The sequence below is a fragment of the Paenibacillus sp. FSL M7-1046 genome (assembly GCF_038007405.1).
Taxonomy (GTDB): domain Bacteria; phylum Bacillota; class Bacilli; order Paenibacillales; family Paenibacillaceae; genus Paenibacillus_AQ.
Window position 1 is genome coordinate 1,556,538 of record NZ_JBBOXB010000001.1, and the last position, 230,686, is coordinate 1,787,223.

General features: G+C 49.8%; 197 protein-coding genes, 1 tRNA gene, 3 pseudogenes and 5 riboswitches (2 of these 206 only partly in view). Of the genes and pseudogenes, 60 read left to right on the forward strand and 141 right to left on the reverse strand.

The annotated features are described in order from the left end of the window. The 8 genes from NYE29_RS06640 to NYE29_RS06675 form a co-directional block, all read right to left on the reverse strand. Positions 1-1,624, reverse strand: partial view of a phospholipid carrier-dependent glycosyltransferase gene (locus NYE29_RS06640; RefSeq protein ID WP_340894985.1) — the 5' portion only. 2,201 nt of this gene lie to the left of the window's left edge; the window shows 1,624 of its 3,825 coding nt (coding positions 1-1,624); its start codon is at positions 1,622-1,624; its stop codon lies beyond the left edge, outside the window. After that, a complete protein-coding gene (locus tag NYE29_RS06645) occupies positions 1,621-3,624 on the reverse strand; it encodes a glycosyltransferase family 39 protein (protein WP_340894986.1) in 2,004 nt (667 codons plus the stop codon). Before NYE29_RS06645 ends, NYE29_RS06640 begins: the two co-directional genes overlap by 4 nt. Before the next feature lie 175 nt (positions 3,625-3,799). Then, the gene (locus NYE29_RS06650; protein ID WP_076114270.1) at positions 3,800-5,200 is read right to left on the reverse strand and encodes an NCS2 family permease; all 1,401 of its coding nucleotides are present in this window, start codon (positions 5,198-5,200) and stop codon (positions 3,800-3,802) included. 127 nt (positions 5,201-5,327) lie between these two features. Beyond that, positions 5,328-5,427: riboswitch (purine riboswitch) on the reverse strand. Between the two features lie 117 nt (positions 5,428-5,544). Beyond that, positions 5,545-5,946 (reverse strand): nuclear transport factor 2 family protein, encoded by a 402-nt coding sequence (locus NYE29_RS06655; RefSeq protein WP_076114271.1) that lies wholly within the window; start codon positions 5,944-5,946, stop codon positions 5,545-5,547. 167 nt (positions 5,947-6,113) lie between these two features. Next, the gene (gene guaA / locus NYE29_RS06660) at positions 6,114-7,652 is read right to left on the reverse strand and encodes a glutamine-hydrolyzing GMP synthase (protein WP_076114272.1); all 1,539 of its coding nucleotides are present in this window, start codon (positions 7,650-7,652) and stop codon (positions 6,114-6,116) included. Positions 7,653-7,870: 218 nt separating this feature from the next. Then, positions 7,871-10,252, reverse strand: a complete 2,382-nt coding sequence (locus NYE29_RS06665) for a DUF4129 domain-containing transglutaminase family protein (RefSeq protein WP_076114273.1) — start codon at positions 10,250-10,252, stop codon at positions 7,871-7,873. After that, complete coding sequence (locus NYE29_RS06670; RefSeq protein ID WP_340894987.1) at positions 10,221-11,549, reverse strand: DUF58 domain-containing protein; 1,329 nt, start codon at positions 11,547-11,549, stop codon at positions 10,221-10,223. Before NYE29_RS06670 ends, NYE29_RS06665 begins: the two co-directional genes overlap by 32 nt. 234 nt (positions 11,550-11,783) lie before the next feature. Next, positions 11,784-13,214 (reverse strand): polysaccharide deacetylase, encoded by a 1,431-nt coding sequence (locus NYE29_RS06675; protein ID WP_340894988.1) that lies wholly within the window; start codon positions 13,212-13,214, stop codon positions 11,784-11,786. A gap of 107 nt (positions 13,215-13,321) precedes the next feature. On the opposite strand from NYE29_RS06675, the gene NYE29_RS06680 reads away from it, so the two are divergent. Continuing rightward, positions 13,322-13,951: a DedA family protein gene (locus NYE29_RS06680; protein WP_038585622.1), complete on the forward strand. Its 630-nt coding sequence runs from the start codon at positions 13,322-13,324 to the stop codon at positions 13,949-13,951. Positions 13,952-14,104: 153 nt separating this feature from the next. Here NYE29_RS06680 and NYE29_RS06685 read toward each other — a convergent pair whose 3' ends face one another. Next, entirely contained in the window at positions 14,105-15,367 is a 1,263-nt protein-coding gene (locus NYE29_RS06685) for an MFS transporter (protein ID WP_340894989.1), read from the reverse strand. Between the two features lie 152 nt (positions 15,368-15,519). Between NYE29_RS06685 and NYE29_RS06690 the strand changes: the two genes are divergently transcribed. Further along, positions 15,520-16,452, forward strand: coding sequence for a helix-turn-helix transcriptional regulator (locus NYE29_RS06690; RefSeq protein WP_340894990.1), 933 nt, complete (start codon positions 15,520-15,522; stop codon positions 16,450-16,452). A gap of 332 nt (positions 16,453-16,784) precedes the next feature. Continuing rightward, positions 16,785-17,087, forward strand: a complete 303-nt coding sequence (locus NYE29_RS06695; RefSeq protein ID WP_340894992.1) for a zinc ribbon domain-containing protein — start codon at positions 16,785-16,787, stop codon at positions 17,085-17,087. A 79-nt stretch (positions 17,088-17,166) separates the two neighbouring features. On the opposite strand, the gene NYE29_RS06700 is transcribed toward NYE29_RS06695, so the two are convergent. Then, positions 17,167-18,696 (reverse strand): DHA2 family efflux MFS transporter permease subunit, encoded by a 1,530-nt coding sequence (locus NYE29_RS06700; protein ID WP_340894993.1) that lies wholly within the window; start codon positions 18,694-18,696, stop codon positions 17,167-17,169. A gap of 2 nt (positions 18,697-18,698) precedes the next feature. After that, positions 18,699-19,145, reverse strand: a complete 447-nt coding sequence (locus NYE29_RS06705) for a MarR family winged helix-turn-helix transcriptional regulator (protein WP_076112783.1) — start codon at positions 19,143-19,145, stop codon at positions 18,699-18,701. 200 nt (positions 19,146-19,345) lie between these two features. Between NYE29_RS06705 and NYE29_RS06710 the strand changes: the two genes are divergently transcribed. Next, positions 19,346-20,062: a DinB family protein gene (locus tag NYE29_RS06710; RefSeq protein WP_340894995.1), complete on the forward strand. Its 717-nt coding sequence runs from the start codon at positions 19,346-19,348 to the stop codon at positions 20,060-20,062. A 96-nt stretch (positions 20,063-20,158) separates the two neighbouring features. Here the strand turns inward: NYE29_RS06710 and NYE29_RS06715 are convergent, their stop codons facing one another. Beyond that, entirely contained in the window at positions 20,159-24,448 is a 4,290-nt protein-coding gene (locus NYE29_RS06715) for an acyl-CoA dehydratase activase-related protein (protein WP_340894996.1), read from the reverse strand. Between the two features lie 122 nt (positions 24,449-24,570). Next, positions 24,571-25,035, reverse strand: coding sequence for a thioredoxin-dependent thiol peroxidase (gene bcp / locus NYE29_RS06720; RefSeq protein WP_340894997.1), 465 nt, complete (start codon positions 25,033-25,035; stop codon positions 24,571-24,573). Positions 25,036-25,137: 102 nt separating this feature from the next. Between bcp and NYE29_RS06725 the strand changes: the two genes are divergently transcribed. Both NYE29_RS06725 and NYE29_RS06730 read left to right on the forward strand, forming a co-directional pair. Continuing rightward, a complete protein-coding gene (locus NYE29_RS06725) occupies positions 25,138-26,190 on the forward strand; it encodes an LCP family protein (protein WP_340894998.1) in 1,053 nt (350 codons plus the stop codon). A 197-nt stretch (positions 26,191-26,387) separates the two neighbouring features. Then, positions 26,388-27,704, forward strand: coding sequence for a glutamate-1-semialdehyde 2,1-aminomutase (locus NYE29_RS06730; protein ID WP_340894999.1), 1,317 nt, complete (start codon positions 26,388-26,390; stop codon positions 27,702-27,704). Positions 27,705-27,844: 140 nt separating this feature from the next. Here NYE29_RS06730 and NYE29_RS06735 read toward each other — a convergent pair whose 3' ends face one another. The 9 genes from NYE29_RS06735 to NYE29_RS06775 form a co-directional block, all read right to left on the reverse strand. Beyond that, the gene (locus tag NYE29_RS06735) at positions 27,845-28,465 is read right to left on the reverse strand and encodes a hypothetical protein (protein WP_340895000.1); all 621 of its coding nucleotides are present in this window, start codon (positions 28,463-28,465) and stop codon (positions 27,845-27,847) included. A 154-nt stretch (positions 28,466-28,619) separates the two neighbouring features. After that, a complete protein-coding gene (gene def / locus NYE29_RS06740) occupies positions 28,620-29,183 on the reverse strand; it encodes a peptide deformylase (protein ID WP_340899630.1) in 564 nt (187 codons plus the stop codon). A 151-nt stretch (positions 29,184-29,334) separates the two neighbouring features. Then, a complete protein-coding gene (locus tag NYE29_RS06745; RefSeq protein ID WP_340895001.1) occupies positions 29,335-30,621 on the reverse strand; it encodes a stalk domain-containing protein in 1,287 nt (428 codons plus the stop codon). A gap of 106 nt (positions 30,622-30,727) precedes the next feature. Continuing rightward, positions 30,728-31,018, reverse strand: coding sequence for a hypothetical protein (locus NYE29_RS06750; RefSeq protein WP_052091784.1), 291 nt, complete (start codon positions 31,016-31,018; stop codon positions 30,728-30,730). Positions 31,019-31,040: 22 nt separating this feature from the next. Then, the gene (locus NYE29_RS06755) at positions 31,041-31,919 is read right to left on the reverse strand and encodes an inositol monophosphatase family protein (protein WP_340895002.1); all 879 of its coding nucleotides are present in this window, start codon (positions 31,917-31,919) and stop codon (positions 31,041-31,043) included. Between the two features lie 162 nt (positions 31,920-32,081). Continuing rightward, positions 32,082-33,089 (reverse strand): UV DNA damage repair endonuclease UvsE, encoded by a 1,008-nt coding sequence (gene uvsE / locus NYE29_RS06760; protein WP_076112793.1) that lies wholly within the window; start codon positions 33,087-33,089, stop codon positions 32,082-32,084. Then, the gene (locus tag NYE29_RS06765; RefSeq protein ID WP_038585586.1) at positions 33,086-33,403 is read right to left on the reverse strand and encodes a hypothetical protein; all 318 of its coding nucleotides are present in this window, start codon (positions 33,401-33,403) and stop codon (positions 33,086-33,088) included. Before NYE29_RS06765 ends, uvsE begins: the two co-directional genes overlap by 4 nt. 49 nt (positions 33,404-33,452) lie before the next feature. Continuing rightward, positions 33,453-34,544, reverse strand: a complete 1,092-nt coding sequence (locus tag NYE29_RS06770) for a D-alanine--D-alanine ligase (protein WP_340895004.1) — start codon at positions 34,542-34,544, stop codon at positions 33,453-33,455. Between the two features lie 19 nt (positions 34,545-34,563). After that, on the reverse strand, positions 34,564-35,592 hold the full coding sequence (locus tag NYE29_RS06775; RefSeq protein WP_340895006.1) for an amidase domain-containing protein: 1,029 nt from the start codon (positions 35,590-35,592) through the stop codon (positions 34,564-34,566). A 266-nt stretch (positions 35,593-35,858) separates the two neighbouring features. Here NYE29_RS06775 and acnA point away from each other — a divergent pair, with 266 nt between their 5' ends. After that, positions 35,859-38,603 carry an aconitate hydratase AcnA gene (gene acnA / locus NYE29_RS06780; protein WP_076112796.1) on the forward strand — a complete coding sequence of 915 codons (2,745 nt, stop codon included), beginning with the start codon at positions 35,859-35,861 and terminating at the stop codon, positions 38,601-38,603. A gap of 176 nt (positions 38,604-38,779) precedes the next feature. Here acnA and NYE29_RS06785 read toward each other — a convergent pair whose 3' ends face one another. After that, complete coding sequence (locus NYE29_RS06785; RefSeq protein WP_340895008.1) at positions 38,780-41,011, reverse strand: helix-turn-helix transcriptional regulator; 2,232 nt, start codon at positions 41,009-41,011, stop codon at positions 38,780-38,782. 164 nt (positions 41,012-41,175) lie between these two features. Then, positions 41,176-41,922 (reverse strand): IclR family transcriptional regulator, encoded by a 747-nt coding sequence (locus tag NYE29_RS06790; protein WP_340895011.1) that lies wholly within the window; start codon positions 41,920-41,922, stop codon positions 41,176-41,178. 288 nt (positions 41,923-42,210) lie between these two features. On the opposite strand from NYE29_RS06790, the gene NYE29_RS06795 reads away from it, so the two are divergent. Together NYE29_RS06795 and NYE29_RS06800 are read left to right on the forward strand one after the other, a co-directional pair. Continuing rightward, positions 42,211-43,251, forward strand: a complete 1,041-nt coding sequence (locus NYE29_RS06795) for an alpha/beta hydrolase (protein ID WP_340895012.1) — start codon at positions 42,211-42,213, stop codon at positions 43,249-43,251. 258 nt (positions 43,252-43,509) lie between these two features. Then, positions 43,510-44,685 (forward strand): Fe-Mn family superoxide dismutase, encoded by a 1,176-nt coding sequence (locus NYE29_RS06800; protein WP_340895013.1) that lies wholly within the window; start codon positions 43,510-43,512, stop codon positions 44,683-44,685. A gap of 90 nt (positions 44,686-44,775) precedes the next feature. Here the strand turns inward: NYE29_RS06800 and folE are convergent, their stop codons facing one another. The 5 genes and pseudogenes from folE to NYE29_RS06825 form a co-directional block, all read right to left on the reverse strand. Further along, positions 44,776-45,369, reverse strand: a complete 594-nt coding sequence (gene folE / locus NYE29_RS06805; protein WP_340895014.1) for a GTP cyclohydrolase I FolE — start codon at positions 45,367-45,369, stop codon at positions 44,776-44,778. A 50-nt stretch (positions 45,370-45,419) separates the two neighbouring features. Further along, positions 45,420-45,671 carry a YneF family protein gene (locus NYE29_RS06810; protein ID WP_038585565.1) on the reverse strand — a complete coding sequence of 84 codons (252 nt, stop codon included), beginning with the start codon at positions 45,669-45,671 and terminating at the stop codon, positions 45,420-45,422. A gap of 103 nt (positions 45,672-45,774) precedes the next feature. Beyond that, positions 45,775-47,542: pseudogene (queG, locus tag NYE29_RS06815) on the reverse strand (tRNA epoxyqueuosine(34) reductase QueG). 18 nt (positions 47,543-47,560) lie between these two features. Further along, positions 47,561-48,178 carry a signal peptidase I gene (lepB, locus tag NYE29_RS06820; protein WP_340895016.1) on the reverse strand — a complete coding sequence of 206 codons (618 nt, stop codon included), beginning with the start codon at positions 48,176-48,178 and terminating at the stop codon, positions 47,561-47,563. 181 nt (positions 48,179-48,359) lie between these two features. Next, positions 48,360-48,779, reverse strand: coding sequence for a GNAT family N-acetyltransferase (locus NYE29_RS06825; protein WP_038585559.1), 420 nt, complete (start codon positions 48,777-48,779; stop codon positions 48,360-48,362). A 595-nt stretch (positions 48,780-49,374) separates the two neighbouring features. Here NYE29_RS06825 and NYE29_RS06830 point away from each other — a divergent pair. Beyond that, positions 49,375-49,983 (forward strand): superoxide dismutase, encoded by a 609-nt coding sequence (locus NYE29_RS06830; RefSeq protein ID WP_340895018.1) that lies wholly within the window; start codon positions 49,375-49,377, stop codon positions 49,981-49,983. 752 nt (positions 49,984-50,735) lie between these two features. Here NYE29_RS06830 and mutY read toward each other — a convergent pair. After that, positions 50,736-52,247 (reverse strand): A/G-specific adenine glycosylase, encoded by a 1,512-nt coding sequence (mutY, locus tag NYE29_RS06835; protein WP_445322157.1) that lies wholly within the window; start codon positions 52,245-52,247, stop codon positions 50,736-50,738. Positions 52,248-52,354: 107 nt separating this feature from the next. Further along, the gene (gene acpS, locus NYE29_RS06840) at positions 52,355-52,747 is read right to left on the reverse strand and encodes a holo-ACP synthase (RefSeq protein WP_340895019.1); all 393 of its coding nucleotides are present in this window, start codon (positions 52,745-52,747) and stop codon (positions 52,355-52,357) included. A 265-nt stretch (positions 52,748-53,012) separates the two neighbouring features. Between acpS and NYE29_RS06845 the strand changes: the two genes are divergently transcribed. Continuing rightward, the gene (locus NYE29_RS06845; protein WP_076112807.1) at positions 53,013-53,831 is read left to right on the forward strand and encodes an alpha/beta hydrolase family protein; all 819 of its coding nucleotides are present in this window, start codon (positions 53,013-53,015) and stop codon (positions 53,829-53,831) included. A 116-nt stretch (positions 53,832-53,947) separates the two neighbouring features. On the opposite strand, the gene nadE is transcribed toward NYE29_RS06845, so the two are convergent. The 3 genes from nadE to NYE29_RS06860 all read right to left on the reverse strand — a co-directional run bounded on the left by nadE (position 53,948) and on the right by NYE29_RS06860 (position 56,969). Further along, positions 53,948-54,757: an ammonia-dependent NAD(+) synthetase gene (nadE, locus tag NYE29_RS06850; RefSeq protein WP_038585547.1), complete on the reverse strand. Its 810-nt coding sequence runs from the start codon at positions 54,755-54,757 to the stop codon at positions 53,948-53,950. Positions 54,758-54,865: 108 nt separating this feature from the next. Then, positions 54,866-55,300 (reverse strand): BrxA/BrxB family bacilliredoxin, encoded by a 435-nt coding sequence (locus tag NYE29_RS06855; RefSeq protein WP_340895025.1) that lies wholly within the window; start codon positions 55,298-55,300, stop codon positions 54,866-54,868. 160 nt (positions 55,301-55,460) lie between these two features. Then, on the reverse strand, positions 55,461-56,969 hold the full coding sequence (locus tag NYE29_RS06860) for a two-component system sensor histidine kinase NtrB (protein WP_340895026.1): 1,509 nt from the start codon (positions 56,967-56,969) through the stop codon (positions 55,461-55,463). Between the two features lie 398 nt (positions 56,970-57,367). Between NYE29_RS06860 and NYE29_RS06865 the strand changes: the two genes are divergently transcribed. Next, positions 57,368-58,630, forward strand: a complete 1,263-nt coding sequence (locus NYE29_RS06865; RefSeq protein ID WP_340895027.1) for a BaiN/RdsA family NAD(P)/FAD-dependent oxidoreductase — start codon at positions 57,368-57,370, stop codon at positions 58,628-58,630. A 135-nt stretch (positions 58,631-58,765) separates the two neighbouring features. On the opposite strand, the gene NYE29_RS06870 is transcribed toward NYE29_RS06865, so the two are convergent. The 3 genes from NYE29_RS06870 to NYE29_RS06880 form a co-directional block, all read right to left on the reverse strand. Next, entirely contained in the window at positions 58,766-60,058 is a 1,293-nt protein-coding gene (locus NYE29_RS06870; protein WP_340895028.1) for an ABC transporter permease, read from the reverse strand. Next, positions 60,055-60,822, reverse strand: a complete 768-nt coding sequence (locus NYE29_RS06875) for an ABC transporter ATP-binding protein (protein WP_083675808.1) — start codon at positions 60,820-60,822, stop codon at positions 60,055-60,057. The genes NYE29_RS06870 and NYE29_RS06875 overlap by 4 nt, the downstream gene beginning before the upstream one ends. Before the next feature lie 165 nt (positions 60,823-60,987). After that, on the reverse strand, positions 60,988-62,295 hold the full coding sequence (locus NYE29_RS06880; RefSeq protein ID WP_340895029.1) for an MFS transporter: 1,308 nt from the start codon (positions 62,293-62,295) through the stop codon (positions 60,988-60,990). 368 nt (positions 62,296-62,663) lie between these two features. On the opposite strand from NYE29_RS06880, the gene NYE29_RS06885 reads away from it, so the two are divergent. Continuing rightward, complete coding sequence (locus NYE29_RS06885; protein ID WP_076112812.1) at positions 62,664-63,131, forward strand: MarR family winged helix-turn-helix transcriptional regulator; 468 nt, start codon at positions 62,664-62,666, stop codon at positions 63,129-63,131. Positions 63,132-63,277: 146 nt separating this feature from the next. On the opposite strand, the gene NYE29_RS06890 is transcribed toward NYE29_RS06885, so the two are convergent. The 3 genes from NYE29_RS06890 to NYE29_RS06900 all read right to left on the reverse strand — a co-directional run bounded on the left by NYE29_RS06890 (position 63,278) and on the right by NYE29_RS06900 (position 65,911). Continuing rightward, positions 63,278-64,786 carry an MDR family MFS transporter gene (locus NYE29_RS06890; RefSeq protein WP_438495430.1) on the reverse strand — a complete coding sequence of 503 codons (1,509 nt, stop codon included), beginning with the start codon at positions 64,784-64,786 and terminating at the stop codon, positions 63,278-63,280. A 25-nt stretch (positions 64,787-64,811) separates the two neighbouring features. Continuing rightward, entirely contained in the window at positions 64,812-65,339 is a 528-nt protein-coding gene (locus NYE29_RS06895; RefSeq protein WP_340895032.1) for a GNAT family N-acetyltransferase, read from the reverse strand. Between the two features lie 272 nt (positions 65,340-65,611). Further along, positions 65,612-65,911 carry a hypothetical protein gene (locus NYE29_RS06900; protein ID WP_340899632.1) on the reverse strand — a complete coding sequence of 100 codons (300 nt, stop codon included), beginning with the start codon at positions 65,909-65,911 and terminating at the stop codon, positions 65,612-65,614. A gap of 236 nt (positions 65,912-66,147) precedes the next feature. Here NYE29_RS06900 and NYE29_RS06905 point away from each other — a divergent pair, with 236 nt between their 5' ends. Beyond that, on the forward strand, positions 66,148-66,627 hold the full coding sequence (locus NYE29_RS06905) for a GAF domain-containing protein (RefSeq protein WP_076112815.1): 480 nt from the start codon (positions 66,148-66,150) through the stop codon (positions 66,625-66,627). Positions 66,628-66,729: 102 nt separating this feature from the next. On the opposite strand, the gene NYE29_RS06910 is transcribed toward NYE29_RS06905, so the two are convergent. The 3 genes from NYE29_RS06910 to NYE29_RS06920 form a co-directional block, all read right to left on the reverse strand. After that, a complete protein-coding gene (locus NYE29_RS06910) occupies positions 66,730-69,162 on the reverse strand; it encodes a glycogen/starch/alpha-glucan phosphorylase (protein ID WP_076112816.1) in 2,433 nt (810 codons plus the stop codon). Between the two features lie 101 nt (positions 69,163-69,263). Further along, complete coding sequence (glgD, locus tag NYE29_RS06915) at positions 69,264-70,367, reverse strand: glucose-1-phosphate adenylyltransferase subunit GlgD (RefSeq protein ID WP_038585525.1); 1,104 nt, start codon at positions 70,365-70,367, stop codon at positions 69,264-69,266. 23 nt (positions 70,368-70,390) lie between these two features. Beyond that, entirely contained in the window at positions 70,391-71,554 is a 1,164-nt protein-coding gene (locus NYE29_RS06920) for a glucose-1-phosphate adenylyltransferase (protein WP_340895034.1), read from the reverse strand. Positions 71,555-72,033: 479 nt separating this feature from the next. Between NYE29_RS06920 and NYE29_RS06925 the strand changes: the two genes are divergently transcribed. The 3 genes from NYE29_RS06925 to NYE29_RS06935 all read left to right on the forward strand — a co-directional run bounded on the left by NYE29_RS06925 (position 72,034) and on the right by NYE29_RS06935 (position 75,051). Next, entirely contained in the window at positions 72,034-72,720 is a 687-nt protein-coding gene (locus NYE29_RS06925) for a response regulator transcription factor (RefSeq protein WP_076112818.1), read from the forward strand. Continuing rightward, complete coding sequence (locus tag NYE29_RS06930) at positions 72,717-74,342, forward strand: sensor histidine kinase (RefSeq protein WP_340895035.1); 1,626 nt, start codon at positions 72,717-72,719, stop codon at positions 74,340-74,342. The genes NYE29_RS06925 and NYE29_RS06930 overlap by 4 nt, the downstream gene beginning before the upstream one ends. Before the next feature lie 142 nt (positions 74,343-74,484). Next, entirely contained in the window at positions 74,485-75,051 is a 567-nt protein-coding gene (locus tag NYE29_RS06935) for an FAD-dependent oxidoreductase (protein ID WP_340895037.1), read from the forward strand. A gap of 654 nt (positions 75,052-75,705) precedes the next feature. Here the strand turns inward: NYE29_RS06935 and galU are convergent. The 13 genes from galU to NYE29_RS07000 form a co-directional block, all read right to left on the reverse strand. Then, positions 75,706-76,641 carry a UTP--glucose-1-phosphate uridylyltransferase GalU gene (galU, locus tag NYE29_RS06940; protein WP_340895038.1) on the reverse strand — a complete coding sequence of 312 codons (936 nt, stop codon included), beginning with the start codon at positions 76,639-76,641 and terminating at the stop codon, positions 75,706-75,708. Positions 76,642-76,659: 18 nt separating this feature from the next. After that, a complete protein-coding gene (locus tag NYE29_RS06945) occupies positions 76,660-77,643 on the reverse strand; it encodes a glycosyltransferase family 2 protein (RefSeq protein ID WP_340895039.1) in 984 nt (327 codons plus the stop codon). An 82-nt stretch (positions 77,644-77,725) separates the two neighbouring features. Next, a complete protein-coding gene (locus tag NYE29_RS06950) occupies positions 77,726-79,891 on the reverse strand; it encodes a glycosyltransferase family 39 protein (protein ID WP_340895040.1) in 2,166 nt (721 codons plus the stop codon). A gap of 364 nt (positions 79,892-80,255) precedes the next feature. Then, positions 80,256-80,801 (reverse strand): DUF1697 domain-containing protein, encoded by a 546-nt coding sequence (locus tag NYE29_RS06955; RefSeq protein WP_076112823.1) that lies wholly within the window; start codon positions 80,799-80,801, stop codon positions 80,256-80,258. 24 nt (positions 80,802-80,825) lie between these two features. After that, complete coding sequence (locus NYE29_RS06960; protein WP_076112824.1) at positions 80,826-81,638, reverse strand: phosphotransferase family protein; 813 nt, start codon at positions 81,636-81,638, stop codon at positions 80,826-80,828. A gap of 19 nt (positions 81,639-81,657) precedes the next feature. Next, positions 81,658-81,954, reverse strand: coding sequence for an antibiotic biosynthesis monooxygenase family protein (locus NYE29_RS06965; protein ID WP_340895044.1), 297 nt, complete (start codon positions 81,952-81,954; stop codon positions 81,658-81,660). 40 nt (positions 81,955-81,994) lie between these two features. Beyond that, positions 81,995-82,627 carry a hypothetical protein gene (locus tag NYE29_RS06970; RefSeq protein ID WP_340895045.1) on the reverse strand — a complete coding sequence of 211 codons (633 nt, stop codon included), beginning with the start codon at positions 82,625-82,627 and terminating at the stop codon, positions 81,995-81,997. Positions 82,628-82,664: 37 nt separating this feature from the next. Next, complete coding sequence (locus NYE29_RS06975) at positions 82,665-83,234, reverse strand: DJ-1/PfpI family protein (protein ID WP_340895046.1); 570 nt, start codon at positions 83,232-83,234, stop codon at positions 82,665-82,667. A gap of 148 nt (positions 83,235-83,382) precedes the next feature. Continuing rightward, complete coding sequence (locus NYE29_RS06980; protein WP_340895048.1) at positions 83,383-84,489, reverse strand: GerAB/ArcD/ProY family transporter; 1,107 nt, start codon at positions 84,487-84,489, stop codon at positions 83,383-83,385. Positions 84,490-84,516: 27 nt separating this feature from the next. Further along, on the reverse strand, positions 84,517-84,720 hold the full coding sequence (locus NYE29_RS06985) for a hypothetical protein (protein WP_076112827.1): 204 nt from the start codon (positions 84,718-84,720) through the stop codon (positions 84,517-84,519). Position 84,721: 1 nt separating this feature from the next. Then, on the reverse strand, positions 84,722-85,876 hold the full coding sequence (locus NYE29_RS06990; RefSeq protein WP_340895049.1) for a Ger(x)C family spore germination protein: 1,155 nt from the start codon (positions 85,874-85,876) through the stop codon (positions 84,722-84,724). Next, positions 85,873-87,423, reverse strand: coding sequence for a spore germination protein (locus tag NYE29_RS06995; RefSeq protein ID WP_179091816.1), 1,551 nt, complete (start codon positions 87,421-87,423; stop codon positions 85,873-85,875). Before NYE29_RS06995 ends, NYE29_RS06990 begins: the two co-directional genes overlap by 4 nt. 255 nt (positions 87,424-87,678) lie before the next feature. Then, positions 87,679-88,188 (reverse strand): DUF2569 domain-containing protein, encoded by a 510-nt coding sequence (locus NYE29_RS07000; protein WP_076112829.1) that lies wholly within the window; start codon positions 88,186-88,188, stop codon positions 87,679-87,681. 76 nt (positions 88,189-88,264) lie between these two features. On the opposite strand from NYE29_RS07000, the gene NYE29_RS07005 reads away from it, so the two are divergent. Further along, complete coding sequence (locus NYE29_RS07005; protein WP_076112830.1) at positions 88,265-88,603, forward strand: MGMT family protein; 339 nt, start codon at positions 88,265-88,267, stop codon at positions 88,601-88,603. Here NYE29_RS07005 and NYE29_RS07010 read toward each other — a convergent pair. The 10 genes from NYE29_RS07010 to NYE29_RS07055 all read right to left on the reverse strand — a co-directional run bounded on the left by NYE29_RS07010 (position 88,579) and on the right by NYE29_RS07055 (position 97,282). Then, complete coding sequence (locus NYE29_RS07010) at positions 88,579-89,280, reverse strand: DUF1361 domain-containing protein (RefSeq protein ID WP_076112831.1); 702 nt, start codon at positions 89,278-89,280, stop codon at positions 88,579-88,581. The two genes, NYE29_RS07005 and NYE29_RS07010, sit on opposite strands and share 25 nt — an antisense overlap. A gap of 204 nt (positions 89,281-89,484) precedes the next feature. Next, positions 89,485-91,260, reverse strand: coding sequence for a SulP family inorganic anion transporter (locus NYE29_RS07015; protein ID WP_340895051.1), 1,776 nt, complete (start codon positions 91,258-91,260; stop codon positions 89,485-89,487). 107 nt (positions 91,261-91,367) lie between these two features. Next, entirely contained in the window at positions 91,368-91,694 is a 327-nt protein-coding gene (locus NYE29_RS07020) for an ArsR/SmtB family transcription factor (protein WP_038585474.1), read from the reverse strand. A gap of 119 nt (positions 91,695-91,813) precedes the next feature. Next, positions 91,814-92,191: a hypothetical protein gene (locus NYE29_RS07025; protein ID WP_076112833.1), complete on the reverse strand. Its 378-nt coding sequence runs from the start codon at positions 92,189-92,191 to the stop codon at positions 91,814-91,816. A gap of 62 nt (positions 92,192-92,253) precedes the next feature. Continuing rightward, a complete protein-coding gene (locus NYE29_RS07030; protein ID WP_340895053.1) occupies positions 92,254-93,852 on the reverse strand; it encodes a phospholipase D-like domain-containing protein in 1,599 nt (532 codons plus the stop codon). Between the two features lie 171 nt (positions 93,853-94,023). Then, positions 94,024-95,196, reverse strand: coding sequence for a pyridoxal phosphate-dependent aminotransferase (locus NYE29_RS07035; protein ID WP_340899633.1), 1,173 nt, complete (start codon positions 95,194-95,196; stop codon positions 94,024-94,026). A 114-nt stretch (positions 95,197-95,310) separates the two neighbouring features. After that, positions 95,311-95,784, reverse strand: a complete 474-nt coding sequence (locus NYE29_RS07040; protein ID WP_340899635.1) for a DinB family protein — start codon at positions 95,782-95,784, stop codon at positions 95,311-95,313. Positions 95,785-95,814: 30 nt separating this feature from the next. After that, a complete protein-coding gene (locus tag NYE29_RS07045; protein ID WP_076112836.1) occupies positions 95,815-96,111 on the reverse strand; it encodes a putative quinol monooxygenase in 297 nt (98 codons plus the stop codon). Between the two features lie 65 nt (positions 96,112-96,176). Beyond that, positions 96,177-96,812, reverse strand: a complete 636-nt coding sequence (locus NYE29_RS07050; protein ID WP_076112837.1) for a nitroreductase family protein — start codon at positions 96,810-96,812, stop codon at positions 96,177-96,179. Between the two features lie 38 nt (positions 96,813-96,850). After that, positions 96,851-97,282 carry a MarR family winged helix-turn-helix transcriptional regulator gene (locus tag NYE29_RS07055; protein WP_340895055.1) on the reverse strand — a complete coding sequence of 144 codons (432 nt, stop codon included), beginning with the start codon at positions 97,280-97,282 and terminating at the stop codon, positions 96,851-96,853. Positions 97,283-97,466: 184 nt separating this feature from the next. On the opposite strand from NYE29_RS07055, the gene NYE29_RS07060 reads away from it, so the two are divergent. Continuing rightward, positions 97,467-98,246, forward strand: coding sequence for a carbon-nitrogen family hydrolase (locus NYE29_RS07060; RefSeq protein ID WP_340895056.1), 780 nt, complete (start codon positions 97,467-97,469; stop codon positions 98,244-98,246). Between the two features lie 537 nt (positions 98,247-98,783). Here the strand turns inward: NYE29_RS07060 and NYE29_RS07065 are convergent. Then, on the reverse strand, positions 98,784-99,932 hold the full coding sequence (locus tag NYE29_RS07065; RefSeq protein WP_340895058.1) for a lipoate--protein ligase family protein: 1,149 nt from the start codon (positions 99,930-99,932) through the stop codon (positions 98,784-98,786). Between the two features lie 214 nt (positions 99,933-100,146). Between NYE29_RS07065 and NYE29_RS07070 the strand changes: the two genes are divergently transcribed. Then, a complete protein-coding gene (locus NYE29_RS07070) occupies positions 100,147-101,046 on the forward strand; it encodes a CHAD domain-containing protein (protein WP_340895059.1) in 900 nt (299 codons plus the stop codon). Positions 101,047-101,115: 69 nt separating this feature from the next. On the opposite strand, the gene NYE29_RS07075 is transcribed toward NYE29_RS07070, so the two are convergent. The 7 genes from NYE29_RS07075 to NYE29_RS07105 all read right to left on the reverse strand — a co-directional run bounded on the left by NYE29_RS07075 (position 101,116) and on the right by NYE29_RS07105 (position 107,602). Beyond that, positions 101,116-101,451 (reverse strand): thioredoxin family protein, encoded by a 336-nt coding sequence (locus NYE29_RS07075; RefSeq protein WP_076112841.1) that lies wholly within the window; start codon positions 101,449-101,451, stop codon positions 101,116-101,118. Between the two features lie 61 nt (positions 101,452-101,512). Beyond that, positions 101,513-101,899, reverse strand: a complete 387-nt coding sequence (locus tag NYE29_RS07080) for a MerR family transcriptional regulator (RefSeq protein WP_076112842.1) — start codon at positions 101,897-101,899, stop codon at positions 101,513-101,515. 96 nt (positions 101,900-101,995) lie between these two features. Continuing rightward, entirely contained in the window at positions 101,996-103,189 is a 1,194-nt protein-coding gene (locus tag NYE29_RS07085; RefSeq protein WP_076112843.1) for a Ger(x)C family spore germination protein, read from the reverse strand. Continuing rightward, complete coding sequence (locus NYE29_RS07090) at positions 103,186-104,274, reverse strand: spore germination protein (protein WP_076112844.1); 1,089 nt, start codon at positions 104,272-104,274, stop codon at positions 103,186-103,188. The genes NYE29_RS07085 and NYE29_RS07090 overlap by 4 nt, the downstream gene beginning before the upstream one ends. Positions 104,275-104,304: 30 nt before the next feature. Next, complete coding sequence (locus NYE29_RS07095; protein WP_076112845.1) at positions 104,305-106,068, reverse strand: spore germination protein; 1,764 nt, start codon at positions 106,066-106,068, stop codon at positions 104,305-104,307. A gap of 136 nt (positions 106,069-106,204) precedes the next feature. Further along, complete coding sequence (locus NYE29_RS07100; protein ID WP_076112846.1) at positions 106,205-106,840, reverse strand: ThuA domain-containing protein; 636 nt, start codon at positions 106,838-106,840, stop codon at positions 106,205-106,207. Between the two features lie 39 nt (positions 106,841-106,879). Continuing rightward, positions 106,880-107,602, reverse strand: a complete 723-nt coding sequence (locus tag NYE29_RS07105) for an SDR family NAD(P)-dependent oxidoreductase (RefSeq protein WP_076112847.1) — start codon at positions 107,600-107,602, stop codon at positions 106,880-106,882. Positions 107,603-107,798: 196 nt separating this feature from the next. Here NYE29_RS07105 and ytxJ point away from each other — a divergent pair, with 196 nt between their 5' ends. Both ytxJ and NYE29_RS07115 read left to right on the forward strand, forming a co-directional pair. After that, positions 107,799-108,125: a bacillithiol system redox-active protein YtxJ gene (gene ytxJ / locus NYE29_RS07110; RefSeq protein WP_038585439.1), complete on the forward strand. Its 327-nt coding sequence runs from the start codon at positions 107,799-107,801 to the stop codon at positions 108,123-108,125. Further along, on the forward strand, positions 108,122-108,364 hold the full coding sequence (locus NYE29_RS07115; protein WP_076112848.1) for a glutaredoxin family protein: 243 nt from the start codon (positions 108,122-108,124) through the stop codon (positions 108,362-108,364). The genes ytxJ and NYE29_RS07115 overlap by 4 nt, the downstream gene beginning before the upstream one ends. Positions 108,365-108,560: 196 nt before the next feature. Here the strand turns inward: NYE29_RS07115 and NYE29_RS07120 are convergent, their stop codons facing one another. Next, complete coding sequence (locus NYE29_RS07120) at positions 108,561-108,977, reverse strand: hypothetical protein (protein ID WP_038585433.1); 417 nt, start codon at positions 108,975-108,977, stop codon at positions 108,561-108,563. Positions 108,978-109,083: 106 nt separating this feature from the next. Further along, positions 109,084-109,272, reverse strand: a riboswitch (cyclic di-AMP (ydaO/yuaA leader). Between the two features lie 420 nt (positions 109,273-109,692). Further along, positions 109,693-109,875, forward strand: a riboswitch (cyclic di-AMP (ydaO/yuaA leader). A gap of 124 nt (positions 109,876-109,999) precedes the next feature. On the opposite strand from NYE29_RS07120, the gene NYE29_RS07125 reads away from it, so the two are divergent. Together NYE29_RS07125 and NYE29_RS07130 are read left to right on the forward strand one after the other, a co-directional pair. After that, positions 110,000-110,509 (forward strand): hypothetical protein, encoded by a 510-nt coding sequence (locus NYE29_RS07125; protein ID WP_076112849.1) that lies wholly within the window; start codon positions 110,000-110,002, stop codon positions 110,507-110,509. A gap of 28 nt (positions 110,510-110,537) precedes the next feature. Further along, positions 110,538-110,990 carry a hypothetical protein gene (locus tag NYE29_RS07130; protein WP_076112850.1) on the forward strand — a complete coding sequence of 151 codons (453 nt, stop codon included), beginning with the start codon at positions 110,538-110,540 and terminating at the stop codon, positions 110,988-110,990. 77 nt (positions 110,991-111,067) lie between these two features. Here the strand turns inward: NYE29_RS07130 and NYE29_RS07135 are convergent, their stop codons facing one another. Beyond that, positions 111,068-111,256, reverse strand: coding sequence for a hypothetical protein (locus NYE29_RS07135; protein ID WP_038585425.1), 189 nt, complete (start codon positions 111,254-111,256; stop codon positions 111,068-111,070). 79 nt (positions 111,257-111,335) lie between these two features. Next, positions 111,336-111,467 carry a hypothetical protein gene (locus tag NYE29_RS07140; RefSeq protein ID WP_340899636.1) on the reverse strand — a complete coding sequence of 44 codons (132 nt, stop codon included), beginning with the start codon at positions 111,465-111,467 and terminating at the stop codon, positions 111,336-111,338. Between NYE29_RS07140 and NYE29_RS07145 the strand changes: the two genes are divergently transcribed. After that, entirely contained in the window at positions 111,407-111,556 is a 150-nt protein-coding gene (locus NYE29_RS07145; RefSeq protein WP_340895062.1) for a hypothetical protein, read from the forward strand. The two genes, NYE29_RS07140 and NYE29_RS07145, sit on opposite strands and share 61 nt — an antisense overlap. Positions 111,557-111,734: 178 nt before the next feature. Here NYE29_RS07145 and NYE29_RS07150 read toward each other — a convergent pair whose 3' ends face one another. The 12 genes from NYE29_RS07150 to NYE29_RS07205 form a co-directional block, all read right to left on the reverse strand. Then, the gene (locus NYE29_RS07150; RefSeq protein WP_076112851.1) at positions 111,735-112,367 is read right to left on the reverse strand and encodes a hypothetical protein; all 633 of its coding nucleotides are present in this window, start codon (positions 112,365-112,367) and stop codon (positions 111,735-111,737) included. Between the two features lie 18 nt (positions 112,368-112,385). Continuing rightward, positions 112,386-112,952, reverse strand: a complete 567-nt coding sequence (locus tag NYE29_RS07155; protein ID WP_340895064.1) for a hypothetical protein — start codon at positions 112,950-112,952, stop codon at positions 112,386-112,388. A 716-nt stretch (positions 112,953-113,668) separates the two neighbouring features. After that, positions 113,669-113,863, reverse strand: a complete 195-nt coding sequence (locus tag NYE29_RS07160) for a hypothetical protein (RefSeq protein WP_076113742.1) — start codon at positions 113,861-113,863, stop codon at positions 113,669-113,671. Between the two features lie 199 nt (positions 113,864-114,062). Next, complete coding sequence (locus NYE29_RS07165) at positions 114,063-114,770, reverse strand: DUF2290 domain-containing protein (protein ID WP_340895067.1); 708 nt, start codon at positions 114,768-114,770, stop codon at positions 114,063-114,065. Next, complete coding sequence (locus NYE29_RS07170; RefSeq protein WP_340895069.1) at positions 114,763-116,994, reverse strand: DEAD/DEAH box helicase; 2,232 nt, start codon at positions 116,992-116,994, stop codon at positions 114,763-114,765. The genes NYE29_RS07165 and NYE29_RS07170 overlap by 8 nt, the downstream gene beginning before the upstream one ends. Before the next feature lie 112 nt (positions 116,995-117,106). Beyond that, positions 117,107-118,015, reverse strand: a complete 909-nt coding sequence (locus NYE29_RS07175) for a hypothetical protein (protein WP_340895071.1) — start codon at positions 118,013-118,015, stop codon at positions 117,107-117,109. Next, positions 117,996-119,186, reverse strand: coding sequence for a hypothetical protein (locus tag NYE29_RS07180; RefSeq protein WP_340895073.1), 1,191 nt, complete (start codon positions 119,184-119,186; stop codon positions 117,996-117,998). Before NYE29_RS07180 ends, NYE29_RS07175 begins: the two co-directional genes overlap by 20 nt. Before the next feature lie 96 nt (positions 119,187-119,282). Then, positions 119,283-121,034 (reverse strand): TniQ family protein, encoded by a 1,752-nt coding sequence (locus NYE29_RS07185; protein WP_340895075.1) that lies wholly within the window; start codon positions 121,032-121,034, stop codon positions 119,283-119,285. A gap of 59 nt (positions 121,035-121,093) precedes the next feature. Beyond that, entirely contained in the window at positions 121,094-123,157 is a 2,064-nt protein-coding gene (locus NYE29_RS07190; RefSeq protein ID WP_340895078.1) for a TniQ family protein, read from the reverse strand. Between the two features lie 10 nt (positions 123,158-123,167). Beyond that, positions 123,168-124,070, reverse strand: a complete 903-nt coding sequence (locus NYE29_RS07195; RefSeq protein WP_340895080.1) for a TniB family NTP-binding protein — start codon at positions 124,068-124,070, stop codon at positions 123,168-123,170. Continuing rightward, entirely contained in the window at positions 124,063-126,144 is a 2,082-nt protein-coding gene (locus tag NYE29_RS07200) for a hypothetical protein (protein ID WP_340895083.1), read from the reverse strand. The genes NYE29_RS07195 and NYE29_RS07200 overlap by 8 nt, the downstream gene beginning before the upstream one ends. Positions 126,145-126,157: 13 nt before the next feature. Next, positions 126,158-126,883, reverse strand: a complete 726-nt coding sequence (locus tag NYE29_RS07205) for a TnsA endonuclease N-terminal domain-containing protein (protein WP_340895085.1) — start codon at positions 126,881-126,883, stop codon at positions 126,158-126,160. Positions 126,884-127,079: 196 nt separating this feature from the next. Here NYE29_RS07205 and NYE29_RS07210 point away from each other — a divergent pair, with 196 nt between their 5' ends. After that, positions 127,080-127,568: a helix-turn-helix domain-containing protein gene (locus NYE29_RS07210; protein ID WP_340895087.1), complete on the forward strand. Its 489-nt coding sequence runs from the start codon at positions 127,080-127,082 to the stop codon at positions 127,566-127,568. A gap of 414 nt (positions 127,569-127,982) precedes the next feature. Further along, the gene (locus NYE29_RS07215) at positions 127,983-131,042 is read left to right on the forward strand and encodes an NACHT domain-containing protein (RefSeq protein WP_340895089.1); all 3,060 of its coding nucleotides are present in this window, start codon (positions 127,983-127,985) and stop codon (positions 131,040-131,042) included. Between the two features lie 526 nt (positions 131,043-131,568). Here the strand turns inward: NYE29_RS07215 and NYE29_RS07220 are convergent. Both NYE29_RS07220 and NYE29_RS07225 read right to left on the reverse strand, forming a co-directional pair. Continuing rightward, positions 131,569-132,222, reverse strand: coding sequence for a hypothetical protein (locus NYE29_RS07220; RefSeq protein ID WP_340895091.1), 654 nt, complete (start codon positions 132,220-132,222; stop codon positions 131,569-131,571). A 50-nt stretch (positions 132,223-132,272) separates the two neighbouring features. Continuing rightward, on the reverse strand, positions 132,273-132,923 hold the full coding sequence (locus NYE29_RS07225) for a hypothetical protein (RefSeq protein WP_340895094.1): 651 nt from the start codon (positions 132,921-132,923) through the stop codon (positions 132,273-132,275). Between the two features lie 290 nt (positions 132,924-133,213). Here NYE29_RS07225 and NYE29_RS07230 point away from each other — a divergent pair, with 290 nt between their 5' ends. Then, the gene (locus NYE29_RS07230; protein WP_340895095.1) at positions 133,214-134,407 is read left to right on the forward strand and encodes a Shedu anti-phage system protein SduA domain-containing protein; all 1,194 of its coding nucleotides are present in this window, start codon (positions 133,214-133,216) and stop codon (positions 134,405-134,407) included. 923 nt (positions 134,408-135,330) lie between these two features. Here NYE29_RS07230 and NYE29_RS07235 read toward each other — a convergent pair. Genes NYE29_RS07235 through NYE29_RS07255 form a run of 5 tightly spaced genes read right to left on the reverse strand, consistent with a single transcriptional unit; the run spans position 135,331 to position 139,606 of the window. Then, positions 135,331-136,620: an ABC transporter permease gene (locus tag NYE29_RS07235; protein WP_076113741.1), complete on the reverse strand. Its 1,290-nt coding sequence runs from the start codon at positions 136,618-136,620 to the stop codon at positions 135,331-135,333. Beyond that, a complete protein-coding gene (locus NYE29_RS07240) occupies positions 136,613-137,515 on the reverse strand; it encodes an ABC transporter ATP-binding protein (RefSeq protein WP_076113740.1) in 903 nt (300 codons plus the stop codon). The genes NYE29_RS07235 and NYE29_RS07240 overlap by 8 nt, the downstream gene beginning before the upstream one ends. Before the next feature lie 3 nt (positions 137,516-137,518). Continuing rightward, positions 137,519-138,448: an ABC transporter ATP-binding protein gene (locus NYE29_RS07245; protein WP_340895098.1), complete on the reverse strand. Its 930-nt coding sequence runs from the start codon at positions 138,446-138,448 to the stop codon at positions 137,519-137,521. 16 nt (positions 138,449-138,464) lie between these two features. Then, complete coding sequence (locus NYE29_RS07250; RefSeq protein ID WP_038585414.1) at positions 138,465-138,860, reverse strand: GntR family transcriptional regulator; 396 nt, start codon at positions 138,858-138,860, stop codon at positions 138,465-138,467. A 17-nt stretch (positions 138,861-138,877) separates the two neighbouring features. Further along, on the reverse strand, positions 138,878-139,606 hold the full coding sequence (locus tag NYE29_RS07255) for a hypothetical protein (RefSeq protein WP_340895102.1): 729 nt from the start codon (positions 139,604-139,606) through the stop codon (positions 138,878-138,880). 228 nt (positions 139,607-139,834) lie between these two features. On the opposite strand from NYE29_RS07255, the gene NYE29_RS07260 reads away from it, so the two are divergent. Next, positions 139,835-140,617, forward strand: a complete 783-nt coding sequence (locus tag NYE29_RS07260) for an MBL fold metallo-hydrolase (RefSeq protein WP_340895103.1) — start codon at positions 139,835-139,837, stop codon at positions 140,615-140,617. 377 nt (positions 140,618-140,994) lie between these two features. Here the strand turns inward: NYE29_RS07260 and NYE29_RS07265 are convergent, their stop codons facing one another. Continuing rightward, entirely contained in the window at positions 140,995-141,960 is a 966-nt protein-coding gene (locus NYE29_RS07265) for a tyrosine-type recombinase/integrase (RefSeq protein ID WP_038585405.1), read from the reverse strand. 204 nt (positions 141,961-142,164) lie between these two features. On the opposite strand from NYE29_RS07265, the gene NYE29_RS07270 reads away from it, so the two are divergent. From NYE29_RS07270 to NYE29_RS07280, 3 genes are read left to right on the forward strand one after another with little or no spacing between them, the layout of a single operon-like run. After that, positions 142,165-142,593 (forward strand): chemotaxis protein CheW, encoded by a 429-nt coding sequence (locus NYE29_RS07270; protein WP_076113736.1) that lies wholly within the window; start codon positions 142,165-142,167, stop codon positions 142,591-142,593. Between the two features lie 29 nt (positions 142,594-142,622). After that, the gene (locus NYE29_RS07275; protein ID WP_340895106.1) at positions 142,623-144,617 is read left to right on the forward strand and encodes a chemotaxis protein CheA; all 1,995 of its coding nucleotides are present in this window, start codon (positions 142,623-142,625) and stop codon (positions 144,615-144,617) included. Between the two features lie 29 nt (positions 144,618-144,646). After that, positions 144,647-146,236 (forward strand): methyl-accepting chemotaxis protein, encoded by a 1,590-nt coding sequence (locus NYE29_RS07280; RefSeq protein WP_340895108.1) that lies wholly within the window; start codon positions 144,647-144,649, stop codon positions 146,234-146,236. Positions 146,237-146,326: 90 nt separating this feature from the next. Here NYE29_RS07280 and NYE29_RS07285 read toward each other — a convergent pair whose 3' ends face one another. The 7 genes from NYE29_RS07285 to NYE29_RS07315 all read right to left on the reverse strand — a co-directional run bounded on the left by NYE29_RS07285 (position 146,327) and on the right by NYE29_RS07315 (position 152,441). After that, positions 146,327-146,791 (reverse strand): DUF420 domain-containing protein, encoded by a 465-nt coding sequence (locus tag NYE29_RS07285; RefSeq protein ID WP_076113733.1) that lies wholly within the window; start codon positions 146,789-146,791, stop codon positions 146,327-146,329. 154 nt (positions 146,792-146,945) lie between these two features. Beyond that, complete coding sequence (gene ctaG, locus NYE29_RS07290) at positions 146,946-147,872, reverse strand: cytochrome c oxidase assembly factor CtaG (protein ID WP_076113732.1); 927 nt, start codon at positions 147,870-147,872, stop codon at positions 146,946-146,948. A gap of 14 nt (positions 147,873-147,886) precedes the next feature. Beyond that, a complete protein-coding gene (locus tag NYE29_RS07295) occupies positions 147,887-148,210 on the reverse strand; it encodes a cytochrome C oxidase subunit IV family protein (RefSeq protein WP_038585393.1) in 324 nt (107 codons plus the stop codon). A 2-nt stretch (positions 148,211-148,212) separates the two neighbouring features. Further along, the gene (locus NYE29_RS07300) at positions 148,213-148,839 is read right to left on the reverse strand and encodes a cytochrome (ubi)quinol oxidase subunit III (protein ID WP_340895111.1); all 627 of its coding nucleotides are present in this window, start codon (positions 148,837-148,839) and stop codon (positions 148,213-148,215) included. 6 nt (positions 148,840-148,845) lie between these two features. Next, entirely contained in the window at positions 148,846-150,684 is a 1,839-nt protein-coding gene (ctaD, locus tag NYE29_RS07305) for a cytochrome c oxidase subunit I (protein ID WP_340899638.1), read from the reverse strand. A 128-nt stretch (positions 150,685-150,812) separates the two neighbouring features. Continuing rightward, positions 150,813-151,856 carry a cytochrome c oxidase subunit II gene (coxB, locus tag NYE29_RS07310; RefSeq protein ID WP_038585390.1) on the reverse strand — a complete coding sequence of 348 codons (1,044 nt, stop codon included), beginning with the start codon at positions 151,854-151,856 and terminating at the stop codon, positions 150,813-150,815. A 396-nt stretch (positions 151,857-152,252) separates the two neighbouring features. Next, positions 152,253-152,441, reverse strand: a complete 189-nt coding sequence (locus tag NYE29_RS07315; RefSeq protein ID WP_038585388.1) for a hypothetical protein — start codon at positions 152,439-152,441, stop codon at positions 152,253-152,255. A gap of 457 nt (positions 152,442-152,898) precedes the next feature. On the opposite strand from NYE29_RS07315, the gene NYE29_RS07320 reads away from it, so the two are divergent. The 3 genes from NYE29_RS07320 (at position 152,899) to NYE29_RS07330 (ending at position 155,450) form a co-directional block, all read left to right on the forward strand. Next, positions 152,899-153,918, forward strand: coding sequence for a serine hydrolase domain-containing protein (locus NYE29_RS07320; RefSeq protein ID WP_340895117.1), 1,020 nt, complete (start codon positions 152,899-152,901; stop codon positions 153,916-153,918). 141 nt (positions 153,919-154,059) lie between these two features. Then, positions 154,060-154,398 carry a DUF4870 domain-containing protein gene (locus NYE29_RS07325; protein ID WP_038585383.1) on the forward strand — a complete coding sequence of 113 codons (339 nt, stop codon included), beginning with the start codon at positions 154,060-154,062 and terminating at the stop codon, positions 154,396-154,398. A gap of 104 nt (positions 154,399-154,502) precedes the next feature. Next, positions 154,503-155,450, forward strand: coding sequence for a diacylglycerol/lipid kinase family protein (locus tag NYE29_RS07330; RefSeq protein ID WP_340895120.1), 948 nt, complete (start codon positions 154,503-154,505; stop codon positions 155,448-155,450). A gap of 483 nt (positions 155,451-155,933) precedes the next feature. On the opposite strand, the gene NYE29_RS07335 is transcribed toward NYE29_RS07330, so the two are convergent. The 4 genes from NYE29_RS07335 to NYE29_RS07350 form a co-directional block, all read right to left on the reverse strand. Continuing rightward, positions 155,934-156,527, reverse strand: coding sequence for a xanthine phosphoribosyltransferase (locus NYE29_RS07335; RefSeq protein ID WP_038585377.1), 594 nt, complete (start codon positions 156,525-156,527; stop codon positions 155,934-155,936). A gap of 45 nt (positions 156,528-156,572) precedes the next feature. Beyond that, complete coding sequence (locus NYE29_RS07340; RefSeq protein ID WP_038585374.1) at positions 156,573-156,878, reverse strand: hypothetical protein; 306 nt, start codon at positions 156,876-156,878, stop codon at positions 156,573-156,575. Positions 156,879-156,941: 63 nt separating this feature from the next. Further along, a complete protein-coding gene (locus NYE29_RS07345; protein ID WP_340895123.1) occupies positions 156,942-157,853 on the reverse strand; it encodes a TrmB family transcriptional regulator in 912 nt (303 codons plus the stop codon). Between the two features lie 34 nt (positions 157,854-157,887). Next, on the reverse strand, positions 157,888-158,661 hold the full coding sequence (locus NYE29_RS07350) for a zinc ribbon domain-containing protein (protein WP_076113725.1): 774 nt from the start codon (positions 158,659-158,661) through the stop codon (positions 157,888-157,890). Between the two features lie 201 nt (positions 158,662-158,862). Between NYE29_RS07350 and NYE29_RS07355 the strand changes: the two genes are divergently transcribed. Together NYE29_RS07355 and NYE29_RS07360 are read left to right on the forward strand one after the other, a co-directional pair. Beyond that, the gene (locus tag NYE29_RS07355) at positions 158,863-159,237 is read left to right on the forward strand and encodes a hypothetical protein (RefSeq protein ID WP_340895125.1); all 375 of its coding nucleotides are present in this window, start codon (positions 158,863-158,865) and stop codon (positions 159,235-159,237) included. A gap of 293 nt (positions 159,238-159,530) precedes the next feature. Next, the gene (locus NYE29_RS07360) at positions 159,531-160,235 is read left to right on the forward strand and encodes a GTP pyrophosphokinase (protein ID WP_439823191.1); all 705 of its coding nucleotides are present in this window, start codon (positions 159,531-159,533) and stop codon (positions 160,233-160,235) included. A 92-nt stretch (positions 160,236-160,327) separates the two neighbouring features. Here NYE29_RS07360 and NYE29_RS07365 read toward each other — a convergent pair whose 3' ends face one another. The 4 genes from NYE29_RS07365 to NYE29_RS07380 all read right to left on the reverse strand — a co-directional run bounded on the left by NYE29_RS07365 (position 160,328) and on the right by NYE29_RS07380 (position 168,246). Beyond that, entirely contained in the window at positions 160,328-161,449 is a 1,122-nt protein-coding gene (locus NYE29_RS07365) for a WD40/YVTN/BNR-like repeat-containing protein (RefSeq protein ID WP_340895126.1), read from the reverse strand. 119 nt (positions 161,450-161,568) lie between these two features. Next, positions 161,569-162,354, reverse strand: a complete 786-nt coding sequence (locus NYE29_RS07370; RefSeq protein WP_076113721.1) for a hypothetical protein — start codon at positions 162,352-162,354, stop codon at positions 161,569-161,571. A gap of 33 nt (positions 162,355-162,387) precedes the next feature. Next, positions 162,388-165,477 carry a DEAD/DEAH box helicase gene (locus NYE29_RS07375; RefSeq protein ID WP_340895127.1) on the reverse strand — a complete coding sequence of 1,030 codons (3,090 nt, stop codon included), beginning with the start codon at positions 165,475-165,477 and terminating at the stop codon, positions 162,388-162,390. Between the two features lie 294 nt (positions 165,478-165,771). Then, positions 165,772-168,246 carry a glycoside hydrolase family 31 protein gene (locus NYE29_RS07380; RefSeq protein WP_340895128.1) on the reverse strand — a complete coding sequence of 825 codons (2,475 nt, stop codon included), beginning with the start codon at positions 168,244-168,246 and terminating at the stop codon, positions 165,772-165,774. A gap of 207 nt (positions 168,247-168,453) precedes the next feature. Between NYE29_RS07380 and NYE29_RS07385 the strand changes: the two genes are divergently transcribed. After that, entirely contained in the window at positions 168,454-169,215 is a 762-nt protein-coding gene (locus tag NYE29_RS07385) for a tryptophan-rich sensory protein (protein ID WP_340895129.1), read from the forward strand. A 146-nt stretch (positions 169,216-169,361) separates the two neighbouring features. Here NYE29_RS07385 and NYE29_RS07390 read toward each other — a convergent pair whose 3' ends face one another. The 6 genes from NYE29_RS07390 to NYE29_RS07415 form a co-directional block, all read right to left on the reverse strand. Then, a complete protein-coding gene (locus NYE29_RS07390; RefSeq protein ID WP_340895131.1) occupies positions 169,362-169,742 on the reverse strand; it encodes a RidA family protein in 381 nt (126 codons plus the stop codon). Between the two features lie 101 nt (positions 169,743-169,843). Next, on the reverse strand, positions 169,844-170,506 hold the full coding sequence (locus tag NYE29_RS07395) for an oxidoreductase (protein WP_340895132.1): 663 nt from the start codon (positions 170,504-170,506) through the stop codon (positions 169,844-169,846). A 52-nt stretch (positions 170,507-170,558) separates the two neighbouring features. Beyond that, a complete protein-coding gene (locus NYE29_RS07400; RefSeq protein ID WP_081965654.1) occupies positions 170,559-171,833 on the reverse strand; it encodes an MFS transporter in 1,275 nt (424 codons plus the stop codon). Between the two features lie 118 nt (positions 171,834-171,951). Continuing rightward, complete coding sequence (locus tag NYE29_RS07405; protein ID WP_340895133.1) at positions 171,952-173,349, reverse strand: ATP-binding protein; 1,398 nt, start codon at positions 173,347-173,349, stop codon at positions 171,952-171,954. A gap of 146 nt (positions 173,350-173,495) precedes the next feature. After that, on the reverse strand, positions 173,496-173,693 hold the full coding sequence (locus NYE29_RS07410) for a hypothetical protein (RefSeq protein ID WP_076113714.1): 198 nt from the start codon (positions 173,691-173,693) through the stop codon (positions 173,496-173,498). A 56-nt stretch (positions 173,694-173,749) separates the two neighbouring features. Continuing rightward, a complete protein-coding gene (locus tag NYE29_RS07415; protein ID WP_076113713.1) occupies positions 173,750-173,953 on the reverse strand; it encodes a CsbD family protein in 204 nt (67 codons plus the stop codon). A 446-nt stretch (positions 173,954-174,399) separates the two neighbouring features. On the opposite strand from NYE29_RS07415, the gene NYE29_RS07420 reads away from it, so the two are divergent. The 4 genes from NYE29_RS07420 (at position 174,400) to NYE29_RS07435 (ending at position 178,934) form a co-directional block, all read left to right on the forward strand. Beyond that, the gene (locus NYE29_RS07420; protein WP_038585344.1) at positions 174,400-175,308 is read left to right on the forward strand and encodes a hypothetical protein; all 909 of its coding nucleotides are present in this window, start codon (positions 174,400-174,402) and stop codon (positions 175,306-175,308) included. Positions 175,309-175,357: 49 nt separating this feature from the next. Continuing rightward, positions 175,358-177,238 (forward strand): FAD-dependent oxidoreductase, encoded by a 1,881-nt coding sequence (locus NYE29_RS07425; RefSeq protein WP_038585341.1) that lies wholly within the window; start codon positions 175,358-175,360, stop codon positions 177,236-177,238. 247 nt (positions 177,239-177,485) lie between these two features. Further along, on the forward strand, positions 177,486-177,935 hold the full coding sequence (locus NYE29_RS07430; RefSeq protein WP_076113744.1) for a hypothetical protein: 450 nt from the start codon (positions 177,486-177,488) through the stop codon (positions 177,933-177,935). 18 nt (positions 177,936-177,953) lie between these two features. After that, positions 177,954-178,934, forward strand: a complete 981-nt coding sequence (locus NYE29_RS07435) for a polyprenyl synthetase family protein (RefSeq protein WP_038585338.1) — start codon at positions 177,954-177,956, stop codon at positions 178,932-178,934. 1,145 nt (positions 178,935-180,079) lie between these two features. On the opposite strand, the gene NYE29_RS07440 is transcribed toward NYE29_RS07435, so the two are convergent. The 10 genes from NYE29_RS07440 to NYE29_RS07485 form a co-directional block, all read right to left on the reverse strand. Then, positions 180,080-180,964, reverse strand: a complete 885-nt coding sequence (locus NYE29_RS07440) for a UbiA-like polyprenyltransferase (protein ID WP_076113712.1) — start codon at positions 180,962-180,964, stop codon at positions 180,080-180,082. Between the two features lie 18 nt (positions 180,965-180,982). Beyond that, positions 180,983-182,281, reverse strand: a complete 1,299-nt coding sequence (locus tag NYE29_RS07445) for an aspartate aminotransferase family protein (RefSeq protein WP_340895135.1) — start codon at positions 182,279-182,281, stop codon at positions 180,983-180,985. A 144-nt stretch (positions 182,282-182,425) separates the two neighbouring features. Then, positions 182,426-184,351, reverse strand: coding sequence for a peptidase U32 family protein (locus tag NYE29_RS07450; protein WP_340895136.1), 1,926 nt, complete (start codon positions 184,349-184,351; stop codon positions 182,426-182,428). Positions 184,352-184,369: 18 nt separating this feature from the next. Then, positions 184,370-185,161, reverse strand: a complete 792-nt coding sequence (locus tag NYE29_RS07455; protein WP_076113709.1) for an energy-coupling factor transporter transmembrane component T family protein — start codon at positions 185,159-185,161, stop codon at positions 184,370-184,372. After that, entirely contained in the window at positions 185,154-186,053 is a 900-nt protein-coding gene (locus tag NYE29_RS07460) for an energy-coupling factor transporter ATPase (RefSeq protein ID WP_340895137.1), read from the reverse strand. Before NYE29_RS07460 ends, NYE29_RS07455 begins: the two co-directional genes overlap by 8 nt. Further along, the gene (locus NYE29_RS07465; RefSeq protein ID WP_076113707.1) at positions 186,029-186,895 is read right to left on the reverse strand and encodes an ATP-binding cassette domain-containing protein; all 867 of its coding nucleotides are present in this window, start codon (positions 186,893-186,895) and stop codon (positions 186,029-186,031) included. Before NYE29_RS07465 ends, NYE29_RS07460 begins: the two co-directional genes overlap by 25 nt. 18 nt (positions 186,896-186,913) lie before the next feature. Beyond that, positions 186,914-187,477, reverse strand: coding sequence for a Gx transporter family protein (locus tag NYE29_RS07470; protein WP_076113706.1), 564 nt, complete (start codon positions 187,475-187,477; stop codon positions 186,914-186,916). Next, positions 187,461-187,844: a NusG domain II-containing protein gene (locus NYE29_RS07475; RefSeq protein WP_076113705.1), complete on the reverse strand. Its 384-nt coding sequence runs from the start codon at positions 187,842-187,844 to the stop codon at positions 187,461-187,463. The genes NYE29_RS07470 and NYE29_RS07475 overlap by 17 nt, the downstream gene beginning before the upstream one ends. Before the next feature lie 215 nt (positions 187,845-188,059). Beyond that, entirely contained in the window at positions 188,060-189,592 is a 1,533-nt protein-coding gene (locus NYE29_RS07480) for an HD domain-containing phosphohydrolase (protein ID WP_340895138.1), read from the reverse strand. Between the two features lie 503 nt (positions 189,593-190,095). After that, entirely contained in the window at positions 190,096-190,239 is a 144-nt protein-coding gene (locus NYE29_RS07485) for a hypothetical protein (RefSeq protein WP_340895139.1), read from the reverse strand. Between the two features lie 195 nt (positions 190,240-190,434). Here NYE29_RS07485 and NYE29_RS34535 point away from each other — a divergent pair. From NYE29_RS34535 to NYE29_RS07500, 4 genes and pseudogenes are all read left to right on the forward strand, one after another. Further along, positions 190,435-190,563: pseudogene (locus NYE29_RS34535) on the forward strand (hypothetical protein); the annotation flags it as partial. Between the two features lie 403 nt (positions 190,564-190,966). After that, positions 190,967-191,488 carry a hypothetical protein gene (locus tag NYE29_RS07490; protein WP_340895141.1) on the forward strand — a complete coding sequence of 174 codons (522 nt, stop codon included), beginning with the start codon at positions 190,967-190,969 and terminating at the stop codon, positions 191,486-191,488. 27 nt (positions 191,489-191,515) lie between these two features. Further along, positions 191,516-192,073, forward strand: a complete 558-nt coding sequence (locus tag NYE29_RS07495; protein ID WP_197073645.1) for a DUF4367 domain-containing protein — start codon at positions 191,516-191,518, stop codon at positions 192,071-192,073. Positions 192,074-192,140: 67 nt separating this feature from the next. After that, the gene (locus NYE29_RS07500) at positions 192,141-192,689 is read left to right on the forward strand and encodes a hypothetical protein (protein ID WP_340895143.1); all 549 of its coding nucleotides are present in this window, start codon (positions 192,141-192,143) and stop codon (positions 192,687-192,689) included. 204 nt (positions 192,690-192,893) lie between these two features. On the opposite strand, the gene NYE29_RS07505 is transcribed toward NYE29_RS07500, so the two are convergent. Beyond that, positions 192,894-193,835, reverse strand: coding sequence for an alpha/beta hydrolase (locus NYE29_RS07505; RefSeq protein WP_340895144.1), 942 nt, complete (start codon positions 193,833-193,835; stop codon positions 192,894-192,896). A 286-nt stretch (positions 193,836-194,121) separates the two neighbouring features. Further along, positions 194,122-196,434 (reverse strand): collagen-binding domain-containing protein, encoded by a 2,313-nt coding sequence (locus NYE29_RS07510; protein ID WP_340895146.1) that lies wholly within the window; start codon positions 196,432-196,434, stop codon positions 194,122-194,124. Positions 196,435-196,517: 83 nt separating this feature from the next. After that, a riboswitch (cyclic di-GMP riboswitch) is annotated at positions 196,518-196,607 on the reverse strand. A 623-nt stretch (positions 196,608-197,230) separates the two neighbouring features. Here NYE29_RS07510 and NYE29_RS07515 point away from each other — a divergent pair. Continuing rightward, entirely contained in the window at positions 197,231-197,644 is a 414-nt protein-coding gene (locus tag NYE29_RS07515; RefSeq protein WP_340895147.1) for a hypothetical protein, read from the forward strand. 336 nt (positions 197,645-197,980) lie between these two features. On the opposite strand, the gene NYE29_RS07520 is transcribed toward NYE29_RS07515, so the two are convergent. After that, a complete protein-coding gene (locus tag NYE29_RS07520; RefSeq protein WP_340895149.1) occupies positions 197,981-198,403 on the reverse strand; it encodes an ASCH domain-containing protein in 423 nt (140 codons plus the stop codon). 389 nt (positions 198,404-198,792) lie between these two features. Between NYE29_RS07520 and NYE29_RS07525 the strand changes: the two genes are divergently transcribed. The 3 genes and pseudogenes from NYE29_RS07525 to NYE29_RS34540 all read left to right on the forward strand — a co-directional run. After that, positions 198,793-199,080 (forward strand): phosphatidylinositol kinase, encoded by a 288-nt coding sequence (locus tag NYE29_RS07525; RefSeq protein WP_076114619.1) that lies wholly within the window; start codon positions 198,793-198,795, stop codon positions 199,078-199,080. A 246-nt stretch (positions 199,081-199,326) separates the two neighbouring features. After that, on the forward strand, positions 199,327-199,758 hold the full coding sequence (locus NYE29_RS07530) for a hypothetical protein (RefSeq protein WP_038585295.1): 432 nt from the start codon (positions 199,327-199,329) through the stop codon (positions 199,756-199,758). A 66-nt stretch (positions 199,759-199,824) separates the two neighbouring features. Continuing rightward, a pseudogene (locus NYE29_RS34540) lies at positions 199,825-200,079 on the forward strand (DUF3888 domain-containing protein); the annotation flags it as partial. A 520-nt stretch (positions 200,080-200,599) separates the two neighbouring features. Here NYE29_RS34540 and tnpB read toward each other — a convergent pair. Further along, on the reverse strand, positions 200,600-201,688 hold the full coding sequence (gene tnpB, locus NYE29_RS07535) for an IS200/IS605 family element RNA-guided endonuclease TnpB (protein WP_340895151.1): 1,089 nt from the start codon (positions 201,686-201,688) through the stop codon (positions 200,600-200,602). A 111-nt stretch (positions 201,689-201,799) separates the two neighbouring features. Between tnpB and NYE29_RS07540 the strand changes: the two genes are divergently transcribed. Then, positions 201,800-202,084, forward strand: coding sequence for a hypothetical protein (locus NYE29_RS07540; RefSeq protein WP_340895153.1), 285 nt, complete (start codon positions 201,800-201,802; stop codon positions 202,082-202,084). Positions 202,085-202,179: 95 nt separating this feature from the next. Here NYE29_RS07540 and NYE29_RS07545 read toward each other — a convergent pair. Continuing rightward, positions 202,180-202,251 (reverse strand) — tRNA-Thr (locus NYE29_RS07545). A gap of 81 nt (positions 202,252-202,332) precedes the next feature. Beyond that, positions 202,333-202,641 (reverse strand): MTH1187 family thiamine-binding protein, encoded by a 309-nt coding sequence (locus NYE29_RS07550; RefSeq protein WP_038585290.1) that lies wholly within the window; start codon positions 202,639-202,641, stop codon positions 202,333-202,335. 433 nt (positions 202,642-203,074) lie between these two features. Next, positions 203,075-203,306: riboswitch (cobalamin riboswitch) on the forward strand. A gap of 336 nt (positions 203,307-203,642) precedes the next feature. Between NYE29_RS07550 and NYE29_RS07555 the strand changes: the two genes are divergently transcribed. From NYE29_RS07555 to NYE29_RS07570, 4 genes are all read left to right on the forward strand, one after another. Next, entirely contained in the window at positions 203,643-205,628 is a 1,986-nt protein-coding gene (locus NYE29_RS07555) for an anaerobic ribonucleoside triphosphate reductase (protein ID WP_340895155.1), read from the forward strand. After that, positions 205,625-206,140, forward strand: coding sequence for an anaerobic ribonucleoside-triphosphate reductase activating protein (gene nrdG, locus NYE29_RS07560; RefSeq protein WP_038585284.1), 516 nt, complete (start codon positions 205,625-205,627; stop codon positions 206,138-206,140). Before NYE29_RS07555 ends, nrdG begins: the two co-directional genes overlap by 4 nt. Positions 206,141-206,346: 206 nt before the next feature. Next, positions 206,347-208,680 carry a ribonucleoside-diphosphate reductase subunit alpha gene (locus tag NYE29_RS07565; RefSeq protein WP_076113856.1) on the forward strand — a complete coding sequence of 778 codons (2,334 nt, stop codon included), beginning with the start codon at positions 206,347-206,349 and terminating at the stop codon, positions 208,678-208,680. Positions 208,681-209,221: 541 nt separating this feature from the next. After that, a complete protein-coding gene (locus tag NYE29_RS07570; RefSeq protein WP_076113857.1) occupies positions 209,222-210,253 on the forward strand; it encodes a ribonucleotide-diphosphate reductase subunit beta in 1,032 nt (343 codons plus the stop codon). Between the two features lie 111 nt (positions 210,254-210,364). Here the strand turns inward: NYE29_RS07570 and NYE29_RS07575 are convergent, their stop codons facing one another. After that, a complete protein-coding gene (locus NYE29_RS07575) occupies positions 210,365-211,306 on the reverse strand; it encodes a helix-turn-helix transcriptional regulator (protein WP_340895158.1) in 942 nt (313 codons plus the stop codon). 91 nt (positions 211,307-211,397) lie between these two features. On the opposite strand from NYE29_RS07575, the gene NYE29_RS07580 reads away from it, so the two are divergent. Further along, positions 211,398-211,814 (forward strand): pyridoxamine 5'-phosphate oxidase family protein, encoded by a 417-nt coding sequence (locus NYE29_RS07580; protein ID WP_340895160.1) that lies wholly within the window; start codon positions 211,398-211,400, stop codon positions 211,812-211,814. 160 nt (positions 211,815-211,974) lie between these two features. Here NYE29_RS07580 and ssuE read toward each other — a convergent pair whose 3' ends face one another. Further along, positions 211,975-212,529 carry an NADPH-dependent FMN reductase gene (ssuE, locus tag NYE29_RS07585; protein WP_038585274.1) on the reverse strand — a complete coding sequence of 185 codons (555 nt, stop codon included), beginning with the start codon at positions 212,527-212,529 and terminating at the stop codon, positions 211,975-211,977. Between the two features lie 406 nt (positions 212,530-212,935). Between ssuE and serS the strand changes: the two genes are divergently transcribed. The 4 genes from serS (at position 212,936) to NYE29_RS07605 (ending at position 224,159) form a co-directional block, all read left to right on the forward strand. After that, complete coding sequence (gene serS / locus NYE29_RS07590; RefSeq protein WP_340895161.1) at positions 212,936-214,231, forward strand: serine--tRNA ligase; 1,296 nt, start codon at positions 212,936-212,938, stop codon at positions 214,229-214,231. A gap of 356 nt (positions 214,232-214,587) precedes the next feature. Beyond that, complete coding sequence (locus tag NYE29_RS07595; RefSeq protein ID WP_340895162.1) at positions 214,588-221,727, forward strand: 5'-nucleotidase C-terminal domain-containing protein; 7,140 nt, start codon at positions 214,588-214,590, stop codon at positions 221,725-221,727. Between the two features lie 200 nt (positions 221,728-221,927). Continuing rightward, entirely contained in the window at positions 221,928-222,830 is a 903-nt protein-coding gene (locus tag NYE29_RS07600) for an ArsR/SmtB family transcription factor (RefSeq protein ID WP_340895165.1), read from the forward strand. Positions 222,831-222,884: 54 nt separating this feature from the next. Then, on the forward strand, positions 222,885-224,159 hold the full coding sequence (locus NYE29_RS07605) for an MFS transporter (RefSeq protein ID WP_340895166.1): 1,275 nt from the start codon (positions 222,885-222,887) through the stop codon (positions 224,157-224,159). Between the two features lie 120 nt (positions 224,160-224,279). Here the strand turns inward: NYE29_RS07605 and NYE29_RS07610 are convergent, their stop codons facing one another. From NYE29_RS07610 to NYE29_RS07630, 5 genes are all read right to left on the reverse strand, one after another. Then, positions 224,280-224,918 (reverse strand): histidine phosphatase family protein, encoded by a 639-nt coding sequence (locus tag NYE29_RS07610; RefSeq protein WP_340895168.1) that lies wholly within the window; start codon positions 224,916-224,918, stop codon positions 224,280-224,282. Between the two features lie 355 nt (positions 224,919-225,273). Continuing rightward, positions 225,274-226,077 carry an aminoglycoside N(3)-acetyltransferase gene (locus NYE29_RS07615; protein ID WP_340895169.1) on the reverse strand — a complete coding sequence of 268 codons (804 nt, stop codon included), beginning with the start codon at positions 226,075-226,077 and terminating at the stop codon, positions 225,274-225,276. An 18-nt stretch (positions 226,078-226,095) separates the two neighbouring features. Continuing rightward, positions 226,096-227,682: a response regulator gene (locus NYE29_RS07620; RefSeq protein ID WP_340895170.1), complete on the reverse strand. Its 1,587-nt coding sequence runs from the start codon at positions 227,680-227,682 to the stop codon at positions 226,096-226,098. Further along, positions 227,679-229,463, reverse strand: coding sequence for a cache domain-containing sensor histidine kinase (locus NYE29_RS07625; RefSeq protein ID WP_256718253.1), 1,785 nt, complete (start codon positions 229,461-229,463; stop codon positions 227,679-227,681). The genes NYE29_RS07620 and NYE29_RS07625 overlap by 4 nt, the downstream gene beginning before the upstream one ends. Positions 229,464-229,671: 208 nt before the next feature. Beyond that, positions 229,672-230,686, reverse strand: the 3' portion of a protein-coding gene (locus NYE29_RS07630; RefSeq protein WP_076113868.1) for an extracellular solute-binding protein. Its footprint extends 674 nt past the window's final position; only the last 1,015 of its 1,689 coding nucleotides appear in the window; its start codon lies beyond the right edge, outside the window; it ends in the stop codon at positions 229,672-229,674.

Here is a 230,686-nt window from a genome sequence, read left to right on the forward strand (position 1 = left end):
GCTCCTTGCGGTCCCGCTTGAAGGAATAATACGCCGCCACGGCTACTGCTGCCAGGATGCAGACATAACCCCAGACCCGGTACGTAATCCCAAGCCATGTAAAATCGAGCGGGGACCACATCGGGTCAGTCAGTGCATAGAGATTAAACGCATTAACCGTAGAATACGGATAGGAAGACAGCGTGCTCTTATACAGATCAATAAGCGCGCCTAACCCGCCGTTATTCCAGAAGAATGGTGCCGCCAGCAAGGCAAAGATCCCAAGTCCGTAAAGAGCGCCCACCGCAAGCTGCTTCCAGGCCCGGTGATGATAGAAGGCAAACAGCAGGACTGGTGTGAAGATAAGTGCCTGCGGTTTGATCAGCGTGGCCAAAGCAAAAAATATCGCTGCACGCACAAAGGCTTTATCGGAGGCCCCGGCAATGCTAAGCAGCAAGAACACTAAAAAGAACGAATCTGCCTGTCCCCAGGCAGCAGAATCCATCAGCACCGCCGGATTAAACAGGAAGAGCAGACTTAAGCCAATTGCCATGCCTGATCCGAGCTTTTTGCGGCCGCCTTTGTAAATCAAATACCCCAGCACCAGATCGGAAAGGATCGCCGGCAGTTTAAAGAGCAGCGTTTCCCCGCCTGAGCCATGCGCCAAGCCGAATAAACCGCGGATCGAGGCCAACAGGTACAATATATATAAATACCCTGGAGGATAGTCTGCAAAATAACCCTCCTCATAGAACTTGCCCGGACCCAAATCCACCATGCGCTGGCCCCAGGCTATAAAGGTATTCATGTCATTCTGATAGCCCTGCGCAGTCAGGCCAATCCAGACCCGCAGGATTAAAGCAGCTCCAACGATGAGATAAAGCCATCTTGTATAAATCACATCCGGCTGCTTCAGCAGTCTGTCGCTCCTGAAGGCTCTATTATATAGAAAAGCGAAGAACACACTGAATAACGCCGAGATCAGCAGCAGCTTGGCCGGTGATACCTTATGCGGAGTTTCCTCTGCCGGATTGTCACCTCCCTGGGCGGCGGCGCCGCTATCCAGTGAAATGACGCCAGCTCCCTCGGGGGCGGCATCCAGCTGTTCTACAGCCAAATCATCGAAATAAGCTTTGCCCTGAATCAAATTGGCGTATCCGCCAAGGGCTGCACCTATACCAAGTTCGGTCTGCTCTTTCCCGGTCTGACCAATAAACTCAAGATACTGCCAGTCTCCGGCAGTATCAGTTGTAGCGGGATACCCGCTGCCGATGCCGACCGGGAATATATTAGCCCCCAGCCCCTGGCCTGCGGCGCTGGCGATTTTGACAAACCCCGAGATCTTGTAATAGCTGTCCGGAGTAACGCTTATATTCTGCACCCATTTCAGATGATTCGGTTCAAGATTCTCAATGACTGCGGCTTTACTGCCGGAATGAACCTCCCCGGACTGGACTGACAATACGCCGGAGCCGTCTCCGGATATCCATGCATCCTTGGTCCAGCTGGAAGGTGCTCCCTCCTCCCCATCTTCAAAGCCTGGATTCTGCAATAAGTTTCCTTCTGCATAGATGCTTGTTACCGGAAGCACAAACAATAACAGCATCAAAACAATGATAGCAGCCGCGCGTGTATTTTTGATCATCGTTCCAACCTCACCTCGTCAATGTTAATCCAGCCGTTCCCGCCGGTTATAAAAATCTCTGCCCGATCTCCCTGATTTAGAGCAACAGGCGGCAGTGTAATCTGATGGTATTCGTCTCCCTTGGTCAGCTCTGCTTCAGCCTGTACGATACCGTTCACCCGCAATCCGATCTTTCCACCCTCGCCGCCGGCACTGACCATGGCTGACAGCTTGTATTTCCCCGGCTCTGTTGGTGCTGTAAAAGCCTGAACGACACTTTTGTCACCACCGGCATCAAGATAGGCAAGATAAGTTCCGGCACCCGGGTTATTGCTGGCAACCCCCGTTCCCTCTGAAAAGCTCCAGCCAGCAGCCCCCTCTTCAAAACCACCGTTTGAAAACTCCTTATCCGCTGTTGTGTCCAGGGGCGTTCCCCCGTCTGCATACTCTTTAACGAGAAGAACACTATAATAGGCAAAATGCTTGACCGTCCCCTCTCCTGTCACAGCTTCAGGGAGGGGGGTTCCGTTCCTGAAGAGATATGCCGAATTCCCGGTCACAACGTCCGGTTTGCCGAACCTGTATCTGCCAAAGGCAGATACCTGCTGAAAAGCCGCTCCCGGATTGACATAGACAACAGATTCCAGAAAATCATGCGGATTGATTCTTTCGTAAAACAGCACAAAGATATAAGGCATATTGATTTCATCCGTAATGTAGACATCTTCTGTACTGTGTTCAGATGCATATTGTATCGCCTCACCCAGCGAATCATAAAACGCCGGACCGATACGCCCGGGGAATTCACGGAAATATGCATTCGTGAATGACCCGAACAAAATGGTGAAAGCAAGAGCAGACAGAATGCCTGCAATTTTTAATTTTTGGTATAGCCATGTAAACCCTGCTGCAACCAGCAGGATCAACGGATAAAAGATAATGTTGATCCGGTTGATATTCACACTCGTGATAAAGGCCATGAGTATGGCAAGGGAGAGCCACAGCAGCACAACCGCATGCGGGATACCCTCGCGGCCGCGTGTCCGCAGCGTATGAATCATCACAAGAAGGCCAGCTATAGCAAAAGGCAAAGCGATCGGGTAAGCATAGCCATACGGTGAGATTGAATTCCACGGCAGGCCGTCGCTTCCACTGAGTAGTATTTTGCCAAAAGCACTAAAATTGTCTGCAGCGGTCTGCAGCAGCTGTCCGCTGAATACGGAAGAGACCTCTTCTACACGCGGCATAGTTAATTTGGGAATAGAAAAGAATGGAGTCGCTATCCCCGGCTGTTCATAGCGGTTGATAACTACAAATAAAAATATGGGAAGGGCCAGCAGGATTAATAGTGCGCTGTTCCACAATAATGTCCGTAATTTTAGCGCTCTACTATACAATAGAAGAAGTGCGGTGCCTAAGGCAAATAAAGGTACAAAAAAGTAGGCTGTTCCGTATGCATAAAGCGACAGGGCAAGCATGATTGTAAAGCCGTAAGTCCATTTGGCGCTACGGAAGGATTTCAGTCCAAAATATACCGCAATACATACCAGAGTAGGCAGCAGGTTGGACTCCAGCGCCCATCTTGACATCATAATATGCCAAGGATTAATCGCGATAAAGAACATAGCGGCAAGACCGGCCACTTTCGATGGGAACAGCTGCCTCATAATTAAATAGAAAAATAGCATGCCCAGCAGCCCCATCACGATACTTACCGCCCGCACAGACAGTGGTGTCAGCCCGAACAGCAGGAGAAAAGGCAGCGATAAATAGGCATAAAGTGCATTCTGCCCGCTGCCCCAGGAAATGAGATGAATGGGCAGATGAACGCCGTTGCGGTCTATCCCATAATGCAGGATGGCATAAGCATCATAGCCTATGGATGCTTCATCCTGGTTAAGTCCCGGAGGGATACTCCCTATGTATATCACCCGCACGATGGCCCCCAGCAGGAAGATCAGCAATGGCCAAGGGTTGTTCTTCCAGGAGCTGTACGCTCTATTAACAATGCCGGACAACATTAATCACCTCTTCAACAATATAATCTAAATGCCGGTTGAAGAAAAGACCGGGACCGGTCGATGTCCCTGGCCGAAACCGCAAGATACAGGTGCTTTGATTCTTGTTCTGCTACAGCAAAACGGCCCCTTCATCACTGAAGGAGCCGTAATATTCGGGTTTATATTAGAAGTAGACTTAGCCTTGGCTGCCGATCAACACGTAGCGCAGCACAATTAGAACGGCGAGCACCCACATCATCCAGTGGATATCGTATTTCTTTTTGCCGGCCAGATTGGCTACACAAGCCAGGATTACATAGGTAACAATCCCGAACGAAATGCCGTTGGCAATGTTGTAAGTGAATGGCATGATGACGAAAGTCAGGAAGGCTGGAATAGCATAAACCATATCCTGAAAGTCGATCTCGCGAATCGATTGTGCCATAAGCACACCGACCACAATCAATGCCGCTGCCGTAGCGGAACCAGGAATTAGCGCAACCACCGGAGCAAGGAACAGAGCAAGCAAGAAGCAAACACCGGTTGTTACGGCAGTCAGACCTGTCCGGCCGCCTTCAGCAACCCCGGCAGCACTTTCTACATAAGCAGTAGTGGTGGAAGTACCCAGCATCGCACCGCCGGCAACAGCAACTGCATCAACAAACATCGCATTGCCGACACGTCTCTTGCCATCTTCCTTGTCCTTCATAATTCCCGCACGTTCAGCAGTACCGACAAGCGTGCCAAAGGTATCAAACAATTCTACGAACGTAAAGGTGGCAATTGCGGAAACAATACCGGTGTGCATAATGCCTTCCCAGTCAAATTCCCAGAAATTCAGCTGTGTGAAATCAGGAACCCAAGGCGTCTGTGGATTGTTCAGCGAGCTGAAATCAACTGCACCCATGAGGATGGCGACAACAGTAGTTCCCAGAATTCCGAACAAAATCGCGCCGCGGACTTGCAGCACCATCAGAATGGAAATCAGCAGCAAGCCGATGATGACCAGCTGGACATTGGTATTTTCAAGGCTGCCCATATGAATAACAGTTTCGAAGGACAAAACATCAGTGAACTTGTTAGCAGCAATGTCGCTGCCGGCTTCAACGCCGATAGTCATAAGACCGCTGTTCTTCAAGCCGATAATGGTAATAAACATCCCGATCCCAACGGTAATGGCATGCTTCAGATTGTCAGGGATGGCTGTGAGCAACATTTGCCGCACCCTCGTTACCGTTAGCAGGATGAAGATGATACCGGAAATGAATACGGCAGTCAGACCCATCTGCCAGGTAAATTCATGTTCAGTTGTAGCCGAGGATAAAACCACGGATGCGAAATATGCATTAAGGCCCATGCCAGGCGCCAGAGCTACCGGGAAATTAATGAAAAGTCCCATGGCAATTGTAAAAATACCAGCTGCCAGCGCTGTAGCCAGAAACACGGAATACCAGCCCATGTCAATCCGGCCAAAAGCCGTCAAAGTGCTGGGATTAACCGAAAGAATGTAAGCCATTGCCATGAATGTGGTCAGACCGGCCATAATCTCTGTGCGTACTGTGGTGCCGTTTTCTTTCAACTTGAAAAAGCGATTCAAATTGTTCTCCCCCTAAGATCTATGTGAGTGTCTCGCGCGGAACAGAAAAGCCGGTATCTTGGTAGACACCGGCCCGAAAAAAGAGGATTCACCCGCCTGTCTTCAGCACAAAGGCCAAAGATTCCGGGAACTCGCTCTTCTTAATCGTAGCCAGGTCATTACGGTGACCTTGTAGAGACTTTCGGGCCGATTCCCGAAATTATACGAATATTTATGTTGCTCAACGCTTTATCATTTTAGGTGTACATCACATAAGTTGTCAATGGCAAATACGAACAATGCGCGTTATATTTTTAATATTGTTCGTAAATCAAACATTTTCATGACAAAATCTGCAGGAATGGTTAATCCGGAACCTCACTCATAGGATACGGGCGGTATTTCTCTATTTTCATTGCGAATTCCCGCAGTCTTGTAATACCTTCCTCACTGCAGGAGATGATGGAGCATCCGTCAAAAGTGCTGGTTTTGCCATCATAAAGACAAGTAAAGCGCCAGACATTGCTTACGGTTTGCTCCTTGGCATCAAAAAAGGATTCAAGGATATCCCATTGCAGAACCTTATTCCCTGGCTCATGCCAGCCGCGAAACCACTCCTGACATTCGAGAATGCCGGAGTATTCTGCACCATCACATTCTTCTATTCTGACATCCTTATGTAAAACGCTAAGAAATGCAGCCTCATCCTGCTCCAGCCAAGCTGTGAAATAGACTGCCGCCAGCTGTTCGCCCTGGATCTGATTCATTTTTCCGCCTCCGTTCTCCATTCAATCGTTAATGTCTGCGTGCAATTGCATGCTATCATTTTTACCACCTGACACGAAATTCATTTTCTTACATTCAACAAAAAAAGCCGGAAGCACCCTGTTAAAATGGTGTTCCGGCTCTGGATATACTTTTATTCAGCTGATTGCTATTCCCATTCAATCGTTGCAGGCGGTTTCGAGGTAATATCATAAACGATGCGGTTCACGTTATCCACTTCGTTGACGATACGTACGGAGATTTTCTCAAGAATATCCCACGGAATACGCGCCCAGTCAGCGGTCATACCGTCGATGGAAGTAACTGCACGGATGCCCACGGTGTAGGAATAAGTGCGCTCGTCTCCCATAACCCCGACACTCTTCATGTTAGGAAGTGCAGTGAAATACTGCCAAATTTCCTGGTCCAAACCGGCCTTGATGATTTCCTCGCGCAGGATGTAATCGGAGTCGCGGACAATCGTCAGCTTCTCTTCGGTCACTTCGCCCAATACGCGGATAGCAAGTCCAGGACCCGGGAATGGCTGGCGCCAGACGATGGCACGCGGCATGCCCAGCTCTTCTCCCAGTTTACGGACCTCATCCTTGAACAGCGTGTTCAAAGGCTCGATCAGGCTGAACTTCATGTCTTCCGGCAATCCGCCGACATTGTGATGCGATTTGATAGTCTGTGCTGTTGCTGTTCCGCTCTCCACAATATCCGTATACAGCGTACCTTGGGCGAGGAATGCGAAGTCACCCAGCTTGGCCGATTCTTCGTCAAAGCAATAGATAAACTCGTTGCCGATGATTTTACGTTTTTGTTCTGGATCGGATACACCGGCCAGCTTGCCCAGGAAACGCTCGCGGGCATCAATCTTCACGACGTGAATATCGAATTTGCCGACGAAAGTCTCCATTACACTCTCTGCTTCGCCTTTGCGCAGCAGGCCGTGGTCAATAAACATACAGGTCAATTGATCGCCGATGGCCCGGTGAATCAGCATAGCCACAACGGAGGAATCCACACCGCCGCTGAGTGCGCAAAGCACCTTCTTGTCCCCGACTTTGTCACGGATATCCTTGATGGCATCGTCAATGAACGATTCCATCGTCCATTTGCCCTCGCAGCCGCAGATCTCGTACAGGAAGTTCGAAATCATCTCATTGCCTTTCACGGAGTGGCGAACCTCCGGATGGAACTGCACCGCGTAGAATTTGCGGGCAGCATTGCTCATTGCGGCAATCGGCGCACTCTCCGTACCGGCATCCAGCTTAAATCCGGATGGAAGCTCCACTACATGGTCGCCGTGGCTCATCCATACCATCTGTTTGCTCTCCAGGCCTGCTGCAAGCACAGCACCCGCTTCGAAATCGACATCAGCTTTGCCGTATTCGCGTTTGGCTGCACGCTCCACCTTGCCGCCGAGCTGCTGAGCCATGAGCTGCATGCCGTAGCAAATGCCGAAAATTGGCAGTCCCAAATCATAGATAGCCGGATCCAGATGTGGTGCGTCCTCAGCATACACACTGCTTGGTCCTCCGGAGAATACGATCCCCTTCGGCGAAAGTGCTTTGATCTTCTCAATTGGCGTATTGTACGGCAGAAGCTCGCTGTATACCCCCAGGTCCCGAATTCTGCGCGCGATAAGTTGGTTATACTGTCCCCCGAAATCGAGAACGACGATCATTTCATTTGGCTTGTTCATTACGTGCCTCCCTTGATTATTGGATTCATTATACTCATGGATAAATCTCATCGTCAAGGAAAGGAGAGCACGCATCTCTTATGCTTTTGGCGCAGTTCATCCGGCCGCTTGAACGATCTGAGGAGAGCGGAAAAGACTTATGGCATCTTTTGGTCAAGGTATCCGCTTCCATGCGGCCTATAAGGATTTATTGGCCAGCCGGTGCCCGCCAGAAAGCCTCAGGTCAGGCGGAAAATGATGAGCAGGCAGCGGCTGATAAAGCCTGCGGCCTCCGCAGCGGCTGCATCCGGCGGCGGCTGCGCCGGGCCGGGGCGCGGCGTGGCACGCTGCGCCTGTGCCGTGCCGCTGTACGCCAGGGTTTCCCACTGGCGGACGAACACCCGGACGGCGGTGCGCAGCCCCGCGTCCTCTATATTCAGGGAGGCTGCGTACTCCCTGGCCGTCACACCGGGCAGCGGCGGGCCGTACCGCGCCGCCAGCCCGTGCCAGGCCAGAGCGGCTGCGCGCAGCTGCCGCTCGCGGCTCACGCTGCCGGCGCGGCGCGCCGCCGGCAGCAGAGCCAGGCTGCGCCGCCAGCGCCAGGTGGCAGCGAGCACAATCGCCGCTGCAGCAGCAAGCGGCGCGGGGTTCCCGCCCGCCAGCGGCAGGGCGGGCAGGATGTCCGCGCCGCCAGCTGCGGACGCGGGGGTTCCCTGCGGCGCAGATGCAGCCGCAGCGGGGGCCGCCGCCGGACCTGCGGCGGCGAGGGCAGCACCGGGGGTGGGATCAAACGGGATCCAGCCGGCGCCGGGGAAATAGACCTCCACCCAGGCATGGGCATCGCCTTGGGTAACGGCATAACGCTGCGGCAGGGAACCGGCCTCCGGTGTCCCCGGTCCATAGCCCTGGACATAACGGGCCGGAATGCCGCTACTCCGCAGCAGCACCGTCATCGCCGTGGCGAAATGCACGCAGTAGCCCTGCTTCGTCGTGAAGATGAAATCATCGGCGAAGTCGGCGCCGGCTGGCGGAATCCTCGTCTGCAGGCTATAAGAGTAGCCGCTCTGCAAATAATCGCGTACAGCGGCAACGGCATCATAGCGGCTTACGGCAGAAGCTGTGAGCCGCTGTGCCAAGGCGGCGACCCGCTCCGGCATTGCCGCGGGAAGCTGCAGATAACTATCGGCAATGGACTCTGGATCCTCGCTGCCCAGAGCGCGAAGCACAGCCGGATCACTCTCCGGCAGCAGAGAGCTCACTGTATACCCGGCAATCTTCGCAGAGCTTTCCGTCTCAGGCAGGCGGAAGCTGTTCTTCTCCCGGTTCGCCAGCACATAGCCTAGCCGGCTGCCGTCCGCCAGCCTCACCTGTTCCACGTTCACCACGGTTCCGGCGCTGAACAGCGGCAGGTTGCCGGAGGAAGGATGGGAAAACTGGATTTCCTGTATCAATGTCCGGTCTTCGTCATTGGCGAATACCGGCAAGCTTTCGGCAGGCAAGCTCGTTAAACTAAGCGGTAGGTATACCGTCCCTTCCCTGCTCCAGCGGCGGCCGTCATAATAAGCTGAGCTTTCTCCTCTCCAGTAAGCCGGGCGGCTGGATGTGACCGTAAATACGGCTTTCGTACTGGGGGATAGCGGTGCCCCAAGCTCACCTTTGCCCGAACCGTAACCTGTAGTTCCTGCCTCAAGCCGGATTTCATCCTCCGTCTGCCGCTGAACTTGTCCACTCGCCCATTCCTGTAATTGGTTAAACACCGGCTTCAGAGTAATAGGTACAGCCGGCCGCGTTCCATACAGCTGGCCGCCTATCCAGGATGCTGCCGTCAGCAGCATTGCCCCTGCGAGAGCATAACCTCCCCAGCGGGCATAGGGAAGACTGACCCGGCCGGTTCGCTCCTTCAGGCGCAGCAGCCCGCTCATGCCCTGCATCCACAGAATCAGTCCCGCAGAGACCAGCACTTCGCCGGTTGTCTTTACCCCAAATCCTATATCCAGCATCAGAAGATAACATACAGTCACAGCTGCGAACAGAGCCGTGCTTCCTCTGTACAGCGCCAGCTGCTGCACGGAAGAAACCAGCAAACCCCAGCCCAATACCAGAATCAACAGCCGGCTGTGTTCACTTAGCTTCGAAATCTGTCCCGTGAACAACAGGACGGCGTCCTCCGGAATTCCTGCAACATAAGGGCCAAATTGCGCTATTCCTTCACTGCTGACACAGGTGTATAGCCAAGTCAGAGCAATCAGAATAGACCGGATACTGAGCTGCAGCCATCCCGGGAGCCGAAAACAGCCCCATAACAGCAGTGCCGCAGCAGAAAACATCAGGATTTCGAGCAGTTTCGCAGTAGAGGGCAATGTTGTGGATCTGTGCAGCGGAAGCAGCCATGCCATAAACATTCCCATAATCGCCAAAGAGAACAGCAAACGATAATGCAGGGGGATGTCCTCCCTGTTATCGGTATAACTGTTCTCAGCTTGTCCATCCACCGCCTGCGGTTTAACCGTCACTGCCGGTTTGCCGAACGGCCCCTCGCCCTTCCAAGTGCTGGAAGAATCAGCCGATATTCCGGCAGTCCCCCGATATCTACCGTTCTGTCCGTTTCCCCGGAGATTCATGGAATTCCGCCCCCTTGTACCCGTATGACAGAGAGGAATTCTCCAGACAGTAGATCCGCGCTCCAAGCCGCTCCAGACTGCCCCCTACCGTCCCGGTATTACGCTGTGTGCAATCCCGCGGCCATTCCTTCATCCCCGTTGATTGCTGCTGATTTACCGGAGCAGGCTGGTCCCACACAAAATAAATCTCCACCTTCACGCCCTGTACCAAGAACCGGGCAAGCGTCCGCGCGGATTCCTCCTCCAGCCTGCCTGTGATCACCGTTACCGTCATTCCCGGAATCCAGCTCCGTGAAGCATCTTCCAGCAGGTCGCTCAAGCTTCGGGTACCGTCGGGAGCAATTTCCGTAAGCATATCCTGCACTCTGGCAGGAATTTTGCCGAGTCCCTCATGTCTGGCCATACCTTCCGGCCATCCGCCGCTGAACAGCTGCACATATGTGCCGGAGCGCTCCGCTGCAAGCAACAGGCCCATTGCTGCAGATACGGCTTTTTCGAATGCCGGAGTTGTTGTGCCACGCAGCCCGCGCGGAGTGAGCGCTCCGTAGGGAATCTCATAATTTTCCGGGCTGTTGGCAAGAACGATACAAGCCATCCGGCCCTGTTCACGCACCGGTACCCTGCTCTGCAGCGTTCCCTTACGGGCGCTGTTCTTCCAGTCAATCCGGCTAAGCGGATCACCCGGGGCATACTCACGGAGATCTGCCGCTTCACTGCCGCTGTCTCTTCCCCTGCCTATGAGCATCATATCCCCGGCCAGCAGGCCGCTCCCCGGCACAGCTGCCCCTACATAGAGCGGTCTGGGAAGCACTTTGAAGCAGTCCTTGAACTCCGGCTTGGTTCCGCCTGTGAACAGCCCCGGCAGATCTCCCCAGCTTATGCTGCAGCTCTGAAGCCGATGAGTTCCCCGGGGGACTTCCTGCAGCTCATAAGAATAGGTGAATTTGCGCCGGAACCCGGGAAACAGCAATTCCTGATGCCGCCGTCCGCCCCAGGTATCGGCAATGATCATCCACGGGAGTGGAATCCGTGAAGAGAAGCTAAGCTGTACTTCTACAGTCAACGTATCTCCGGCTGCCGGACGCAAAGGGGATATACGGCGGACAATCTGCACTTTCCGTGGACCGCAGAGCTGCAGCAGGAGTCCGCCGAACATAAGAATTCCGGCTGCCGACAAGAGGAACAGCAGAGACGCACCTCCACGCCATGCATATAAAGCACCGATGACTGCCGTTATAGCCAGCATCCGCAGCCATTCACCTAAAGCACTGCGGTTTCGCGGGACAGGCCGGATCATATCACCCGGGGAATCAGACTTCTGCTGCTGCATATTTTTTTCTTGCTCTATTAATGATGAAGAGGACAAGGGGAAACCCTTCCTTCGGTCATAGACTAGCTCCGCCCTGCTGCCGCGATCAACGAGGAAGTACTTTCGGGAGCCTATTACTGTCTATTCTTCCCACGAAAAAGAGTGCCCAAACCCTTGGAGGTTACTTTGGTCCCGTTCTTGAACGGCATGCCGAAGGGCTGCCTAAGTTGTTTTAACTCTGCGCTCCTCTGCCGTCGCGCGGGCCTCCTGCGGCAAATGCCCCGCTGTTGTGAGCAATTCCCGCAGGGATATCCAGAGAGAGGAACCGATCATTTGCACCTCTGCCCCTCTTGTTTCCAAACTTCCGTCAGGCAAAGCAAGTTTTAGCTGCTTCTGTAATGCATCCACTGTCAGGTTCCGCCCGTTCCAGGCAATCAGTCCGCTGCGGCTGGCGCTATCCCAGCTAACCCGCCCGCCCAGCCGTTCAATGACCGCTCGCAGGGGAACCATGTATTGCCCTTGGCTGATTCTGTATTCTCCCGGGTCCAGTTTGGTCTCCAGCCTGCCCACCTCCAGGACCAGCGGCTTGCCGGGGGCAAATAATCCGGCATTCGGCACAATGTTAGAATGAATCCAATCCTGTGGAGGTTTCGAGCGGTTGGCGCCTGCCATAGTTGCAGATACTCTGAAGTGTACAGGCTGCTGACTTGCATCCAGCTGACCAAAGTTATATCCGGCAGCCTTATAACGCTCAATAATCTTGGGCAGTGCTTTGGCACTCTCTTCATGTCCCGCACCGTCATGCAGCAGCAGGATGACTTGGGAGGAAGACATGTCCGCCACCGATCCCTGCAGGATTTCCGACGCCGGCACACCCCTGCGTCTGGAATCTCCGCTGTCCACTGTCCAGTCCATTACCGAGTAGCCCGCTTGCTTCAGCAGGTCGAAATAGGTTGCATCAAAATGGCCGAAGGTTCCTCCCGGCGCACGGACAAGCTGCGGACGGACCCCGGTAATCTCTCTGACAATCTCTTCCGTTTGTTTGATTTGCGTCCAAAATTCTGTGAATCCGCTATATAAATCATGATAATTATGATTATAGGTATGATTGCCGATGACATGCCCCTGCTCCCAAATCGCATTAATCAGCTCGGGGCGGCTCCGGGCCTGCTCTCCCAGCACGAAGAAGGTCGCCTTCACCTCCTGCTGGCGCAGTATTTCCAGCACCTTGGCAGTGACTTTGCTGGGCCCGTCGTCAAACGTAAGATAGACTGTCTTCTGTATTTTCTTTGAGGCAGCGGCCACCACAGCTGCTGCGGGTGCATCCTGAGATTTGACTAACGCTGATATAGCTGCCGAATCTTCTGGATTCTGGAGATTTTGGGTCGATGTTATTGCCGTGGAGACAACCGGTGCAGGTGAGGCAGAACCGCCTGAATTCACGGCCGGGGCAGGCAAATCTTGCGTCTGAGCAGCCGGCAGATTATTCTTAGAGAGTGCAGGCTCAATTTTTCCGGCCTGTAGAGGATACATTTTCGACGATGCCGAAGACTGTCCGGTTTCCCAATCAGGCTTTACCAATAATATAATTGCCATAGCAAGCAGCCCGCGGATAAAGATCCGGCGGATCTGGGTACTTTTGCTATCTTTCATCTTCTCTACCTCCAGCATTCTATTCACTTCCAGAACCATTTGGTAGATTGTATGAAGACAAGCTTCAAAATAGAATTAGGCATGCGCCCTTGGAGAGTGACAATATTATGGAAATGTTGAGATGGATACAGGAATTGTTCGCCAATTACGGATACAGTGTGCTCTTCTTCGGATTGCTGCTGGAATTTATTGCGCTGCCCTTTCCCGGGGAAACAACAATGGCTTTTGCAGGCTTTCTTTCCTATACCGGCAAGCTTGATTTCATGACACTGATTGTACTGGCTTTTGCAGGAACAACAAGCGGGATGACCATTACTTATTTCGTCGGGCTCAAGGCAGGGATGCCGTTTATCCAGCGCTACGGCAAATGGTTTCTCTTTTCACCGGCCAAGCTGGAGAAAACGCAGCGCTGGTTCGAGCGGTACGGCAGCTTTCTGATCTCCATCGGCTATTTCATTCCCGGCGTCCGGCATTTCACCGGCTATTTCGCCGGTATTATCGCTTTGCCTTTCCGCAAGTTTGCCCTGTATGCCTATGGAGGAGCGCTGCTCTGGGTACTGGCTTTTCTGGGCATAGGCAAATTGTTCGGGCCGCAGTGGATGGGCATCTTCCACCTGTTTGAGCTGTATGCCCTATGGATTGTCTCCGGTATTCTGGCTATCGCAGCCCTGATCTTTCTTTACCGCTACCGCCGGGGCATTTCCGCCCGCCTGCTGCGGCGCAAGGTCAAAGGTTAAATCTTAAGCATAATGCAAAAACATAGAGAGTTTCCGGGGACGCCATGCAACCTGAAACATTAAAAAAGCAGCCGTTTGACGCATATTCGAAGAACCCTTCGAAGAGCATCGACAGCTGCTTTTCTTATGCAGCTCGAGATGAACTTACTGACTTTAAATACGGGACAGACTCTTCCGTTTGCTGCGAACCAGGTAATATCCTCCCAGCAGCAGCGCAATTCCGGCAAAACCGGCACCTCCGGCAAACCCTAATTGCCGGGGTTCCACGTAGTCAAGCAGCCAGCCTGCGCTTAGCATTGATACCCCAATCAGTGAACCGCCCGCCGCCGACAGCATTCCGAAAATAACCGGCTGCATGGAAGACGGCGTCTCTCTCATCACCAGCGTGTCCAGACAGGCATTGCCAACTCCACCCGATAAAGACAGCAGAATATACAGGAGAAATGCGGCTGCAAAATGGCTGCTGGCACTGATCCCCATCAGCAGCAAGCCTTCCGCCAGCAATCCTGCCAGCGCCACCGCGAGCAGCCTCTTCTTCAGCAGACGGCCGGCAAAAAAGCTGAGGCTAAGCCCGATGCCAAGTGCCGCATAAAATGCCCCGACTCCGACATCCCCGGCATGAAACACCTGCACGGCATACACACTGATCAGTACATTGTCCCAGCCGTTGATAACCGGCACCAGCAGCTCATAACCAATAATAACCTGCAGCACGAGACTTCCCCCTGCCACATATTTAAGCGTCCGCAGGCGCCCTTTTTTGCCTTGCTGCAGTTCGCTCTGTCCTGCGGAAGAATCATGTTTTGGTCCCTCCTCAGTTTTCCCGGCATTATGCGGAAACTGCAAACCCCATAGCAATAAGGCTGCAACCAGAAAAGATGCTGCGTTCATGACAAATGCCGTCTCCGGCCCGAACCAAAGGGACACCAGCCCTCCCGTAAAGGCCCCTAGAATGAGCACAGAGCCATTCATCAGCTGTTCCAGGCCATTAATGCGGAGCAATGAATCCGGAGCAGCCAGGAGCGGGATAGAAGACTTGCGGACCGGACTGTAAACCGCCTCTCCCGCTGCCAGTATAAAGCTGCCCGCATACAGCAGCCACAGCCGGTCCTCCCCATTGATCCAAAGAAAGGACAAGGCTACAGGCACTCGCATAATATCAACGGCCATCATAATCGTTTTGCGCGGCAGCCTGCCAGCCAGCATCCCGCCGAGCGGAGCCATAAATAGATAGGGCAGCACCCTTACACCAAGCGATATGCCTACCGCCATTCCCGATCCGGTCAGTTGAAGCACCAGTGCCAGCATAGCCACACTGCTGAACCGGTCGCCTATTCCATTGATTAATCCGGCTGCAAACAGCCTGGAATACCCCTGCCCGCGCAGAACAGATAATCCATTTCCGGTTTGTGTCATTTCATGAACCCTCACAATCTAAAGATTAAATAAATATCTAATTAGATATTAATAGAATATCATGTTTATGACAATGTATTATTTTCTTTCTTTGGCCAAAATTATAGAATGAGGGTTGACTGCAACTCTCCGGGAAAGAAGGGACTCATCTTTTGAAAATAGATCGTTTGCTCTCCATAGTTATCCTGTTGATGAACCGCCCGCTCATTCAGGCCAAGGAGCTGGCCGACATGTTCGAGGTCTCCGCCCGCACCATCTACCGCGATATCGACAGCATTAACAATGCTGGCATACCTGTCGTAACCTATCAGGGTGCAAACGGCGGGATTGGTCTCATGGAGGGATACCGCCTGGACCGCAATCTGCTGACGGAGCGTGAGCTGGCCGATATTTTCACCGCTTTGCAAAGCGTCTCTTCCTATGTCGGAGGAGAACACACACTGCTGATGGAAAAAATCAGCAGTGTAATCCCCCCTGCCCAATCCGCCGCCTTCCGCAGCAAAACAACCCAGTTGATCGTCGATTTCTCTCCCTGGGGGCTGAATGGCCCCCTGGAAGAACGGCTGACTCTGCTCAAGGAAGCGCTGGAGGAAGGCGTCGCTGTCGCCTTCGAATATGTAAATGCCGACGGCAGGATGAGCAAGCGCTCTGTGGAACCTTACACGCTGGTGCTCAAAGGGCAAGCCTGGTATTTGTACGGCCTGTGTGCAAAACACGGAGAGTTCCGCTTATTCAAGCTGCTGCGTATGAAAGCGCTGGTGAAGGAAGGCCGGGTGTATGTCCGGCAGGATATCCCCCTGAAGGATTTCCCCTGGACTAAAGGGTGGATGCGGCCCGCTGACTCACTGCCAGTGGTACTGCATTTCTCAGCGGCAGGCAAACATCTCGCCGAAGATTATTTTGATTCGACTGAACTTCAGCCGGACGGCAACGGCGGGTACACCGTTAGGGTTCATTATCCGGAGGATAACTGGCTTTACGGATTTTTGCTGGGGTTCGGAACCTCGGTTGAAGTGCTGGAGCCGGAACATATCCGCGTCCGGATGGGAGAACTTGCTGCAGGCATCGCAGCAAAATATAGATAACGTCCAAAACGCTATGTAGATTGAACTTGAGAAAATACATTTAGGGAAAAGTGCGGAGGGGAATTTTGGAACTGTAGGAGCGATAGCGTCCGCCTTTAGGTTTGGATTTCTACCGCGATTCGCGGTTAAATTCAGGAAATCCAAACCTAACAGCGGCCGGAAGTCCAAACATTCACTGTAGTCACGGCCAGTCCCAAAATAAAAGAATTATAAGTTCAATCTATATAGCAACGCTCCAACAAACCTGACTGAATGCTGTCTAGTTTGTTGGTTTATACTGGACTGGAATGCGGGCGGTACTCGTCCCGCGAAATCTAAGGGAGTGTGTTGATATGAATATAGAAGAGACTTCGCCCCATCAACATGAGGCCGTATTCTGCCAGAGCTGCGGAATGCCAATGCCTGAAGCGGAGCTGCTGGGCAGCGAGCAGGATGGCACTAAGAATGAGGATTATTGTATCTACTGTTACGAAGCCGGGGAATTCAAGCAGCCTGACATAACGCTGCAGGGTATGACGGATCTCTGCACCGGATTCATGGTGGAGGAAGGCATGGAGGAGGCTGCGGCGCACAAGCTGCTCGCCGAGACGCTTCCTTCACTGAAACGCTGGAAGACGGCTGCCGCGGTGGAGTAAGCGGGGGCTTCTCCATAACAAAAGGGACTAACCATACACCCGCCGGTGCTGGTTAGTCCCTTTTTTAGTACATCACAAGTTATGCTTGTTGGGATTTAACGGCTTGAGGTTGTAAAGACTCGGCTTCTTCCGTCTTCAGGAAGTCCGGCTGCGGTGAAGTCTTCTTGATGAACAAGGCCAGCACCAGAGCCACTACGGTCACCCAGGTTGCCACGGCGAATGCATGGGTAATCCCATTGATCGTCGCGTCCTGCGTAAGTTTGAGCATCGCCGCCTTATCGGTCTGTGAGACCGCGCCGCTGGTTACTGCTTCCGTAATATTGCTCTTCGTGCGGTTGGTCATCAGGCTGACGAACAGCGCCATCCCAAGTGCTCCCCCGACTGTACGCAGTGTGTTCGACATCGCTGTACCGTGCGAGCTGAGCCGCTGCGGCAGCTGGTTAAGTCCGGCTGTCACAATCGGCATCATCAGCATCGACATCCCGAACATCCGCGCCGTATACGTCAGGATCAGATGTGTATAAGTTGTGGAATCCGTAATTTGACTGAATTCCCATGTCGTAATGGTGGTAATCAGCAATCCGATAACCGCCAGCCATCTTGCACCGATCTTATCAAAGATAATCCCGGTGATCGGAGACATAATCCCCATCAGAATAGCACCCGGCAGCAGCATCAACCCGGATTCCATCGGTGTAAAGCCACGGATGGTCTGAAGATAGATTGGCAGCAGGATCATACCGGCATACATGGCCATGGTAATAATAATATTGATTACCGTTGTAAGTGAGTACATGTTATAACGGAAAATGCGGAATTCGAGCAGCGGTTTGTCGGCGGTAAGCTCGCGCCATACAAACAGGGCCAATGCCAGGGTTCCGAGGATCAGACAGGCAATAACAGTCGTGCTGCCCCAGCCGTCTGTTCCGGCATCACTGAAGCCATACAGCAGTCCGCCGAACCCAAGGGTTGAGAACACGACGCCGGTCTTATCCAGCTTCGGAGAACTCAGCTTTCCGACGTTCTGCATAGTCTTCATCCCAAGCAGTGTAGAGAAAATAGCCAGCGGCAGTACAATAAAGAACAGTACCCGCCAGGAATAGTTCTGCACAACCCAGCCCGAGAGGGTAGGTCCGATTGCCGGGGCAAAAATCATTGCTACCGCCATGAGCCCCATGGCTTTACCGCGTTCTTCAATCGGGAAGATACGCAGGAACACAATGTTCATCAGCGGCATCAGAATACCGGCACCGACAGCCTGAATTACTCTGCCGACCATAATCATTTCAAATCCGGTTCCGATACCGCAGACAAGCGTACCTATGGAAAATAGTATCATTGCTGTAGTAAACAATTGGCGGGTGGTAAACTTCTCCACCAGATAAGCACTGATTGGAATGAGCACACCGTTCACAAGCATAAAACCTGTGGTCAGCCATTGTGCCGTATTGGCGACAATGTTAAGATCCTCCATCATTTTCGGAAGCGCCACATTCATCAGCGTTTGATTCAACAACGCCACGAAAGCGCCAATTAAGAGCGCTGCGATGATAGGCCCTTTGCGTATAGCCTTAGTTTCCGCAGCAGCATTAGCAGTTATTGTACTCATGGCTACTTTTTATCTCTCCCTTGTACCAAAATTTTTACGATTTCACCATGAAGCCGCAGCAGTTCCTTGACATCCTCTGAAGGTATGTCGGACAGCGGCTGCAAATGCTTTCTCATGGACTGCTTGCTTCGTTCCCTGATTTCCTGACCTTTGTCCGTCACCGCCAGCTTGAATATACGCCGGTCGCTCTGCGAGCGTTGTCTGGTGATCAGCCCTGCCTTTACCATACGGTCAACTACTCCGCTAGCGGCGCTGTTCCCCAAATGGAGCAGGTCGGCAAGCTCGGTAATTCCGATGTCTGGGTGCATAGCCAATTTGCGCAGCACCATCAGTTGGGTGGAGGTAATCTGCAGCTCCTCTGCGTCCTTCCACAAAAGCTGCTGGAAATTATGATTGATACAGCGGAAAGAGGTCAGAATATCATCAAGCTGCTGTTCTTTTTCCTCCAACACCATCACCCCGTTAGTTTGATAATTAAATACTTCGTATACGAACTATTTTACTCTTTACCTATTTATCCGTCAATCAATTACTGAAAATTTCTGAAAAACTCATTCTTTGTTTCATTTGACTAACATGCTCCGCCGCCCCAGAATAGACACCCTTCCAGAGTGCCCAGCTTTGGGGATTTTAGATATAATTTAGATGGATGACAATACTCGAAAGCGGTGATTGTGCAATGAACCTTGAACAGCGCAAAATTTGGAGTGACGGACATAAAACTTTAACGGGACTCTTGAAGAGGCCGGAGGAGCATGAGAATGCGGTTGCTTTATTCCTGAGATTGCATGCCTCTCTGTACGCGTCAAACGGGGAACATCCGGAGCAGCCAACCTATGAAGACGAACTCCTGAAAGATATCCGCGAGCAGACTCTACGCAGCTATCCAGTACATACCCCCGGCAGTAAAAATTCTATAGTGTGGCATCTTTGGCACAGCGCGAGAATTGAAGATATCACAATGAATATTCTTGCCGCCGGCAGCGGGCAGGTTCTTCACGAGGCGCATTTTGCCGACAAATTACAGACGGTTCACATTCATTCAGGCAATGGCATGACCGATGAGGAAATTTCCGGTTTCAGCTCGTCGGTTCATATCGAGTCTTTATTTGAGTACAGGAAAGCGGTTGCCAGCAGAACGCGGAGTATCCTTCCTTCACTGAGCTCGGAGCAATTGAGGGCGAAGCTGAGTCCTGCCAGGATCAGAAGAATATCAGAGGAAGGGGCGGTAAAAGATACGGAGCAATGGCTGATTGATTATTGGGGAAATAAAAACATCGCCGGTCTGGTGCTGATGCCAGCCACAAGGCATAATTTCATCCACCTCAACAAAGCGATGCGCGTGAAGCTTAAGCTGCAGAAATAAGATCGTTCTAATGTTCTTATAAAATAAAGCGGGCCCGGGGAAATTGCCCCGGACCCGCTTTTTAATATGGATTGTACTATATGGATTGCACTTCTCTTATACCCCGCTCCCTAAGCTCCCCACCACCACCACCGGCCGCTGTGGTCCTGAGATTTCAGCAGCAGTTGAACTGCTGCCGCTTTCCAGACCGCAGGCGATCGACATCATCAGTTTGATCCGGTTGGCCTGGTTCACTACACTGACCCCGGCATCATAATCAATGGCGGCGATATTAGCCCCGGGATACAGCTCCTTCAGTCCTTTGATAGAGCCGCGTCCGGTAATATGGTTCGGCAGACAGGCAAACGGCTGGATGCAGACAATGTTATTCACACCGTTATCCAGCAAATCCATCATCTCCGCCGTCAGGAACCAGCCTTCGCCCATCTGATTGCCGACAGACACAAGCCGGCTGGCCTTCTCCGCGAGGCCGTAAATATTCTCGCGGCCTTTGGCCAGTCCCGCTTCCTCCAGCGCCACTTTAACCGGCTTGCGGTAGATTTCCAGGTAAGAGATCAGCATGGGATTGATGTATCCCAGCTTCTTGCTCTTGCCAAATTGCTCCGCTTTGTAGATCGGATTGTACACGCAATAAAAGATAAAATCGAGGAAGTCCGGCATTACTGCTTCACCGCCTTCGGCTTCGATCATCTCAATGATCCGGTTGTTGGCGTCCGGATGGAACTTAATCAGTATTTCGCCAACAATGCCCACCCGCGGCTTCACTGCCGGTGTGACCGCCAGGCGGCTGAACTCGGCGACGATCTCGCGGATCACCCGCTTATACTCCCGGAAGGAGAACGTCGACAGGCTGCTCTTGCAGCGCTCCATCCCTTTGCGGTAGAGGGCTTCCGCGCTTCCCGGAATCCGCTCATAGGGTCTGAAACGGTGCAGCAGCCGCATCATCAGATCACCATAGCAGGCAGCGGCGATCAGCCGGTTCGCCAGCTTGAGGTGGATGCGGAAGCCCGGCTGATTCTCCATTCCCGAAGCATTGAGAGAGATGACGGGAATTTGCCCCAGGTCGGAATCCTTCAGCGCCTTGCGCAGCAGCGAGATATAGTTGGTAGCCCGGCAGCCCCCGCCTGTCTGCGACATGATGACCGCTGTCCGGTTAGGATCGTAGTCGCCGCTCTTCAGGGCCGAGAGGATTTGCCCGATGGTGACAATCGCCGGATAACACGCATCATTATTGACGAATCTGAGGCCTTCCTCGGTCTCCTGCGGACCGGTGGTTTCCAGTACCTTGAGACGGTACCCGGCGTCACGGAAGACCCGTTCGAACAATTCAAAGTGAACCGGCGACATCTGCGGTGCCAGAATGGTATAGGTCTCCTTCATTTCCTTCGTAAACGGAACATTGGCCTGTGTCTTATAGAGGAGCTGCGGCTGCACATCGCCCTTCTCACGCTCGCGCATCGCTGCCTGCAGCGACCGCAGCCGGATGCGCGCAGCGCCGAGATTGCTGATCTCATCAATCTTGATCAGGGTGTATACCTTGTTGTGGCGCTCCATAATCTCCTGTACGGCATCGCAAGTGATCGCGTCGATGCCGCAGCCGAAGGAGGTGAGCTGCACCAGCTCCAGATCATTTCTGCCGGCTGCAAGACGGGCGGCACGGTACATCCGGGCGTGGTACGTCCATTGATTCACCACAGCCACATCGCCTTCGCTGCGGTCCAGATGGCAGACCGAATCCTCGGTCAGCACGGCGAGCCCCATTCCGGTAATCATATCGGCGATGCCGTGATTGATTTCAGGATCGGCATGGTAGGGATGGCCGCAGAGCAGAATCCCCTTTGTCCCTGTAGATGTCAGAAACGCCAGCGTTTCTTCGCCCTTCGTACGCAGATCATTTTTGGCCTGCTCGGCTTCGGCAATTCCAGCCTGTACCGCTGCCGCTATCTCTTCTCTCGGAATATCCATAAAGGTCTTGATCAGGCTCTTGGTCAGGGCCGAAATATCGTCAAAGGTCAGAAACGGGCTGACGAGCGGAACACCACTTTCCTTGAGACCATCCATATTATTGCGGATAACCTCAGGATAAGAAGCAACCACCGGACAGTTGAAGTGATTCTGTGCCGCATCGTCCTCCTTCTTCTCATACACAACCGCCGGATAAAAGATAAAATCAACGCCTTTGCCGATCAGGCTCTGCACATGTCCATGGGCCATCTTCGCGGGATAGCAGATCGATTCCGAAGGGATCGTATCCATTCCGCTCTCATACAGCTTCTTGCTCGACTTCGGCGACAACACTGTCCGGTAGCGCAGTGTCGTAAAAAAGGTGTGCCAGAACGGATAATTCTCGAACATATTCATGGTCCGCGGAATACCGACGGTGCCCCGCTCTGCCTGTTCTTCCGGCAGCCCTTCATAGTCAAAGAAACGTTCATATTTATACTGCATCAGGTTCGGCAGGTTGTTCTTCTCTTTCTTGCCACCCGCACCGCGTTCGCAGCGGTTGCCGGTGACGTGAAAGCTCTTATCGGGGAAACGGCTGATGGTCAGTGCACAATTGTTGGCGCAGCGGCTGCAGCGGCCCGGCGATACCTGGTATTGGAAGGTTTCCAGCTCTTCCGGACCAAGAATCGTGCTGAAGCCGTCCAAGCCGGCATGTTCTCTGGCAATAATCGCACAGCCGTAGGCCCCCATAACACCGGCAATATCAGGTCTGACCACAGTCCGGCCAGTCAGCAGCTCAAAAGCCCGCAGTACCGCTTCGTTATAGAAGGTGCCGCCCTGCACAATGATATTGCGCCCGAGGTCCTCGGGGTTGCGGATTTTGATAACCTTTTGCAGAGCGTTCTTGATTACGGAATAGGCGAGTCCTGCGGACAGGTCAGCCAGGGAAGCCCCTTCCTTCTGCACCTGCTTCACCTTGGAATTCATAAATACTGTACAGCGCGAGCCCAGATTCACCGGTTTGCTCGACTCCAGCGCGGACTTGGCAAATTCCTCGATACCGAGCTCCAGCGCGGAGGCGAAGCTCTCCAGAAAAGAGCCGCAGCCCGCCGAGCAGGCTTCATTCAGCATCAGGCTGTCAATTGCCCCTCCGCGGATCTTGATGCATTTCATATCCTGTCCGCCGATATCCAGAATAAAGTCCACCTCAGGCATGAACTTGGACGCAGCCTTATAGTGGGCCACTGTCTCCACTTCACCGCCGTCGGTACGCAGCCCGGCCTTAACCAATCCTTCGCCGTAACCGGTCGCATAGGAGCCGGCGATATAGCAGCCTTCCGGCAGAATCCGGTAAATCTCCTTCAGCGCATCGGTGACGGACTGCAGCGGATTGCCTTTGTTGCTCCCGTAAAAGGTATAGAGGATTTCATCGGCGGAGCCGGTAATGACAAGTTTTGTTGTCGTCGAACCGGCATCAATACCGAGATAGCAAGGTCCGCGGTATGAAGCCAGCTCAGCGCGGTCAACCGAGGCCCTGCCATGGCGAAGCCGGAACTCGGCTAAATCCTCCGCGGTCGCAAACAGAGGCGCCAATTCGGCATCCTCTGCACGGTCCGCCTTGAAGTCCACCGCTTCAATCCGTTCCAGCCAGCAAGGCAGCGGCAACACGAGCGGGTCGCTCTGTGACAGCGCTGAGCCAATCGCGACAAAATATTGCGAGCGTTCCGGGAACAGCACCTCCCCTTCCTTCAGCCCCAGCGTCTCCGCGAAACGTTCCCGCAAGGCGGGCAGAAACGTCAGCGGTCCGCCCAGGAAAGCCACCCGCCCGCGAATCGGACGGCCGCAGGCGAGGCCGCTGATCGTCTGGTTCACGATGCTCTGGAAGATCGAAGCCGCGACATCCTCGCGCCGCGCCCCTTCGTTCAGCAGCGGCTGCACATCGCTCTTGGCGAATACGCCGCAGCGCGAGGCGATCGGGTAGATCCGCTCATGCTTCTCTGCCAGCGTATTCAGTCCGGCAGGGTCGGTCTGCAGCAGCGAAGCCATCTGGTCGATGAACGCTCCGGTGCCGCCGGCGCAGGCAGTGTTCATGCGCTGCTCGATGCCGCCGCTTAAATAAATAATCTTGGCGTCCTCCCCGCCAAGCTCAATCGCCGTATCGCACCCCGGAATCAGCTCGCTGATCGCTTTGGTGCAGGCGATAACCTCCTGGACAAAGGGTACTCCGCCAAGCTTTGATAAGGACAACCCCGAGGAACCGCTTACAGTCAATGCTGCCTCTCTATCCGGGAACCTGTGCTGTACGTCTGACAGGAGGGATAGAGCCGCTTTTTTTATATCGCTATAATGTCTCACGTAATCCTGATAAATGATTGTACTTCGTTCCATAACAACCAATTTGGCCGTAGTTGATCCGACGTCCAGCCCAATACGCAGTATCATCATGCCATCACCATGCCTTGCTCCAAATTTGAAGTAATATGAGGCAACTATATCATGAGAACGCATTAGGAAGGCTGTTAAAAATGTAACAGACATTTACAATTCACTACTAGCATACTTAATTATTTCGTGATTTCACTCAATGCTGTCTCCACATGACCTTTAACGCGAATTTTTCTCCACGCTGCCGCAAGCTTGCCTTGCTCATCTATAAGAAAGGTGGAGCGCACGATGCCCATAAACTCCTTGCCGTACAGCTTTTTCAGCTGCCACACCCCGAACATCTCGCTTACACTATGCTCCTCGTCGGACAAGAGCGGAAAAGGCAGGCCGTTCTTCAGGGCAAACTTGGCATGCGAGGCCAGATTGTCGGCACTGATTCCGAGTACCACGGCACCCTGCGCGGTAATCCGGTCGTGGGCGTCACGGAAATCGCAAGCCTCCTGTGTGCAGGCGGGGGTCATATTTTTCGGGTAAAAATAAAGCAGCACCTTGCTGCCGCGATACTGGCTTAAGCTGATGTTCCGGCCCGTGGAGGCGGGAAGGCTGAAGTCCGGGACTTCATCACCGATTTCAATTCCATTCATTAATGGTTCACTCCTAAAGTTTTTGGGGGAATATTCCGAAATTGCTTGTATTCCTAAAAGAAATTATAATGTAGAGAATGCAAATGCGAAAGGAAGAACGAAATGCCTCCAAGAAAGAAACGGCACGTTAAAGCCGGCAAATCGAAGAAGAAACCGCTGCTCTGGACTCTGGCAATTATACTTCTCCTAGTAATCGGCGGAATTGTCTACTATTTCTCCTCCGTCTACAACCAGCTCGACAACATGCACAAGACCGGTGATAAATCGCCGTTCGCATCTGTTCCCTCCCCTTCGGCGGATGTTGCTGAGCCTCCTAAATGGGAAGGCACGGAGCCTGTAAATATCCTGCTTATGGGCGTGGATGCCCGTGGAGTGAAGAAAGGGGAAGTCCCGCGCTCAGATACGATGCTGGTTGCCTCCCTTGATCCGGTGCGAAAGAAGTTCTATGTCTTCTCCATTCTCCGCGATACCTATGTATCTATACCTGAACATGGTAAAGAACGTATTAATTCGGCAATTACACACGGACCCAATACGGCGATGCAGACCGTAAGCGACTTGCTGGGCATCCCGATTCAATATTATGTCTATACCGATTTCCAGGGCTTCATCAAACTGGTGGATGCCGTCGGCGGGGTAGATTACGAGGTTGAAAAAGACATGGTCTACAAGACAAAAGCCGACGGGCCGGAATTCGACATTGATTTGAAGAAAGGCTTTCAGCATCTTGACGGCAACATGGCACTGCAATATGTGCGTTTCCGTCATGATAAGACATCCGACTTCACCCGGACGGAACGGCAGCGGGGTTTCCTTAAGGCTGTTGCGGACAAGGTGATCAGCACCACTTCCATTCTTAAACTGCCTAACATATTAGATGAGGTGATCCCATACATCGATACCAACATGGATATCAGCGATATGTGGAAGCTTGCCACCGTTGGCTATGACGGCTCGATGGGCGGCAGCCAGCAAATACCGCCGATGAACTTGCTGACAGAAGAGACAACAAGCGGAGGCTCCTCCGTTATCGGCATCAGCAGTGAAGATAAACTGAAGCAATTCGTGCAGGATACCATGACTGCACCTGAGCCGACGCCATCGACTGAGGCTTCCCCGGACAGCAGTCCGTCCGCTAGCCCAGAGAACAATTAAACAAGTGGAAGCGGCTTTGCCGTCCTTTTTAAGGACGGTACCGTTTCAGCGAGAAATAGAAGGATAAGTTATCGTGTGAAACATATAAATTCTTATATTTTCAACAACCCATGCTTGGCCTCAGGACGGGCGAACAGCGGCATCCGCCGCCAGTTCGCCCGTTCCCTTGCCCAAGACATATGAAAGGATGATTATTCATGAACCGTACCACATCAGAACAGTTGTATCAGGAAGCCCTTCAGCATATCGTCGGAGGCGTCAACAGCCCCTCCCGGTCCTTCAAGGCTGTTGGCGGCGGAGCGCCGGTATTTATGAAACGCGCAGGAGGCTCACGCTTCTGGGACGAGGACGGCAACGAGTACATCGATTACCTCGCAGCCTACGGGCCGATTATTACCGGCCATGCCCATCCACATATCACAGCGGCAATTACTGAAGCCGCGCAGAATGGCATTCTGTATGGCACACCCACCCAGCTTGAGATCAAGCTGGCCAAAATGCTCAAGGAAGCAATCCCTTCGATGGATAAAGTGCGGTTCGTCAACTCCGGCACGGAGGCCGTCATGACCACAATCCGGGTGGCCCGCGCTTATACCAAGCGCAGCAAGATCGTGAAATTTGCCGGCTGCTACCATGGCCACTCCGACCTTGTACTGGTCGCTGCCGGCTCCGGCCCTTCTACACTGGGCATTCCTGACAGCGCCGGAGTTCCCGGCAGCATCGCCCAGGAAGTCATCACCGTTCCGTTCAACGATCTTAGCGGATTGCGCGAGGCGCTGGAGAAATGGGGCGGCGATGTCGCTGCTGTTATGGTGGAGCCGATCGTGGGCAATTTCGGCATGGTTATGCCGGAGCCCGGTTTCCTGGAGGGGCTATGTAAGCTGGCCCATGATAACGGATCGCTTGTCATTTATGACGAGGTCATCACCGCTTTCCGTTTCCATTACGGTTCTACACAAACTTATGCAGGCCTTGATAATCACGAAGATATTACACCTGACCTGACCGCGCTCGGCAAAATCATCGGCGGCGGTCTTCCGATCGGCGCTTACGGCGGCCGCAAGCATGTGATGGAGCAGGTTGCGCCGCTCGGTCCGGCATACCAGGCCGGAACCATGGCCGGCAACCCTGCCTCCATCTCGGCAGGTATCGCCTGTCTTGAGGTGCTGCAGGGTGAAGGGGTATATCAGGAAATGGAACGGCTCGCCATCCGGTTGACAGAGGGACTGCAGCAATCAGCAGACCGTCACGGCATTCCGCTAACGATCAACCGGATCCGCGGGGCGTTCTCCACCCATTTCTGCGCTCACCCGATCACCAACTATGAGGAAGCTCAAGATACGGACGGCGAAATGTTCGCCAGCTTCTTCCGCCATATGCTGAACCGCGGGATCAACCTTGCCCCGTCCAAATATGAGGCCTGGTTCTTAACCACAGCACATACGGATGCTGATATTGACGCAACACTGGAAGCTGCGGAAGCTTCCTTCCAGGCAATGGCGGCAGAGAAATAATCATAAACACCTGCCCGGCTGCAGCACTGATTACTTAAGCTTACTAGACCTGCTTCCATTAACAAATTCAAACCCACTGCGGCTTGCCGCAGCGGGTCATTTGCATAGCCAGATTCAGGTGTGAGAATCAAACCAGCCGATCAATAGAAATCAATCTGCTTGTCCAGTTTGACCTCTTCGAAGACAGGGCGCTGGAATCTGCTGCTTCCGGGCACCAGAGAAAACTGCGTGGTACTGAGATCCTCCGGAAGCGGCGGAGAGATCATGAACTGCATGTGAACATGTGCTCCGCCGCCGTTTGCACCGTGATTTTCCACTTCATAGCTTGTCTCACTTAGAACAGCGAGCTTAAGCATCGGGGAAATGCGGACTTGCTCCACCGTTTCTTTCAAGTACTTGATTTCCAGGGTGACGATGCTTAGCTTCTCATACTGCATGGAGTGGGTCAGCATATATTCAAAATCGCTATCCAGCGTAGTCTTCATTATTGCCAGCACCCCAAGCAGCGGCCCGGGCTGATCCCAGAAATGCCGTCTGGGCCGGGCTTCGTTCAGATTGCTTAGAATCAGCGATATTTCCGAAACCTCAAGACCAGACTCCGCCGCCAGTTGCTTCAAGGTTTCCTCTTCTGGAAAAAGCGCCCTCCCTCCGGAGAGCGCCTTGCGCTGCTGCACCAGTCTTAAGATCTGTTCATCAATTACTCTGGCCTCATCATTGTAATCATTTGGTCTTCCCCGTAGTGGCATCCTGCTCCAGCCCATTTCTTTTCCCTCCCAGGTTCAGTGTAATCTGTTTCCATCCTAGCTATGATTGTGATATTATATCACTTTTTTCCCATTTATAAGAAATCTAGATAGACAGCACAAAAAGCTGTCATCCCTAAGGACAACAGCTTTCTGCCATCAGCAGCTCTCTTCAGTTTGCTTTCTGATCATATAGGCTGCGGATTTCTACATCCTGCGGAAGCTTGAACGGATTCTCCGGGTTGATCCGGTCATAGAACATAATCCCGTCCAGGTGGTCCATTTCATGCTGAATCACTATGGCCTGGTAACCCTTGAACTTCAGGACGATTTCCTTGCCGTTCAGATCATAGCCTTTTACTTTTACCGTCTCATATCTCGGAACAAAACCATGAACCGGCCGGTCCACAGACAGGCAGCCCTCGCTCTCCGGCAAATACACCATCGCCAGCGAATGGCTGATGATCTTGGGATTCACCCAGGTATGCTCCACAATCCTGCCCTTGTCATCCTTCAGGTACATCACGAACATCCGCTTCTGAAGGCCGATCTGATTCGCGGATAAGCCAATGCCGGAACGCAGCTTATGTTTGGCGGAAGCCTCCGGGTCCTGGCTGTTCTTCAGAAACTGCATCATGCATTGCAGCGCTTCACGGTCAGCATCCTGCAGCGGCAGCTGTACCGGCTCGGTTACACTGCGGAGAATAGGATGGCCTTCCCGTATAATATCATCCATCGTGATCACATAATCTGCACTATATTTTGTTCTAGACAACAACACTCATCCACCTTTGCCATGCGGGCTAAATTCATAATGATGATTTATAAATTGCAACTTGCACCTATAAGTATTTGCTCAAGGCGTTACACTATTATCTTATGCAGCTTTATGGATTTATGAAAGCAGTCTTCAACTGGCTGCTGTATTTCACGTCGAAACCGAGTCCCGTAGCAAGTGCGGCAAGCGGCAGGTAAGTTTTCTCCTCTTTGCCGACCTTTTGCAGAAACGCCGGTGTCTCAATCGCTTGATCTACCCCATTGACCTTAATATACTTCGAGCCAATGGTAATAACCACCGTCCGGTCACCGTAAACAATTGTTGCGCTGGCTGTCTTACTGTCCCACTTTCCACTGGCACCCACAGCATTCAGAACATCGCGCAGTGCGAGAAAGTTCTGGCCGTTCTTAATGACTGGCTTATTCGGGGTATTAAGCTCTGTGCCTTTTACCACAATCGACATCGGTGCCGATCCCGGCGCTGTTGCAGCAACAGACGGTGTGCGGTATTCTCCCCACTGCAGTTCTGCAAACACCCGGGCGATTTTCTCATATCCCAGCTGTGTAGGATGAAAATCCAACGATATGATATGTGTCAGCGAGCCCTCAAAACCCACGAATTGTTTGGCAATATGGGCTACCCGCACCGGTGCTCCGGTCTGGTCGAAGCTGGCCGCAATACTGTCCGCCATGGCTGTCAACCGCTCCGCTGCGCCCATCAGCTTGGGATAGGCCTCTTTTACCGCAAATTTGGGAGCCGGCTGATACTGGTCGGCTATCAGAATGGTTGCTTGCGGGTTCACGGCACGGATGTTCTCAAGCGCTGTCTTCACATTCGTATTGTAGGCGCTCAAACGCTGCTCCAGCTGAGCCTGGAAATCTTCATCCGTCAGTTGCTTGTACTGAAGGAATAGGCTGCTGACATCATTTCCGCCGATCGTGACTGTAATTAGATCCGCCTGAGCAAGTTCGGTCCGGATCTGCGGAGTCAGTGCCGCAAACTGCTCTATCCGCGGATCGGGCAGCCCTGCCTGAATACCCTCAGCTGTAATCACAGCCCCGTCTTTAATCGCTCCGGTATAATTAAGCAGCCCTGTTGAGGTCAGCCCCAGAATACCGTAATTGCCGAGTGTGCTTCTTCCATGGTAATACCCCTGTTCCAGCAGTCTTTCTGCGTAACCGTAGGGTTTCGCATTTACATCGGTCATCCCCGGCTCATATCCGGCAGTAATCGAATCTCCCAGTGCTACAATGCGAAAGATATCCTGCTCCGTTCCCTGGGTTGCTGCAGCAGCCTCCTCAGCCTTGGCGTATCCTGCACCTGCGCTAACCAGTATGGCGAGCAGCAGCAGACCGCTTGTTCCGGCAGCCGCTATTTTCCTCCATGTATTCAGCATCGTTCCCCTCCTAAAAGTAATATAATTCCATTCTAACATTCTGCCGCTCTGCGCAGAAGAGCGGTTTCCCGTATCGGGAAACCGCTCCTGCTGTTGGCCCGGTGACTTATTCCTGTCCGCTGCCGGACCCGGTGCTGTTCTTTGTACCCTCGGCATTGCGGGGAGCATGGCTCTTCCCTGCACGCTCCAGATATCTGTCATAACGGTCATCCAGTTCATAAGCTATTTTACGGTAGCGCAAGGTTTCTTCTACAATAGGATCGAGTGTAGTCTGGATCCGGATTTCATACTTGGGCGAGATTTGACGGATTTCTTTGTCCTTGTTGTCGCCCTGTTCCATGTCCCCGTCTTCCAAAAGCTCACTGAGCTTGCGCTCCAGATCATCATTACGGCTCATGGTTCCAGTTGCCTCCTTAAAGCTAAAATCCCGTTGCTTTGGCTTCCTTCAGGGATGAAACCAGATAATCATGAATTTTACCGTTGCTCGCCACAACATGGCGAGTGCCGATGTCATAAGGATTACCCAAGGTATCGGTAACCTTGCCGCCGGATTCCCTCACGAGCAGCACGCCCGCTGCGCAATCCCAAGGACTCAGGCCGACCTCCCAGTAACCATCCACCCGGCCAACCGCCACGTAGGCCAGATGCAGCGCAGCTGAACCTCCGGCACGGATGCCGCGGACCTGAGGCAGAATCTGCTGCAGTCCCGCCATATTCGCCGGCTGCGCAAAGGTGCGGTCCGGCGGAAAGCCCATCGCAATAAGACTGTCCCCAGGCACCGTCTCGGCAGAAACCGAGGTAGGCACGCCGTGCATGTAAGCTCCTTTACCCTTCTCAGCGACGAACATCTCGTCACGGATAGGGTCGTAAATAACACCTACAGTAAGTTCTCCCTTAACGGCGAGAGCTATGGAAACACAGTAGAACGGAAATCCGTGCACAAAATTGGTGGTGCCGTCAATCGGATCGACAATCCACAGGTATTCGTGTTGGCGTCCTTCTTCCAGAGCGGCAGCAACCGAATCTGTTCCCGGCTGAACACCCTCTTCTCCAAGGATAGCATGGTCAGGATAATGGGTCAGGATCAGCCGGCGGATCATCTGCTCCACGCCTTTATCAACTTCCGTTACCAGGTCCTGGGCCGATGTCTTGCTGCCCAGCTCCTTCACTTGACCTTGTCTGCTCTTGATCCATTCCCCCGCTTTGGCTGCCGCGTTAATCGCTGCCGCCGTGTGCCCTTTGCTTGTAACTACATAGGGCTCCCGTTCCTTCCGGTTCTCAGGATTTAAAGGATTCATATCTTCACTCCACTTTCTTGTACTTAATCGCTCTCCCATGACACATTGCTGCTACACACAGGCTCACTGCTGCTTAAGTTTCATTCAACGTACCTTATTTCAGTCTACTTATCAAGTCAAACCTGCCAGGATTCCTGCCCAAATCTTCTGGCATGGCGCAGGTTACGGCTCAATATTAATACTGGCCCCGTCCAATATCGTAATTCCGTTGCCGGCTTCCGCCAGCTCCTTCATTGCCTCCATCAGACCAAACAGGGCACCATCCTTCGATTTCGCTTCAATCATGGCATCCACAGCAGGGGTATCTGCTGCAATCCGCTTTAGAAAAGCCAGCAGCGGCGCCGGTTCCACACCATCGGCATGGCTGCGGGGATCAGAAGGGCTGCGCGGACTGGAGACATGGATCTTAGGCGGCAGCAGCTCGCCTGGAAGCACATCCTTCAGTGCCAGCGGACTCTTCCAGGTCTTCTGAATCTCCGGCCACAGCTCCCATGGAAGCTCGCCTTCATTATTCACCCACTGGTGATGAATATCGAGCACCATCGGCAGCCCGAGACTGCGGGCAACCTCCAGCGTCTCCCGCGCGTTAAACGTCTTGTCGTCGTTCTCAAGCGTAACCCGCTCCTGCAGTTCAGGCGCCAGCCCTGCAAAATGCTCCCGGAACCGCGCTGCCGCCACAGGCTTGTCCCCATAGGCTCCGCCAATATGAATGTTGCTCTTGGCCGTTGCCGGCAGCCCCATTGCAACGAGCATATCCGTATGATGCTGCAAATCACGGATAGAACTCGCCAGCACCTCGGGACGGGGCGTGCTGAGCACCGTAAAGTGATCAGGATGAAAGGACACCCTCATCCCGTGCTTCTTCACATAGCTGCCCACTTCGGCAAATTCTTCAGCCAGTACGGCCAAAGGGTTCCAGTCCTGCAGATCAGGATGCGTTGCCAGCGGAATCAGCTTGGAAGTCATGCGGTACACCATAATATCCGAGCCGGCATTATGCTTCAGCAGGCGCAGCGTATTATGCAGGTTCGTCTTCGCAAGGGTCTCCAGACGCCGCAGCCCGGCTTCACGGTCGTTCAGCTTCGCAAAGCTTGCCATCGTCATTGTCTTGGATGGTGAGCAGTCTGGGATGACGGTGGACATGGCAACATATCCGAAGCGGACAATCATCCTTCTTCCCCGAAGAACATCTCATAGGCAAGCGCCGTCTGTACCCGCGACTCTTCTTCGTTCAGCTTGCGTACCAGCTCCATCTCGACCGCTGTAACCTCATTGCCCTGGAAGTTGATCTCCGCGATCGAAGCGGAGATCTTGACGATCGCCACAGCCACATTCTCCGGTGTATAGGCAATAACCTTCTGGCCGGTCGGGTACACGCGAAAACCCTGCTTCACCATCTTGGTGCGGCCGTATTCCAGCAGTTCATACAGCTCCTGCTCATTCTTGAACTTGCAGACCGAATTGAATTCCGATTGAAAACCCATGCTGTTGTCTCTCCTTTCCGGCCGGAAGGATCCCGCCGCTCACCTGATTTTATTCATTGTCGTATTTAAGGCCTTGTTTATAATTGTAACGTTCCAGCGCCAGCTCGATCATGCGGTCCAGCAGAGCAGGATACGATACACCTGTCTCGCGCCACAGCAGCGGGTACATGCTGAACGGCGTAAAGCCTGGCATTGTATTCACTTCATTGATCAGAATTTGGCCGTCGGATTTCCGTACGAAGAAGTCGGCACGGGTAATCCCGCTGCCTTCGATCGCCCGGAAGGCAGCAATTGCCGATTCACGCAGGCGGTCCGCCACCTCAGGGTCGACAGGAGCCGGAATCAGCATCTGCGATTTGCCGTCGATATATTTTGCCGCATAGTCATAATATTCTCCGGAAGAGACGATTTCACCCGGAACGGAAGCCTCGGGTTCCTCATTTCCAAGTACAGCAACCTCCACCTCGCGGGCATCAACAAATTCTTCAATGATGACCTTGGTATCATAGCGGAAAGCAAAATCGACAGCCTTGATTAGACTTTCCTTATCTACGGCTTTGGAAATGCCCACACTGGAGCCCAGATTGGCCGGCTTGACGAACACAGGGTAACCCAGCTTATCCTCTACCCCCATAATCAGCTCATGGCTTTTGTGCTTCCATACGGCAGCGTTGAAATAACAGTACTCGCATTGCGCAAGACCCGCTTCGCCGAACAGCTTCTTCATCACGACCTTATCCATACCTGCGGATGAAGCCAGCACGCCTGCGCCGATATAAGGAATATTCGCCATTTCAAACAGGCCCTGAATCGTACCGTCTTCCCCATTGGTGCCGTGCAGCAGCGGGAACATCACATCAACGCTCTTCTCCCCGCCCGCTAGTCCGCTGAATACCGCATTCAATGCTGTGCCCATATCTCCGGCTGCCCCGGCAAGCTTCAACTGCTCAATTCCGCTGTAAGCGGCGGTGAGTGTTTCGCCAACCTTCCACAGCCCCTGTTTGGAAATATAGAAAGGAATAATCTCATATTTATCGTAGTCAAAAGCGTTCATAACCGCGAATGCCGTCTGCAGCGATACCTCATGCTCTCCGGATTTGCCGCCGTACACCAGTCCTACGGTTAATTTTGTGTTCCCCATGCCCTAACCTCTTTCTGAATTATAAGTAGTCATTGATATGAAAAAAACGGTAGGCCGTTCTGTCGGTCCATGCATAGGAATCACGGTAATCCCAAAAGCGGTGACGGCTGCTGACCGTTCTTGCATTCACCAGCGGCATTCCGCCCGCGTCAAAAGCGGTGACGATCGTGCTGTGCTGGTAATGGCCGTTGCCGTCCCAGTCGTACAGGATGACATCGCCAAGCATCAGCTGATCCGGCCGCTCCACGGCCTCAGCGCGAAGTCCGCTGCTCCGCTCCCCGCTCAAATAGCGCTGCAGGCTGTCCGACACAGCCCAGCTGAAGCTCCACCATTCCTGCGCTCCATTGTAGCCTTTATACCACCAGCCGGTTTCTCTTTTACCAGTATAGTTGATAGGTGCGCCCCCTGCAAAGAGACATTGAGACACATAATTTGTGCAGTCCACATCAAAAACCTCAAACTCTGGATTGCCGTCCTTCCACCAGCGGTCAGCATAGGCCGCCGCTTCTTCCCGGCGGTAACGGACCTCCTTTGATCCGGCAATCCCGCGGAGCACATTCCGGTTAAGCAGCGGCTGCGACGGCTGCGGGGCAGGCAGTACCTCACCCCATTTGGACAACCGCAGTGCGGGATCCGCATCCTGTGCTCTGCGTTGCGTATTTCTTTCCTGCACACTGCGCTCCACAGTGGCTATCTCCCAGGCGCTGCCCTCCCGCACAAAAGTCAGACGTTCCGTCTCGATCGTATCCTCACGGTGCGTCATTCCGCCCTTCTCATAATACAGTGCGCTGTGCAGCGCAACATCGGCTACAACCTCACCCGGATTCTGGCGGACGGTGCGCAGCGTCCTGACGCCGGTCTCCGCACGCAGAGGAGTAATCCCCCGGCGGATATACCACTGGGCAAGCCGCCGGGAGCGCTCCCCCTGGGCCACGAGATAACGCGGGTCCATGACGGCAGTACGGCGCGGTTCGGCCCCCGGTGCCACCCTTGCCTTGTTTAACTGATCCACATAAACATACAAGCTTTTCTTCCACTCTAATTCCATCCTGTTTCCCGCCCCTTCATCCCTGTTTGGCTGCTGTCCTATGTATATGAAGGAATACCTGCGGCTATACAGATGGAATCAATGAATGACAAGCAGGCCAAGCTAATTTCCAAGCTTTAGGCAAAGCGCAAGATAGCCGGCCGGACAGGGCAAATCTGGGTGAAAAAGCAGGAAAAAAAACTTTACTCCCCCCTTTGTAACCGTTATACTTAACATACAAACAATATGAAATGATGTTTCACCAGATGAAACGAGGAGGCGCATATATGCCAAGCAAGGACCATTTTTCCCTGGCTAAGAACCTGGAGTCAGGCGGCAAAACCTACCGCTACTATCATCTTAATTCCCTTGAAGAACAAGGCGCAGGCAGCATTTCCTCCCTGCCATTTTCCATCAAAGTACTGCTTGAGGCGGCTGTCCGCCAGTATGACGGACGGGCGATCACGGAAGAGCATGTAAAACAGCTGGCCGGCTGGTCAGGTGGCATAGACCGCAATAAAGAGATTCCTTTTATTCCTGCGCGGATCGTCCTGCAGGATTTCACCGGTGTGCCCGTGGTCGTCGATCTCGCTGCAATGCGCGATACCGTCAAGAAAGCGGGAGGCGATCCCAAGAAGATCAATCCGCTCGTTCCGGTTGACCTTGTCATTGACCACTCTGTCATGGTCGATGCCTTTGGCACCGCTGATGCGCTCGAATACAACATGAATGTGGAATTTGAACGCAATGAAGAACGCTACCGCTTCCTGCGCTGGGCGCAGACCGCCTTCAACAACTTCCGCGCTGTTCCGCCGGCAACAGGAATTGTGCATCAGGTCAACCTGGAGTATTTGGCGTCCGTCGCCACTACCAAGTCCGTTGACGGTGAAACTGTAGTCTATCCCGATTCCCTGGTCGGCACAGATTCCCATACCACTATGATCAACGGCCTTGGAGTCGTCGGCTGGGGTGTAGGCGGTATTGAAGCCGAAGCAGGCATGCTTGGGCAGCCGCTGTATTTTGTTACACCGGATGTGGTTGGCTTTAAGCTTACAGGCAGCCTGATGGAAGGTGCTACGGCAACCGACCTGGCCTTGACAGTAACGCAAATGCTGCGCAAGAAAGGCGTTGTCGGCAAATTCGTAGAGTTCTACGGACCGGGCCTTGCCAACATCAGCCTTGCTGACCGTGCGACCGTAGCCAACATGGCTCCCGAATACGGAGCGACCATCGGTTTCTTTCCAGTTGATGAAGAAACGCTGGCCTACCTGCGCAGCACCGGACGTCCGGATGAACTGGTCGAGCTGGTCGGTGACTATTACAAAGCTCAAGGAATGTTCCGCACCGCGGATACACCGGACCCGCAGTTTAGCGACGTCATCGAGCTTGATCTTGCCTCTGTTGTTCCCAGCCTTGCCGGACCGAAACGTCCGCAGGACCGTGTCGAGCTGACACACATGAAAGAGAACTTCGAGGGCATCATCCGTACCCCTGTTGACAAGGGAGGCTACGGCCTCAGTGATGAGAAGATTGCCGAAGTCGTGGAAGTACAGCACAAGAATGGCAGCACCAGCAAGCTCAGCACCGGTGCCGTCGTAATCGCAGCGATCACCAGCTGTACGAACACCTCCAACCCGAGCGTTATGCTTGGAGCCGGGCTGCTGGCCAAAAAAGCCGTGGAACGCGGTCTGACTAAGCCAGGCTACGTGAAGAGCAGTCTCACTCCGGGATCGCTTGTGGTTACGGAATACCTGGAAAAAGCCGATCTCCTGAAGCCGCTTGAGGCTCTGGGCTTCTATCTGGCCGGCTACGGCTGCGCTACCTGTATCGGCAACTCCGGCCCGCTGCCGGATGAAGTCAGCCAGGCCATTTCAGAACATGATATGACAGTAGCTGCAGTAATATCCGGCAACCGGAACTTCGAAGGCCGTGTGCATGCCCAGGTTAAAGCAAACTACCTGGCCTCTCCGCCGCTCGTTGTAGCCTATGCCCTGGCCGGCACTGTGAACATTGATCTGAAGACTGAGCCGCTGGGTTATGATCCGCAGGGTGAGCCTGTATTCCTTGCAGACATCTGGCCGACTTCTGCAGAGATTCGTGAAGCAATCGGCCGCTCCCTGAGTCCTGAGATGTTCCGGCGTAAATACGAGAATGTATTTACTGCCAACGAACGTTGGAATTCGATCCCTGTGCCGGAAGGCGAGCTGTATGAATGGGATGACAACTCCACATACATCCAGAACCCGCCGTTCTTTGAGCATCTGGCGGATGGTGTCGGAGATATCAAGGACATCGGCAACGCGCGGGTGTTAGCGCTGCTTGCTGACTCCGTCACTACCGACCATATTTCGCCGGCGGGTAATATCTCCACCTCCGGTCCTGCCGGAGAATATCTGCGCAGCCATGGCGTAGAACGCGCCGACTTCAACTCCTACGGCTCACGCCGCGGGAACCATGAGGTGATGATGCGCGGCACGTTCGCCAACATCCGGATCCGCAACGCGGTTGCACCGGGTACGGAAGGCGGAGTAACCACCTTCCTGCCGAGCGAAGAAGTGATGTCGATCTACGATGCGTCTATGCTGTACCAATCGGCTGGACAGAACCTGATCGTTATCGCGGGCAAGGAATACGGCACAGGCAGCTCACGCGACTGGGCCGCCAAAGGTACGCTGCTGCTTGGGGTCAAGGCGGTCATCGCCGAGAGCTTCGAGCGGATTCACCGCAGCAATCTGGTCGGCATGGGCGTTCTGCCGCTGCAATTCCAGGAAGGCCACGGCTGGAGCAGCATGGGGCTGACCGGACGCGAGACCTTCAATATCACCGGACTCGACAACTACGTGCTGCCAGGCCAGGAACTGACCGTCACCGCTACCCGCGAGGACGGCACACAGTTTGAATTCCCGGTCATTGCCCGGTTAGACAGCACCGTTGACATCGACTACTACCGCAATGGCGGCATTCTGCAGACGGTACTCCGCCAGATGCTGGCTGATGCTGCCGCTTCGGAAACTGCGCTGCCTGTAGAATAACTACAGCTGGTCAGGATGGATGGAACCCCTGTGCTTGAGTTCCATCCATCCTGACAGCGTTGAACAGACTAAATAGCCCCCGACAATCCCGTAAGGGAGATTGTCGGGGGCTATTTAGCTTACCCTGTGATTAAGCTTCATCCAATCCAAGCCGTATCTGCAGCTTCGGATCGGGCCTAAATCTCGATGCGTTCAGCATCGAGGATTACCTTATAGATAAGTGCAATAATTTGCGAGCGGTCGGTTACGTTCATCTTGTTAAAGATGCGGCTTAGGTGATTTTTGACGGTATGTTCACTGATAAACAGCGTGTTGGCAATTTCCTTATTCGTCTTCCCATGGACAATTAGCTCAAGTACTTCTTCTTCCCGGGGTGAGACCCCCCATTCTTCCTTAAGTGTAGTCAATGCCGGGCTATCCAGCAGCCTCGCTGCCGATACGATTCTCTTCTTAGGCCGCGAATCCTCCCGGCTTAGCAGGAACGACTGGAACGAGGAAATTCGTTCATCCTCAATCCAGGAAGCAATATTGTAATCCTTGCTGTATCTGGATGGATCAATCCATTTGTGCGGAGGGCTGCCCAGATGTTTCTGATTTGCACCTCTTCCTGTATGCTGCAGTATCAGAGCAAGCACCTGGCCGGATAGAGGCAAGGGAGGCTTCTCCACAGTAAAGAATTGAGAGTCCAACTCGTCCACCTGCTGCAGCAGCAAGATTTCATCCGGGTAATATCCAAAATCCATTAACGCGTCAATCTGGAAAGGAGACAGCAGAGCCGCCCTTCCCACCCTTTCAGCTTCCTCTTCAGTCAGGCCTATGTAACGAGCAAAATCTACCGCCATATCGGAAGCGTCCAGCGATAGACTGCTCAGTTCAGTGTTTGCATTCTGGAGGTAACGGCGCAGTTCGGTCAAAAAGGTCTCAGCCTGCTCGATATACCTTTCTTCCTTCTCCAGAAGACGAATGGCAACAGTGGCCAGACAGGCTACCGATTCGATGAAGGTCTGCCATTGCTCCGCTTCACTTCGCCCCCTGAATCCGACAGACAACAGTCCTTTGAACTCGTTCCCGGATAGCAGCGGACATTCGAGCAGAACCGAACCTCCTGCCGTCTCAAAGATGACAGCAGACGAGAGAAAGGATTGCTGGGAGTAGCGGGACTCCAGTCCTTTGACATACAATGCATCCTCATCTGAGGCCCAGCCCCTGGAAAAATACGTAATATTTGAACTCTCGATTTTCTGAAAGTAAACCAACGTGGATGAGGGATAGAAGGGCATGGCCATGACAACATCCAGCAGTTGCATACCCAGATCTTTCCTCGACAACGCTAGCGGCAGCAGTCTAGCAGCTTCCTTAAGAAGCAACGTTCCTTCTTCAAGCAGTTTTTCCCTGCGCAGCAGCATTTCTCCCCAGTCGGATATTCCCAGCAAAGAGGCAACGATTTGCTCCTGCCGGTCGTAGCCTTGAGCCTGTTCATTTCTTCCAAAGCTGATTGCCAGTAAAAGCGCCCTTTTGCCGTTGTTGATCAAAACCGGATAACAAGACAGGCATTCCGGCAGCGTCATCCCCCGCCGGGTGAAGTAAAGGGATCTTGGATCTTTGGCAATGTCTTTCCAATGTCTCGGATCTTTGCCGAGGACCGCTTGTCCAAAAAAACCGTCCCCTTGCGGAAATACAGCATTCAGCAAAAGATGTGCCTCTTTTCCCGCAGCATAATTCACCTTGAATTGCCCTTGATCGTTCTCCTTGGCAAAGGCATACAAATCGGCGGCTGAAAAAGTCCCTGCCAGTTGCTGGAGCACCTCTTCAATCTTCAGGAAATCCTCCTCCAGATGAGTCAGAAGCCGCGAAATCATCATAGTGTTTCTTTCCGTCACCGGCTTAAGGGCAGAGCCTCCTATTAATTTGCACAGGATACTGCCAAGAACGGCTATCTTGTCCCTGATCTCGAATACACGTTCACTACTGCTCTCGGGTAAGGCAGCTAGCTCGGAACTTAGCTGATCATATTCCGGATGATTCTTCATCTTGGACTCGAAGGCTTGCAATACCAGTTCCTTCGCACCTTCCTCCATATAGAGGCCTGACCAGAGATAGTAAATCTCTCCGTACTCCGGAACCAGCGGGGTAATGATATACTTCAATCCGGGAATCCACCGGTCCAAGACAGCAGGATGTGACAAGGCCCCCAAGCGGCGCAGTGTCTGCTCAAAGGGACGGTGTATGTGCTGCAAGGAGTCAATGATCTCCTTATAAAACCTTCCTGCAATGGTTGGACGGGTTATCAAATTTCCTTCCTGATCCGTTAGCACAAGAGCCTGACTCGTAACAGCACCGAATGTGTCTTGAAGTTGTTGAATCTCTTCCATTAATGAATCGGGTACTGCAGCGCTCAATGGAATCACCCATCCCCCCGGAATAAAAAGTATAATTACTTATAAAATCTGAATCCTATAATTTTTTTATCATAGTTCATTTTCCCTATAGTTACAAATTGAATATTACTGCTTCTGGCAGCTTTCTCTTTAATTTACCCCCATAATTCGACTGCATAACCAGACTTTCCCGATTACCCCATCATCAATCCCATTTCGGCTGCATTCTCCGAAAGAATCACAGCATATTCCTCGAGAGTTTCCCGGGACAAGCGGCTGACAGGGCCGGACAGGGAAAGGGCTGCCACCACGCTGCCATTGCGGCCGACAATAGGCACAGCCACTGCAGCAGCCCCTGGTTCCCGCTCCTCGAAGCTGGTCGCATAGCCCCGGCGGGTAATTTCCTTAAGCTGCTCCAAGTATAGGCTTCTATCTACAGTTTCCGGCCAAGCCGGATCTGCCAGCAGCCGGATCTGCACCTCATGCGGCGCATAGGCGGCCAGCACCTTGCTGGAGGCGCCAACAGATAAGGGCAGCCGGGCACCAATCTGTGCCACCCGGCGGATTGCCTGCCGGCTCTGCACAGCCTGAATGCGCACACGTTCCAGACCGTCGCGCAGATAGAGGCTGACCGTCTCTCCCAGCCGGTCGCGCAGCCGCTCCATCGCCGGAAGCAGCAGTGCCGCCGGCTCATCCAGCGTTGGCAGATGGGTCGACAGCTCCCAAATCCGCATACCGAGCCGGTATTTCTCGGTACTTTCATTGCGCATCAGAAAGCCCTTCTCCTCCAGGGTAGTGAGCAGCCGGTGCACAGTACTCTTATGGAGGCCGATTTTGGCAGCAATCTCAGTCAAACTTAGATCATCATTCTCCTTCGTAAAACACAGCAATATATCCAGCGCCCGCTCTACAGCGCGTACGGTCAGTTTACGATCCTCCACAGCAATCTCCCCTTACCTGTTTCATTAAATGAAACCCGGTTACATAATTGTACATAGTTAATTCTATCTTAGAGCAAAAGCCCAAGGAAAGTCCAGTATATTAACTAACAGGAAAAGGCTGGGCCGCACTTTACAGTTAGATTACAAAAACGGCGAATTCATTGACTTTATGAGGGCGTCCCCATACGATTAAACATATGAATTAATTATGCCGATACAAATGGAAATAGTTCATAACATGAAACAATTCAGTTTGATTTTGACTTTGCGATTTTAGGAGTGGATCTTATGGATCTGGCAACCCACCGTACCGGCAGACCGGTCTCACGCAAGACCAAGGAGGATAAGTCAGACATCGCCCCCAACCTTTCACTGGGGATGATTCGCGTTAAACATATTGTAGTTGCATTGCTGTTATCCGTATTTTTCTTCTTTGTGTTCTGCTTCATTGCCCTGCATGGCTATATTGCCTGGGTGCTGTCTAATCCTACAGTGGCCCCCCTGTACTCCAACCCTTCACTGGCCAAGGGGCTGGACTATGAAGATGTGACCTTTCAGGCGCATGACGGAAGCCGGACGATGCAGGGCTGGTATATCCCGTCCAAGGACTCTACCAAAACCATTGTCTTCAGTCATGGCTACGGCGCCAACCGCGAGGAATCCTGGGTACCGATGTATGATCTGGCCCATTATGCCCATAGCCTGAATTTCAACGTCGTCATGTTCGATTATGGCTTCGCTTCCCAGACCAACAAGGATATCGCTACCGGCGGCAAAAAAGAATCACAGCAGCTCTTAGGCGCCATACAGTTCGCCAAGGACCGGGGAGCCGGAGAGATCGTCGTTTGGGGCTTCTCCATGGGTGCCGGCACAGCGCTTCAGGCGGGGCTAGTTACCGAGGACGTCGATGCGATGATTCTGGACAGCACCTTTTTGCTGGAGCCGGATACACTTTACCATAACATCAAGCAAAATATCGATCTTCCCCGCCAGCCTTCCCTGGAAATTATGGAGCTGCTCTTCCCGGTACTGAACGGCACAGGGCTGAATCAAATTCCTTATTCCAAGGTAAAAGCTGAAGACTATCCTTTCCCCGTTCTGTTCATGCACGGCACAAAGGATGACAAGGCGCCATACCCGATTGCCGAAGAGCTTGCAGCCAACCAGAGCAACCCTTACTCGGATTCGTGGATCGTCGAAAACAGCCACCATGAGCTGCTGTTCCGGGAGCATCCCCGCGAATATCTGCGCCGTGTTTCCGCTTTTCTGGGCAATGTGCATTTGGCTAAGAGCCAGGAGAATGAGCAGACTTCCATTGCCGGCAAATAACCTCACTAAGGCATCATCTTTGTTCAAAAATAATAGCGTGCAGAATGTATTCATAGAATACAACTCTGCACGCTATTTTTGTTGTTTAGCTGCTGCCGCCTTACCAAAGCCCATATACATAAATCAGCCGACCCTTTGCAGTCTGCAGCTTTGCACTTAATCCCTTCAAAGATGTTTTCTCCAGGCAAGGCCACATAAGACACTGCTTCCGCTCATATAATGAACCGTTTAAGATATCGGACGGGAGGACTGCATGTAATGTTATATGTATACGGACCGCTGCTGCCAGCACGAATACTCGAAGAAACTGTATTTTGGAAGACCCAGGAGAAAGAGCATACCGAAGTCATCAAAGCAATTGTGCCTCAATTGGAAGAGCCTTATGTCAAACTGCTCGATGAGTGGGCTGTCGTCTTTGGTGCCACAGAGCAAGCCGCGCGGCGGCTGCTGGAAACTTCGCTCACTCCGGCATTTGCCGGACAGCGTGAACTTGCTGCCGAAACAGAGCTGCTGCTGCAGACGGTCTGTTCCCAGTCGCGTGAGTTCATCCGCCAGCTATACGCACTGTGCGAAAGCAGCAAGGCAGTGAAAGCCCAGCCGCTGGCTGCTATTGTACTGCTGCATATTATTCGCGAGTCCGAGTATTTCCTTGCTGTTCTGGGGGGGCTGAGCACGCCCGGACAGGTGTCCGTTCTAATGCGGGAAAGCGCAGCGGACCCAGCGGAGTTTGCGTCTGTAGCTTCTGCAGAGGGCAGCGGCAACGGGTTTGGGCCGGCAACCCCGGCAGCCCAAACCCGCGAACCCGGTTCTGTGCCTATAGGCGGGCATAAACTGCCTCCGCTCCCGTATGCTTATAATGCGCTTGAACCGTATATCGACGAGAAGACCATGACCATCCATCATGACAAACATCACCAAAGCTACGTAGACGGACTGAACAAAGCAGAAATTAAGCTGGCGGAAGCCCGCAAAACCAACGATTTCGATCTCGTCAAACATTGGGAACGAGAGCTTGCCTTTAATGGTGCCGGGCATTATCTTCACACCATCTTCTGGAACGTAATGTCTCCACAAGGCGGCGGACGTCCGACCGGCGCCTTGCTGGACGCCATTGAACGCAGCTTCGGCAGCTATGATGCCTTTAAAGCGCAATTCACCGAAGCAGCGAATAAGGTTGAAGGCGGTGGCTGGGCTATTCTTGTCTGGAGTCCGCGCAGCCGCAGACTGGAAATCCTCACTGCTGAGAAACACCAGAATTTGTCGCAATGGGATGTTGTGCCGCTGCTCGCCCTGGATGTGTGGGAGCATGCCTATTACCTCAAGCATCAGAACAACCGTGCCGCCTATATTCAAGATTGGTGGAAGGTCGTCAATTGGCCTTATGTCTCACAGCGTTATGCCGCCGCCCGCAAGCTGGTCTGGCAGCCCTTTTGAGATTTTCGAAATAAATAGAGCCCTGCTCTCATCTAAAGTGAAAGCAGGGCTCTGTATGTGTACAAATTCGGGAGAATCTCCCCTATCATCCTATTCCTTGATCAAAGCCAAAAACTCCGTGCGTGCGGCAGCATCCTCACGGAAGCTTCCTCTCGTCGCCATGGTCACCGTCTTGCTGCCGGGCTTCTTCACCCCACGGGCACACATGCACAGATGCTCGCCTTCTACGACGACCATGACCCCATGAGGATTCAGCACCTCGGTCATGATGTCGGCAATCTGAGTCGTGATCCGCTCCTGCACCTGCAGACGCCGGCTAACCGCTTCAACGAGACGGGCCAGTTTGCTTAGTCCGGCAATACGCCCGCTTGGGACGTAGCCGATATGCACTTTGCCGAAGAAAGGAGCCATGTGATGCTCGCATTGGCTGTAATAGACGATATCCTTTACAATGACCAGCTCTTCGTGAGATTCATCAAAAGTTACACCAAGCGCCTCTCGGGGATCTATCGAATAACCGCCAAATATCTCCTCGTACATCCGCGTGACCCGTGCCGGTGTTTCCAACAGCCCTTCGCGGCCGGTGTCCTCTCCGATTAACTCCAATATCTTCTCAACATGGTACTCGATCTGCTCGCGGTTCACCGAGACCTTGCCGTTTACGTATTCCTTGATGCCCCCCATGAAACCTCCCCCTTCCGCACCCGCGTATACCTTCATCTATCGGGGCCGTGTTACTTGCCCTTGCGCCGCTGCCCTTTGTTTGCAACAGGAGCACGTCCAGGCTGATTATTGTTCTTCATCATTTGCTGTGCACGCTGCATTTGCTTGCCGTTCAGGTTGTAACCCATTTGCTTCGCAACCTTCTGCAGCATTTCCGGATCATTTTGCATCGTTGTCATTTGTCTGCGTAGATAATATACACCGATAAAGAATCCGCCGATCAGACCAACAACAAGCGTAATAATAGGCCATACAATGTTCATCTGGAATCCACCTTTGTACTCAATTGTCTGCAGCGCCCGCTGCGGGCATGCGAATCTATCATAGCATTTCAAGAACTGGACAGCAATTGGTAAATCCCATGAGTCAGAAGAGGTAGGTTCCGGTGTCATCCGGGAGGGCGTGCTCTGCTTCGAGCTGCAGCAGCCGGGTCTTGATCGCAAGGCCACCGGCGTATCCGACCAGCGTTCCTCCCGCACCGATTACCCGGTGGCACGGCACAATTACCGGAACAGGATTGCGGTTATTAGCTCCGCCTACAGCGCGCACAGCCTGCGGATTGCCGATCCGCACAGCAATATCCTTATAGGAAGCGGACTCTCCGTAGGGAATGCCGCGCAGCGCCTCCCATACCTGAAGCTGGAAGGCCGTGCCACGCATATCCAGAGGCAGCGTGAAGTCCTGCAGTCCTCCGGCAAAATACGCCTCAAGCTGCGCTTTAGCCTGCTCCAGCCGGGACTCATCTTCGATTAATATCACGGTTCCAATCTGTACCTTGAGCCATTTCTCCAGGTTCTCCCGGCTCCCGGCAAATGTCCCGAATTCTATAAGACATAATCCCGCCTCTGTTGCACATAAGGTCAGCGGGCCAATCGGCGATTCCATTTCACTGTAATACACAGCAGTTTCAGTTCCCAGACTGCCCCCCGCCAGCTTGCTCATTGGTCTCCGTCTCCTCCCGCTTCAGCAGCTTGTCCAGCGCCCGTTCAAGCATCTCTCGGACCTGGTTGTCCTCTTCAGCCAACAGTGCCTTTTCAACAGCCGCCAGCGCCTCTCCGCCGCCAATGCGCCCAAGCGCCCAGGCCGCAGTCCCGCGCATTTCCGGGCGTGACTCCCGCAGCACAATTTCGGTCAGCTTCGGTACAGCGCCAGCCTCTTTGAAATTGCCAAGCGCGATAATCGCATTGCGCTGGATCGGCTTTTTACCGCGCCAGGCCGCCGAACTGCTGCCGAATTTCTCTTTGAACTCACGATTGCTGAGCTCAAGAATCGGCAGCAAAAGCGGCTTGACGATTTCCGGATCAGGCAGCAGCTCCGGACGGTGGTTCCAGTTCTTCCCGCGATTTTTCGGGCAGACAATCTGGCAGGTATCGCAGCCATACAGCCGGTTGCCGATCTTGGTCATATACTCATCGCTTAAAAACCCTTTGGTCTGCGTTAAATAGGAAATACAGGCCTGGGCGTTAAGCTGACCCGGGCCAACGAGTGCCCCGGTAGGACAAGCGTCAATACATTTCGTACAATCGCCGCAGCCTTCCTCCACGGGTGCATCCGGGGGGAACGGAATGTTCGTCACCATTTCCCCAAGATAGATCCATGACCCCCACTTGGGAGAGATGATCGCACAGTTCTTGGCACTGAAGCCGATTCCTGCCCGCTCCGCTACAGCTCTGTCTACCAGCACGCCAGTATCCACCATACTCTCCAGCACAGCATCCGGCACACGCTCACGGATAAAAGCCTCCAGCTTCCCCAGCGCTTCACGCAGCACATGATGGTAATCCTGGCCCCAGGCAGCCCGGGCCAGAATTCCCCGGCGCGCACCCGGTTCAGATCTGGGCGGATTCTCCATCTTGGAAGGATAGGCCACCGCAATGGCCAGAATGGATAGCGGCGTCTCACCGGACGGAAGTGCCGGAATAGTCCGCTTATCCAAATCAGGCTCTTCAAAACCGGATTCATACCCCTTGTCCCGGTGATCCTGCAGGATGTTTTTTAAATATAGAAACGGCTCAGCCGTCGCAAACCCGATATCATCAATGCCCAGCGCCGGAGCGGCAGCCTTGATCTCCGCCTTAAGATCTTCCCATATGGAAGGCGGCGGAGCATAGGATGACTGAGTTTTAATGTTCATTTCCGCCTTCACCTTCTCTTATAATGAATTCAGTTTGGAGAGCGGCCACCAGATATAAACTGCCTTGCCGACAATACTCTTCTGCGGGACGGTGCCAAAGTAACGGCTGTCCTTGCTGGCTCCGGCATGCCGGTTATCACCCATCACAAAATAGCTTCCCTTCTCGACAGTCAGCCCCAAAAAATCAGGATCCTGAATTTCCGTATCAATATAAGGCTCATCGGCCATTTCTCCGTTAACGTACAGTTTATGGCCCTGCACCTCTATGAAATCACCGGGTATCCCAATGACGCGTTTCACCAGATATTCCTTGCGGTCCGGGCCGGTGCTGGGATCATGCAGCACAATAACATCTCCCCGCGACGGGTTCGCAAAGCTCAAAGTGATCTTGTTAATGATCAGCTTCTCCCCCTCAACCAGCGTAGGCTGCATGGACTGGCCGACCACAGTAGATATATTGAAAATAAATAAATTCAAAAGCGACATGAACCCAAATACAATTGCCGCGGTGATTACCCAATCCCGCAGATCTAGAATCCATCTGTTTCCCGGCTGCAGTTTGGAACCGTGATGTGTGACAGATCTGTATCTTTGCTTGCGGCTTCGCATAAATTCCCCTTCAAGCTCCCGGTCCATATGCCACCTTCTTGCCCAGATTGGTAGATCAAGTCTATAACAATAGAAAAGCATATCTCCCGGCCATTTGCAATGGACTTCGGGGAGATATGCTTTAGTATAATGGATCAGACTATGCAAGTCGCTATAGTTCTCTATTTAGTAAATGTTTCCGCTTACGCAGCGCCCATGATAAAAGACATTATCCAACGATGCTGAGCTTCCGTACTGATTTGAAGATTTGATTCTCGTCATATCCCATAGCTTCATACAGCGGCAATGCGAAGGAATTGTGCTCATCAACGGCTACGAAAATACCGCTAACCTTGCGCGCCTGAAATCTGTGTTCCATCGCCGTTACAAGACTTTTGCCGATTCCTCTGCGGCGGTAGTCGGGATGGACAGCAATTCGGAAATAACAGCCGTGGTTCTTCTCGATTGTACCTATCAGCGCACCAACAATTTCTTCTTCATCCTCAGCAACTACAATGAGATCTGAATCCCAAGAAAGCTGTCTGGAGAAGGGCTCGATCGTGCTTTCAAAACACTCTTCCGATAATGCGCTCTGCAGCAGTTCAGTCACAGGGGTAACGTCGCTTAATTGAAAGGAACGAACGTGCATTCTTTAAAATCTCCCTTTTCTATGGCTTAGAGTTTAACAAAAAGAAGGAGTTCCCGTAACAGTATAAAGAGAAAAAAAGGCATCAGAAAAGCAAAAATGGGAATTTCGAGGATGTTGTCGAATCCATCATTTCATGCAGCTTTTCTTGCGATCAAAGAAGTATTAACTTAATGTAAAATAGTCGGTAACTTCTCTAATCTCCAAAAACCGAGGAATACCTGCTTTTGACTCTATTAAAGCACACTTTTCTCGTGATATCACCATTTTTCTTTTGAAAGCGCTTGATATGAAGCGTTTTCATGAAACATGTTTACATATTTTCTTTATAAAGGTAAATTCAAAGGTATAAAAGCAAAGTCTACAGGGAATTCTATAAGTTTAACACAGCATTTACACTTCCGGTCAGGTTTGTTTGATCACAACTTTTTAAACGTTTATGTTTGTTTAATGTTGCATTATTGTTCCAGATACGGTTTAATAAAAGTATCTTATCGGATATAACCAATAAGAGGCATTGGAAATAAGGGGTTTTGACGTCAAGACCGCCAAAATTCTTTATCTATACAATTCTAATAAACTCAGGAGGGATTTTTCCATGGCATTTCAATTACCGGCACTTCCTTATCCGAACAACGCTCTTGAACCGCACATCGACGCATTGACGATGGAGATTCATCATGACAGGCACCATAATACTTATGTGACGAACCTGAACGCCGCTCTGGAAAAAGCACCTGAACTTCAAAACAAGAGCATCGAAGAGCTTCTCACCGACCTGAACGCTGTACCTGAAGCCATCCGCACTGCTGTTCGCAACAACGGTGGTGGACACGCCAACCATACCCTGTTCTGGGAAGTCATCGGACCAAACGCCGGCGGCGCACCTACAGGTGCACTGGCAGCTGCAATTGACAGCGAGCTGGGCGGATTCGACAAATTCAAAGAAGATTTTGCTACTGCAGCAACTACCCGTTTCGGCAGCGGCTGGGCTTGGCTCGTGGTTAAGGACGGCAAACTTGCTGTAACAAGCACACCGAACCAAGACAACCCAATCAGTGAAGGTGCTACTCCAATCCTCGGCCTCGATGTATGGGAGCATGCTTACTACCTGAACTATCAAAACAAACGCCCTGACTACATCAAAGCCTTCTGGAATGTAGTTAACTGGGAAGAAGTCGGCAAACGTTACGAAAGCGCGAAGTAAGGAACTGCGGCGACATCGCCGCGCCTTGCTCAGCCTACTCTAATCTATAACTCAAACGGCCCCGTCCTTTTTAAAGGACGGGGCCGTTGCTGTACGCAGGATGTGGTGTCCAGCTTCCACCTTATCCCTAGATGTGAAAACGGCTGCGCCGTGTCCGGTTAGGACATAGCGCAGCCGTTTTTCATTGATAGGCCCGGAGTTGATGCGGCAGCGTACGCTTGGAGCGCTACAGTAGCGAATGCTTTTGTACAAACCAGTCGTTATCTAGACTGAACTTGATCCGTAGCACTCATGCCTGATTGCTATCAGGCTTTTTATGTGATTGCACTTTCTGCAGTAGAATGCTCATTGCTCAGCAATAAATGACATTCCGCTGTATTTTATACAACAGATTTCTGGATTTATCGCCAAAGCCGTCTTTTCCACTAGATTCTGCTGTACAGAGTGCAATAGATTCTATTTTCCAGCTAATTTAGGAGTCATCTGCTGTAAAAAGTGCAACAGAACTGCGTCTCGACCTGAACCTGAGGGAGATACGAGCTGGATCAGCTGCAATACGGTTTAGAAATCTAGACTTTGGACATTACCTGTGCTCAGATTCCATTGATAAACCGTTTCGCTTCATTACTTGCACGCGCTCACTCTCTCAGGTAATCGCTTCGCTCCGGTTCGCCCTAGAACCCCATTTCGTACCGCCCGTTCTGCCAGCCTATTCGGTCCTATTCCCCTCATCAAGCCACTCTTCTCCGGTCTTACAGCTTCTGTGCTTCCAGCTCATCGAAATAATGGTTAAGCAGCTTCAAAAAAACGTTCGGAAAGGCGTAGTTCGCCATGTCCTCGCGGTTGATCCACCGCACGGCTCCGGCATCCTCCGGATTTCCGCTGCCGTCTGCAAACTGCTCGACCGGACTGTCCGTAGCGGAGAAGAGATCAACCTCATACGCATCTGGCGTGTCCATGGCGCGCACAACACTGGCTGGCGGCATGCCTGAGGCCAGTGCAGCACCAGCTTGCGTGCCATCTGCGGGTGGAGCACCAGCTTGCGTGCCATCTGCGGGCGCAGTAGTGCCTGGTGTGCCATTTACAGACACAGCACCGCCTTGCGGACCTTCTACAGATGCAGCACCGCCTTGTGTGCCATCTGCGGGTGCAGCACCGCCATCCGTGGGCACGGCGGCAGCCGCGTTCCCGGCCGCGTATGCCGCCCGCCCCTCCGCCGCCAGCGGCAGCGCCGGGGCGTCCTCTTCCCTGCAGCGGTACACCTGCAGGGTCCACACGATATGGCTGAACGTATGTTCCGCAGCCATCCAGTGCTCTTCAGGCCGGGCGAAGATCCCGGCCTGCCGCAGTGACCGGCGCAGCCGGTCCAGCGCTGCCGCCTCAGGCAGCAGCGCAGCGGAAGCGCCGCCCTCCGCAGGCGGCGCCGGCCAGTGCGGCAGCTCCCACATGCGGGCCAAAAGCCCGCTGGATGGCCGCTGCCGGATCAGCACCCGGCCCGCGTGCTCGCCGCGGCCCGTAACGAGGGCCGCCAGCCGCTCCTCGGGGCGCGGCGGCTTGGCCTTGGTCTTGACGGGCAGCGAAGTCTCGCAGCCCGCCAGGCGCGCGGCACAGTGCTCCATCACCGGGCAAGGCAGACAGCGCGGTGATTTCGGCGTGCAGACGAGTGCCCCGAGCTCCATTAGCGCCTGGTTGAAATGCGAAGCCTCCCCCTCCGGGATCAGCTCCGCCGCCAGCCGCTCCATCTTCACCCGCGTCGGCCCCTTAGCGATGTCATCCTCCATCAGGAAATAGCGGGACAATACCCGCATCACATTTCCGTCCACCGCAGGTTCAGGCCGGTTGAACGCAATGCTGAGAATGGCTCCTGCCGTATAGGGGCCAACCCCTTTAAGGCTGAATATGGCATCGCGGTCATTCGGAACCATTCCGCCGTATTGTTCCTTCACCTGCCGCGCGGCATGCTGAAGATTCCGTGCACGGGAATAGTAGCCAAGACCCTCCCAGCATTTCAGCACATCCTCCTCCGGTGCGTCGGCAAGCGATTCCACCGTAGGAAACCGCTCAATGAAGCGGTTGAAATACGGAATAACCGTATCGACTCTCGTCTGCTGCAGCATAATTTCCGAGATCCAGATATAATACGGATTGCGATGGCGCCGCCAAGGCAAATCACGTTTCTGCCCATGGTACCATTCAAGCAGATTACGGCTAAAAAACAACTTAGTGTCTTGCTGCGCCTGCTCCTGTTGTTCATGCGTTGTCATCATTTATTCTCCTTGATTCTTATATTTACTTCACACGGGCATCAGTGGAGTCACGGCCCGTCAGTTCCTTCAAGTCCCATGCTGTAAGCTCCAGCCTTCCTTGCCGCTCAAACCCTCCGTTCCATTACCGCAAAGGTCGAAGCCAGCTCGCGGCTGTGGGTAATGGTGAGATGAATGAGGTACTCCCGGCCTTTCAGCCGGAGCCGTTCCCAGGCCTCCTCCGAGAGTGTAACTATCGGTTTGCCATATGCATCCGGCAGAATCTGAATATCCTGAAATCCCACTTCCCGGCCTATGCCGCAGCCCAGCGCTTTCACAACCGCCTCCTTGGCCGCGAACCGCCCGGCTATGAACTCCGCAGCATTGCCGCCCCGCCGCTCCAGAAGCTCAAGCTCTGCCTCTGTAAGGATACGCCGGATAAACTTCGCTCCAGATCCTTTATTCATTAGTGCTTTAATCCGCTGGATTTCCAGCACATCATGCCCGATCCCGTATATCAAAATCCCACGCTCCTTATGGACGTGCAGTCATAAACCGCTTGAATCTGATAGCTATCCTTAATAGCTTTGTTAATGGTATGATCTTCATATACATTGTCCGTAAATCATATAGATTATAGTTGTCCCGGATTCTTTCTGCTATCTTAAAAGAAAAAACCGCCGAAGTCTATCCTGCTACTTCCCTCATCATGAATCTTAACCACAGAATCTCAATTCTATATTAAGAAGACATAATAATCTCTGCTAAAGAGAGGGGAATTGACCGATGAACCGCAATTTTCAGTTGCCTGCCGGAGAAGATGCCGTCCTGCGCTGCTCACATTTTCCAGCTCAAGGCAAAGCCAATAGTTTGATTGTTATTGCCCACGGATACAAGGGCTTTAAGGATTGGGGAATGTTCCCTTACCTCGCAGCCGCGCTCAGCCAGGAGCATGAGGTGATCTCCTTCAATTTCTCTCATGCGGGAATCGGCGAGGATCTGCAGAATTTCACCGAGCTTGAGAAGTTCGCCCGCAATACCTATAACCGCGAGATCAAAGACATGGAGATCCTGCTTTCCTATCTCAGCCAGCATCATAAATTTGGCAGCCTGCCCTTATTCCTGCTGGGTCACAGCCGCGGCGGCGGCGATTGTCTGCTATACGCACTGGACCACCCCGAGGAGATTGCAGGAGTCATCTCCTGGAACGGAATCACCGATCTGGATTTGTTCACAGATGAACAAAAACGCGAAATGAAACAAAGCGGCCGGACTCATGTACTCAATGGCCGCACGGGTCAGCAAATGCCGCTCGATGCCGTCATTATTGAAGATCTGGAGCGGCAAGCCGGGCGCTACAATCTTCTGGAGCGAATGAAAACTGCCGCTTTCCCCGTTGTCCTCATTCAGGGAACCCAGGATAGCGAACGGCTGCGCCGCGGCTCGGAGCAATTGGTCAACCTCCGGCCCGATATAGAGCGGGTGCAAATTCCGGAGGGCAATCATACCTTTGGCAGTGTCCATCCTTTTGCCGGGACCACTCCGCAGCTGGAACAGGCGATCGGCGCTACCCGCGAATTTATCCGCAGCGTACTAGCGGGATGACCACCGGCCCGCCGCCAACGGAAGACCGCCATATCATATAATACTACACACAAAACCGCCGGAAAGTCTGAGTATACACACAGATTCTCCGGCGGTTTTTGTATAAACTTCTCCTTCTAGATGCCCGGTATTACATTGCGCTTGTGCGCCGTTCTCCGGTAATAAGCTTCCAGTTTCCCGGCAACCTCAGGGCTGACCTGTTTGCCCTCCAGATAGTCGCTGTTGTCATCATACGTAATACCCAGCTCGGTTTCATCCGTCTGTCCGGGCCAGAGGCCGGCCGTCGGTGCTTTGGTCACGATATCCGCCGGTACTCCCAGATAGGCTGCGAGCTGGCGTACCTGGCGCTTGTTCAGCGAGCTCAGCGGTGTAATATCGACTGCGCCATCGCCCCATTTGGTGTAAAATCCGGTGATGGCCTCGGAGGCATGATCCGTTCCTACTACCAGCAGATTATTCTCGAAGGAGAGCGCGTACTGCATAACCATGCGGGTTCTCGCCTTCACATTGCCTTTGCCCTGATGTGTAATGTGACGGTGCTGGCCCAGCGCTTTCAGGCTATGTTCGACCTCAAGTGCGATCTCGTTAACAGCTTCTTCAATATTGGTCTCAACCTTATGTGTCAGTTCAAAAGCTTCAGCAACCGCATAACTGTGCTCGATATCCTCCTGAACACCGTAAGGCTGAAATACGCCAAGGGTGATGTACTCCTTGCCTTCTTCTGCGGTCAGCTCATCGGTTGCCCGTTTGCATAGGCCTGTTGCCACCGCACTGTCGACCCCGCCGCTGATCGCAATGAGCAGCCCTTTTGCTCCTGCCTGCCGTACATATGCTTTCAGGAAATCGACACGCCTCCGTACCTCTGCCTCTTCATCAATGGCCGGCTTTACGCCGAGGGCAGCAATAATCTCTTCTTGCAAGCTCACAAACCACACCCCGTTTCATCACTTTGAACATATCAATTCTTATATTTTGAAAAAATCCCGCAGCAGCCGGATTGCCGGCCACCGCGAGATCCTATGAATTAACCGCTATTACTGGCACAAACGGTTGAATACTTCCTTCAATTCAGCAGAAATTTCGGCAGCTGAACGGTCTTCTACCCCATGACGTTCAATAAAATGAACAAGCTCCCCATCCTTCATCAAAGCGATAGATGGTGAAGAAGGAGGATATGGAGCGAAGTATTCACGTGCTTTAGCAGTGGCTTCCTTCTCCTGTCCGGCGAACACGGTGAACAGATGATCCGGCAGAATTTCGTTCTGCAAAGCTTGGGCTACACCAGGACGGCATTGGCCGGCTGCACAGCCGCATACAGAATTGACGACAACAAGCGACGTCCCCTTTGCGGTTGGAAGAGTGGTTTCCACCTCTTCTGGAGTCAACAACTCCTGGAACCCGATACTTGTCAGGTCATCACGCATAGGCTGAATTGAATCTCTCATATATTGATTAAATGACATGGACATTCCTCTGCACTCTCCTTTGCCTTGTAAAGTGTTTGGTCAGGCTGCATTACAGCAGCACTTACTAACTTTATTATACATGCATACTCTGTGAAAGCAAGGGAGAGACCTGCTGCTGCAGCGGAGCCCATCGTCTGTGACTTGTGCCTCTATCGCGGGACGTTCACTTCAGAAGCCTAGTCGTTGCTGCGTTTTCTTCCTTCTCAAAAGGAAAGGATACAGTGAACACTGTGCCCACGCCCTCCTGCGATTCAACCGCGATCTTTCCGTTATGCCGCTCGGCAATACTCAGACAAAGCGATAACCCGAGCCCGGTTCCATGATTTTTTGTTGTGAAGAAGGGGACAAATAAATTCTCAATCTGGCTTGTTGAAATTCCGCCTCCAGTGTCCTTAATCATCAGCTCAACTCTATCCTCATTCACACGTGTCTCCAAGGTCAACACCCCCTTCGGGTCCATGGCCTCCATCCCGTTGCGGGCCAGATTAAGGACAAGTTGCTTAATCTCCCTGACATTCAGCATCAGCAGAGGCAATGACGGGTTTAGCCGGAGTTCAATGCTCTGGCCCCGGAGATTGGCATCCGCCCAGATCAAAGGACTCAGCTCTTCTACTATAAGATGAAGCTGCACCATTTCTTTATCCGATACACGGGTCTGTGCCAGGGACAGAAAGTCATTGATGATGGCGTTGGCCCGGTCTAGCTCATCCATTACGATCTGGTAGTATGAATCCAGCTCTCCCGGACTCTTCTCTCTCATAAGCTGGAGAAATCCGCGAACGACTGCCATGGGATTGCGGATCTCATGCGTGATGCCTGCAGCCATCTGTCCAACCAGCGTTAGCCGCTCTACATTATCAAGCTCGCTGCGGAGTTTCGCCTCCTCGGTCAGATCCTTAACGATCATCACAATGCCGCCAGGAATTCCGGAATCCTGCGGCAGAGGCTCCGTATAAATTTGACATGTACTCGTTGCACATGTAATTTTGGCATTGGTGCGTTGTTTGCTGCGGACGATGTTCTCCAGCCGGGAATAGGTCTGCTCATCAATATATTTTCTGAAAAGCTGGCCTGCGGGCTGGGACATTATAGTCTCCCTTGTCAGTTCAGGATAATGGCGATGAATCAGCTTGAGCATAAATTCGTTAAGTTCTGTCACATACCCGCTGTCATCCATCGACATAATATTCAGCTGTACTGCGTCGGTAATCTGCTGAAGCTTCTCTGATTCCAGCTTGAATTTCTCGGAGATCCCCTTCATCTGCTCCTTGATTTGAAGCTTATCCCAAGCGGTTTCGATACAAAATATAAATAATCCGCCGAGCATAATAGTAATAAACAGATATACCGTTACCAGCAAGGTATCTGCCGAAAGGGTTTCATATATATTCCTGCCCTTCATTTTGGGCACGAGCACAATAAAGAGCATGCTGGGAGCCAGAACGGCCCATAGCACGCCTATCTTCTGAATAATCTTTCCCTTCTTAAAAGGCCGGACAAAGCCAAACAATAGCGGAAACATAAGAACCCCAATATTAACTACCATATTGCCGATTCCCGGTGGTACCGAAAACAGAGCCGTGCAGAGCATAAAAAAAGCAGCCAGGCTTATCCCGGAGCGGAAATTGCCATATAATATACCGATATAAGCGGGCAATATAGCTAAATTCAAATAAACAACCCCGAATAATGTTGTTGAGAAAATGGTACAGAGGGTAATGCTAATGGCACAGCAAATAATCAGCAAAGCCTGATCATCCGGAAATTGCCGATTTCTGCGTATAATGTGGCTTTGGTCCAGCCACCATTGAAACAGAAATATAAAGGAACTGGCAGATAAGATTTGCAATAAAATATCCTTTACCGCATCTAAAATTGCAATCACTCCCCAAGTTGGACAAATTACCCTGTCCCCTTAGATTAAAGCACAGCCAGGCTCTTCTGACAACGATAATCACTTACCGGTTTCACAGGTCTGGCTACACCGCGGCCGGAATGGTATGATGCCGTTAGTAGAATACCGAAAATGCTGAAATTCGCTATTCCTTAAGCATGTAAAGGAGCAGATTCATGAGCAACTATGATGTGATCGTCATTGGAGGCGGCCCCTCCGGACTGATGGCCAGCGTGGCCGCGGCAGAGCACGGCGCCTCCGTATTATTAATTGATAAAGGGGCCAAGCTGGGCCGGAAGCTTGGAATCTCTGGCGGCGGGCGCTGCAATGTAACCAACGTCAAGGAAACTTCCGAGCTTATTGCCCATATTCCGGGCAACGGCCGCTTTTTATACAGCGCGTTTGATCATTTTAATAATCGCGATATTGTAGAATTCTTTGAAGATTTGGGCATCGCCCTGAAAGAGGAAGACAACGGGCGGATGTTTCCCGTGTCGGACAAGGCCTCCAGCGTCGTTTCCGCTCTAATCGGCAAAGTTCGCAGCCTGGGTGTGCAGATTATGACGGATAGCCCGGTGCAGGAGGTCCTGTACGGAGACAGTAAAGTAGAAGGAATCCGCCTGAAATCTGGCAAGGAGGTTGCCGCTGGCGCTGTCGTAATCGCCACGGGAGGCAAATCTGTGCCTCAGACCGGTTCCACCGGGGACGGCTATCCTTGGGCGATCACCGCCGGACATACAATTACGGAACTGTTCCCAACGGAAGTGCCCATTGTTTCTAGGGAGGAATGGATCAAGTCAGGGGAACTTCAGGGGTTGTCCCTGCGGGATGTGACGCTGAGCGTCTGGAATCCCAAAGGCAAGAGGGTGATCTCCCACAGGGGAGATATGATCTTCACTCATTTCGGGCTGTCCGGCCCGATTGCGCTGCGGTGCAGCCAGTTCCTGCGCCAGGTCCAGCGCAAATCCGGAACGGACACAGTTGAGCTGTCCATCGACCTTTTTCCCGACCATCACCCGCAGGAGGTGGAGTCCCAGCTGCAGAACAAGCTGGAATTGGAGCCTAAGAAGGCCATCCGTAATTCCTTGAAAGGTTTGATTCCGGAGCGCCTCATTCCGCTGCTGCTGGCCAAAGCCGGGGTGGACGGAGATATCACCGGCCATCATCTTCCCAAAAGCGCCTTGCAAGCGCTGGCCGCCCTTCTGAAACGGATGCCGGTCTATGTTCACGGCACCCGGTCTCTGGCTGAAGCTTTTGTTACCGGCGGAGGTGTCAATCTGAAGGAAATTGATCCCAAGACGATGGAGTCTAAGCTTATGCAGGGACTTTATTTTTGCGGTGAGGTGCTGGATATTCACGGTTATACCGGCGGCTACAATATTACCGCTGCTTTCTCCACAGGTTACACAGCAGGCAAACATGCAGCTGGACAGCATTAAAAGCAAGGGGACGTCCACCGTCTAGGACTACTAAACCCGCCAAGTTATCGCCCATGCCGGGCGAACATTTAAAAACAGCGTTACTTGCGTAAATCCGCAAGTAACGCTGTTTTGTATTTAGCGGGTCTGCGGCACCTATCTCTGAAACCGCATCGTGCTGAACATTCTGGCAATGAAAACCCCGATTAAATAACCGAGTGGAATAAACAGCAGCAGCCCCCACCATCCATACAAAGGAATGCACACCACACCAGAACAGATTGCCGTATATGGAACTAGCAGAATCGGTATTGCTGCGGAACCGGCATCGGCTTTCTGAGCTTTGGTAAAGGGCAGGATCCCGATATAGTCGTCCCCTGCAAACAATAACCAGAAAGAAGTCAGCCAGTAGGCCATTAATAACGCCAGAATAATGAGCAATCCCCATTTCAAAACCCCTGGAACGATAAAAATAGCTACCATGGAAACGCCCATGAACGCAAAGTAGAGCTTCAGGTGTGCCGGATTGCGCACAAGTGCTTTAATGCCTGCCGCCGCGAAGCGGCTCTCCGGCTGCTTCGAAGCCAGGAGCGGTTGTGATTTGCGGAAAATCCATGGTTTAAAGCGTGTGGGGCGCGGTTTATCAAGCACGCCGCGCAGCAATAAACCGGCGATTCTCATCCGCTGCTTGTAGTCTTCCCGCACATCGCTCATAAAGGTTGCGTGCAGCCGCAAGCGGAAGCGTATGGCCCATACAACCACAGCACCATATACGGCGGCGGCTGCCAGCAGGAGCAAGGGCTGGCTGTCCCAATAAATAGCAGCCCTGACATAAGCGGCACAGGGGACGGTCACGGCCGGAATGAGCCACAGCCAGCGGCGGAAGCCCTGGCGCTGTACTTTAACAAGGTGTCCCAGCAGTTTGACGCACCAGCTGCAGGTTATGGTCATTGCAAGTAGCGATGCGGCAGCTGCCCCACTGAGTCCATACCCCCGGACGATGAAGGGCAGCAGAATAGCAAATACCGCAGCCATCTTGAGGGCAGTTACGGTAAGACTATACAGAAGCCCCCGCAGCATAATGCTTCTGATCCAGTTTTGCCGCTGCCTGAGAAACAACGAATCCCCTTCCTGGAGCAGCAGCACCATACCTCCGGTAGCAATTAGAGCCGCCAGCAGCAGCGGAAGCAGCATAAAGGGGATCGCGGTCGTCCATGTTGGCATTTCCCCGCTCCAGAACCCGAAATAGAACCGTCCGCCCAGCAGGCCGCCGGGAATAACGAGGTAGAGCAGGACCGTCCAGTCGGCCGCCGTACGGATAATCGCCGATTGCTCACGCCAATGGGAGATCAGGCGCCGCCGGAACAGCTGCGGAGCCGTAGGAAAAGCATACCCGGCTTTTTTGCCGGAAGTTTTAGGGTTAAGAACAGCCTGTTCCTGACTGCTCATGTCAATTCGTCGAAGCAATCAAACAACGACCCCTCCGGCAATCCGGCAATGTCGCGGATTTCCTCCAAAGTGCCTGTTGCCGTTACTTCCCCGCTGGAGATCAGCACGAAGCTGTCGCAGATTTTCTCCGCAGTATCCAGTACATGCGTGGACATCAGAACGCCCGCACCGCGCTTCCGCTCGGCCTCCAGGAGACGCAGGAAATCCTTCGTGGCACGGGGGTCAAGCCCGATAAACGGCTCGTCCACAATGTAGACATCGGGCTGGACCAGGAAGCCAAGCATCAGCATCATCTTTTGCTTCATACCTTTGGAGAAGCCTGCAGGCAGGTCATCGCGCACATTTCCCATACCGAACTGCACCAGAAGCTTCTCGGCGGTGGCCACAAAAGTCTCGTAGCTCAAACCGTAGGCTGCGGCTGCCAAATCGAGATGCTCCCACAGTGTCAGGTCCTCGTAAAATACCGGCTGTTCCGGCACGTATGCATACGATTGACTCTCTCCGCCGATAATCACTTTAGCCTTGGCATATTTCAACAAGCCGAGCAGCGTCTTGATGGTAGTGCTTTTCCCTGCTCCGTTTGGTCCGATCAATCCCAGCAGCTGGCCGCGCCGCACCTGGAAAGAAACATCTGAAATCCGTTTGTCGCCCGCTTCGTAACCGGCTTCCTCAATGGAAACATCGAGCACAATATCTTCCTCTTCCCATTCGCCCTCAGCTTTGAACCCCTCTGCAGACTCATCTTCAAACTCTGTCTCTTTCATACGGCTTCCATCTCCTAAGTGTCAATTCACAAGTGTCCCGGCTGCTATTACCGTTCTTTTTTATCCATTATACGGACAAATGGGAAGAATCATCAAACATTACTTCCCCGAAGTGCGGAAAGAGACCTCTCGGGCTTAAGGAAAGATCCCCAGATTACACGATGATCAGGCAACACTTTCCTGCAGATCCTGAAGCACCCTTTTGTCTTTACCCTCAATTCTGGCCCGCAGGACCAGCATTGCCGCGCCGAGCAGTGCCGTCAGCACACCGGAGACAACATATGCTATAACCGCTCCCGATGCCGTCACCAGCGCACCTCCGGCTACCGGTCCGAGAATAACCGCCGCGCTGGTCAAGCTGCTGACGGCACCAAAGACACGGCCTGTGTATGCTTCCGGAGTCCGGCGCTGCAGCATGGAGTTAAAGGGGATGAAGACCAGGCCTGCTCCCGCTCCGGCAAGCGTAAATGAGCCGAACAGCATGACATTCATCCAAAGGCCAGCTTCCCCGTATTCGGTCACTAAAGCGGCACTGACGAATACACTCCCCATAAGGATAGCCCCGGCGCTCATCAGGACAAGCGGATGTTTGCCGCTGCCCTTCCGTCCTATCGCCAAGGCAGCGCACAGGGTGCCCAAGCCGCTGGCAGCCACGCACCAGCCTAATAAATCTCCACTGACTCCGGGGATTTCGCGGAATAGCGTCACCGTCTGGGAATCGGCGATTGTCAGCACCATCAGTACGGCTACGAGCATAACGACTCCGCTGAGCACCGCCGGCATCATGCCGATCAGGCGTAGTCCGGCACCGGCTTCCTTGCGGAAAGACCCACGTTCCTGCGGGTTTGTTCCGACCACTTGGCCCCTTTCCGTCCTGAACTTGCCTACGTGCGGTACAGCGAGCAGAATCAGCGCCGAGAGCAGATAAGTTGCCGAGTCGATAATGTAGCAGACCGAAATCCCGAATGCCGCCACCAGAAGACCGCCGGCAGCAGGGCCTACAATTTTGGTAATCTGTTCAATAGAAGAACTGAGAGCGATGGCCTGATCCATCTGCGCCGGGGGAACCAGTTCTTTAAGCTTGCCGCTTTTGGCCGGAGAGAAAAGCATATCCATAACCCCCTTGGCTACTAAGAGGAGGTATACCTGCCATAAGGAGCCGGCAAAGACGAGGCCCATAACAATCCCTGCACGGACGAGGTCGGAGCCAATCATGAGGGCTTTGCGGTCCATCATATCGCTTAAATACCCGGCCAAAGGACCGCCTAGCAGCATCGGCACGGCCATACATAGCGATAACATCGTGATTTCCCATGGCGTAGCCTGCCATTTCAGGCCAACCATCGTCAGCAGCGCCAGCAGATGCAGCCAGTCCCCTACATTGGAGATAAGCTGCGCCGAAATGAGCAGCATAAAGGGCTTATTCGCTGTCAGCCTTTCTGTTTGTGTCTCCTGATGGTTTTCTTCTTTCATACTTACTCCACTCCCCATGCTAATCTTTGCTTCTTTGTAATTTATAGTAAGGGAGTCCAAAGGTTTGTTCATCAATCCCCGGGAGTAAATCTCCGCTGCGCCAGAGGCTGAATATGCCCTCCTACCGGAGACGTACACCAAAAAAACCAATTCAATATGCACCTTTTGCGCGCTCTAAAAAAATTGTTTGATTTTTAATAATTAAAAGTGTGCTCATTGTGACAAATCACATGTTCTTGATCCATTGTTTGACGTATTGTAAAGCTATATCAAGTCATTGCACGGCTAAACCGTGCAATTCAAGCCATGATTTAGTACCGTACGGGGCAACCCGTACGATTAACGATAACGATAGAGGGTGGAGAAGCATGATACAATCCTATGAACGCGATACTCAACTGACATTGCATTTGTACCGGGTTTTTGCCAAGTCTTTCAAGAGCATCAACGAGCATGCCGTTACCGGAAGCAAGATTGAAGGTTTCAATCCCACTGCTTTTGCTGTTATGGAGGTCCTCTACTATAAGGGGCCACAACCCATTCAGCAGATCGGCGCCAAACTGCTCTTGCAGAGCGGAAATGTTACTTACGTGATCGACAAGCTCGAGGAACGCGGCTACCTGCAGCGCAAGCCTTGCGCAAACGACCGCCGGGTTATTTTCGCCGAGCTGACTTCGGAAGGCGAACATCTGATGAACGAAATGTATCCGAAGTATTCGGAGCGTCTGCACCTCGCTTTTAGTGGCCTGAGTGATGAAGAGAAGGAACAAATGATTATTCTTTTGAAGAAGATGGGTCTGCAGGCTGAGAAACTCTCCCCGCTCCCACGCAAATAGGGTTCGGGCCGACGAGATTGTGAATCTATTCACTTTTCAGAATTGCTCTAGATCAAGTAGAAACGGCTGAGCCGTCCTGTTAAGGATGACTCAGCCGTTTCTTTTTTCTTGCAGCAATAGAAGGGTTCTGACACAAGTGTTATTCACTAAGCCTTCTTAAGCACCGGATTCTCCTCTGCAATGGAAGGAACACCACTCCGCAGACCCGAAGAAATAATCAGGGACAAGACTGCGAATGCCGCCATCACAACAAAAAGTGAATGCAGGCCGCCTTCCAGCGCACCATGCAGACTGCTCCAGGCTTCCCCGGTCAGTGTGCTGCCGCCATGCGGATTAAGCAGTGTATTGATGTCATCCCCTGTAACTGCACTGCCGGGCTGCTCCGCCAGACGTCTGTCAATCGTAAGGTTCAGCCAGGAACCGAAAATTGCTACCCCAACCGTCTGCCCGAGTGAACGGGTAAACGTATTGAGTGCCGTTGAGGCCCCGCGCTGCTCATGCTCCACAGAGGACTGGGCGATAATGGTAAATACGGTAGAGGCATAGCCAAACCCGACTCCGCAGAACAGCATAAGACATAGAAGCAGCAACTGTGAGGAATCCCCGTTCATAAACGCAAGGCCGATGGCCCCTATGGAAATCAGCGCCAGACCAAGCATGCCCGTCCGGCGGGAGCCGGAGCGCAGGATCATCCGTCCTCCGGCAATGGAGCCCAGCATCCAGCCTACCGACATCGGAGCGAGCAGCAGGCCTGAGAGGGCTGCACTTTTTCCGAACACTCCTTGAACCCACAGCGGTACATAGGTGGACAAGCCAATGATCAAGGTACTGACCAGCAGATTGGCCCCGGTGGATACAGCAATATTACGAACAGAGAACAGCGTGAGCGGAAGCATAGGTTCAGGAGCACGGCGCTCCACAAACAGAAATACTACCAGCAGCAGAATTGCCGCCCCCAATATCGCCAGCAGCAGCGGAGACGTCCAGGGCAGATTCTGCCCTCCTGTCGTCAGTCCGAAAAGCAGCGCGCCCATCCCTGCCGCGAACAGCAGCACACCGGCTACATCAATCTTCGTCTTGCGTCTTACCCGTTCTTCCTTCAGATAGCGGGAAATAAATATAATCGATAACAGGCCAAAAGGCAGATTAAACACAAACACCCAGCGCCAGCTTAAGTAATCAACAACATAGCCGCCGAGCAGCGGTCCAACCAGAGAGGATATCCCCCATACCGAACTCAGCAGCCCTTGTGTCTTTGCCCGTTCTTTAATGCTGTAGATGTCACCGATTATCGTAAAGGTCATCGGAATCAGTGCTCCCGCTCCGATTCCTTGGATACCGCGGAATATAATAAGCTGTTCCATGCTCTGCGATATGCCGCACAACAGCGAGCCGAGCAAGAATACCACAGCACCGCCGATGAACACAGGCTTGCGGCCAATCAGATCGCTCAGCTTGCCAAATATCGGGGTCGTGACTGCCATGGCCAGCAGATAGGCGGTAAATATCCAGCTCAGCCACTGCATCCCCTGGAAATCCCCAACAATCGCCGGTCCGGCAGGTCCGGTTACTGTTCCTTCAATTGCTGCCAAAAACGTAGCCAGCAGCACCCCTATCAAGATAAGCTTGCGTTCTGTTTCTCCTGGAGACTTCAATGAATCCAAATCCTCTCTCTATATATTAGCGTCTGGCCTCACTGCACAGCAGCGCATACAGAATAACGTCCTGAAAGCCTGAGGACGTATGACGGTATTCCCGCAACAGCCCCTCCCGCCGGAAGCCCAGTGCTGAAAATAGCCTCTGCGCCCGGACATTGTCCGGATGGCATAATACTTCAATCCGGTTCAGCCCCATGGTGCCGAAGCCGAAATCCAGTACAAGCTCCAGCGCTTCCTGCATATATCCCTGCCCCCAATGGGGCGGTGACAGCTCACAGCCGATTTCTCCCCGGTACGCTCCCGGCAGCTGCCAGTAGTTATAGCCGCAGCTGCCGATTACGTCACCCTCCGGTCCTATGATGCTCCAGCGCAGACTCTCTTCTTCCCGCGCCATTTGCCGGAGTGATCCAATCAGATGCTCTGCATCAGCGGCCGAAGACAGAGGGGGCATGTCCAGCCAGGGCGTCACCTCAGGATGACACCAGAGATCATATAATGCAGCGGCATGATCTTCAGTCATGGCACGCAGCTCCACTCTTTCTCCGCTCAAAGCCGGTACCATCCCATTGCACACGTACAACGCTCTCGTCCCCTTCCAACCTTATAAGTATACAACATATGTAAGGATGTCCTGAATAGAAACATAAATTTCACATATAGAAACGGTACTATCCATAACCGGGACGGTACCGTTTCAGTGAGAAATCGTTTGAGAAACGCCTTTATCGGGGCGGCTTGATCCCACCCTGATGCAGACGTTTGTTTTTGTGCATAAGGTTCGCTCATGCTGTTGTATAGTGGAAACCGGCATAATCTCCAGGATTAACCTGAGGCCCCTGCTGCCTTGACCGGCTTAAGCACCTCGGTGCAGAGAACCTGGAGCTTTTCCTGAATCGCCTTGAATTCTTCAATCCCCGTCCCGGTAATACTGAACCCCTCGCCATGGGCAGTCAGGAAGTTCTCCTGGCAGAGCCGTTCCAGTTCCTGCTTCACTTCACGTTCCGCCACCCGGTATCCCAAATTCTCGAGTTCCGGCTGCATTTCTGATACTGTAAGGTCCCTCTCATGTGCAAAATAAAGCATATGGATCCCTACGAACAAGTTCTGTACATCGGCGCGCATATTCCACTCCTTCCGGCCAAAAGCCTCCAGTTTTAGTAAATTCAATCACTGCTTATTCTTATAAAAGCATTACCCTAGTGATGGCTTGTGGAAACACGGGGACTGTTACGGTAAGGGTGTGAGCTCTGCAATCTGCATAAATCCGGTAATGCTTGACGTATTGAACGTTGCTGTACTATGTTGTTAGTTACAGTTATGGATTCATACTGACTCAAGGTACAGGAAGGTGATGCTTCATGTTTCAGGCTATGCCCTACGACGGAACGCGCAGCGAGCGTTTTGAAGCGGTTCTATCCCAGCTGGGAGCGCTGATGGAAGGGGAGCCAAATGCCGTTGCCAATCTGGCGAATGCCTCGGCATTGCTTAAGTTCTCTCTACCGGATACCAATTGGGCCGGTTTCTATTTATTTGACGGCAAGGAGCTTGTGCTTGGACCCTTTCAAGGGCTGCCTGCCTGTATCCGTATTCCACTGGGCCGCGGAGTATGCGGAACGGCCGCAAGCGAACGCCGGACGCTCGTTGTGGATGATGTTCATGCCTTCCCGGGACATATTGCCTGTGATGCCGCTTCGAACAGCGAAATCGTCGTGCCGCTGATTAAGGAGGACCGGCTGCTGGGTGTGCTGGATATCGACAGCCCGCTCAAGCACCGCTTCGATGATGAGGAACGCCGCTTCCTGGAGCGGTTCGCGGCTATGGTTTCGGACGTAATCTAATTTTCCCGGCTGCATGTAAAAGGCCGCCACATTCGCAGGAGTACCTGCGTTTGTGACGGCCTTTTTGCTGTTGTTCATTCTTATGCTGAGGATAACACCCGATTACTGCCGGACAGGACTAATATTCCAGATTTCGGAGGCGTAGCGGCTGATCGTGTTGTCACTGGAAAATTTGCCGGAGTGGCCGATGTTGATAATCGACTTTTTCAGCCATTCCTTCTGGTTGCGGTAGGCGAGATCAATTTTGACATGGGTCTCCACATAGCTGGCAAAATCCTTAAGCACAAAAAATTCATCGTTATTGTCGAGCAGTGACTGATAGAGCGAATCGAACTCCTGGGTATGGCAGCAGATTGGCCCCGGTGTGATGAGCTGATCCAGCACTTCCTTGACTCGTCCATCGCCATTATAGATATCACGGGAATGATAGCCCCCATACTGGTAGTAATCCAGCACCTGCTCTGCCCGCAGTCCGAACAGGAACATGTTGTTGTCACCCAGCATTTCGTGCATTTCCACGTTGGCCCCGTCCATCGTGCCGATGGTCAGCGCACCGTTCATCATAAACTTCATGTTGCCGGTGCCGGAAGCCTCCTTGCTTGCTGTAGAGATTTGTTCGCTTACATCGGCTGCGGGAATAATCTTCTCCGCCAAAGAGACCGAATAATTCTCCAGGAAAAAGATGCGGATCTTGCCTTTGATGTCCGGATCCTTGTTGACGACATCAGCCACAGTATTAATCAGTTTAATAATCCGTTTGGCCAAATGATAGCTAGGTGCGGCCTTGGCCCCGAATATAAAGGTACGCGGCACCATGTCCATAGAAGGATTGTCTTTAAGCTGATTATACATATGCATAATATGCAGGATGTTCAGCAACTGGCGTTTGTAGGCATGCAGCCGTTTGACCTGTACATCGAAGATGGAATCCGGGTCTACCTGCACTCCATGCTTCTTGCCGATGTATTCCGCCAGGCGCTGCTTGTTGCGGCGTTTGATGCCGGCCACCTGCTCCTGGAATGAAGCATCCTCACAATATTTAATTAGCCCGATCATCTCCTGCGGATGGTGAATCCAGCGTGTGCCAATGGATTCATTGATCAATCCGGCCAGCTCGGGATTGGCATGCAGCAGCCAGCGGCGGTGCGTGATGCCGTTCGTCTTGTTATTGAAGCGGTGCGGATACATTTCATTGAACAGCCGCATCTCGCGTTTCTGCAAAATCTCCGTATGCAGCGCAGCTACTCCATTCACGCTATGGCTGGCTACTATCGCCAGATGGGCCATCCGCACCTGATCATCATGAATAATTGCCATCTGGTTGATCCGGTCCTGATCGCCGGGATATTTGCTCATCAGCTCACCGCAGAACCGGGCATTGATTTCCTCAATAATGAGGAAAATACGCGGCAGCAGCTCCCGGACCATCCCCATCGGCCATTTCTCCAGCGCCTCGCTGAGAATGGTATGGTTGGTATAAGACACCATCCGTGTCGTCATGCTCCAGGCCTGCTTCCAGCCGATGCCGTGTTCATCCATCAGAATCCGCATCAGCTCAGGGATAACTAGCGTTGGATGCGTATCATTGATGTGCAGAGCCACTTTGTCTGGCAGCAATTCAATCGGCAGGCCCGTCTTGCTGTAAGTCCGCAGAATGCTCTGCAGACCTGCGCTGCACAAGAAATACTGCTGCTTCAGACGGAGCAGCTTGCCTTCATACTGTGAATCATCCGGGTACAGGAATTCAGAAATGGATTCCACCGAACGTTTGTATTCCAGAAACTTGTGATAATCCGTTCCAGCCAGAGAGCCGGTTATTCTCGAAGACGGGTTGATCGATTCGGCACTCCAGTTCCGAAGGGTATTCACATGCTTGCGGTCCGCGCCAATAATCGGAATATCATAAGGAACCGCCCGCACCGCTTCATAATCTTTATGCTCGAAGGCCAGCTCACCGTTCTCCTCACGGGTCTCCACATGTCCCCAGAACCGCACTTCCACCTGCTTGTCTTCCCGGCGCAATTCCCACACATTATCGTTCTGCAGCCAATAATCGGGCAGCTCCACCTGATATCCGTCAACAATCTTTTGCTCAAACAGGCCGTATTTATAACGGATGCCGCAGCCATGCCCTGCATACTGCAGGGAAGCCAGCGAATCCATGAAGCAGGCAGCCAAACGCCCCAGACCTCCGTTACCAAGGCCTGCATCTGCTTCTTCCTCTTCAATATCCTGAAGACAAAAGCCCAGTTCTGCAAGCCCTTCGCGTACTACCTCCAGCACGCCCATGTTGAGCAGATTATTGCCCAGAAGCCTGCCGATCAGAAATTCCATGGAAAAATAGTAGACCTGCTTTTCCTTATCAACCTTATACTTCTGGTTGGTATCTGCCCAGTTTTTGCCTGCATTCTCTCGGATCATATTGCCGATGATGTTATACACATCAGCATTCGAAGCTTCTTCAAGCGGCTTGCCCAATTTCCTGATGAGTGCCTCGCGGAACGCTTGTTTAAAGGTTTCTTTATCGTTGAACAACAGCGGGTTCCTCCTGACAGATCCTTATTTTGTGAATGGCATATTTATGAAAACTCAGGATCAGCTGAACGGGGTGCTGCCCGGTTCAACTGATCCTGAGGTTAAATTTTGCTGCTCTTGGCTATAACAAATGGACGTTTGTTATCTCCGACCAGAATCCGGTCTCTGCTTAAGTGCACATCTTTATCCATAATGACATTTTCAATCACGGCATTTTCTTCAATTACACATTTCTGCATGATGACAGAATTGATGATTCGGGCGCCTTCTTTGATCTGCACGCCCCGGAAGATCACGCTGTTCTCCACGGTTCCGGCAATGATACAGCCGTTGGCCACCAGGGAGTTGCTGACCTCTGCGCTATCCAGATAACGGGTTGGCGCTTCATATTTAATCTTGGTCTGCACCGGATTCTCCTTGAACAGGCTGAAATAATTGTCCTGGCGGAGCAGCTCCAGACTATTTTTGTAATAGCTTTCCAGCGAATTGATCACTGCATGATAACCTTTGTACTCGTAAGCGGCAATTTTGAATTTGTGCCGGTTCTTCTGGATCACATCGCGGAAGAAGAAACTCTCGCCATGGGCGATGCAATGTTCTACCTGCTCCAGGAACATTTTTTTCTCCATGATGAAGATATCCAAATACACATTGTGATGGTCCTTCTCATGATGAATATTCGTAACCGCATTCTCTTCGTCTACCTCAACACGCAAGCAGGGATCATGCTCAGGCTGGAGCTGGTCTATCGTTTTGTAGACAAGCGTTACATCCGCACCCTTCTCCAGATGGTATTGGAACACCTCCTGGAAATCCACAGTGTTGATATGCTGACTGCCGGAGAACACAATATATTTGGCCGAGGCCCGTTTGAAGAAATCCAGATTGTTATGATAATGCTGCAAATCCCCAAGCGAGGTGTCTGTCGGATCATTCCAGTCAGGCGGCAGAATAAACAGTCCTCCGTGCTTGCGGTTCATATCCCAGGACTTGCCGTCGCCGAGATGGTCCATCAGCGAACGGTATTTACGGCGGACAAACAGTCCAACGCTTTCCAGCTCTGCCCGCATCATATTGGAAAGAACGAAATCGATCAGCCGGTAGCGGCTGGCAAAAGGCACGGCAGCACCGCAGCGGAAATAGGTCAACTCATTTAATTTATCCAGTTCATGATCAAGATTGATTACACCCATAAGCTTTTTCATCCCGGTTCACCGTCCTCTAATGGTTATATGGTTTTGGCTGCAACTGATTTACGTTTCTTGCTCCGATTATCGATCAGCAGGATTTCGTCCTCATTCTCCCGATCGACTCCGATCTCCATATAATCCTCGATTACCGTATTTTCGCTGATGATAGCCTTATGGATCCGTACATTCTTGCCGATCTTGACCTTGGGCATAATGACGGAGTCGGTAATGATGCTGCCTTCTCCTACTTCCACACCGTAAAAGAGCACCGAATGCTTCACCTCTCCATACACGATGCAGCCCTCATTAATAATGCAGCTCGATACCTTCGCTCCTGGAGCTACATATTGTGCCGGCTGATTCGGATTGCGGGTGAAAATGCGCCAATTGGGATCATTCAGATTCAGCGGCGGATGATCGCTTAACAAATCCATATTGGCCTCCCACAGGCTGGCCACTGTACCTACATCTCTCCAGTAGCCTTCAAATGGATAGGCAAAAAGGGATTTGTCGTCCTCCAGCATCAGAGGAATGATATCTTTGCCGAAATCATGGGAGGAGTCTGCATTCTCCCCGTCTTCCAGCAGATGCTTGCGGAGAACCTCCCATTTGAATATATAAACGCCCATCGACGCCAGCGTGCTCTTCGGCTTCACCGGCTTCTCGTCAAACTCATAAATTTTCAGATCTTCATCTGTGTTGAGAATGCCAAAGCGGCTGGCCTCCTCAAGCGGAACATCAATGACCGAGATGGTGCAGTCGGCGTTTCTAGCTTTGTGGTATTGCAGCATAGCATTGTAATCCATTTTGTAAATATGGTCGCCGGAAAGTATAAGCACATGCTCCGGATCAAATTGATCAACAAATTTCAGATTGCGGTAAATTGCATCAGCCGTTCCCCGGTACCAGCTGCTTCCATTCTCCCGTTCATGCGGCGGCAATACAAATACACCGCCATCCTTACGGTTCAAATCCCAGTCACTTCCTACCCCAATGTATGAATGCAGTACAAGCGGCTCATATTGAGTGAGCACACCAACTGTATCAATACCTGAATTGGAGCAATTGCTTAAGGGGAAGTCGATGATTCTGTAAGTTCCTCCAAAATAAACAGCGGGCTTGGCAAGCGTTTTGGTCAATCCCTTCAACCTTTTCCCTTGGCCTCCCGCCAATAGCATGGCTACCATTTCTTTTTTCTTCATGGAAGAGCCTCCTTGACATATGGGTAGTAAAGCATGTAATAAATAAGGTTGAATGAAGTTTGATGGTGCGAAATAGACCCAAGATAGAATTCAAAAAGAAGTGAACCAGCAAGAAGTAAAATGAAAGAAATGTGCTTGATAGGAAATTTGGATAAGGTTAACAAACGGGGGGACACCTGATATCGGGACAAGTTGCCGGATTCATGAGAAAAGCTCTCCAAAAACCGGGTTTGTATCCTTATTGTAAAGTGTTCTAGGGTCGCCGTCAAAACCCTTTATTGAATTCCAAAAACCTTAAATTGTAATTACATTCCTTATTAATAGAACTTATATTTCTTATAACTAGATTAACCAGAATGATTAACCATGAACTAAAAATTCTAATCTGATATTGAACTTAAGCAGACGCTTCTTTCAGCAAACATTCAACGTAATGTGTCATAATGAACTATCTTTTACTGTAAACGGAGGTACTACTCATGAAAGCTGCCCAAGGCGTGCGACTACTGCTCGTAGATGACGAGCCTCATATCCTGCAGTTTCTGGAACTGGGTCTGATGAACGAAGGGTTTGAAGTAATGACTGCACCTGACGGTGTCAGCGCGATTGCAATTGCTGCCGATTTCAAACCGCATGTGGCCATTCTGGATGTGATGATGCCGGGGATGGACGGCTTTGAGGTCTGCCGTTACCTGCGTTCAGAAGAAGCGGAGATTGCGGTCATCATGCTGACTGCAAAAGACGAAGTGGACGACCGGGTCAAGGGCCTGTCCATCGGGGCTGACGACTATATGGTCAAGCCGTTCAGCTTCGACGAGCTGCTGGCCCGGATCCAGGCCCGGCTGCGCAATCAGTTCCCGGGATTGCTTGGGGAAGTGCGCTGCGGCCCCTTCCGGATTGACGGCCGCCGCAAGGAAATCCGCCACAAGGAAGAGGTTCTGGAGCTGTCCCCTACGGAATATGAGCTGCTGCAATACCTGGTCATCAATCATGGCCTGGTGCTGAGCAAGCCGATGATTCTGGACAAGGTATGGGGATATGATTTTGGCGGAGAGGAAAATATCGTGGAAGTCTATATCCGTTCTCTCCGCGAGAAGCTTGGCGATAAAGAGCATAAGATTATCCGCACGCTGCGCGGCGCAGGATACCGCGTGGACCTGGTATGATTGCCCGCCTCTCGGGCTTCATCAGCAGGCTCCCGTCTCCGCGTTCCCTGCGCAAGCAGCTGCTGGCCATCTCGCTCATCATTTTGTCCGTGCTGCTGTTGCTGATCGGTGTGCTGCAGTATGTGCTGATGCGGAACTTCATCTACACCAACCGGGCGGAATCCATGGAAACGCAGCTGAGGTCCGTGCCGCGTGAGTTCTATTTTACGTTTCTCAATTCCGGGAACAGTACTCCGGCTGACTTGAGTATTTCAGGCGCTTCAGACCCTTCTTGGACAACAGACACACCAGGGATGGTTAAACCGGAACTTCCTGGTGCCAGTCCCGCCACGAGCGGCGGTGACGCAGCACCCGGAGAGAACAGCCCGGACGGGCAGCGGATGGGCGGTGACAGGCGTCCTCTCCTGCTGGATGCCCATACAACTATCGCCATCTACAGCCCGGACGGCACCTTTAAGGATTTCCAGGAGGATACGCTTTCCGATTCTGCCGCTCCAAGAATGACGAACAAAGAGTATGATGAGCTGCTCAAACATACTACGGACAAACAAACGGGAGAATACCGGCTGATAACCGCTGAGGATGGCAGTGAGCACCTGGCCGTGTTCATGAATCTGCGCAAACCGGGTGCACCCAAAATGCTGCTGCAAATGAGCGTGGCCACCGGCCCGCTGAGAGATGTAATCATGCAGCAGCTGATGATCTTCGCCGGCTTGGCGGTAATTGCTTTACTGGCCGGGCTGTTCCTGTATTTGCCTGCACTGCGCAAAACACTGGTTCCCTTATCCAATATGGGCGAAGCTGCGCAAATCATCGACGCAGGCAATTTAGACGTACGCTTCCCCGTCAACCAGGGACAGACAGAAATCGACAAGCTGTCCCAGTCCTTCAACGGGATGCTGGAGCGTCTGGAAATTTCGTTCCATAATGAACGTGAAGCCAAGGAACAAATGCGGCGTTTCGCCGCCGATGCTTCCCATGAGCTGCGGACTCCCCTCACTTCGATTCACGGCTTCCTGGAGGTGCTGCTGCGGGGAGCTGCGGATAATAAAGACCAGCTTTACGGCGCACTGAACAGCATGCACGGTGAATCCAAACGGATTAATAAGCTGGTCGAAGACTTGCTCCTGCTGGCCCGTATGGACGGCGCGCCTCAGCTAAGGGTCAAGAACCTGCTGCTGGGTGAAGTCATCGATGAGATGCAGCCGCAGCTCCTGGTGCTGGCCGCGAACCGCAAGGTCAACTTCGATATTTCTTACGGCATCCGTGGCATGTATGATCCCGACAAAATCAAACAGGTCATTCTCAACTTGTTCCACAATGCCGTGCAGCATACGGATGCCGAACAGGGGACGATCCATATCTCCCTGCACGCCCGGGACACCGAAGCAACGCTGACTGTCAGGGACAACGGCTCCGGCATCTCTGCTGATCATCTTCCCCATGTGTTCGACCGCTTCTACCGCAGCGATTCCTCGCGCACGCGCAAATACGGCGGTTCGGGCCTTGGATTGTCCATTACAAAGTCTATTGTGGATGCACATAACGGGAACATCAGCGTGGAGAGTACTCTCGGTGGAGGCACTGTCTTTAAAGTCTCTCTTCCATGCTTGCTGGATTAGCTTATGTAGCGTAATTAACGTTATAATAGTGTGTGAAAAGGATGCTATGCTCACAAAACTTAAGCCTATGCTTTCGAAGTGAGTTTTGTATGAAGTCGATTCAAGGATGTTATGCTCACAAAACTTTTAGGAGGTCGAATTCATGTACGAAATCGCCGTGATCGGAGCCGGACCAGCCGGTGCCAGTGCAGCCCTCTTCGCCGCCAAAGCGGGCAAAAAAACGCTGCTGATTGACAATGACAAAGGAATGACCCGCAGAGGGTGGTATGAGAATTTTTATGGAATCTCCGAAATCGGCGGTCCCGACCTCGTGGAAACCGGACACAAGCAAGCCGTCAAATTCGGGGCGGAATTAGTGGCTGATCAAGCTGTGGGTCTTACCGCCGGCAGTGAGGGTTTTATCATTGAAAGCGAGAGCGGTGCCACTTATGAGGCGAAACATGTGATTCTGGCTACAGGCGTCCTGACCGATTTGGCTGCTAGAGCCGGTGTGGAAACCAAGGATGGCACGGAACCAAGAATCAAGACCGTGGTAGCCGTCAACGCCGAAGGCAAAACAAATGTCGAAGGCATCTGGGCCGCCGGAACCGTTGCCGGAGTAAGCGTGCACGCTATTATTACCGCAGGTGACGGCGCGAAGGTCGCCATTAATGTCATCAGTGAATTGAACGGTGCAAGATATGTCGATCACGATCTGCTGAAGGCATAATTATATTCATACGAGAGGGACTCCGGGCGGATACTTCGCTTCAAGAGTCCCTCTCTTAGCTGGATTGAGGCCAGCCGCGATTGCGGTTGGCCTTTTTCAAAATATAAGAATTTATATGTTTCACACGATAACTTATCCTTCTATTTCTCGCTGAAACGGTACTGTCCTTAAAAAAGGACGGCAAAGCCGTTTCCACTTGTCCGATAATTGCAGTTTGTACAGCTATTTCCCCACGTTTAGCGGCCTACGAAGAGGTAGTTGCACTCCGTACATTTATTTTCACGAAATTCCACTGGACCCCAACTGTTCACAATTTTTAATTGTACCCAATACACTTATACTCTAAAATCGGCCCTTAACGCACCAAATAGCTGTAGCAAATACAACTACGTTCACTCAAGCGTTCAAATAATAATCTTTATGCTGATCACCTGCCCGTTCTCTGTACTGCGACGTGATAGCGGGGGGGAACGATCCACTGTTCTTTAGCAGCAAAGGGCACACGTGACAACACTAAATTTGTAATATGTACAGTTTCGATTGGCGGGCCTGCACAAAAGGCTGCTCCAAATTATGATGGCTGTACGCCAATCATTATCCGGAACAGCCTTTTAAGTTTACACTGGGTCTGCGTGAACGTCTGCCCCAGCATCATCAAAGGATGCGGCTGCTTCTGCCTGCAGCCGTACTTCCCAATACAGCCTGAGCTTCCTCACTGCCCTCCAGGCTGCCGAGCAGCTTGCGTAAATACGGCAGGAGTTGCGGCCGCAACTCTTCCCGCTGCAGCCCTATTTCCAGGGTGGCCTGAATGTACCCGAACTTGTCCCCAATATCATAACGTTTGCCCTGCAGATCCAGGGCCAGCAGCCCTTCATTCCGGCACACTTCATGCAAAGCATCCGTCAGTTGATATTCACCGCCAGCTCCGCGCTCAAGTCTGGCCAGCACCGAAAAGATCGAAGGCTGCAAAATGTACCGGCCCATAATCGCATATTCCGAAGGCGCGGCCTGCGGCACAGGCTTCTCCACCAGTCCGCTTACGGCATGCACACCGTCTATGGAACCTCCTGAAGCAATGATCCCGTATTTACTGACTTCCTGCCTTGGCACCCTTTGAACACCGACAATCATCTTCTCCGCCTGCTCATACAGCCTCATCATCTGCGAGAGTGCCGGGGGCTCGGACACCATGATGTCATCACCGAGCAGCACCGCGAACGGCTCATCTCCGATAAATTGCTCTGCACAATGAATGGCATGACCCAGCCCCAGCGGTTCTTTTTGCCGGATGTAATGAATGCCTGCCAGCTCGCTGATTCCCTGCACCTCGCGGAGCAGGTCCAGTTTTCCTTTCTCCAGCAAGGTCTGCTCCAGCTCCACCGATTTGTCAAAATGATCCTCAATCGATTTTTTGTTGCGGCCGGTTACGATAATAATACTCTCAATACCGGAGCGGACCGCTTCCTCTACGATGTATTGAATCGCCGGCTTATCCACAATGGGCAGCATTTCCTTCGGCTGGGCCTTGGTAGCCGGCAGGAAGCGCGTGCCCAGACCGGCGGCGGGAATCACAGCTTTTCTGATTTTCACATTGTATCGCTCCCTTCGTTATTTGTTAAGAGGAGCCATTCTGCGCTCCCGCACATCCTGCTGCTTTTTGCCGCCATAGAACTCCTGGACGATATAGAGTGGACGGCCCTTGGACTCATCATAAATCCGGCCGACATATTCACCGAGAATGCCCAGCATAATAAGCACGAATCCGTTGAAGGTCAAGGTAATGCCGATCATCGACGCCCAGCCCTTAACGGCCTCGTCCGTAAAGAGCACCAGGTACAGCACATACATAAGGTAGAGAAACCCGGATGCAGACAGCAACGCTCCCAAGTAGCCCGCCAGCTTCAGCGGTTTGTAGGAAAAGGATGTGATGCCGTCCAGAGACAGCTTGAGCATCCGCTTGAAGGGATATTTGGTTTCTCCCGCGAGCCGTTCATCGCGTTCATATTCGATCGCCTTTTGACGAAAGCCCACCCAACTGACGAGGCCGCGTACAAAACGGTTTTTTTCCGGCAGACGTTTCAGCTCATCGCAGACCTTGCGGTCAATGAGCCGGAAATCTCCGGTATCCACCGGAATCGAGATGTCTGTTGAGTAGCGCAGCACTCTGTAAAAGGCGCTTGCCGTCCACTTTTTGAACAAGGACTCCCCGCGGCGTTTGATGCGCTTGGCGTATACAACCTCATAACCTTGCTTCCACTCTGTAATCATGTCCAGAATCAGCTCCGGTGGGTCCTGCAAATCGGCGTCGATAATGACCACCGCATCGCCCAGTGCATAATCCATACCCGCAGTTATCGCGATCTGATGCCCGAAATTCCGCGAAAGGTCGATCAGCTTCACACTTTCATCCCAGTAGCTATATTCTTCAATCATTTGCGCACAGTTGTCAGTACTGCCGTCATTGACGAAGAGCAGTTCATACGGCTCACCTGTCGTTCCCATCACTTTTTTGATCCGGCGGTATGTCTCCTGAATCACTGCCTCTTCATTAAACATCGGAATAATTATGGAATAGCGCACGTTGTAGCCCATGAGCAGCTCCTCCTCAAATTGTAGTGATGAAGCACGCAGGACAAATAATGCGGCGCGCTTCATATATATCCGGCAAACAGAATTAGTTCAGGGTAATCTCGTACAAGGTTCCGCCATTGCTGCCTGTAACTGTACCTTGCCAATCGGCTGACGGCACCTCTGTACCGTTCTCGGTAATCCAGCTCGTGATTTCGGAATTGCCGCCGCGTCCGCCGCCCATACCGCCGCTGGTAACGAGGAAGTATTTCACTTTGCCGCTCTCGACTAGCGCCTTCAGGGTATCGGTTGTATAAGGCACATCGGAACTATTGAACCCGTTCAGGATCACAACCGATTCACCTTCGTCGATAATGTAAGGGCCTGCCGTTCCGTAATCCATAGCGGCGAACAGATACTTCTCACCGGTATTATGCTCCTTCAGGTAGGCCAGCAGAGTCTCGTTCACACCGGAGGTACTGTTTCTGCCGCCTCCGCCTCCAGCTCCAGCTCCATCTGGGCCCATGCCTCCGCCTCCGCGGCTTTCACTGCTGTCAGGTCCTGCTGCCGGGGTCATGCTGTTCAAGCCATAGGTGATCGGTGTAAAAGCCCAATAGAGCGGGCCGATCAACAGTACGAGCAGACCGGCGATGGCTGCAGCTTGTGCAAATGGCTTTTTGTTATCTTTAACTATTCGAAGAATTAAGAGCAGAAGGGCGGCAATCATTCCTGCTGCCAGAACCCCTATCGCCCAACCCTTGCCGATGGTATCGTCATAAGGATGAATAATGTACCATTCAAAAACCGCTGTTGTGAGAACTGCCGGCGGCAGCAGCCAGGAAAGCCAGGTTGAACGTTCCTTGTAATAGCTCCAGAGCTGGGACCAGCCTGCTCCAGCCAGCGCCGCAATCGGCGGTGCCATCATAATCAGGTAATATTGATGGAAGAATCCGGCGATGCTGAAGAATCCCATGACCGGCACCAGCCAAGCCAGCCAGAACAGTGCCTCCTTATGCTTCTGCGTGAAGTTTGTTCTGCGCAGGCTGGCAAAGATACCGATACACCCGAACAATACGAATGGCAGCAGCCAGCTGGCTTGACCGGACAGAGCGGATTGGAACAGCCGCAGGGGACCGGCTGTCCCCGTATTGAACATTCCGCCACCCCCGCCGTTCATGCCGCCGCGATTACCTTGGAACACGTCGCCGCCGAACTGCCGTCCTCCATCATCCGTTTGACTTCCCGGTGCCTGCCCCGGCATTCCGCCATCCTCCGAGGATTGGCCTCCGGTGGCAGAGCCGTCGGTTTGGCCCGGAGGTGTTCCCCGGCCGTCACTTCGTTCGCCATCAGCTCCATTCATCCCCGGCATCTCGCCATTTAACGCCGGCATCCCACCGTTCATTGCCGGCATCTCACCGCCACTGCCGAACATTCCGCCGCCATTGGGCGGCATTCCACCGCTGCCCCCGCCGCCAGTACTGCGGTCGCCGGTTAAACGGGAGACCCCGTTATATCCAAAGGCCAGATTTAAAACAGAGTTGGTGCCGCTGCTGCCCATATAGGGACGTTTACTCGCTGGAATGGAATCGACAATGACGGCCCAGGAGAGCGAAACCGCTAGCAGTACTGCGGTGCAGGCTGCCAACACCCCGGTTTTTTTCTTCCAGTTCACTTTGCCGGCCAGAATATAAAAGAGATAAAATGCCGGTAAAACCATATATGCCTGCAGCATCTTCTCATTGAAGGCAACTCCGATTAGCCCAAATGCAGCGAGAAGACTGCCGATTCTATTCGTCTTTGTTCCTTTGAACAGAAACCATGCTGCCAGCAGCAGCGTGAACACCAGCATGGCATCAATATTGTTCGTCCGGCTGACAGCAGCGGCTACCGGTGTAGAAGCCATGGCCAGTGCCGCTAACCGCGCTGCGGTTCTGCCGAAGGTTGGCTTGACCATCAGGTATACGAGAAGCACTGATCCTACACCGCCAAGTGCCTGAGGCAGGATGACGCTCCAGCCATGCAGCCCGAAGATCAGGGCGCTGACCGTCTGAATCCAGAATGTAACCGGCGGCTTATCCACCGTTACTGAACCTGCAGAGTCAAGCGATGCGAAGAAGAAATTGTGAAAGCTCTGCATCATGCTGCCTACCGCAGTGGTATAGTACGTATTTACATATTGATCATTCCAGATTCCATAGCCATACAGAAACGCTGCAAGCAGCAAGATGCACAGCAGCACAACATCTGAACCCAGCTTCTTAAGCAGTCTCATCTTTCTCCACTCCCATTCCTCTATACCTCAATCATTCCGGCAGTGCTCTGCCCCCCGGTCCAATCTTTGATTAGCTGTATTATTGCATCCGTACCTTAACTCATAATGAAATGTGGCTGAATGTTTGCTGAAAGCTAGGAGAGCGGCATAGCCTTCCTATAACGCAGGCTGCCGGGTGCTGGCGGTACTTGGTATCGCGCTTTAGGAATTCTTTTCTGCGGGAAAACCAAGGAAGATTCAGAGGGGAAACCTATCAAGACATCAAAAAAAAGCCCCGGAATCCAGGGCTTCGTTTAAAGACTGCTATGTACATAAATGCAGCAGATTGCATAAACCGCAAAACCATAATTACGTGATTTGTATTCTAAACCGAACGTCCCAATGCAGCCAGCTTGTTTACCGTATTCCAATTGCGGGCGGTAATAGGCGTCCCGAGAAGCTTGTCCAGCTGAACCTTAAACAGCGGCGATTGGCTTACACTCAACTCATACAGCGTGTACATCTCCTTGCCTGTTACCCGCACCTTATCCGCTCCATCCTCGTAGGGACGCAGCTTCTCCAGGGCCTCTGCCGTAGGTTCATCAGCCAGAAAGGAGACATACAGCCGCTTGAACTCGTCAGCTTCCGTAAGCTGAAAAGGGTTGCCCGCAATCGCTGCTTCCAGCTCTTCCAGACTGCGGATAATTACGGATACGTCAAAACCAAAGGTCTCCCTGATCTGCTCTCCGATCACTGCAGCAAGCTCGTGACCTGAACCCTGCGTGCTTTCAAATACAACATTGCCGCTCTGGATATAGGTGCGGACATGCTCAAAGTGCAGTGACTGGAACATGCTTTTCAAATCCTGCATTTTAATGATTTTGTTGCCGCCGACATTAATGCCGCGCAGCAGCGCAATATATGTAGTCATAGCACACCTCTTCCCATAGGTAATTCAAATGGCCGAACTCTTGCTCAGACGTTTACGGATTTCCCGGACAAGCTGCTCCTTCTCCTGCACAGGAACACCCTCAACAAGGCGCGCCGCCGCTACGGGTAGAATCCAACTGTCTATTGCGGCATAGGATTGCCCCGACAATGCGAGGTATTCCCGGATATATCCTTTGGTAAGCCTTTGTCTCATAAAACCTATAACGAATTTCGCCAACTGAGAGGCTCCCGGAGGCATGGCGCCCATACTGAAGAGAAGCACCGAACGCGCCGCATCACCGGCAGGATTCCCCATGATACCGGTCATCCAGTCGATGATCCAGGCTTGTTCATTGATAAGCACATTGTCGGGGTGAAAGTCTCCATGGCACAGCTTATTCCCCTCCGGGAGTCCTTCCAGGTGGTCCAGCACCGCCGACTTCTCCTCCATGGTGAGCATGGGTGCTGCAATAATGCTTTTTCTCAGCTCCGCCTTTTGCCGGCCAAAGTCTTCTGTTCCCTCCAACTGATGCAGGTTATTATGCAGTCTAGCCATCTGTTTGGCATATTTGCCAAGCTGCCAGGGCTGTCCGCTGATCATCCCCAGCAGGGAACGGCCCTGAATTTGCTGAAATACGATTCCTTTACGTCCGTCAATCCCGACAAGCTCCAGCGGCTCAGGAGTGCAGAGACCCTGTTCAAATACATATTTACTGACCAGATATTCCCGTTCCACATACGGCTCCGGGATGTCCCCGTTGTAGAGTTTAATGATTCTTCCTTCGCCATGCTCCCACACCTCTGCCGTTCGCCCTTTTCCAACCTGCTTCCCCTGCATCTTATGTTACGCCTCCCGTTTATTCCAAATAGATACGTTCAAAATGCTCTACGGCCGGGAATGGGCTGTAATAATGGTGCAGCAGCGCCTTCCATTGCTGATATTGCCCGGATTCCCTGAAGCCGACAGTGTGGTCCTCAAGCTTGCGCCATTTGACCAGCAACAGATATTTATGATCATCCTCCAGACAGTGCTGCAGTTCATGCCCCAAATAGCCTTCTATAGAAGCAATTAACGGAGACGCCTCCTTAAAGCTTGCTTCAAATTGACTTGTCACTCCCGGTTTCACCTGAAGCATTGCCGCTTCCAGTATCATTTGATCCACTCCTTGAGATAGATTAGATGGCTATTCAATGCTACAATGCATCGCGGAAAAATTCATGATAGAAATTAATAATCACCAGAAGCACCGCCAGCGACTCATTGACGCTGCCTACCTCCAGCGCATGATTGGCATCGTCGATCCTGTATACCCTGATATTCTGCAGTCCGGTGATCTCGGCGGAATGCTGTTCATTGAACAGCGGATCGCTGCCGCCGTAGATCATGCTGCCCCGGCTCTGTTTTATCCAGGGGATGGAGTCTACAAGCGGTGTCAAATAAAGATGGGAGGTTTTCTGCTGAACACCCATTTCAGCCGCCACTCTTCCGGCTATGACCGTACCCATGCTTTTACTGATGAACAGCAGCTGTTCATATTCGGGAAGTGCAGGAAGCGCAGCAATCGCCGCCTTGCATTCTTCTATAACGATATCCATGTCTTCGCGCTTAAACTCCGCCCGTGCACTCTGATAGCCGTACTCCAGCAGCAGCAGATCACAGCCATGTTCCCGGGCCACCTTGGCCGCATAATCGAGCAGCGAACGCTCCACGGAATAATCCTTCCCCGGAAAGACGACAGCCAGTGCCTTCGCTTCGCCTTGGGCCACATATTTATGTCTGACTTCCCTGCCCCAATGCGAGGACATAACGATACGTGATACACTCATAATGCCTTCTCCTTCCCGTTATCCGTCATCAGCCGTTCTAAACGGATTTGAAATATTTAAAGAAATCAATCGTTTCCTGCAGATCAGCCTCGTCCTGATAAATGTCCATCATCCTGCCGAGTTCAAGCGCAAAATCAACATACCCGTTGGGCTTAGCCGTAAGAATATTTCCGTCCCTGATTACATTGACCTCGTCTGATGCTCCCGCGTCCGGCAATCCTTTGGAACTCTCCGCAGCTTCCCTGCCCTCCTGGTTGTCCACATAGGATCTGCCCTCCAGAACCCCGGCAGCTTTCAGCACCGTAACCCCGCCGCAAATACCTGCGACCGTTTTACCTGAAGCGTTCATGCTGCGGATCAAGGCAAGCAGCCCCTCATTCGCAGCAAGCTCTTCCACTTCACCCCCAGGGATAACCAGCAGATCTATAGCGTTCATATCAATACCCCCAAGAACCGCTGACGGGTTAATAGAGAAGCCCTCACAGGAAATAACGGGCATACTGTTCAGCCCCAAGGTGTGAACCTCGCTCTGTGTCTTCATAAAATAAGCAGCCAAAACTACCTCAAACTGAACAAAGCTGTTATATACAAGTACATATGTATTCATCGTTAAGCCAACAGCCCCTTCCACCTTTACAGTCGCAAACATCCTATTCTCTATGACTATCATTATAGCTATCTTCCCTGCAGCTGTGAAATCACAAAAAAAATCCCGGCCCGGGAGGCGGTGGAGTTTAAGCTTCTCAGATCCGGCACTACGGCTGCGGGGCTGTCTGCTTGCGGCTCGCTTTTCTGGACATAAACTCGGCAACAATCCATAAGAGCAGCGGAATGGCCACCTGAAACGGCAGGGCATAAATTTTGTAGATATGATAGGCAAAGTATTGCATTTGAAGAATATCCTTGTAGATAAAGACAGCCATGTAGACCATGATCAGGCCCATCTGCATCACAACGGAACGGTAGCTCTTCAGATTGAACACTTTAGCTACTCCATTACTGGTTACATACAGACATAAACTCGTTTTAATGAACAGCGCGGTTACAAAAGTAATGGAGGACGAGCCTTCAATTCTGGTGAGAAAATCCCCCACATTAATTCTGCTCACCGCGACATAGGAGGGAAAATACAGACTGGATAAAATCTCGGGACCCAGCACCAACAAATTCCGCAAGGTAACGAAGATCATTATGATTCCTGCAATTAGCAGGCTGCTGAGCAGCACCCGAAACGCTGAACCTTTCTTCGGGAGCACACTAAACGCGCCGAGAAAAACAACAATTTCGCCAAACGGAAAGGTAAAGGAGCCTATTGCATCCGTAAAGACAGGTCCCCAGCCGCTTTCCAGCAGCGGTTTCAAATAATGGAACTCATACTTGGGAATGGAAAGCAGCTGTGCTAAGGCAGTCGCCATTATTGTAAACAGCAGCAGAAATTTGGCGCTTCTCCCAAGCACCTCAAGTCCCGCGTTCACTACCCAAATGCAGAGGAGGCCGATGATCAGCATCGGTGCAAACATCGGTGTCGCGGTTAAGGCTACCGTCTTGCTGAATTCCCCGAAATTCCGCAGCACAAGCGATCCCAGATGCAATGTATACCAGATATACAGGCAGGAGAACAGCCTCCCGAGAATAGGGCCGAACACCGCATGCAGCATATCATACAGATCCTTGCCCGGAAACAGCGCATGGAGCCTCGCATAGAGGAGCATGAGCGGAACCGCCAGCACAATGGCAAAAATCAGCCCGATCCAGCTGCTGTTGCCGGATTGCCCCGAGACTCCCATGAACAGTGAACTGCCGATAATAAACAGGATCGCTATACTGATCGACTGTCCCGCCGGTACGATTTCTTTGCTCATGTCTTCTCCTCCTTTCAGGAGTGCATTCTAGAACAGCTTTTTAATCAAATAAACGATCGGCTCTGAGGGACTGGGAATTTCCCAATGCATCGACAAGGCAAAAGCCAGGGAGAAGGAGATCAGGCACAGCGCGGAGCAAACGTACAAATCCCGCTTCTTCCCTTGCTTGAGCAGACCATAGGGGTCAACCAGCACGACAACGGCATACATAAGCACTACATAAAAGAACATGCTAATCCCCCAGCTTAATCGCCCGTGTAGTTTTGGCAGTGCTCTGAATGATCACCTTGGAGCTGACGTCCACATCCAGATTGACAAATTGATCCGGCCATTGCTCGCGGAGCCTGGTCCACGTCTTGGGCAGATTCTCATGAACAGCTTCACCAAAGCCAAAGATATCGGCATGGTATTCCTGCTGCACCTTATGGATTAAGGAGAGTATCTCCTTTTGCAAATCTTCGCCTGCGCGTTTTTCAATGGCCGCTATGCTTTCGTTGCCGGATAAACCCTCTGCAGTCATCACTTCGTCCAGCCCGGCATGCGTCACTGTATTGATCTGTATATGAACTTTACCATCTATCATTGCAGGTTTGACTTTCGTCCTGCTTGATAATATTTCAAGGGAATAAGCGGGAGTCCCCTGCTCATTATTCACCTCCAGTACACCACCTTTTATATCATTTTTGGCGAAAAGCATGTTTTTCGCCTCTTTCCCGTTCAATTTCCCGACCATTTTATCCTTTACAAATACTGCGGCTCCATCTACACGCTCATTTTTCTGCCCGTTCTTCTCATTGATGTACACCAGCGGTGCGACGGCATTAAAACCTGAGGTCTCCAGCTTGTCGATGAAATCCCAGATTTCCACAACCGGAGCGCTGCTGACATACTTCTCATCACGCATCATCTGTGCCAGTTCAAAGGACATAATCGCTTCTGTTTTACTGTTCTGGTTAACTACATCCCGTGCATTTTTCTGTTCAGATACAAAAATAAAGACATCGGATCGGGTCTCTGTATCCCTGCTGTACCAGTCTATTGCTTTGATCAAACCTTCCCGCGCAACCTCTTCACTGAAAATAATCACCTTGGCATGACTCCAGAAGAGCTTCTTGCCGGTCATCGATATCATGTCGCGGGCGATTTCAAATATAGTATCTCCTGTAAAACTAAGCGTCTTGAAGCCTGCCTGATTCTGCTGAAGTCCACCCTGGGTGTCCACCATTTCCACCGTCATCTGCAGCTTGCCGTCCGCCTTGTTCCTGTCGATGGCTACGCCAGCCACGATGGACATATCATCCACCTCGGAATAATTCCAGCAGCCGGAGATCACAAACAGCAGCACTGCGGAGAGCAGCGCAGACAGTATTTTTTGTCCCCTGTTCATAACCGCTTAACCGGTTTCTTGGGCGGCTTCCGCTTCATGTTACGCGCCCCGATGATCGCCGGACGCAGATACATGTCCCACCAAGGTGCACGGATGGCGGTATCCTTGATATCCTGCGGCCGGATCGAGCCCACCCCGAGCATATAGGGAACTCCGAAGGACCGCAGGCTCATCAAATGGATGACCAAACCGAGCAAGCCGAAAAAATAGCCGTAGATTCCAAAAAAGAAGCTCATCAGCAGCAAAAGGATCCGGACTACGATCAACGGTCCGGTGAGCCGGGGATTCAGCAGGGTGGTAATCCCGGTAAGGCCCACAACAATAACCATCGGGGCACTGACGATCCGCGCATCCACCGCAGCCTGACCCAGCACCAGCGCGCCTACAATGCTGACCGCCTGGCCAATGGAATTGGGAATCCGTGCCCCCGCTTCACGCAGAATCTCAAAGATGGTCAGCATAAGAATTGCCTCGACTACTGTGGGAAAGGGAACCGATAATCGTGCGGTGGCAATGCTTAGCAGCAGCAGTGTAGGAACCATCTCCTGGCTGTAAGTAACAAGTGCGACATAAAGCGCAGGAATACTGATGGACATGAAGGCTCCCATCACTCTGAGCACACGGTTGAAAGTAGCGAACATATAACCGATATAATAATCCTCACTGGCCTGGAAATTCTCTACAAAAACATAAGGCAGCGTCAGGGCAAACGGACTTCCTTCAATCAGCAGGGCAATTCTGCCCTCCATGATCTTACTCACCACCGAATCCGGGCGCTCCGTACTGCCGATCATCTCAAAAGGCGAATAAGGTTCATCACGGATCAGCTCGGCCAGATAACCGGTATCCAGCAAATGGTCGAGCTGTACCCTCGCAAGCCTTCCATGCAGCTCCTTGAGAATATCCGGTGAAGCAAGGCTTTCCATATAGCAGATACAGGCCTGGGTTTTAGACCGGGTACCGATGTCGGTAAATACAAACTTCAAATCGGAATTCTGCACTCTGCGGCGGATCAGCGTCAGGTTGGTCATCAGCGATTCATTGAAGCCTTCCCTTGGGCCCCGGACCGCTTTGTCGGTCGTAGGTTCTTCAATGGCGCGGGTCTGCCAGCCTTGGGCATTAATATTCAGCGCACCGGCGTATCCGTCCAGCAGAAATACCGTTTTCCCTCCCACTATAGCCCCTACTAATTCATCCAAATCCGTAGAGACCATAATGTCACTGATATTGATAATCCGAAGGCGGATAAGTTCCATAAGCTCTGCCGGGGTTCCCAGATCCTTGTCCAGGAATTCGTAGGTCATCAGCGGTTTGGTAATGCCATTCTGAATCAAGTCCCGGTCGGTCATCCCATCCACATAAATCAGGCCACAGCGGATCCGCGTGTTATGTGTATTCTCAATGATCCGTACTCTCAGTGTCCCGTCGTTGCTGAAGATACGCCGGAATAGAGCCACCGTCTCATCCAATGAGGGACTGAGCGGCTGGGAAGAAGATATTTTGCCGGAAGAACGGTCGCTTGTTTCCACAGCCTCTGTATTCTTCACAGTATTCACTCCCGTCACTATTCTTTTGATCTGATTATCCCCCGACACTCTAACTCCTATTCCCCAACTTTTTGCTGTAGAGGTAATTATGAGCTTGCCTCTCACAAGTGGAAACGGCTTCGCCGTCCTCAAAAGGACGGTATCCGTTTCAGCGAGAAATAGAAGGATAATTTATAGCGTGCAGCATATAAATTCTTATATTTGCAAAAAAAGAAGCCGCGGCTGCGGCTCCTTCTGAAAGAGTGTGCTATGTAGTTAATTGATAAATGTGTTGCGCACTCGGCGCGACCGTATAAAGTAAGGAATCCATACCAGGAGTAGAACCATGCTTCTGCCAATACTTTGCACGTCCGGATCCTCTCCGAACTCGGCAAGCAGCGGAATATTGGTGAGCAGCACGTAATCAACGATATGAAACAACGTATTGGCGGCATAAAAAAGGATCATCCAGCGCGGAAAAGAAGCCTTTTTGCGGTACATCAACACGACCAGAAAAGCAGCAAATAAAAGAAAGACAACGTTGCCTGCCAATTCGAAAATCAATGTCGGCTTCCATAGCGGGTCATAAACGTTAGAATCCGGTGAAGTAAGTATATCCCATACCTCTCCGCCAAGCGTTGTGAAGAAAAAATGAATTACAGATAAAATCAAAGTAAAAATAGTAAGAAAAAGTCCAATCTGCACAAGCACCAGCCAGCCGCCAATCCCCTTCGGCTCATTGGACATCAGCTTCATCCCGCGTTTATCGGGTATCAATGTTCCCAAACCACATGCCCCCTCTGTTATAATTCATTGTAATGATCTGAAGATACTACTGCCTACGTAAGCTTAAGGAGCCGTTATGACACCATTTACAGAGAAGGTTATTTGTATTATTCAATCCATCCCCGAGGGAAAGGTTATGACCTATGGCGGGATCGCCCGTGCAGCAGGAAGCCCCAGGGCGGCCCGGCAGGTCGTGCGCATTCTCCATTCCATGAGCCGCAAATACAAGCTGCCTTGGCATAGAGTTGTTAATTCCAAAGGCAAAATTGCTCTTGCCGAAGACGAAGCAGTCTCTACACAAAGATTGTATCTGCTGGGAGAAGGCGTTCTTTTTGATGATCATGGCGTGATCGACCTGGAGTTGTTTCAGTTCCATCCGGAGCAGGACGTTTATCTTTTTCCGCCTTTGGAATAAGCCTGCACACTCCCTGTGCCCAGACCATTCAGCAGGAAATACAGCGTAGCATAGATGACCAGCAGAACAGCTGCGACGAACAGGCTGAAGAAGAGCGATTGCCGGTTCAGGCTGTCAACCACCAGCTGGTAGAGCTGATGCCGGTCGGTCAGAACATCCCAGCTGTTGAGCCGGTATACCCGGCCGAGCAATACGCCATATCCGCCCAGCGCACAGGCTGCGAGGACAAAAATCCAGGAGAGCAGCAGATTGCTTCTGCGGAAGATGACGCTTTGAAATTGGTACAGGGAGAAAAAACCGGTCAGCCAGCCACTCCAGGTGAACAACAGCAAGGTGATTAAATCGTACCAATACCGGCTCTGAACAACTCCGTCTACGAAATATATGTTCTTTCTGATCGTCAAATGCAGCAGGTCGGTCATCAGATAGGGTGCATTCGGAAAAAACAGCAGCCATGCTATGCCAAGCGGCAGCAGCAGCAGCCCGGAAACCTTACGCTTATCCAGGCCGTAAGCGGCCATGGAGAATAAAAAGGGAATCCAGGCCAGAAAGAAGTTCCAGAGCAAAAAATCAAAAAACGTATCGGTCCGCAGCGAAACCACACGGTAGACAGCCAGCGTCGCCAGTGACAGTCCTGCCAAAAGCATGAATACTTTAGGATAATTCAATTCCTTCATTAGGGTGCGGTCTCCTTATCAATCGTAGTGAGATCTGTTCCAGTATAGAACAGATTCATTACGTTAATTGTACAAATCTGGCAGTCATTAGTCCATTATAATATAACAGCCCGGGCAAAATGCACCCGGGCTGTTATATTATAATGAAATTTAGCAACACAGGGATTGGCCCCATGCTGTTCCCGCTGGTTCGGTAGTGCTTACTTAAACTTCGCTGCTCAGTTTACCCGCCACTGCCGGTTTGCGGGCTCTAAAGACGCTGCGGCCCGGCGATTCTTCAAGGCCGCACAACGCGCCGCATTCCCGGAACGCCCCATGCCTGCAGCCGGCACAGCGGACCGGATTGATCAGTTCCAGCGCTTCATTGATCGCTTCTCCAGTATGGTCAAAAAACTGCGCGGCCCCTATTTTATCGTACAGCCCCGTCTTCTTCAGCAGATCAAGCGGCTGCGGTTGAATGCCGGAGATCATCAGCCTTCCTCCGTCTGCCTGCAGCTGCTTCACCAGCCCAGACAGATTGGCCTCCCCGGTGGTATCCATAAACGGTACCTTGCCCATACGCAGCAATATAATTTTTGCAAGGTCCGGTCCAAGCTCCGGCATCGTTGACTCGAATCTGTAGGCTGCTCCAAAGAACAACGGGCCTTCCACATTATAAATTCCGATTTGCGGGCAATCATGGCTCTCCGTTACCATATGCGCCTCTACTTTGACCGACGAGGGGTCGGGCAGCACCTTAGATACCAGATGCCCTTCACCCATCCGTTTCACAAACAGGACTACGGCAAGCACCAGCCCGGCCTCTACCGCAATCGTTAAATCGGCAAATATCGTTAAGAGGAAGGTAAGGAACAACACCAGGGAATCCCCGGTTTTGAGCTTCAGCAGGTGAAGAAATTCCTTGCGTTCGCTCATATTCCAGGCGACCACCATCAGGATTGGCGCCATGGCCGCAAGCGGAATGCTGGAAGCATAAGGCGCAAACAGCAGAAGAATAAGGAACACTACGACACCGTGAATCACTCCCGACAGCGGGGATGCGGCCCCGCTGCGAATGTTGGTGGCGGTTCTGGCAATTGCACCTGTGGCCGGGATGCCGCCAAACATAGGTGCGGCTATATTCGCGATACCCTGGCCAATCAGCTCACGGTTGCTGTTATGGCGGCTGCCAGTCATCCCGTCGGCTACCACCGCCGACAGCAGCGACTCAATCGCCCCCAGCATGGCGATGATAAACGCCGGACGAAGCAGCTGCCTGATCCGCTCCCAGGTGATCACCGGAAAGTGAAAACTCGGCAGCGTGTTTGGAATATCGCCGTATGCAGAGCCGATCGTAGTCACCTTGCCGCTGAAGAACAGCACCGCAACTAACGTTGCGAACAGCAACCCGATCAGCGTTCCCGGCACCTTGGGCGCAAAACGCATGCCGAGCACGACGACCCCCAGACAAATGACCGCTGTCAGAACACTGTACAGATTGATCGTTGAGATATGCTGGCCGATCTCTTGCATGTTGTCCACGAAGCTCTCATGCCGCTCCATATCCTTCAGGCCGAGGAAATTGGCGATCTGCCCGCTGAAGATAATGACGGCAATCCCTGCCGTAAAGCCGATGGTTACCGGCTTCGGGATAAACTTGATCAGAACTCCCAGCCTCAGCAGCCCCATAACGACGAGGATGACTCCGGCCATCATTCCTGCAATCAGCAGGTTCTCGTACCCGTACTCCATGGCAATCGCGAACAAAATTGGAATAAAGGCTCCCGTAGGTCCGCCAATCTGAAATTTCGAACCTCCGAATAAGGAGATCAGTATACCTGCGACAATGGTTGTATAAATCCCGTACTCCGGCTTCACGCCCGAGGCAATAGCAAAAGCCATCCCAAGCGGGATGGCAATAACGCCGACGATCGTCCCTGAAATGATATCCTTACGCAGAGAAGCAATGCTGTAGCCTTTAAAGCGGCCCCACCCTGTCATCATCTAACCTTCTTTTCTTTGAATATCTGATTATTTGAATATAAGAGCAACATTACTCCTGCCTGCCGCTCTTGTCAACGGGAAATCCGCCCCCGGATGGTCCGGGGTTATTCGCTGCGGATGCCCTCCAGGAGCGAAATGGCATTCACGAGATGATTATCGAATATCTGTCTGGCTACCGCCAGCAGGTCTTTAATCAGGGGGTCGCGCAGAGAATAAATGACGGTGGTTCCTTCTTTTACACTGGCTACTACATTCTTGGCGCGGAGTACAGCAAGCTGCTGGGATACGGCGGAGCCTTCCGAGCCGAGAATCGCCTGCAGTTCGTTCACATTCTTCTCGCCTTCGCTCAGCAGCTCCAGAATGCGGATCCGCATCGGATGAGCCAGCGCCTTGAAAAATTCCGTCTTAAATTGCTGAATATCGCTGTTCATTGGACTTCTGCTCCTCATGGCTTTACTTCAAATCTATTGTTATCTTAGCTTATTTCTTGTGCAGTGGCTATGCCGGCAGTAAATTGCATGCCGTATACGGCTGCAGCACCCCGCCCCGCTTACAAGAATACGGGATACATCCCCAGTTCTCCAGTCCGGATCTCCACATAGCCGCCCAGCACCATCGGCTCGCCCAGGCATTCGAACATGATCAGGTCGCCGGCAATCCGCAGATAACCTGTTCCATCTGCCTCAATATTCTCCAGCACCCCGGTTAAGATTATCTTATCCCCATCCATTCGGATGCCGTAATCCACGCCGCTTACAGGCACAATATCCACCCAGCGCATAAATAGCGGGGAAAGCTCAAATTCGACCTCAAGCTCCTCACCCGCTTCCACAGGATTACCATTCCATATCCCCTTGCCCTCGCCATACTCCGCAGCAAAATACACTTCGTTCTTACGGGGGCCGTTCCGCAATATTGTAATGTTCATCTCTTCCGCTCCATCATCATAGTGTTACCGTTTATTATACAGGATAGTGATCCCATTAACGATCAGGTGTAGTTCTGGGTTGCCTTATTTAGATAAGTGCCGGGATGCATCCACGGATGCTTGAAGAACTCCTTCTTGTCGCTGATCTTTTTCGAAACACCAAGGTCATAATCAATCATGGATTTGATCCTTTTCGCGAATCCTTCTCCCTTGACCAGCAGTCCCAGCTCAAAGTCATGGCAGGCGCTTCTTTCATTGATATTATAGGAGCCGTGAAAAACGGCCCGCGACCTGTGGTCATAGGTGATTTTCCAGTGGGAGAAACGCCCCGTAAAGCTGTAGTCATAAAAAGAAACGCCGTTAAGAAAAGGCTCATACATATTGCTGCGCACAGCCGCCCGGTTCGTCGGGTGGTCATTGACTTCCAGCGGATTGCATATGGCCAGATGGCAGGAACAGTCCGGGCCAAGCTCACCCAGCCGGTCCCAGAAGGCCTGATCAATCAGATAGGGGTTCACGATCACTGTCTCCTCCGCTGCATAAGTAATCAAATCCAGATAATATTGCTGGATCAGATTAACGGGGTTGCCCGGAAAACTCACGAAGAGCGTACACTCCTCCTCACCGAATGCATAATTTGTATCAGGATGGTAGAAGTCATCTTCCGGATCAAAATGATCGCCCCCAAGCAACAGCCATCTTGATTGAAAAACAGCATTCAGCGGCAACGCCGCCGCGCCCTGAATCCGGAAGCAGCCATCATGCCACTCCTCCTCACCGCTTGGAATACCCATCGGCCGGCCGTCTACTTCTACCGGTGAAGAGGCCTCTATCGGCGTCTGATACGTATATTGATCCCCGAAGTTCAAGCTGCCGACAATCGAAGTAATCCCGTCAATGACCATGAATTTCCGGTGGTCAATGACATTGAGTCCTGTGATCTCCACGTCCTCCTGTACCTTATCCTGCAGGAAGAGAATACTTTCGGATACCCCTCTGGACTTCAGCTCCGCCCGTTTCTCACTCCATTCTGCCGCAGAATAATAGGAGTTGAACGTATCGAGCAGCCTGGCCCCTGCATTCTCCAGCATCGTGGAGATCTTGGAGAACTTACCCACCTCGAGATTCATCCCATAGCCAAGTGCGGTAACCGTATAATTCACCATGATGCGGACTTCGACACCCCGTTTCAGTGCCTGCAGCAGCGCTGCCGCAATCAGATTTCCCGAATGGTCGTTAAAGAACAGCATTATGGACAAATGAATATAACGGCGCGCCTTCCCGATTTCCTCAAGGATCATTTCCAGGCACTGCGGTCCGTTCACATAAGGGTCTACCCGGTTATGACGTGTCGTCTGCGGAGCCAATATTCGAAGCTTGTCTGAGTCCAGTCCGCTGACTTCAAGCGCAAGCCGTTCAAGCAGCTCCCCGCTGAAACCCGGCATGCCGGACAGCTGGCTAATCTCTGTAATCACTCCGCCGAGAGCCTGCCGGTGCGCACGCGCCTCCCGGCCATTCAATACATCGGCAAGCAGCTCCTGGGCCTTGTCCATTTCCTTTGCAGCCTTCAGGGAGCCACCCGATAAATAATAATTCACAACGTTTATGATATCCTGCTCTACCCTGTTATCCCATTCCGCTTGCGGAAGTTTGTTGTTCATATGTAAATCCTCCATTCCACTGCCCTTCCTCTCAGGTGCACATAGGTCTCTGATCGGGCTAAGGTTAGATACCCCTCAGGATTTACTTATAAACAGCCGCTACCCGCACACGCAAATGCCTCATACAAAATCGCCTCATATCATCCCTCTAATCGTTATGGATAAACCGGATCAAAAAAGCTTCAGTCCCGCTATCCGTTCCACCGCTTCTGCAAGCCGTGCTTCATCGCTCACCAGCCCAACCCGCACATAACCTTCGCCATAAGCGCCAAAACCAATACCGGGAGCTACCACCACATGCGCCTTCTCCAGCAGCAAATCGGCAAAACTCTGTGAGGTATAGCCTTCCGGAACCGGCAGCCAGGCAAAAAACGAGCCCTTAGGCGCCTCCACCTTCCAGCCAATCTTCCGCAAGCCGCCGATTAAGAGGTTGCGCCGCGACTCGTAGCGGTCCAGATTATCCCGGACAGCATCCTGTGGTCCCAGCAGCGCAGCCGCAGCTGCTTCCTGCACTGCCCCGAACAGGCTCACGTACATATGATCCTGCAAGAGGTTCAGACTCTCGATAACGCTGGCGTTACCGGCAGCAAAAGCCACACGCCAGCCAGCCATATTATAGGTTTTTGACAAAGTATAGATCTCAATGCCGTTCTCCTTGGCCCCCGGCGTCTGCAGGTAGCTGCGCGGCTTCTGTCCATCATACCCGATGGCAGCATAAGCGAAATCATGCACAACACAAATCCTGTGTTCTGCCGCGAAGCTCACGGTCTGCCCGAAAAAATCCTCCGTAGCTACCGCACCGGTAGGATTGTTCGGATAATTGAGGAACATCAGCTTGGCCTTAGCGGCTAGCTCCGGGCTGATGTCCCCGTAAACGGGCAGAAATCCATGTTCCGCAGTCAACGGCATCTTCTCCATGACCGCCCGGGCCAGCTCGATGCCTGACCAGTAATCAGGATATCCGGGATCCGGCACAAGTGCTATATCCCCCGGATTGAGGAGACACTGCACCACTTCAACCAGCCCGGTTTTTCCGCCGAACAGAATGGCGATCTCCTGCTGCGGATCCAGCTCCACTCCGTACTCCCGCTTATAAAAGCTGGCTGCAGCTTCCTTGAGATAGCTGTGGCCGCGAAACGGCGGATACCTGTGGTTCAGCGGGTTAGCCGCTGCCGCCTGCAGTGCTTCTACAATGTGGGCCGGTGTAGGCATATCGGGATTCCCCTGTCCAAGATGGATCACATCATGTCCTGCGGCGGCGACAAGGCTGGCCTTGGCAACCAGCGCGGCGAAAAACTGCTTGGGCAAAGCATTCAACACATCGGAAGGCTCAAAAACATTCACTGGCAATGGTCACCCTTTCCTCAGAGGTTACTTGCTGTAATCGTCATCCATATTATAATACAAAAAAAAGAGCCTCCTAGTCCTAGTGGAGTGCTCTTTTCTTCCTGGCTGCAGTTATTCCCTGCTGCCAATAAGCTTTCGGATAAATACGATTTGACCAATGTGATAGGCATTGTGCATTGCCGCGTTGCTGATAATCTCCCACCATTCCGCTGGCACAGGAAACCCTGCCGCTTTAGCCTCAAGTCTGTCTTCCTGCAGCAGCGGCTGCCAACCAAGCAGCACCTCCAGCAGCTTCGTCCTTAACTGATCAAAGGCTTTGCCCTCCGGTATGGCAAAACTGCTGTTATTATCCTCAATCGGAGGGACAGCATCTACCCGGCCCAGACGGTATCTGGTTTGCCAGGTATTGTTCCAATACAGCAGATGCTGCGTAATTTCAGCGATACTGTTGCTGTTCCCGTCAGGCTTCCAAAAGGCTTCTTCCTCTGTTAAACCCTCAACCGCCTGCGCGAACGGAGAATACCAGCTTGGATCATTGGCATTGGCTAGTAACTGATTGGCCAGAACATCCTTTGCGTGAACGATTCCCTATCCCTCCCACTTGTTACATTCCCCTTACTGCTGCAACAGCTCGCCGTTATATACCTTCACATCCAGCGGCGCAGTCAGAAATTCGCCTGCCTTAGCGGCAAACCCCGTGAAGTGTGGGCTTGTGTTATGGCTGCCCACAGCAGCTGCATCGCGCCAGGTTTCGACCATAATATATACATTTTCCTGTGAGGCGTGCTTGTACAGCTCATAAGAGAGGTTGCCTTCTTCCTCATGAGTTGCTGCAAGCAGCGTCTTGGCTTCAGCCAGGAACTGCTCCTCGCGTTCGGGGTTCACTTGCATTAAAGCGTGGATAATAATCATAGTTTTGTTCCTCCTAATGGTTTTGTCAGAATGAACTTCACAACTGAAATTGGGAGCTTACGCTCTTATTTCCACTCGGCAATAGTGTCAATCGGCAGACGGACGGATGCGTATCCTTCTCCATCCGCTTTGCCAATCGAAATCAGCATAACCGGGATGTAACGGTCTTTGTCCATGCCGAAGACTTCAGCAATTTGATCCTTTTCGAATCCGCCGATAGGGTTGGTGTCATAGCCGTGGGCACGGGCAGCCAGCATCAGCTGCATGGAAGCCAATGCGCCGTCAATCATCACAGTCTCTCTGTTCACATCCGCTGGCAGTGTCGCGAAATGGCTGGCCAGACGGGTTAATTGGTTCTCTTTCACATCCTGAGGCATAAGTCCGCGCTCAACAGCCGTACCGTAAATCTGTTCAGCATAATCAAAATTGTTCAAGTCGCCGAATACGGCAATAACTGCTGCGGAGGTTTCTACCTGCACCTGATTGAAGCGGGCGATAGGAGCCAATTTGGCTTTGCCTTCCGCACTTTCGATCACGAGGAAGCGCCAAGGCTGCATGTTGACCGAGGAAGGAGCCAGTGTAGTCTCAGTTAGAATCTCGGTCATTTCCTCTTTGCTGATTTTGACAGAGGTATCATATTTGCGGACCGAGCGGCGGCCTGTAATAATAGAATTGAAATCGTTGGTTCTGGTAGCATTCATTTGTAATAATCTCCTTTATAATTGGTATATAATTCAGGCTACAGTAAATCGATGTTTTGCTGCAGCCGGGTAAGCATATCTATAAGCACTTTGAGCTCCTGCTCTTCAAATCCGGTGAGCAATGAGCGGAGGAACCGGATCTTCTCCTCCTTGTAGGAGAGAATTTTCTCCCGTCCTTGTTCAGTGAGCGAGACCAAAGTCACCCTGTTGTCGGCAGGATTGTTGCGGCGTGAGATCATGCCGTTCTCCTCCAGCCCCTTCAAATGGCGGGTGACCGCTGCAGCATCAATGTCGACTTCCTTTTGCAGCGAAATCTGGCTGATTTCTGCAACCTGAAACAGCTCGTGAAGCAGGCGGAGCCGCGTAGGGCTGATGCCTGCACAACGTTCAAACTTGGGGCTGATTCCCTTGTTCAGCGCCTGCAGCAGTTCAAATATTTGCTCTTCTTCCTCAGGCAGATGTTCAGTCAAAATTAACCCCCTTATAGTTTTATAAGCTCCACTACTGTGGATTGCTTTGTACAAAACTGGATTCAAAAAGAATACACTAACGCAAATATATTGTGCAAAATCCTTTTGATAAAAATTAGTTTACACCGATATGGTTGACCCGTCAACTAATTTATCAATAATTATTAAAGAGGAGGCTGGAAATATGAAAATTTCCCTGATTCAGCTCGATATAGCATTTGGCAAACCCGAGGCAAATTATGTGGCGGCTGAACACAAAATACGCCAGGCCGCGGCAACTCGTCCTGACTGCCTCATTCTCCCCGAATTATGGACGACCGGATACGATCTCACGCGGCTTGATGAAATTGCCGATCCAGAGGGGCAGATTACGAAGGACTTTATTTCCGGCCTGGCCCGCGAATATGGCATCAACATCGTTGCCGGTTCCGTAGCCAACAAGCAGGCTGCCGGGATCACCAACAGCATGTTCGTCTTTGGCCGTAATGGCGGGCTTGCCGGGGAATACAGCAAGCTGCATCTGTTCCGCCTGATGGATGAGCACCTGTATCTTCAGCCAGGAGAAGACAAGGGGCTGTTCAGCCTGGACGGTGCGTTATGCGCCGGATTGATCTGCTATGATATCCGCTTCCCGGAGTGGGTGCGCGCCCATACGGCACTCGGAGCGGAGGTGCTGTTCATCAGCGCCGAATGGCCATTGCCCCGGCTGTCCCACTGGCGTGCCCTGCTGATCAGCCGGGCAATCGAAAACCAATGCTACGTCGTCGCCTGCAACCGCGCCGGAGCTGATCCGGCGAACATTTTCGCCGGGCATTCCATGATCATTGATCCGTGGGGCGACATTATATGTGAGGCCGGAGAAAGCGAGGAAATCCTGAGCGGCGTCATTGATTTACAGAAGGTGCGGGAGGTAAGACAGCAGATTCCGATCTTTTCCGACAGACGGCCAGAGCTGTATACGTAGCCGCTGCCCGCAGGAAAAGCCGAAACAAGAATTATATAGTTTGAACAAAACAGCGGTCTCATTACACCGCACCATATAGATGTATTTACTGCAACTAATCAGGTCCAAAATGGAGATTATTTGGAAATAAGTGTATTTATTGCAAATAAAATTTCCGGAAAGCTATGTTTGGGCCGGATCGACACTTTTTAAGTGTACAGAATGCAGTTATCTCCTTGCCGGGCCTAAAAGGTCAGGTTTTAGTTGTATAAAGTGCAGCTATCCGCTTAGCAGTCCTCTTATTCGTGGACACTGTGCGCTTAGCATGGGCACGGTATTTGTCGCAAACTTGCGTTCAGCTCAGCTTATATCAGTAACATTGCGGCTCCTTATCACCCCATAACAAAAGGTGCTGCCGCAGCTGCTTAAAGCAGCTGTCTTGCAGCACCTTTTGCGGGGTTTGGCCGGAATCGCCATACCCAAACCCCGAACTCAAACCCCAGTTCCAACTCAAGCTTCAGCTCACATTCAAGCTCAATCCCTGCAGACGCACAGATCTCAGCGGGCATAACGTTCCCGCAGCACCCGTGCCGCTTCCAGCACACGCTGATCCGCATACTGCAAGTCATAACCGGTCTCCTCCCTGAGGAGGGCAGCCGGTTTAAGCTGCACTCCGCGCCCGGCGATTGCCTGCCGGATGCCTGAAACGAACACCGCCGCCGAAGCCGGCCCGCCGAGTTCGCTTAACGCAGCGATGGTCTCCGGGCAGACCCGCGGATAAGACAAAGACTCGTCCCCGCCGGACGCAGTCTCATAGAATCCGCGGATCAGCTCTCCGCGCTCCTGCCCGGAGCCGGAGACCACAACGAACGCGTGAACGAAATACGCGCTGCTCTGCCGCCGCTGGGCAATGCCGCAGAACTTGCGGCCGCCGATAGCCAGATCGAAATCACCGGGACAATAGGAACCGGTGATTTCTCCGGCCTGGATCAACGCCGCAGCCTGCGGATGGCTTACCGCTACGGCTTCCTGAATCAGGGAAGCCAGCAGCCGGAAATCGTCGTGAAAATCCAGCTTGCCCGGAGTTTTCGGAAGGACCAGCGCCACATTGACGATCCCGGCATCCAGCGGCACGGCAGCCCCGCCGGAGTGACGGACCGCCGTACGAAACCCGCGCCGCTCAAGCCCGGCCATCGCCTCATCTGCGCGGGGCAGTTTGCTGTCCCGCAGGCCCAGTGCAACACCTGCGGGATGACTCCAGAGATGCAGGGCTGGAGGGGCCAGTCCCGCTCCAATGTCCCGGCACAGCGTCTCCTCAAATGCAAAGGGAACCAGCATGCCTCCTGCCTCTCCAGCATTTCCAACCATCACAGCATGCTCTGCCTCTCCAGCATCTCCTGCCATCACAGCATGCTCTGCCTTCCCCACATCTCCAGCCATCACAGCATGCTCTGCCTTCCCCACATCTCCAGCCATCACAGCATGCTCCGCCTCTCCACCATCTCCGGCCAATGTAACATGTTCCGCTTCTCCCGCATCTCCTGACTTCACAGCATGTTCCGCCACCGCTCCACCTTCAGCAGCTCCACTTCCGCCATATTTTGCTGCCTTCCCGTCATCATCTGACAAATGCTCAAACAGCACCATTTCATTCGGAAGAGCGCGCTCCGCGCCCGATTCTGCTCTGTTAATTCCTTTATTGATCATCATTCATCCCCCGAGTACCTATTGAATGTTAACCTTTGTCCGAACCAATAGTCATATTGTAACCGATCCGCAGCCTGGCGCGAAGGCAAAGCGTGGGTTCAGCATTTGAAATAGCTTCAGGATACCGTTATCCTAATACCATAACAAGTTTCAATCAGCGGCAAGATTAAGCGCTGAAGCTCATGCTATACACAACCTTGAGGAGTGATGCCGCATGACAGTCGAACAACTTGCGAAGGACAGGCAGTTTAGCAAGACCAGACAATGGGAACAGGCGATGCACAAGCTGTATATCAACTTTAGAGACTACAGCAAAGACGCGATCAAAAACTTTGATGACGAGGAGATTCATCAAGCCAGAGTGAACAGCCGCAAGCTGCTGACCCTGCTGTCCATTCTCGACCCGGATCATTCCGCCGCTGCCGAGTTGTACAGCGTATTCAAGCAGGCCCAGAAAAGGCTGGGCAAGGTCAGGGATGCAGATGTTCTTATTGAATCTTTCAAGGAAAGACGCAAGAGCGCCAAGGAAGCCGGCGAGGTGAAAACTGCCGAACTGCTGAAGGCGGTCATCAAACACCAGAAGGATAAGCGGAAGGAATACCGCAAGAAGCTGGAGGCTGAGCTCCCAAAGCTGGCCGGCAAGGAATTGGACGGGTTATGGGAAGCTTTTCGAAGCAGCACGCTTGAGCCACTGGCAGCGAAAAGAGATGTAAACGTCGTCATGCGCGAACTTGAAGTAGCTTTTGAGCAGAAGAAAAAAACATGCAAAACCCTATTCAAAGGTCCCGGGGCCGAATCACAGGAAGCCTTCGACGCGCTGCATGAGCTGCGGATCGCCGCCAAGGAGCTGCGCTATACAGCCAATGCGGCCGCATTCGCACTCAACCAGAAATTCCATGCCCATGAGGAGATTTACAAACAGATCCAGGAGCAGCTTGGCGAAATTAATGACAAACGCGTATGGCTGGAAACACTGAATTCCATCGGACGCGATGAGCTGGGTGTTGGCAAAAAGACGTGGAATGAGTTCACAGATGCTCTTCGGACCGAAGTGCTGGAGGCATTGCATCATAATGAGGTTGTTCCCGTTGCGGAGAAAGCCAAGTCACTTTGAATTCATAAATAGACATAGGAAGAGGCAGGAAGCGCATGCTGGACATGACGCTCACTGCCTCTTATTCTCTTATCTGTTGCTTACAGCCGCATACTTGTTCAATACACCCTGGTAGGCCGATTTAGGACGCAGGCCGACCAGCTTCTCCACTGGTTGACCTCCACTATACACAATCACCGTAGGCAGGCCCATGACTCCGGCTTCCCCCGCCAGCTCCGGCAGTTCATCACAGTTCACCTTAACGATAGCCACACTGTCTCCATACTCGTCATTCAGCTCCTCCAGAACAGGCAGCAACATCTTGCAGGGCGCGCACCATGGCGCTCCGTAATCAACCAGTACGGTCCCGCTGCCTCTTAGTTTGGCCTTCAGATCCTCAGTTTTCTCTGCATTGATAATAGCCATCGTTAGTTCCTCCCATGTGTATATCTTGAATAATACAAAAAGTACATTCTTTGGACCGTCTTCATTCGGACAGCGCGTTATCAGCTGCCTCTGCCTCCAGCCGTTCCTGCTGGATGGAGGCCATCCGCTGCTGCAGGTTCAGCTTAATTTGGCTGAGCTGCACAATCTGGCGCTCAATCTCCTCCAGCTTGCTGCGGTATAGCGGCATCACTTCCGCGCAGAATGCTTCTTTATTCTTCAGCACGCAGTGCAGAAAACCGGAAATCTCTTCCGTGGACAAACCCAAATTTAAATACAGCTTAATCGTCTCCACCGTCTCTACAGCAAGCGCTGAATACTCCCGGTATCCATTCGCCTGGCGGAGGGGAGCGATAAGTCCCTGACGCTCATAATAACGCAGTGATCGGACACTGACGCCCGTCTGTGCTGCAAGTTCACCTATTTTCATAGCATTCATTCTCCCCGGGGTTCATGAGAACTTCTATTCCAAGTATAAACCCTGACACCAGTGTAAGGGTCAAGGACTTTCTTGAATAACCATGCTTTATTCGGTGGAGGTTCCGGAAGCCCCGTATTCCTCTATATGCAGCTTGACATCAATGGTTATCGGAACCCGGCTGAAGGTTTCATCCCAGTTCCCTTTCACCTTCCTCCATACGGCAGGATGCTGAATACGCAGGATTTTGCCGAATCCGGCGGCGTCGGCATGCAGCTTTTGCTGCATTGTCTCCACAGAGGCTCCGGCCATTTCCTTTACCTTATCCTGCAGCACCAGTTCATCCTGCTTCATATAAGCAGCGTCCAGCTTTTGTCCTCCATGTGCGAAAGTCTCCGCATATCTGCCCGTTGACTCGATCTTCACGGCAAAAGAGATCTCGCCTTCCTCGACCTTAGCCTTGATTTTGCTGCCCATGGACTTAACCTCATAAGTAATCAGCCTGCCGCTGCCATCCTCAGTAGTCTTAAGCACTCCGCCTTTCCCTTTTCCCGTAAGCCAGACGACACCCTCCAGCTCCTCCTCGTTTAAGAAGCCTTGCAGCTTGCCCGTCTCCCCCTTGATCACACCGGCTCCGGCAAATTTCATCTCATTTTTAGCAGCTATTACATTCTGCAACATAAAGGTGGTTTTCCCGTGCAGGGGACCTGCGGCCTTTGCGATAGACACTGGCTCCCAGATCCGCAGGTTCCGGTCCCTGTTGCCAAATATTCCCTCCAGCACAAACGCAGGTGTCTGGCCCGGAAGCACGTTGTTCAGCACATCACTGGCCTTTCCCTTGCTGACGAGAATCAGCACACTGGGGCGGATATCATTATCCCGGCTGAAAAAATCGACCAGCTCTGAAAGCTTGGTAGAACGTGCCAGCTGCTCGCCGATTACGATGACCTTCAGATGATGTCCAATGGGAGGATTGTTTGTACGCAGCGACAGTTCACGGATCGCTTCGAAGATGGAGTCTCCGGTTTCAGTCATGTTATAGAAATTTCTGGAGGATGCACCTTCCTTTTTTGAACCCACTGAACCTTGGGGTACGATAAATTGGTAGGTGCAGGACATTCGTCTATTCTTCGGGTACCCCCCGCCCCTCTGCTCAAAATCCTCTTCGATTGGTGTTTCATCCGCTATGTCGAGCGCCACGGCCACTTCCATATTTAAGTTCTCAATAGGCGTGCTGCTCCAGCAGCCGGATAACCCTATGCTTTGAATTAGAAGCACGGCAAGCAGTACGATTCGCTTCATGATCCGGCTCTCCTGAAATGAGCAACAATTAGCAGCGGCAACGGCAGCAATCCGAACAGCAGAATGGCCCAATTACCAAGGCTGGTGCCGAATGCGAACAGGCCATTGATATTCGGAGGAGTTTCCGTAATAAAATAAACAAGCGGAAGCAAGGCGAATAGGCAATGGTCGAGCTTTTTGTTGAAGATTTGCGAAATTCCCAGCGCGGCTCCATAGAAGGAAATGCAGAAGGTACAAAAAATTTGCATAATCCAGATGACCAGGAGCAAGGATTCGAAACGTTCAAACAGCAGGTTCACCTCAAAGCTGCGTATCAGATCGATGAAGGGCCATGTCCGGGTGACTACACCCTCTACAGAAAGTGCCCCTATCGTCATGACAACAGCAACCACATAAAAGATCATAGAAATCAATGTCCCTACGACAAGCACCCGCCCTGCTTTTTTGGGTTTTTCCATAAAAGCTACAAGGAACAGCAGCGCTTCACCAGCCGTATACGTCAGAGCTGTCGGCCTAGTGCCTCTCAATACCGGACCCAGCCCTTCCCCGAGCACAGGGCGGAGATTGTCTATATCAAATATTTTCAGGCTAAGCAGACAGACCCCGAAAAAAATCGCCGCGGCCATGGGGGCAATCAGTCTGCACATCCGGGACAGCGCATTAATTCCCCCTCTGCATAAATAAAGCGCAATCCACATGAATACAGAGGCAACCGCCCAATAGGGTGTACCCTCCAGCAAAAAGAATCCGGTAACCTCCTGCATCGAACGCAGCTCATAACCGGAAATACATAAAAAATACGCAGCGATGACCACTCCCAGAATCGCCGCAAGCGGCTTGCCGATAATAATTCTGCTGTACTGATAAAAGGTCTTGCCCGGAAACCGCTGGCTAAGCAGCACAATTACCATGCCGGCCACCATGGACAGCAGGGCACTCAAAATAAGCGATATCCACACGTCAGGAGTGCCGGCAGCCTGTACAATTGTCCGGGGAAGGGTGAATACGCCTGCTACGAGGATGTAATTGACCATAATAATGGTCGCTTGGCTCGTCGTGATGCTATCCTGTACTTTCGCATTCATGGTTTTCACCTCGATCTCCTGAGTTGTGGTTTATTTTTTACGTATTGGATCCTTGGGCTGCAGCAATGCAGGACGGCGCTTCATCAATTGCAGGGGGATGCGGATAATGAAATCGCGCAGGTCGCTCATCCTGTAGGGAGTTACCATGCTTAAATAGGGAACCCCGAAGCTCTTCAGTTTAATCAAATGGCTGCTGAGCAGGAGGAAAAACATAACGACACCGTAAAGCCCGAATACAGCAGCGAAAAACATCGCCAGGAAACGGAGAAAGCGCAAGGTAATCCCCGCACTGTACATGGGAATCGAGAAAGAGGAGATCGCTGTAACCGCAACGACAATGACCAGAATCGGACTGACAATCCCCGCCTCTACCGCTGCCTGGCCGATAATCAGACCCCCGACAATGCCCATGGCCGGTCCAATGGGTTTGGGCAGGCGCAGGCCGGCCTCACGCAATATTTCGATAGAGATTTCCATAATCAGCGCTTCAATTAATGTAGCAAAGGGGACCCCCTGCCTGGAGCTGATGATTGAAATCGCCAGTTTGGTAGGAATCAGCCCGGGATGAAACGAGAGAAAAGAAATGTAGAGCGCCGGAGCAAACAACGAGACCGATGCAGCAAAAAAACGCAGGAGCCGCAGCAGTGTACCAGAAAACCAGCGGTCATAATAATCCTCCGGTGACTGCAGCAGCATTCCGAAGGTAGTCGGCATTATCAGCGCAAACGGTGTGCCATCCAGAAGAATGGCCGCTCTTCCCTCCAGCAGCGCCGCCATGACCCGGTCCGGGCGTTCTGTGTTCTGGATCTGCTGAAAGGGGCTGAGGTAGTTGTCTTCCATGAGTTGTTCCAAATATCCTGATTCCTGGACATCATCTATATTGATCGTCTTGATTCTCCGGGTGATTTCCTTAATCAGCTCATCGTTGGCGACGCCCTTGAGATAGGTCAGCACCAGTTCCTTCTCAATTCGCTCTCCCACGGTAAAAGAAATCATGGCCAGCTCCGTGCTCTGCCCGTGTCTTCGCAGCATCGCCGTATTATCACTGAGCGTTTCATTGAAACCCAGCCGCGGACCGCGCAGAAGCGCCTCCGATATCGGCTCCTCCACACTTCTTGTGTTGCCTTTCGGAGTACCCAGTATAAAAACCTCTGCCATTCCTTCAATCAGCAATACCGCAGAGCCGAACAATACCTTTTGCAGCGAGAGTCTCAGCTGGTCGGTATATTCAATTTCCGAGACCTGTACTACCTTGTGCACGATAATCCCTTTCAATATTTCTGCTGGCGGTGCTGTGGTCATGCCTTCAAAGGGCCGCACCGTGTTCATCAACGGCATCAGGATGTTCTGGTCCATGCCCTCTTTGTCCGTAAGTCCATCCACAAAAAACAGCGCGGCCTTGATTTCCAGGCTTCCGATGCGCAGCTCTCTGACATTGACGTCGGACATATCGGCACTTATCTCCCTGAAGGACTGTACATCGCGGTGGAACTCTCCGGTATAGGTCAAGGAAGGAGCGGCCTGTTCAGTGTTGTTTTGAGCAGGGGGTGCGGCTGTGGCGGTTTTTTTATTCTGCACGGCGATGCTGGTCTGATCTGCTTCCCCCGTATCTTCGGAGCTTGGAACACCCCCGCCTTTTTTGCCTTCAGCCCGCATTCCCCGGGTGCTCGCCTTGCCCTCTTTCATTCGGAGCCAGATCATTAGGCGGGTTAAGACGACCGGAACGATGAAGATGACAAAACCTTGAAACAGCACCTTCCAGCCGGGCACAAGATCCCATAGCATCTTCCACATTCCATGCGTCCCCCTTTTTATTCGTAACCCTATTTTGACCGAAGCTGGAACATTCATACATCAAAAAAACAGCTGCATGCTCCTCTTGGGAAACGTGCAGCTGTTATGATGTGCTAAAACGATTCAAAGATAGGAGTTACAGCAGACCCGCTGCCCACATTCCGCCTTGGCGGATCATTTGGCGGAACGGCTCTACCGAGAAGGAAGGCAAATGATGCCCCGGCATCAGATAAACTACACGGCCAAGTCCGAACTCATGGCACCAGGCCGCCTGACGCATGGCCCCTTCATGAAGGTACTCTGCCAGCACGGTCGTCTCAAAATAAGGATGCATTTCAAAGTAGTACGGCTCGTCCTCGATGACGAACTCGCTGATCCCCTGCATAATGGGATGCCCGTGTGCCGGTATTTTCATATGCAGGGAGGTGTATTCCGGATGATGGGTGAAATGCGCGCCCAGCATGGCGCCCAGCTCCTGATTCCGCTGCAGGGAGATTCCGTTATGTATAACGAGCAGACCTCCGCCCCCCGCTACATAAGACAGCAAAGCGGCACTTTGCTCCGGGGCTATTTTCTGATCGGAAAATTCGGTATAAGCGATAACCAGCTTCAATCCCTCGAGGTTGTCTTTGTTCAGGAGACTGTAATCTTCAGAAGCCTCCACCTGCAGATCAGGTGACAGAATGCGCTTAATCTCATGATCCACACCGGCAAAAGGATGGTATTTCACCTCACTGTAGCTGCCAAGTGCAAGTGCTTTCCCTTCAGACATGTTCTTCCCGCCTCTCTTCCTGCTTCTCTTAGTGTATAGTTACCAGGGCCAGGCATTGCCGTCCAGGTCGAGATAAGCCGGCTCCTCACCCATATACTTCTTGTGCTCCTGCACGATATTCATAATCTTACGCGCCGACTCTTCAGGAGGAATAGGTGCCTCCAGAGCCTTCTCACCATTCATATAGGACTGCAGCCAGCCGGGGTGAAAGACCATAACCTGCCCGCCCATCACCTTCAAATGGTTGTGCATCAGGGAGGACTGCATATTAAGCGCTGCTTTGGACATACAGTATCCGTACATATTAATCCGTTTGTTCCGGCCAATGCTTCCGGCTTCTGAGGAGATATTAACAATCAATTTCTGCTTGCTCTGCATTAACAGGCCCATCAATTCATTACTGACCCTCAAAGAACCAAGCGTGTTTACATTATAAATGTGAGCCATGGCTTCATCGTCCATATCAACAAGCATCGTGGCATCATCAGCTCTATGAATAATACCGGCATTATTGATAATCATATCAACATGAGCGGTACTGCCCGAAATGCTGCGTGCCGCTTGCTTGACACTCTCACGGTCGCCGATATCCAGCGGAATCAGAGTTAATCGGTCCGGGTACTGCTTTTTCAGTGCGTCCAGCAATTCCGACTCCTTCATATACTGACCGGCAAATACGGAATATTTGTTCTCTAGAAGCCAGCTTGCCAGAAAAAAACCTAAACCACGGTCAGCACCGGTAACAAAAGCAACCCTTTTCATGAATATGGACACACCCTTTACGATTCTTCAGGATACACGCGGCATCTCTTTCACATTAGCATGGCAATCACGTTTTTTCAACGTCCTTCATGGGACTGTAATTCTGCTGAAAGGGGTGCTCTAACTTCCTTTTTGATTTAATTTTGAACTATGTTACAATCGTAGTTACAAGTACTTATAGGAAGGTGAGATACCGATGTCTATCCAACAACTTCACACTCTGGAAGAACTGCAGCAATATGTTGCGCAACCAGGTAAAAAACTGCTTTTCAAGCATAGCACTACCTGCCCGATCAGCGCCAAGGCCAACGAGGAATTCACTGCCTATACGCAAGGCTCCGAGACTCCAGCTGCCATTGTCCATGTGATTGAAGACCGTCCGCTGTCCAATCAGATTGCCGAAGATTTCGGGATCAAGCATGAATCTCCGCAGATCTTCCTGCTGGAAGACGGCGAAGTCCGCTGGAACACCTCCCATTGGAAAATCACCCGGGACGCCATCAAGGCAGCTGTGAGCCAATGAGCCAGCCGGTAATTGTCTATTCCACCACAGGATGCAGCGACTGCAATCAAGTGAAGCAGTGGCTAACCGAGCAAAAGGTTAGCTTCGAGGTGCGTGATGTTATGACAAGTACAGTGTATCAGGAAGAAGTCGAGAAGCTGGGCTTCATGGGTGTGCCTGTTACTGTGTACGAAGGCCGCGCAGTCAAGGGCTTCAACGTTTCCGAACTTAAGGAGCTTATTGGAGCAACCGCTGAATAATTCATAGCGTGAGGCATATAAATATTTATATTCAAGTGGAAACGGCTTTGCCGTCCTTTTTAAGGACGGTACCGTTTCAGCGAGAAATAGAAGGATAAGTTATCGTGTGAAACATATAAATTCTTATATTTTTGAAAAAGGCATCTCCTTGGACCTCTGTCCAGGAGATGCCTTTTATTTGCCCTTTTATTTGGCCTTATCCTGGATTCGTTGAGACATCCGCCAGAAAAGAGACATTTCCGCTGTGGGAATAGATGACGGAATCCGCTCCAAGTCCTTTATAGACCAGTCTGGGATTCATCGAAGTCGTAATTACGTATATTGGCTTTGTCGTCCAGGTCCGGCACATCTGGATATACCGGCAGCATAAGGTCACACTGCTCTCGAACAGAAATACTCTGCCTACCGGAAAAGAGGGGCGGAACCATGTATTCTGATGATGTGTATCCACCACAAGATTGACCTCGATTCCCAGTTCCTCCAGACGCCGCTTCTCCGCTGCATTGTTGGCGATTCCTGCGATCTTGTAGCCTCTGAACTTTAAGATTTTGATAAAATGCTCCCCCGCTTTAGTCGGAGCGTTAATGAGTACATATTCTTCCGAATTCGCCATATCTTCCTCTCCTCCGGCCTAGGACTTCCATTCATTTGCCCGTACGAACACAGCAAAAAACCACAAAGGAATTCCCTCTGTGGTCCAATTAACGGTCACATTGTGCTCATCCTCTCTAATACGCTTACGAGGTTAGCTGTCGGATTCGGGCAGTGAGAGTCGCCCTACCTGTATCCATGCGAGCATTCTCTCGCACTTTCACAGGATTCACCCCATAACCGGCTCCGACTCTCACATCGGCTGCCGATTGTTGGTTCCCCCGCTTTCCATAACGGAAATTAAGCGGACTGCGTATTCGATTGTGTAGTAAACAGAAGTAATCATACTCTGGCGATCACGGCCTTGTAAACCGCCAAACCTGCCAAAATAATGCATTTAGTAAACCCAATCCAGATCGGGTAGCGCTTACTTAAGCCTCAATCTCATCATTCCTCTTATTTACTCGGCTTATCAACGATTTGCGAAAAAGCATTCAGCGTTGTGATTATATTCACCCGCTGTTGAGCAAATTGCCTTTTGGGCTCTAATCACCCTAAATCAAAAGCAGTCGTATGCACGAGATAAAAAGCTGAAAATCGTTGATAAACACCCTTTTAGCACTTCTTATCGTTTCTTTTGCCATAATCCCCTGAAAATCGGCTCAGAAGAATGTTTTTTTCTTTTTACAAAGCTCATGCGAAAAGGTATGATTCGGTTTGAATCCAATGCATGAAATGCGATATGAACGCTGAATTCCCGCAATGCGGGAAACGGGGGAACCATCAGGCCCGCAGGGCCTTACCTGGAAGATAAGAATCTTTCTTGGGGTGAATCCGAAGGAGACTGTGGTCTCATTAGGTAGGGCGACTCTCACCGTCCGAATCCGACAGCTAACCCCGTAAGCGACTAGAGAGAACCTTGATCCGCCACGTGTTTTCGCCAGGTGTATTTAAGCCTGTACCAAAACCGCAGCAGAGGTCCTCCTCTGCTGCGGTTTTTTGTGCTGAGGCTGCAGCTTATAAATGGGTAGGAGGGAAAACGAAATGAACCAGCGCAGGCTGTCACGTATAGAAGTGTTTGTATTCGATGCCCCCTGGCCATTCCATCATGCCGCGGAGTCATCCGGCAAGTGCCGGTATGGTGTGCTGAAGCTTACGTGCAAGGCTGGGTGCAGCTGGGGAGCGGGGATACTGTCTGCGGAAGGCGATCATTTTGACGTCATTAAATGGAGCAGCTTTCTGAGAAGTATACGCAATCACAGGCTAGAAGAAGCCATAGAAATTGTACAGCAGCTAGGTGCGCAGTGGGAGCCGGGTCAGCAAGAAATCGTGCAAACGGCCCTGCTGGATTTAAAAGCCAAGCTGCAAGGCAAGGTCGTCACGTCACATCTGCAAATGGTCCCCTATTCCCGTACGGCTGGGGCCGGCGGTACGCCCCCCTTCAGACGGATGTACTATAAACCTTCAAGTTCCCTGCTGCATAAAGGCAGCTGGCAGGAACCGGACATAGCCGAGCTAATGGACAGATCCATCACTTATTTCTCCATCTTATAATTTCTTATTCAGGAAGGAACGTGAAGACATGCCAGACCCATTATCCCCGGAATGGACAGCTGCCAGCGAGTTTGCGGAATATGTCCAAAAGAACACCGGAAATATTTATGCACTCACCAGTCTGCTGCTGGGAGAGGGTGCCGTTGCGGAAAAGACTGCGATGAAAACCTTCACTGAGCTTTATACCCGGTACCTTCATGATGATTTCATCCCGCAGCCTTTCTCTCTGGATGCGTACCGGGAGTGCATTCAGCAGTGCTCCCGGGCTGCGGAGGAGTGCAGCCTCTTTGTTTCCAATGGATTAGCCTGGGAGGATCAGATTGTGCAGGTGTTATGGTACGGCATGCTGCTGCCCCTGCCGGCAATCAGCACCATTCTTGAGCAAAGCGTGCCGGTGCTGAAAACCCGGCTGAGACATGTGCGCGAGCAAATGTGCCGGTTGGAAACGTTGCGGCCTGAAGCAAACTTGTTTGTTGTATAGCTTCGTATGGAATATAGCAACTTGTCAAAGCGCATGAAAAAGCCGCAGCATAGTGCTGCGGCCTTTTCTATTTATACTCAGCTCTTGCCCTTGCCGCCTTTTGCGAATCTCCAGGCCGCTGTACAGCAGCCCAGCAAGCCCACTCCGAGCATTAACGTCTGCAGCACACCCAGCAGGGTAGAGCCCTCCGGCTTAAGCATGCTGCTGAGCAGAATCAGCAGAATTGAAGCTGCGAGGATCGCGGGGATTTGATTGTTTTTTTTCAAGATTACCACTCCTTATCTTATTAAATAAGGTACACTATAACCCTTCATTTAACCAGCAGGATCCTGAACTCTCCATTCTCTATATGTAGAGACGTATAGAAACAAGCCTTAGAACGCAAACAGAGGCATCATAGTCAACAGCTTTGATTCGTGGGTTCTTCCAGTGCTTCCAAAGGCACATTTGCAGCTTCCTTCGAAACCATCTATCTATCGTTTGAAAGACTGGTGTATCCGCCAGCGAGAAGTATCCGCACCAGCTTAAAGGTACTGACTCAGTTCACGGTGGATACCCTTGTCTAAGCTAATGGCTAGTACTGCCTTCACCATTCTGGACATGAACCCTAGAGATAGCGCCCATGCTGGGCGAACTAAAGGAAGCCGCAGTTTCCGAACCACGGCTTCCTTAGTTAAAACCTATGATCACTTTTCAATGCGCGCATAATGCAGCTCATTATTATTTGGTATCATAAATAAATCATTATTCTTTTATTTTATATTTCGAAAAAACCTCCTTCTTAATTTTTTCATGTTCTACATTCTCTGAATCCGAAGCAAAAGAAACTTCTGTCTCATTAAGGTTGAATTTACCGTTGTTCACGTTAATTACAACGTACTGACCTTGGTCATTTTGCATCAAAAATATAATATATTTCTCCCCTTTTTCTAGTTCAGAATATTCTTCACGAGTAATCTTATTTTCTTTTTTTTCAGGTTTTGCATATCCTATTGGTTCAATAATCTTAAGCGATTGCGATGTTGCAAGATTAAAATCTTGAGGACCTTTTAAAATTTTATCGATTTTCAAATCAGTTAGTGTATAGAAGTCCTGAATTGCTCCATCTCCAAAATACGTTGTAATATGTTCTCTTTCAGGAAAATCCATTGTAGGACTACCAACGAGAATTAAGTCTGCAGCTTGGTCTAATTGATTTACATCATTAAATAGAATATAGTTTGCATCCATATTTATTGTCTCTGCTTTTTCAATGGGCGTACTTTCAGCTTTATTGTTTGCTTCCAATCCTGAAGTATTGATAATGGCAATAGTTAATGCTATCAAAGCAAGGATAATTATCTGCTTGCTGTTAAATTTAATTTTTTTCTTCAACACAATGTATCACCCCTAATTTTAATTTCCCCATTTTGCTTTAAGTTGGTTCTTGTCATACTGTTGAGGGCCAATTGTTTGAACACCTTGAAACATTACAGAATCGGTTATACCTGATTGTGTCGTATGAGCCAAAGATAAGGTATGACCAAGTTCATGAATTGCATTTGAAATTCTTACTGCTGATGAAGCAGGAGATTCATATACAATTAAATTATTATTATAGCTTGCGAAGGTCGTAAATGCTCTTGGTACATTATTATTTACGGGATTTCCATTAGCATCGTAATAAGAAGATAATCCAAGAAAAGTAGGATCAGCTGAAAAGCCAACATAATATTTGTCTGGCAAGCCACTCGATGAGGTGGTTTTCCCAATGGCAACATTAGAAGAAATCCCCCCCCAACTTGCTCTTGCCGTATCATATATTCCTTCATATCCATATGTTACTACGGAAGAATCGTAATAGGCATTAAACTTTGCAGAAGAACGTCCGCCTGCAAAAAAATCAGCAAATGCACTAGTTGGAATGCATATAGCCAAAATAAAAACGGATAGTAAAGTGCCTACTAATCTTGTCTTCTTCATTTAAAAACACCACCTGTATAATTTTTTAAAGGATTTTATTTCTATTAATTAACTAATGATTCTAATTAAAGCAATTTCACACATTAATTAAAATGTTTTACGATTAATAAGTATTATACAAACTTTGAGAGACTTTCTTTATCTACAAACTGCTTTTTAAATTACGAAGCCTTAGAATCGATTACCCAAAATGTTTTTACTCTACAAGCTTTACTTGTGGCACAAAAACCTAAGCTTTTTGAAAAAGATGCTGGCCAGCTAGTCCTTTTCTAAGCACACTAATCATAACACTGGATGACATTTATATTAATAGGACATTTTTCCTTTTTTTCTAATTGAAAACATAAATAAAATTCTTTCTAGATCTTACTTCAATAAACGGTTCATAAGAACTAGTTGATTCTTTACAAATTCAACTCCCCAGTTTTGCTAGACAATAGAATCTTCCTCGCTTAATCTTTTTAGTTTACTGAATTATAAGCTAAGTGATTTACAACAATTGCACAAAATTTTACAAATAAAACACAGGTTCTTATCTATATAACGTGTATTGGTAAATGTAAAAGCATGACCTCACTTTAGATATGATAGTCATCAGGCCCTCTTTATCATATGAAGGCCTATTTATCGGTTTCGTTAAACGGAGTCACTAATTCAATATAAAAAAGCCGCGGTTTCCGAACCGCGGCTTCCTCAGTAAAACCTATGATCACTTCTTAGTGTGCGCGTTTAGAATGTCTGCCAAAGATGATTAATGACGCAATCATACCGGCAATGCCCATTCCTGTCAAAAGCCCTTGAATAAAATCAAGCAGATTCGATCCATTGGACGGCATTAACCTGGCGACCAGTGCGATTAACGAAGATACTGCAAACAGCAACCCGAATGTTTGTTCATGCTTTTTATTCATCCTTGCCACTCCTCAAAAGGTTTATATTGTGAGTAACCATTATAATTGAGACTAAAATGTGCCGCTATCAGTGCTTTCTTTATGTCCATTTGAGATAAATATCAGTTACAAATGAGATAAGTTGTAATTCTAATAATTATAATTAAGATAATTTACAGCTCTTACTTAAAACACTGTAAGCAAGTAGCAAGTCTAATAACTAAAAGATATGCAGCAATAATTTCTCATCTTCAGTAAAAAATCTTTCGTCAATCGGATGACAAGCTTGACGCGCCGTTAAACATGTGGTCTTGAATTTTTCGTTAGTGAAGGCCTGCATCCATTTTTTTGTATACATATTTCGCATTACAAAACTAACAAATTTCGTTGGCGTCAATATTTTCGAGGTAGCCACTCTGATATTGTTATTATGACCAAAGTGAAAATGTGATATTGAATGTTCTATTGGAGTATATAAACCATAATCATAGTCATATCTAATTGGTGTTACAGAATCCTTTAGTTTAGCTTCTGCAATCTCTTGCTCATACTCGAAGTAAAATTCTTCACCACACTCTTCGTAAGAAAATCCGCATTTAGCCAAGAATTCTTCATAGGTGTCATATTTCCGCGGATTCTCAAAATATGCATACCTCAAATTGCCTTCGTCAATAGTATCTTCTTCAGAGGTACATGAAAACTGGAAGAATGAATCGTCAATCAGTAAAAAGTCAAAGTCCATATTTTTCATTGCCTTTTTATAAATCTCATCATAATTATCAGATTGAAATACTTCCATGAATTCTCTAGAATACTTCCCAAAATCCAAGGTAAATTTTCTAGATTTGTTTACATCCTTTAGTAAATCAGATTCGCTCAACAAATTCTTCGCATCATTAATTGATTTGAGTATGCTCGCTTTATTCATCTTCATTATCCTTATATTCATCATCAGAAAGCAGGTCGTCATCTTGTTCATTTAGGAACTTGATTAATTCTCCTTCAGAAATCCCTTGTTTTTTCAATCCATTTCTTATTTCTCTTAACTTTGCTTTTTTAACACTAATCTCATCTAGATCCCTTTCTATGACATGTGTAGGACGATAGGTGAATTCCAACTGGAATTGATTGTTTTTTACTTCGTTCACTTCACTCCATATGGAGTGCTTTTCTATACCGAGACCACTAATTTTCAGCCATGCTTTAGCCCTGGTAAAGGCTGTAAATACACGGTTTCTCATGTTACGATTATTCTTCTCATGTTCAAGTACATCGCAGCCTACAACAAAAACCATAGGTGCCTCATGTCCTTTTGCTTTATAAACAGTTGATAGAGTCACACAATCATCTTCAGCAAACCCTTTTTGATAATAATTCTCCAAAACATTATTACAATTAATTCCTTTTTCATACAATAGATCACTGATTGCTTTCATATATCTTTTGGCATACTTATCATCAAGTGAAATAATCACAATGTCGTCAGGACGCAAATTATCTTCATGTATTGCTTTATAAATAGAATCACTAACCCATTGGCATTCATCATTCCAATTATCTGCTGAATAAAGTTCGATTATTTCATCCGGATGCTGATATTTTGAAATTGATAGTGGACTGTTCTTAACAGGCCTTTGAATTACCATTAGTTGACCATCAACACAGTTCCCTTCCTTTACAATATATCCGTGATCCTCCCAATGCGAATTGTTTTCTAAAGTCTGAATCAAGGTTTCATTGTATATACCAAACCCAAGGGCATGGGCTGTGACTAAAATTTCCCGGGGATTTCTATAACATTTAGATAGTACAATATCGTTATCCATATCAGGGTGGTTTCTTTGTAGCGTGGCTAAATTGATACCTCTAGCACCAAATTCATTTTTAAATGTTATTTCTGTGTTCTGCATTTTAACATCAAATATATTTTGTAAATTATCATATCCCCAAACTATACAATCATCTTTTACAATCCCTCTACACATTTGATAAAAAGAAGGTTTAAAATCTTGTGCTTCATCAATCAAAACAAAATCATATTCTTGTGCTAGTCTTCCCTTTGTTTCTGCTAAGAGTTTTTCACATATAAAATCAAAAATGTCTTTCCCTTTAGCAAGCCTTTTTGCATCCGAAAAATTTATTGGCATTACGTTATTTCTCTTACAACAATCATAATATACACCGCTAATGTTACTACCACCCCAAGCATGTTTAACATGTATTGCATTATCGAAGTCCGGGAGGTTTCCATCTCCCATAGTTTTATAAAATCTTGTTATTAACAATTGGATATAATCGTATAAACTCTTGGTCATAAAGGTATAGAGTATTTTTTTATCTGGATATTTAAGATGTAATATCGCTGCTTTCATGCACAGGATAATTGTTTTACCCGAACCTGCTAACCCTCTTATTCGTTGTGGGCCTTCTAGTTGAGACAAGGCTGCATACTTTTGTTCTTCATCAAAATTCGCTATTTCTTCTTCCAACTTTTTTAATATGTATGCTTTTGAAGTCTTATCTTCTTTAGCAACTTTTCTTTCTTTTGGTTTAACAATTGCAGTCGAATTGTCAATAATAGAATAAATTTCACGAATCGTTTCTTCCTCAATTGCATCCTCAACAAAATGCTCCATAAAGAAATCATTAATTCCCTTATTAGATAGCAAAACACTCATCTCTAATTCGTCTTGGTCATACTGCTCTTCAAAATTAGGTAGATATAGCGCAGAGGCTAAATTAAACGATAATTCTCTTTTACCAATCTTCATTTTTTTATTTGTGCTTTTTATCAATTTGGAAAATAGTAAATCCTCAATTCTACTCAACTCTTCGGCTAGACTCTCAATTTCTTCACTATCCCTAACTCGATTTATTCCGTTACACTTAAAAAGTAACACACCATGATTTTGACTGATAATCAACAAACTTGGATACTTTATTTCTTCATCCATTTCTCTAATAATAGGATATTGATAATATAAATATGAATCTTCTAATCCCTCAATATTATTTTCCAAATAATCCACAAAGCGTTGAGTAACCGAATCTTGGTAATATTCCTGCGAAAGTATGTTTTTTTTCATTTTTAACTCCTTCTTATAATTAATCATTTTCAATAATTCTCCATTTATATGATCATTTCCTTTCATCATCATTTAATAATAAAAAAAGTGCCACAGTGGCACTTTTACGAGAGAACTCAGGAAAATCTTGATTGAAAATTCATACAAATAAGAAAAATAAGAAAAATTAGAAAAATTCCTATTCAAACTTCGAATCCCACGTAAGCTGATTAGGATCCTCGTAAACAACTGTTTTCTTTTTAGAGGGTGCAGCCCCCCCTACTCTCAATCTCTCCGAGATTGCGTCAACAGCCTGTTTAAATGCCTTATAAGTCATTGGCTTGCATCCCGGTTTTATTTTTTTCAGCATACCTCGGCCAACTTTTTTATCCCACATATAGTAATCACTAAGTTCGGATTGGCTTCCAGCTAATAATGCAGATGAGACTTTATTTTCAACTTCTTTTCTCATTTGATTACCAACACGTGCGGGATAAAGTCCAGGAATAGTTGAACAAACAGAAGCAGCCATTTCTGTTAAAGTGAATGATTCTTGCCCTTCCACAGATAAAGCAGTCAATTCAGTTGCAATTATTTTTATGTACTTAAAGATTGGAGTCTGTCCACTAACTCTGAATACCTCATGAATAAAACTTGGATACTCGATAGGGGAGGAAAATAGTTCAACCAAATCGTCATCTTGAAAAGGTTCCTCGTGCATTATAACTAATGTTGGAGAATTAGAAACCGACATGTGAGTAAAAGAATACGGCGCTGTGTCAAGTTGTATCTTCTCAAGGTTACAATCATTACATACAACTACAATATCATTCGTGTGCGAAGCTGGAACTGCTGAAGAAACGCCTCCAACACTAACCATCTCTTCAGGAGTTAACTTACTATACTTTAATAGTTGTTCCGGCTCAGCACTTCCGCTTTTACATTCAAATGACAACGAGTGATTTTTGAAAGCATTGTTGAGAACAATATCAAACTTGACCTCCCGCACCTTTCCATCTTGCGTTACATCAAATTCCTTCTCAACAAACTCTACATTGTATCCGGCTTCAAAAAATACATTTGGATAATTAGGTATTTTGAACGTCATACTGGCCAAGATATTGACCAAGTCCTGCTCGAGATAAGTCGACTTTGAGCTCATAATCAAGAACCTCCAACGCCGCCATAGCATCAACGTAATGGTTTATATTTGAAAATAAACGGAGCAAAGTATTGGCACACGAGTACTTTGGCATAGAAATGCGCATGTAATTCTCCGTAATCTCAAAAGTTAATTTGTTACCACTATTTCCATGGTGCATATCGACTGCGTATACTCGAAATTGGTTAGGACCAATCTCGTCCTCAACCCCCCACAAACGAAAGGGTTCTTCCCCTGTAAAAATAATATTTATTAATTTTTGAGGGGATACTGTTCTACTGAAATTTATTGTTATTGGATTCCCTGCAAGGCGACCTTCCTCAAATGAAATTCCATAAGTCTCTAGCTTCTCAATAACTTCTGAATATAGTTTGACTAACTCGTATACTATACGGGAGTGCTTTTCGTATGAGTTACCTTTTGCAGTAATTTTCCCATTATACTTAATATCATCTATGATGAATTTGTTGTTATCCTTGCGCTCTTCGCTTTCTCTAAGCACCGACAATCTTGAGACACCCATCATATATTTCAACTCGGAAGTCATGAGAAGACTGAAAAATTGCTGTGCAAAGTGCCGTTTAGCGCTCAAGTTGATATCATGTACATCCTCTAATAAATCATCACCTGTATCTATTATTGACTCTTCAATTGAATCTTGATATGTGACTCCCATCCCCCAAAAACGCCCCAGACTAACAGTCTCCAATAAAAGCGGAACCGGAAGCCATAAACTGTCGAAGCCCTTAGCATTTTGAAACTTATTAATAAAGGGGTCTGTCACTTTAGTTGGTTCGGCTGTGTGAAGAACCACATATCGCTTTGATGTAATATCAATAAAATAATCAGCAGCAACTGTAGAGAGACTAATAAGGTTTTCATCTTTCGTTTCACGGAGAGTGGATTCTGAATCAACTTCTTTAGCTCGTTGCAATATGGAGTTGAGTAGATAATCTCTTGAAACTTGTTCATTAAAAATATGACTTTCTATGACATACGTTTTAATAGCATTATTACCATAACTATACCTACGCTTAGTTTCAAAGTTGGCATAGTTTTTGTTCAATATTTGATCAAAATGGTGTTGCATTGTCGCACGATCATTAATATGATCCATAACCACCACCGCCATTGTTAGTTAATGATATTATATATCCCACGCAAAACAAAAACTATGAGAAATTTACATTTTTTAAGTTTATTCACTACAAATTCAGCTGATCTCCGCCCTGCAACTCCTTATATATTCATTTACTTCTGGAGCTATCCCGCAGAGATAAGATTGTTTAACTTTTAGATGTTTGTAAACGTCCTTAGAAAGGACTTTGTTATTGATATTTTGTGCACACAGGTCATCAATCTTTTTGTACCATTCGTCTTTTCTTTTCTCCAATCGAAACTTCTTCTGCTCTTCCTTCATTTCTTTAATATAAGGAGTATATCCCCATTTTGAAATGGTTGCAGACGTTATCCCTATTTTCAAAGCTATACTCTCTATTGTAATCGTCACATCTGCAGATAAATATTCATCACAATACTGAACAAGTTTTCCCCAACATTCAAGTTTGGGTAGTCGGTCTTTAGCCGGCCTCTTTTGTTGTATTAATCGCCTCATGATATCGGGATGAAGACGATGAATCAGATAATGAAATTTATCATTCCAGCATGACCATTTTTGAATATCAGATATACGCATATTCTTACTTACACCCTCAGCAAAAGATGTCAGTAACTCCTCGTTCACTGTAACTGGCCTAAAATCATATAAACCACGGACGTGTAAGTATGCGACAATTCTCCCACAGGCATTAAGAGAAAACCCAGATGTTCTTTGAAATTCCGCCAGACTCAATGGCTTAAACCTCTGTAAGAAACGATACCCTTTAGCAAAGTAGCTCTTTTCTTTAACTTCCCCATCTTTATCGAAGCCATATTCGCAGCCGCAGTCCAAACATGCCACATGACGTTTTAAGTACGAACCGTCTTTATAGTTCTTCGATAATGTCCCAGTTTTCACAATTGATCTATCTGTTCCATACGATACACACCAAGGCGATAAACAGACTATTTTAAATTTTTTCGAGTTATCTTTAATAACACTTCTTTTGAAAGACATAGGAATACTGATATTTAAAAACTCAGATATACTTATGTTATGATCAAACAGTATTTTTAGTATTTTGTTTAGATGAAGTTTTCGACGTTGCTTTAATGTCCCGCGAGTACACTGCAGAATGGAATCCAAGCGGAGATTATATGAATTTAGAGCACTCTTAATTTTGAAACGGTTATATACCGGGTCTTTACGATTGACAACGTAAAGTAACTTTAATCCAAGTTCCTTCTCATTAGTTGGTGGTAAAGAACTGTCATAAATTAATTCGGCCCAGGCCATTGATGACCACTCTTGTGCGATCATTACATCAGTACTTACTTGACGCTTTAGCCCTCCGCTACTTAAATCCCCATAGCAGTGAGGGCATATACTTGAGTTAAATAATTGATTAACGTTTATCGAGTGCCCACAATGCTGGCAACATTCCTGCAAATAACGGGAATGCTTTGTACAGCAAGTAATTCCATCAATTCTCCATAAAGATCGTATATAAGGCTTCTCACTTAAGCAATCAGGACAGAAGTGAATTTCACTCCGGATAATTCCTTTTAAATAACGAGATGTTTCTGCTATCCCATCATAATTAAATACAAGGTAAAGGTTATTAAATGTACCTTTGTATAGGGTACTGGCCGGAACACTGCAAAGAAATGATAATCGTTCAATATCCAATACCGAGTTTGGTAGTGTGTCTATTAAATGCAAGTCCTCCCTTTGAGGATTTGGCATACCTTGCTTCCTACTTTTATTCCAAAGGGTTAATATGGATATTCCATTTTCCAAAGAAAGGCGTACTAAATAACTGGCTAATGATTCATCTGATTTCGGACATAATTGAATTGAAAACATTCTCACATCACCATTACTGTTTTTCTAACAGTATTTCCAGTAAAGCTAGAAAGAATGCTCTATACTTTACTATTTTTCTGGAAAATCTCAATCTCCTCAATGATCATTTCTTTCAATTTATTGTAACCTAAAACATGAATACGCTCATACCCTAATCTCCTGGCAACCAGTGATACATTGAGTTTAGAATATAATTTATATGTATCAATAATGACATTGCGAATTTCCATTCTCTTGTTGGTATTCTTCACTTGCGTAAGAAATTGATCATATTCGTTAATCATTTTAAGAATGTAGTTAAATAAGCCCGGGAATCGATATTTAATATGATCCCGCCCGTGATTTAGTAATTTATATACGTCTCTAAAAGGAAATTCCTCCTCATTTTCTCTTCGTTTAATAAGTTCATGGTCAAATAATGCTCTTAATCGCCTCTCATGCTTATTTAAGTAACTAGACAATTGCCTTTCCTGATACTTCTTAATTACTTGGACTTGTCCATGACTCCTTAACGTATGTTCAGAGACACTTAGTGTAGCCGCTACTTGTTCTAATGATATATTAATTTCTGAATCTAATAGATTTGCTAGACCTTCTTTCACTTCTTGTTTGAAATTCGCAAATTTTCTCAGCGGTTTTTTTATATTCGGCGGTTTACTGATTAAATGGGTTTGTACAACCCTATCAGCATAGTAATAACTATATGTTACAAGTGACCACCCATACTTTTCTTTGAACTTCTTATATCTAAATTCCGGGTACATTCGCCAATGGATATCTATTTCTTTAAAATAATTAATAGCCTCTCCTTGAACATCATCAAGTTGATTTTCAAATGTTTGATTCATTCGTTCTGGAAACAATTTTCGATAGGTCAGGTATCCAAACACTTCACTGACATAAAATATGTTTTTCTTTAACTTAGAAGCAACTTGGCATCTTGTGAGCCCATCCGAAGCCATCTCTAAAATCCTTGAAATTAGATATATTTGCCCTTGAATTTCTTCCCATTGATTTGTAATAGGATGATAACTGTACTTCATAAAACAGCTGAGACAAGTATAGTAATACGGATACCTTACCCTTCTATCCTGGTACCTGCTGTCTATTCGCTCTTTAGTTAGTTGCATCTTTATGTTTTTCTTCTCATGAGCCAGGCACCATGGTGTTAGGCACTCTGAAGGTGAAAAAAACTCATACTGTTTAATGATTGAATTAATATATTCTAAAGGAACTTCTATAGATGCAAACTCTTTGGCAGTTAACCCAACTGCTCTCATAACAAGTAGTACCTCTTGTACTCTTACTCGCTTAACTAATCGGTTGCTTTTTATCAAAGAAACTAGTGATTTAATTATTCCTATACTAAGATAATTCACTTCCTTTCGACTATATATTTGTTGTTGACCTTGTGCAATGTACAATAACTTTATAGCTAGGTTTTGCTCCATAGACAATCCGCTTTGTTCGTATGCCAACACTTTATTGTCAAAAAGTAAGAATTGCCAATCGTCAAAGTGTTGCTTTTGTTTTTTGTATATATCTTCTTTAACCGAGACCTTTTCATAATCATCAAGCAGAGAGTTGTTACAGCATTGATTCGAACAGTAAGGATCTATTAGTATATTGTCTGAGTAGTTGAAATTTGTATTACAGTGACTACATTCTGATTTAAGCTTCACTTCATGTATAGGGCAGATATCTATCTCTTTAATTTGCCAGATTAACTTGAAGATGTTATCCTCCTTTATACATAAAGGACATATTTTCCGTACCTTGGTTTGAAGAATATCACGAAGCATAGTAGCAGCTGTATCAAACTCTTGATACGAATCACTAAAAAATTTCAAAAAAAACTTTATACTTGTCATATCGTCTAGTTCTTTTTTGGTCACACCGAGAAGAAAAGCCAATCTCTTTCGGTCAAATATATGCAGATCATAATCAAATCTAGAAAACTTAATATGGCTCGTAGATTTTTCATTACTATAACTGACTTCCTTCCATACATCCTTTGCTTCGCAACCGTTAAGCGTAGACATTCTCATAATAAAAGAAGTCAGAGATTCCTCTGACTTTGGTTGGGCACATATTTTAAAAACACCATCGTTTAATACACTCATAGAGAACACCTCATATTCCTGCCGGAGTTGCTAAGTGATCAGAATCCCTATATAAATTGTAGCTGGCCTTAGCGAGTGTGCTTACCGTTAGATGTGCTTTAGACAGATCACTGAAGTCAGGCTCAAATACTCCCAGAAGCCTATATGCCTCAATAATGATGGAATGCAAATAACCAATTCTACCCTGGCAACATTCATGTAGAAATGCTGCTGTTTCCTCACTGTCTAGAAATAAGGGTACGGGTGGTTGAATGGCTTCCTCAATTTTACGTAAGAGCAATCGGAATTTATCATCCAGGATCTCGAATCGGCTAACCGTTTCTCTACCAAATCTTCTGATGTACTCATCCTCCATAGTCCGTAAAACTTCAATCTGAGGTGTCCCCATACACACTAGACATACTTGCCCTTCATTTGTCAGATCCTTGAACATCTCCATGGCTTCCTGGTTATCAAAACGCTTTGAACGTATAATAAAATTCATTTCATCAAATATTATCATTTCAGTTTTTTGAGCTCGCAGAAGTATCAATGCTTGCTCTTTCAAGTAGTTTACCCTTGCATCAGACCTGATAATTGGTGCCCTTAAACTTTTAAGTATCCTTTTGTAAAAATCCACCTGTGTAAATGGATACGGTAACTTTACATGTAAAACCGGCATAACAAGAATGTTCTTATCATCAATCTTATACTCATACGGCGGGTTTCTTTTCATATATCTTTTTCCTATTTGAGTCTTTCCAACTCCAGATAAGCCTGTTAATAACAAATGCCTCGGATCTTCGTTCTGTTTTCCCGCCTTTAAATGCACCCTCATTGAATCAAACCGATCCCATATTCGATCTACTTCTTCATGGCGTATAAAGAGGTCTGCTATGCGTTCTGCGAACTCCGCTACTTCTTTTTTACTCATGGTAGCTCCCCTTTCTTTTTTCCTCAGCTGCAATTGCTGCTAAAAGAAGTTCTTCACGCTTTGATTTTTGCTCCGTTTGGTGTCTATTTTGTTGATCAGCGTACTCATTATTTATACTGATTGAAAGGGAACCATTCATTTTCCGCAGTGTCTTAAGCGTTCTCTTTTGCTTTTGTCCCTCTTCAAGCTCTTTCTTTATTTTTTGAAAGGCCGTATAAACCTGTTTTCTACCTGGAATAGTCTTCATATTTTCCTTTTGCGTTTCTCTATGCTTCTCCATCATTTTTTTATAAGAAAATTGATTCACATTTATTAAATCTTCGTACGGTGGAGAGATACATTTAAGTTCCAGAAACTCCTCTTTTTTAGGGTGTAGCAAGTATATTTTTGAGATATCATCATTATCATATTTAACTACATATTTCACTGTCCTCTTTGCAATAAGATCTTTATCATCCTTGTATTTATAAATTTTATTCTCCCATCTGACTCCATCACGAGTGTATGGCCTTCTTGAGGTCAGTAAGAAATCGATTTTATATTTTCCCTCATCTCGTCGGTCAATCCAGTCCGGATAACCGTCCTCTTGTATGCCAGCTCGATACTTAAGAAGCGGTGTAGGCGTTACAGTATGTAATAAACCTTTATGTCTTTCAATAGGATAAACATCAGTAAGAAATATATTTATAATTCTTCGAATTTGATTCAGTGTAAGACATGCATCGTCCTCTGAATTTATATCTCCCCGCATAACCGGATTACTTTTGGTAGTTCCCAAAAGCTGATGTATTAATTTTGTATTTATTGTCCGGAAAAGTCTTTCAATAACAGCTCCAAAATGCGGAATTTTCACAGGTCTATGCATTATTTCAGATTGTAGTGTTTCATTAACGAGTCGTTTAATGTCAGTCCCTTTAAAATCCAAACCGTTATCAACATAAATAATATTAGGAACTCCAAATGCTTCCCAATCATTTTCAGTACGATATACTGTTTTATTATCTTTAACAAAAACCCCGTGTTGAATAGCCTTACGAACAATATCCATTGAAGGGGGCTCAAATGAAATGTATACACACCATGGCATACGGCTGAAAACATCGATACCCAATGTAATCCAAGGCCTTTCTATTACACCAGTAACTTCATCAATCACCATAAGATCAAGCTTTGTATGATCAACTTGTACAATATCTAAGCAGCCCAATGCATCTCTATCCGCATACCCTCTCGCAACCTCATCGTATATTTTTCTTGCATTTCTTATGTCTCGATAGGTTTCTTTTGCCTTGTCATTAATCCTATTAATAATATTTCTTATAGTTGAATAACTTATTTCTTCTTCACCATTCTGATCACATTTTCTATTTATTCTCTCTTCAATATTTGAAATGGATATACGCTGCTTGGTAAGGTACTCATTTTCGATAACTTCTTTTAAAATTTTTATTTGTCCTTCTGTTTTTCTCACATATAAAGTATCCAGTATAGTTTCAGGATGTTTTGGATCACATATTATAAATTCCATATTATCTTTCCGCCCTGTATAGCCCCTCCCCTTTCGGGATACTAGGCCTTCTAGCCCGCCATTCTCTGTGTTGTTTTCTGCAGTAATGTAATCCCGTTTATATCGCAACAGTGTTGATCTCACAACACCTTGTTTTTTGATAATCCGCTCGAGCAAAGCTTCTTGTGACATGTTATTAATTACTTCACCTGGATACAAAAGGTGGTTAAATTTATCATGAAATTTGTTTAGCGCTCGAGTATTCCCCTCCTTTATTTGGTCTAGTAATATAAGTGGTAAAATCATTTCAAACCTCGCACTAACTTCCTCTCGCTTCTTTTCAGATATAGTAGCAAAAGCTTTGCTGTTTATCTTAACCGTCTTTTGCCTCCGCAATCGTTCCCCCGGCACATAAGTCGGGTGGTTAATTAGGCTAATGACACTCATTTTTTGATCCTCGCCGCCAGGTCGACGAACCCAGACATGTGGCGGATCTATAGCAACAACCTTATGAGATTTTCCGTACAGTGAGAATTCCGAATACACCCTTAAATTACAATTGGGCACTATGAGTTCCTCCTTAGAAACTGATTGGTGAAATATATTTTCCTTGATTAAACATCACTACAGAATTTGAGCTTATAACTTGATTAAAATCAACGGTGAAGATTCCTACTGCAATCAGGTGATTAATTAAAGGAATCAAAGCTAATGGATCTATGTTATCCTTGAACGTTTCAGCCAAAACTCGGATTTGACAGCTCTTTAAGTAAATCAATCTTCTTGCCACTTTTTCTTCCCACTCCGGGTAGTAGTTCCGTTTACGTAAAAATCTTTTTAAGTGCCTAAGGTTTGTAGCATATACATCTGGTAGCTTTTTGGGATAAATGACATCGTATAACCAACCATGCAAACGAGCGAATTCAACACAATAACGATTAACTAATTGCAACTTCTCGTCCTTTCTGGCCTCTTCTTCATTTTCTTTAATTTGGCAAAGAATAGGGACGGATCCGTGCTTAAAAAATAGTACATCAGGAATATGAGTCCACTTTCTTCCATCTTCATTCTCTACAGTAATTTGTACTGGCTGCTCATAATAACGCACTACATCTCTATCTAATTCCAAATAGTAATAAAATAACCGTTCGCCTAGAGATTCGTAGTTTACAGATCTCTTCAATTTCTGGCTGTAATAACTACCAATAATATGTGGGTGGTTATGACTGTTCCGATTATTTATCTTCCTCTTTGGCTTATATAAATCATCTTCTGCGTCCCAATTTGTTTGATATCCCCACTTCACACAAAAACCTCCCACGCATAAAATATCCGTTTTCCGATTTATTTTATTATATTATAGATTATTTCGTCTATTTTTTATACATTGAAACTCCAATTTGCTTTTCCCCCTTCATATGAATGTCTAATTTAATATTCATATGAAATCACTGTTTAACGGTTATAATAGGAAGAAAATATAAGGGAGGGTAAACAGGAACGTGAGTATCGGAGAACGAATTAAGCAAATTAGAAAGTTATACTCAATGAGCCAAGCTACCTTTGCTTCCCATATAGGTATATCGCAAGGTACTTTGAGTGAGATAGAGAGAGGAAAATTCCACCCTTCGGTGGAAACTGTGATTTCAATTAGTAAAGAAATGGGAGTTAAAACTGATTGGCTGTTACGTGGAGATAAAACCTCTGGGAACTTAATCATGCTAGAACCAAACGGGGAGCAATTAACACAAAAAGTATACAATTTAATAAGAGATGCTATTCTTAAAATTTCTGAAGAGATAAAAGAAGATGTTAGAACCGGAGAGCTATCATCAACATTAATTACTGATATTTGGTCTTCTATGTACAACACTTCTTTAACAATTGAAGAAGCTGATTTACTAAATAAGTATCGATTGCTATTACCGAAAGACAAGAAAGAAATCCAAGCAATAATAGCCTTTAAGCATTCTATACACGTAAATTTGTAGTCATATTATCTAATTAATATATTGATTAGATAATATGTCGCTCTTCCTTATTAATCAGGATATCTAAAAAAGTTTTATTCAAAAATATCAAATAAGTATATTTTGTAGAAATAGATACAGAACAGACCATCACTAATTTCGTTTCTGTTAGGATTCTGCCTTAATACATGTCTTTCATCAACAACCATGTACTTTCTAGAGTATCGTAGGTGACTATGTTATTTCACACTTAATAAAACTCACCTCGCAAGTAGATTGAACTTCTGTCTTAACTTTGATGGAAAATCCGAATATTAATTTGAAAAGCTGTTACTAAAAATGCAAGAAACCAGCTATTCGCTTGTGTTTAAATATATATTTTAATCTTTTCAATAAAATACCATAAATATACAATTATTAAAGGAGCGATGCAACGTGAATTACATAGATGAGAATCAAATCAAAAACGAGTTGTCTATAGTTGAAATGAAGAAGCCAATAAAATTTTCGAACAAAGAATATCCCTTACACCAATTAACTGATAAGGAATTCGAGCTTCTACTCTTAGAGTCTTTCCGCAAAAATGGAGCTAAACTTCTTGAATTTGACGACTGTCACTTGGTAGCCGGTACTGGTGATCAAGGCAGAGATATCATAATGATACAAAAAAGTATTACTGTTGGGGTTATTCAATGTAAGAAATATGAATCTATGATTACTAAACCGCAAGCAGTGAAAGAAATTATTAAATTTGTTTTGAATGCACTTCAACAACCTAGAATATATAATTTTAATAACTTGTCTTATTACTTTGCTGTTTCCAAGGGATTTAATCAACCTGCTTCTACCCTATTAGAGCATTTCTCTACACAAATTGAACATGAATTAAAATTAAGAGAGTGGATTCTAGAGGTCCAAAATGAATTTAAGAAAACCAACCTAGATCCATCAGTCAACTTCGAACGCATCCTTGAAACATTAAAAAGTTTGAATGTCAGGAAGCTAACTCCCTATGATATTGCCGGATTGATGGATGCGACAATAATTAGTACCTTTTTTGTCGTTGATAAAGTCATAGACGTTAAGACGTTTCAGGATATGCTTCAAAGACCCAATATGGAGTTAAATGATTTCATGAAACAATATCGTGAAAGCCAAAAAAACAATTTTTCAAGAATTAATTTTTTTGGTTTAGCACTCACAACAAAGCCGCGTGAGGTTCCCTTTGAGAAATTATTTGTTAAGCCTTCTTTACAGAGGTATGGGAAAAAAAACTCGAAGTATTTCTCAACTGATGATAAAAACAAAGTTAATAAATACAACAGAATGGAACTCCCCTTTAGTGTTGAATCAGGTAAAGATGAAAATCTAGTTGATGAAGATTTAAGGACGGTAATCTCCCTCAAAGCTGGATCAGGAAAATCATCCTTTATATTTAATTTATTTAACGATACAACTCTGGATTTTTTTATGAATCAAACGAAACAAGAAAAGTTACAAGTAGAAGAACTCTTAAAATCTAAAAAGAACGTAGTCGTTCTCGGGAAACCTGGCGCTGGAAAGTCGTCACTTGTAAAGCATCTTATGATCCATATTCTTTCGAAACAAAGCGAAGACATCCCTATTCGTGTAGAGCTTCATAAATACAACCATGAGAAAAAACAAGGTTCGATCGGATTCATCGAATATATTTATAATCAGCTTCGTTCTGAGCACCAAATAAACAAGTTAATAAGAGAAGATATTGTGAATTTTTTAACGAATCATCAGGTAATAATTTTCTTCGATGGCATGGATGAAATACTAGATGTTCAGGAACGCATTTCGGTACGCAATGACATCGAAAACATAGTAAATCAATATAAGAGCTTAAAGTGTATTGTTACAAGTCGTTTTGAATCCTATGACGAAGTATTTTTTAACGAACAACAATTTGATTTGTTTGAGGTGAATGACTTTGATGATGAACAGATAAAAGAGTTCGTACACAAATGGTATGAAATCGAGGAATCCAATACGATTCTTCGGCTTAGAGAAGTGAATTCTTGCCTTAAGGAATTACAAGTGATTGAGGATGAATTAAAGCGAAACCCACTTTTACTTACTTTAATTGTAATCTTGTACCGAAATGAATTAGAACTACCGACATCTAAATTAGATGTTTATGAAAGTTGCACCCTTACATTGGTAGATACTCGTGACAACAAAGAGAAAAAACTGAGTATGCATTCACCAATATCGAATAAAATCGCTACATTTTCCTCACTTGCCTATTGGCAATTTAAAAAACTTTTGGATAAAAACCAGACTCCACTCACCTATAAATTGGTTCATATGCACGTGCGCGATTACCTTCTCACCAAAGGAGAGTTCGAATATGAGCATGACGCAGATGTTGTAGCCCAAAACTTCTTAGATTTTGCAAATATTCGGTCCATATATGTTGAGAATAGCTTTACTCATAAGACTTTTTTAGAGTATTTCACTGCTTATTTTGTTTACAGCAGCCTCTTCTCAAAAGGTAAAGTGAATGAATTGCATCTATTTATAGGTGAGAACATCTCATCCTCATCTTGGCATGTTGTTATTGAACTCTTGATATGTAAAATTGATAAAGCACAGGGAGATTTCTCTTTTATAGATAATATTGTAGAAAGACAACTCTCAACAAATGCAGAAGAGGCGACTTTATTTTTCCTACCCCTCTTGAAATATCTGCAAAATATTAGTCCTCGGACGATCAACCATTTGTTTGAACATAGTATTGCAATAACAATTCAGGATGAGATGAGTACAAAAAGCGGAATAATCCGCTCGATAAATAGTCACCTCATGGAATTATCAAAGAATGAGAGATTTGCTGAAAAGTTGACAAAGAAGTTTGATGAATACGAGAGTAACATTTCATCGACGAGGCATCACAATAGTTATAATATCTTTCTTCTCGAAAATGGTATAATTTCATCTTCTCGTTATATCCAAATCGTTACAGAAGAAGAAACACGAGATAAAGTCATGAAAAGTACTCCCTATTTATTTACGCTATTAGCCATTCCACAAATGACAGATGCAAATGCTTATATATCTTTATTAAAAGAATATATCATGGTGTTTAACGAGAAGGCTCTCGAAAAAACACACAAAACTAAATTTGGAAATACTATGTTCCTCGGTTCAGATAGTTTTCATTGGATAACAACCTTTCTTTTCTCAAAAGACTATAGCCATTTTGTTAATACTTTACGGTTACTCATTGATTGTGGAATTAATAGAAGAAGAGTGATCGAGGCTATAAAACAGGATACCGGAACGATTCTAATGTCAAACGAATTACTTCTCTCCAAAATAACCACAGAAACAAACGGGGCAAGAAAACAAATCATAATGACAGCGTTAAAGAAATATTATGCGTACGACTTAGGCAACAACAAGAGTAACGGGCCATTTTACAAGAACACAGGTAAGCGGAGTCGGAGATTCCCTGTGCCCAGATAGCCTATACTAACGATTTCACATTCGAAAAGTATTATTGAATTGGGTTAATTCTTAGCATCTTTCTCATTTGACAATCTTATAATTATCAGAAGAAAACAAAGTATTAGACTAGGGTAACTATATTCCATGCGGATTTTCGAGCTGCCGTACCAACAGATTCCGTAAAATTAGTTTTAGATTAAACCTTAAAATTGAAACAGCGACTGTCAAGGACGAGAAAAACAAAGTCCTAGACTGTCGCTGTTTTATTGAACTAATACTTCCCATTAGTTCAATATAGGGGCAAATAAATATGGCCAGTATCGATATCAATCACATACTCTGATAATCCCCCTCCTCATAATGTGCGAGCAGACACTCAAAGTAAGAGCCTACAAAAAACATCCGTAAAATTACTCATTGTACTGAGTTTCTTTATTCATAAAGATTAAAAACGAGATTGCAATCAATAAATTCTCACTGGTGCCAGGCATTTATTAGTTTATAGTTTAATAATCGATATTCTTCGAATTCAGCCTCCACTTCATCACCTCGATTCACAGACTGTAATAATCTTAGGCGCATTAGCATTTATGAAGTTATGATATTTATACGGCCTATTCCCCTTTAACGGATCAAAAACCAAATCCGGATTATCATATTTAATTATCTCTTCGGTGGATAATGTGTTTTCTATTTTGAATCCGCAATTTTCTAAATCACCTATTTTCAAATTATCCTTTAAAGATTCAAAAAAATATTTAGGTATCTGCTTTATGGGAACATCACAATGAAAAATTGTTGGTTTTCCTTTTCCTTTCAGCATGTCTAGACGATATAATTCCGCGGCAATACCACTAATAAACTCACTTCCATAGATTAAATAATGTCCACAAGATTGGATTAATTCTTTTCGAGACACACAAAACCAAACACTTCTATGTACTTGATCAAATTCTTTCCAGTGTTTATCAAATACGCCTAATACAGTATCAACTGAAGTCCATTCATCTACAAACTTTTCTAGGGCCTGGCTCTTAGCAAATTCCACCTCAATAGGTACAATTCCATACTTATAGTAACTCTCCACATCGTTAGTTGAACAACCATGATATGCTCTAATATGAGTATATTTTCTCTCTACATCGAGAATAGACTCATTATTTTTTATAAAACTCCTGCAGTTTAAAACTTTCTTCACCTTCTAATTCTCCTCTCTCAAAAAAAGTTTTTAAGTACTTTAAAGTATATTTATTTTATTAGCCTTTGCTTCCTCAGTTCATCTCTAATCTTAACTTTACGTTCCAACTCATCTTTATCTCTTTTTTTCTCTTTCAGTGCTTCTTCTATGACATTTTTGACTAGTACGATCCAACGAAATCGTCCAAAATAAGTGTAAATTATCAAAATTAAAAAGATAGCTATAATGTAAATATTCATCTGTAGAGCATTGAATGCTGCCTTTGTAACTTTAAGGTATTCTGAAGCCATTTCATTAGTTTGTTTTATTAAGTTTTCTGTCCTTTCATCAGGTTTTAAATTTTCATTTAGTTCCTTATTCAATTCTTGATTAGCATTATAAATCCAATCCATCGGTTTCATAGTAAAATTGATTTGAGTATTTATAGAAGTAAATATCATAGTGAAGATTAAAGCGAGGATAGCAATGATCGACGTAAGCTGCTTGTAATGTTCGAATTGAGTATCAATACTAGCCTTAATTGTGATGATTTCTGACTCTGAATGATCATTCACTAAATCACTTTTTAATTTATTTATATCTCCTAATTTTGGGATACCTAATCCCCAAACACCCACTCTATACTTTTTTCTAATATATTTACTTGCTGTTTCAATTTCATCAAATTTAATAATTTTAGGAGTTGTGCTATTTTTCTTCAAAAATCATGTCCCCTTCTAATTTATGTTGATACCTTGAAAATCTTTAGTAGACCTAATCTGTAGAGGCATTAAACTCCTCAGCTCCTTCTCACATATAATATCTAAATTAAATACAAGGAATATGAGAGAATAGTTATTGAACTGAAGGAAAAAAATGTATTAAAATAGACAAGGAATATTTAAATCGTCCTTTAAAGACAGTATTGATTTGGTTAAATGAACTGATTTTTTCATAAAAAATTAATCACCGTTCCAATACTTATTAATTTAGAAAGTTGGTTGTTTTGATGATGGATGGTTATGAGTTCGCAGAATCAACATACTCATATATACAAAATACTTATGGTCAAATATTATTCAGCTTAATGAAAGATTTTAATTTAAAAAACATCCCCGCGTTTCTATTTAATCCAGATGAAGTTCGGTTTTATTTAGGTAGAGATCACCTTGCCATTGAATACATTGGTCCTTACGATCGCCAAATATTAGATGAGTGGAAAACAGAGATTAAATATTATGATTTTACTGAAACAAATGATTTTCTTGAAGAAATTGTCGGTTTCCCTACAGGACGAGAAGACCCACCAGTATCATTGAATACTCATAGTGACAACACTTATTACGCTACCCCTGAGGCTACATCAATTCTAGTTGAAAATAATTGGAATTTTCTTGCACAAGACATGATCTTCATATTAAATAGCCCCAAACTGGTACTGACGAATCAGCATACTCGCCTTCGGAATTGCTATTTTTACTCTGTTGTTAATACTCAATTGAAAGTTCGTAACATCAAATGGATGGAATTTCTCCCTCTAACTCGTGAGGACGTAAATGAAGCCGAAGAAAAAATAAATATGGTTCTTTTTGATCCCGAATCCACTGCATTTAGCGATGCACAATACATTATACCTGAACGATTAAGTTTTCAGCATAGTAAGCTATCAATTATTAATCGGTTCATCGAACTCTATAATTCTGATGAAGTCATAGAGGTAATGATAACTCAGTTTTTAGCTCAACCCGAACACCACTTTATTTTAAAGATGGCATTTTTCGGTGTTGAAGTTTTTGATGAGAGGGAATGTGTATGGGCTGAGGGTACCTCTCCAGCTATTCGTCCTGACTTTTTTGTATCTCATGCAAACGGTTATGCTGACATTGTCGAATTCAAACTCCCCTATTTAAAAACAGAGCAGGCTACTGTAGGTCGTGTAAATCGTGAATCCTTTTCTGCAGAATTAAACTCTCACATATCTCAGACTCGAACATATAGGCAGTATTTTGAAGACCCTCGAAATTGTCGTTACGTGAAGGATACGTATGGAATTAATGTCTATTATCCTAAAAGGTACCTAGTAATTGGTCGTAGATTAATGTTTTCTTCAGAAGTTTGGCGTGCCATTGAGGCCGATTATAATAATATTTCAATTTTAACTTATGATGACATTATTGACACCGTGATGGGACATTTACTAGTATAATCCTTTTTAAACAGTTAACTAAAGCTGTAATATCTTTTAGTTCATTCATTTCGAATGGGAATTGCTTGACCTCGATAACGGCTTTCTTCTGTTTACTGTTAGCAAATTTAAATCTTACTCCCAGCTTTAACGGTGTATTGCTTAATGTCTCTCTATGTCTTATTCTTTAAACAGCCTATTGTTCATACCGAGTTTATCACCAATGAAATCTATAGTATTTTTTGCTTACTCGATTTCCTTCAGTAATGAAGTGCTAGAATTTTCTTCGTAACAGCCTTTATGCGCAAAGCTTAGAATAAAAAATGCGGTCGGTAATTGCAACTGAGCTCAATTTAATACCTCATGGATAACTTCACCATGCACCATTATTCTATTACAATCTAAACAGAAGAGGTCACCGCTTCGGCTGCCGATAGACCTGATAATTAATTGTATTATCTCCTGCAACAGAAAACGTACTTATTAACTACGCTTTCTATATTTGCCAAAGGTTATGATAGTCAGAACCATACCTATAATACCTATACCAGTTAGAATTCCCTGTGTGAAGTCTATCAAATTGCTCTCATTAGAATGTACAATTCGACTCGTTGTTAGCGAAAGAAAAGAGACTACAAACAGTATTCCTAAATCTTGTTGTTGTTTTTTATTCATTATTCCCACTCCCTAATAAGTTTCAAAACACTAACAATACAACGATTTATCCGATTTATAAATGAATTTTTTATTATTACTGTGAATACATTTCGAACAACATAGTCAGCTTTCATACACTCATAAAAAAAAAAGAAACCCTTGATACATCAGCATTTTCGATGTTTCAAGGGTTCAATTTGTCTCAAACATGTATTGTAAACCTGTCTCATTTATCACATAAAACAGTCTCAATTATAATGGTTACTCACATATATTGATGATTCCAATTAAATTTTGTAGGCCTTCATCGCTTTTCTGATCTCCTTGATGCTTGGGCGTTTGCCGTACATCAGCACTCCCGTGCGGTAGATCTTGGCGGCCAGCCAGCCGAACAGTAAGGTGGTTGCCAGTAAGATGAGAATCGAGACCAGAATCTCCCAGGTCGCTACCTCGCCAACGCCAATACGCAGCAGCATGCTGAGCGGAGAAGTGAATGGAACAAAGCTTGCTACCTTAACGAGCAGGGTATCCGGGACAGAGATGCTGAACATCGGAAGATATAAATTGACGAAGCCTAGCATAAGGATCGGCATGATCGCCTGGCCCAGGTCCTCGGTACGGCTGACAATGGAACCTACAGCTGCGTACATCAAGGCGTACAGGAAGTAGCCCAGAATATAGAGTACCAGTCCGTATAGAAGGATACTGATGTCCAGCTGCCCCAGATCAAGATCAAAATCGGTCAGGATACTGGCATTATGCGGAAGCATAAGGTTGGCGGCTACGCCTGCGGAGATAATCGCAATTTGCAGGATGCCGACCAGGAAGATGCCAATCACTTTGCCGAACATTTGCGTCAGTGGTGCAGCACTCGTAATCAGGATTTCCATGATACGGGAGCTTTTCTCCGAAGTGATTTCGGCGGAGATCATATTGCCTGTCATCATAATCGACATAAAGAACAGCATAAGCAGGGCATATACAATCACATAGTTGATAATTGGCGGTGATTCCTCTGCCGTACCTTCATTTCCTGCTCCTTCTGAGCTGATCTGCTGGGTACCAATGGATACCGGGGTGTACATCGCAGCCACCTGTTCCGCAGTCAGCTTATCGCCTACAATCAGCTGAGTATTGGCTTGCTGCAGTGCATTCTGCAGATAGCTCTGCACATCCGAATCAATCTCACCGTTCTTGCTGTAGTAGGTAACTGCGGGAATGCCTTCACCGCTCTGTGCACCCAATGTGATATAGCCCTCGATGTTTTCCTCGTCCAGTCCTTTCTTGAGCGCCGCATCATCGGCAGTAGCATATGGACTGATCGTTACCGGGGTCACGCCCTCAGGCGGACTATAGGCTTGGAGGAGCTCAGCTACGCGGTTGCCATCCTCTGCCACGACTCCGATCTGCACTTGGTTCTTTGCGGACCCGTCGTCTCCCTGGAACAGCTTCACCATATACGGAATGTTCATCCCGATGCTCAGCAGAACCACCAGAATCAGCGTAGTAATCAGAAATGCCTTGGTTCTTACTTTATTCTTGAATGTAAAACCGATAATCGTCCCCATTTTATTCATTGGATTCACCTACCGCTCTAATAAAGATTTGGTTTAGCGTCGGTTCCTTGATCTCAAAATGCTCTACCTCGCCCTGTGCAACAGCATGCTGCAAAATGCGCTGGGCCGCACCGATTTCGCGGATCGAAAGAACATATCCCCGTTCCTGCCGCTGGACGGCTGTTACACCGGCGATACCTTCCAGGCCAGCCACTTCGCCCACTGTGCGGAGTATAACCTCCTCGCGCGGGTAGCCTTTCTTAATCTCGCGGATATCTCCCTGGACCACTGTATTGGAACGGTCAAGAATAGTAATGTTGCGGCATAGCTCCTCAACATGCTCCATCCGGTGTGTAGAGAACAGGATACTGGTGCCCTGATCCCGCATTTCGCGGACGGTATCCTTCAGCAGCTCCACATTGACGGGATCAAGCCCGCTGAAAGCTTCATCGAGAATCAGGATTTGCGGTTTATGGACAACCGCGGCGATAAAGCCCATTTTCTGCTGATTCCCCTTGGAGAGCTCTTCAATTTTCTTATTGTAGTATTCCGGGACCTCAAAGCGGTCCAGCCAATAACGCAGGCTCTTGTCCGCATCGCCTGCCGCCATGCCGCGCAGCCGGGCCAGATAAATAATCTGGTCGCTCACCTTCACCTTCGGGTACAGTCCGCGTTCTTCCGGCAGATAGCCCATCAGATGCTGCAGCTCATTGCTATAGGACTTGCCGTTGTAGAGAATCTTGCCCTCGTCGGGATAGATCAGGCCAAGCACCATGCGCATTGTTGTTGTTTTGCCGGCGCCATTGGCTCCGAGCAGGCCGTAAATCTCACCTTGCTCTACTTTTAGATTAATTTTGTTTACTGCGGTTTTGTCTCCATACTGCTTTACTACCTGTTCAAGCTTCAAAGCTTCCATTCGTTAGTCCCCTCTCTTCTGGTCGATCAGGATCGGACGATGTCCTTGTGTCCATAAGCTTAAAATCTCATCCAGCTCCAGACTGCGGCTCTTGATAACCTTTACGCCCAAGTCCTGAATGCGTTTCTCATTCTGATTAAATTGCTGGGTTATAAATGAAGCGACTCCCGGTGTCTCCAGTGCAAACTGCTGAGCCCCCGGCAATTCAGCCACCAGTTCCCTAAGCTCTTCCTCATCCTGCACGCCCACCCACACCTCGCTCCATGAACCAAACAGGCTGTCCTTCTCCGCCATTCCAAGCAGCTGTCCCCGATGCATCAGTACAATAAAATCAGCCAGCCGCCGAACCTCCTCGACGATATGGGTGGAGATAACAACGGTCGCATCGCTCTCATCCATATACTTGCGGATCGACTCAATCATACTCTTCCAGGCGAAGGGGTCGAGACCCGAGGAGGGCTCATCCAGCAGCAGCAGCCGGGGCCGGGAAGCCAGCGCAGCGGCAATCTCGAATTTACGGCGTTCACCTTTGGACATCTTGCCCAGCTTGGCTCCCCTCGGTACTTCAAATTTATCCTGCAGCTCCTGAAAGTAGCTATGATCCCAGGAAGGGTACCAATGCCGGCGGAATTCGGCGGCCTCATCTGAGGTCCAGTAATTCTCCTCCGTTAGCGGGGTTTCCGGCACATAGGCAATGCTCTGGCGTAGTTCAAGCGGCAGACCTGCCTTGTGCTGCTGTTCAAACCAGAGGATCTCGCCTTCCTCCGGAAAGGTCAGCTGCAGCAGCATATGAAGTAACGTGCTCTTGCCGGAGCCGTTCTGGCCCACCAGTGCGGTAATATAGCCTTGCGGGAAATTCAGATTAAGCGGCCCTATCGTCCTGCTGCGCCACTTCTTGCTTACATTCCGCAGCTCTATGGCCTGCTGTACCATGAGATGAACCCACCTTTCATTCCTGTTTGTTGTATTTGTCTTTTACAATCTCCACAAATATTCCCGTCAGTTCCTCTTCACTGCATTGGACCGACAGGCCAACATCCACCGCACTTTCCAGAGCTTTACGGACGGCATCCCGTTTGTATTCTTCCATCGCCCCGTCGCCCACATGGGAGACAAAGGTTCCGGTTCCCTGTCTTGTCCGCAGCAGCCCCTCATTCTCCAGATCCTGATAGACCCGGCGGACGGTGATCACGCTGCATTTCAGATCTCCGGCAAATTCACGTATGGAGGGAAGCAGTGTCCCTTCCGTGATGCCTCCGCTGATGATCAGCGACCGGAGCTGGGTTTCGATCTGATGGTACAGCGGCTCGGCACTGTTCTCGTTAATCTGTATCGGTATCCACATAAGTTACCTCCGCCCTCTCATACGAGATCGCGGCTTTTAAGCCGGTGTATCGTCAATTTGGAAAATAATTGCACGGATACCGTGCCCAGCAGCAGCGTTCCCCACATCAGCGGAGATAACAGCCCCCATTCCTTCGAGCAGGAGACGCTGTACAGAAACAAATTTCCATCCGCCCATTGAATCAGCAGCGCAACCCCGAAGGACGACGTCATCAGGGCCAGGGTGATCCAAAAGTACGCTTTGCCGCTAACCAGAAACTCCACAAAAATATAGATGCCAGTCATCATCAGGCCATAACCGATCCAGGTAAATGCAAACGCAACGTATGAAGTCCCTGGCAGCTGGCTGCGTATATCGTCACTAATGGCGTACATTAAACCGAAGAACAATACGCCATTCAGACAAAATGAGAACATTGCATCCAGCTTTCTTTTGCACAGGATCACCGCAGACGGAACAGGCAAACTCCGCATATAGGCCAACATCCGGGTGTAGGAGTCTTCACTTAAATATTTCATGGTACGTCGCGAGAACGTGAAGCCCAGCATGGGAATCATAGAAATCAGCAGGAAGTCGGACATCAGCCTTCCGTCACTTCCGCTCAGCGCATCTTCCGTGACCATTACAGTCATAGCCGCCATATATCCCATAAAGATAATGGAAAACAGCAGGGCCCTCACTATGTTCAGCTTGTCACCGCGGAAATCTGCACGGACCAGCACCCAGGCGTCTCTAAATATTGTCATTACCTTTAACCTCGCTTTGTTGTTTCTCCTGCGGTAGGCTGCAGCGGATAGACACGGTTCAGTGTGTATCTCTCTGTGCTTACTGTATATATCTATATACACAGTATATGACCTGTTTTTTCCATTGTCAAGAATCATTTGTAATAAATTTCAATCGGCTATAAAGTAGGAATCAGCAGAGATTGTAGGCTACTCTAGAGAAAATACTCAAGTATCGGGGAGGTTCATATGATTAGTGACCCATGGTTTACTGTTCAGCAAATAGATGAAGCCACATTCGCAATCAGCGAATACGGGCATTGGGAGAAGGTGCATTCCTTTCTGCTGCTGGGGGAGGAAAAAGCTGCGCTGATTGATACCGGTCTTGGCATCGGCAATATCAAAGAAATAACGGATCAGCTGACCCGCTTGCCGATTGAAGTGCTCACCACTCATGTACATACGGACCATATCGGCGGCCATGGACTATTCAGCAGTATTTATGTCCATGAAGCGGATAAGGACTGGCTGGTCCATGGCATTCAGGGTTTGTCTATCGGGCAAATCCGCAGGGACATCGGCAGAGATCTGACCCGGCCTGTGCCGGAGGGCTTTGACCCGGACGCTTACAAGCCTTTTCAGGGTGAGCCAGCCGGCTTATTAAGCGATGGGGACCTCATCTCTCTGGGCGGCAGAACACTTAAGGTGTACCACACTCCCGGGCATTCTCCGGGCCATGTATGCTTTGTGGATAAAGACCGCGGTTATTTGTTTACGGGTGATCTGCTGTATGATGAGACGCCTGTGTATGCTTTTTATCCTTCAACAAATCCTGCAGATTTGGTCAATTCCCTGGAGAGAATGGCTGCATTAGACGGAATCAACAAAGTTTACGGTTCACATAATACACTGGGTCTAGAAGCGGAGATTCTGGAGGAAGTGAAGCTGGCGGTTAAGTTTCTGCGGGAACATGAACTGGTTCATTTCGGCACAGGGATTCACACATTTAACGGCTTTAGTGTGCAGTTCTGATACGGAACGTCTGTGATCATGCGGACTAAAGTTCCGTTATATTGCCCAATCTCGCGGCTTGTGAAGGAGTTCAGACTCAGAAGACGCTCACGCCCAATCCTGTTAAGGCAAAGAGGGACTGTCCAAAGCATCCATTCGCATGGCGCAGGCACAGTCTCTCAGTAATCCCATTAAATACTACAATTTAAAATTCAAGATTTATGTATATCGTGCCATATTTTGTCGTACAATATCACTTATGCGACATTTTTCCCGAAAAAAAATAGGCTTCTGCGTACTTGCGCATTACGAAGCGATTATGCATTCATTATAGGGCATATCCATACTGCTGTATAGGAACTTCCCAGAAATACTAGCGTATTTTGTAAAACTTTGTCTTATTGAATAAAAATCCGCAGGCTGTCCTCTACAAAATCAGGGGCAGCCTTTTGAATTTGCTGCACGGTATGGAGATACCGCTGAGTAGTATTGATGTGGGAATGCCCCAGCGATTCCTGCACCTGCTGTAGTGAGGCGCCCTGCAGCAACGCAAGTGTGGCATTGGTGTGGCGCAGCCAATGTGGAGTAAGCTTTTTCTCAATTGAGCTCGCCTCTCCGGCTGTCTTGATAATCCGCTCTACTTGTCTTGATGATAACGGGAACATCAGAAGCTCCGGGGCAGGATCACCTTTCCCGGCAATGGCGCTGGATAATTGGGAGTACAGCTGCCAAAGGGTCGGCGGTACCTTGATCTCTCTGCGTTTGCCGCCTTTAGCATTCGCGATGGTCAGCCAGAGAGAGGTTTCCAGCGGATCTGTGTGAAAATCCCCCCATTTCATCGCCGTCAGCTCAGATACACGAAGCCCCAGCATCACCAGCGTCAGCCCAATCAGGTAATTGCGCAGGCCCTGCGTCTGGAGCTCCCCCAGCAAATCCCCCACCTCTCTTTTGGTTAAGAAATTTTTTCGGCTGGTAATCGTAATTTTGGGAATCCGCACACTTGAGGTCGGATTAGCTGCAAAGATGCCAATATGCTGATCACTGCCCCATTTATAAAATGATTTCAAAGGTGCGAGGAACGCGGCAATACTTGCCGGCGCCAGTTGCTTAGGATAGCTGTAACCTCCCTGGGTCAGAAAGAATTTATACGCCTCAATCTCCCTCCAGGTAACCTCCTGCAAGGATGTGCCAACTATGAATTTACGGAAATCAGCAATCGCCCGCCTATAATTACGACGTGTATTTGCATTGGCACAGCAGGTTGCCACAAACATCTGAACAATCTGATCGTCACTGAAATTGCCCTCCCCAGAGTAAACCAAACCTAACTGGGCGTTGCTCAATTCTGCTTGTTTTATTGTCATTTCATTGCTCCTCTATGATTAAAAATGTCGCATAAGTGATATTGTACGACATCTTTCCGGTTTTTTGTCTCATTTCCTCACGTCGAGAAGGACCAGAGACACATCAGGAGTAACATGCTAATGAATTGTTAAGAAAAGGAGGAAGGAACCCAGCGCCTGAGGAGCGGCTGCTTAATCACTTATTTGAGAGAACGGAGGTAAAATATGGAGGCTGCCACACAGAAACAATATGTCGAATTCGGGGTGGACAACGAGCATTATGCCATCCCCATCTCCGATGTTCATGAAATTATAAGAATGCAGGAAATTACGGATATTCCAAACGGCCACTACTACGTTAAGGGCATTATCAATCTGAGAGGGAAAATTGTGCCGGTGCTAAGCCTGAGGGTGCTGCTGGATATGGCGGAAATTGCCGAGACTAAGCATACACGCATCCTGGTGGTTCATCACCTGGAGGAATCCATTGGTGTCATTGTTGACAACGTGAATAAAGTGACTACGTTCAATGATATTCAGCCCGCACCGGACAGTGTCTCCGGAATCAGCGGTTCCTTCTTCACCGGAATAGGCTTCTCTTCTTCGGGTCTGGTCGGAATTCTGAAGCTGGATGAGATACTGCTGCGCGAATAACCGGAGGCTACACGGAGAGAAGGTGAATTATGGTTGACTTATCAGAATATCGGGGAATTTTTCTTGAAGAACTGGAGGAGCAGCTGCAACTGATCGAAGATGAAGTTCTCCGGCTGGAGCAGATAGGGGAGACGGAAGACGGAATACAGCAATTCTTCCGGGCAGCCCATACCCTCAAAGGCTCCTCGGCGTCCATGGGTTACAACAGGCTGAAGGAGGTCACACACCATCTTGAGCATCTGCTTCACCAAATGAGGAACGGGGAGCGGCAAGTAACGGATGAGCTTATCCGCCTGTTCTTCCAGGCACTGGATGGAATGCGATCGCTGCAAAGTGAAATCGCCGCTGCAGACCATGAGACGACAGACGTATCCGAGCTGATTCAGAGGCTCAAGACATTTGGTGCGCAGGGACTGCATGGACATGACCGAGGTCCGGCTGTACAGCCAAACAAAACTGAAACTCCGCTACAGCTTTTCTGGCTTCATGTATGGCTCTCCCCGGCCTGTGAAATGAAGCTGCCACGTCTACATCTTATCGACGCCAAGCTGCGGGACCTCGCCACGGTCCTTAGAATGAAGCCGGAGCTGGAAGAGATTGAAGCCCATGACAGCAGGGTCGATGGTGCATCCTGGATGCTGTCCCCCAAGAGGAATATCGAGGAACTCCGGCAGCAGATCTCCTCCATCATGGATGTTGAGAGTATCTACATAGAAGAAGTGAAGGACAGCTCACTTCAGCCTGCTGAAGAAAAAAATCCGGCGCAGCCGGAACCGGAGAGCCGGGGCCTCCCGGACCCGCTGGAGGCACTGCCGGCTACTGCTGACAAGATAAAGCCCCAAACCATTCGCGTACATATTGAGCGGCTGGAAAAGCTGATGAACCTGGCGGGTGAATTGGTAATTGATCAAACCAGGTTCCATCTCCTGAACCGCAGATTTCACGGGCAATACGGAGCCAATGGCCTGACAGAGGAGCTGGGACAGTTGGCCGATCATCTGTCGACGATCACCCGTGAACTGCAGGAGAATATGATCAAGGTACGGATGCTGCCTATAGAGCAGCTGTTCAACCGGCTGCCGCGCATGGTCAGAGATTTGTCATACTCGCTGAACAAGCAGATCGAGCTGGTCATTGAAGGCAAGGAAACAGAGCTGGACCGGACACTAATTGAGGAACTCGGCGACCCGCTTATCCATCTTCTGCGGAATGCGCTGGATCACGGCATAGAAACCCCGGAAATCCGGCGTAGCGCGGGCAAAAGTGAAACAGGCACCGTCCGGGTTGCCGCCTCCCATGAGGATAATCAGGTCATCCTCGTCATTGAGGACGACGGGGCTGGAATCGATGCCGAGGCCATCCTCCAATCCGCCATCAATAAGAGCATCATCACAGCCGAAGAGGCCCGTTACATGAATGAGGATGAAGCGCTGCGCCTTATTTTCAGACCCGGCTTTTCTACTGCCGCTCAAGTAAGCGATATCTCCGGCCGCGGGGTAGGGATGGATATTGTCCGCAATGATATTGAACGGATTAACGGAATGATTGATATTGAGACCACTAAAGGGCAAGGCACCCGGTTCCGTATCCGCCTGCCCTTTACTCTGGCTATCATTCGGGGGCTTCTGGTAAATGCCGGCAATGCGACTTTTGTCATTCCCATGAGCAGTGTGGCCGAAATTATCCGCACCGCTTACGGTGAGATCAAGACCGTTCGGGGCCAACCGGTTATTACAGCACGCAACCAGCTCGTCCCGGTGGTCTGGCTGCATGATTGCCTGGGGATTCCAAGAGCGGAGACAACTGCATCTTCGATCCCGCTGATCATTCTGGGGCGCGGGGAGAAACGGCTGGCTCTGGCAGTGGATACGCTTGTCGGCAATCAGGACATTGTAATTAAAACGCTAGGCTCATACATAGGCAAGTCAGACAGCACTTCAGGGGCCACCATCCTGGGAAACGGCAAAATCGCACTCATCATCGACACCGCAAGTCTGTTTTTCAAAGCAGGTTCTTTGGTTTAACAAATTCATGATCACTGGGGGAATCGGGTATGAAATGGTTTTATAATTTAAAAACAAGCGTGAAGTTAATCTCATCCTTTTTGGTGGTTGCTGTCATTTTGGCCTTCGTGGGTCTTTATGGTCTGAACAATCTGGGTTCAATCAATGACAGTCTTGATGATATGTATACGAACAATCTGGTGCCTGTCTCCTCTCTTCAAAGCTCCCAGAACAGCTTCACCAGTATGCGCGGCATCGCCCGGGATCTGTATATTAAAGAAACGCCTGCGGAACGGAAGCAGCGCGTGGAAGACTATGAAACTGAAAAGCAGAATGTGCTGGATAGCATCGCAGCCTTCCGCAAAACAAAGCTCAGCGAAGACTCCATCCAGGCGATCGCTCCATTCGAAGCTGCCTGGAACGAATATTTGAATACTTATGAATCCCTGATCAGCGCATCCCTTGCCCAGCGGGACGACGAACTGCTGGACACGCTCCGCAGCACCACTCTGGCCAATGAAGCGGATGCCCTAAAGCAAATCATCAACAATCTGATCAGCATCAATATCAAAGAAGCGGATCAGGCCAAACAGGATGGAGCATCCCTGTACAACTCCTCGCGGACTATTACGCTTGCTGTCGTTGTAGCTGCCGTGATGCTGTGCATCCTGCTCGGCTATATGATCTCCCGAATCATCTCGAAGCCGCTGGCTAAGGTAGTCCAGATCCTCTCCAAGGTAGCTGATGGCGACTTACGTAGCCAGACGGAGATCGACACCAAAGATGAAATCGGCATGCTGGCGTTTAAGGTCAATGAGATGGTCAGCAATCTTCGCCGGACTGTCGGGTCCATTCTTATGCATTCCCAAAGCCTGTCCGCCGCCGCAGAAGAGATTTCCGCCAGTACACAGGAGATAGCCAGCGGCAGCACAAGCACTGCGAATGATGCCGGAACGATCAGCGAATTATTTAAAGAGCTCTCCAGCGCCATCCACTCCGTAGCGCAGAACACCGAACAGGCCTCGGTCATCTCGGATGAAACTGTGCTGATTGCCGAAGATGGCAACAGCATCATTCAGGAATCTATGGAGAGCATGCAGTCTGTCAGCGGGCAGATGGCCCGGCTGGAGGAGGACTCCCAAAAGGTCGGGGACATTATCGATGTCATCGAGGATATCGCTGATCAGACAAATCTGCTCGCGCTTAACGCAGCTATTGAAGCCGCAAGGGCCGGAGAGCAGGGACGCGGCTTCGCCGTGGTTGCCGATGAGGTGCGGAAGCTTGCCGAACGCAGCGGCGAGGCCACCAAGCAGATTACAGGCATCATCAAGGGCATGCAGGCGAACACACGCTACAGTGTAAGCGCCGTACAGGAAAGTGCCGAATTGTCGCAGAAAACCGGCGTCTCTTTTCACAAGATCGTCACGATGGTGAATAACGCCGGCCAGAAAATTTCCGAGATCGCTGCTGCCAGTGAAGAGCAAGCGGCACAGTCGACCAATGTGCTGGCCGCTGTCGAGAATATTTCTGCCACCACCCAACAGTCTGCCGCAAGCAGCGAGGAGTCTGCATCTTCCGCCCAATCTCTGGCCAGCCTGGCCGAGGAGCTGCAGAGCACCGTCTCCTCCTTCCGCCTGTAGCCTATATTTGAACAAAAGACCTGTGAACCTGCAAGTTCCAAAGCGGAACCGCAGGCCTCACAGGTCTTTTGGTACTTTTACAGTGTCAGATCAGGCACCTAAAATAATTTGCCAGACCGGCTTTGTGTGCCCGCCCGGATAAAAGATGTACAGCAGAACATACACAGCGACACCCGTAATAGCAGTAATAAACCAGATGACAGCAGTCACTCTTCCCCATTTCCGGTGTTTGGCAAATTGAGCCTTGAAACCCAGCGTCAGCGTAGTGATGCCGAATACGGCGGCTACCGTCGCCAGCACGATATGGAAAATCAGAAAGATGTGGTAGAGCGTCGACAAATCGGCCGGTCCACCCCAGGATGTGTTGCCTACGAATGCCGTTCTGGACACATACACAATGAAAAACAAGATGGCAGCAACAGCGGCGGCAATCATTGTTTTCTTGTGCGCTTCGCGCTTGCCCTTAATGATTTGTCTCCAGCCAACCGCCACCAGCAACGCGCTGATTACGATGAAAGATGTGCTGATCGTTGGAAACAATGTGAAAATATCCATGATTATCCCCCTCGGCGCTCGCCAGCTATGCACGAGCAAGAAGAAGCCGCTACATTGTTCTTTGCAGAGCGTATGCTTCCGATGCCAACAATACTCTGTATCGCTCTCAGGTATCCGTTGCTTTAGAAATACAAGGATAATTCAGGTGTGTGACTCAACCTTCCTTGTATTTCAAGTAGCCATCCCCCGGTTCGGCGGATGGCGCGGAAACCTCCGCATCGTCTTGCCCGTTCTCTTTTTTATACCAATGATAGAACACATAAGCAAGCATCGAGGCAAAAATAAATTCCTGAATGAACTTCATGGCGATGCCCCCCACCTGCTGATCGACCTTGGGCGACAGCCATCCGAAGAACGCCGGACCACCGAACGTCTGCAGCAATGAAGCAGGATTTCCCGATACACAGTAGCCCATCGCCCGCGCCCAGGTGTCTGGATCACTGTACGTGGCATATAGGGGAGTCCCCGCAAAAATAATCAGCCCGCAGGCCGGTGTCAGCAGCACCATATTCAGGAAGATAAAGCCTACCTGGCCAAGGCCGCCAAGTTTCCGGCACTCCGGCAGAGGATTTATCAGATTCCACCACATGAGGATAGAGGTCAGAAAAAGCAGGCCGTAATAGAGCCGGTGAACCGTAAAATGCAGCATCACGTAATCATGAACCACTGGAATATGGTAAAGCGAGAACAGTCCGTTGAACAGAAGGGCCGCTACCACCGGCTGTGCCAGAAAGGCAAAACGCCGCAATGGGTTCACCTTAAGAAAAGCACGCCAGACCCAGTCCGGAATCCCGAGCATAATCAGCGGCACCGCCACCAGATAGGACAGCGCCATACTGACCATATGGAAGGAAAAGAAGATATGGCCCAGCAGGCTGACCGGCCCGCCCTGCGCAAGGTAAAGAGCCAGCATTCCGCTAAGAAACAAACCCCTGCGCCATACAGGAACTGCAGAAGCACCGGAGAACCGACCGGCAAGCGGACCGATCAATACGAAATATCCGGCCGTCAGCAGCAGCAGGACCGCCAGAAAAAGCGGACTCCACAAATCCTCAAAGCTGAAATATTGTAATCCCAGCATGATCAGAAGCCTCCTTAATCCCACCAAACCCAATACAGTGCCATGATAATGCAGGTTCCGGCGATAAAAAAGCCGCCCAGCATAAATAGAATCGGTATCAAATGCCCCTTGTCCTTCAGATGCATCCAGAAGCCCATCTGCAGAAAAACCTGCAGAACCGCCATGACCAGCAGCAGAATCACAGCAAAGGTCGCGTTGACTCCTCCGGCCGCAACAGCTGCAAAGGCAATCAGCGTCAGAATAACAGAGAAGATAAACACCACGATATGCCGCTGTGGCCCTTCCTGCCGGTGGCGGTGCTTCACCGCGCTATCCGGAGAACGCTGTTCTGTCGCCATAGCTAACCCACCTTTCCGAGCAGGTAAACAACCGTGAAGATAAACACCCATACCACATCGATAAAATGCCAATACATCGCGGACACATAAATCTTCGGTGCCGTGACCACCGTCAGCCCTTTATAGCTCAGCTGCCCGATCAGCACGGCGATCCACACAATCCCGAAAGCAACGTGAGCACCGTGGAACCCGACCAGTGTATAGAACGCCGAGCTGAATGCACTGGTAGTCATCCCGAATTTCTCGTGTCTTATATACTCGCTGAATTCGTAGATTTCCAGCCCGAGAAAGGCCGCGCCAAGCACTACAGTAACCAGCAGCCAGTTCCGCAGCAAAGCGGGCTGGTTCCGGTGCATCGCCTGAATGGCGAATACGCTCGTCAGGCTGCTCACCAGCAGCAGGAAGGTTGCAGCGGCAACCAGCGGCAGATGGAACAATTCGTTCGCAGACGGACCGTCATTCGTCTGGTTTCGCAGCGCCAGGAACGTAGCGAACAAGGTGCCGAAAAGCACCGCTTCTCCACCAAGGAACAGCCAGAAGGCCAGCACTTTGTTGCGGCCTTCCGCCGTCGCTTTTTCCGGTTCGTGCGGGAGAGTGCCTTTTGCAGCTTCAGCATGTGCCGTTGTCATGTCGGTTCACCTTCCTTCCAGCTCTTCGGGTTCGATATGCCAGCCATGATCATCAAAGAGCGAGCGCATCAGCATCGACCCGAAGGTTATCAGAAGACCCAGCGCCGTAACGATATAGTTATTAAAGAGAAAACTCATAAAGCTGTTGCCAAAATCATCACGGCTGAACATAAAGCCAAGTCCGGCAATAAAGATACCAACCGACATCAGGAACGGGTGCACCGTCGCTGAAGGCATATGAATGGAGCCTACCGGTTCGGATGGCGTCATGCCCTTGTGTCCGGCTGTTTTTTCCTTCCAGAAAGCATCCAGACCGCGCACCAGCGGTGTTTGCTTGAAATTGTATTCCGGAGGCGGTGAGGAAATGGTCCATTCCAGCGTCCGTCCGTCTTCCCACGGATCATCCGCCGCATCTGCCTGCTTTCTGGAAGTGATGAAGACATTGGCCAGGAAAAACAGCATTCCTACACCCATAAGCCCTGCCCCGATCGTACTGATCAAATTAAGCAGGTCGAATTGCTGATTCGGCAAATACGTAAATACGCGGCGCTGCATCCCCATAAGCCCCAGGAAATGCTGTACAAAAAAGGTCATGTGAAACCCGATGATAAAGGTCCAGAAGGTCCATTTGCCCAGGTGTTCGCTCAGCATTCTTCCGAACATTTTAGGCCACCAATAATGCAGGCCCGCGAACAAGCCGAGCACCAGGCCGCCGACAATTACATAGTGAAAATGGGCAACAACAAAATACGTGTCATGAAACTGGAAATCGGCAGGAGCAGAAGCCAGCATGACACCTGTAACCCCGCCCATGGTGAAGGTTGGAATAAAGCCGACCGCGAATAAATTCGGGGTGGTAAAGCGTACTTGCCCGCCCCACATCGTGAACAGCCAATTGAAAATTTTGATTCCTGTCGGAACGGCGATCAGCATCGTGGATACAGAGAACAAGGCGTTCGCTACCGGTCCGAGGCCGGTGGTGAACATATGATGCGCCCAGACCATGAAGCCAAGGAAGGCGATCAGGATCGTCGCAAAGACCATGGAGCTGTACCCGAACAGCCGCTTACGCGAGAACGTCGGGATGACCTCGGAGATAATGCCGAAGGCCGGAAGAATCAGAATATACACTTCGGGATGACCAAAGATCCAAAAAATATGCTGCCAGAGTACCGGATTGCCGCCGCCGCTGGTCTCAAAGAAATTGGCGCCGAGAATCCGGTCGAAGGTTAGCAGCACAAGCCCTACTGTAACTGCGGGAAAAGCGAACAGGATAATAGCGGAAGTGATAAAGGTAGCCCAGGCGAACATCGGCATCCGCATAAATGACATTCCTGGAGCCCGCATCGTAATGATCGTAGCCAGGAAGTTAATGCCGCCGATTAGTGTGCCTAGCCCGGCAATCTGCAAGCCGATCGTGTAGAAATCCACCCCGTGGGTGGTGCTGTAGGAGCTGGAGGACAGTGGGGTATAAGCGGTCCAGCCGGCATCGGGCGCTCCCCCCATAACCCAGCTGAGATTAAGCAGAATGCCGCCGAACAGAAACGTCCAGAAGCCAAGCGCATTCAGAAAAGGAAAAGCTACGTCGCGCGCACCGATCTGCAGCGGGATAACCGCATTCATCAGTGCGAAAATGACCGGCATGACCCCGAGAAAAATCATCGTTGTCCCATGCATCGTAATCAATTCGTTAAAGGTCTGGGCATCCAGAAAGGTATTCATCGGCTTGATCAGCTGGATGCGGATCAGAATGGCCTCCAGCCCGCCGATGCCAAAAAAGATCCCTCCGGCCCAAAGGTACAAAATTGCAATCTTCTTATGATCGACGGTGGTAATCCAGTCCATGATTCCGGTATGCCGTTTAACGCTGTGGCCATGCCTCAAGGGCCCGGAAGGATTCAAGGATTGCGCTGTTTGAGCCAAGATACGTACCCCCTTTTCAAATATGCTGCTTCTGTTTTGGGCAATAGGCTTTATTCCAGCGTGTAGCCGGCCAGATATTCGGCAATTCCGTCAATCTCTTCATCACTGAGTCCCAGTTCCTTGGGGTCAGGCATCCGGTTGCCCGGCTTGACGCTTTGCGGATCATGCAGCCAGGTCTTAAGATTCTCCAGGATCGGCGCTCCGTCGACACCTGTATCGTCGTTCAGCAGGATACCAGCCACCGACTCGCGGGACCCGATCCCGGTGAGGGATGGACCGTTGCTGCCTACCATATCACCCACTGCGTGGCAGGTCAGGCACGCGGATTTGAACTTTTCCGCAAGCGCCGGATCTTCAGGCATCACCGCCGGGGCTTTCATGGAAGCAATCCATGCCGTGAACGCATCCTTGCTGACCGACTTCACTTTAAATTCCATAAATCCGTGGGAAGGACCGCACAGCTCCGCGCATTTGCCGCGGTAAACGCCTTCATTTGGCGCACTGAAGCTGAAATGGTTCGTTGACCCGTCCGGGTTGGTATCTATTTTGCCGGAGAGAGAAGGCACCCAGAAGGAGTGCAGCACATCCTTTGTAGTCAGCTCAAAGGCGATATCCACGCCCGCAGGAATCACCAGATCCTGCGCCGTTGTCACACCGTAATCGGGGTATTCGAATTCCCACCAGTATTGGTGGCCGGTCACCTTGACCTTAACTGCATTCTTATCATCCGAATGATCATCTCCTGCGGCAAACACCGCCTGCACGGTCGGAACCGCCAGCACAATTACAAGGATCAGCGGGATGACCGTCCACAGCACTTCAAGCTTGAAGCTGCCTTCCACCTGTTCAGGGATCTCATGCTGGCCCGGTTTCCTGCGGTAACGGATAAGCACGTAGGCCGCAATGGCAAAGACGATCAGCAGCACGACAATCATGATGGTAATCGACAGCTTCATGAGTCCGAACGAGCTTTCCGCTGCAGGTCCCTGCGGTCTGAGCACCGACAAGTCCTGCCGCCCGCATCCTGCGAGAATGAGTCCAAGCGTTGCTGTCATGGGAAGAAGCCGTTTACCAGCCTGCCACGTTTTCATCATTGATCTACCCCGCTTTTCCCGATTTCGTAGATTAGAGGATTTTCCTGTCAATTATAACAATCACTATTAATATAAGTTTATGGGGGTCTTTTGTCAATCGTTCACAGCAAGTTCACAAAGCATTTTTTCAAACAGAAAAAGCTTGTCCTTACTGCATTTAAGAGCGCTTACATAAAATGAATCTTTTATCATTTTTTCTTTAAAGCGCATACATATCTATTTGTGTCTATAAATTCATTTGACTATTTTATGATTTATGATCTTGCAATAAATATGCGCACAAAAAAAACCGCTTCCTGCGGCAGCAAGCCGCCCGGGCACGGTTTATGAGAATCCTCATGGATGTAATTCCAAATTTGATGTCGTCAAATAGCAGGAAGTATTCCTGTCTGTAAATTAGGAAACGGATGAGTTTATTCTTCCCAACTCATGCTCCACGACCATAGTCAGCTCTTCTTCATAGCCTCCCGTGATCCGATACTTCCGGACATACTCCTTCACAAATTTCTTGGGATCTTTGGGCCGGAAAATGCGTGTCATTTCCCGTAGACTTTCCTTCACTTCGTTATGACCTTTACTTGCCATGATCAGTTCCCTCCCAAAACATTGAAAATGAATGCTCCGTTGTAGAGAATGCATGATGAAAAGTCCGCCGTAACCTCGAAATGCAAGTCAAGAAACCGTAACACATACGTGGCTTGCATTATCCGCCTAAACGTTCATTCCATAAATATGGAGGTCCGCCTTGCCGGTGAAGCAGGTTCGTCGTGATTTGGGCTGAGAGTAAGATGCACCAAATGCGGAACACCTTGACACTTTACTTACCCGAAGAGCCACTTGCTGAATCACTCCTTTCGGGCCTTATCGTTATATTGTATCATATTCCAGTCCAACTTCCACCTTTCCTTGTAAAATTTACGTACGTAAAATATTTTTTTACTCTTCTCTACCGCAGCAGGTGGGGCTTGCAGACTTTTGGTTAAAATAATGTATCCGCCGCCGCATCTTAGACTGCAGCAGGCAGCTTGGAAAGGGGATTGCTATGAGCCAGCAGCTGTCTTTACTACACACACCTAACAACCCGGCACCCGTTATAGCAGCAGCCCGTCCGGATGACACCGGAACCTGTCCTCTTCGACTGGAGAAGGCCCATCAGGCAGTTACGAAAGAATATCCCAAAATGCATAGTATGCTTGTCGTCCGCCACGGGCAACTGATATTTGAACGGTATTACGGGGGATATCATGCCGGAATGCTGAATGATCTTCGTTCGGCCACCAAAAGCTTCCTCTCTCTTCTTATCGGCATTGCCATCAGCAAAGGCCATATTCCGGGAGTCCACACTTTTGTAGCCGAAGCGCTTCAGAGATATCTGCCGCCCCGCTGCTCTCCGCAGCTATCGGAAATTACGCTGCGCCACCTGCTGACCATGACCTCCGGCTTCAGGTGGATTACCGGCAGGAAGCTCGGAGAACCGCTCGTACGTAATCTGCAGCGCAGCCGCCGCTGGACTTCTTACGCTCTTAGCCTGCCCATTGATCATGAAAATATTGGGCAATTTCAATACCGCAGCAGCGACTCGCATCTAATATCGGTTATGCTGAGCGAATTCTCAGGGCTAGACGCTTACAGCTATGCCAGAGAGCATCTGTTTGGACCGCTGGACATTCACCACACCGCCTGGCTGCCCAGTCCTGAAGGGCACAGCATGGGCCATATCGGCTTATACCTGACCTCGCGTGATCTGGCTAAAGTCGGTATAGTCCTGCTGGGCGGCGGCCTTTACAAAGGACAGCAGATGATCCCGCAGAATTGGCTGGAAGATGCGTTCACAGCCCAGACCCCCGGGTATCCGGCCTACGGTCATTACGGGTATCAATTCTGGAACGGCATGATGAGCAGCCAGCCCTACGTACTGGCACATGGACACGGGGGCCAGCAGCTATTGCTGCTGCCGAAGCTGGACGCCGCCGTTATCTTCACCGCCGAGAGCGCCGTCAGCCGGTGGAAAAACCCCCGCAGACTGGTTGAACAATACATTATACCGGCGATGGAGCTTTAGCATGTCTAACGAAAAGAAAGAATGCCTTTTTACTTGAACCCCTTCCCGGTCCACATACTTTGCCGGGACAAATCATAGGCTCATAGAGAAGAGGGAACCGGTTAACCGCCTTCTTCTCCAAGTACAAGGAGAGTGAGCCTTTTGTCCCCTTTCAGATCTTCCACCGGACTGCCTGACCATATTGCCGCCGCCCTATGCTACTTCTTTCCCTTCATTGGGGGAATCGTTTTTCTGGCCCTGGAGAAACGCAGCCGCTTCGTGCTCTTTCATGCGTTGCAGTCGCTGATCGCCTTCGGGACACTGATGATTGTGCATGTCCTCAGCGGCTTTATTCCGCTGCTCGGCGCTCTCGTCGCAGCCTTAATTTCCCTTTGCAGCTTCGCCGTATGGCTTCTCATGATCTACCATGCTTTGGGCGGAAGATGGTATAAGCTTCCCTGGGCAGGGGAGATCGCTGAAAGCCAGCTCCGTCAGTTGTAGCCTGCCTCCTGCTGTTTATCCTTATTTTTAAGATTCCCTTTTGAACGTCCACTCCGTACAATGGAATCAGGACATACAGGAATCTACAGGCTGGAGGAACATACATGTACTTATTGATCATAAATCCCCGTTCCGGCGGAGGAGCAGGCCAGCGGACATGGCAATCGGTCGAAGGGATGCTGCATTCACGCGGCATCCCTCATGAGCCCTTGTTCACGCAGAACGCCGACCGCGCCGAAACCCAGGTGCTTGGGGCGCTCGCCCGGCGCGACGACTGGCGCGCCGCCATCGTCATCGGCGGCGACGGCACGATCCACAGCGTGCTGGGCGCGCTGCGGCGCAGAGGTGTGCCGCTGGCCGTCATCCCCGCCGGCTCCGGCAATGACACGGCACGCGGCTTCGGCATCCCGCTGGCCACAGAAGCCGCGCTGGAGGCTGCGCTGCAGGACCGCTGCCTCGAAGCCGATCTGCTCTCGGGGGCAGGCGGCCTCACCCTGACCGCCGTAGCCAGCGGCTTCGATGCACAGGTAGCCGTAAATGTGAACAACGGCTTCTACAAACGGCTGTGCAACGCCATCGGCGCCGGACAGCTGGCCTATATCATCGGCATTCTGCATACGCTGATGACCTTCAAGCCCTGCCGGGTGAGCGTCACCTGCGACGGGAAGGAGCAGGCTTTCGAGAAAACCTGGCTCGTCTCGATCTGCAACCTGCCAAGCTATGGCGGCGGGCTGCTGATCTGCCCGCAGGCGGAGGCCGATGACGGCCTGCTCGACGTCTGCGTCGTGCATGGCTGCAGCCGCATGCAGGTGCTGCGGCTGTTCCCGACGCTGCTGAAGGGCACGCATGTTGCGCTGCCCTTCGTGACGATGCTGCGCGGGCACAGCGTAGCTGTCCACTTCGCGCAGGCCCGCCATGCCATCGGCGACGGCGAGCCCCTCGGCACTGCGCCGCTGGCCGTGCGCTGCGAGCCGGGCGCGCTGCGCGTGCTCTCGCCGCTGGCTGCGGCCCGGGAACAGGGCGCGGCTGGCCCTTGTCAGGCAAGCGTGTAGGACGCGACCGGCCCGTACCCAGTCAGCGTCGTATGGGATGCGGCTGGCCGGGGTACCCGCAGCGCGAGTTCCATCGCGCTTGCGAATGAATGGCCTGCGGTGGCCACGCTTCGGCGGCCTGCGGCTAGCCCGCAAGCGCAGCTCCATTCTGCTTATACTTAGTCCTCCCAGCTGCGGCTATGCTGCTGCCCTTTGGGTTCGCGGGAGATAATTGCAGTTTGTACAACTAAACGGGCTGATTTCACTTCCGTTCAGTACTTAACTGCACTCTGTACATCTAAATTCCGGTTTCTGGTCCATTTTCGGCATTAAGACGGATATCTACTGTACAAAATACAACTAAAACGGAATGCCGAGCATATAAGGAATATTTAGTTGTACAAATTGCAATTACTGCGCAGTACTCCCTATAGCCACAGCATAAAGACCCCATACTCCGCAAAGCTGGAGCATGGGGTCTTTATGAGCTATAATACTGCGGGGTCAGCCCGGCAGGCCGCCGGCTTCCTCCACGAAGGAGATCAAGCCATCGTCAAGCGAAGCAATCCGTACCAGCGATTCCACACGGTAGCCGGCTTCCTTCAGCAGCTTGTTGCCGGGCTGGAAAGCTTTTTCGATCACGATGCCGATTCCGGCTACGCTGCCTCCCGCCTGCTCCACGATCCGGGCCAGCCCGAAGGCCGCTTCACCGTTGGCAAGGAAATCATCGACGATCAGCACGCGTTCACCGGGAGCAATGAACTTTTTGGAAACTGTGATATCATTGCTTTCTTTTTTCGTAAAAGAGTAGACCTTCTCCACATAAATATCTTCGGTCAGGGTCAATGATTTCTGCTTGCGTGCAAAAATGAGCGGAACCTCAAGCTCCAGCGCCGTCATAATGCCGGGGGCAATCCCCGAGGATTCGATGGTCAGCACCTTCGTCACCTTTTCTCCGGCAAAACGGCGGGTAAACTCGCGGCCGACCTCACGCATCAGAAACGGGTCCATCTGGTGATTCAGAAAAGAATCGACCTTGAGCACACCTTGACCGAGAACAATACCTTCATTTATAACCTTTTGTCTCAATAACTCCATTCTGTGCTCCTTCCTCTCCATCTCAAATGGACCCTGTCTTAGTTTTTACAGGCCGGACGGCTTCTGCGGCAGCAAATTGCCGACAATCGACTTCAGTTCGTTGTCCTCTTTGCTATTCGCCTTGCCGCTGTCAAAGCTCGTGATGCGGATTTCCGAGTACTTCTCTCCCGGATTCACAGGTTTAAAAATCAGCTTCTCACGGTCTTCCAGCCGAACGTTGAACTTCATGTCCTTGAACATGCCAATCAGTTCATTTTCTCCCGGGACTTTACCCTCTTCCAGAAACAAGAGACCTCTGAGTGACTTGATCCCTTCCGGATGCTGCACATCAAAATGAATAATACACTCCACGCTTTCACCTCCCCAGCTTAATTTCGGCTTGCAAGCAGCTTGACCCTTACCCAAACACGTTTCCTAATGGCCTGGCTCTTGCTGCTCTTCCGAGTCTTCCGAGTCTTCCAATTCTTCCAATTCTTCCAATTCCTTATGTTCCTCTTGTTCGTCCGGTTGCTCCTGTTCGCCCAGTTGTTCATGCTCCTGGTCATGCAGCACATATTTACCGTAAATGTGGCTGTAGCGTTCCCCGTACCTTCTTGTTAGCTCGGGGCCCATATCCTCTTCCAGCTCGAAGAGCACCATCTCCTGCGTAAAGTGGTTCAGCAGCAGTTCCACCAGCACCTGATGTTCGGTTACGACCGCCTGCGCCGTTCCGTCCTCATACCGCATGCCGAGCATGCACCAGTTCCTGTCGATCACAAAGGAAAACTTCCGCCCGCCGCTCCGGCGCGGCTTGCCGCCCAGCGGCGGCCATACCGGATAAGGTGCGGGAACCTCGTTGCCGCCGTCAAAGGCCCACAACAGCTTCACTCCCCGCAGCTCTGCCTGCTCCAGCTCATTGCGCAGCAGCGAAGCCTCCTCACGCCATACATCTACTACGATTTCCTGCTCAGCAAGATTCAGTTGGCGGATCAATTCCTCCATCACATTCCGGTCACCCTCCACATTGTAGAAAGAGGGATTGACCGGGCCGCCGCGCGGCATTTCGCTTTCCATATAAGCCAGTGAAGCCGATACCCGTCCGGAGATCATGGTCGCGAGCTCTTCCGGGTCCAGCACACTGTAACGCGCCGGTTCCCCTTCACCGCATCTTACATAACCTTGCTGAGTCAGACGCTGAAGCGCCGCATATACGTTGGATCTTGATACTCCGAGCTGCTTTGCCACTTCATAACCCGAAGCCTGGCCTTTGCTGGCCAGCTCGACCATAATTTTGGATTCCATCTCTGTGAAACCCAAATTGCGCAGATGCAGCAGCAACTGTTCCATCTATGTTGTCCCCCTAGCTGACTGTAAATGCTGACTAGATTTGTTCTGATCCGCAACGCGGGCACCACATGGAACCCTTGGGCAAATCCGCTCTACAGATCTGACATTTGACGATATCCCGCACGCCGCCTTCACTGGATGCAGCTTCTTCCGCAGGCTCACCGGCTTTCCAGTCGCGGATACGCCGGTCAAGCTCCAGCTGTCTTTCCCGCTCCCGTTCAAGCTCATCGGCTTCACGGCGGCTGCGTTCGGTATCCTGCACCGCTCCGCCATATTCCTCCTGCGGCAGTTCATCGTCTACCGGAAGCACTTCGGTATACACCGTACGCTGCTCCGATCTCATCGCCAGCTCTTTTTCCGCTTCCGTCAGCTCCTCCTCGCCATAATATTGATCTTCCTCTTCATCCTCATGAATGCCGTGCACTGTGACGGGCACCGCTTCTTTTCTTGAAGCCGGTTCCTCCAGCTTGCGTCCGCATTTCGGACAGAAATTGGCGTCCAGAGCTACAACATTCCCACAGGTGCAGAGCTTTTCATTCTTAAGCTCGGCAATCCGGAAGCGCAGCTCCTCAATCTGTTCCTGAAGCTTCAGGCAGGCCCGGGAATGCTCCACCATTTTGCCTTCGGCCAGGGACAAATCCTTCGAACGATATCCGTCGTAGAACAGCTTTCCCATTTTCATAAATTCAATTTCCATCTCATGTTCGATATCGGAAATATGCCCGTTCAGCTTGCCGATCTCCACCGAGCTTTGCGCTTTTTCACTCACCCGGCTGGCACCGTCTTTAATGCGTTGCAGAAAATTCATTGTAGTTCCTCCTTCTCCAGAGTGAGAACAGGGCCGATTTGCAGCCAAATATTATTCCAAATAAACCCTCAACGCTCCGTGCAATAGCGGAAACGTGCTTCTATCATACCAAATGTCTCGATTAGATTCATTATTTGTCGTTCTGTGTATAATAGTAAAAAATAACCATGTACAAGCTTACCAACGATGGAGGGATCGATCTTGCCGGACGAAGAGAAAAAACGCTATTTCGTATCCGTAAACCACAGCCTTGTTCAGGACGTGCGCAATGACTCCAATGCATTTGAAGTGCTGCTTAACGCTGAAGAGCTTACCCTTCTCCAGGATCTCCTGAACGAACTCGAACGCGGGGATGATTACGCCTTCCGGCGCGCCTTTTTGCCTTATAAGTCTGCCGATCACGATGAAGCTGCCCGGCAATTTGACGATGAGACCGTCAGACTGTACCAGACCCTGCACCGTTTTGGCAGCATAGAGACGCGGCAGACCATTGAGCAGCTGGGTATACTCCCCAAACTGGAAAATACCGGGTATCATGATAAAGGTTATGACGGAGGCTCCCCTACGAACAAATAATCAACCTAAGCGCCGCACTTTCTATCCCTTATGTGTGCTAATACGCTGCTGCGGGAAGAATGTTGCGCTATTTTGGGTTGGCCGGATTATAGTTGCAAACAGCCTGGACTCTTCGGCACTACAGGGGGGTCTGGGTTTTTTTTGCTTCTGGGGCAGTACATCGGTTAAAATAGGGATATAGACTGGTCCCGGAATGTATAACATATCTTTATTCATGGGTTCATTTTATCCAGTCACAAATAACTAAACTTGGGAGAGTCTCAGTGGAAGAATATGATAGTACACAGGTTACACTGAATCAGCTGCAGGTGCATGTCAAGGATCTGAAGAAGTGGCAGGTTAATGGGGATTTCGCCAAACAGATCGAGGATTTCAAAGCTTTGCCGGCGCTGTACCGCCATGCCCTGAATGAGCTTGAGAATAAAATTGATGTGATCAAAACGGAATGGCAGGTGCGCGACGGCTTCAGTCCGATTGAGCATGTCAAGTCGCGGATCAAAGAGCCGAAGAGCATCCTGCAGAAGATGGAACGCAAAGGGCATGAGTTTACCCTGGAAAATATGGAGCAGCACATTCATGATATTGCAGGCATGCGGATTGTCTGTGCTTTTGTGAAGGATATTTATCGTCTGGTCGATCATCTGTGTGCGCGGGAGGACATCCGTGTGCTGGAGATCAAAGACTATATTGCACATCCCAAACCCAACGGCTATCAAAGTCTGCATCTGATTGTGTCGATACCGCTTGTGCTGCTGGAAGGAACCCACTGGGTAAAAGCGGAAATCCAGCTGCGTACACTTGCCATGGATTTCTGGGCCAGTATGGAGCATATCCTCTACTACAAATTCGATAAGCAGCTTCCGTCGCATGTCGCCGAGGAACTGAAAGAAGCCGCACGTGCCGCCGATGAGCTGGATCAAAAAATGCTCCGCCTGCGCAGGGAGATTCTTGAGTTATCCGAAGGAAGCAGTGCGGGTGAAACCCCGTCCGGGGAGTAATTCTGTTTCTGTTTGCGGACCGTAGCTGAAAAGGTAATAAAAGAGGCAGTGCCCTACAGCTGAGCTGTTGTGGCACTGCCTTTCTATTATTCTCAAGAAGGAAGCAGCAGGTTTCTCCATGTGTGGCCCCCGTCTGCCGTGCTCCAAAGGATTTTCGGCCCGGAAATCCAGCCGGTTCGAGACGTAGAGAACTGTATCTCCGTTGCCTTATCGAACGCTGAACCTTTGGCAACCTGTTTCCAGCTACCTCCGCCATCGTCTGTAGCAAGCAGCTTGCCGCCTGCCTGCAGCGCCCAGCCTGAACGGGCATTCAGCCAAGCTGTCCTTGACGCTTCAACCCCTTGAATGCCGGGGCCATGCTTCCAAGTCTCTCCGCCATTATTGCTGGTGTAAAAGACCATGCTTTTAACGCCGTTCAGGACAATTTCCAGCGGCAGTACCCCATCCTTCTTATCCTTGCCGGAAAAGACAGGAGGGTAGCTGTTGCTATACGCATACCCCGAAAGCGCTGGCGGGGAGACGAGCTTCTCCGGCTTCCAGCTCTTGCCTCCATCAGCAGTTCTAAAGGTAAGAATGGACTTCTGTCCGTGATTGCTGGAGGTTATCCAGCCGTTATCGCTATCCCGGAAGGTTATGCCCGTTGGATAGGCAGCAATGCTTGCGGTAAGATCGCCCACTCTGCTCCAGCTTGTCCCTCCATCCACCGTGCGGTATAACGACTTCTCCATCATGCCAAGTGCCGGTTCGGAACATAGCAGAATATACCCGCCCTGCTTATCGGGAAAATGCATAAACCCGCTGGCGTATCCTTGCTCCCAGCTTTTCTTCACCGGAAGGCGGATAGTCTTCCAGGACTTTCCCTTGTCTAGCGTATGAAAAAGGGCTGTAGGCTTGTGCGGGCCATAGGCGCTTAGAATCCACGCCTCATTGTCACCCGCAAAGTAATGCGCCAGTTTGCCAAGCTGGACAGCATTACCGGGCATGGGCACCGTATTGCTAAGCGGATGCTTCCAGCTTAACGCACCGTCCGCTGTATGCCACACTCCGCCCAGCGTGATTCCCCAGCCCTCTTTCACGCCTGTCATTTGGAAATTGTCCGGATATCCCTTCAGGGTGATGCTGGAGCTTTGCGCCGGTGTCGCCCCGATGGTTGAGGCGGAAATTAGAAGCGTTCCTGCTATGAACAGAGAAGCCAGAATTTTATAAACTCTCAATTAAGCTCTCCCTCATTTCCTGTTTGTCCTGTTATCATAAGACCTCAACAGGAATATTAGGTTACGATCAGTTCATTCCGCAGTGAAAATATTGTTAATTAAGAGCAACCAGAGCAACGTTACAGCTTACCCAACCCTGCCGCCCTACGGGCTGCGGCTTCTGCGACACGCCGCATGATGAGCACAAGCCCCTCACCGGCACGGGGTGTCTTGTCGAGCAGGGTCCCCCAGTTTTCGGTCGGCTTCGCAACCACCGGTGAAGCTGGAAACGGCCGGGCTGCGATTTCATGAAACATGGGACCCGGCTGGTGGAGCGAGCCTTCAGCAGCCGCTTCGGCCAGCCATTCTCCAGTCGGGACAGCCGGCCCTTTGCGCTCCAGCCGGGCCAGTTCGGCTGCAAGCAGGCCGGACGGGGCCGGGCCGGCATCCTCGCTGTCCTCCGCTTCCTCTTCCGCCCAAAGGGCAAAAACTCCGGCCAGCAGCGTCTCTTTGTTCAAACCGCGCAGTTCAAACGCCAGCAGCGGTTCCTCTTCCAGCTGCTTTTTGACCAATCCCAGCAGGGCCATCTGTTCCGGCCCTGAAAGCTTCTGTCCGGCCAACGCCAGTTCTTCATCGCCGGGCAGAAGCTTCATCGCCGCCAGGCCTCCACTCAGGTTGCCCTGCAGCAGACCATACAGCTCACCCGGGTGCTCCGCGAGCCGGATCAGCACTTCCTGTTTCACTTCATCAGACCAGCGCGGAATTTCCAAAGAGAGAACCGTCGTTGGCGCTTGCCCTTGGGCGGCAGCGACGGCAGCGGCGTTTCGTTTGGTCTGCACTCCCGGCGCTTTGGCCGATAGCTGTGTTCCCGTCGCCTTAACCACCCCGGGCTCAATTTCCAGCCGCAGTTCCAGCAGTTCACTCATTGCCCATTCCTCCTTTATGCCAAGCTTGTTCCACTACATCCAGTCCTGCCCCTGAAGCTCGATAAGCTCCTTAAGCTCATGATTGGACATCTCTGTCAGCCAGTTTTCTCCGGAACCGACAACCTGCTCCGACAGGCTTTTTTTACGCTCGATCAGTTCATCAATCCGTTCTTCCAGCGTTCCCTGGCAGATCAGCTTATGAACCTGCACATTCTTATGCTGGCCGATCCGGAACGCCCGGTCGGTCGCCTGATTCTCCACCGCCGGATTCCACCAGCGGTCATAATGTATGACATGGTTAGCCCGTGTGAGGTTCAGACCCACACCGCCGGCTTTGAGCGATAGTACAAAAAACGCCGGCCCTTCCCCCTCCTGAAAGGCATGCACCATCTCATCGCGCTCCCGTTTGGGGATGCCGCCATGCAGGAACAGCGGCGGCGAGCCGTAACGTTTTGCCAACCTGCTGACCAGCAGCTCGCCCATCGCCACATACTGGGTGAAAATAAGTGCAGATTCCCCAAGCTCGGCAATGCTGTCCAGCACCTCGAACATCACATCCATTTTGCCGGAATGCTCACTGCGTTGGGTCCGGCCCTCCTCTTTGCGGTACAGCTGCGGATGGTCGCATATTTGCTTCAGCTTGGTCAATGAAGACAATACCAGCCCCCGGCGGGCCATGCCGGAGCGTTCCCCGATGACACCGAGCATTTCATCCACTACACCCTGATACAGCGCCGCCTGCGTTTCTGTAAGCGGACAATAAGATTTCAGCTCCAGCTTCTCCGGCAGATCCTTGGAAATGTCCGGATCACTCTTGAGCCGCCGCAGCAAGAAGGGCGAGACGAGGCGATGCAGCTCGCGCAGCCGCTCTCCGCCTTCACCGGATACATACCGCTGGCGGAATGAATGATAAGTCCCCAGATACCCCGGATTCAAAAAGTGAAAAATGGACCACAGCTCGCCAAGCCGGTTCTCCACCGGTGTGCCTGTCATGGCAATGCGATGCGGCGCTGACAGCTTCATCACACTCTGTGCCTGCTTGGTGCGGTGATTCTTGATATACTGCGCTTCATCCAGCACAACGGTCGACCACCGGACGCCAGCGAGATCTTCGCTGTCCCGGCCTGCGAGATGATAAGTGGTCAGCACGATTTCATGGCTGGTGGCCAAGTCGATGAAGCCTTCCCCGCGAACCCGTCTTCCCCCGTGGTGAATATGCACACTCAGTGATGGTGCGAAACGCTGCAGCTCCCGCTGCCAGTTGCCAAGCAGCGAGGTCGGGCAGAGAATCAGCACCGGCTCACGCTTCTCCTCCGGCGGAGCAGCCAGGGCACGGTCCAGCAGACAGGTGATGACCTGCACCGTCTTGCCGAGGCCCATGTCATCGGCAAGGCATACCCCAAAGCCAAGACCGCTGAGCGCAGCCAGCCATTGAAAGCCGCGCTCCTGATAAGGTCTAAGCGTTCCATGAAGACCCGGCGGCACAGAGCGCAGCGGAAGGCCCCGCAGAACATCGCCATGCATGAGCGAAGCGAGCATGCCGGAGGTTTCCATGCCGGTCACCGACATTCCCTTCCAGAGCCGCTCATCACCATCCTCGGCCTCCAGACGCATCCAGTCAGCCGCCGACATTTCTCCGCTTTCGTTGCGCTTCATATATCTCAGAACCTGGCGGATCTCCTTCGGATCGACTTCAATCCATTCTCCCCGGAAGCGCACAAAAGGTACTCCGGCCTCCACCAGCGCATTCAGCTCTTCCTCGCTGATTGTGTTATCGCCCAGCGAAGCCTCGATGCGGAAGGAAATCAGCTCTTCCATGCCGAGGGAAGGCTGGGTCGAACCATCTATGCTGCCGGCCGGAGGCTGCATCTTCATCTTCATCCCGATCCGCCGCCGGCCTTCACGGCTCCAGCGGGATGGCATCTGCACCGTAATTCCCCGCTCCCGCAGCTGCTGCACGCTCTCCTTTAGAAAGAAATAGACGCGGTCCGGCTCCAGTTGAACTCCATCCGGAGCCGGTCCGGCCAGCGCACGCTCAATATCCGGCGATATTTTCGCGGCCCGGCCGAGTGCAGCCAGCAGCTGCTGCTGAATATTGCGGTAGCGCTTGCCCCATAAAGTGAACTCCCGTTCCCTGCTGCTCCAGATCGCCGCCGCAGGAATCCAGAATTCTCCTTCTTCCCGGTTCTCCGCCCAGAAGGTTAAATTCCAGGCATCGCCTTCATTCGCAGGCGGCTCCAGGCGCAGACCCAGACTAAGCTGGCCGCTGTGTACCTCCTCCGCCCCGGAGTTCGGAATCTCATTCTCAGCCGTACCGTTTACGGCGGCAAGGAGGTCCGCCACCTCGGCCGGAGTCCCCTGGACCGGGATATCACGGCTGCCGGTGAGCAGGCTGTTCCACCACAGCTCGGTCAGCGGTGAATAACCACGGCGATAATTCGCTTTGAATGGCCCAAGCTCGCTTTCCATTCCCGCAATAACCTTTTTGATCTCGGCAGTCATTACAGCCTGCAGAAAAGAATACAGCACGTACGCTCCCGCTTCTTCACGCGACGACAAGTCACCCTCCTCCGCAACATGGGTTCCCAGTGCCAGCACCGGCATGGAAGCTGCCATCTGCAGAAAGAACTCCTTATCAGCCTCCTGCCGAAAGGCCGGAGACCAGCAGGCCGCAGCGGCTTGCTCCCCCCCGCGGCGGCGCGAGCCTATAGGCCTCGGCGGCATTGCGCCGGGCACAATCCCGCCTGTGCCCATCAGTTCAAGGGCAAAACGGGCCGCAGCCGCCCAATAGCGCAGTTCACCGCCAGGCTCCACTCCCTGTGCACGGCACATTTCCTCGTCCCAGGCCAGCAGCAGCTCAAAGGCGTCCTTCGGGGCCAGGGCAAGCCCCTCCAGCGTGCGCCCCGGCAGTCCGCGCCGAGTTGTCCTACCTTCCGCAGAGGCAGCGGCCGGATACTTCACTTCCGCCAGCCGCAGCGCAGCACCCGCAAAAGGACGTCCTCCTCCCCGAAGCTCCAGCCGTTTGACCACACGTGTCCATGCGTCAACTTTCGGCTCTGAAGTTTCGCCGGAGAAGCAGAATAATACGTCCCCTAACCATATTGCATACAGATGCTTAATCATTGGTGATCTCCTGTCTTTTTATGCAAACAGAAAGCGTCAGCCGGTTCCGCTAGAAGAAACGGCTTCGCCGCCCTAAAGGACGGAATCCGTTTCTAACATTGTAGAAAGCTGAATCCTTCTCCGCGAGAAATATATTTTTAAGCTGAAAAAATTTCAGAAGTTTTTTTCTTCATCCCTTCATCTTATACGAAAAAGTCCTGATTTAAAAACGTTTCTGTATATTTTCTGCAGATTTTATATTCCGGGACTGTCCGTAATTGAAAAAAACCCGCCAGCAGGCGGGTTCAAGTCGTATCAAAGGGTTCTAAAGTGTTCCGTTTGCTGCTCCGCTACCTCCATCCGCAGCTCCCCGCCTTCCGGGTCATCGTCCACTTGAATAATCACCGCACCGCTCTTGCCATTGCGTGCCCAGCCCCGCCGTCCTTCCTTAAGCTGCTCCATACTGATTTCGGAGAGTCCTTCCACCGATTGGGTGAAGAAAGACGGATAACAGAGCGCCAAGCGCAGCATCTCCCTGCGGGGCGTAAATTCACGGACTGCATAAGACCAGCTTATCCGCAATGTTCCTGCTTCTCCGGCGGCCTGTACGTCGATTTGCGAATATTGCCCTCTCCTGTACCCGAAGCTGTGCCCGTCATCTTCATACAGGGTAAAGGCAGCCGAGAATCCTTCCTTGGCTTCCGCACCATACAGGTGAAACACCACCGTTTCCTCTGTTTCTTCGAGTGCGTATTGTTTGAGCGGACCTTCGGCGACAAAACTTCCGGCCTTCACATACATCGGCATGATGTTCAGCGGTGCATCGGCGAGGATATGGCGTCCGCCCTCATGAACTTCACCATCCCAATAATCCAGCCAGCACCCTTCAGGCAGATACACCGAGCGATGCTCCGTATCCGGGCGGTAGACAGGGGCGATCAGCACATTTTCCCCGAGCAAAAATTGATCGCACAGGTTGGTCACATAGGGGTCGCGCGGGTACTCCAGAATCAGCGGCCGGATCACGGGAAGCCCACAGGTTTCCGCCTCATGAAAAAGGTTGTAGATATGAGGCATCCAGCGGTAGCGCAGGCCGATGAATTCACGGAGAATCCCTTCGACCTCGTCACCGAACGACCATGGCTCCTGGCGCAGAGTACCGATGGAGGAATGGTTGCGGCAATAGGGGAAGAAAACACCCATCTGTGTCCAGCGTACCAGAAGCTGCGCGGAGGTATGGTGGGCGAAGCCGCCGATATCCGGCCCGGAGAAGGCCAGTCCCGAGAGTCCCATATTAAGCACCATAGGTATCGCCATCGCCATATGCTCCCAGAAGCTGCGGTTATCCCCCGTCCATACCGCGGCGTAACGCTGTATCCCGGCATAACCGGCCCGGGTCAGCACAAAGGGGCGCTCTCCCCCCATATGCTCCGCCAAGCCTTCATAGGTTGCTTTGGACATCATCATCCCATACAGGTTATGGTATTCCTCATGTGTGATCGGATGCCCGTTGTTGAAATGCATCACATCCAGATCCATCGTTTTGCTCTCATTAAACACCGCCGGCTCGTTCATATCATTCCAGATTCCGTCAATGCCGAGGCCGGTATAGTATTTATGCAGATCGCCCCACCATTCAGCCGTCCGGCTGTCGCTGAAATCAGGGAAGGCGCTGATTCCCGGCCACACCTCGCCGAAGAATATATCGCCTTCCAGCCTGCGGCAGAAATGCTTTTCGAGAACCCCTTGCTTGTACACCTCGTAATTGGGGTCTTTCTTGACGCCGGGATCAACAATCGGTACGATCCGCACACCGAGCTCCTTCAGCTCCGATATCATCTTTTCCGGCTCGGGAAAGTTTACAGGATCAAAGGTGAAGACACGGTATTCATCCATATAATGAATATCCAGATAAATGACGTCGCAGGGAATCCTCTTCTCACGGAAGGTCCGGGCAAGCTGCAGCACCTCCTGCTGGTTCATATAACTATAACGCGACTGGTGGTAGCCGATCGCCCATTTAGGCGGAAGCGCAATCCGTCCGGTCAGCGAAGTGTATCTTGTTACAACATCCTTCATTTCGGGACCATTGATAAAGTAGATATCATAAGCTCCAGTGGAGCAGCCGATCGTAAAAGCAACCCCATGGGATCGCATATCAAAATCGCTCCGGCCCGTATTGTCGAGGAATAATCCGTAGGTGAGGTTGCCATGCATATGAATAATCAGCGGAATGGACTCATATAGGGCTTCTATCTCCGGCAAATGTGGCGCAAACACATCGGTGTTCCAGTTCGTATAACGCTCCCCGCGTTTGTCGAGAAAGCTGGATTTCTCCCCCAGCCCGTAAAAATGCGAATCCGGCTGCATATCATACTCGGCATGACTGGCCCCGCGCGGATTCCAGCTTGTCAGGTTCTGCTGCATGATGACCTTGCCCTCCATATTTTCCACACGGAGAAGGAATGAGGTTTTCTCAAGGATCAGCCGAATCGCGCTGGTAGTGAAGATCAGTGCATCCTCTGTCTCCTCTACCGGGAACAAATGCGGCACACAGCTCTCCGCCAGCACTGCTGCAGATGTTGTCAGATCCGGAACGCTGCTGCGAAACACCTTCATCCGGAACATTTCATCATCCAAAAAAACAAATACAATCCCGCCGCGCTCCCCGCGGACGATATAAATATTCTCTGAACGTTCCCAGGATTCAATGCTCCCAGGGGTATTCCATGTTTCCTTCATAACAAGTGGACCCATTTTTTCGGGACGTATTGCTTCGCTGCTCTCCATCGCCTCTTATCCCCCTCCGGCTGTTGCCGCCTTGTTAAAATTTCCTATTCTACTTCTATTACCCCGCTTGTGCGGACGGCTATCCGTAACTTTATGACCTGCAGGTCATTTTTTTGGGTAATATAGTCTTAACCGCTGATAAAGCGGGTATATTCTATGTAGACTCAGACTTCACCGTTATACAATTTACTTAAGGAGTGAATGACGATGAGACGCAATAACCCTTATAAGTGGTGGAACCTGCTGTTCTACTTCGGCGTAATTGCCGTGAACATCCTTTCGGTTGCCCTGCCTCTGGGCGGGAACAGCACCGGTGAGATTTCAGACAAGTATCATACCTATTTCACACCGGCCGGTTATGCTTTTTCCATCTGGTCGCTGATCTATCTCCTGCTCGCCGGTTTTATCGTATATCAATTCCGCGAGAGCACCGGGTCACGGGATTCGGTTAACTCTTTGGGCATTTGGTTTGTGCTGAGCTGCGTCTTTAATATGGGCTGGCTGTTCCTCTGGCATTATCTTTACATCGAGCTGTCGCTGGTTGCCATGGTGCTCATGCTGATTACACTAATCGTCATCTATCGTAAAACCCGCAGCGTCACCGATCCGGCCACAGGCGAAAAATGGCTGATCAAGCTGCCCTTCAGTATTTATCTCGGCTGGATCTCGGTTGCCACAATTGTAAATGTCAGCGTCGTGCTGGAGAAGAACAACTGGGACGGATTCGGACTCAGTGATCCCGCCTGGGCGGTTATCATGCTCTGCGTAGGCGTACTGCTTGCTGTAATGGTCAGTTTCCCTCACCGGGACAGCATTTATCCACTGGTCTTCGTCTGGGCGTTCATCGCGATTGCCCTTGAGCACAGAGACACCGGAAATGTATTCGTAACCGCTTCAGTGGCGGCAGGCCTGCTGCTGCTCTACAGCATTTGGCTGATGTTTACTTCGCGCCGCCGGAGCAGATATTAACGCGGTTCCCGGAGTTTCAACAACAGACTGTTTACAGCCCATTCACTGGTCAAAAAAAACCCGTTGCCTGATTGTACCGGCAACGGGTTTTTGAATCCATTTGATTTCGTTCAGTTAGCTTATCTAATTAACAACTATAAGGCCCATTATTTCTTGCGCGCTACCGCTTCGATCTCCACAAGACCATCCTTCGGCAGGCGTGCAACTTCAACCGCACTGCGGGCAGGATAAGGTTCTGTAAAGAAACTGCTGTACACTTCATTCACAGCTGCAAAGTCATTCATATCCTTGAGATACACAGTCGTTTTCACAACATGATCCAGCGATGCTCCGGCCTCTTCCAGAATGGCCTGAACGTTGCTAAGCGACTGGCGGGCCTGCTCCTGTACACTTTCTGCAAGTTCTCCTGTTTCCGGATTCAGGCCAAGCTGTCCTGAAGTATATACCCAGTTTCCGGCTACAATCGCCTGACTATATGGCCCGATGGCTCCTGGGGCTTTGGTTGTAGCAACCTGTTTTTCACTCATGATACGCTCCTCCTGTGGGTACACGACATTAATGTCATGATGTACATATGAATTTATGTCCCATTGTACGTGCTGCACTCTGTTTAATGCAAACTTCCCTTCTAGCGGCGACCAATAACATGTATCACATCATTGGGATAAACATGTACGCCGCCTGTGTTGGCAAGTGCAATATTCACCATTGCTTTCGCCACTTTGGCACCGGGAATAGCCCGGTACTTCGCTGCTTTGCCGACCATCGCAAAATCAAGTGCCTTCATCAGCACAGCAGCGGCACGTTCTCCCAGCCTGAATTCCTGACGTTCTCCCAGCAGCAATGAGGGCCGGAACAGGTGCAGGCCATGAAACCCCGCGGCGATTAATCCCTCTTCCGTCCTGCCCTTGGTACGGCTGTAGAAATTGCGGGATTTGGCGCTGGCCCCCATGGAGGACACCGCCAGAAACTGCCTCACACCGCATTCTTTGGCAATTGCAGCGGCCGCAAGCGGATACTGCAAATCCACACGTTCAAATTGCTCCTGTGAGCCTGCTTTTTTAATCGTGGTGCCCAGGCAGCAGAAGACAGCGTAGGCCCCGCTGAATTGTTCCTTATATTGCCCAAGCTTTTCCCAGTCAATACTGGTTTGCTTCAGCTTGGGATGCTGCAGCTCCAGCGGGCGGCGGACCAGCACCCGGACCTCATCCCAATCCCCGGTTAGCAGTTCCCCGGTAACTGCCTTGCCTACCAAACCGGTCGCTCCCAGCACTACGGCTATTCTAGTCACGTAATCCCTCCTTTGCTGTGGCACTGCAAATGTTTATCTTCAAATGATAAGTCTATTCATCTCTGAGAATACGGCGTCCCAGCAGCAGCGCCAGGACGATCATCAGCACCCCGACAACCAGCTGCATCCCATAGACCTGCGTCCAGCGGGGCCATTCTGCGATCCATTCGTAAATTCTGCCCCCGATCAGCGGCCCGAAAAAAGCAGCCAGACCCGTAAGCGCCGCATACATTGCCATATACATTGGCCGTTCCTTTTTCGGCGTATCCCCGATAATGAAGTTAAAGGCCAGCTGGTTGAAGCCGCCTACCCCCATGCCGAATACGATATGGGCGGCAAACAGAACCGGCAGCATCGGGAGCACGGAGAGCATGCCCCACAGCAGCGAGGATGTCGCAATAATCGGCAGCGTCCAGAGCAGCAGGCGCTTATTGCTGTATTTTGCATTCAAATTGCCCCACACGTAGAAGCTGGCCATCATGAAGAGGGTCTGCGACACATTCAGCAGCGACAAGGTCTCATAATTGATATGGAGAAGCTGCAGCATCACATAGGAATAAAGCGGAACCGTAAGGTTCTGCAGCAGCAGCCAGGCGGACAGAAATAAGGTTGACTTCATAAACAGCGTATCATGTAGCGGTTTCCTGAACATCGGCAGAAAGTCCTTCTCCTCTGATTTCTCAAAAGGCACATCCGGATAGAAGAAGAAGACGATGATGTTCGAAATAGAGAATATCCATACCACGATATATAAAATTAGGAAGCCGTGCCCGCCGGGATAACGGTCAAGAACAATCCCGCCGCCATACATCACAAGGCTCCCCAAAGCATTCAGGAAGGTGTTGCGGATGCCAAAATATCGGCCTCTCACACGGGCAGGGACGAGATCGCTGATGACTGAGCTCCACAGCACACCACCCGCCGTGTTAGCAATGAAAGCGATTGTATATAACACTATAAATGCAATAACCCAATGCTCTTTAGGAAAGATGAACGGTACAAGTCCGGTTGAACCCCACAGCAATCTGTGCAAGCCGATAAAAGTTACCATAGCCCACTTGCGGCTTGGCAGCTTCTGGATCAGAAAGGCTACACCTATTTGCGCAACATTGACCAGGGTAGTAAGCGCCAGCACAAAACCAATCTGGCTGGAGGTAGCTCCTAAATATAATAGAAAGCCGGTCAGAAACTGACCTTGCAGCAGCACCTGGAAGATAGTAGACGGTATCCCCTCGAATGTAGCGATCTGCAGATTCTTGCGTTGTACCGAGGCTTTGCGGATACGCTTTGGACGAATACCGGGCAGCCTGTTTCTCATGATGTTCATGGGGGTATTAACACTCCTTAGATGCGGCGTTTGCTTCATTCTACTCCGCATCATCATCCTGTCAATACACCAAAATCACAAATTAAATTGGAGCAGAAATCCACCGCAGCGCGGAGCCTTACAAAGGCAAATAAAGGGAAAATTGACTGCCCTGATCCTCCTGGCTTTGTAAAGTGATGAATCCGCCAAGCAGCCTGGCCAGATCATTGCTGATGGACAGCCCCAGCCCTGTTCCGCCATATTTCCGTCCAATAGTCTGATCCGCCTGTTGAAAGGCTTCGAAGATGATATCATGCTTCTCTGCGGCTATTCCGATGCCGCTGTCTTCCACGTCAAAAACAATCCAGCGCCGCTCGAGCGCCCCTTCCTTACGCTCCAGTGTGCGGATGTTTAAGGAGACATGTCCCGACACTGTGAACTTAATGGCATTGGAGAGCAGGTTACGGAGAATCTGCTGCACCCGCTGGGGATCTGAATGAATGACTAGCGGCACGTCATCATGCAGTGCGATGTTGAACTCCAGCCCCTTTTGTCTGGCTGATACACTAAACTGCACAGCCAGCAGCTCAGGGATTTCACTGACATTCAAATCTTCCTTAAGAATATCAAGCTTGCCTGCTTCTACTTTTGACAAGTCCAAAATATCATTGATCAGCGTCAGCAGATCCTCCCCCGAACGGTGAATGATCCCGGCATATTCGGCCATTTCCTCCGGAGTCAGCGATGCCTCATTTTCTTCTATTAATTGTGAAAGATTAATGATGCTGTTCAGCGGTGTTCTAAGCTCATGCGACATATTGGCCAGAAACTCCGATTTGTACTGGGAGGCCATCATCAGCTGCTCAGCTCTCTTCTCCAATACGATCTTATTCTTATGCAGCTCCTCCGTCTGGGCAGAGAGCAGCTCATTCGCTCTGACAACCTGTCCGTTGCGCAGCAGCTCTAATTGGAAGTCACGGATAATAAGCGCGAACAGTATACTTAGACCCAGCCCGGCGGGCAACGTGACCGGCATAATATCCGTTATGTATTCCCGGGCAGGTATAACTCCAAAAATGGTGATATTGATTACGTTCATTAAGTTAACTACGAGAATAGTCACTAACCCTTTGTTCATTATGGAAGCAGTGGTACGCCGTATCCAGAAGCTCAGGCCGGCGCAGACGAAACCCAGGATAGATAAGTTCAGCACTCCTGCCACTGCTGCTTCATTAATGCCGAAGGTTAACCTCGTGAGCCCGGTTCCTACACCAATAATAATAAGGATGAAGGGATGCGGGTAAGCCAGAGTAGAAATAATGAGCGGGACAAACCGCAAATCAAAGATAACGTGCTCTTCCAGTCTGTACCCGAAGAAGGAGCTGATCCAGCCGGCAAAGATAGCGAGCAGCACCCAACTAACCTTTTTAACCCTTTCAGGAACATATGTAATTGTGTGTTTATATATTAAATTCGCCAGATAAGCCAATGTTATGAGAAGGGCTGTGTTCATAAAAAATATCTTCAAATATTCCATAGCTTCACTCCTACATCATTTATGTAATAGCAAACACTTATCTATACTATCACAGTGGCAAATTGAATTCATGAAACTACAGCTCTATTGCTGTGTATCCGAACAGTGCGTGAAGCTAGTTTCTTACAATTAAAGAAGAGCGCAAATCAAATGCGATTTGCGCTCCTGTCTTTCAGCTCTATAGTAGGCTCTTCCAGGTCATATTCGGCTTGTGTCCACATCTCTGCATCCGGAATCGTGTAATACCGGGAATGGTAGGTGCAGAACACCTCACCTTGTTGTGTAAGTACCCGATCACCATGGATTTCAATAATCCTGCCGGTTACAACTTGGAATTTGTCCATAAGACACCGCCTCTTCATGAATATGGGATTATCCTGTCACGAGGCCTGATTTTCCGCTAGCTGCGGAACGACTTCTCCCAGTTGTGGTATTCCGCCTCTGCGGCATCCTTGGTATGTCCGTAACGTTCCTGCAATTTACCGACCAATTTATCCTTCTCGCCGTCAATTACGTCAAGATCATCGTCAGTAAGCTTGCCCCATTGTTTTTTGGCTTCACCTTTAAGCTGCAGCCATTTTCCCTTAACCACATTGTTATCCATTACATGTCATCTCCTTAGCCTTATTTAGGTATCGTTTAGAAGCTCATGTCTAGTAAATACTTAACCGTGCTCCCCGGATATGAATCTGGACAGTCTGCGGAATGAAGTCGTATTTTGTCACATAATAGTCTTTTAAAATGGGTATCAATATATTTTAAAAATTGATATAATCCAAATGTAAATTAATTTTTTGTTCGTTAAGTGATTATTTTCACATGATATTTTCCTCCCTTGTGCTAAAATGCCATCGAAGTAGAAACAAGATGTCTAAATTTTTTTCTAATGCTGACCGATATATGTCAAGGTAATGCTACAATTAGGGTCTAAAGCCTTGGGTACACGTGACATATGTCATTTATAAAGTGATTTTTGTCACTTCCAACGACTATTAAAATGTTTTACATTTTAATATATATATTTTAAACTATTTTTGGAGGTCATATCAAATGAAAAAAGCTTCTGTAATCTTGTCGAGCGCTCTTGTACTCGGTACTCTGCTCGCGGGTTGTGGCAACAACAATGATGCTAACAACGCTGCACCAACAAATGCTCCTGTAGAAACTACTGCACCAGCTACCAACTCCGGCAGCAACACTGCTGGAACAGAGACTGGAAAATACAAGGACGGTACTTACTTCGGAACTATTGAAGCAGATGCAGAAACCGGCTGGCAAACTTACGCCCTGCTGACTGTAGAAGGCGGAAAAATTACCAAAGCTGATTGGAATGCTTTTAACGTTAAAAACGCAGGCGATCTGAAGAAAAAAGTTTCTGAAGATGGTAAATATGGTTTGGTTGAAAAGGGCGGCGCTCAATCCGAATGGCATGAGCAAGCAGTTAAAGCCGAAGCTTACCTGATCGAAAAACAAGATCCTGCAGCAATCACTGTTGATGCTGAAGGACATACAGATGCAATCTCCGGTGTATCCGTACATGTAAATGACTTTGTCGCTGCTGCTCAAGCTGCACTTGCTGCTGGTCCTGCCGAAGCTGGTGCTTACAAAGATGGCGGATATCATGCAGAAGGCGAAATGGATAAAGAATCCGGCTGGAAATCTACGGTTGACCTGACTGTTGCAAACGGAAATGTTGTTGCTGTTAAATTCAGCGGTTTGAATGCTGCAGGCGACGATAAGAAACAATTCTCTGTAGACGGCAAATACGGCATGAAAGCTGGCGGCGCTTCTGCTGAATGGCATGAAGAAATCGCATTGGCTGAAAAGTATTTCCTTGAAAACAAAGGTGCTGCTCCTACTTTGGATGCCGAAGGCAAAACAGATGCCATTTCCGGCGTTTCTATCCACGTAGGCGAATACTTTACACTGGCAGAAAAAGCACTCGAAGGCGCGAAATAATAATTCGCACTCCTCTTGCAGCTAATCAGACGAATGAGGTGAGTTTCTCTTGAAGAAAATAGTCATTTTGGGCGGCGGCTACGGCGGCGTACTCACGGCTAAGAAACTGGCAAAGAAATTTAAGAACGACAAAGATGTAGAAATCAAACTGATCGACCGGAATCCCTATCACACTCTATTGACTGAGCTGCATGAGGTTTCAGCGAACCGCGCGCCCGAGGATTCAATTAAGATTGATCTGAAGAAAATCTTTGCAGGTCTTAAAGTAGATGTAGTTCTTGACGAAATCAGCAACATTGATTTCAAGAATAAGAAGCTTAAATCCGACAAAGCTACCTATGCTTATGATTACCTTGTAATCGGCACAGGCAGCAAACCTACTTTCTTCGGGATTCCGGGAGCTGAAGAGAACACCTTCTCCTTCTGGTCCTATGACGACGCGGTTGCGCTCAAACGTCAAATCCGCGATATGTATACCAAAGCGGCTCAAGAAAAAAATGCGGCTGTACGCCGTTCCATGCTGACCTTCGTTATTATCGGTGCCGGCTTTACAGGTGTCGAGCTGGTTGGGGAAATGGCCGAACAACGCGAAGAATTGTGCAAAGAGTTCTACATCGACCCATCTGAAGTGCGGCTGATTGTAGCCGATATGGCTCCTAAGATTCTGCCTATCCTGCCGGATAAGCTGATCCAGAAAGCAGAAGCCCGCCTTCGCAAGATGAATGTAGAAATCGTTACAGGCGCCAAGATCACCGAAGTAGGCAAAGGCAGTGTGGCTCTCGGTGAGAAAAACATCGTGGATGCACAGACCATCGTTTGGACAGCCGGTGTTGAAGGCTCGGAAATTGTTGGCAACCTTGAAGTTCAGCAACAAGGACGCAAGCGGATTGTAACGAACGAAAACCTTGAAAGTGTAGACCACAAGAACGTATACGTTGTAGGGGATAACATCTTCTTCATCCCTGAAGGCGAAACACGTCCTGTACCACAAATGGTTGAGAACGCCGAACAAGCAGCTCCAGTCATTGCCGGCAACATTACCGCCGACATCAAAGGAACTGCCAAGAAGGCTTACAAACCAGGTTTCCACGGTACAATGGTTTCCATAGGCAGCCGCTACGGTGTAGCCAACGTCGGCCTCCCAGGCAAGCTGTTTATGCTTACCGGCTTTATGGCTATGCTCTCCAAACACTTTATCAATATGTTCTACCTGTCCCAGGTTGTTGGTTTCAACAAAGTCTGGACTTATATGATGCATGAGTTCTTCCATGTGGAAAACCGCAAGAGCTTCCTCGGCGGCCACTTCTCCAAACGTTCGCCGAACTTCTGGCTCGTTCCGCTCCGCATGCTTCTCGGGGGCATGTGGCTGTATGAAGGTATCGACAAGATGAAGAAGATATGGGAAGATCCGGATAAGATTTTCTTGATTCCTGCAGCTCCATTCGCTACAGATGCCGCATCATCGGCCAGCGTTGCCGTGGATGCAGTAAAAGACACAGTGGATGCACAGTCGGCTGCTTCTGCAGTTACGACAGCCAAAGAAGCGGTTGAAGCTTTGCCGGTTCCAGGCTTCGTATATGATATTACGAACTGGTTCATGGATCTAATGTTCTACAACAATGACGGAACTTATACGTTCCTGGCTAAATGGTTCCAAATCGGTATGGTTTGTGCCGAAATCGTCTTTGGTATTATGCTTATCGTAGGTCTGTTCACAGCAATTGCTTCGATCGCTACCATCGGTATGGCCGTCATGATCTGGTCTACGAAGATGGCGTCGACGGAAATGCTCTGGTATGTTGGGGCGGCAATCGCCACAATCGGCGGATCCGGCAGCATCTTCGGTCTGGATTACTACGTTCTTCCTTGGCTTAAGAAGCAGTGGAAAAGGATACCGCTCGTCCGGCGATGGTATCTGTATACTGACTGACGTTAGGCAGGAATGAAATACCGCTGCAGTTGAATATGATGTTCATAAGAGTAATGTGTCCCTAGGACACATTACTCTCCTTATTTACACAGGTGAAAGTATCTTTCACGTCCTAATTTGTATTTGATCTTCCAGCAAGCAGGCAATGATTCAAGCAAACGCCTGTCTTTGTTTTAAATAATGGTTTTGTAGGGATAATCAAGGCTATGGTTTCTTCCGGCAAAACCGACAAGAAGGAGAGAATATGGTGAACAAACAACTCATTGAAGATACCTTCCGGCTATTGCAGACTGAAATGTCACCGATTGCCGGAATTCAGTTGCCTCTCTCTCCGGCAGAATGTGAGCAGCTGCTCCCGGTACTGGAACGCCATGATCTGGAATATAACCGCAAAGTCCATTTGCTAGGTATTTACACGATTCTTACCATGGCGGCAGGGCGCCATATGGAATGTGTCCCACATCATCCCGACCTGACCCGCAACATTTTGGATGGAGATTACTTATACAGCTTCTACCTTCAGTTTGCGGTGAAATGCCGCGAGCTGGATCTGGTTGCATATTTGGCTCCCTCGATCAAAAAAATGCAGATACGGCGTGCAAATGGAGACTTCACGGATCAAAATCCGGCTGCGGGGATTGAAGAATTCCTTCTCCAAGAGCAAAGGCAGCAGAACCGCACAAGCAAAGCCATTTGACAGGTGGGAATCTTAACTATGAAGCTGCATGAAGCCTTGAATATAGACATCAATGAAATTAACCGCGAAATTGAAAATCTTGTAGCCCGTGACCGGGATGTGCCCAAAAAGTCACAGCTGGCCCAGAGTATTCTTGAGCTGATCGGCTCAGGCGGGAAACGCCTGCGCCCGCTCATGGTCATTGTGGGCAGCCGGTTCGGACGCAAGTCTCCAGGCCGCAGAGCGCTGCAATTATCTGCTGCTGCCGAGTTTATTCACGCAGCCTCTTTAATTCATGATGATATCATTGACGATGCCGAGCTTCGGCGGGGCGGGGCAGCGCTTCATACCAAAACAGGTGTATTATCCGCTGTGCATATCGGAAACTATATGTCCGCCCGTGTCATTGAGCTCTTAAGCAAATACACAGGTGACAAAAACCGCTACGTCCATGATCTATCCTCCGTAGCCACCGCTCAATTATGCCTGGGTGAATACCAGCAAATGGAGCATGCCTACGATTATGATCTGACGTTTGAGCAGTACCTGGAGAAATCGCGTAACAAAACAGCGCTGCTGATGGCCACCTGCCTCAGGGTAGGCGCACTGTCCGCTGAAAGCACTGAAGAAGTGGCGAATCTTCTCTATGCCTTCGGTGAAGCGCTCGGAATGTCGTTTCAGATCCAGGATGATCTCTTGGACTTCACCCAATCTGCCGAGGTGCTTGGTAAACCGGCCGGAAGCGACCTGCGCAACGGCCAGGTTACCCTGCCCACCCTCTTTGCACTGCAGGACCCCGAGCTGGCCCCTCTCATCCGCAGGATCGGCCCCGGCTCATCCGGGAAGGAAGTCGCCGAGGTACTGGAGCTGATCAACCGCAGCGATGCCTTATCCCGTACCGAGGACGTCAGCCAGAATTACCTGGATCAGGCCTCAGCCATAGTGCAGCAGCTTTCCGGCTATCCGGCGAATGCCGACCTGGAGACGCTGCTGCAGTACTTCGCGGGACGTGACCGCTGAAGTCCGGCTTAGGAATGCAATGGATGCTGAATGGAGTAAGCCATTACCCTAAATACTATGTTCCACATACAAAAGAGAGCCCCACAGCGCGGGCTCTCTTTTGTATGTATTCAACTGTCATACTATTCTTCGCATCCTCACATACTCAAACTGAGTCTGAATTAGGATCCTTGGCCTTTTTGCTATGTTAAAAAGTAAACGCAGCACTGCGTACGTGTGCGTGGTGCTGAGCGGACTGTGGTCCATGTGCGTGCGTCCGTGTGCGTGGTGCGTGAGCGTGGTGCTCTGAGCGGACTGTGGTCCATGAAGCGTGCGTCCGTGTGCGTGGTGCTGAGCGGACTGTGGTCCATGAAGCGTGCGTCCGTGTGCGTGCGTGGTGCTGAGCATACTGTGGTCCATGTGCGTGCGTCCATGTGCGTGAGCGTGTGTGCTGAGCATACTGTGGTCCATGTGCGTGCGTCCATGTGCGTGCGCGTGTGTGCTGAGCATACTGTGGTCCATGTGCGTGCGTCCATGTGCGTGAGCGTGTGTACGTGAGCATATTTAGCAGTGACACTCGCCTATATTCAACTTCTTTTCTTTGTTGTAGACAGGGCTGGATAGGACATTTTTATCCAAAGTGGTGCTGTGATTAGCCATCGGACTCCAGCGACGTTATTTCGAGAATTAACTCAACATTCGTGATCTATCGGACCGTAGTGCAGTTACTTTGCATTTTCGAAGCCCATTTTGCTGCTTTCTGCAGGAATAAGGTCTCTCCAGTCCGCGTGCAAAGGAAATGAGCTAAGATCAGGTGAATAGCGTCTCCTTAGTCCGGATACAGAAATAAAGGAAAGCTGTCTGCTTTGAATCATTCTTCCCCACGCAAAAAAAGCGCGCAAGCCTAAGCTTTCCGCGCTCTTCTGCCACCCCCCACTGGGTAGGCATGTTGTTTTTTTTGTGTTAGCCTTACGGGGTGCCAAGGCGGATTAGGACGCGGAGCGGAGGGGAGGTTTGGAACTGGAGGAGCGCCAGCGCCCGCCTTTATGTTTGGATTTCTACCGCAGACAGCGGAACAAAATTAGGAAATCCAAACATAACAGCGGCCGGAAGTCCAAACATTCCCCGGAGCGCAGCTCTCCTAATCGCCCGCCGCCTCCATACCCCTAGTTAACGTAAAAATAATCAATCAGCGTACACAGCAATATCACCATACTGATCACCTGATTCAAATTATAAGAAGCCACCTTCATCAGCTTCCGGTTCGACGGCTTGATGATCTTATGCTCCGCCATCAGAAGCAGCGTGGCAATACCGATGCCCACAAGATACATCCAGCCCAGATCACGCCAGAGATAGAGGAACAGCAGCAGCAGGATCATAATGAAATGCAGGCCTTTGGAGATCCGCAGTGCATTTTCGAGCCCGAAGAAGCTGGGGATCGACCACAACCCGTGCCGCCGGTCAAAGTCGATATCCTGAGTGCCGTAAATGATGTCAAAGCCGGCAATCCAGAGCATCACGACTGTACCAATCACAAACGGCGTAAAAGCGATATTTCCTGTCACGGCGAACCAGGCACCGATCGGTGCCGAGGCAATGACGAAGCCCAGGTATAGATGGCTGAGAAAGGTAAACCGTTTTGTGTAGGAGTAAGTAGAAATCAGGACAATAGCCACTGGCGACAGCAGCAGACAAAGCAAGTTCAGCATACCGGCAGCGACTATAAACAGCGCGTAGTTGATGACAATGAACAGGATGACTTCCTTCTCCGCGAGCAGCCGCTGTGGCAGATGGCGGTGCGCCGTGCGCGGGTTCTGTTTGTCAAATGTGCGGTCCACCAGCCGGTTAAAGGCGTTCGCGCCATTGCGTGCCCCGATTAAGGCAATAAGCCCCCACAGCATCATATGGCCGGAGGGCCATCCCCCGGCAGCCCACACCATCGAGATAATCGCAAACGGCAGCGAAAAGAGCGTATGCGAGAACATAACCAGTTCGCTGAACATTTTCAGCTTGAGCGCGGTGGTTTTGAAAGCATTCAATATAACCATATCATTCTTCCTTTATCTTCATTTCCTGTGAGGGTGTGAGGCTTGAAGCAGCACTTCATTCAGTGCTTTTATCATACCATCAATATCTTCCGCTGTAACGATCAGCGGCGGTTGAAAGGCGAGAACATTGCGGTTCACACCGTTTTTGCCGATCAAATAGCCACGGTCCTTCATCTCTTCCAGCACATCGTCCGTCAGCTCTGCCGCAGGAACGGCGTCGCTGCCAGCCAGCTCCGCCCCCAGCATCAAGCCGGTACCCCGCACGTCGGAGATCAGTGCCGGATAACGCTCCTGCAGCTGCTGCAGACCGCGCTTCAGCCGCTCTCCAAGCTCTGCCGCCCGTTCCGCCAGCCGTTCACCCTCAATATAATCCAATACGGCCAGTGCTGTAGCCGCCGAGACAGGATTGCCTCCGAAGGTGGAGGCTGAAGGGCGGTTCAACGAGGCGGCAATTTCATCCGTAGTCGCGAAGGCAGCCACCGGAACCCCGTTGCCCAGCGCCTTAGCCATGCTGATGATGTCGGGAACCACACCGAAATGCTCCATGGCGAACATGGCTCCGGTGCGGCCGTAGCCGGTCTGTATCTCATCATCAATCAGCAGCACACCGTATTGGTCCAGCAGCGCCTTGACTTCGCGGAAATACCAGGAGACCGGCATAATCATGCCGCCATTGCCCTGGATCGGTTCGACGATCATCGCAGCAATGTGGTCGCCTTTCTCCTGCAGCACATGTTCGAGGTTCTTGAGCGACCGCGCCCCGGCCTCTTCCAGCGTAAGTTCAGGATCATACGGGCGTGCAATGAACGTTACATCCTCATCCAGATACTTGTCAGTTCTCCACATTTGGAGGCCGGTGACGCTCATCGTAAGATTAGTCCGGCCATGCAGCCCGCTTTCCAGGGCAATGAACCCTTTGCGGCCGGTATGCATTCGGGCCAGGAGCAAAGCCCCTTCATTGGCCTCTGAGCCGCTGTTGACGAAGAAGGTCCGGCGCAAGCTGCCCGGCAGCAGCTGTTCGAGCCGTTCCGCCAAGTCCACACCCGGCTGTGTTAGGTAGACCGTGGACGTGTGCTGGAGCTGCTGAAGCTGCTCGATCGTGCGGGCTGTAATCGCCGGGTTGCAGTGCCCACAGGCCACGACGGATACCCCGGCGAAAAAGTCCGTATATTGCTTGCCGTTCTCATCATAGACAAACTGCATGCTTCCGCGCACCAATTGCGGGGCATCACGGTAAAAGTGTGCAGTGCAGGGATAGAAATACTGCTTTCTTTTAGCAGCTACCCCATCTCTTCCAATGAATTGCTGTTGTTCCATCTATGGTCCCTCTCCTTCTGCTGCTCCTCTATAACTCTCTTAATATGGAAAATAAATCAGTGCGATAGTTTGTGAAAATAATAACTTATCACTCTAGCATTTACCGTTAAAATCACTATCCGGAAACCCTTAAAAATATAAACATCAATTAAACTGCAGCGAACCCAGGGTATAACCTGCATACACCGGCTTCAACCCGCCGAGCAGCTCTTCTTTTTCCAAAGAACCGTTGATTGCTGCCTGATAGGCCTTAATAATGCCACGCAGCTCTTCCACACTATAGGTCGCTCCTTCAATCCGCAAGCTGGCAATGCCAAGGCCCTTCATCTCCTCCACCATAGGCAGATAGCAAAGCTCCTTGGAGAACAGCAGGTGGCAGCGGCCGTATTGGTCACGGTACACCGGATTCTCGCCTTTATCCGTCTTTAGCACCAGTACCTCATTGCTTACATACAGGTTGTCTTCTTCACCAATCGGCTCCATCACCTCGGTATTCTCGAACAGATCATGCTCCATATACATCAGCGCCGGTGTGCCGTGAACGACAACTTCGAGCGGCAACTCGCAGCCGGAGGTAAAGGATGCAAAATGCTCCATCGTCATTTCCGGTGAAACCGTTAGCTTAGCCAGTCCCAGTCCGGCATACAGCCCGGCAGAAAGATGATTGTATACATTCAGATTGGCGTCCCCGATCATCGGGTATCCCGTCTGGGCGAAACGGCGAATCGCTCCAAGGTTCGTAATCAGCAGCCCGTCAATCGGCAGGCGTTCCCCGCTCAGCAGATGATCGTATTGATCAAAATGCAGCTCCGTCATCATCCGCGGCATCCCGAGGTAGAGCTTTGTCTTTCCTTTTAAGGCGCCAAGTTCCTTAATGTCCTGCTTTGTAAACGGACGGTCCGGCTCAAATACATCACCTGGCAGATATAAATGATCTACACCCAGCTCAAGCACCAAACGGGCCTGCTCCATATTATTCACGCGTACTGCAAGCTCCGGTTTACTTTGCTCACTGCGTCTGCCTTCCGCAAGCCGCTCACGCAGCTGCATTACCCGGTCCGCCGATAGCTCCCGCTCTGCAGTAGGTGTACTGAATACCTTGCCTGTGCTGTAAAATTTGCCTGTACCTTCATAGCGGCGGTTGATGTTTGCCAGTCCCGGCTTGCCAAAAGCATACGCGGTGGAAAAGTCACGTTTCCGGTTTTGGTGCAGCATCTTAGTATCTACGGTACGGTCAAAGCCAATTGGATCCTCAATATAACGGTCAATGGCTTCACCATAGCTGTTCGCAAGCATCACCATGAACTCTTTGTCGCGCATCCGGCCCTCAATTTTAAAAGAAGTAATGCCTGACTCAATCAGCTCCGGAAGATGCTCATACATAAACATGTCTTTGACAGCCAGCGGATATTCAGCCGGGAAGACATAGCCGTCTTTCTTGATCCGGTAATCCCAGCGGCAAGGTTTCATGCATTTACCCCGGTTGCTGCTCATGCCGAAGACCTGGGAGCTGAAGTAGCAGTTCGCCCCGTGCACAGAGCACATATCGCCGTGAATGAAATACTCCAGCTCCATGCCGCTCCGCTGACCCAGCAGCTTTGCCGTCTGCAGATCCATCTCACGCGAGGTCACCACCCGGCTTACCCCAAGATCACGCAACGCGTAAACCATCTCCAGATTGTGCACATTCATCATCACCGAGGCGTGAACCGGAAGCGTAAGCTCCATCTCGCGGATCAGCTCCAGCACAGCCATATCTTGAACGATCAGCGCATCGGGATGAACTCCGTCGAGAAAACGAAGATACTCTCTGGCTTCCTCCACATCATCCTCACTGAACAGGTTGTTTACCGTAATATATACTTTTTTGTCCAGGCTGTGGGCGATCGCAAGGGCTTCAATAATCTCCTCATGAGACAGGTTGTAGCCTTTGCGCATCATTCTCATGTTCAGCACAGGACCGCCAAAATAGACTGCGTCACATCCCGACTGCACCACTTCCTTGAAAATTTCAAACGTTCCCGCCGGTGCCAGCAGTTCGATTTCCTTGCCATTAAAATAACGTGCCATTTTTGTTTCCCCCTAAAATTACAATAATGCTACTGCAACTCCCATGATGATGAACATAGCGACAAAAACAGTATCGGCCCAGCCCCACCTGAGGCGGTGATACCGGCTGCGCGGCGCATCCATGCGGAACCCGCGGGCTTCCATGGAATAGACCAAATCCTGAGCGCGCCGGAAGGCGCTGGAGATTACCGGCACAAGCAGCGAGACGAGCATCCGCCCTTTTTCCTTAAGCGGCAGTTCCTTCAGGTCGGCTCCGCGCGAGGCTTGCGCCTTCATGATGATCTGCGATTCGTCGAGAATCGTTGGAATGAAGCGCAGGGCGATGCTGATCATCAGCGTAATCCGTTCCGGCGACAGCCCCAGCTTTTTGAACGGGGTGAGGATGCCCTCCAGACCCCGGTTCAGCTTCGCAGGTTTTGTAGTGAAGGTAAGCAAGGCCGTGAAGGTGATCAGGAAAAACATGCGGATAACGGAAAACGCGGCCAGCCGCAGCCCGTCTTCATGCAGCGAAAAAGAGCCGATAGAGAACACCGCAGCGCCTTCCTTAACGGTCAGGGCCTGAACGACAAAGATAAACAACATTAAATAACGCAGCGGCTTGGCCGCCTTGACGAAATACTTAAGCGATATTCGGGTTGATGACATGACCGCTATCGAAAAAACGGCCAGCAGCGCCATCGCCATCCAGGAATGCGATAGTAAAATAACAACTAAATATAAGATCATCCCGATGATTTTAGCCCGGGCATCCAGCTTGTGTACCCAGGAGCCGGTCTCAATGCTGCGCCCGAGCAGCAGCCGATCATTCATAGCTATCCCTCTTTCCTGCAAGGCCCGGGCCCTCCGCTGCTCCAGGCAGCGAAGCAATCAGCTCGGCGAGGCTGCCCGCGGTCAACCGGGGCTTCTCCCCCGCAAGACCGAAGCGGTCGGCAACCGCCCGCCAGTAGCGGAGCGACTGCGGCACCGTCAAGCCGCAGCGTTCCAGAATATCCGAATCGGCGGCAAGCTCCTGGCTGCTGCCTTGAAAAGCCAGTTCGCCTTCCTTAAGCAGCACCCAGCGGTCGGCATAGGGAAGCAGCTCATCCATCCGGTGCGTCACGATGATAATTGTCCGGCCCTGCTCGCGGCAGAGCCGCTCCAGCAGCCCGATCAGCTCAGCCCGGCTGATCGGGTCGAGCGTCGCTGTCGGTTCATCCAGCACAACGATATCCGGGTCCATGGCCAGCACCGAAGCGATGGCCGCCTTGCGCATCTGTCCGCCGCTTAGACGGAACGGATTGCGCTCCAGCAGTCCAAGATCGAGCCCCATGTCCGTCATCGCCTTGCGTGTGCGCTCCTTGGCTTCCTCAAGGCTCATGCCAAAGTTAAGCGGCCCGAAGCACAGATCCTTCTCTACCGTCTCCTCAAACATCTGCTGCTCGGGAAACTGAAAGACCAGACCGACCCGGCGGCGCAGCGGAAGCAGCTTCGGAGATTTCTCTCCAGCGCGGATAGTCACATCAAGGACACTGACCGTCCCCTCCGTCGGCTTCAGAATTCCGTTGAACAGCTGCAGAAGTGTCGATTTTCCCGAGCCGGTTGCCCCGGCAATGCCCACCATCGATCCGCTGGGGAGGTTAAGATTAATCCCGTGCAGCGCTGTCTGCCTCCAGAGGCTCCGGTCCGCGTAGGTGTAGCTTACTTGTTGTAGTTGTATGGCCATAATGTGTCTATAAGCTCCTTTTCACTGGCGGGAACATCCACCTTGATCCCCAGGTTCTGCAGTTCACGGGCAAGCTGCCAAGGATACGGCTCCCGCAGGTGGCACTTCTCCAGAAGCTCTTCATTCCGGAACAATTCTGCAGGGGTTACATCTGCCGCCAGTCCACCCCCGTGCAGGGCCAGCACGCGATCCGAGGCCAGGATTTCATCGGCATCGTGTGTAATCATTAGAAGGGTATAGTTCCCTTCCGCGCGCATATCCTGCAAAATGCCCATCAGCTCGTTCCGGCTTCCTTCGTCCAACATGGAAGAGGCCTCGTCAAAGATGACGATGCCTGGCTTCATGGCTAGAATGGAGGCAATGGCGACCCGCTGCTTCTGGCCTCCTGACAGCTCGCCGGGATGCTTGGCCAGCAGATGGTCGATCCCCAGCTTCATGGCATAGGATTTCAGCCGTTCCTCCATCTCCGCGTAGGGTAAACACAGCCCCTCCAGGCCGAATACAATGTCTTCCTCTACCGTTGCCCCGATAAACTGGTTGTCAGGGTTCTGGAACACCATGCCAATGCACTGACGGATCGTTCCAATATTCTCTTCCTGCAGTTTATGGCCGCAGATGAAGATATCTCCGGCACTTTTAGGCAGCAGGGCATTCAGCAGCTTGACCAGCGTTGACTTGCCGCAGCCGTTCGGTCCCACGATGCTTACCCATTCCCCCTGCTGGATAGACAGTGTAATATTCTGGAGGATCGGGTGCTCCGGGTTATATCCAAACGATACGCCTGCCAGTGAGATCACTGGCGGTTCCGCTCCAGCTTCCAGCTCATTGTTAAATTCATTCATGTTAGTCATCCTTCCCAGCTAGTGACCCGTTCCGCCCAAGAACTCTTCAAACAGCGATATTTTGGATAACGAGGCTACCACATACCGCACCGCGAAACCGACAACAATCCCCGTCACCACTCCGGTAATCAGCAGCATCGGAAAGTAGTAGAATGTGCTCGATGATTTCAGCACTATGGAAGCGGCGAGCAGCTGCCCTGTGTTGTGGGCCAGTCCGCCGGCAATACTGATCCCAATGACACTGAGTCTTTTCCCGCCAAACCGGACGAGCAGGTACATGACAACAAAGCTGAACAAAGAGCCAAATAAGCTGAACAGCAGACTTGAGAAGGTACCCAGCAAAAATGCGGTAAGCAAGGTCTTGAGGATTACCAGTACAAATGCGTCACGTGCGCGCAAAAAATAAATGCAGGTCAAAATCATAATGTTGGCAAATCCCAGCTTGGCACCGGGCATCAGCCCCATCCCTGCGAGTGGAATCTGGGCTTCCACAATACTCAGCACAACCGCCACCGCGGCAAAGAGTGCTACAATCACCGTTCTTTTCAGGGCCGTTGAAGACTCACTACTGGACATAGGCATCTATATCATCTCCTCCCGACGCGCCTGCAATTTCTACTAATACCCTATGCGGCAAACAAACGATCGTCTGCTTGGGCAAGGTAATAAACCCAAAACCTAGACATACCTTGTCGGGACAGTCGGCGTCATACATTTCAATACCATAATCATGCACTTTTAAAATGTTATACCCGCGATCGGTACGGACTTCTACCGTTTGATCTTCCTCTGTAAGCTGAACCGTCTTGAACAGCTTGCCGTCCACCATTATATTGGCCACAAGATTTTTCCCCGGGCCGCCTTTATCGTCTGAAAACCACCTCGGTGCAAGAAAAGCGAGAGCGGCAATGAGCACGATGGAAACCAGCAGCACATCTGCGCGTTTCATAAAATTCTCCCTTATTTTTTAATTAAAATCCAGACTTAATAATTATAACGGTCTACCCTCAATCCTTCAATGAATGTAGTCGTTAATTGTCGGTTTTAAAGACCAGTTCACAAAATAGGCACGCAACGAGAAGCGGATACCTCCATAAATTGGATGGTATCCGCTTCCGCAAGAAATATTAGGATAAACAGCAAGCAACACCCTGCTTGCCCGTTTCACCCCGCCCTTCCGGGAACATCCTCTTCTTCTGAACTTGCCGCCTTCCCGAAGTATGCCAGGAATAATCCGGCGAATTCAGGATCCCACTGGCTCCCTCTGCCCTGTTCCAGAATAGCCAGCGCCCGTTCATGATCCATCCCTTTCCGGTAGGGGCGGTCCGATGTCATGGCGTCGTAGGCATCGGCTACGGCGATGATTCTGCCATGCAGCGGAATGGACATTCCGACAAGGCCATCCGGATAACCTTTGCCGTCGTAACGCTCATGATGTGAGCGGACTCCACTTATGTAAGGCGCCATCTTCTCCACAGGCTCAATCTGCCGCAAAATATTTTCCCCAAGCACCGGATGGCTCTTAATCTGATCAAATTCCTCATCCGTAAGATTCCCCTCTTTAAACAGGACATTGTCGGGCACACCGATTTTGCCGATGTCATGTAGCAGAGCAGATTTCCGCAGGTCATCGAGCCTTTGACCCGTCAGCCCCGCCAATTGTCCAATAATAACCGAGTACTCCGCCACCCGCAGTGAATGTCCCGCGGTATAGGAATCACGGGCATCCAGAGCCACGGCAAGCGTGGTGAAGTAGCTGTCCAGAAGCTGTCTGTTCTGCTGTTCCCGGGCCTGAAGCCCCCGCACCATCATATTAAACCCGGCCACCAGCTTGGAAAATTCATCGGAATATTCATCCTGCACCTGCAAAAGGCGCCCGTCCTTGACGTTATTCATTGCCTTGTATAGTTCATTGATCGGGTGTTGAACGCTGTTAGTCAGGAGCCAGGCGGCAATGGATGAGAATAATGTGCCGACCATCAGCACCATCCCTGCCCAAGCCCAATAGCTCTGCAAGCCGGCCAGCGAACTGCTGTTGAGGCTGTCCATGCGGATATGTGTTGCCATGATGAAAAGAAACAGCGGAAACGTCCCGATCAGCATACAGCTGATCAGAAATTTTGGGCGGATGGCTACAAATACATGCCCTTCCAGCGAGAAATCCACATTATACATATCCAAAGCCCGGTTTCTGAATTCTTTAATTAGCGGAACAATGGCCGAGCAGGTCAGGAAAAATTCGATCAGCGCATGCATGCACGCCACCAGAGTTGCCCCGACCATGGCCAGCAGCAGATAGAAATAAGGGAGGTTGATTAATCCGGTGTGAATCATCCAGAAGGTCATTAGGGCCGCCGGCAAGGATAACCCGAGAAGATGCGGGCCTAGAATCCGCTGTACTGCATTTCTGGGCATTCGATGGGTGTAGAGATAAGCTTCCTCCAGCATGGCCAGCGTAGGCCGCCGTTCTTTCATTGCAGTCCGTATCGGTTTGAGTTGATTCATGAACACACTGACTTCCGTGATTGCCATAATTGAAAAAGAGAGCAGCAATACGATTAGCAGGCGGGAATACTCCACCACACTTATCTCCAGCGAAGAGAGCAGCAACAGGCTTCCCACCGCCAGCACGGCAATCACGGAGCCCAAAAAATAATTTCTGATCTGCTTCTTCAAAAACACCCCGTATATATTCATCTGTTCCCCCATTTCCAGCCTTACCCTGCTGCTTATGTTATACTTGCATTACTACATACTCCATGATATAATAAAATAATATTTGTTTTCGTGTATATACATCCCCATCAAGAAGATGTCAGGCCGATTGGTTACTTTCTATTTATTATCGGCATTTTGGACACAAAATCTTACGTTTTCTTGCATGACTCTTCCTTTTTATGAGACTAAATTCGAACATAGCATTCCGATTCACACTGGCGCGGCCACGGAGCCGCAAGGACAAAAGAGAGGTAGGGCTTTTGTCGTTTTGGAAGGATTATTCTCGCCATACGGCTTCTGGAAATAACAGGGAATTACGACGCCCGTTTCGCTCACAAACGGCGGGGGATTAAATATACGAGAAGATATGGACGTACCGTTCCCCGTTGCAAGGAACGCCGCCATATGTGGAACATATAAGCGCCCGATATCCGCAGCTTGCGGAGATCGGGCGCGTCTACTTTCCGGGGGTTGATCCGGAACTAATGTACATAACGGGCAACAAACTGGCTTACTTTGCCGATGTATCCGGCCATATCCGTGTCATACGCAAGTCCATGCCCCGCTCCATGAACCACGAATTTCTCTTTTGGGCTGTTACATGCCTCATACAACTCATTCCTCATGTGGAAAGGCACGAAAAAAATTGTCTGCATCGCCGTGAGCCGCTGCCAGGGTTGTCCGTGCAGTTAGTACCTCTGGCGCATAAATTATAAGAAGGAAGTCGTTGTCCAACGTCGTTCAGTTCGAAAAGCTGCTTAATTCTCCTGGAGCTCGTATAATATGCCCGGTAAAAAGGAGCTGACGATGAAGAATTCGCCCAGGTCGCTGAGGTTAGCCTTACATCGATCGGTTACATTGAACGAAATGAAATCTCTGCTTCTTTTCTGACTTTAAGAAGGCTCTCCGAGATTCTGGGAGAAAAGCATTTCCTACTTAGGGTGCTTTGAACAAATGCCTGAAGAAACCTTAGGACTAAGAATAAAAAAAGCATCTTCTTCAATTAATAAGTCTTATGTCAAAAAGTTTATTGATATCCTTAATTGAACCCCCGATTCAAGGCGCCTTAGTTTTTTTACATTTTACTACTTCCACAAGTGAATTTGTGTAAAATATATACCAATTCACATATTATTAAAATTCAATTTGCAATAATATATTCTACAAAAAATAGAATTTTGTCGAAAAGAAAGGGCTTTAGACCCTGTAAAATTTCCGAAGAATCGACATATTTTTCCTATACTTGTGATATACTAGAAATTGTAAAAGTTAACAAATCTATAATAATAGAGGTGATTATCAAGAGAATAGGAAATTCATGTTTTTAAAATTAAAAATTGGAGGTAAATTAGCATGATGAAAACAATTAGAAATGAGTTTAGGATGAAAAATTTAGTTGCATATATGCTTGCCTTTTTAACAACTTTTCTAATAGCAGGAATTTTTTATTCAACTAATGCATATGCTGATCTACAAAGTATTTTTTATCCTAATTCCACAAAAAAAGCTTATGGGGATGCACTCAATGGCTCAGGTTACCCTAACTTAGCTTATTCATATTGGAGGTCAGAAACAGCGCAAGGAAATAGCAATACACCCACTACGTTGAGATTTTTCAATGTAACAACAAGTAATGGAGCCAGCAATCCAACTGGAGCTCAATTTGGACTTTATAAAATTGTAGATTTAAGGGAAAAGAGATTCTTAGACTGGTATACACGAACTATTAATGGCACACAGATTTCTGTAAATATGGATTATACAGCAAACATGGGGAGCCTCTATACAGAGATGACAGTTTATGCTGATCCATCGGGTCTTGATGGTGCTCAGATGAATGTTCGATATGATAGATTTGCTTATACAACTAACTAATAAAATTAAAAGGAGTTGTTTATGCTTATGATTATTAAGAGATATTTAATTACTCTGATTTCACTTCTCGTACTTACAACAGCATTTGGAACAGTCTTAGCATCTCCTGAAACTACCCCAGATAATAATCCTGTATCAGGTGGGCATGGAATTATTTCATCTGCCGAAACAATTGATCTAAAAGAGGCTGAAACACTTATGGATAATATTGATCTTCATTTGCCATCAGTTCTGCCTGATAACTTCAAACAAGAAAGTGTTATTTATAACACACCACCAGAAAAAATCAGTAAATCACTTCGAAATCTAAATGAAGATTCCGTTAAAGAAGTTACCATACGTTATAGAGATCAAACTGAACCAAGTAATTGGATAGATTACACTACAAAAAAAATGGAGATTGATCTTGTTGATGAAAATGTAAAACAAATTGAAATTAATGGAGTACTGGGACAATATTTAGAAAGCAAAGAAAAAGGCATTAAGGTATTTAATTGGCACTTTAAGGGAGCAAGTCATTTTGTAATTGCAAAATCAGGGATTGATGAGTCACAACTTTGGGATTTTGTAAATTCAATTAAATAAGTTTAAGATTTTATCAGGACCTCGATAAAGGTCCTGATAAAATCTTTATTGACTCTAAGGAGGGCATATGATTAAAAAAAGCAAAACAATAGCATTCATTTTTTTGGTACTTACACTGGCTTCAATTGTAGGATGTTCCTCATCTGGAAATGCTGATCTCGCGAAAGCTAACGAAAACGTTAAGAAGCTTAGTCCTCTCACCGAAACACCCAAAATTGCTGGTTTGGATATTAAGGAAATAGTTGTTAAAAGGGGGTTGGAAACCGATAATCCCCCTCGAAATACAGTTATACTAACTTACACCGACAATAAGGGTGAAAAAGAGAAAGCAGAAGCCTATGATAAAAGCATTGAGTTGCTTTATGGTCCATATGAGGGCGATAAAATAGCTACACTTTCTGTAAGCGACATTGAAGTAGAACTTGCTAATAACATGAACACAAAAACTGTAAATGGTCTCGAGCTTCTCTATACAGAAATTAATGATTCATTATTAATATATGCTCGTCATAATGGGCTCTCGTACACTTATGAAGCTCAAATAACAAATAAATACACCAAAGACGAACAGTTCGAATTATTCTCAAAAGCAATCACTTACAATGAAACTGAGTAGAACAACTTTTTATCAATATGCTCCCCTCATTTTTAAAAGTATCATCTTTCTACCGTAAAGAACAAAGCGATAGAGAGATGATACTTTAATGATCATGTGAATACATTGCGCAATACATTAACAGGTACATAACTAATACACTCGATCGACTCAGGGATTAAACACACCCGAACGTAGGCGCGTCTACTTTCCGGGGTTATTGGACTACTTCACGTACCGGTTAACAAACTCACTTACCTTGCTGACATATCCTGCCTTATCCGTATCATAAGAAAGCCCATGCCCTGCCCCATGCACTACAAACTTGTCCTTGGGGCTGCGGCATGCCTGGTACACTTTGTCCATCATGGCATAGGGTACGAACTTATCGGCATCACCATGGATGAACAGGATCGGCACCCGTGCCTTACGCACCTGCTTCAGCGCTGATGCCTCACCGAAGAAATAGCCTGCTTTCAGCCGGGTAATCAGACTGGCAATCTGCACGAAGGGAAAGCTTGGCAGATGATACATCCGCCAGAGCTGATAAGAGAGCTGTGCTTTGACCGAACTATACCCGCAGTCGGCAACAACCGCCTTCACCTGCGGCGGAAGCTCTTCACCCGCGGTCATCATCACCGTTGCTCCACCCATAGACACCCCATGCAGCACAATCTGCGCCTGCGGCCCATTCTCTTCAATGGTGTATTCGATCCACTTTACATAATCCCGGCGTTCGGGCCAGCCAAGTCCTATGTAATTGCCTGTGCTTTCACCATGTCCCCTGGCATCGGGAATCAGCACATTATAGCCCAGGTTTTCATAATAAATCTTGGCGTAGGCCCCCATATCCTTGGCTTTACCGGAATAGCCGTGGGCAACGATTGCTGTACGTCCGGCTGCCCGCTCTGACGGCAGATAATAACCCCGCAGCTTCAGTCCATCCTCTGAGATCATGTCGACATTCCGGAAGCTCTGCCGGGCGATCCACTCCGCCCCTTCTCCCCATGATGCTCCAGCCACCGGCGGATCTACCTTCAGCGCAGGTGAATTCGCCAAAAACTCCTTAGGCGCCCGATGGATCGCCACTCCATAGAAAAAGAAACCCGCATAGGTCAATCCTCCGGCAATGACGATAATAATCGCCAGTATAATTACACTCCACATGAATATTCTCACCTTTCCTTCTCGTAGCTGTGGGATACTCCAGTCACAATCATGCGGGCTCCGCAATGATTTCTGCATAGTATAACATGGTAGCCTCGCCTGCGAGAAATGAACGTATAACAGATGGATTGAAATCTAAACGATTGTTGTATAATAACCCTCAAAACTTAGGAAACACTCTATAAAAAGGCCGCTTCCGGGATTTTCTCTCCCGTAAGCGGCCTGAATTATGTTTAGAACATGGCGTCTGGACTGCTATTAGCCCGAGTGTGATTCAATGAAAGCTTCAGCGTTTTCGTCTGCTTGTTTTTGCCGTTCTGCTCAGCAGCAGACCTACTCCGGCAATAGCGAGACCGGTAATATAATAAGGTGCCGGGCTGGTTTCGCCCGTCTGCGGCAGACTCTCGGCCGGATCCACTGGCCCCAGCGGAATTTCTTCATCAAGAATAATCTCTTCATCCGGTACCGGAGCAGGTACTGGATCAGTCGCTGGAGTAGTCTCCGGCGTTGGCTGCACAGGCGAAGGTGTGGTCACAGGGCCCAAAGGCAGCGGATCCTCATCAATCGTAATCTCCTGATCGTCATTCGTACCAATCACCGTTGGTGTCGGTGCTGGCGTCGGGTCTACTGTTGGCGCTACGCTCGTCGGTGCTGGCGTCGGGTCTACTGTTGGCGCTACGCTCGTCGGCGCTGGCGTCGGGTCTACTGTTGGCGCTACACTCGTCGGTGCTGGCGTCGGGTCTACTGTTGGCAACGGCGTTGGTGTCGGTGTTGGTACCGGTGTCGGCACCGGTGTTGGCGTTGGTGTCGGCGCTGGTGTTGGCGTTGGTGTCGGCACCGGTGTTGGCGTTGGCACCGGTGTCGGTGTCGGTGTCGGTGTTGACGTCGGCGTTGGTGGCGGCGCCGGTGTTGGCGTCGGTGTTGGCACCGGTGTTGGCGTTGGCGTCGGCGTCGGTGTCGGTGTTGGCACCGGTGTCGGTGTCGGCGTCGGCGCCGGTGTTGGTGGCGGAGTCGGCGCCGGTGTTGGTGGCGGCGCCGGTGTTGGCGTTGGTGTCGGCGCTGGTGTTGGTGTTGGTGTCGACGTTGGTACCGGCGTCGGTGTTGGTACCGGCGTTGGTATTGGTGTCGGCACCGGTGTTGGCGTTGGTGTTGGCGTCGGTGTCGGTGTCGCCGTCGGCATTGGTGTCGGCGTCGCCGTCGGTGTTGGCGTCGCCGTTGGTGTTGGTGTCGCCGTCGGTGTCGGTGTTGGCGTCGGCGTTGGTGTCGGCACCGGTGTTGGCGTTGGTACCGGTGTTGGCGTCGGTGTTGGCGTTGGTGTCGGTGTCGGCACCGGTGTTGGCGTTGGTGTCGGCACCGGTGTTGCCGTTGGCGTTGGTGTCGGCGTCGCCGTTGGCGTCGGTGTCGGTATCGGCGTCGCCGTTGGTGTCGGTGTCGCCGTCGGCGTTGCCGTCGGTGTCGCCGTCGGTATCGGCGTCGCCGTTGGTGTCGGTGTCGGTGTTGGCGTCGCCGTCGGTGTCGGCGTCGGTGTTGGCGTCGGTGTCGCCGTTGGCGTCGGTGTCGGTATCGGCGTCGCCGTTGGTGTCGGTGTCGCCGTCGGCGTTGCCGTCGGTGTCGCCGTCGGTATCGGCGTCGGTATCGGCGTCGCCGTTGGTGTCGGTGTCGGTGTTGGCGTCGCCGTCGGTGTCGGCGTCGGTGTTGGCGTCGCCGTCGGTGTTGGTGTTGGTGTTGGTGTCGGCTTCGGTGTTGGTGTCGGGCCGACTGGCGGCACCGTTCCCTCAAAGGTATGATGATGCATCTGAATATAACCGCTGAATCCTTTTGCAATAAGGGTACCATGCAGTTCAGCACGGCTGAACGCCACAAAGGCATGCGGCGCTAACATGGTGCCTTCAATGGTTGTGTTCCCATTAGCTACAGAAGAAGCTTCGTAGAAGTTGAACAGCACATTGTGAGATTTGCCATTCCACATTTGAAAATCCGGAATGACGACCTTATTCCCGCTTACATTGATAATTACCGTGGCATTTCCTGCAATGTTGAACTGGAGACCGTTGGTAACCGCCAAATCCGCAGCAGTCAAATGAATGACATTAAAGGAATCCGGAGCGTTAATCGTCATTTTCCCTCCATCTCTGACAAAGGGCTGCGTTTGTTTCAGAGCAGCAAGTTCACTCGAACGCTGAATCAAAAATTGCTCCTCAGCTTGAAAATCGATCGGATGATCCTGCCGCGTACCTCCTTTAAGGTCAGCTCCTGAACTTTTCATGCTGCCTCCATACACAGAGGTGCCATAAACTGTTCCATTTGAAAAGTCGATGTCTTTGCCGGCGATAAGCACATCTCCGCCCACAGCATCCTTGGATACTCCATATCCCTGAAGAGTAATATTCCCTGCAGCAGCAAGCCGTCCGTGGATCTGGTCATTGCTTTGCGCGAAATCTCCAAAGATAAAGGCGTTGAAATTGCCGGCGACTCCCAGCACCGGTGTTGGGGTGTACGGCATACTTGCCGCCGCCTCTACATTGATCCCCGGATGAAGCATATTGCCGATGGTTAAAATCCCCGTCAGAATCAAGGCTAATGATTTTTTCTTCAACAACGATATGTACCTCCTATGTAACTATTCTATGAATGCACAGATTAGCCCGTAACAACAAAAAGACCGCCAAGAAGGGTTAGCTTCATGGCGGCCGGACGATCGTGGCACCTTTAGAGTGCTGTAGATTCCTGACTTTGCGTCCCGCTCTTTCGAACGGTTTGCGATTATACATGAGAAGTTGGTAACAGTCGTATTCTATGTAGTCTATGACTTTTGTTACTTTCGGACTAGAATCAGTCTATCTCTTCCCCTCTCTGTTTGTCAATCTATTCCTTATTTTTTTTGATAGATTCTCTGAAAAAGTCCTCAATCCCGCATCACATAAGGGTTTCGTTGTATTCACCAATCACATAAAACAAATTTTCAATATTAAAAATTAGTATATTCGAACCACTTTTCAACTTATGTCGAAACGGCAAAAAAACTGTCGCCAGCTTTTGGCAGCAGTTTTTAGTCATTGTCAATTTACATAAGTCAGCGGGCAACAGCCGGACTCAGAATTGGTATATTTTATAACAGCTGAACCCAGCCGATCATGGACATCCATAGTGGAACACTTAGAAACAACCCGAACAACAATCCGCGGCGGAGACTTCCCTCATAATTCATCACAATTCTCCTTTTTAATAAGCTTTATTTTTCAATATTTATTATTTCAATTTTAATATAAAATAATTCTTATAATTATTTTGTGAATTATGTCACATTGTTTCAGCTGTTTAGAAATTCCATTGATTAATTTTTGAATAATCGGTTAAAATACGAATATACGTTCTTATTAGAGGTGATTGAATTTATGCATAGAGCGGAGAGTAACGATAATACACTGGTCAAATCCTATATATTGCTTCCGCTGATTTTATCAGCCTTTGAACGGGATTCAGCCATTATGTCGACACAACTGCGGACTCCCGCCCCATACATGGAGGTTCTCCGTACTGCTGCAAATGCGGCTACTGCCGATCTGAGGGATGTGCGCGCCGAAATGAGGAAACGCGGAGTTAAGGTCTATGAACAGCAGCGGCTCCAGGTGGGCATCGAGGCCAAATTTATATGCCGGGGATATCATGAACGGATGCTGCTGCTGGATGACGTCATCGCTGCACAGGCCGCTATCCATATGCGCAAATACCTGGGACTCGATATCTCCGGCTACAACAGCTATGAGGAACAGTACAAAATCAAATCCGGCCCTCAAGCAAGCCAATAGCCTTTGGTGCGTTGAAGAATAAAAACAGGCCTCGCCCTGGGAGTCGGCAAGACCTGTAAAGTACCCGCTATAAATTACATTAAAACCTTCCAATAGCCCAATGTGCCGAAAATAACTACCAGCGCCACGGGATATAGAATTCTCCGGCTTACCTTATCCTTAAACGTAAGAAATAAACATAACATGCAAAGCCACGCAATAAGAAGACTGCCCATTTCCTATGCATACGCTCCTTCCTGAGCCCATTCATACCTGTATTCCACCGAACCGCCGGTACCGTCATAACATTTTCCGTCTATCCAGTTAGACTTGCTGGTCTGAAATTCCATAAGCGCTTCACCGCTCCCTTTGCGGAACAGGATGCTCCCAGAAGCCCAGCCGGCCCTTGGCCGGAATGTTGTCCTCCAGCGGAGTGACCCCCGTCAGTTCCCAGGCAAACCGTCCCTCCCTATAATCTCCAAAGATATATTCGCTGCCGTAGGGCCAGCCTTCTTCAGCCATACCAGCTGTAACTTCATAACAGTTTATCAGCGATCCTGTCGCTATAATCACTCCGGCAGGCAAATTGTCCGCTGTAAGACCATGACGGGCGAGCACCGATCGGAAAGGCTCCCGTAAGCATACTTCCTTATCAATCTTCAAACCGGCATGAATGGCGATTTCACCCCGGTAAGCCGTTCTCCAGGAACGGGTCTCGAATGATTTTTCACCAAGAGCAATGAGCGTCGCCCAAGGCTGCCGTATAGTCAGGCATCGCATAACTTCCTGCCCCCTCTCTGCAACAAAGGAAAGGCGCAGCCCACCGGGAATCCGGAAAACCGCGCCGCATATAGTTTTTTTAAGATGCTGGTGAAGGAAATTGCCCCCGGCTTAAGCATTATGCGCGTAACCCACACCCATCTGTAAGGTTCAATTAGGTTCTGTATGTTCTTTGCGGCGCTTCACTACTCATTATAAGGTTCAATAAGGTTTTGTAAAGTTTCTCTCGACTGCTTTACTCTTCCTTTTGCCCTTAGGATTCCTCCACTATTGGAATAACTTAGCTTCTGCAAATCCAAACAATTATTAATGGGCATTCGCCGTCAACAATATAGGTTATAGTCCATAGACTGTTGTCAGGATGTATTTATCTGAGGAGGTATTATTTTATGGACGCAAATAATTATCAACAAGTCTCTTGGAGTTGCATGAATAAGTACGTTGGTGTAACTACTACAGATGGTCAGTCTCATGATGGGTTTATTGCCCATGTAGACCAGGATTTCGTTACTCTTGCTATTCCCACAAACGAGATGTTTCAGGGTATGCCTGCGCAAAACTCTACCTACAGACAATTCGGGTTCCATCCAGGTTTTTTCCCCAGACGCCGCTTTATCCAGAGACGGATCCCTTTTGGCGCCATTACTGCTTTGTTCTTACTCCCGTTTTTTATTTAATGACATGAGGGAGGGAATCCCCCTCCCTTCGCCTATGCCAGCCCCTCAAAATAACTGCCGCTGTATAACCGCTATCCCCCGCTGTGCAATCTCTACATATAATCCCATAGTTCCCAATGAGACAAGCTAGTGAAGCATGTATTACAACTCTTGGCGGCTAGCTGTCTCTAAATGATTGCCTCCCTGCGGACGAACTCTTTGGAATAGCTGCATAGCATATCTCAAAAACTATGGGAGGCTTGATGTATGACACGTTTACTCGATGCACGGACTTCACAAAACGCTAGCATTGCCGGCAGCATGAATGGCGCAGGATTGACAGCAAACCAAAATGTATTAATTGGCCAGATTGGATTAACCACTGCCGGATCTCAGGGCCCTATTAGGGTACAGTTCAATGGCGTCGCAACTTTTTTTGTGTTTTCAGGAGGATTTATCACGTTAAACCTGTTTGTGGTTAGAGGGAGTGCAGCTACTGATCCCATAGTTGCTTCAAACCGGCTTCAATTAAATCCCGGTGCAACAACACCTACTAATTTGTTCCCACTTTACTTAATAGGCTCTGACTACAATCCCGCTCCAGCAGATGAGATCATCTATTCCTTATTTGTGAACAGCACTGTAAACGTTAACCGTGTCGGACCTGAAAGTTTTAATGGGTGTGCTTATTCAGACTAGCGCTTAGCTCTTTATTCATCTGGTAATTGATATGTTTTTCGGAAAAAGTTATGCAAAGACGCTCTACTTACTGCACTAAATCCAGCGATCCAAAATGCAGTAAACGGATATTTTGGCTCTCCGCGGCAATACAGACTGTATGACGCAGAGATCATAAAAATCGAACGTGTACAAAAGGACGGGTTCTTGTTCAACGTAACCGTCAAGGTCACAACTTTTGTGGGTCCGCATAATCCGCCATATGGTATTGAGACAATGACCCTAGCTGTTGATTCAGGAAATTCTATGGTGATTAATTACCAACACAAGGATCAAAGATAAAAACCAACCAAGGTACCCACTGATCCAGAGCCTCTTGCTCTGGGCTGGTGGGATGAGGACATGCAAGGCCGGAGTGGATACCCTCACAAAGGAACATTCTGAATTCCCCAAGAACCCATTCGACTGTTCGCGATCTCTATAACTTTGCTTGCCCGAAAATTTTGTTATTATAGCAAATAACTAGGATTCCGGTAATCAAAGACCTGGAGTAATCTTTAATCATTCAGAATAAGCGGGGCATACAAGATGAAAAAAATAATGACTATTATATTCATGGTTTGTGCAGTAGCTCTAACTTCATCATGTACGATTGTAGAGGACGCAAGAGATAATAGAGAACCTAACATTTTAATACTATCAGATTACTACAGATTATTTCAGAGCAATGATGAGTTGAATCTCCACCACTTAGCTGACGCTTGAAGGGGTGGATTCTTGCGAACAGAGGAGCAACCTCCTCTTATGGGCAAGCGATCCCTGCGTTCTCGCAGTTCTACGTTTTTATTTTTATAGGTAATAGCTATACCGCTACCTGTTTGATATTATGAGCCGCATTTTCATCCCGATCATGGTGTGTTCCGCAAGCTACACATGTCCATTCTCGAATCGAGAGGTTCTTCACTTCGGGATGGATCGTGCCGCATACGTGGCACTGCTGACTGGTCGGCTCGAAGGTGTCGGCAACCCGGAGGGTTCGTCCATACCAGGATGCTTTATACGTGAGTTGTCGCACCCATTCGCCCCAGGACGCATCAGCGATGGACTTGGAGAGTTTGGGATTTTGAATCATATTCGCCACACGCAGATGTTCGATGCTGATCGTTTGGCACTCACGGATCAGCTTCGTTGTCATCTTGTGGAGAAAATCGTTCCGGGAATTTGCAATGTGTTCGTGAATACGAGCAATGTGTTTCTTGGCTTTCTTCCAGTTGGAGCCCCCTGGTGTGCGTCTTGCCAAACGCCGCTGCCACAGCGCAAGCTTTTTCTCGTATTGACGGTAAAACCTGGGGTTGGCAAAATGCTCGCCGTTGGAGCACACAGCATATTCCTTAAGCCCCAAGTCAATGCCGATATGTGCATCTGCTTGTGGGAGCGGGGTCTTTTCGACCTCGCAAACCAGGGAGACAAAATACTTATCGCTGGCGTTTTGCCGTACCGTAGCGGACAGTATACGACCCTCCAGCTTCCGAGAGTTGGCGAAACGCATCCAGCCGAGCTTGGGAAGCTTCAATCGGTTGCCTTCAATGGCGATATTTCCGTTCGTGAATTTCGTGGTGTAGCTTTGTACTGGATGCTTCCGACTTTTGAAGCGAGGCGCTTGATTTTGCTTTTTGAAAAAGCGGTCAAAGCTATCTGCCACATGCCGAACGGCGGACTGTAAAGCAATACTATCGACTTCTTTGAGCCAGTCATATTGTGTTTTTAGGACGGGGAGCTGTGTCGCACAGGTCTGATAGGACAAACCTTTGCCTGTCTCGGCATAGGTTTGATTCCACTCTTCCAGGAAATGATTGAACACAAAGCGGCAGCAGCCAAACATTCGACGAATGAGTTGCTGTTGCTCGGTATTCGGGTAGATGCGGTATTTATAGGCTTGATGAACGATCATGTGCGACACCCCCATTTGTAGTATTTTCTTACAGTATAGCACGTATGTTCGCTGAATAGTTGAAAACCGCCGATTCCTCTCCGCCTACAGAGGTCGGAGTCTTTTCGGTTTTTGAAGATACACTTTATTAAGGGTAAGCTGGATGAGGACCCGGTTAAGATCGATTCTTTTATAGAGGAAGTGGGCTGGAATAAAAAATATATCGCCTTTAAGCGTATTACACTGGATAAAAAACATGAGGAAGGCATTCTCGATGTTTCAACAGGGAAAGTAATTCTTGCTGAAGATAAAGAGACCGTTATTGAGCAACTTCACGGGCTGGGCGTTAAAGATCTTGAACTGTATCCCGTAAAGCAGCTTATAGAAGAGAAAAAGAAAAAGCTGGAGACTAATTAATCAGATGAATATCTCCCCCTTTAATCAGAAACTGCAGCTAAAAAGCGCAGCCTCCGAAATTCCGGAAAGCCGCGCCATGATTGAGTTGCTAAGGATGCTGGTGAAGGGAATTGAACCCCCGGCCTACGCATTACGAGTGCGTTGCTCTACCCCTGAGCTACACCAGCTTAAAGCATTTTTTCTGTCAAACAAAAAATATTATACAACTTCCAGCCAAAAACGCAACATTTTTTTACAACATCTGGGCTTCAATTCTCCTCCAGCTTGCGTTCAACGGACTGCAGCTTGCTGCGGCTTGTAGACGGCTTGTCGCGGCGGTCATCAATCTTCAGCGACGTGGATACCCGCTGCGCCCCGGCAGCGAAAGGTGACTCATGCAGCGCTTCTACGGCAGCGAGAATCCGCGGGATCGGCCCTTCGATAATCGTCCCCATGGATGTAAGCTCATAAGTGATCCCTTCCACTCCCCTGAGCACACGCTGCATATCGGCCACATAGCTGCTAAGGCTAGTGCTGCCTGTGCCGATCGGAATTACGGTTACTTCGCCAATTGCCATCCTGAATCCCTCCTTAATATGCTGTAAAGCAAAACCCTTTATGGAAACTTCCTCGTGGTAACTCATTCCGGACTATAAACCTAAAACTCCTGATACATGTCTCCGGCCTGTTCTTATTGTAGCAACTCCGCCGCACACCCACAAATCGCCGTAAAGATTGTTGCTCCATTTAACACCATCCGTAAACCTTCGTCCCCCCATATTTCTCCGTTAGGCATTCCAGTGTCACGCTCACTATATTTATGGAGTCTTTGTGGCATCTTTTAAGACAATTTATGACTTTATCCAGACACTTTTTGCACCCAACTTGTGGATTACCTGTGGACTAACTGTGGATCATTTGTGAGTAAAACCGCGGAACCCGCTCCCCGCGCGGAGTTTCAAAAAATGGTTTACAAACACAACATATTGGGTTATTTTTATCTAACGACAACAAAATATAGTGGAAACAGGTGTTTCGCTCTTTTATAGGGAGCTGAAGCTTAATAGGGAAACGCGGTGCAAATCCGCTGTGGTCCCGCCACTGTAACCGGATGCCTGCAGGCTTTCTGAAGCCCGCGAAGCAGCGTCTACCGGCAATAGCCACTGAGGGGCGGTAAAGCTCTCGGGAAGGCGCCGGAAGATTCACCGGAAGCCAGGAGACCTGCCTGTTTCGCCGACACCATCATTCATGCCTGCGAGGACCAGGTGAGGTGTCCGCAATGCGGCCTGCACAAGCAGACATAGCCTTCCCGTGTTTTAAGGAGCCAAGGCTGCCGATACCTGAAGGCGATAAACCGTTATCGCCCTCAGGTATCGGCTTCTGCGGAATATATAAGAACAGGACAGAGATTACCCCTGTCCCCTGCTTGTATGTTCATCAAGACAACCGGCAAATATCCTTGTAAGGATATTTCGTACGCATTCGGGCATTTTCCGCCTCCTCGGCGGGAGATGCTTTTTTACTGCTATCAGGAAGTATATACTTCGTTCTTACTATACCGAGGGGAGAGAGCTAGACAATGACGCTGCTGGAGAAACGGTACAACGGTGGACAAGCTGCACAGGAAGTTCTTTTGGAGGAAGTTATTCATTTGGGACGGGATATTATCGACAGCCGGGATTTGGATCTGCTGCGCGAGAATGCCAATTTGAACGGAGAAAGCTTCTCCGGCAAAATGAGCAAATTCGGCAGTGAATATTCCAAGTGGTATGCCCGCAACTTCACGATGCCGCCACAGCTCGTGCAGGCCATTCAGGATAATGTCGTGTACGTCCACGATCTGGATCAATACGCCATCGGAACGACCAACTGCATCTTCATCCCGTTTGAGCGCCTTCTCCGCGAAGGCTTCAATACCGGCAACGGCAGTGTCCGTCCTCCGAACTCAATTATGACTGCAATGTCGCTGGTGGCGATTATTTTCCAATCCCAGCAAAATGCCCAGTACGGCGGCGTATCCGCCAATAAACTGGATTACGACCTTGCCCCATACGTGACCAAATCCTTCGCTAAGCTGTTCCGCAAGGGACTGGAATACTTTGAAGAAGGACAAGCCGGTGATCACCTCGGCGAAATCACAATGAGCCGCAGCGATCTGGCGGAGCAGTACCCGCGCGCCTTCCGCTTTGCGCAGAAAGAGACCGAAAGCGAAACACTACAGGCAGCAGAGAGTATGATACATAATCTCAATACGATGTCCAGCCGTTCCGGCGGACAGATTCCTTTTACCAGCATCAACTATGGCACCTGCACCTCCCCCGAAGGCCAGCTTGTGATCAGCTCCCTGCTGACCGCCACCATGAACGGCCTCGGCAGCGGAGAAACACCGGTGTTTCCGATCCAAATCTTCAAATGCAAGCAAGGCGTCAACCAGCAGCAGGGCGATCCGAACTATGAGCTGTTTCTTAAAGCAGCCGAATGTTCCGCACGCAGACTGTATCCGAACTTTGCCAATCTGGATGCTCCGCTCAACATGCAATACTATGATCCGGCTGACCCGGACACTGAATTTGCTACGATGGGCTGCCGCACCCGGGTGCTGGGTGACCGTTTCGGACGCGATCACTGCTCAGGCAAAGGCAATCTGTCCTTCAACACCCTTAATCTGGTCCGTCTAGGCCTTGCTCACGGCACTGTGACAGGCCGCCGTCTTGCTCCCGACGAGGAAGGCTTCTACGACGACCTGAATCATTATATGGATATTGCGCTGGAGGGCCTGCTGCACCGTTTCCGGATCCAGGCGGCCCAAAAAGCCAAAGCCTCCGATTTCATGATGCGCGAAGGCGTCTGGGAAGGCGGCGAGCAGCTTGCTCCAGAGGACAGCGTAGGCGATCTGCTGAAGCACGGCAGTCTGTCGCTCGGCTTCATCGGTATGGCGGAGTGCATGAAGGCCATGTACGGCAAACATCATGGCGAGGACATGGAGGTCCATGCCAAAGCGCTCGCCGTTGTCCGCCATATGCGTGAGTACTGCGACCGCAAGAGCGAAGAACTTGATCTTAACATCACGCTGTTTGCAACACCTGCCGAAGGTTTGTCCGGCAAATTCACCAAGGTGGACCACAAGGTGCTTGGCTCAATTCCCGGCGTAACCGACCGCGAATATTATACGAACTCCTTCCACATTCCTGTGTATTACGAGATCAGTGCGGCCAAGAAGATTAGCCTTGAGGCCCCTTTCCATGAGTACTGCAACGCCGGAGCCATTTCCTATGTGGAACTGAACGGCAATGCCCGCAGCAACCCGGCGGCTTTTGTCAAAATCATCCGCTACGCGCTGGAGCAGGAAATCAGCTATTTCAGCATTAACCACCCGATTGACCGCTGCTCCGGCTGCGGCTATGAAGGGGTTATCGGCACGAACTGCCCTTCCTGCGGCGCGCATGAGCATGACACCCATATCCGCCGCCTGCGCCGGGTAACCGGATATTTGACCGGTGACTACCAGACCCGCTTCAACGCCGCCAAGCAGGCCGAAGTAAGAGACCGCATCAAGCATCTATGAATATTTGCGGCTACTACCCGGAATCAATTAATGAGGGAGAGGGCATGCGGGCCGTCCTCTTCCTCAGCGGCTGCCGCCACCGCTGCCCGGGCTGCTTCAATCCGAAAACGTGGAATTTCAATTTCGGTGAAGTGTTCACCCTGGAGCGGCAGCGTGAGATTATCGCTGAAATTGCTGCTAATCCGCTGCTGGACGGCCTGACGCTGGCCGGCGGGGACCCTTTTTTCTCGGCAGAAGAGGCTGCGGGCTTTATCCATGAGCTTCGCGCCGTACTGCCGGATTTCTCAATTTGGATTTATACCGGTTATACGTATGAAGAGCTGACGGCTTCTCCGGGCTCGCCGGAATGGAATCTGCTGGCCTTGTGCCATGTAGTGATTGACGGACGATTTGTAGAAGAGCTTAAAGATACTACCCTTCCCTACCGGGGAAGCAGCAACCAGCGGATTATCGACATTCCGGCCAGCCTTGCCGGCAAGGAAATCATCCATTGGCAGCCTGCTGTACTTTAGCTTCTTGGAAATATAAATTTCATGGTATACTTTAAGCTTCTGTTTTCCGCAGACTCGGATTCTAGCACGCGATACGATCTATCGCCTGTTTCGAAGGCAGCTTTGAAATGTCGGCTGAGCCGCCATTTCCTGGCCGCTTTCTGCGCTATAATATATCAATTTTTAATATTGAAAATTAAACCCAAATACGAAAGGATGAATCCCCTATGCCAGAACTCGTAGTGAAACCCGACAACCGCCAATTGGCTTTTGATCAAATCCGCCTCTCCGTTTACGCCGACCGTATCCTGAACGGCCTTGAGCAATTAAGCAAAGAAACCTTGCTGCGCGGGGTGCAGTCCAAGCTTCGCCGGAGTGAGGTCAGCGGAGAAGAAATCAGTAGTGCCTTCACCATGAGCGCCCTTGAGCTCGTAACCAAAGAAGAACCGGACTGGAAGTTCGCTGCTGCCCGCTCGCTTTTGACGACCCTATACAAAAAAGCCGCAGTTAACCGCCGCTATAAAGCATACCCGGATGAGCCATACGGCGAATTGTACCCGCTGATTTCCGATCTGGTGAAGAAGGGCATCTACCGTGAAGAACTTCTGACCCACTACACCAAAGAACAGATTGCCGAGCTTGGCAGCTGCATTGATTATACACGCGACCTGCTGTTCGATTACATCGGCTTGCTTACCCTGTCCGACCGTTACCTGGCCCATGACTTTGACGGGCGTGTGATGGAGCTTCCGCAGGAGCGTTATATGATTATCGCTATGTTCCTCATGCACACAGAGCCGGAAGAGAAACGTCTGGATCTGGTCAAAGAAGCCTACTGGGCGATGAGCAACATTTATATGACGGCTGCAACGCCAACGATGTCCAACGCTGGTAAAAAGGTTGCCGGACAGCTCTCCAGCTGCTTCATCGACACCGTCGACGACTCGCTCGAAGGTATCTTCGACTCCAACACCGACGTAGCCCGGCTGAGCAAAATGGGCGGCGGCATCGGCGTCTACCTCGGCAAGGTGCGGGCCCGCGGCTCCGATATCCGCGGCCACAAGAACACCAGCTCCGGCGTTATCCCATGGATCCGCCAGTTGAACAATACCGCCGTCAGCGTCGACCAATTGGGTACCCGCAAGGGTGCCGTTGCCGTCTACCTCGACGTCTTCCATAAAGATATTCTCGCCTTCCTCGACCTGAAGCTGAACAACGGCGACGAGCGGATGCGCGCGCATGACGTGTTCCACGGCGTCTGCCTGCCGGATCTGTTCATGGAGGCCGTAGAAGCGCGCGGCCACTGGAACCTTTTCTGTCCGCATGAGGTGAAGAAGGTAATGGGCTGGAAAGATGAGAACGGCCGCGCACTCGGCCTTGAGGATTTCTATGACGAAAAGCTTGGCCAAGGCGCATTCCGCGACAAATATGCCGAAGCTACCGCCAATCTGGAGCTGTCCCGCATTACGGTTCCGGCCATCGACATCATGAAGCGGATTATGAAATCACAGCTGGAAACCGGCACACCTTACATGTTCTACCGCGATACAGTGAACCGCTCTAACCCGAACCGGCACCAGGGGATGGTCTTTTCCTCCAACCTGTGCACGGAAATTATGCAGAACCAGTCGCCAACGGTCATTGAGAGTGAAGAGCTGGTTACCAAAGACGGCCAGACCCGGATCATTATCTCGAAGGTTCCCGGCGACTTCGTAGTCTGCAACCTGAACTCCATCCACCTGGCACGCGCCATCCCGGCCGGAGTGCTGGAGCGGCTGGTGCCGATTCAGGTACGCATGCTCGACAACGTCATCGACATTAACAATATCGAAGTGCTGCAGGCGCAGTACACAAACAGCCAATACCGTGCAGTTGGCCTCGGTACCTTCGGCCTGCATCACCTGCTGGCGCTGGAGGGCATCCGCTGGGAGTCCGACGAAGCCGTGGAATACAACAATCACCTGTATGAGCACATTAACTATCTGTTGGTACGCTCCAGCATGGAGCTGGCCCGCGAGAAGGGCCGCTATCCGAAGTTTGCCGGCTCCGACTGGGATACCGGAGCCTACTTCGACTCGCGCGGTTATACAAGCGGCGAGCAGGAAGGCAAATATGTGACAACTGAGCAGTGGCGTGAGCTGCAGCAGGAAGTAGCGAAAGACGGGGTACGCAATGCCTGGATGTTCGCGATTGCTCCAAACGGCTCGACCTCGATCATCGCCGGCTCCACAGCCAGTATTGATCCTCTGTACGAGCTGCTCTCCTACGAGGAGAAAACAACCTACAAGATCGCCAACCCGGCACCCGATCTGTCCGAGAAGACGATTTGGTACTACAAAACGGCGTTCCTGATTGACCAGAACTGGTCGATCCGCATGGCCTCAGCCCGCCAGCGCCACGTCGATCAGGGCCAGAGCTTCAATCTGTACGTGACGCCGGACATCAAGGCCACCGATTTCCTGAACCTGCATCTGAACGCCTGGAAGGGCGGACTCAAGTCGACGTATTATGTGCGGAGCCGTGCATTAACCATAGAAGAGTGTGAATCTTGCGCGAGCTAATTGTCTTCATGCCTTGAATAGAAACACGGTGATGTATTCGTAACTGCGAGGAATGTTTGGGCTTCCGGCCGCTGTTGTCATCAGATGTCTTGATTGCACCGCTCATAGCGGATGACATCCGATGACAGCCTGTGCTTTCGATGCGAGCTTTCCTTCGGAAAGCTTTCAGGCAGTCGCTGTCGCTCCTACAGCTCCAAACTTCCTCTCCGTGTTATTTTCCTACCCATTTTTAATCAATAACGGGAATTCCTGCCGCTACCTGTGCCCCTGGATTGAAAATCGCAGAAGGAACGGGAATTCTGCCCGCTAAGTTTTCACAAAAGGGCTCTATTTGATAAACAGACCATAATAGCGACATGAATTCCCTCTATAAGCATAAATAGAACCATTCATACAAAATTACCGGGTGACTTTCCCGTTACCCCCTTAGGAGCCAGGAAGCTTGTTCCCCCTCTCCGTTTGGAAGCCCGCTTCCGGCGAGAGGGCATGTCGGCGGAAACCTTTCACTAGTTAGCTGTGCAAAATATAGGAGGGAAACAAAATGCAACTGCAAAAGATTTTTAATACAGAAGCGCCGAATATGTCTACCCGCATCATTGACGGGGAATGTTCGGGCATTCTGAACTGGAACGATATCCGCATGCCGCATATGTATAAGCTGTACAAGGTGCTGCTGCTCAACCACTGGATCGCCGATGAAATTCCGATGTCCAAGGACGCCCAGCAGTTCCCGATGCTTGAAGCTGAAGAACAGCGTGTGTTCAAGATCAACATCTCTCTGCTCGCGGTGCTGGACTCCATGCAGACCATGTTTGTGGGCGACGTAAAGCGGTATTTTACCGACTCTTCCCTGGAGGCGATCTCCGCGATCATCGGACAGCAGGAGGTTGTGCACAACCAATCCTACTCCTACGTCCTCTCTTCCATCGTTTCGGACAGCGAGCAGAAGGAAATCTTCGAATACTGGAAACATGATCCGGTCCTGCTGGAGCGCAACCAGTTCATCTCCGATATTTATCAGGAGTTCCGCGACGAGCCGTCGAAGGAAACCTTTTTCCGCGCGCTGGTAGCCGATCTCATTCTGGAAGGCATTTTCTTCTACAGCACGTTTGCTTTCTTCTACAATCTGGCCCGTGACCAGAAGATGATGGCAACCAGCCAGATGATCTCCTACATCCAGCGCGACGAGAACCAGCATTGCTACTTCTTCGCGGAAGTGTTCAAGCAGCTGCTCGCGGATTTCCCAGAGCTCAACACTCCGGAGAATATGGATTACGTGTACCGCACCATCGACCGCGCCGTAGAGCTGGAAACCAACTGGGGTCACTACACACTCACCAACGTGCGCGGCATTGACATGAACGAGCTGAGCGATTATATCAAATACACAGCTAACAAACGCCTGACCCTCATGGGCATGGAAAAAGCCTATAAAGGCGTGGACGTCAACTGCATGCCATGGATCAAGCCTTTCTCCGACGAAGCGCTGAACGCCACCAAAACCGATTTCTTCGAAGCTAAGTCGCGCAATTACGGCAAAGTCGGCGACGACAACGGGTTCGACGATTTGTAAGATTCGACCCAGCCGGCTGCAGATAGCAGGTCCAGGAATAACCTCAAAAACCCGGAAGAAGCCTTGGATAATCAAGGTTCTCCGGGTTTTTGCCTCTTCTGCTATTCAAAGTCACAGCTTTTTATAATATCCTGAGATCCTCTCTAGTTCAGCAACAACTAAATTCTTCAAGCAAGAAGGCTGGATAGAGATAATAGCTGTTCCATATTTGATGAAATAGCCCGAAATAAATTTTTCTTCTCCTTTATTATAAAATCCACATATTGTATATTTCTCCTTATTCACACTTAACGTCATAGACGGATAATGCTCCTTATAGAACAAATCCACTGCCTTTTCCGAAATCTCCACCTCAAAATCAACGGACCCCTCTAATTTATACATGTCAGCAGGGGATGACGTTAACTCATCCGCTTTTTTGGAAGGATGATCCTTCAATTCCTGCATTGATATTATTTTGTCGCACCTAAAAACCTGCACCTGATTATTCTTAAAATTAAATCCTGTGGCATACCACTGTCCATAAGATGCTGAGATATCAAAAAACTGAATCGTATAGGATTCTCCGGCACCATTTTTAGCATATCCAAGCTCGCATACTTTTTCCTCCAGCGCAGTTCTTAGAATTTCCTGGAGAAAAGGACTGCTGTTAGCATGCTTGTATGTCTCCAGCTTTAATAGTCGTTCCATTTGGAAGACCCTTAGTATCTGCTCACTGGAAAGACAGGATTCGAACTTCTTCTTCAATTTTTCAACACTTAAATGAAAGGGTGTCGATTGATATGTTTTTAGTGTCAGCATTGAAAAATACAAAGCGTATACTTCATCTACTGTAAACACAATAGGTGACAACAATCTATTTTTCAAGATCCCATATTTTCCGTATCGCCCCAATTCAGAAAAGATAGGCATCCCTATTTCCTCTAATGACTGGATATCCCGCAAGGCTGTGCTTTTAGAGATATTGTATCTGTCCATAATGTCCTTTAAGTTAAATTGCTCCTGCCCGTTCAGAAAAATAATCATATCGTTTATCCGTTCCGACTTTTTCATTTGTTATCTCCTTACGTTCTGAAAGGTGTCAAAATATGATACCTTTCAGCAGTATACTTTACATGCAGGAGATATTAAAGGAGGAATAATTGTGGATACGAAAAGAGAGTTTCTAAGAATGATGGCACAGCAAACAGAAATAGCATTGGCAACCATTGCAGAAAACCGCCCGAAGGTTAGAATTGTAAATTTTTATTACGATGACCGATCACATTCCCTTTTCTTTTCAACGTTTGCCGACAATCAGAAAGTCAATGAGATAGAAAAAAACAACAGAGTGGCATTCACAACCATTCCATCCAGCGGCAATGAGCATGTAAAAGCGGAAGGTCTTGCTGTAAAAAGTGCAAAAAGCATTCATGATGTACAAGACGGATTCATCCATAAAATTCCCGACTACAAAAACACCATTGAGCAGGCTGGTGATTTCCTGATATTATTTGAAATTAAGTTTGAAACTGCTATTGTAACTTTAGATTTCGAAAATACTGGTATTTACTCAATTTAAGAGCAGATATAAACCGGACTTGAACCGTCCTCATGATCCCGCACGAGTTGCAGCCAGGCTGCGCAGCACCCCCTTCCACACATCAAAGAGCCCCCTGAATCCACCGGATAAAAGGAGCTCTTTGGTATTATAGTACGAGAGGCATAGTTAGCGCAGCCGGTTACTCTCCGGCCTTGCGGGCCGCTTTATGCGCAGTCTCTTCCGCCAGCTCCGCCAGTACGCTGTTCAGCCGCAGCTTGAGTTCCTCGGCCAGTTCAACTATCCCCTGATCACTCCGCACAGCCTGTGAGTCCACGGCATATACGCCGCCTAGAATATGCCGCGCGCCGAGCACGGACAATACCGGCTTCAGTGCGTAGTCTATGGTGAGCAAATGTGCCAGGCTGCCGCCCATAAAGAGCGGGAGCACGATTTTGCCGGCCAGCCCTTTTTGCGGGATCAAATCGAGGAAGGTCTTGAGCACCCCTGTGTAGGACGCTTTATACACTGGACTAACCACGATTACTGCGTCTGCTTCGGCTACAAGACCATTGGCTTTGACGATTGCTTCACTTTCAAACTTGGTATGGATCAAATCCTCCGCCGGCAGCTCAGCGACATTAATGCGCTCCACCTCAAACCCGCGCCCGCGTAAATCGTCCTCCGCATATTCAATAACCGCGTTGATCCGCGATACCAGAGACGGCGTTCCGTTGATCACAACTATTTTGCCCATTTCTCCACCTCTTCCGTTCATTTCACAATATATGCAAGATGCACCTGATCTCAAGCCTGAATACTTTAAATTAGTAATAATCCTATCAAAGAGCAAGGATTAATGTCAAACAGGAATTACCCTTGCACCCCGCAAAATCATGGGATATAATAAGCGGCAATACTATATCCCGACCAGGCCAATGAACGGCATCCAACCGCGAGGCGTCTGCGACCGGAGCATTTACTTGTTCCCTAAGTTTACCGGGTTTCGCCCGTTACCGCGAAGACCAAAGAGGATCGAATTCCGCTACTGAAGCAGCTTTACAGGGATTCGGTCAACCTGGGTGGCACCGCGAGCTGACGCTCCTCGTCCCATGGATGAGGGCGTTTTTTGCATTTTTTTAAACCAAAAGGAGCGAAGCGGTATGCTGGACATGAACTGGATCAGGGAGAATGAGGAACTCGTAAGAAACACGGCAGTGTGGAAAAATGTGGATTTCCCGCTGGATGAATTGCTGGAATGGGACGATAAGCGGCGGGGTTTGCGCCGGGACACGGAGCAGCACCGAGCACAGCGCAACACGCTGACCAAAGAAGTGGAACAGCTGCTGCGGCAAGGTGACACCCCAGGCGGAGAAGCTGCCAAGGAGCAGGTGCGGAAGATCAACGTCCTGCTCGGCAAGCTTGAAGCAGATCTGGCGGAGGCGGACCGCCGCTGCGGAGAGCTGCAGCTGCTCGCGCCGAACCCGGTATCGGGCGATACGCCCATCGGCGACGATGACAGCCAGAATGTGGAGCTGCGGCGGACCGGTGCGCTGCCGGATTTCGGCTTCGCGCCACGCGATCATGTCGAGCTCGGCGAACTGCATGATATCATCGATATACCGCGTGGTGTCAAGGCTGGCGGACCGCGCAGCTATGTGCTGAAAGGTACGGGTCTGAACCTGCATCTCGCTGTGCAGAGGCTGGCCCTGGATGTGCTGGCAGCACGCGGCTTCACGACAATGGATGTGCCGGTCATCGTCCGGCCGGAGGCGCTGGAGCGGACGGGATTTTTCCCCGGCGGCATGGATCAGACCTATGAGCTGACAGGTGAAAAACGCTGGCTGGCCGGAACCTCGGAAGTGTCGCTTGTTTCATTATATAGCGATGAGATTGTCGATCTTGCGGAGCCTATGCGGTTAGCCGGGATGTCCACCTGCTTCCGCCGCGAAGTCGGCTCAGCGGGACGCGATGTGCGCGGCCTGTACCGCGTGCATCAGTTCTCGAAGATCGAACAGGTTGTGTTATGCAGAGGCGATAACAAGGTCTCGGAGCAAATGCTGCAGGAAATTCTGGCGAATGCCGAGCATATTTTGCAGCTGCTCGAGCTGCCTTACCGGGTCGTGGCCGTCTGCAGCGGAGATATGGCGCTGAAAACGCATAAGCAATACGACATCGAGACCTGGATGCCCAGCAGAGGCGCTTATGGGGAGACCCATTCGGCCTCGAACCTGCTCGATTTCCAGGCCCGCCGTTCGGGCATCCGTTACCGGGATGAGGACGGACGGCTCCAATACTGCCACACCTTGAACAACACCGCAGTGGCTACGCCTCGGATTCTGATTCCGCTGCTTGAGAACCATCAGCAGGAGGACGGAACGATTTATATTCCGAAGGCGCTCCAGCCTTATATGGGGGGCAGGGAGTACCTCCCTGCTCCGGCACAGACGGAGAAATAGCAAATACCGTTCCTGCAAAACTCTTTCTTATCGTTTCACAAATGCCCTTGGCCTTACCGCGGCCGGGGGCATTTTTACGTTCTCTTCACATAAACATAACATACAGATAACACTAACCAACTCAGAAAAAGACAATCTCAAACCTATCATTTCATAGATTCAACACAACTCTTTGGATTGAACGAGAAAAATATCATCGTCTTTTGTGCTCCGAACCGAAATTTCCAATATTTCTATGTTATTCAACCCATGTTTAATATATATTTAATGGTAGACAACCTATCATTTAATGAACAAATGATAGAGTTAAGTTAGGTTGAGTGATTATCGTAAACGAGAGGAGAAGATTCGAACAAATGAAAATCTCATCAAGGCAAAGAAAATGGTGGTCTGCGGCACTCTCAATGCTGCTCATTACCGGTATTGCCCTGCCCGCACCACAGACCGCTTCTGCGGCCGAGGATAACAGCTCACCCGTAATCTCCCAGGTATATGGTGGCGGAGGAAACTCCGGAGCCAAGTACAAAAATGACTTTATTGAGCTTTATAATCCGACCGATACAGCTGTCGATCTGACTGGCTGGAAGGTTAGATATGCAGCAGCTGGTGCATCATCCAATTTTGAAGATAAAGAAAAAATGTTCACCCCATTAAGCGGGAGTATCCCTCCTGGCGGATTCTTTTTGATACAGGAAGCGGCTGGCTCTGGAGGTACTGATGCCTTGCCGGCACCTAATTTGGTTTCCGAAGGTACCGCTGTCATTTCTATGGCAGGTGCAAGTGGCAAGGTTGAACTATTGGATGCTTCGGGCACCCGGATGGACCTTGTGGGGTATGGTTCTGCAAGTATTTTTGAGGGTTCAGGCCCAACTGGTCCCTTAACCAACACAACCGCGGCCGTGCGCAAGTCATCTAACGCTTTACCATCCGGAAATCGCGGACAAGATACCAATGATAATGCCGCAGACTTTATTACTACGCAAGCACCAGATCCGCGCAGTTCCGGTTCCGGGGTAGTCGACCCCAAATCTCCGGCCGTTGCCGCATCCATCGCTTCCGGCCTGCTCGTGGGCAAGGGAACTGAACTCGCCCTTACTACAAGCAGTGTAACCGCAAGCGTATACTACAGTGTATATGCAAATGGCAGCACTGACGCCTTAGCAGATTACGCATGGTATAATGCCCCGATTGTTCTGCAGGATGACAGTATCCTGATCAAAGCTTTCTCTAAAGAAGAAGGCAAACCCGACAGCGATATTTCACAGTTTAGCTATACGACCAAGGATGCAGTGAGCGGACTGACGATTCCCCAGATCCAGGGCACCGTCCAATCCTCTACTTATACAGGTCAATTGGTGAAGGGCGTGCCGGGCATTGTGACTTACACAAGCGGCAGCACCTTCTATATCCAGAACCCGGCGCCAGACAGCGATGTCCGGACTTCCGAGGCGATCATGGTCTACCTCCCCGGGAACAAGGTGAAGGTTGGTGATTCCGTGCTCGTGGACGGAACGGTCAAGGAATATAAGGAAGGCGGATATGATGGCGCCTCCGATCTGCTGACTACGGAAATTGCCGCAGCTCAGGCAAAAGTCATATCTTCCGGAAACGCTCTTCCCGCTGCTACCGTTCTTGGCACCGGTGGCCGTGCTATTCCCACTGCTGTCATTTCGGCCGGTTTGAGCAAAGAGCTTGAACCTGCCAAATATGCGCTCGACTTCTACGAGAGCCTTGAAGGCATGCGCGTTCAGCTCAATACCCCAAAGATTATCGGACCTTATGATCATGAAATTCCGGTTACCGTAAACAACGGTACCAGCACAACAGAAGTCAGCTCTCCGGCGGGCGGTCTGGTCCTGACAGGAGCAGACTATAATCCCCAGCGGATTCTGATTGCCAAGAAACCAAGCAGCCCGGTCAAAACAGGGCAGGTTTTTGCCGGCAACATCACCGGTATTCTCGGCTATGATTACGGAAACTTCAAAGTACGTCCGGATGCCGAACTGCCTGCGGTAAACCCGGGAACCTCCAAGGACCGGGAAACTACCCCTTTGACAGCCGAAGCGGACAAATTGACGGTTGCTTCATTTAATGTGGAGAATTTCTCCAAGATCATAGATCCCAAAAAACCCAATAAAATCGAAAATATAGCCAAAGCGATTGTAAGCAATTTGAAAACACCGGATATCGTCGGCCTGCTGGAAATCCAGGACAACGACAGTGCCGCGGACAGCGGCAATGTCGATGCAGCTGAGAGCTACAAGGCGCTGATCGATGCCATCACAGCACAGGGCGGTCCAGTCTATGCTTATACTGACATCTCCCCTGCAAACAACATGGATGGCGGTGCACCAGGCGCTAACATCCGGGCCGGATTTATTTACAACACTGCACGCGTTAAACTGGCTGGATCAGCCAGCAAAGGTGACGCAACAACAGCAGTTGCTTACACTAAAGACGGCGGACTCAGCCTGAATCCGGGCCGGATTGATCCAACCCACTCCGCATTCAAGAGTTCCCGCAAGCCGCTTGCGGCCGAATTTATGTTTAACAATGAAAAAGTTATGGTTATCGCTAATCACTTCAATTCCAAAACAGGCGATACTGGCCTTTATGGCGGCACACAGCCTCCGGTTAAGGCAAGTGAAACCCAACGGGCGGAAATCGCCAACGTGGTAAATGGCTTCGTGTCAGATGTCCTGACCAAGAATCCGGATGCCAATATCGTCGTGCTTGGCGATCTGAATGACTTCCAGTTTTCGAATACACTAAAGGTCCTGAAAGGCAGCGCATTGACCAATCTGATCGACACCCTGCCTCTGGGAGAGCGCTACTCCTATATTTATGAGGGCAATTCCCAAACGCTGGATCACATGCTGGTCAACAATAAGCTGGCCTCCAGATCCACACTCGACATCGTGCACATCAATGCCGACTTCCAGGAAGAAGAAGGACGGGTAAGCGACCATGACCCGCTGCTGACTCAAATTGACTTCGGTGCCGACACTTTCAACCTGCGTGTGCTGCACACAAATGATACGCACAGCCACCTGGAGAATGTAACCAGACGCACGTCGGCGATCAGCAGCGAACGCACAGGCAACACGGTGCTGCTGGATGCAGGGGACGTGTTCTCCGGAACCTTGTATTTTACCCAGTTCAAGGGGCAGGCAGATATCAAGTTCATGAACAACATCGGCTATGACGCGATGACATTCGGCAACCATGAGTTTGATCTGAACAAGGATCAGCCGGAAGTGCTGAAGGACTTCGTGACGGCAGCCAAATTCCCGTTCGCCAGCTCCAACATCGATTTCACTACGAAGAAAAGTGAACTCGCGGAGCTCTATCACAATACGATCGGAACGCTGGAAACCGACGAGTCCCTGAGCACGGCCAAGGATGGCAACATTTATCCTGCGGTCATAAAAGATATTTACGGCGAGAAAATCGGTATTTTTGGCCTAACAACCGAGGACACCGTTGGACTGGCATCACCAGGTGATAAAATCAGCTTCAAGGACCATGTAGAAAGCGCCAAAAACACAGTTAAAATGCTGGAGGACCAGGGAATTAACAAGATCATCGCCGTTACCCATCTGGGTTACACTGTTGATCAGGAACTGGCGAAGGCTGTTCCCGGAATTGACATTATCGTTGGCGGACATTCGCATACGAAGGTCGATAATCCTCCGACGCCAATTGTTAATGCCGGAACCGGCAAGAATGTACTGATCGTGCAGACCGGTGAATACAGCCAATTCCTCGGCGAATTGGACGTAACCTTTGATAAAGACGGTGAAATTCTCGCCTACAACGGCAAACTGCTGGATGTTAATCTATTCGGCGAGGATGCTGCAGCCAAAGCTTTGCTTGCTCCTTACGACGCTGAATTGGCAGCTGTCCGCAGCGAAGTCGTAGGCTTCACTGACGTCGACCTCTACACCAACCGCACCATCGACGGTAAGTCTGTACGTGTTGTACGTCAGGAAGAAACACCGATCGGCAACATGATTGCCGACAGTATCGCGGAAAAAGTTAAAGAGCTTATGCCGAATTTTGTGCCGGAGAGCGACCTTGCTTCCATTAAGGGCGTTGTGGCCATCCAGAATGGCGGCGGCATCCGTGCAGCCATCGACAAAGGCGACATCACGATGGGCGAAGTGCTGACCACACTGCCTTTCGCCAACAGCCTTGCTGCGCTCAAGGTAACGGGCTCGGAAATCATCTCCTCTCTGGAGAACTCGGTCAGCGGCCTGAGCTCCGACCAAGGACGTTTTGCTCAGGTTTCCGGCATGAAATACACGTATGATTCCACGAAAACACCTGAAATTGTGGATTCCATAACAGGCAAAGTAACACAAACCGGGGAACGTATCGTATCCGTCGATATCCTGCAGGCTGACGGCTCCTACGCACCGGTTGATCCGAACGCTTACTATCTTCTGTCCACGAACTCCTTCATGGCAGGCGGCGGAGACTTCTATCGTGCCCTGGCTGCTGCCAAGGCAGACGGACGTTATTATGAGCTTGGTCTTCCGGACTTCGAGGTTCTCTTGTCCTATTTGAATAAGCATAAACCGGTCAATGTCGAAGTCGAGGGCCGTATCACGGACCTGAAGGGAACTCCGTCACCGGACGAAGATTTCTCTTTACGCATTCTGCACACCAACGATACGCACAGCCATCTGGAAACTGTAGTTAAACGGATGACAGCGATCAAGCAAGAACGGACCGGCAACTCCATCCTGCTTGATGCAGGGGATGTATTCTCCGGCACACTGTATTTTACGAAATTCGAAGGACTGGCTGATCTTGAATTCATGAACTATATCGGTTATGACGCTATGACCTTCGGAAATCATGAGTTTGATAAAGGACTGCCTGCATTAAGAACGTTTATTAATGAGGCCAAGTTCCCGTTCATCAGCTCAAATATCGACTTCACGAGCAAGGATAACGAGCTGAAGGATATTTTTGTAAATCAAACCGGCGGCACTACCGCCACACCAGCACTGGATGGCCACATCTATCCTTCGGTCATTAAGGATGTGTATGGTGAAAAAATCGGCATATTCGGACTCACCACCGAGGATACCGTGGGCTTGTCTTCACCGGGTGACAAGATTGCCTTTAAAGATTACAAAACAAGCGCAGAGAACACAGTGAAAGCACTGAAGGAACAAGGCATCAACAAAATCATTGCTGTCTCCCATCTGGGGTACAACATGGATCAGCAATTGGCTGTTCAGGTGCCTGGCATCGACGTAATTGTCGGCGGGCACACCCATACCAAGCTGGACGCTCCTGTAATCTTCAATAAAGACGGCGAACCGACACTGGTTGTACAGACCGGTGAGTATGGCCAGAACCTCGGCGAACTGGATGTTGAATTCGACGACAACGGCGTTATTACCAACTATACGGGCAAGCTGCTGGACGTAAGCAAGTTCGCCGATGATCCGGCCGCTAAGGAAATGCTGGCCAAATATGACGTGCAGCTTGCGGAAATCCGCCAGACCCTTGTCGGCAAAACCGATGTGCCTCTGGTCTATGAACGACTTGTAGACGGAAAAACAACCCGTGTTGTACGCAAGGAAGAAACCAATCTGGGCAATCTCATTGCCGACGGCATTAACGCCAAAGCCAAGGAATTGGTAAGCAAGCTGATTTCTACCGAAGATCTTTCCACGATTAAAGGCTTTGTCGCTATTCAGAATGGCGGCGGCATCCGTGCCGGCATTGATCAGGGAGATATTACACTCGGTGAAGTGCTGACTGTAATGCCGTTCTCCAACAGTCTGGTGGCTCTCAAGGTTACCGGACAAGAGATTATTGATTCTCTAGAGAACAGCGTCAGCGGACTTGAAACCGACCAAGGACGGTTCGCACAGGTTTCAGGTATGCGCTATACCTACGACTCCACCAAACCGGCAGAAAAAATCAATGCAACTACAAACGTTCTGGAGCAGGAAGGGGCGCGCATAGTTTCGGTTGATATTAAACAAGCAGATGGCAGCTACGTTGCCATTGACCCTGCAGCTTACTATATCCTGTCCACGAACTCCTTCATGGCAGGCGGCGGAGATTTCTACCGCTCACTGGCTACAGCTAAGGCAGACGGCCGGTTCTATGAACTGTACCTGCCGGATTATGAGGTCTTTACCGACTATCTGAAAAAATCCGGCACTGTTAACCCTGCTACGGAAGGCCGTATTACCGATCTGAAAGGATCGACGCCAACAACACCACCTTCCACTGGTGGCGGATCGCTGCCAACGCCGGCACCAACACCTAGTGCAACACCGGCACCATCAGCAGCACCGCAGGTGACTACAATTACAGCAGCCGATCTGACCGGCAAATTGGCATCACTGCCTAGCGGCAGCAATGAGCTCGTCATTCCGGTTACCGCCACAGCAGGCGGAGTACAGGTTGTACTGCCAGGCAGCGTGCTGGTCAAGCAGGCCGCAACCAGCCCTGCGACAGTTCTTACGTTCACTTCACAGGGAGCTTCCTACTCGCTTCCGTTAAGTGTCCTGAACGGAACATCACTGGCTGCGCAGCTTGGCAGCACTGACTTTACGATTACAGTTTCCATGCTGCTGGCAAGTCCGGCAATACTCAGCAGCGTGAATCAGGCGCTGGCTTCCCAAGCCGGTTCCGTCACTCTGGCGGCTCCGGTCATTGAATTCAGCATTACCGCACAAGCGGGGACTAACAGTGTGCCGCTCAACAGCTTCGGAAGCACTTATGTGAAGCGGAGTATCACTGCTCCAGGGAAACTGAACTCCGAGAGTGCAACAGCGGTATCCTTTGATCCGGCAACGGGCAAAATTTCCTTCGTGCCTTCTCTCTTTACAACAAAGGCTGACGGAACTACCGATGTCACCATTAAGCGGAACAGCAACAGCTATTACACGGTTGTGAAATCAGCCAAAACATTCGGAGACATCACGGGGCACTGGGCCAAGTCGGCCATTGATCTCTTGGCCTCCAAGCTGATCATTACCGGAACCAGCGATACGGCGTTCTCCCCTGCCCAGAAGGTGACACGGGCGGAATTTGCGGCACTGATCACACGCTCCCTTGGCCTTGCAGCAACAAGCAGCGGAGCAGCCTTCAGTGATGTCAGTGCAAGCGCATGGTATGCCGATGCCATTCACACGGCAGCCGCAGCGGGCCTGATCACGGGCTACACAGACGGCAGCTTTAAGCCGAACAGTCCAATCACCCGTCAGGAGATGGCATCCATCCTGTCGAAGGCGATGAAGTACACCGGGGCAACCTTAACTGCTGATCCGGCAGCGCTGGCTAAATTCAGCGATGCCGCCGACATTGCCGCATGGTCGCAAAGTGCGGTAGAGGAAATTGCAGCAGCGGGCATCATCCAGGGCAGAGCAGACGGCTCATTCGCTCCACAGATGTCTGCTACCCGCGCGGAAGCAGTCACCATGCTGGAGAAGACTCTGAAGTCCCTTCAGTTCATCAACTAAGCTGAGACAACTTTTACAGCAGCATAAAAAGGCGGTTCCAAAGGCGCAAATGGCGTCCGGCGGAACCGCCTTTTTTTTATTTTTTCCTTTATATTGAAATTACAATTTAGTTCGCATATAATAAAACAAATAATTAGTTCTATATTTATAGAACAATATCTTACACACACATTTACAGAAGGAAATGAGGAACCCCAACAATGTACAAAGTAGAAGTCGACTTTGCGCCCATGTATGAATGTATCGCCAGCCTGAACGCTTTTCTCTGGAAGCAGAATCATAATGCCATGGATGGAGGAAAGCTCTGGGTCCGTGAGGTCCAGGCCAGATTTGCACCGGTGCAGCTCCAGAGAATGCGGGAGATTATTACCCTTGTCGAGGATTTCAGTTTGGCGCCGTATATTTGGAGTTGTCCGGGGGACCGTTCGGTCAGCGGCTTTATGCACTGGTTCGAGGATCTGTCTGCAGGTGAGCTGTTTGAGATTGCCGGACGCTTCGGACAATCCGTCCCGTCCAATCTTGCGGAGCTGCGGAACTCCACCTCTGAAATTCTGCGTGCCTGGGATGCAGGTTATTTCAGTGGAATCAATCCTGAAATCCTTGAAGGGTTAAGCCGGGAGGCTGAAGCCAGACGGGCGATGCTGAACGGCGGGAATGACATGGAGGTCTTCGAACAGGCAACCGAGGGCATGCGGCTGTATCCTGCCGAGCAGCTGAAGCAGGTGATTATTATTCCGCAATATCATCCCCGGCCTCTGGTTACTTCCGCTATGTACGATGAATTTGTGTTCACCAGCTACTCCTGTGATGTTCTTCCTCCGGAAGAAGGACGTCCGGCTCCCGCACTTCTCCGGCTTACCCGGGCGCTGTCCGATGAGACACGGCTGTACATTCTCCGCCTGCTTGCGGGCAAACAGCTGAACTTCACCGAGATCGTCAAGCAGGTCGGCCTGTCCAAAAGCACGATTCATTATCATCTTATCGCTCTGCGCGCAGCTGGTCTCGTCATTGTCCACTCCAGCGGAAAAAGCGTATCGTACAGTCTGCGCCTTGAAGCACTGGGCAATCTGCCTCATCAGATCGGGGCCTACCTGGAGAGCTGATGCAGTGATTGGAACTGATCTAGTAAGGTTTGCCTCGAAAGGAGAGTACATCCTGTGAAAAAACGCAGCTATTATGGTTTGCTGTCCACCATATCTTTGAGCGCCTTCGGGGATGCTTTTGGCCTGCTGGCCATGGAATGGCTGGTCTACGAGCTGACCGGCTCCAAGCTGGCTATGGGGGCACTGGCCCTCAGCTCCGGCATTCCGGAGCTGCTTCTGCGCCTGCTGGGTTCGCCGCTGTCCGACCGGCTGCACCGCGTGCGCTTCATGGCCTGCCTGGCGGCTATCCGCCTGCTGGCGATTGCGCTGCCGCTGGGCATGGGCCTGGCCGGGAAGCTGGAGCTCTGGCATCTCTTCGCCGCCGCCAGCCTCAGCGGGGCCTGCGCCGCGCTGTTCATGCCGACGGCCATGGCGGTGATTCCCGGCGTCGCCGACAGCCGGAAGCTGGTGCGCGCCTTCGCCATTATCGACGGCTGCAAAGGCGCGGCCGCGCTGCTGGGCCCGGCGCTTGCCGGTGTATTGACCGCCGCCAGCGGAGCCCTGCCGGCGCTTAGCATCAACGCGGTTTGTTATACCGCTGCCATAGCCACTCTGCTCTGCCTGCCGAAGATGCCGAAGCCATCGCCGCGCTCCGGCACCTTCTCCGTACCGGCTTATATGCGGGAGATTGCCGAAGGCTTCACCTTCTACAAGCAGTTTCCGGCGATGTTGACCATTATGATGATGGCCTCCATCAGCAACTTAAGCTCCGTTGCCGTCTGGACTATGATGGTTCCCTATGTACGCGAGGTACTCCACCGTGACGCGGCGGCTATGGGTACACTAACAACAGCTTCCGCACTTGGAACCTTAGCCGGACTCGGCATAATTTCCCTGCTGGGTGAAATCAAACGAAGACGTTTCGTGATGCTGGGAAGCCTGGGAGCCATTGGGCTCTCCACTGCGCTCTGGGGCCTGATTCCGAGCTTTCCGTTTGCGCTCGCTGCCGTATTCGCCGCCGGAGTCCTTGGCCCCTTCTTCGGCTCGTTAAGCTCCTCCCTGCATGGCCGGCTGGTTCCCGGCAACCTGCAGGGCCGGGTCAACTCGATCCGCTTCCTGATCGGCGGCAGCCTGCAGCCCTTTGGCGCTTTTGCAGGGGGAGCCGTCGCCGAGCTTTACGGCGTACCTGCACTGTTCCTGGCCGCCGGGCTGCTTCCTCTCCTTTGCGCCGGACTGGCGCTGCTGCTTCCGGGCCTGAAGGCGCTGGACGGCGACCTGTCAGCACTTGAAGCTAAGACCCGGCAGAGCGGCGGGACCTTTGTAGCGCAAAGCGCAATCGCCGAACAGTGACGGAACAAATAAATACTCAGATCAGCCCACCGGAAACAGGCGATGCCGGATTCCCGGATCATCGCCTGTTGGCTGCTTCTATTCGATTAATAATCTACCGGAACACAAATCACGAATCAGCTAGGATTCCATTCCGGCTTCGCTTGTTTCATAATGGCTCGTATCTCCATGCAGCACAATTTCCGGCACACCGTCCGTAATATCAATTCTGCACAGGCAGGTCGGATAAATATATGGCAGATCCCATAGCTGCTCCATTGCCCTGCCTTCAAAATGGGCCATCAGCACCTTAATCACTACAGTATGCGTAACAATGAGTACGGTCTGCCCTTCATGCTTGTCCACAATCTCCAGAAGCTTCTGCAGTGCCCGTTCCTGCACCTCCCGGAACGTCTCGCTGCCTTCTACAGAGAATTTCTCCGGGTCTTTCCAGAAATAATGATGCTGCTCCGGATGAGCGCGCTCAATTTCCGCAGACTCGCAGCCTTCCCACAAGCCCATTCGGATCTCCTTGAATTCATCGCAAGCGATTACCGGAACCGTCCGTTCTCCGCGGATAATCTCTGCCGTACGCAAGGTCCGCTCACTGGAGCTTGCATAGATGGCATCAATCTGTACCTTGTTTAACCCACGGTTCAGCCATTCCGCCTGCTGCACGCCAAGCGGTGTAAGCGGCGAATCCTGATGTCCCTGCATCCGCTGCTGGACATTCCACTCCGTCTGTCCATGCCGTGTGAGATATATTGTTGTCGTCCCCATGTTCGCTCCCCTTTTCCTGGCTCCGATTGTTCGTGATTCATTCATTTCTAGATTCAAAGAATTCCTTTCTATATAGATTGAACTTAAGGTTTTAGATTACAGATCAGTCGCAACTACAGTGAATATTTGGACTTCCTGCCGCTGTTGTCTTCGGATTTCTTGATTTTAACCGCAAATAGCGGTAGAAATCCGAAGACAAAGGCGGACGCTACCGCTCCTCCAGTTCCAAAATCCCCCTCCGTCGCTCCTTCCCTTATCTCAAGTTTTCAAGTTCAATCTATATAGATTCAAAGAATTCCTCTCTAGGTTATTCCTACCTCGTGTCAGTTTCACTTAATCATTACTTTCTTCAGCATTACTTCCGCTTCTTCTCCAGCCACTTCACCGCATAATCAACAATCTCCTGCTGCGGAATCAGCTGAGCTGCCGAGGCGGCAACCGTACCATATGTAATCCGTCCCGTATCTTGGCCAAATTCCCCGCCAAGCGCTGCGAAGTCATCCGAATTCCAGTTGAAATCTCTGAATTCCACCCATTGTCTGGCTCCGTCCACCAGCATTGGCGCTCCGGCGGTTACCTCCTGCTTCCCGGCATAACTAGACCGGTGTTCGGCCAGATGAAGTGAGGTATTGTTGACATGATCCACCCCGAGCAGCAGCACGCTTCCATTCAGATCGTAGATCCGGGCGAGGGGAGAATGTTCCCCCAAGGCAAAATCCAGCGCATTGCCGTCAATAATCACATCCCGGTGTTTCCCCCATGCGGCGAAGGAATGGATCGGATGGCTGCTGCGCCTAACCCCCTTCTGCTTGCGGAAACAGTCGGGTATGATCCCCATTCCCCTCAGCAGCGTCATGTCCGGATCATAGGCCGGCATCTGCTCCCGGATACTCTGCCACCATTCCTTGGGCACCGGCGGATTGCTCCAGCCGGCCGGATCGGTCAGATCGGAGGAATGGGTAGGCATCACGAGCGTCCCTTCCTCCCCCAGCACCTGCTCCAGGGCGAGAATAACCGCCACCGGTCCGCCGGCTACCCACTGGCCCAGCGATTTAAAGGACGAATGCAGCAGCAAAGTCATACCTTCGGTTACTCCCAGCTTCCGGAAATCTGCCGCAAGCGTCTCAACCGTTATCAAATCCCCTCGAATTTCTTCCACTTTAAACCCTCCAAACGGCTAATAGAATTCCTTGTTATCCGCGCGGGAAGGCAGCCTCTCCAGCTGCTTCATCCGGAATTCCCCCGGAGAGATGCCCTCCAGCTCCTTAAATACCCGGGCAAACTGCTTGCTGTTCTCGAACCCGACAGCCTCAGACACCTCCGCCAGCTTGATGCGGTTTTCGGACAATAGTTTCTTTGCATGGCGGATGCGGACTTTTTTCAAGTATACGACAAAGCTTTCGCCGGTATAAGCCTTAAAGGCTTCACTGAAATAGGAGTAGCTAAGCGAAACGTAATTGCTGACCATTGCCATATTCAGCGGGCGGGAATAATGGTCCTCGATGTAGGCCAGCGCTTCTTCCATATCGGCATGCTCACTATGAGCAGTCCTAATGCCTATAATATAATCGTTTATACTGATGAGCAAATGCTCCAGTGCACGGTAATAGTCATGGAAATGGCGGTAATTGTACAAATCACCGACCGTACGGTACAGCTTCAGCACCTCTACGGATGCCTCTCCGTGTACCCGGAACACCTCATCCAGCACACGTTCATTCATACTCCGGCCCACACTCTCCAGGTAAGCCAAATCCAATTGCGGCAAATGTTCGATCTGAAAAATAACGCCCAGGAGATTCCTGATCTCCTTCTCACGGTCTGTGCCCAGCATGTTGAGCAGCTTGCGCAGTTCTTCGTCCGGTGACGGAAAGCTAAGCCGGTCGGCCTGGATATCGGTATAATCCATAAAGCTTGCCTGCGGAGACAAGAAAGTATATTGCAGCGCACGGCAGGCTTCTTTGTAGCAGGTCTGGAATTCCTCCGGACTGCGGCCTTTGCTGCCTATACCGATGAGCAGCCCCTTCAGCTCCCTGGCCCCGGCTTGCCGGGACAGCTCCAGAAAACCTTCCCTGCCGCCGCCGACCAGCACCAGCTTCCCCTCCCAATCTGTCAGAATCTCGATAAATTTCTGTTCCAGCGGACCGACCAGCCGTTCGGCCATCCCCTGTACTTCCTCCGGCTTCATTCGCGCACCGTCACTGTAATAATAATTCAGTACACCAACTGTAAAAGGCAGCTCCAACCGGCCCAGTTCCTCTTGCTGTTCGGGCGATGGCTGCACCTTCTGCGGCATCAGCAGTCCCTTCAAACGGGCCGAACGCAGCTCCCTGCGGAAACCCTCCGTTTCCAGCTCCAGTCTGTGGACGCCGGACTCACGCTCCTTCTTCTCCTGAACGATTTGCTCCAGAATACTGAACAGCTCATCCCGGCGGATAGGCTTTAGCAAGTAATCCTTGGCACGGTAGCGGATGGCACTTTTGGCATATTCAAAATCATCATAGCCGCTCAGGATGATAACAGCCGGGTCTTCACCCGGCGCTGCCTCCGCAGACAAGTGCTCCAGCAGTGCAATGCCATCCATGACCGGCATGCGGATATCCGTAATAATAATGTCTCTGTGTTCCTGCCTGAACAGCTCCAGCGCCTCCGCACCATTACCTGCCAGCGCAATATTATACTGCGACGGATATTCCCTTTCGATCATCGCTTTCAGGCCCTGGCGGATCATTTTTTCATCATCTACAATCAGCAGTTTCATCATGGTTGTTTATCCCCCGTCAAAAGAACTTTAGGCAGCGTCATGAAGACCGTAGTCCATTTCCCTGGCTCACTCTGCACTTCCAGCCCATAAGCGCCGCCATAAAACAGCTGCAGCCGCTGGTGTACATTCCTTAGTCCGATTCCGCTTGCTCTAGGATTATTGGCTCCCGTACCGCTAAAGCTTGCGGCCGGCTGCTCTTCTTTGACAGCGTACACGCTCTCGTTCAAAGTGGCCAACCGCTCCGCCGTAAGCCCGATCCCATTATCATGGACAGCTATAAAGATATCGCCTTCGGATTCCGAGATATCAATACAGATAATTCTCTCCTTCATTTCCTCTTTATCTCCGGTCCAGGCATGCTTAACACTGTTCTCAACTATAGGCTGCAATGACATCTTCAGTACCTCCAGCTCTAAATAGTGAGCTTCAATGCGAAGCTTCAAAACAATAGGATACTCGAAGCGGATATTCATCACTTCAATGTAATTTTCGATATGGCGGACTTCATCACGCAGCTTCACATACTCGCCAGACCATTTGAAATTATAACGCATCATGCCGCCGAGCGAGGTCAGTGCATCGGAAATCGTACGCTGATTCTCCATTTCAGCCAGCATTTTAATATTTTCGAGTGTATTATACAGAAAGTGGGCATCGATCTGGTTGTGTAATGTACGAAGCTCTGCCTCCTTGGATAGGGCTTGCTTCTGTACGGCTTGAGCAACCAAAGTATTAATCGTATTCATCAGCTTTGAGAAATGATGTGCGAGTTCGCCCACTTCCCCGCCGCCCCGGATCGTAATCCCCGTGTATGCCTCACCTCTACGCACTTTTTTCATCGTTTCGGTCAAGCGGCGCAAGTTCTTAAGAATAAATGCATTAAGCACGTAAGCAATAACGGTCACTAATATAATAAAACCGATGTTAACGCCGATAATTAAATTCCGTGTATGTGAAATCTCCTTCATGACGCCTTCCATGGAGACTACATTAAGCAGGTGCGCATCAATCCGGTCCAGCGGAGTGTTAATAAACAGAAAAGACTTCCCGTTCTCCGTATAGTGAATATCCCAATTCCCTGTCTTATTATACGATTGCAGACGATCCGTAATTGCTGCAGCCATCTTCCTGTTCTCTTGCAGAAAAGAGTGGTCTGGCCGCGTAAACAGCTGCATCTCCCCATCAACCAGCAACATTTGAGATTGGCTATCCTGTACAGTTGTATAAGTCTTAGGCGTAAACCGCTCCAGCAGCATGTCGACTTGAACCATTCCGATATGGTTATCTGCTGGAATACTCATTTCACGCAGCAGCGATACTTTTGGCACAAGCTTTGGTTTTTGTCCGTAAAAACGCTCCAGCAGATCCCGGTCACTATTTAGAAAAGACCACGAAAATTTCCCCTTCAGCTTTTCTGCTTTCTGGTACCAAGGCTCAGAGGCTACACGGCTTTCACGGAAGATAATGGGCGAAATCTCATGAACATTACTATTCGAATACAAGCGCAAGTGTTCGATGTTCGGATTGTTATATTGGATGCGTGTCATATTCGTAAAGACATTGGTATTAAAATCCACTAACTCTACCAGATCCGGTTCTTCCGTATTTGCCAGATAATCCTGTACCTCCTTATCCTCATAGGCCATTTGAACCGCACGTTCCATCGCTTCGACCTGATTATTGATATGCAGCTTCTCCATCTGCAGCAGATAGCTGTTCTTGTCGATAGCATCCTTGAAGTAAGTATTGTTGATAGCCTTATACGAATAAAAGGACACCATTAAACAGGGGCCCAAAATAATAAAAATATATGCGGCGATTAAGCGGCTTTGCAGTGAACGCCTCCCCCACCAATAAAAAAATGATTCCCATATATCCCGAGTACGCTTGCCCAGTTTCACGCTGTAACGTTCACCTCACCGTTAGTACGACTACTTATTTTAAACGCCCAAAAGCCCGCGGTCAGCGGGCGTTTTGAACCTTACTATTTTACATGCCGAGTTTCTTCTTGTTCTCTTCATATTTCGTTTGTTGGAAAGCCTGCACCTTTTCAAGACCCAGATCCTTTTGTTTGTCGATGTAATCTGTCCAAATTTTGTCAAATTCCCCGTCCGAAGAAGCCATCAGCAGCTTCGGCAGTGTTTTGCTGCGCAGCTCTTTAACTTTGGCTAATATAATCCCTTCTGGAGAGTTGGCCAATGGATCAATCTGGTCAAACTCGGAGATACTGTGTGTTTTTCCCCGGGTCCAGTCTTCAAGCTGTTTGAAAGGCTCTACCGATTTAGGTGTCCATTGATCTGTAATATTGGTATTCATTAGCATCCAGAAGGTAAAGGAGGAGCCGTATTGCTTGTCGAATGCAGAACGGTCTTTATTCATCAGCTCAAATACTTCGGGTTTGAATTGATCTTTGCCATCGATGGTATCGTAGCTCACACCTTTTTCCCCTAAATAAAGGTCTTTATTGCCTTCCTCACTGTTCAGGTAGCTGAGGAACTTGATGGCACGGGCTTTATCCTTCACATCTTTGGAGATAAGGGTTACTGTCCAGCCGGAAATAGCAGGCCCGTTCAGCGTAGGCGCATCCAGGTTCGTGTTAGCCGGTCCGTCCACAGCGATATAGATTTTATTCGGGTCTTGCTGATACATTGTGCCAAGCTGTGTTGCAAAGTCGGTACGTTGATACAGCATTGCGAAGTAACGTCCTTGAGCAATTTTTTCTTCCATTTGCGGACGTTTGTCGATAAAGATATCCTTGGCCAGCAGTCCGTCCTGATTGGCTTGGCGAAGTGTCTTCATCCATCTGATATATTCAGGATCTGTCTCGCGGTTGTACAGCTTGCCGTCTTTTTCTCTTGGAATAGCCAGGAAGTTCTGAATGTATTGCTCCAACGAATCGTTACCGGTTGCGGTAAACTCATGCAGACCCAGCGGAATCATCGGTTGTCCATCGATATCAGGGAATTTCTCTTTTGCAGCCTTCAGCGCGTTCATGAATCCTTCC

Excerpts from the sequence above, each read along its gene's own strand:
- NYE29_RS06645 (WP_340894986.1), bottom strand. The coding sequence starts at position 3,624 with ATGTTGTCCGGCATTGTTAATAGAGCGTACAGCTCCTGGAAGAACAAC.
- NYE29_RS06655 (WP_076114271.1), bottom strand. The coding sequence starts at position 5,946 with ATGAATCAGATCCAGGGCGAACAGCTGGCGGCAGTCTATTTCACAGCT.
- guaA (WP_076114272.1), bottom strand. The coding sequence starts at position 7,652 with ATGAACAAGCCAAATGAAATGATCGTCGTTCTCGATTTCGGGGGACAG.
- NYE29_RS06665 (WP_076114273.1), bottom strand. The coding sequence starts at position 10,252 with ATGAATCTCCGGGGAAACGGACAGAACGGTAGATATCGGGGGACTGCC.
- NYE29_RS06670 (WP_340894987.1), bottom strand. The coding sequence starts at position 11,549 with ATGATCCGGCCTGTCCCGCGAAACCGCAGTGCTTTAGGTGAATGGCTG.
- NYE29_RS06675 (WP_340894988.1), bottom strand. The coding sequence starts at position 13,214 with ATGAAAGATAGCAAAAGTACCCAGATCCGCCGGATCTTTATCCGCGGG.
- NYE29_RS06680 (WP_038585622.1), top strand. The coding sequence starts at position 13,322 with ATGGAAATGTTGAGATGGATACAGGAATTGTTCGCCAATTACGGATAC.
- NYE29_RS06685 (WP_340894989.1), bottom strand. The coding sequence starts at position 15,367 with ATGACACAAACCGGAAATGGATTATCTGTTCTGCGCGGGCAGGGGTAT.
- NYE29_RS06695 (WP_340894992.1), top strand. The coding sequence starts at position 16,785 with ATGAATATAGAAGAGACTTCGCCCCATCAACATGAGGCCGTATTCTGC.
- NYE29_RS06700 (WP_340894993.1), bottom strand. The coding sequence starts at position 18,696 with ATGAGTACAATAACTGCTAATGCTGCTGCGGAAACTAAGGCTATACGC.
- NYE29_RS06710 (WP_340894995.1), top strand. The coding sequence starts at position 19,346 with ATGACAATACTCGAAAGCGGTGATTGTGCAATGAACCTTGAACAGCGC.
- NYE29_RS06715 (WP_340894996.1), bottom strand. The coding sequence starts at position 24,448 with ATGATACTGCGTATTGGGCTGGACGTCGGATCAACTACGGCCAAATTG.
- bcp (WP_340894997.1), bottom strand. The coding sequence starts at position 25,035 with ATGAATGGAATTGAAATCGGTGATGAAGTCCCGGACTTCAGCCTTCCC.
- NYE29_RS06725 (WP_340894998.1), top strand. The coding sequence starts at position 25,138 with ATGCCTCCAAGAAAGAAACGGCACGTTAAAGCCGGCAAATCGAAGAAG.
- NYE29_RS06730 (WP_340894999.1), top strand. The coding sequence starts at position 26,388 with ATGAACCGTACCACATCAGAACAGTTGTATCAGGAAGCCCTTCAGCAT.
- NYE29_RS06735 (WP_340895000.1), bottom strand. The coding sequence starts at position 28,465 with ATGGGCTGGAGCAGGATGCCACTACGGGGAAGACCAAATGATTACAAT.
- def (WP_340899630.1), bottom strand. The coding sequence starts at position 29,183 with ATGGATGATATTATACGGGAAGGCCATCCTATTCTCCGCAGTGTAACC.
- NYE29_RS06745 (WP_340895001.1), bottom strand. The coding sequence starts at position 30,621 with ATGCTGAATACATGGAGGAAAATAGCGGCTGCCGGAACAAGCGGTCTG.
- NYE29_RS06750 (WP_052091784.1), bottom strand. The coding sequence starts at position 31,018 with ATGAGCCGTAATGATGATCTGGAGCGCAAGCTCAGTGAGCTTTTGGAA.
- NYE29_RS06755 (WP_340895002.1), bottom strand. The coding sequence starts at position 31,919 with ATGAATCCTTTAAATCCTGAGAACCGGAAGGAACGGGAGCCCTATGTA.
- uvsE (WP_076112793.1), bottom strand. The coding sequence starts at position 33,089 with ATGATTGTCCGCTTCGGATATGTTGCCATGTCCACCGTCATCCCAGAC.
- NYE29_RS06765 (WP_038585586.1), bottom strand. The coding sequence starts at position 33,403 with ATGGGTTTTCAATCGGAATTCAATTCGGTCTGCAAGTTCAAGAATGAG.
- NYE29_RS06770 (WP_340895004.1), bottom strand. The coding sequence starts at position 34,544 with ATGGGGAACACAAAATTAACCGTAGGACTGGTGTACGGCGGCAAATCC.
- NYE29_RS06775 (WP_340895006.1), bottom strand. The coding sequence starts at position 35,592 with ATGGAATTAGAGTGGAAGAAAAGCTTGTATGTTTATGTGGATCAGTTA.
- acnA (WP_076112796.1), top strand. The coding sequence starts at position 35,859 with ATGCCAAGCAAGGACCATTTTTCCCTGGCTAAGAACCTGGAGTCAGGC.
- NYE29_RS06795 (WP_340895012.1), top strand. The coding sequence starts at position 42,211 with ATGGATCTGGCAACCCACCGTACCGGCAGACCGGTCTCACGCAAGACC.
- NYE29_RS06800 (WP_340895013.1), top strand. The coding sequence starts at position 43,510 with ATGTTATATGTATACGGACCGCTGCTGCCAGCACGAATACTCGAAGAA.
- folE (WP_340895014.1), bottom strand. The coding sequence starts at position 45,369 with ATGGGGGGCATCAAGGAATACGTAAACGGCAAGGTCTCGGTGAACCGC.
- NYE29_RS06810 (WP_038585565.1), bottom strand. The coding sequence starts at position 45,671 with ATGAACATTGTATGGCCTATTATTACGCTTGTTGTTGGTCTGATCGGC.
- lepB (WP_340895016.1), bottom strand. The coding sequence starts at position 48,178 with ATGGACCGGGAGCTTGAAGGGGAATTTATGCGAAGCCGCAAGCAAAGA.
- NYE29_RS06825 (WP_038585559.1), bottom strand. The coding sequence starts at position 48,779 with ATGCACGTTCGTTCCTTTCAATTAAGCGACGTTACCCCTGTGACTGAA.
- NYE29_RS06830 (WP_340895018.1), top strand. The coding sequence starts at position 49,375 with ATGGCATTTCAATTACCGGCACTTCCTTATCCGAACAACGCTCTTGAA.
- mutY (WP_445322157.1), bottom strand. The coding sequence starts at position 52,247 with ATGACAACGCATGAACAACAGGAGCAGGCGCAGCAAGACACTAAGTTG.
- NYE29_RS06845 (WP_076112807.1), top strand. The coding sequence starts at position 53,013 with ATGAACCGCAATTTTCAGTTGCCTGCCGGAGAAGATGCCGTCCTGCGC.
- NYE29_RS06855 (WP_340895025.1), bottom strand. The coding sequence starts at position 55,300 with ATGTCCATGTCATTTAATCAATATATGAGAGATTCAATTCAGCCTATG.
- NYE29_RS06865 (WP_340895027.1), top strand. The coding sequence starts at position 57,368 with ATGAGCAACTATGATGTGATCGTCATTGGAGGCGGCCCCTCCGGACTG.
- NYE29_RS06870 (WP_340895028.1), bottom strand. The coding sequence starts at position 60,058 with ATGAGCAGTCAGGAACAGGCTGTTCTTAACCCTAAAACTTCCGGCAAA.
- NYE29_RS06875 (WP_083675808.1), bottom strand. The coding sequence starts at position 60,822 with ATGAAAGAGACAGAGTTTGAAGATGAGTCTGCAGAGGGGTTCAAAGCT.
- NYE29_RS06880 (WP_340895029.1), bottom strand. The coding sequence starts at position 62,295 with ATGAAAGAAGAAAACCATCAGGAGACACAAACAGAAAGGCTGACAGCG.
- NYE29_RS06885 (WP_076112812.1), top strand. The coding sequence starts at position 62,664 with ATGATACAATCCTATGAACGCGATACTCAACTGACATTGCATTTGTAC.
- NYE29_RS06900 (WP_340899632.1), bottom strand. The coding sequence starts at position 65,911 with ATGCGCGCCGATGTACAGAACTTGTTCGTAGGGATCCATATGCTTTAT.
- NYE29_RS06905 (WP_076112815.1), top strand. The coding sequence starts at position 66,148 with ATGTTTCAGGCTATGCCCTACGACGGAACGCGCAGCGAGCGTTTTGAA.
- glgD (WP_038585525.1), bottom strand. The coding sequence starts at position 70,367 with ATGAAAAAGCTTATGGGTGTAATCAATCTTGATCATGAACTGGATAAA.
- NYE29_RS06920 (WP_340895034.1), bottom strand. The coding sequence starts at position 71,554 with ATGAAGAAAAAAGAAATGGTAGCCATGCTATTGGCGGGAGGCCAAGGG.
- NYE29_RS06925 (WP_076112818.1), top strand. The coding sequence starts at position 72,034 with ATGAAAGCTGCCCAAGGCGTGCGACTACTGCTCGTAGATGACGAGCCT.
- NYE29_RS06930 (WP_340895035.1), top strand. The coding sequence starts at position 72,717 with ATGATTGCCCGCCTCTCGGGCTTCATCAGCAGGCTCCCGTCTCCGCGT.
- NYE29_RS06935 (WP_340895037.1), top strand. The coding sequence starts at position 74,485 with ATGTACGAAATCGCCGTGATCGGAGCCGGACCAGCCGGTGCCAGTGCA.
- NYE29_RS06945 (WP_340895039.1), bottom strand. The coding sequence starts at position 77,643 with ATGGGCTACAACGTGCGCTATTCCATAATTATTCCGATGTTTAATGAA.
- NYE29_RS06950 (WP_340895040.1), bottom strand. The coding sequence starts at position 79,891 with ATGAGACTGCTTAAGAAGCTGGGTTCAGATGTTGTGCTGCTGTGCATC.
- NYE29_RS06955 (WP_076112823.1), bottom strand. The coding sequence starts at position 80,801 with ATGACTACATATATTGCGCTGCTGCGCGGCATTAATGTCGGCGGCAAC.
- NYE29_RS06960 (WP_076112824.1), bottom strand. The coding sequence starts at position 81,638 with ATGCAGGGGAAGCAGGTTGGAAAAGGGCGAACGGCAGAGGTGTGGGAG.
- NYE29_RS06965 (WP_340895044.1), bottom strand. The coding sequence starts at position 81,954 with ATGATACTGGAAGCGGCAATGCTTCAGGTGAAACCGGGAGTGACAAGT.
- NYE29_RS06970 (WP_340895045.1), bottom strand. The coding sequence starts at position 82,627 with ATGAGTGTATCACGTATCGTTATGTCCTCGCATTGGGGCAGGGAAGTC.
- NYE29_RS06975 (WP_340895046.1), bottom strand. The coding sequence starts at position 83,234 with ATGAATACATATGTACTTGTATATAACAGCTTTGTTCAGTTTGAGGTA.
- NYE29_RS06980 (WP_340895048.1), bottom strand. The coding sequence starts at position 84,489 with ATGAGCAAAGAAATCGTACCGGCGGGACAGTCGATCAGTATAGCGATC.
- NYE29_RS06985 (WP_076112827.1), bottom strand. The coding sequence starts at position 84,720 with ATGTTCTTTTATGTAGTGCTTATGTATGCCGTTGTCGTGCTGGTTGAC.
- NYE29_RS06990 (WP_340895049.1), bottom strand. The coding sequence starts at position 85,876 with ATGAACAGGGGACAAAAAATACTGTCTGCGCTGCTCTCCGCAGTGCTG.
- NYE29_RS07005 (WP_076112830.1), top strand. The coding sequence starts at position 88,265 with ATGACACCATTTACAGAGAAGGTTATTTGTATTATTCAATCCATCCCC.
- NYE29_RS07010 (WP_076112831.1), bottom strand. The coding sequence starts at position 89,280 with ATGAAGGAATTGAATTATCCTAAAGTATTCATGCTTTTGGCAGGACTG.
- NYE29_RS07015 (WP_340895051.1), bottom strand. The coding sequence starts at position 91,260 with ATGACAGGGTGGGGCCGCTTTAAAGGCTACAGCATTGCTTCTCTGCGT.
- NYE29_RS07020 (WP_038585474.1), bottom strand. The coding sequence starts at position 91,694 with ATGAACAGCGATATTCAGCAATTTAAGACGGAATTTTTCAAGGCGCTG.
- NYE29_RS07025 (WP_076112833.1), bottom strand. The coding sequence starts at position 92,191 with ATGAACATTACAATATTGCGGAACGGCCCCCGTAAGAACGAAGTGTAT.
- NYE29_RS07030 (WP_340895053.1), bottom strand. The coding sequence starts at position 93,852 with ATGAACAACAAACTTCCGCAAGCGGAATGGGATAACAGGGTAGAGCAG.
- NYE29_RS07045 (WP_076112836.1), bottom strand. The coding sequence starts at position 96,111 with ATGATTATTATCCACGCTTTAATGCAAGTGAACCCCGAACGCGAGGAG.
- NYE29_RS07050 (WP_076112837.1), bottom strand. The coding sequence starts at position 96,812 with ATGAATGCTACCAGAACCAACGATTTCAATTCTATTATTACAGGCCGC.
- NYE29_RS07060 (WP_340895056.1), top strand. The coding sequence starts at position 97,467 with ATGAAAATTTCCCTGATTCAGCTCGATATAGCATTTGGCAAACCCGAG.
- NYE29_RS07065 (WP_340895058.1), bottom strand. The coding sequence starts at position 99,932 with ATGATCAATAAAGGAATTAACAGAGCAGAATCGGGCGCGGAGCGCGCT.
- NYE29_RS07070 (WP_340895059.1), top strand. The coding sequence starts at position 100,147 with ATGACAGTCGAACAACTTGCGAAGGACAGGCAGTTTAGCAAGACCAGA.
- NYE29_RS07075 (WP_076112841.1), bottom strand. The coding sequence starts at position 101,451 with ATGGCTATTATCAATGCAGAGAAAACTGAGGATCTGAAGGCCAAACTA.
- NYE29_RS07080 (WP_076112842.1), bottom strand. The coding sequence starts at position 101,899 with ATGAAAATAGGTGAACTTGCAGCACAGACGGGCGTCAGTGTCCGATCA.
- NYE29_RS07085 (WP_076112843.1), bottom strand. The coding sequence starts at position 103,189 with ATGAAGCGAATCGTACTGCTTGCCGTGCTTCTAATTCAAAGCATAGGG.
- NYE29_RS07090 (WP_076112844.1), bottom strand. The coding sequence starts at position 104,274 with ATGAATGCGAAAGTACAGGATAGCATCACGACGAGCCAAGCGACCATT.
- NYE29_RS07095 (WP_076112845.1), bottom strand. The coding sequence starts at position 106,068 with ATGTGGAAGATGCTATGGGATCTTGTGCCCGGCTGGAAGGTGCTGTTT.
- NYE29_RS07100 (WP_076112846.1), bottom strand. The coding sequence starts at position 106,840 with ATGTCTGAAGGGAAAGCACTTGCACTTGGCAGCTACAGTGAGGTGAAA.
- NYE29_RS07105 (WP_076112847.1), bottom strand. The coding sequence starts at position 107,602 with ATGAAAAGGGTTGCTTTTGTTACCGGTGCTGACCGTGGTTTAGGTTTT.
- ytxJ (WP_038585439.1), top strand. The coding sequence starts at position 107,799 with ATGTCTATCCAACAACTTCACACTCTGGAAGAACTGCAGCAATATGTT.
- NYE29_RS07115 (WP_076112848.1), top strand. The coding sequence starts at position 108,122 with ATGAGCCAGCCGGTAATTGTCTATTCCACCACAGGATGCAGCGACTGC.
- NYE29_RS07120 (WP_038585433.1), bottom strand. The coding sequence starts at position 108,977 with ATGGCGAATTCGGAAGAATATGTACTCATTAACGCTCCGACTAAAGCG.
- NYE29_RS07125 (WP_076112849.1), top strand. The coding sequence starts at position 110,000 with ATGAACCAGCGCAGGCTGTCACGTATAGAAGTGTTTGTATTCGATGCC.
- NYE29_RS07130 (WP_076112850.1), top strand. The coding sequence starts at position 110,538 with ATGCCAGACCCATTATCCCCGGAATGGACAGCTGCCAGCGAGTTTGCG.
- NYE29_RS07155 (WP_340895064.1), bottom strand. The coding sequence starts at position 112,952 with ATGAAGAAGACAAGATTAGTAGGCACTTTACTATCCGTTTTTATTTTG.
- NYE29_RS07160 (WP_076113742.1), bottom strand. The coding sequence starts at position 113,863 with ATGAATAAAAAGCATGAACAAACATTCGGGTTGCTGTTTGCAGTATCT.
- NYE29_RS07165 (WP_340895067.1), bottom strand. The coding sequence starts at position 114,770 with ATGAATAAAGCGAGCATACTCAAATCAATTAATGATGCGAAGAATTTG.
- NYE29_RS07170 (WP_340895069.1), bottom strand. The coding sequence starts at position 116,994 with ATGAAAGGAAATGATCATATAAATGGAGAATTATTGAAAATGATTAAT.
- NYE29_RS07175 (WP_340895071.1), bottom strand. The coding sequence starts at position 118,015 with ATGACGTTCAAAATACCTAATTATCCAAATGTATTTTTTGAAGCCGGA.
- NYE29_RS07180 (WP_340895073.1), bottom strand. The coding sequence starts at position 119,186 with ATGGATCATATTAATGATCGTGCGACAATGCAACACCATTTTGATCAA.
- NYE29_RS07185 (WP_340895075.1), bottom strand. The coding sequence starts at position 121,034 with ATGTTTTCAATTCAATTATGTCCGAAATCAGATGAATCATTAGCCAGT.
- NYE29_RS07190 (WP_340895078.1), bottom strand. The coding sequence starts at position 123,157 with ATGAGTGTATTAAACGATGGTGTTTTTAAAATATGTGCCCAACCAAAG.
- NYE29_RS07195 (WP_340895080.1), bottom strand. The coding sequence starts at position 124,070 with ATGAGTAAAAAAGAAGTAGCGGAGTTCGCAGAACGCATAGCAGACCTC.
- NYE29_RS07230 (WP_340895095.1), top strand. The coding sequence starts at position 133,214 with ATGGATGGTTATGAGTTCGCAGAATCAACATACTCATATATACAAAAT.
- NYE29_RS07235 (WP_076113741.1), bottom strand. The coding sequence starts at position 136,620 with ATGAATAAAATGGGGACGATTATCGGTTTTACATTCAAGAATAAAGTA.
- NYE29_RS07240 (WP_076113740.1), bottom strand. The coding sequence starts at position 137,515 with ATGGAAGCTTTGAAGCTTGAACAGGTAGTAAAGCAGTATGGAGACAAA.
- NYE29_RS07245 (WP_340895098.1), bottom strand. The coding sequence starts at position 138,448 with ATGGTACAGCAGGCCATAGAGCTGCGGAATGTAAGCAAGAAGTGGCGC.
- NYE29_RS07250 (WP_038585414.1), bottom strand. The coding sequence starts at position 138,860 with ATGTGGATACCGATACAGATTAACGAGAACAGTGCCGAGCCGCTGTAC.
- NYE29_RS07255 (WP_340895102.1), bottom strand. The coding sequence starts at position 139,606 with ATGACAATATTTAGAGACGCCTGGGTGCTGGTCCGTGCAGATTTCCGC.
- NYE29_RS07260 (WP_340895103.1), top strand. The coding sequence starts at position 139,835 with ATGATTAGTGACCCATGGTTTACTGTTCAGCAAATAGATGAAGCCACA.
- NYE29_RS07265 (WP_038585405.1), bottom strand. The coding sequence starts at position 141,960 with ATGACAATAAAACAAGCAGAATTGAGCAACGCCCAGTTAGGTTTGGTT.
- NYE29_RS07270 (WP_076113736.1), top strand. The coding sequence starts at position 142,165 with ATGGAGGCTGCCACACAGAAACAATATGTCGAATTCGGGGTGGACAAC.
- NYE29_RS07275 (WP_340895106.1), top strand. The coding sequence starts at position 142,623 with ATGGTTGACTTATCAGAATATCGGGGAATTTTTCTTGAAGAACTGGAG.
- NYE29_RS07280 (WP_340895108.1), top strand. The coding sequence starts at position 144,647 with ATGAAATGGTTTTATAATTTAAAAACAAGCGTGAAGTTAATCTCATCC.
- NYE29_RS07285 (WP_076113733.1), bottom strand. The coding sequence starts at position 146,791 with ATGGATATTTTCACATTGTTTCCAACGATCAGCACATCTTTCATCGTA.
- ctaG (WP_076113732.1), bottom strand. The coding sequence starts at position 147,872 with ATGCTGGGATTACAATATTTCAGCTTTGAGGATTTGTGGAGTCCGCTT.
- NYE29_RS07295 (WP_038585393.1), bottom strand. The coding sequence starts at position 148,210 with ATGGCGACAGAACAGCGTTCTCCGGATAGCGCGGTGAAGCACCGCCAC.
- NYE29_RS07300 (WP_340895111.1), bottom strand. The coding sequence starts at position 148,839 with ATGACAACGGCACATGCTGAAGCTGCAAAAGGCACTCTCCCGCACGAA.
- ctaD (WP_340899638.1), bottom strand. The coding sequence starts at position 150,684 with ATGGACTGGATTACCACCGTCGATCATAAGAAGATTGCAATTTTGTAC.
- coxB (WP_038585390.1), bottom strand. The coding sequence starts at position 151,856 with ATGATGAAAACGTGGCAGGCTGGTAAACGGCTTCTTCCCATGACAGCA.
- NYE29_RS07315 (WP_038585388.1), bottom strand. The coding sequence starts at position 152,441 with ATGGCAAGTAAAGGTCATAACGAAGTGAAGGAAAGTCTACGGGAAATG.
- NYE29_RS07320 (WP_340895117.1), top strand. The coding sequence starts at position 152,899 with ATGAGCCAGCAGCTGTCTTTACTACACACACCTAACAACCCGGCACCC.
- NYE29_RS07330 (WP_340895120.1), top strand. The coding sequence starts at position 154,503 with ATGTACTTATTGATCATAAATCCCCGTTCCGGCGGAGGAGCAGGCCAG.
- NYE29_RS07335 (WP_038585377.1), bottom strand. The coding sequence starts at position 156,527 with ATGGAGTTATTGAGACAAAAGGTTATAAATGAAGGTATTGTTCTCGGT.
- NYE29_RS07345 (WP_340895123.1), bottom strand. The coding sequence starts at position 157,853 with ATGGAACAGTTGCTGCTGCATCTGCGCAATTTGGGTTTCACAGAGATG.
- NYE29_RS07350 (WP_076113725.1), bottom strand. The coding sequence starts at position 158,661 with ATGAATTTTCTGCAACGCATTAAAGACGGTGCCAGCCGGGTGAGTGAA.
- NYE29_RS07370 (WP_076113721.1), bottom strand. The coding sequence starts at position 162,354 with ATGAGTGAACTGCTGGAACTGCGGCTGGAAATTGAGCCCGGGGTGGTT.
- NYE29_RS07375 (WP_340895127.1), bottom strand. The coding sequence starts at position 165,477 with ATGATTAAGCATCTGTATGCAATATGGTTAGGGGACGTATTATTCTGC.
- NYE29_RS07380 (WP_340895128.1), bottom strand. The coding sequence starts at position 168,246 with ATGGAGAGCAGCGAAGCAATACGTCCCGAAAAAATGGGTCCACTTGTT.
- NYE29_RS07385 (WP_340895129.1), top strand. The coding sequence starts at position 168,454 with ATGAGACGCAATAACCCTTATAAGTGGTGGAACCTGCTGTTCTACTTC.
- NYE29_RS07390 (WP_340895131.1), bottom strand. The coding sequence starts at position 169,742 with ATGAGTGAAAAACAGGTTGCTACAACCAAAGCCCCAGGAGCCATCGGG.
- NYE29_RS07400 (WP_081965654.1), bottom strand. The coding sequence starts at position 171,833 with ATGAACATCATGAGAAACAGGCTGCCCGGTATTCGTCCAAAGCGTATC.
- NYE29_RS07405 (WP_340895133.1), bottom strand. The coding sequence starts at position 173,349 with ATGGAATATTTGAAGATATTTTTTATGAACACAGCCCTTCTCATAACA.
- NYE29_RS07410 (WP_076113714.1), bottom strand. The coding sequence starts at position 173,693 with ATGGACAAATTCCAAGTTGTAACCGGCAGGATTATTGAAATCCATGGT.
- NYE29_RS07415 (WP_076113713.1), bottom strand. The coding sequence starts at position 173,953 with ATGGATAACAATGTGGTTAAGGGAAAATGGCTGCAGCTTAAAGGTGAA.
- NYE29_RS07420 (WP_038585344.1), top strand. The coding sequence starts at position 174,400 with ATGAAAAAAGCTTCTGTAATCTTGTCGAGCGCTCTTGTACTCGGTACT.
- NYE29_RS07435 (WP_038585338.1), top strand. The coding sequence starts at position 177,954 with ATGAAGCTGCATGAAGCCTTGAATATAGACATCAATGAAATTAACCGC.
- NYE29_RS07440 (WP_076113712.1), bottom strand. The coding sequence starts at position 180,964 with ATGGTTATATTGAATGCTTTCAAAACCACCGCGCTCAAGCTGAAAATG.
- NYE29_RS07445 (WP_340895135.1), bottom strand. The coding sequence starts at position 182,281 with ATGGAACAACAGCAATTCATTGGAAGAGATGGGGTAGCTGCTAAAAGA.
- NYE29_RS07450 (WP_340895136.1), bottom strand. The coding sequence starts at position 184,351 with ATGGCACGTTATTTTAATGGCAAGGAAATCGAACTGCTGGCACCGGCG.
- NYE29_RS07455 (WP_076113709.1), bottom strand. The coding sequence starts at position 185,161 with ATGAATGATCGGCTGCTGCTCGGGCGCAGCATTGAGACCGGCTCCTGG.
- NYE29_RS07460 (WP_340895137.1), bottom strand. The coding sequence starts at position 186,053 with ATGGCCATACAACTACAACAAGTAAGCTACACCTACGCGGACCGGAGC.
- NYE29_RS07465 (WP_076113707.1), bottom strand. The coding sequence starts at position 186,895 with ATGAATGAATTTAACAATGAGCTGGAAGCTGGAGCGGAACCGCCAGTG.
- NYE29_RS07470 (WP_076113706.1), bottom strand. The coding sequence starts at position 187,477 with ATGCCTATGTCCAGTAGTGAGTCTTCAACGGCCCTGAAAAGAACGGTG.
- NYE29_RS07475 (WP_076113705.1), bottom strand. The coding sequence starts at position 187,844 with ATGAAACGCGCAGATGTGCTGCTGGTTTCCATCGTGCTCATTGCCGCT.
- NYE29_RS07480 (WP_340895138.1), bottom strand. The coding sequence starts at position 189,592 with ATGAATATATACGGGGTGTTTTTGAAGAAGCAGATCAGAAATTATTTT.
- NYE29_RS07485 (WP_340895139.1), bottom strand. The coding sequence starts at position 190,239 with ATGAGGAATGAGTTGTATGAGGCATGTAACAGCCCAAAAGAGAAATTC.
- NYE29_RS07490 (WP_340895141.1), top strand. The coding sequence starts at position 190,967 with ATGATGAAAACAATTAGAAATGAGTTTAGGATGAAAAATTTAGTTGCA.
- NYE29_RS07495 (WP_197073645.1), top strand. The coding sequence starts at position 191,516 with ATGATTATTAAGAGATATTTAATTACTCTGATTTCACTTCTCGTACTT.
- NYE29_RS07500 (WP_340895143.1), top strand. The coding sequence starts at position 192,141 with ATGATTAAAAAAAGCAAAACAATAGCATTCATTTTTTTGGTACTTACA.
- NYE29_RS07505 (WP_340895144.1), bottom strand. The coding sequence starts at position 193,835 with ATGTGGAGTGTAATTATACTGGCGATTATTATCGTCATTGCCGGAGGA.
- NYE29_RS07515 (WP_340895147.1), top strand. The coding sequence starts at position 197,231 with ATGCATAGAGCGGAGAGTAACGATAATACACTGGTCAAATCCTATATA.
- NYE29_RS07520 (WP_340895149.1), bottom strand. The coding sequence starts at position 198,403 with ATGCGATGCCTGACTATACGGCAGCCTTGGGCGACGCTCATTGCTCTT.
- NYE29_RS07525 (WP_076114619.1), top strand. The coding sequence starts at position 198,793 with ATGGACGCAAATAATTATCAACAAGTCTCTTGGAGTTGCATGAATAAG.
- NYE29_RS07530 (WP_038585295.1), top strand. The coding sequence starts at position 199,327 with ATGACACGTTTACTCGATGCACGGACTTCACAAAACGCTAGCATTGCC.
- tnpB (WP_340895151.1), bottom strand. The coding sequence starts at position 201,688 with ATGATCGTTCATCAAGCCTATAAATACCGCATCTACCCGAATACCGAG.
- NYE29_RS07550 (WP_038585290.1), bottom strand. The coding sequence starts at position 202,641 with ATGGCAATTGGCGAAGTAACCGTAATTCCGATCGGCACAGGCAGCACT.
- NYE29_RS07555 (WP_340895155.1), top strand. The coding sequence starts at position 203,643 with ATGACGCTGCTGGAGAAACGGTACAACGGTGGACAAGCTGCACAGGAA.
- nrdG (WP_038585284.1), top strand. The coding sequence starts at position 205,625 with ATGAATATTTGCGGCTACTACCCGGAATCAATTAATGAGGGAGAGGGC.
- NYE29_RS07565 (WP_076113856.1), top strand. The coding sequence starts at position 206,347 with ATGCCAGAACTCGTAGTGAAACCCGACAACCGCCAATTGGCTTTTGAT.
- NYE29_RS07570 (WP_076113857.1), top strand. The coding sequence starts at position 209,222 with ATGCAACTGCAAAAGATTTTTAATACAGAAGCGCCGAATATGTCTACC.
- NYE29_RS07575 (WP_340895158.1), bottom strand. The coding sequence starts at position 211,306 with ATGAAAAAGTCGGAACGGATAAACGATATGATTATTTTTCTGAACGGG.
- ssuE (WP_038585274.1), bottom strand. The coding sequence starts at position 212,529 with ATGGGCAAAATAGTTGTGATCAACGGAACGCCGTCTCTGGTATCGCGG.
- serS (WP_340895161.1), top strand. The coding sequence starts at position 212,936 with ATGCTGGACATGAACTGGATCAGGGAGAATGAGGAACTCGTAAGAAAC.
- NYE29_RS07595 (WP_340895162.1), top strand. The coding sequence starts at position 214,588 with ATGAAAATCTCATCAAGGCAAAGAAAATGGTGGTCTGCGGCACTCTCA.
- NYE29_RS07600 (WP_340895165.1), top strand. The coding sequence starts at position 221,928 with ATGTACAAAGTAGAAGTCGACTTTGCGCCCATGTATGAATGTATCGCC.
- NYE29_RS07610 (WP_340895168.1), bottom strand. The coding sequence starts at position 224,918 with ATGGGGACGACAACAATATATCTCACACGGCATGGACAGACGGAGTGG.
- NYE29_RS07620 (WP_340895170.1), bottom strand. The coding sequence starts at position 227,682 with ATGATGAAACTGCTGATTGTAGATGATGAAAAAATGATCCGCCAGGGC.
- NYE29_RS07625 (WP_256718253.1), bottom strand. The coding sequence starts at position 229,463 with ATGGTGTCCTTTTATTCGTATAAGGCTATCAACAATACTTACTTCAAG.